Annotated in this window: 220 protein-coding genes, 1 tRNA gene and 1 pseudogene (1 of these 222 only partly in view); 93 read left to right on the top strand and 129 right to left on the bottom strand. The window is 73.8% G+C overall.

From position 1 onward, the window contains the following. Positions 1 to 548, top strand: partial view of an AI-2E family transporter gene (locus Sya03_RS03265; protein ID WP_203936622.1) — the 3' portion only. 649 nt of this gene lie to the left of the window's left edge; 548 of the gene's 1,197 nt are visible here — the last part of the coding sequence; its start codon lies off the left edge, out of view; its stop codon occupies positions 546 to 548. 3 nt (positions 549 to 551) lie between these two features. On the opposite strand, the gene Sya03_RS03260 is transcribed toward Sya03_RS03265, so the two are convergent. Next, on the bottom strand, positions 552 to 1,346 hold the full coding sequence (locus tag Sya03_RS03260) for an alpha/beta hydrolase (protein WP_203936621.1): 795 nt from the start codon (positions 1,344 to 1,346) through the stop codon (positions 552 to 554). Between the two features lie 5 nt (positions 1,347 to 1,351). Further along, positions 1,352 to 1,627 carry an Rv1322 family protein gene (locus Sya03_RS03255; protein WP_203936695.1) on the bottom strand — a complete coding sequence of 92 codons (276 nt, stop codon included), beginning with the start codon at positions 1,625 to 1,627 and terminating at the stop codon, positions 1,352 to 1,354. 256 nt (positions 1,628 to 1,883) lie between these two features. Between Sya03_RS03255 and Sya03_RS03250 the strand changes: the two genes are divergently transcribed. From Sya03_RS03250 to Sya03_RS03230, 5 genes are read left to right on the top strand one after another with little or no spacing between them, the layout of a single operon-like run. Beyond that, positions 1,884 to 2,537, top strand: coding sequence for an SDR family NAD(P)-dependent oxidoreductase (locus Sya03_RS03250; protein ID WP_203936620.1), 654 nt, complete (start codon positions 1,884 to 1,886; stop codon positions 2,535 to 2,537). A gap of 21 nt (positions 2,538 to 2,558) precedes the next feature. Continuing rightward, a complete protein-coding gene (locus tag Sya03_RS03245) occupies positions 2,559 to 4,064 on the top strand; it encodes an aldehyde dehydrogenase family protein (protein ID WP_203936619.1) in 1,506 nt (501 codons plus the stop codon). Positions 4,065 to 4,087: 23 nt separating this feature from the next. Continuing rightward, positions 4,088 to 4,726, top strand: a complete 639-nt coding sequence (locus tag Sya03_RS03240) for an ABC transporter ATP-binding protein (protein ID WP_203936618.1) — start codon at positions 4,088 to 4,090, stop codon at positions 4,724 to 4,726. Beyond that, positions 4,723 to 6,222 (top strand): DUF6297 family protein, encoded by a 1,500-nt coding sequence (locus Sya03_RS03235; protein ID WP_203936617.1) that lies wholly within the window; start codon positions 4,723 to 4,725, stop codon positions 6,220 to 6,222. Before Sya03_RS03240 ends, Sya03_RS03235 begins: the two co-directional genes overlap by 4 nt. Before the next feature lie 24 nt (positions 6,223 to 6,246). Beyond that, complete coding sequence (locus Sya03_RS03230; RefSeq protein WP_203936616.1) at positions 6,247 to 7,941, top strand: DEAD/DEAH box helicase; 1,695 nt, start codon at positions 6,247 to 6,249, stop codon at positions 7,939 to 7,941. Here the strand turns inward: Sya03_RS03230 and Sya03_RS03225 are convergent. After that, positions 7,938 to 9,122 (bottom strand): PucR family transcriptional regulator, encoded by a 1,185-nt coding sequence (locus Sya03_RS03225; RefSeq protein ID WP_506347055.1) that lies wholly within the window; start codon positions 9,120 to 9,122, stop codon positions 7,938 to 7,940. The genes Sya03_RS03230 and Sya03_RS03225 overlap by 4 nt on opposite strands. A 167-nt stretch (positions 9,123 to 9,289) precedes the next feature. On the opposite strand from Sya03_RS03225, the gene Sya03_RS03220 reads away from it, so the two are divergent. The 6 genes from Sya03_RS03220 (at position 9,290) to Sya03_RS03195 (ending at position 16,225) form a co-directional block, all read left to right on the top strand. Continuing rightward, positions 9,290 to 10,552, top strand: a complete 1,263-nt coding sequence (locus tag Sya03_RS03220; protein WP_203936614.1) for a cytosine permease — start codon at positions 9,290 to 9,292, stop codon at positions 10,550 to 10,552. Then, entirely contained in the window at positions 10,552 to 11,565 is a 1,014-nt protein-coding gene (locus Sya03_RS03215) for an LLM class flavin-dependent oxidoreductase (RefSeq protein WP_203936613.1), read from the top strand. The genes Sya03_RS03220 and Sya03_RS03215 overlap by 1 nt, the downstream gene beginning before the upstream one ends. Beyond that, positions 11,562 to 12,734, top strand: a complete 1,173-nt coding sequence (locus Sya03_RS03210) for a M24 family metallopeptidase (protein WP_203936612.1) — start codon at positions 11,562 to 11,564, stop codon at positions 12,732 to 12,734. The genes Sya03_RS03215 and Sya03_RS03210 overlap by 4 nt, the downstream gene beginning before the upstream one ends. Next, entirely contained in the window at positions 12,731 to 14,002 is a 1,272-nt protein-coding gene (locus Sya03_RS03205; protein ID WP_203936611.1) for a threonine synthase, read from the top strand. Before Sya03_RS03210 ends, Sya03_RS03205 begins: the two co-directional genes overlap by 4 nt. Then, positions 13,999 to 14,973 (top strand): LLM class flavin-dependent oxidoreductase, encoded by a 975-nt coding sequence (locus tag Sya03_RS03200; RefSeq protein ID WP_203936610.1) that lies wholly within the window; start codon positions 13,999 to 14,001, stop codon positions 14,971 to 14,973. Before Sya03_RS03205 ends, Sya03_RS03200 begins: the two co-directional genes overlap by 4 nt. A 109-nt stretch (positions 14,974 to 15,082) precedes the next feature. Next, complete coding sequence (locus Sya03_RS03195) at positions 15,083 to 16,225, top strand: hypothetical protein (protein WP_203936609.1); 1,143 nt, start codon at positions 15,083 to 15,085, stop codon at positions 16,223 to 16,225. A gap of 42 nt (positions 16,226 to 16,267) precedes the next feature. On the opposite strand, the gene nucS is transcribed toward Sya03_RS03195, so the two are convergent. Beyond that, positions 16,268 to 16,927 (bottom strand): endonuclease NucS, encoded by a 660-nt coding sequence (nucS, locus tag Sya03_RS03190; RefSeq protein ID WP_203936608.1) that lies wholly within the window; start codon positions 16,925 to 16,927, stop codon positions 16,268 to 16,270. 58 nt (positions 16,928 to 16,985) lie between these two features. On the opposite strand from nucS, the gene Sya03_RS03185 reads away from it, so the two are divergent. Genes Sya03_RS03185 through Sya03_RS03170 form a run of 4 tightly spaced genes read left to right on the top strand, consistent with a single transcriptional unit; the run spans position 16,986 to position 22,323 of the window. Further along, entirely contained in the window at positions 16,986 to 17,579 is a 594-nt protein-coding gene (locus Sya03_RS03185; RefSeq protein ID WP_203936607.1) for a DUF4126 domain-containing protein, read from the top strand. 8 nt (positions 17,580 to 17,587) lie between these two features. Then, positions 17,588 to 18,964 (top strand): hypothetical protein, encoded by a 1,377-nt coding sequence (locus Sya03_RS03180; protein ID WP_203936606.1) that lies wholly within the window; start codon positions 17,588 to 17,590, stop codon positions 18,962 to 18,964. Positions 18,965 to 19,000: 36 nt separating this feature from the next. Beyond that, the gene (locus Sya03_RS03175) at positions 19,001 to 21,601 is read left to right on the top strand and encodes an FtsK/SpoIIIE domain-containing protein (RefSeq protein ID WP_203936605.1); all 2,601 of its coding nucleotides are present in this window, start codon (positions 19,001 to 19,003) and stop codon (positions 21,599 to 21,601) included. Beyond that, complete coding sequence (locus Sya03_RS03170) at positions 21,598 to 22,323, top strand: hypothetical protein (protein WP_239107079.1); 726 nt, start codon at positions 21,598 to 21,600, stop codon at positions 22,321 to 22,323. The genes Sya03_RS03175 and Sya03_RS03170 overlap by 4 nt, the downstream gene beginning before the upstream one ends. Here Sya03_RS03170 and Sya03_RS03165 read toward each other — a convergent pair. Further along, positions 22,320 to 22,685 carry a nuclear transport factor 2 family protein gene (locus Sya03_RS03165; RefSeq protein WP_203936604.1) on the bottom strand — a complete coding sequence of 122 codons (366 nt, stop codon included), beginning with the start codon at positions 22,683 to 22,685 and terminating at the stop codon, positions 22,320 to 22,322. The genes Sya03_RS03170 and Sya03_RS03165 overlap by 4 nt on opposite strands. Before the next feature lie 80 nt (positions 22,686 to 22,765). On the opposite strand from Sya03_RS03165, the gene Sya03_RS03160 reads away from it, so the two are divergent. Next, positions 22,766 to 23,620 (top strand): ABC transporter ATP-binding protein, encoded by an 855-nt coding sequence (locus Sya03_RS03160; protein ID WP_203936603.1) that lies wholly within the window; start codon positions 22,766 to 22,768, stop codon positions 23,618 to 23,620. Next, positions 23,617 to 24,396: an ABC transporter permease gene (locus tag Sya03_RS03155; RefSeq protein WP_239107078.1), complete on the top strand. Its 780-nt coding sequence runs from the start codon at positions 23,617 to 23,619 to the stop codon at positions 24,394 to 24,396. The genes Sya03_RS03160 and Sya03_RS03155 overlap by 4 nt, the downstream gene beginning before the upstream one ends. Here Sya03_RS03155 and Sya03_RS03150 read toward each other — a convergent pair. Next, on the bottom strand, positions 24,393 to 25,073 hold the full coding sequence (locus Sya03_RS03150) for a hypothetical protein (protein ID WP_203936602.1): 681 nt from the start codon (positions 25,071 to 25,073) through the stop codon (positions 24,393 to 24,395). The genes Sya03_RS03155 and Sya03_RS03150 overlap by 4 nt on opposite strands. A gap of 43 nt (positions 25,074 to 25,116) precedes the next feature. After that, positions 25,117 to 25,965 carry a 3-hydroxyacyl-CoA dehydrogenase family protein gene (locus tag Sya03_RS03145; RefSeq protein ID WP_203936601.1) on the bottom strand — a complete coding sequence of 283 codons (849 nt, stop codon included), beginning with the start codon at positions 25,963 to 25,965 and terminating at the stop codon, positions 25,117 to 25,119. Positions 25,966 to 26,096: 131 nt separating this feature from the next. Between Sya03_RS03145 and Sya03_RS03140 the strand changes: the two genes are divergently transcribed. After that, complete coding sequence (locus Sya03_RS03140) at positions 26,097 to 26,471, top strand: hypothetical protein (protein ID WP_203936600.1); 375 nt, start codon at positions 26,097 to 26,099, stop codon at positions 26,469 to 26,471. Here the strand turns inward: Sya03_RS03140 and murA are convergent. After that, positions 26,468 to 27,757 (bottom strand): UDP-N-acetylglucosamine 1-carboxyvinyltransferase, encoded by a 1,290-nt coding sequence (murA, locus tag Sya03_RS03135; RefSeq protein ID WP_203936599.1) that lies wholly within the window; start codon positions 27,755 to 27,757, stop codon positions 26,468 to 26,470. The genes Sya03_RS03140 and murA overlap by 4 nt on opposite strands. 76 nt (positions 27,758 to 27,833) lie before the next feature. Between murA and Sya03_RS03130 the strand changes: the two genes are divergently transcribed. Then, a complete protein-coding gene (locus Sya03_RS03130; protein ID WP_203936598.1) occupies positions 27,834 to 28,412 on the top strand; it encodes a cob(I)yrinic acid a,c-diamide adenosyltransferase in 579 nt (192 codons plus the stop codon). On the opposite strand, the gene Sya03_RS03125 is transcribed toward Sya03_RS03130, so the two are convergent. From Sya03_RS03125 to glyA, 14 genes are all read right to left on the bottom strand, one after another. After that, positions 28,409 to 28,876 carry a DUF2550 domain-containing protein gene (locus Sya03_RS03125; RefSeq protein WP_203936597.1) on the bottom strand — a complete coding sequence of 156 codons (468 nt, stop codon included), beginning with the start codon at positions 28,874 to 28,876 and terminating at the stop codon, positions 28,409 to 28,411. The two genes, Sya03_RS03130 and Sya03_RS03125, sit on opposite strands and share 4 nt — an antisense overlap. 13 nt (positions 28,877 to 28,889) lie before the next feature. After that, positions 28,890 to 29,174 carry a F0F1 ATP synthase subunit epsilon gene (locus Sya03_RS03120; RefSeq protein ID WP_203936596.1) on the bottom strand — a complete coding sequence of 95 codons (285 nt, stop codon included), beginning with the start codon at positions 29,172 to 29,174 and terminating at the stop codon, positions 28,890 to 28,892. Positions 29,175 to 29,259: 85 nt separating this feature from the next. Continuing rightward, positions 29,260 to 30,390, bottom strand: coding sequence for an LCP family protein (locus tag Sya03_RS03115; RefSeq protein WP_203936595.1), 1,131 nt, complete (start codon positions 30,388 to 30,390; stop codon positions 29,260 to 29,262). 175 nt (positions 30,391 to 30,565) lie between these two features. Continuing rightward, positions 30,566 to 31,684, bottom strand: coding sequence for an LCP family protein (locus Sya03_RS03110; RefSeq protein WP_203936594.1), 1,119 nt, complete (start codon positions 31,682 to 31,684; stop codon positions 30,566 to 30,568). A gap of 105 nt (positions 31,685 to 31,789) precedes the next feature. Continuing rightward, on the bottom strand, positions 31,790 to 33,226 hold the full coding sequence (gene atpD / locus Sya03_RS03105) for a F0F1 ATP synthase subunit beta (protein WP_203936593.1): 1,437 nt from the start codon (positions 33,224 to 33,226) through the stop codon (positions 31,790 to 31,792). Continuing rightward, positions 33,226 to 34,155 (bottom strand): F0F1 ATP synthase subunit gamma, encoded by a 930-nt coding sequence (locus Sya03_RS03100; RefSeq protein WP_203936592.1) that lies wholly within the window; start codon positions 34,153 to 34,155, stop codon positions 33,226 to 33,228. The genes atpD and Sya03_RS03100 overlap by 1 nt, the downstream gene beginning before the upstream one ends. Before the next feature lie 2 nt (positions 34,156 to 34,157). After that, a complete protein-coding gene (gene atpA, locus Sya03_RS03095; protein WP_203936591.1) occupies positions 34,158 to 35,819 on the bottom strand; it encodes a F0F1 ATP synthase subunit alpha in 1,662 nt (553 codons plus the stop codon). A gap of 49 nt (positions 35,820 to 35,868) precedes the next feature. Next, positions 35,869 to 36,690, bottom strand: a complete 822-nt coding sequence (locus Sya03_RS03090) for a F0F1 ATP synthase subunit delta (RefSeq protein WP_203936692.1) — start codon at positions 36,688 to 36,690, stop codon at positions 35,869 to 35,871. Beyond that, positions 36,687 to 37,232 carry a F0F1 ATP synthase subunit B gene (locus tag Sya03_RS03085; protein ID WP_203936590.1) on the bottom strand — a complete coding sequence of 182 codons (546 nt, stop codon included), beginning with the start codon at positions 37,230 to 37,232 and terminating at the stop codon, positions 36,687 to 36,689. Before Sya03_RS03085 ends, Sya03_RS03090 begins: the two co-directional genes overlap by 4 nt. A 25-nt stretch (positions 37,233 to 37,257) precedes the next feature. Further along, a complete protein-coding gene (locus Sya03_RS03080) occupies positions 37,258 to 37,491 on the bottom strand; it encodes an ATP synthase F0 subunit C (protein ID WP_203936589.1) in 234 nt (77 codons plus the stop codon). Between the two features lie 67 nt (positions 37,492 to 37,558). Then, on the bottom strand, positions 37,559 to 38,350 hold the full coding sequence (gene atpB, locus Sya03_RS03075) for a F0F1 ATP synthase subunit A (protein ID WP_203936588.1): 792 nt from the start codon (positions 38,348 to 38,350) through the stop codon (positions 37,559 to 37,561). Positions 38,351 to 38,365: 15 nt separating this feature from the next. Beyond that, on the bottom strand, positions 38,366 to 38,809 hold the full coding sequence (locus tag Sya03_RS30750) for a hypothetical protein (RefSeq protein WP_239107077.1): 444 nt from the start codon (positions 38,807 to 38,809) through the stop codon (positions 38,366 to 38,368). Then, the gene (locus Sya03_RS03065; protein WP_239107076.1) at positions 38,806 to 39,354 is read right to left on the bottom strand and encodes a hypothetical protein; all 549 of its coding nucleotides are present in this window, start codon (positions 39,352 to 39,354) and stop codon (positions 38,806 to 38,808) included. The genes Sya03_RS30750 and Sya03_RS03065 overlap by 4 nt, the downstream gene beginning before the upstream one ends. Further along, complete coding sequence (gene glyA, locus Sya03_RS03060; RefSeq protein WP_203936587.1) at positions 39,351 to 40,634, bottom strand: serine hydroxymethyltransferase; 1,284 nt, start codon at positions 40,632 to 40,634, stop codon at positions 39,351 to 39,353. Before glyA ends, Sya03_RS03065 begins: the two co-directional genes overlap by 4 nt. Positions 40,635 to 40,683: 49 nt before the next feature. Here glyA and Sya03_RS03055 point away from each other — a divergent pair, with 49 nt between their 5' ends. Continuing rightward, entirely contained in the window at positions 40,684 to 42,195 is a 1,512-nt protein-coding gene (locus Sya03_RS03055; protein ID WP_203936586.1) for an SDR family oxidoreductase, read from the top strand. Here the strand turns inward: Sya03_RS03055 and Sya03_RS03050 are convergent. From Sya03_RS03050 to prmC, 3 genes are read right to left on the bottom strand one after another with little or no spacing between them, the layout of a single operon-like run. Continuing rightward, positions 42,131 to 42,745: an arsenate reductase/protein-tyrosine-phosphatase family protein gene (locus Sya03_RS03050; protein WP_275411424.1), complete on the bottom strand. Its 615-nt coding sequence runs from the start codon at positions 42,743 to 42,745 to the stop codon at positions 42,131 to 42,133. The two genes, Sya03_RS03055 and Sya03_RS03050, sit on opposite strands and share 65 nt — an antisense overlap. A 2-nt stretch (positions 42,746 to 42,747) precedes the next feature. After that, positions 42,748 to 43,392 carry an L-threonylcarbamoyladenylate synthase gene (locus tag Sya03_RS03045; RefSeq protein ID WP_203936688.1) on the bottom strand — a complete coding sequence of 215 codons (645 nt, stop codon included), beginning with the start codon at positions 43,390 to 43,392 and terminating at the stop codon, positions 42,748 to 42,750. A gap of 28 nt (positions 43,393 to 43,420) precedes the next feature. Further along, positions 43,421 to 44,290, bottom strand: coding sequence for a peptide chain release factor N(5)-glutamine methyltransferase (gene prmC, locus Sya03_RS03040; RefSeq protein WP_203936585.1), 870 nt, complete (start codon positions 44,288 to 44,290; stop codon positions 43,421 to 43,423). 45 nt (positions 44,291 to 44,335) lie between these two features. On the opposite strand from prmC, the gene Sya03_RS03035 reads away from it, so the two are divergent. The 6 genes from Sya03_RS03035 (at position 44,336) to Sya03_RS03010 (ending at position 51,251) form a co-directional block, all read left to right on the top strand. Next, positions 44,336 to 45,826, top strand: a complete 1,491-nt coding sequence (locus tag Sya03_RS03035; RefSeq protein ID WP_203936584.1) for a GGDEF domain-containing protein — start codon at positions 44,336 to 44,338, stop codon at positions 45,824 to 45,826. A 12-nt stretch (positions 45,827 to 45,838) separates the two neighbouring features. Further along, a complete protein-coding gene (locus Sya03_RS03030; protein WP_203936583.1) occupies positions 45,839 to 47,107 on the top strand; it encodes a PQQ-binding-like beta-propeller repeat protein in 1,269 nt (422 codons plus the stop codon). After that, positions 47,104 to 48,360 carry an outer membrane protein assembly factor BamB family protein gene (locus tag Sya03_RS03025; protein WP_203936582.1) on the top strand — a complete coding sequence of 419 codons (1,257 nt, stop codon included), beginning with the start codon at positions 47,104 to 47,106 and terminating at the stop codon, positions 48,358 to 48,360. The genes Sya03_RS03030 and Sya03_RS03025 overlap by 4 nt, the downstream gene beginning before the upstream one ends. A gap of 67 nt (positions 48,361 to 48,427) precedes the next feature. Continuing rightward, a complete protein-coding gene (locus tag Sya03_RS03020) occupies positions 48,428 to 48,568 on the top strand; it encodes a hypothetical protein (protein ID WP_203936581.1) in 141 nt (46 codons plus the stop codon). A gap of 10 nt (positions 48,569 to 48,578) precedes the next feature. Then, on the top strand, positions 48,579 to 49,889 hold the full coding sequence (locus tag Sya03_RS03015) for an outer membrane protein assembly factor BamB family protein (protein WP_203936580.1): 1,311 nt from the start codon (positions 48,579 to 48,581) through the stop codon (positions 49,887 to 49,889). 24 nt (positions 49,890 to 49,913) lie between these two features. Continuing rightward, positions 49,914 to 51,251, top strand: coding sequence for an outer membrane protein assembly factor BamB family protein (locus Sya03_RS03010; RefSeq protein WP_203936579.1), 1,338 nt, complete (start codon positions 49,914 to 49,916; stop codon positions 51,249 to 51,251). On the opposite strand, the gene prfA is transcribed toward Sya03_RS03010, so the two are convergent. Further along, a complete protein-coding gene (gene prfA, locus Sya03_RS03005; protein WP_203936578.1) occupies positions 51,238 to 52,326 on the bottom strand; it encodes a peptide chain release factor 1 in 1,089 nt (362 codons plus the stop codon). The genes Sya03_RS03010 and prfA overlap by 14 nt on opposite strands. Before the next feature lie 66 nt (positions 52,327 to 52,392). After that, positions 52,393 to 52,617, bottom strand: coding sequence for a 50S ribosomal protein L31 (gene rpmE, locus Sya03_RS03000; RefSeq protein WP_203936577.1), 225 nt, complete (start codon positions 52,615 to 52,617; stop codon positions 52,393 to 52,395). A gap of 193 nt (positions 52,618 to 52,810) precedes the next feature. Between rpmE and Sya03_RS02995 the strand changes: the two genes are divergently transcribed. The 4 genes from Sya03_RS02995 to Sya03_RS02980 are packed head-to-tail and all read left to right on the top strand — an operon-like array spanning position 52,811 to position 56,193. Continuing rightward, positions 52,811 to 53,587: a hypothetical protein gene (locus Sya03_RS02995; RefSeq protein ID WP_203936576.1), complete on the top strand. Its 777-nt coding sequence runs from the start codon at positions 52,811 to 52,813 to the stop codon at positions 53,585 to 53,587. A 32-nt stretch (positions 53,588 to 53,619) separates the two neighbouring features. Next, complete coding sequence (locus Sya03_RS02990) at positions 53,620 to 54,681, top strand: RNA ligase (RefSeq protein WP_203936575.1); 1,062 nt, start codon at positions 53,620 to 53,622, stop codon at positions 54,679 to 54,681. Next, complete coding sequence (locus tag Sya03_RS02985) at positions 54,678 to 55,574, top strand: phosphatase domain-containing protein (RefSeq protein WP_203936574.1); 897 nt, start codon at positions 54,678 to 54,680, stop codon at positions 55,572 to 55,574. The genes Sya03_RS02990 and Sya03_RS02985 overlap by 4 nt, the downstream gene beginning before the upstream one ends. Position 55,575: 1 nt before the next feature. Beyond that, on the top strand, positions 55,576 to 56,193 hold the full coding sequence (locus Sya03_RS02980) for an RNA ligase family protein (RefSeq protein ID WP_203936573.1): 618 nt from the start codon (positions 55,576 to 55,578) through the stop codon (positions 56,191 to 56,193). Here Sya03_RS02980 and Sya03_RS02975 read toward each other — a convergent pair whose 3' ends face one another. The 7 genes and pseudogenes from Sya03_RS02975 to Sya03_RS02945 all read right to left on the bottom strand — a co-directional run bounded on the left by Sya03_RS02975 (position 56,194) and on the right by Sya03_RS02945 (position 66,467). Then, a complete protein-coding gene (locus Sya03_RS02975) occupies positions 56,194 to 57,408 on the bottom strand; it encodes a nitric oxide synthase oxygenase (RefSeq protein ID WP_203936572.1) in 1,215 nt (404 codons plus the stop codon). A gap of 157 nt (positions 57,409 to 57,565) precedes the next feature. Continuing rightward, the gene (gene rho, locus Sya03_RS02970) at positions 57,566 to 59,599 is read right to left on the bottom strand and encodes a transcription termination factor Rho (protein ID WP_203936571.1); all 2,034 of its coding nucleotides are present in this window, start codon (positions 59,597 to 59,599) and stop codon (positions 57,566 to 57,568) included. Positions 59,600 to 59,896: 297 nt separating this feature from the next. Continuing rightward, a pseudogene (gene thrB, locus Sya03_RS02965) lies at positions 59,897 to 60,830 on the bottom strand (homoserine kinase). Between the two features lie 10 nt (positions 60,831 to 60,840). Next, the gene (locus Sya03_RS02960; protein WP_203936569.1) at positions 60,841 to 61,026 is read right to left on the bottom strand and encodes a type II toxin-antitoxin system antitoxin; all 186 of its coding nucleotides are present in this window, start codon (positions 61,024 to 61,026) and stop codon (positions 60,841 to 60,843) included. 9 nt (positions 61,027 to 61,035) lie between these two features. Next, positions 61,036 to 61,890 carry an SPFH domain-containing protein gene (locus Sya03_RS02955; protein ID WP_203936568.1) on the bottom strand — a complete coding sequence of 285 codons (855 nt, stop codon included), beginning with the start codon at positions 61,888 to 61,890 and terminating at the stop codon, positions 61,036 to 61,038. A gap of 55 nt (positions 61,891 to 61,945) precedes the next feature. Continuing rightward, positions 61,946 to 63,160 carry an MFS transporter gene (locus Sya03_RS02950; protein ID WP_203936567.1) on the bottom strand — a complete coding sequence of 405 codons (1,215 nt, stop codon included), beginning with the start codon at positions 63,158 to 63,160 and terminating at the stop codon, positions 61,946 to 61,948. Positions 63,161 to 63,179: 19 nt separating this feature from the next. After that, positions 63,180 to 66,467: an efflux RND transporter permease subunit gene (locus tag Sya03_RS02945; protein WP_203936566.1), complete on the bottom strand. Its 3,288-nt coding sequence runs from the start codon at positions 66,465 to 66,467 to the stop codon at positions 63,180 to 63,182. Between the two features lie 91 nt (positions 66,468 to 66,558). Here Sya03_RS02945 and Sya03_RS02940 point away from each other — a divergent pair, with 91 nt between their 5' ends. Next, positions 66,559 to 67,011 carry a MarR family winged helix-turn-helix transcriptional regulator gene (locus Sya03_RS02940; protein ID WP_239107075.1) on the top strand — a complete coding sequence of 151 codons (453 nt, stop codon included), beginning with the start codon at positions 66,559 to 66,561 and terminating at the stop codon, positions 67,009 to 67,011. Here Sya03_RS02940 and thrC read toward each other — a convergent pair. From thrC to argS, 5 genes are all read right to left on the bottom strand, one after another. After that, a complete protein-coding gene (gene thrC, locus Sya03_RS02935) occupies positions 66,997 to 68,046 on the bottom strand; it encodes a threonine synthase (RefSeq protein WP_203936565.1) in 1,050 nt (349 codons plus the stop codon). The genes Sya03_RS02940 and thrC overlap by 15 nt on opposite strands. 76 nt (positions 68,047 to 68,122) lie before the next feature. Next, positions 68,123 to 68,491, bottom strand: a complete 369-nt coding sequence (locus Sya03_RS02930) for a VOC family protein (protein ID WP_203936564.1) — start codon at positions 68,489 to 68,491, stop codon at positions 68,123 to 68,125. Beyond that, positions 68,491 to 69,804 (bottom strand): homoserine dehydrogenase, encoded by a 1,314-nt coding sequence (locus Sya03_RS02925; RefSeq protein ID WP_203936563.1) that lies wholly within the window; start codon positions 69,802 to 69,804, stop codon positions 68,491 to 68,493. The genes Sya03_RS02930 and Sya03_RS02925 overlap by 1 nt, the downstream gene beginning before the upstream one ends. Beyond that, on the bottom strand, positions 69,801 to 71,186 hold the full coding sequence (gene lysA, locus Sya03_RS02920) for a diaminopimelate decarboxylase (protein ID WP_203936562.1): 1,386 nt from the start codon (positions 71,184 to 71,186) through the stop codon (positions 69,801 to 69,803). Before lysA ends, Sya03_RS02925 begins: the two co-directional genes overlap by 4 nt. A gap of 9 nt (positions 71,187 to 71,195) precedes the next feature. After that, the gene (argS, locus tag Sya03_RS02915; RefSeq protein WP_203936561.1) at positions 71,196 to 72,860 is read right to left on the bottom strand and encodes an arginine--tRNA ligase; all 1,665 of its coding nucleotides are present in this window, start codon (positions 72,858 to 72,860) and stop codon (positions 71,196 to 71,198) included. A 117-nt stretch (positions 72,861 to 72,977) separates the two neighbouring features. Between argS and Sya03_RS02910 the strand changes: the two genes are divergently transcribed. From Sya03_RS02910 to Sya03_RS02900, 3 genes are all read left to right on the top strand, one after another. Beyond that, positions 72,978 to 73,772, top strand: a complete 795-nt coding sequence (locus Sya03_RS02910) for a thioredoxin-like domain-containing protein (RefSeq protein WP_203936560.1) — start codon at positions 72,978 to 72,980, stop codon at positions 73,770 to 73,772. Further along, entirely contained in the window at positions 73,772 to 74,419 is a 648-nt protein-coding gene (locus Sya03_RS02905) for a DUF305 domain-containing protein (RefSeq protein WP_203936559.1), read from the top strand. Before Sya03_RS02910 ends, Sya03_RS02905 begins: the two co-directional genes overlap by 1 nt. 58 nt (positions 74,420 to 74,477) lie before the next feature. Further along, a tRNA-Arg gene (locus tag Sya03_RS02900) sits at positions 74,478 to 74,552 on the top strand. Positions 74,553 to 74,633: 81 nt separating this feature from the next. Here Sya03_RS02900 and Sya03_RS02895 read toward each other — a convergent pair. The 13 genes from Sya03_RS02895 to Sya03_RS02835 form a co-directional block, all read right to left on the bottom strand. After that, entirely contained in the window at positions 74,634 to 76,070 is a 1,437-nt protein-coding gene (locus tag Sya03_RS02895; protein WP_203936558.1) for a site-specific integrase, read from the bottom strand. After that, entirely contained in the window at positions 76,070 to 76,243 is a 174-nt protein-coding gene (locus tag Sya03_RS02890) for a helix-turn-helix transcriptional regulator (protein WP_203936557.1), read from the bottom strand. The genes Sya03_RS02895 and Sya03_RS02890 overlap by 1 nt, the downstream gene beginning before the upstream one ends. A 151-nt stretch (positions 76,244 to 76,394) precedes the next feature. After that, positions 76,395 to 78,104, bottom strand: coding sequence for a replication initiator (locus Sya03_RS02885; RefSeq protein ID WP_203936556.1), 1,710 nt, complete (start codon positions 78,102 to 78,104; stop codon positions 76,395 to 76,397). Then, positions 78,104 to 78,397, bottom strand: a complete 294-nt coding sequence (locus Sya03_RS02880; RefSeq protein WP_203936555.1) for a hypothetical protein — start codon at positions 78,395 to 78,397, stop codon at positions 78,104 to 78,106. Before Sya03_RS02880 ends, Sya03_RS02885 begins: the two co-directional genes overlap by 1 nt. Beyond that, positions 78,394 to 79,104: a hypothetical protein gene (locus Sya03_RS02875; RefSeq protein WP_203936554.1), complete on the bottom strand. Its 711-nt coding sequence runs from the start codon at positions 79,102 to 79,104 to the stop codon at positions 78,394 to 78,396. The genes Sya03_RS02880 and Sya03_RS02875 overlap by 4 nt, the downstream gene beginning before the upstream one ends. Then, positions 79,101 to 79,391, bottom strand: coding sequence for a hypothetical protein (locus Sya03_RS02870; RefSeq protein ID WP_203936553.1), 291 nt, complete (start codon positions 79,389 to 79,391; stop codon positions 79,101 to 79,103). Before Sya03_RS02870 ends, Sya03_RS02875 begins: the two co-directional genes overlap by 4 nt. Beyond that, positions 79,388 to 79,780 (bottom strand): RRQRL motif-containing zinc-binding protein, encoded by a 393-nt coding sequence (locus Sya03_RS02865; RefSeq protein WP_203936552.1) that lies wholly within the window; start codon positions 79,778 to 79,780, stop codon positions 79,388 to 79,390. The genes Sya03_RS02870 and Sya03_RS02865 overlap by 4 nt, the downstream gene beginning before the upstream one ends. Continuing rightward, complete coding sequence (locus Sya03_RS02860) at positions 79,777 to 80,082, bottom strand: hypothetical protein (protein WP_203936551.1); 306 nt, start codon at positions 80,080 to 80,082, stop codon at positions 79,777 to 79,779. The genes Sya03_RS02865 and Sya03_RS02860 overlap by 4 nt, the downstream gene beginning before the upstream one ends. Continuing rightward, on the bottom strand, positions 80,079 to 80,516 hold the full coding sequence (locus Sya03_RS02855) for a DUF6197 family protein (RefSeq protein WP_203936550.1): 438 nt from the start codon (positions 80,514 to 80,516) through the stop codon (positions 80,079 to 80,081). The genes Sya03_RS02860 and Sya03_RS02855 overlap by 4 nt, the downstream gene beginning before the upstream one ends. A 112-nt stretch (positions 80,517 to 80,628) precedes the next feature. Next, entirely contained in the window at positions 80,629 to 81,045 is a 417-nt protein-coding gene (locus Sya03_RS02850; RefSeq protein ID WP_203936549.1) for a hypothetical protein, read from the bottom strand. Next, the gene (locus Sya03_RS02845) at positions 81,042 to 81,836 is read right to left on the bottom strand and encodes an FtsK/SpoIIIE domain-containing protein (RefSeq protein WP_203936686.1); all 795 of its coding nucleotides are present in this window, start codon (positions 81,834 to 81,836) and stop codon (positions 81,042 to 81,044) included. The genes Sya03_RS02850 and Sya03_RS02845 overlap by 4 nt, the downstream gene beginning before the upstream one ends. A 134-nt stretch (positions 81,837 to 81,970) precedes the next feature. Then, positions 81,971 to 82,849 (bottom strand): hypothetical protein, encoded by an 879-nt coding sequence (locus tag Sya03_RS02840; protein ID WP_203936548.1) that lies wholly within the window; start codon positions 82,847 to 82,849, stop codon positions 81,971 to 81,973. Between the two features lie 283 nt (positions 82,850 to 83,132). Then, entirely contained in the window at positions 83,133 to 83,453 is a 321-nt protein-coding gene (locus Sya03_RS02835) for a hypothetical protein (RefSeq protein ID WP_203936547.1), read from the bottom strand. Between the two features lie 170 nt (positions 83,454 to 83,623). On the opposite strand from Sya03_RS02835, the gene Sya03_RS02830 reads away from it, so the two are divergent. Both Sya03_RS02830 and Sya03_RS02825 read left to right on the top strand, forming a co-directional pair. Next, positions 83,624 to 84,367, top strand: coding sequence for a DUF5919 domain-containing protein (locus Sya03_RS02830; RefSeq protein ID WP_203936546.1), 744 nt, complete (start codon positions 83,624 to 83,626; stop codon positions 84,365 to 84,367). A 3-nt stretch (positions 84,368 to 84,370) separates the two neighbouring features. Further along, positions 84,371 to 84,838, top strand: coding sequence for an NUDIX hydrolase (locus Sya03_RS02825; RefSeq protein WP_203936545.1), 468 nt, complete (start codon positions 84,371 to 84,373; stop codon positions 84,836 to 84,838). Here the strand turns inward: Sya03_RS02825 and Sya03_RS02820 are convergent. The 7 genes from Sya03_RS02820 to Sya03_RS02790 form a co-directional block, all read right to left on the bottom strand. Next, on the bottom strand, positions 84,826 to 85,380 hold the full coding sequence (locus tag Sya03_RS02820) for an HD domain-containing protein (RefSeq protein ID WP_203936544.1): 555 nt from the start codon (positions 85,378 to 85,380) through the stop codon (positions 84,826 to 84,828). The two genes, Sya03_RS02825 and Sya03_RS02820, sit on opposite strands and share 13 nt — an antisense overlap. Positions 85,381 to 85,628: 248 nt before the next feature. Beyond that, a complete protein-coding gene (locus tag Sya03_RS02815) occupies positions 85,629 to 86,399 on the bottom strand; it encodes a hypothetical protein (RefSeq protein WP_203936543.1) in 771 nt (256 codons plus the stop codon). Next, the gene (locus tag Sya03_RS02810) at positions 86,326 to 91,728 is read right to left on the bottom strand and encodes a hypothetical protein (protein ID WP_203936542.1); all 5,403 of its coding nucleotides are present in this window, start codon (positions 91,726 to 91,728) and stop codon (positions 86,326 to 86,328) included. Before Sya03_RS02810 ends, Sya03_RS02815 begins: the two co-directional genes overlap by 74 nt. A gap of 1,061 nt (positions 91,729 to 92,789) precedes the next feature. After that, positions 92,790 to 93,755 (bottom strand): hypothetical protein, encoded by a 966-nt coding sequence (locus Sya03_RS02805; protein WP_203936541.1) that lies wholly within the window; start codon positions 93,753 to 93,755, stop codon positions 92,790 to 92,792. Between the two features lie 609 nt (positions 93,756 to 94,364). Next, entirely contained in the window at positions 94,365 to 94,958 is a 594-nt protein-coding gene (locus tag Sya03_RS02800) for a DinB family protein (protein WP_203936540.1), read from the bottom strand. A 351-nt stretch (positions 94,959 to 95,309) separates the two neighbouring features. Then, positions 95,310 to 96,182 (bottom strand): DUF4253 domain-containing protein, encoded by an 873-nt coding sequence (locus Sya03_RS02795; RefSeq protein ID WP_203936539.1) that lies wholly within the window; start codon positions 96,180 to 96,182, stop codon positions 95,310 to 95,312. Positions 96,183 to 96,228: 46 nt separating this feature from the next. Next, on the bottom strand, positions 96,229 to 96,648 hold the full coding sequence (locus Sya03_RS02790) for a MerR family transcriptional regulator (protein ID WP_203936538.1): 420 nt from the start codon (positions 96,646 to 96,648) through the stop codon (positions 96,229 to 96,231). A gap of 41 nt (positions 96,649 to 96,689) precedes the next feature. Between Sya03_RS02790 and Sya03_RS02785 the strand changes: the two genes are divergently transcribed. Continuing rightward, the gene (locus Sya03_RS02785) at positions 96,690 to 97,520 is read left to right on the top strand and encodes an alpha/beta fold hydrolase (protein ID WP_203936537.1); all 831 of its coding nucleotides are present in this window, start codon (positions 96,690 to 96,692) and stop codon (positions 97,518 to 97,520) included. Between the two features lie 15 nt (positions 97,521 to 97,535). Here Sya03_RS02785 and Sya03_RS02780 read toward each other — a convergent pair whose 3' ends face one another. Continuing rightward, entirely contained in the window at positions 97,536 to 100,718 is a 3,183-nt protein-coding gene (locus Sya03_RS02780; RefSeq protein ID WP_203936536.1) for a PA14 domain-containing protein, read from the bottom strand. A 146-nt stretch (positions 100,719 to 100,864) separates the two neighbouring features. After that, complete coding sequence (locus tag Sya03_RS02775; RefSeq protein WP_203936535.1) at positions 100,865 to 101,596, bottom strand: hypothetical protein; 732 nt, start codon at positions 101,594 to 101,596, stop codon at positions 100,865 to 100,867. 230 nt (positions 101,597 to 101,826) lie between these two features. Between Sya03_RS02775 and Sya03_RS02770 the strand changes: the two genes are divergently transcribed. The 4 genes from Sya03_RS02770 (at position 101,827) to Sya03_RS02755 (ending at position 106,824) form a co-directional block, all read left to right on the top strand. Next, positions 101,827 to 104,010 carry a tetratricopeptide repeat protein gene (locus Sya03_RS02770; RefSeq protein ID WP_203936534.1) on the top strand — a complete coding sequence of 728 codons (2,184 nt, stop codon included), beginning with the start codon at positions 101,827 to 101,829 and terminating at the stop codon, positions 104,008 to 104,010. A 72-nt stretch (positions 104,011 to 104,082) separates the two neighbouring features. Then, positions 104,083 to 104,439 carry a hypothetical protein gene (locus Sya03_RS02765; RefSeq protein WP_203936533.1) on the top strand — a complete coding sequence of 119 codons (357 nt, stop codon included), beginning with the start codon at positions 104,083 to 104,085 and terminating at the stop codon, positions 104,437 to 104,439. Positions 104,440 to 104,510: 71 nt separating this feature from the next. Continuing rightward, on the top strand, positions 104,511 to 104,663 hold the full coding sequence (locus Sya03_RS02760) for a hypothetical protein (RefSeq protein WP_203936532.1): 153 nt from the start codon (positions 104,511 to 104,513) through the stop codon (positions 104,661 to 104,663). A 76-nt stretch (positions 104,664 to 104,739) separates the two neighbouring features. After that, positions 104,740 to 106,824, top strand: coding sequence for a M14 family zinc carboxypeptidase (locus tag Sya03_RS02755; RefSeq protein WP_203936531.1), 2,085 nt, complete (start codon positions 104,740 to 104,742; stop codon positions 106,822 to 106,824). Positions 106,825 to 106,845: 21 nt separating this feature from the next. On the opposite strand, the gene Sya03_RS02750 is transcribed toward Sya03_RS02755, so the two are convergent. After that, complete coding sequence (locus tag Sya03_RS02750) at positions 106,846 to 107,796, bottom strand: DNA polymerase domain-containing protein (protein WP_203936530.1); 951 nt, start codon at positions 107,794 to 107,796, stop codon at positions 106,846 to 106,848. Between the two features lie 34 nt (positions 107,797 to 107,830). On the opposite strand from Sya03_RS02750, the gene Sya03_RS02745 reads away from it, so the two are divergent. After that, positions 107,831 to 108,166, top strand: coding sequence for an STAS domain-containing protein (locus Sya03_RS02745; RefSeq protein ID WP_203936529.1), 336 nt, complete (start codon positions 107,831 to 107,833; stop codon positions 108,164 to 108,166). On the opposite strand, the gene Sya03_RS02740 is transcribed toward Sya03_RS02745, so the two are convergent. Genes Sya03_RS02740 through Sya03_RS02730 form a run of 3 tightly spaced genes read right to left on the bottom strand, consistent with a single transcriptional unit; the run spans position 108,163 to position 111,099 of the window. Continuing rightward, positions 108,163 to 108,804, bottom strand: a complete 642-nt coding sequence (locus tag Sya03_RS02740; RefSeq protein WP_203936528.1) for a biliverdin-producing heme oxygenase — start codon at positions 108,802 to 108,804, stop codon at positions 108,163 to 108,165. The two genes, Sya03_RS02745 and Sya03_RS02740, sit on opposite strands and share 4 nt — an antisense overlap. 1 nt (position 108,805) lies before the next feature. Next, positions 108,806 to 109,123: a DUF2470 domain-containing protein gene (locus Sya03_RS02735; protein WP_203936527.1), complete on the bottom strand. Its 318-nt coding sequence runs from the start codon at positions 109,121 to 109,123 to the stop codon at positions 108,806 to 108,808. A 47-nt stretch (positions 109,124 to 109,170) separates the two neighbouring features. After that, complete coding sequence (locus Sya03_RS02730) at positions 109,171 to 111,099, bottom strand: elongation factor G (RefSeq protein WP_203936526.1); 1,929 nt, start codon at positions 111,097 to 111,099, stop codon at positions 109,171 to 109,173. A 154-nt stretch (positions 111,100 to 111,253) separates the two neighbouring features. On the opposite strand from Sya03_RS02730, the gene dinB reads away from it, so the two are divergent. Both dinB and Sya03_RS02720 read left to right on the top strand, forming a co-directional pair. Beyond that, a complete protein-coding gene (gene dinB / locus Sya03_RS02725; RefSeq protein WP_203936525.1) occupies positions 111,254 to 112,450 on the top strand; it encodes a DNA polymerase IV in 1,197 nt (398 codons plus the stop codon). A gap of 14 nt (positions 112,451 to 112,464) precedes the next feature. After that, the gene (locus Sya03_RS02720) at positions 112,465 to 112,884 is read left to right on the top strand and encodes a pyridoxamine 5'-phosphate oxidase family protein (RefSeq protein ID WP_203936524.1); all 420 of its coding nucleotides are present in this window, start codon (positions 112,465 to 112,467) and stop codon (positions 112,882 to 112,884) included. Here the strand turns inward: Sya03_RS02720 and Sya03_RS02715 are convergent. Beyond that, positions 112,881 to 113,585 (bottom strand): VOC family protein, encoded by a 705-nt coding sequence (locus Sya03_RS02715; RefSeq protein ID WP_203936523.1) that lies wholly within the window; start codon positions 113,583 to 113,585, stop codon positions 112,881 to 112,883. The two genes, Sya03_RS02720 and Sya03_RS02715, sit on opposite strands and share 4 nt — an antisense overlap. Before the next feature lie 116 nt (positions 113,586 to 113,701). Here Sya03_RS02715 and Sya03_RS02710 point away from each other — a divergent pair, with 116 nt between their 5' ends. Genes Sya03_RS02710 through Sya03_RS02700 form a run of 3 tightly spaced genes read left to right on the top strand, consistent with a single transcriptional unit; the run spans position 113,702 to position 115,903 of the window. Further along, complete coding sequence (locus tag Sya03_RS02710; RefSeq protein WP_203936522.1) at positions 113,702 to 114,106, top strand: TOBE domain-containing protein; 405 nt, start codon at positions 113,702 to 113,704, stop codon at positions 114,104 to 114,106. Beyond that, positions 114,103 to 114,882, top strand: a complete 780-nt coding sequence (locus Sya03_RS02705) for an ABC transporter permease (protein ID WP_203936521.1) — start codon at positions 114,103 to 114,105, stop codon at positions 114,880 to 114,882. The genes Sya03_RS02710 and Sya03_RS02705 overlap by 4 nt, the downstream gene beginning before the upstream one ends. Continuing rightward, a complete protein-coding gene (locus Sya03_RS02700) occupies positions 114,875 to 115,903 on the top strand; it encodes an ABC transporter ATP-binding protein (protein ID WP_203936520.1) in 1,029 nt (342 codons plus the stop codon). Before Sya03_RS02705 ends, Sya03_RS02700 begins: the two co-directional genes overlap by 8 nt. A gap of 1 nt (position 115,904) precedes the next feature. On the opposite strand, the gene Sya03_RS02695 is transcribed toward Sya03_RS02700, so the two are convergent. The 9 genes from Sya03_RS02695 to Sya03_RS02655 form a co-directional block, all read right to left on the bottom strand. Further along, positions 115,905 to 116,618 (bottom strand): alpha/beta fold hydrolase, encoded by a 714-nt coding sequence (locus Sya03_RS02695; protein ID WP_203936519.1) that lies wholly within the window; start codon positions 116,616 to 116,618, stop codon positions 115,905 to 115,907. Continuing rightward, a complete protein-coding gene (locus tag Sya03_RS02690; protein WP_203936518.1) occupies positions 116,615 to 117,730 on the bottom strand; it encodes a hypothetical protein in 1,116 nt (371 codons plus the stop codon). Before Sya03_RS02690 ends, Sya03_RS02695 begins: the two co-directional genes overlap by 4 nt. Continuing rightward, positions 117,727 to 119,112, bottom strand: a complete 1,386-nt coding sequence (locus Sya03_RS02685) for a SagB family peptide dehydrogenase (RefSeq protein ID WP_203936517.1) — start codon at positions 119,110 to 119,112, stop codon at positions 117,727 to 117,729. The genes Sya03_RS02690 and Sya03_RS02685 overlap by 4 nt, the downstream gene beginning before the upstream one ends. Next, positions 119,109 to 120,155 carry a hypothetical protein gene (locus Sya03_RS02680; RefSeq protein WP_203936516.1) on the bottom strand — a complete coding sequence of 349 codons (1,047 nt, stop codon included), beginning with the start codon at positions 120,153 to 120,155 and terminating at the stop codon, positions 119,109 to 119,111. The genes Sya03_RS02685 and Sya03_RS02680 overlap by 4 nt, the downstream gene beginning before the upstream one ends. Continuing rightward, positions 120,148 to 120,429, bottom strand: coding sequence for a hypothetical protein (locus Sya03_RS02675; protein WP_203936515.1), 282 nt, complete (start codon positions 120,427 to 120,429; stop codon positions 120,148 to 120,150). The genes Sya03_RS02680 and Sya03_RS02675 overlap by 8 nt, the downstream gene beginning before the upstream one ends. Next, positions 120,426 to 121,775: a hypothetical protein gene (locus Sya03_RS02670; RefSeq protein WP_203936514.1), complete on the bottom strand. Its 1,350-nt coding sequence runs from the start codon at positions 121,773 to 121,775 to the stop codon at positions 120,426 to 120,428. The genes Sya03_RS02675 and Sya03_RS02670 overlap by 4 nt, the downstream gene beginning before the upstream one ends. Then, complete coding sequence (locus Sya03_RS02665) at positions 121,775 to 122,350, bottom strand: TOMM precursor leader peptide-binding protein (RefSeq protein ID WP_203936513.1); 576 nt, start codon at positions 122,348 to 122,350, stop codon at positions 121,775 to 121,777. Before Sya03_RS02665 ends, Sya03_RS02670 begins: the two co-directional genes overlap by 1 nt. Beyond that, positions 122,329 to 123,618, bottom strand: coding sequence for a YcaO-like family protein (locus Sya03_RS02660; protein WP_203936512.1), 1,290 nt, complete (start codon positions 123,616 to 123,618; stop codon positions 122,329 to 122,331). Before Sya03_RS02660 ends, Sya03_RS02665 begins: the two co-directional genes overlap by 22 nt. A gap of 71 nt (positions 123,619 to 123,689) precedes the next feature. Continuing rightward, a complete protein-coding gene (locus Sya03_RS02655; protein WP_203936511.1) occupies positions 123,690 to 123,872 on the bottom strand; it encodes a hypothetical protein in 183 nt (60 codons plus the stop codon). A 167-nt stretch (positions 123,873 to 124,039) separates the two neighbouring features. Here Sya03_RS02655 and Sya03_RS02650 point away from each other — a divergent pair, with 167 nt between their 5' ends. Together Sya03_RS02650 and Sya03_RS02645 are read left to right on the top strand one after the other, a co-directional pair. After that, positions 124,040 to 124,708 carry a PIG-L deacetylase family protein gene (locus Sya03_RS02650; protein WP_203936510.1) on the top strand — a complete coding sequence of 223 codons (669 nt, stop codon included), beginning with the start codon at positions 124,040 to 124,042 and terminating at the stop codon, positions 124,706 to 124,708. Further along, entirely contained in the window at positions 124,701 to 125,279 is a 579-nt protein-coding gene (locus Sya03_RS02645) for a flavoprotein (RefSeq protein ID WP_203936509.1), read from the top strand. The genes Sya03_RS02650 and Sya03_RS02645 overlap by 8 nt, the downstream gene beginning before the upstream one ends. Here Sya03_RS02645 and Sya03_RS02640 read toward each other — a convergent pair. Both Sya03_RS02640 and Sya03_RS02635 read right to left on the bottom strand, forming a co-directional pair. Continuing rightward, entirely contained in the window at positions 125,259 to 126,275 is a 1,017-nt protein-coding gene (locus tag Sya03_RS02640; RefSeq protein ID WP_203936508.1) for a hypothetical protein, read from the bottom strand. The two genes, Sya03_RS02645 and Sya03_RS02640, sit on opposite strands and share 21 nt — an antisense overlap. A gap of 14 nt (positions 126,276 to 126,289) precedes the next feature. Then, positions 126,290 to 127,183, bottom strand: coding sequence for an EamA family transporter (locus Sya03_RS02635; protein ID WP_239107073.1), 894 nt, complete (start codon positions 127,181 to 127,183; stop codon positions 126,290 to 126,292). A gap of 69 nt (positions 127,184 to 127,252) precedes the next feature. On the opposite strand from Sya03_RS02635, the gene Sya03_RS02630 reads away from it, so the two are divergent. Further along, on the top strand, positions 127,253 to 128,104 hold the full coding sequence (locus Sya03_RS02630; protein WP_203936507.1) for a LysR family transcriptional regulator: 852 nt from the start codon (positions 127,253 to 127,255) through the stop codon (positions 128,102 to 128,104). Here the strand turns inward: Sya03_RS02630 and Sya03_RS02625 are convergent. Continuing rightward, complete coding sequence (locus tag Sya03_RS02625) at positions 128,101 to 128,664, bottom strand: histidine phosphatase family protein (RefSeq protein WP_203936506.1); 564 nt, start codon at positions 128,662 to 128,664, stop codon at positions 128,101 to 128,103. The two genes, Sya03_RS02630 and Sya03_RS02625, sit on opposite strands and share 4 nt — an antisense overlap. A 191-nt stretch (positions 128,665 to 128,855) precedes the next feature. Here Sya03_RS02625 and Sya03_RS02620 point away from each other — a divergent pair, with 191 nt between their 5' ends. Together Sya03_RS02620 and Sya03_RS02615 are read left to right on the top strand one after the other, a co-directional pair. Beyond that, a complete protein-coding gene (locus tag Sya03_RS02620) occupies positions 128,856 to 129,074 on the top strand; it encodes a CbtB domain-containing protein (RefSeq protein WP_203936505.1) in 219 nt (72 codons plus the stop codon). A gap of 14 nt (positions 129,075 to 129,088) precedes the next feature. Further along, on the top strand, positions 129,089 to 129,826 hold the full coding sequence (locus Sya03_RS02615) for a CbtA family protein (protein ID WP_203936504.1): 738 nt from the start codon (positions 129,089 to 129,091) through the stop codon (positions 129,824 to 129,826). Here Sya03_RS02615 and Sya03_RS02610 read toward each other — a convergent pair. The 4 genes from Sya03_RS02610 to Sya03_RS02595 form a co-directional block, all read right to left on the bottom strand. Beyond that, positions 129,823 to 130,482 (bottom strand): M15 family metallopeptidase, encoded by a 660-nt coding sequence (locus Sya03_RS02610; protein WP_203936503.1) that lies wholly within the window; start codon positions 130,480 to 130,482, stop codon positions 129,823 to 129,825. The two genes, Sya03_RS02615 and Sya03_RS02610, sit on opposite strands and share 4 nt — an antisense overlap. Further along, positions 130,479 to 131,594, bottom strand: a complete 1,116-nt coding sequence (locus tag Sya03_RS02605) for a D-alanine--D-alanine ligase family protein (protein WP_203936502.1) — start codon at positions 131,592 to 131,594, stop codon at positions 130,479 to 130,481. Before Sya03_RS02605 ends, Sya03_RS02610 begins: the two co-directional genes overlap by 4 nt. Continuing rightward, complete coding sequence (locus Sya03_RS02600) at positions 131,591 to 132,613, bottom strand: threonine ammonia-lyase (protein WP_275411420.1); 1,023 nt, start codon at positions 132,611 to 132,613, stop codon at positions 131,591 to 131,593. The genes Sya03_RS02605 and Sya03_RS02600 overlap by 4 nt, the downstream gene beginning before the upstream one ends. A 1,106-nt stretch (positions 132,614 to 133,719) precedes the next feature. Continuing rightward, complete coding sequence (locus tag Sya03_RS02595) at positions 133,720 to 134,073, bottom strand: STAS domain-containing protein (protein ID WP_239107072.1); 354 nt, start codon at positions 134,071 to 134,073, stop codon at positions 133,720 to 133,722. Between the two features lie 350 nt (positions 134,074 to 134,423). On the opposite strand from Sya03_RS02595, the gene Sya03_RS02590 reads away from it, so the two are divergent. Further along, a complete protein-coding gene (locus Sya03_RS02590; RefSeq protein WP_239107071.1) occupies positions 134,424 to 135,338 on the top strand; it encodes an AraC family transcriptional regulator in 915 nt (304 codons plus the stop codon). Positions 135,339 to 135,362: 24 nt separating this feature from the next. Here the strand turns inward: Sya03_RS02590 and Sya03_RS02585 are convergent, their stop codons facing one another. Further along, positions 135,363 to 135,683 carry a hypothetical protein gene (locus Sya03_RS02585; RefSeq protein ID WP_203936498.1) on the bottom strand — a complete coding sequence of 107 codons (321 nt, stop codon included), beginning with the start codon at positions 135,681 to 135,683 and terminating at the stop codon, positions 135,363 to 135,365. A 326-nt stretch (positions 135,684 to 136,009) separates the two neighbouring features. Here Sya03_RS02585 and Sya03_RS02580 point away from each other — a divergent pair, with 326 nt between their 5' ends. Further along, on the top strand, positions 136,010 to 136,189 hold the full coding sequence (locus Sya03_RS02580; protein WP_203936497.1) for a hypothetical protein: 180 nt from the start codon (positions 136,010 to 136,012) through the stop codon (positions 136,187 to 136,189). Positions 136,190 to 136,192: 3 nt separating this feature from the next. On the opposite strand, the gene Sya03_RS02575 is transcribed toward Sya03_RS02580, so the two are convergent. The 5 genes from Sya03_RS02575 to Sya03_RS02555 all read right to left on the bottom strand — a co-directional run bounded on the left by Sya03_RS02575 (position 136,193) and on the right by Sya03_RS02555 (position 140,264). After that, positions 136,193 to 137,707: a molybdopterin-dependent oxidoreductase gene (locus Sya03_RS02575; protein ID WP_203936496.1), complete on the bottom strand. Its 1,515-nt coding sequence runs from the start codon at positions 137,705 to 137,707 to the stop codon at positions 136,193 to 136,195. A gap of 1 nt (position 137,708) precedes the next feature. Beyond that, positions 137,709 to 138,347, bottom strand: coding sequence for a fasciclin domain-containing protein (locus tag Sya03_RS02570; RefSeq protein ID WP_203936495.1), 639 nt, complete (start codon positions 138,345 to 138,347; stop codon positions 137,709 to 137,711). A gap of 84 nt (positions 138,348 to 138,431) precedes the next feature. Beyond that, the gene (locus tag Sya03_RS02565; protein WP_203936494.1) at positions 138,432 to 138,851 is read right to left on the bottom strand and encodes a DUF4383 domain-containing protein; all 420 of its coding nucleotides are present in this window, start codon (positions 138,849 to 138,851) and stop codon (positions 138,432 to 138,434) included. A gap of 76 nt (positions 138,852 to 138,927) precedes the next feature. Next, positions 138,928 to 139,677: an anti-sigma factor gene (locus Sya03_RS02560; protein WP_203936493.1), complete on the bottom strand. Its 750-nt coding sequence runs from the start codon at positions 139,675 to 139,677 to the stop codon at positions 138,928 to 138,930. After that, entirely contained in the window at positions 139,674 to 140,264 is a 591-nt protein-coding gene (locus tag Sya03_RS02555) for a sigma-70 family RNA polymerase sigma factor (protein WP_203936492.1), read from the bottom strand. The genes Sya03_RS02560 and Sya03_RS02555 overlap by 4 nt, the downstream gene beginning before the upstream one ends. 207 nt (positions 140,265 to 140,471) lie before the next feature. Here Sya03_RS02555 and Sya03_RS02550 point away from each other — a divergent pair, with 207 nt between their 5' ends. Further along, positions 140,472 to 142,460 carry an Hsp70 family protein gene (locus Sya03_RS02550; RefSeq protein ID WP_203936491.1) on the top strand — a complete coding sequence of 663 codons (1,989 nt, stop codon included), beginning with the start codon at positions 140,472 to 140,474 and terminating at the stop codon, positions 142,458 to 142,460. Beyond that, positions 142,444 to 143,775 carry an Hsp70 family protein gene (locus tag Sya03_RS02545; RefSeq protein WP_203936490.1) on the top strand — a complete coding sequence of 444 codons (1,332 nt, stop codon included), beginning with the start codon at positions 142,444 to 142,446 and terminating at the stop codon, positions 143,773 to 143,775. Before Sya03_RS02550 ends, Sya03_RS02545 begins: the two co-directional genes overlap by 17 nt. Here the strand turns inward: Sya03_RS02545 and Sya03_RS02540 are convergent. Together Sya03_RS02540 and Sya03_RS02535 are read right to left on the bottom strand one after the other, a co-directional pair. Further along, on the bottom strand, positions 143,741 to 144,229 hold the full coding sequence (locus Sya03_RS02540) for a DUF2243 domain-containing protein (RefSeq protein ID WP_239107070.1): 489 nt from the start codon (positions 144,227 to 144,229) through the stop codon (positions 143,741 to 143,743). The two genes, Sya03_RS02545 and Sya03_RS02540, sit on opposite strands and share 35 nt — an antisense overlap. Positions 144,230 to 144,257: 28 nt before the next feature. Next, positions 144,258 to 145,151 (bottom strand): Gfo/Idh/MocA family protein, encoded by an 894-nt coding sequence (locus Sya03_RS02535; protein WP_203936489.1) that lies wholly within the window; start codon positions 145,149 to 145,151, stop codon positions 144,258 to 144,260. 52 nt (positions 145,152 to 145,203) lie between these two features. Here Sya03_RS02535 and Sya03_RS02530 point away from each other — a divergent pair, with 52 nt between their 5' ends. Together Sya03_RS02530 and Sya03_RS02525 are read left to right on the top strand one after the other, a co-directional pair. After that, entirely contained in the window at positions 145,204 to 145,560 is a 357-nt protein-coding gene (locus Sya03_RS02530) for a hypothetical protein (protein ID WP_203936488.1), read from the top strand. After that, the gene (locus tag Sya03_RS02525) at positions 145,560 to 145,982 is read left to right on the top strand and encodes a hypothetical protein (RefSeq protein ID WP_203936487.1); all 423 of its coding nucleotides are present in this window, start codon (positions 145,560 to 145,562) and stop codon (positions 145,980 to 145,982) included. Before Sya03_RS02530 ends, Sya03_RS02525 begins: the two co-directional genes overlap by 1 nt. Positions 145,983 to 146,111: 129 nt before the next feature. On the opposite strand, the gene Sya03_RS02520 is transcribed toward Sya03_RS02525, so the two are convergent. From Sya03_RS02520 to Sya03_RS02500, 5 genes are all read right to left on the bottom strand, one after another. Then, on the bottom strand, positions 146,112 to 147,572 hold the full coding sequence (locus tag Sya03_RS02520) for a glutathionylspermidine synthase family protein (protein WP_203936486.1): 1,461 nt from the start codon (positions 147,570 to 147,572) through the stop codon (positions 146,112 to 146,114). Between the two features lies 1 nt (position 147,573). After that, on the bottom strand, positions 147,574 to 148,107 hold the full coding sequence (locus Sya03_RS02515; RefSeq protein ID WP_203936698.1) for a hypothetical protein: 534 nt from the start codon (positions 148,105 to 148,107) through the stop codon (positions 147,574 to 147,576). A 19-nt stretch (positions 148,108 to 148,126) separates the two neighbouring features. Next, positions 148,127 to 148,522 (bottom strand): hypothetical protein, encoded by a 396-nt coding sequence (locus tag Sya03_RS02510; RefSeq protein WP_203936485.1) that lies wholly within the window; start codon positions 148,520 to 148,522, stop codon positions 148,127 to 148,129. Between the two features lie 88 nt (positions 148,523 to 148,610). Then, positions 148,611 to 149,348: a 3-oxoacyl-ACP reductase FabG gene (gene fabG, locus Sya03_RS02505; RefSeq protein WP_203936484.1), complete on the bottom strand. Its 738-nt coding sequence runs from the start codon at positions 149,346 to 149,348 to the stop codon at positions 148,611 to 148,613. 50 nt (positions 149,349 to 149,398) lie between these two features. After that, on the bottom strand, positions 149,399 to 151,051 hold the full coding sequence (locus Sya03_RS02500; RefSeq protein WP_203936483.1) for an alpha-amylase family protein: 1,653 nt from the start codon (positions 151,049 to 151,051) through the stop codon (positions 149,399 to 149,401). A 199-nt stretch (positions 151,052 to 151,250) separates the two neighbouring features. On the opposite strand from Sya03_RS02500, the gene Sya03_RS02495 reads away from it, so the two are divergent. After that, on the top strand, positions 151,251 to 152,249 hold the full coding sequence (locus tag Sya03_RS02495) for a LacI family DNA-binding transcriptional regulator (protein ID WP_203936482.1): 999 nt from the start codon (positions 151,251 to 151,253) through the stop codon (positions 152,247 to 152,249). A 6-nt stretch (positions 152,250 to 152,255) separates the two neighbouring features. Here Sya03_RS02495 and Sya03_RS02490 read toward each other — a convergent pair whose 3' ends face one another. Further along, positions 152,256 to 152,600, bottom strand: coding sequence for a VOC family protein (locus Sya03_RS02490; RefSeq protein WP_203936481.1), 345 nt, complete (start codon positions 152,598 to 152,600; stop codon positions 152,256 to 152,258). Positions 152,601 to 152,698: 98 nt separating this feature from the next. On the opposite strand from Sya03_RS02490, the gene Sya03_RS02485 reads away from it, so the two are divergent. Beyond that, the gene (locus Sya03_RS02485; protein ID WP_203936480.1) at positions 152,699 to 153,394 is read left to right on the top strand and encodes a DedA family protein; all 696 of its coding nucleotides are present in this window, start codon (positions 152,699 to 152,701) and stop codon (positions 153,392 to 153,394) included. Here the strand turns inward: Sya03_RS02485 and Sya03_RS02480 are convergent. From Sya03_RS02480 to Sya03_RS02470, 3 genes are all read right to left on the bottom strand, one after another. Continuing rightward, positions 153,391 to 154,617, bottom strand: coding sequence for a carbohydrate-binding protein (locus Sya03_RS02480; protein WP_203936479.1), 1,227 nt, complete (start codon positions 154,615 to 154,617; stop codon positions 153,391 to 153,393). The genes Sya03_RS02485 and Sya03_RS02480 overlap by 4 nt on opposite strands. A gap of 21 nt (positions 154,618 to 154,638) precedes the next feature. Continuing rightward, positions 154,639 to 155,958: a chitinase gene (locus Sya03_RS02475; protein WP_203936478.1), complete on the bottom strand. Its 1,320-nt coding sequence runs from the start codon at positions 155,956 to 155,958 to the stop codon at positions 154,639 to 154,641. A gap of 152 nt (positions 155,959 to 156,110) precedes the next feature. Beyond that, complete coding sequence (locus tag Sya03_RS02470) at positions 156,111 to 157,505, bottom strand: carbohydrate-binding protein (RefSeq protein WP_203936477.1); 1,395 nt, start codon at positions 157,503 to 157,505, stop codon at positions 156,111 to 156,113. Between the two features lie 215 nt (positions 157,506 to 157,720). On the opposite strand from Sya03_RS02470, the gene Sya03_RS02465 reads away from it, so the two are divergent. Together Sya03_RS02465 and Sya03_RS02460 are read left to right on the top strand one after the other, a co-directional pair. After that, entirely contained in the window at positions 157,721 to 158,875 is a 1,155-nt protein-coding gene (locus Sya03_RS02465) for a carboxylate-amine ligase (protein WP_203936476.1), read from the top strand. Further along, positions 158,872 to 160,245, top strand: coding sequence for an FAD-dependent oxidoreductase (locus tag Sya03_RS02460; protein ID WP_203936475.1), 1,374 nt, complete (start codon positions 158,872 to 158,874; stop codon positions 160,243 to 160,245). The genes Sya03_RS02465 and Sya03_RS02460 overlap by 4 nt, the downstream gene beginning before the upstream one ends. Before the next feature lie 21 nt (positions 160,246 to 160,266). Here Sya03_RS02460 and Sya03_RS02455 read toward each other — a convergent pair whose 3' ends face one another. The 4 genes from Sya03_RS02455 to Sya03_RS02440 form a co-directional block, all read right to left on the bottom strand. Beyond that, positions 160,267 to 163,503: a TIR domain-containing protein gene (locus Sya03_RS02455; RefSeq protein ID WP_203936474.1), complete on the bottom strand. Its 3,237-nt coding sequence runs from the start codon at positions 163,501 to 163,503 to the stop codon at positions 160,267 to 160,269. Between the two features lie 77 nt (positions 163,504 to 163,580). Then, entirely contained in the window at positions 163,581 to 163,904 is a 324-nt protein-coding gene (locus tag Sya03_RS02450; RefSeq protein ID WP_203936473.1) for a DUF6193 family natural product biosynthesis protein, read from the bottom strand. 32 nt (positions 163,905 to 163,936) lie between these two features. Next, complete coding sequence (locus Sya03_RS02445) at positions 163,937 to 164,896, bottom strand: pyridoxal-phosphate dependent enzyme (RefSeq protein ID WP_203936472.1); 960 nt, start codon at positions 164,894 to 164,896, stop codon at positions 163,937 to 163,939. Between the two features lie 38 nt (positions 164,897 to 164,934). After that, positions 164,935 to 167,436, bottom strand: a complete 2,502-nt coding sequence (locus tag Sya03_RS02440) for a M14 family zinc carboxypeptidase (protein WP_239107069.1) — start codon at positions 167,434 to 167,436, stop codon at positions 164,935 to 164,937. Positions 167,437 to 167,804: 368 nt separating this feature from the next. Here Sya03_RS02440 and Sya03_RS02435 point away from each other — a divergent pair, with 368 nt between their 5' ends. Then, positions 167,805 to 169,232 (top strand): polysaccharide deacetylase family protein, encoded by a 1,428-nt coding sequence (locus tag Sya03_RS02435; protein WP_239107068.1) that lies wholly within the window; start codon positions 167,805 to 167,807, stop codon positions 169,230 to 169,232. On the opposite strand, the gene Sya03_RS02430 is transcribed toward Sya03_RS02435, so the two are convergent. Beyond that, positions 169,208 to 170,029, bottom strand: a complete 822-nt coding sequence (locus tag Sya03_RS02430; RefSeq protein ID WP_203936469.1) for an Fpg/Nei family DNA glycosylase — start codon at positions 170,027 to 170,029, stop codon at positions 169,208 to 169,210. The genes Sya03_RS02435 and Sya03_RS02430 overlap by 25 nt on opposite strands. An 84-nt stretch (positions 170,030 to 170,113) precedes the next feature. Between Sya03_RS02430 and Sya03_RS02425 the strand changes: the two genes are divergently transcribed. Further along, on the top strand, positions 170,114 to 170,683 hold the full coding sequence (locus Sya03_RS02425; protein WP_203936468.1) for a hypothetical protein: 570 nt from the start codon (positions 170,114 to 170,116) through the stop codon (positions 170,681 to 170,683). A 9-nt stretch (positions 170,684 to 170,692) separates the two neighbouring features. Here Sya03_RS02425 and Sya03_RS02420 read toward each other — a convergent pair whose 3' ends face one another. Continuing rightward, complete coding sequence (locus Sya03_RS02420; protein ID WP_203936467.1) at positions 170,693 to 170,911, bottom strand: hypothetical protein; 219 nt, start codon at positions 170,909 to 170,911, stop codon at positions 170,693 to 170,695. Between the two features lie 179 nt (positions 170,912 to 171,090). Here Sya03_RS02420 and Sya03_RS02415 point away from each other — a divergent pair, with 179 nt between their 5' ends. The 4 genes from Sya03_RS02415 to rocD all read left to right on the top strand — a co-directional run bounded on the left by Sya03_RS02415 (position 171,091) and on the right by rocD (position 174,643). Next, positions 171,091 to 171,702, top strand: a complete 612-nt coding sequence (locus Sya03_RS02415; protein ID WP_203936466.1) for an ATP-dependent Clp protease proteolytic subunit — start codon at positions 171,091 to 171,093, stop codon at positions 171,700 to 171,702. A gap of 98 nt (positions 171,703 to 171,800) precedes the next feature. Further along, entirely contained in the window at positions 171,801 to 172,373 is a 573-nt protein-coding gene (locus tag Sya03_RS02410) for a hypothetical protein (RefSeq protein ID WP_203936465.1), read from the top strand. A gap of 207 nt (positions 172,374 to 172,580) precedes the next feature. Continuing rightward, positions 172,581 to 173,423 carry a dimethylargininase gene (ddaH, locus tag Sya03_RS02405; RefSeq protein ID WP_343949346.1) on the top strand — a complete coding sequence of 281 codons (843 nt, stop codon included), beginning with the start codon at positions 172,581 to 172,583 and terminating at the stop codon, positions 173,421 to 173,423. An 11-nt stretch (positions 173,424 to 173,434) separates the two neighbouring features. After that, positions 173,435 to 174,643: an ornithine--oxo-acid transaminase gene (gene rocD / locus Sya03_RS02400; protein ID WP_203936683.1), complete on the top strand. Its 1,209-nt coding sequence runs from the start codon at positions 173,435 to 173,437 to the stop codon at positions 174,641 to 174,643. A gap of 42 nt (positions 174,644 to 174,685) precedes the next feature. Here rocD and Sya03_RS02395 read toward each other — a convergent pair whose 3' ends face one another. The 4 genes from Sya03_RS02395 to Sya03_RS02380 all read right to left on the bottom strand — a co-directional run bounded on the left by Sya03_RS02395 (position 174,686) and on the right by Sya03_RS02380 (position 177,696). Then, positions 174,686 to 175,564: a LolA-like protein gene (locus tag Sya03_RS02395; RefSeq protein WP_203936463.1), complete on the bottom strand. Its 879-nt coding sequence runs from the start codon at positions 175,562 to 175,564 to the stop codon at positions 174,686 to 174,688. Next, a complete protein-coding gene (locus tag Sya03_RS02390; protein WP_203936462.1) occupies positions 175,561 to 176,103 on the bottom strand; it encodes an RNA polymerase sigma factor in 543 nt (180 codons plus the stop codon). The genes Sya03_RS02395 and Sya03_RS02390 overlap by 4 nt, the downstream gene beginning before the upstream one ends. A gap of 83 nt (positions 176,104 to 176,186) precedes the next feature. Continuing rightward, a complete protein-coding gene (locus Sya03_RS02385) occupies positions 176,187 to 177,338 on the bottom strand; it encodes an FHA domain-containing protein (RefSeq protein ID WP_203936461.1) in 1,152 nt (383 codons plus the stop codon). 64 nt (positions 177,339 to 177,402) lie between these two features. Continuing rightward, complete coding sequence (locus Sya03_RS02380; RefSeq protein WP_203936460.1) at positions 177,403 to 177,696, bottom strand: 4a-hydroxytetrahydrobiopterin dehydratase; 294 nt, start codon at positions 177,694 to 177,696, stop codon at positions 177,403 to 177,405. Positions 177,697 to 177,815: 119 nt separating this feature from the next. Between Sya03_RS02380 and Sya03_RS31455 the strand changes: the two genes are divergently transcribed. The 8 genes from Sya03_RS31455 to prfH all read left to right on the top strand — a co-directional run bounded on the left by Sya03_RS31455 (position 177,816) and on the right by prfH (position 183,341). Then, complete coding sequence (locus Sya03_RS31455) at positions 177,816 to 178,592, top strand: SCO4651 family lipoprotein (RefSeq protein ID WP_203936459.1); 777 nt, start codon at positions 177,816 to 177,818, stop codon at positions 178,590 to 178,592. Positions 178,593 to 178,686: 94 nt separating this feature from the next. Next, positions 178,687 to 179,496, top strand: coding sequence for a hypothetical protein (locus tag Sya03_RS02370; RefSeq protein WP_203936458.1), 810 nt, complete (start codon positions 178,687 to 178,689; stop codon positions 179,494 to 179,496). 26 nt (positions 179,497 to 179,522) lie between these two features. Further along, complete coding sequence (locus Sya03_RS02365; protein WP_203936457.1) at positions 179,523 to 179,873, top strand: MmcQ/YjbR family DNA-binding protein; 351 nt, start codon at positions 179,523 to 179,525, stop codon at positions 179,871 to 179,873. Further along, positions 179,870 to 180,289, top strand: coding sequence for a nitroreductase family deazaflavin-dependent oxidoreductase (locus Sya03_RS02360; protein WP_203936456.1), 420 nt, complete (start codon positions 179,870 to 179,872; stop codon positions 180,287 to 180,289). Before Sya03_RS02365 ends, Sya03_RS02360 begins: the two co-directional genes overlap by 4 nt. Positions 180,290 to 180,295: 6 nt before the next feature. Beyond that, entirely contained in the window at positions 180,296 to 181,120 is an 825-nt protein-coding gene (locus tag Sya03_RS02355) for a DUF72 domain-containing protein (protein ID WP_503167686.1), read from the top strand. Between the two features lie 30 nt (positions 181,121 to 181,150). Next, positions 181,151 to 181,453: a DUF1905 domain-containing protein gene (locus Sya03_RS02350; protein ID WP_203936455.1), complete on the top strand. Its 303-nt coding sequence runs from the start codon at positions 181,151 to 181,153 to the stop codon at positions 181,451 to 181,453. 110 nt (positions 181,454 to 181,563) lie between these two features. Beyond that, positions 181,564 to 182,682 (top strand): RNA ligase RtcB family protein, encoded by a 1,119-nt coding sequence (locus tag Sya03_RS02345; protein WP_203936454.1) that lies wholly within the window; start codon positions 181,564 to 181,566, stop codon positions 182,680 to 182,682. Beyond that, positions 182,679 to 183,341, top strand: coding sequence for a peptide chain release factor H (gene prfH, locus Sya03_RS02340; protein ID WP_203936453.1), 663 nt, complete (start codon positions 182,679 to 182,681; stop codon positions 183,339 to 183,341). Before Sya03_RS02345 ends, prfH begins: the two co-directional genes overlap by 4 nt. On the opposite strand, the gene Sya03_RS02335 is transcribed toward prfH, so the two are convergent. Genes Sya03_RS02335 through Sya03_RS02315 form a run of 5 tightly spaced genes read right to left on the bottom strand, consistent with a single transcriptional unit; the run spans position 183,304 to position 187,237 of the window. Next, the gene (locus Sya03_RS02335; protein ID WP_203936452.1) at positions 183,304 to 183,864 is read right to left on the bottom strand and encodes a hypothetical protein; all 561 of its coding nucleotides are present in this window, start codon (positions 183,862 to 183,864) and stop codon (positions 183,304 to 183,306) included. The two genes, prfH and Sya03_RS02335, sit on opposite strands and share 38 nt — an antisense overlap. Positions 183,865 to 183,919: 55 nt before the next feature. Then, positions 183,920 to 184,246, bottom strand: coding sequence for a divalent-cation tolerance protein CutA (gene cutA / locus Sya03_RS02330; RefSeq protein WP_203936451.1), 327 nt, complete (start codon positions 184,244 to 184,246; stop codon positions 183,920 to 183,922). Between the two features lie 9 nt (positions 184,247 to 184,255). Next, complete coding sequence (locus Sya03_RS02325) at positions 184,256 to 185,263, bottom strand: 1-acyl-sn-glycerol-3-phosphate acyltransferase (protein ID WP_203936450.1); 1,008 nt, start codon at positions 185,261 to 185,263, stop codon at positions 184,256 to 184,258. Then, positions 185,260 to 186,093 carry a patatin-like phospholipase family protein gene (locus tag Sya03_RS02320; RefSeq protein WP_203936449.1) on the bottom strand — a complete coding sequence of 278 codons (834 nt, stop codon included), beginning with the start codon at positions 186,091 to 186,093 and terminating at the stop codon, positions 185,260 to 185,262. Before Sya03_RS02320 ends, Sya03_RS02325 begins: the two co-directional genes overlap by 4 nt. A 49-nt stretch (positions 186,094 to 186,142) precedes the next feature. After that, a complete protein-coding gene (locus tag Sya03_RS02315; protein ID WP_203936448.1) occupies positions 186,143 to 187,237 on the bottom strand; it encodes an FAD-dependent oxidoreductase in 1,095 nt (364 codons plus the stop codon). Positions 187,238 to 187,271: 34 nt separating this feature from the next. Here Sya03_RS02315 and Sya03_RS02310 point away from each other — a divergent pair, with 34 nt between their 5' ends. The 3 genes from Sya03_RS02310 (at position 187,272) to Sya03_RS02300 (ending at position 189,698) form a co-directional block, all read left to right on the top strand. Then, positions 187,272 to 187,880 (top strand): TetR/AcrR family transcriptional regulator, encoded by a 609-nt coding sequence (locus tag Sya03_RS02310; RefSeq protein WP_203936447.1) that lies wholly within the window; start codon positions 187,272 to 187,274, stop codon positions 187,878 to 187,880. Between the two features lie 8 nt (positions 187,881 to 187,888). Further along, a complete protein-coding gene (locus tag Sya03_RS02305; protein WP_203936446.1) occupies positions 187,889 to 189,115 on the top strand; it encodes a serine hydrolase domain-containing protein in 1,227 nt (408 codons plus the stop codon). A gap of 88 nt (positions 189,116 to 189,203) precedes the next feature. Beyond that, positions 189,204 to 189,698: an excalibur calcium-binding domain-containing protein gene (locus Sya03_RS02300; protein WP_203936445.1), complete on the top strand. Its 495-nt coding sequence runs from the start codon at positions 189,204 to 189,206 to the stop codon at positions 189,696 to 189,698. Here Sya03_RS02300 and Sya03_RS02295 read toward each other — a convergent pair. After that, entirely contained in the window at positions 189,695 to 190,111 is a 417-nt protein-coding gene (locus tag Sya03_RS02295; RefSeq protein WP_203936444.1) for a PLD nuclease N-terminal domain-containing protein, read from the bottom strand. The genes Sya03_RS02300 and Sya03_RS02295 overlap by 4 nt on opposite strands. Before the next feature lie 155 nt (positions 190,112 to 190,266). Here Sya03_RS02295 and Sya03_RS02290 point away from each other — a divergent pair, with 155 nt between their 5' ends. Further along, the gene (locus Sya03_RS02290; protein WP_203936443.1) at positions 190,267 to 193,506 is read left to right on the top strand and encodes a TIR domain-containing protein; all 3,240 of its coding nucleotides are present in this window, start codon (positions 190,267 to 190,269) and stop codon (positions 193,504 to 193,506) included. Positions 193,507 to 193,604: 98 nt separating this feature from the next. Here the strand turns inward: Sya03_RS02290 and Sya03_RS02285 are convergent, their stop codons facing one another. From Sya03_RS02285 to Sya03_RS02240, 10 genes are all read right to left on the bottom strand, one after another. Then, positions 193,605 to 194,990: a chitinase gene (locus Sya03_RS02285; protein ID WP_239107067.1), complete on the bottom strand. Its 1,386-nt coding sequence runs from the start codon at positions 194,988 to 194,990 to the stop codon at positions 193,605 to 193,607. 146 nt (positions 194,991 to 195,136) lie between these two features. Then, positions 195,137 to 196,492: an ABC transporter ATP-binding protein gene (locus Sya03_RS02280; protein WP_203936441.1), complete on the bottom strand. Its 1,356-nt coding sequence runs from the start codon at positions 196,490 to 196,492 to the stop codon at positions 195,137 to 195,139. A 59-nt stretch (positions 196,493 to 196,551) separates the two neighbouring features. Then, on the bottom strand, positions 196,552 to 197,385 hold the full coding sequence (locus Sya03_RS02275) for a hypothetical protein (protein WP_203936440.1): 834 nt from the start codon (positions 197,383 to 197,385) through the stop codon (positions 196,552 to 196,554). A 48-nt stretch (positions 197,386 to 197,433) separates the two neighbouring features. Further along, positions 197,434 to 197,649, bottom strand: coding sequence for a hypothetical protein (locus Sya03_RS02270; RefSeq protein WP_203936439.1), 216 nt, complete (start codon positions 197,647 to 197,649; stop codon positions 197,434 to 197,436). A gap of 12 nt (positions 197,650 to 197,661) precedes the next feature. Further along, positions 197,662 to 201,102 (bottom strand): cyclic nucleotide-binding protein, encoded by a 3,441-nt coding sequence (locus Sya03_RS02265; RefSeq protein WP_203936438.1) that lies wholly within the window; start codon positions 201,100 to 201,102, stop codon positions 197,662 to 197,664. A 244-nt stretch (positions 201,103 to 201,346) separates the two neighbouring features. Continuing rightward, the gene (locus tag Sya03_RS02260) at positions 201,347 to 202,939 is read right to left on the bottom strand and encodes a trypsin-like peptidase domain-containing protein (protein ID WP_203936437.1); all 1,593 of its coding nucleotides are present in this window, start codon (positions 202,937 to 202,939) and stop codon (positions 201,347 to 201,349) included. A 63-nt stretch (positions 202,940 to 203,002) separates the two neighbouring features. Next, positions 203,003 to 204,565, bottom strand: a complete 1,563-nt coding sequence (locus tag Sya03_RS02255) for a sensor histidine kinase (RefSeq protein WP_203936681.1) — start codon at positions 204,563 to 204,565, stop codon at positions 203,003 to 203,005. Positions 204,566 to 204,630: 65 nt separating this feature from the next. Next, the gene (locus tag Sya03_RS02250; protein WP_203936436.1) at positions 204,631 to 205,341 is read right to left on the bottom strand and encodes a response regulator transcription factor; all 711 of its coding nucleotides are present in this window, start codon (positions 205,339 to 205,341) and stop codon (positions 204,631 to 204,633) included. Positions 205,342 to 205,416: 75 nt separating this feature from the next. Then, positions 205,417 to 206,208 (bottom strand): lysophospholipid acyltransferase family protein, encoded by a 792-nt coding sequence (locus Sya03_RS02245; RefSeq protein ID WP_203936435.1) that lies wholly within the window; start codon positions 206,206 to 206,208, stop codon positions 205,417 to 205,419. After that, on the bottom strand, positions 206,205 to 206,960 hold the full coding sequence (locus Sya03_RS02240; protein ID WP_203936434.1) for a GNAT family N-acetyltransferase: 756 nt from the start codon (positions 206,958 to 206,960) through the stop codon (positions 206,205 to 206,207). The genes Sya03_RS02245 and Sya03_RS02240 overlap by 4 nt, the downstream gene beginning before the upstream one ends. Positions 206,961 to 207,054: 94 nt before the next feature. On the opposite strand from Sya03_RS02240, the gene Sya03_RS02235 reads away from it, so the two are divergent. From Sya03_RS02235 to Sya03_RS02215, 5 genes are all read left to right on the top strand, one after another. Further along, positions 207,055 to 207,702, top strand: coding sequence for a hotdog fold domain-containing protein (locus tag Sya03_RS02235; protein ID WP_203936433.1), 648 nt, complete (start codon positions 207,055 to 207,057; stop codon positions 207,700 to 207,702). A 128-nt stretch (positions 207,703 to 207,830) separates the two neighbouring features. After that, a complete protein-coding gene (locus tag Sya03_RS02230; RefSeq protein WP_203936432.1) occupies positions 207,831 to 208,799 on the top strand; it encodes an ABC transporter ATP-binding protein in 969 nt (322 codons plus the stop codon). Next, complete coding sequence (locus Sya03_RS02225) at positions 208,796 to 209,629, top strand: DUF2705 family protein (protein WP_203936431.1); 834 nt, start codon at positions 208,796 to 208,798, stop codon at positions 209,627 to 209,629. The genes Sya03_RS02230 and Sya03_RS02225 overlap by 4 nt, the downstream gene beginning before the upstream one ends. Positions 209,630 to 209,836: 207 nt before the next feature. After that, positions 209,837 to 213,553, top strand: a complete 3,717-nt coding sequence (locus Sya03_RS02220; protein WP_203936430.1) for a multifunctional oxoglutarate decarboxylase/oxoglutarate dehydrogenase thiamine pyrophosphate-binding subunit/dihydrolipoyllysine-residue succinyltransferase subunit — start codon at positions 209,837 to 209,839, stop codon at positions 213,551 to 213,553. Between the two features lie 35 nt (positions 213,554 to 213,588). Then, the gene (locus tag Sya03_RS02215; RefSeq protein WP_203936429.1) at positions 213,589 to 214,506 is read left to right on the top strand and encodes an alpha/beta hydrolase; all 918 of its coding nucleotides are present in this window, start codon (positions 213,589 to 213,591) and stop codon (positions 214,504 to 214,506) included. Here the strand turns inward: Sya03_RS02215 and Sya03_RS02210 are convergent. From Sya03_RS02210 to Sya03_RS02200, 3 genes are read right to left on the bottom strand one after another with little or no spacing between them, the layout of a single operon-like run. Continuing rightward, positions 214,493 to 215,176, bottom strand: coding sequence for a response regulator (locus Sya03_RS02210; RefSeq protein WP_203936428.1), 684 nt, complete (start codon positions 215,174 to 215,176; stop codon positions 214,493 to 214,495). The two genes, Sya03_RS02215 and Sya03_RS02210, sit on opposite strands and share 14 nt — an antisense overlap. Beyond that, entirely contained in the window at positions 215,173 to 216,252 is a 1,080-nt protein-coding gene (locus Sya03_RS02205) for a sensor histidine kinase (RefSeq protein ID WP_203936427.1), read from the bottom strand. The genes Sya03_RS02210 and Sya03_RS02205 overlap by 4 nt, the downstream gene beginning before the upstream one ends. A gap of 11 nt (positions 216,253 to 216,263) precedes the next feature. Then, positions 216,264 to 218,237: an APC family permease gene (locus tag Sya03_RS02200; RefSeq protein WP_239107066.1), complete on the bottom strand. Its 1,974-nt coding sequence runs from the start codon at positions 218,235 to 218,237 to the stop codon at positions 216,264 to 216,266. 187 nt (positions 218,238 to 218,424) lie between these two features. Between Sya03_RS02200 and Sya03_RS02195 the strand changes: the two genes are divergently transcribed. The 4 genes from Sya03_RS02195 (at position 218,425) to Sya03_RS02180 (ending at position 222,634) form a co-directional block, all read left to right on the top strand. After that, the gene (locus tag Sya03_RS02195) at positions 218,425 to 218,604 is read left to right on the top strand and encodes a DUF6104 family protein (protein ID WP_203936426.1); all 180 of its coding nucleotides are present in this window, start codon (positions 218,425 to 218,427) and stop codon (positions 218,602 to 218,604) included. Positions 218,605 to 218,608: 4 nt separating this feature from the next. After that, the gene (locus Sya03_RS02190) at positions 218,609 to 219,355 is read left to right on the top strand and encodes an AAA family ATPase (protein ID WP_203936425.1); all 747 of its coding nucleotides are present in this window, start codon (positions 218,609 to 218,611) and stop codon (positions 219,353 to 219,355) included. A 47-nt stretch (positions 219,356 to 219,402) separates the two neighbouring features. Next, positions 219,403 to 221,448 (top strand): phosphate acetyltransferase, encoded by a 2,046-nt coding sequence (pta, locus tag Sya03_RS02185; RefSeq protein WP_203936424.1) that lies wholly within the window; start codon positions 219,403 to 219,405, stop codon positions 221,446 to 221,448. A gap of 73 nt (positions 221,449 to 221,521) precedes the next feature. Continuing rightward, on the top strand, positions 221,522 to 222,634 hold the full coding sequence (locus tag Sya03_RS02180; RefSeq protein WP_203936423.1) for an acetate/propionate family kinase: 1,113 nt from the start codon (positions 221,522 to 221,524) through the stop codon (positions 222,632 to 222,634). On the opposite strand, the gene Sya03_RS02175 is transcribed toward Sya03_RS02180, so the two are convergent. Further along, positions 222,627 to 222,797 carry a hypothetical protein gene (locus tag Sya03_RS02175; protein WP_203936422.1) on the bottom strand — a complete coding sequence of 57 codons (171 nt, stop codon included), beginning with the start codon at positions 222,795 to 222,797 and terminating at the stop codon, positions 222,627 to 222,629. The genes Sya03_RS02180 and Sya03_RS02175 overlap by 8 nt on opposite strands. A gap of 140 nt (positions 222,798 to 222,937) precedes the next feature. Here Sya03_RS02175 and Sya03_RS02170 point away from each other — a divergent pair, with 140 nt between their 5' ends. The 3 genes from Sya03_RS02170 to Sya03_RS02160 all read left to right on the top strand — a co-directional run. Continuing rightward, a complete protein-coding gene (locus Sya03_RS02170) occupies positions 222,938 to 223,795 on the top strand; it encodes an alpha/beta hydrolase family protein (protein ID WP_203936421.1) in 858 nt (285 codons plus the stop codon). A 124-nt stretch (positions 223,796 to 223,919) separates the two neighbouring features. After that, on the top strand, positions 223,920 to 224,960 hold the full coding sequence (locus tag Sya03_RS02165; RefSeq protein ID WP_203936420.1) for an alpha/beta hydrolase family protein: 1,041 nt from the start codon (positions 223,920 to 223,922) through the stop codon (positions 224,958 to 224,960). 19 nt (positions 224,961 to 224,979) lie between these two features. After that, on the top strand, positions 224,980 to 225,309 hold a 330-nt coding region (locus Sya03_RS02160), incomplete at its 3' end, for a pentapeptide repeat-containing protein (protein ID WP_203936419.1).

Here is a 225,309-nt window from a genome sequence, read left to right as displayed (position 1 = left end):
TGCTGACGATCTACTTCATGGCGGCGTTCGACCGGATCAAGCGCGCCGGCTACCGGCTGGTGCCGGCGTCGCGCCGCGAGCGCGTCGAGCTGCTCGGCGACGAGATCCTCGCCAAGGTCGGCGCGTACATGGTGGGCGCGCTGGCGATCGCCGTGCTGGCCGGCGTCAGCACCTTCGTGTTCGCGCTGATCGTCGGGCTGGCGTACCCGTTCGCGCTGGCCGTCGTCGTCGCCATCACCGACCTGATCCCGCAGATCGGCGCCACCCTCGGCGCGGTCATCATCTCGATCGTCGGCTTCGCGACGTCGCTGACGGCCGGCATCGCCTGCGTGATCTTCTTCCTGATCTACCAGCAGGTCGAGAACTACCTCATCTACCCGAAGGTGATGAAGCGCTCCGTCGAGGTCAGCGACGTGGCGGCCGTGGTGGCCGCGCTCGTCGGCGTGGGCCTGTTCGGGGTGCTCGGCGCCCTGATCGCCATCCCGATGGTGGCGGGCGTGCAGCTGATCCTGCGCGAGGTCGTCAACCCGAGCATGGACCGCCGCTGACGGTCACAGCCCCTCGGGCGGCGGGACGTCGGCGAACGCGGCGACCGTGCGGTCGGCGTACGCGCTGGCGTCCCCGGACTCCATCGGCCCGTCCCAGGTGCGCGGCAGCGGCGTCGGCACGTCCGGGGCGACGATGCGGACCACCTCGTCCAGCACCGTCTCCGCGTCGCCGACCCACAGGTGCTTCGCGCCGTCCACCCCGATGACGGTGGCCTGCGGGATGGCCGCGAACCGCTCGGCCGCCGCGGGCGGCTGCAGGTAGTCGTCGTGCTCGGGCACCAGCGCGGTGACCGGCTTGCCGGACCGCGCCCACACGGCCAGGTCGGCCGGCTCGGAGAAGCGCAGCGGCGGCGACAGCAGGATCGCCCCGGTCACCGCCGGGTCGCACCCGTGCTTGAGCGCCAGGTCGGTGCCGAACGACCAGCCCAGCAGCCACAGGTTCGGCAGCTCGGCGAACTCGGCGTACTCGATGGCGGCGGCCACGTCGAAGCGCTCCCCGACGGCCGAGTCGAACGCGCCCTCGCTGGTGCCGCGCACGCTGCCGGTGCCCCGGGTGTTGAACCGCAGCACCGCCACCCCGGCCAGGGCGGGCAGCCGCCACGCCGCCTTGCGGAACACGTGGCTGTCCATCATGCCGCCGTGCGTGGGCAGCGGGTGCAGGCAGACGAGGGTGGCGACCGGCGGCCGGTCGGCCGGGACGGCCAGCTCGCCCACCAGGGTCAGGCCGTCGGCCGTGTGCAGCTCGATGTCCTCCCGGGTGGCGGGCAGGATCGAGTTCGCGCGGATCGGGGTGCTCACGGGGATCAACCGTAACGGGGCGCGCTGCGCGAGCGCAGCACACCCGGCGCCCGCCGGTCGCGGGCCCGCCAGCAGCCGGTGTGCCAGTGCCGCCGGTCGGTGAGGTCGCCGCGGTCGTCCGCGGGCCACGCCACCACGTGCACGACCTGCGGCCGGATCTCCTGGTCGCACCCCGGGCACCGGTACGTCTTGGGCGAGTTGCCCACCTGCCGCACGAGGAACTCGCCGTCGTGCCACTGCTGCACGGCGTCGACGCCGCGGCGGGCGCCCTCGGCGTCCACCTCGCGGCGGTCGTCGCGCCTGGCGCGGTTCCGGCGGGGGCTCACGTCCTCCAGCGTAGGGGGGCGCCGGTCACGGCGTCGGGGCCGGCGTGGGCGCCGGCGGCGGGGGCGCGGCGGGGTCCCGGCGGAACGCGGCCGGCAGGTCCGTCCAGGGTCGCCGCCGCCGGCGGGGTCCCGGGGCCGCAACGCCGGACCCGGACGGGCGACGGCCGCCCGGCCGGCCCGGCGGGCGGGGCGTCGGCTAGCGTCGGCCGGCATGCGGACCGTCGTCATCACCGGGGTGTCCCGCGGCCTGGGGGCCGCCCTCGCCGCGCAGCTGCGGGCGCGCGGTGACCGGGTCGTCGGGGTGGGCCGGTCCGCCGCCGACCTGACCGCCGACCTGGCCGACCCGGCGCAGGTGCCGACGGCGGCCGACCTGGCGCCGCTGCTGGAGGACGCCGACGAGGTGGCGCTGGTGCACAACGCCGCCGTCGTGGAGCCGATCGGGCCGGTCGGGACGCTGGGCGCGGACGCGCTGGCGAACGCCGTCGCGGTGAACCTGACCGCGCCGATGGTGCTGACCGACGCGTTCCTCGCGGCCGTGCCGGCCGAGGCGTCGCGGGTGACCGTGGTGTTCGTCTCGTCGGGGGCGGCGCACCGGGTGGTCGAGCACTGGGCGGCGTACTCGGCGACGAAGCGGGCCGGCGAGTTCTTCCTGGAGGTGCTGGCCGCCGAGGCGGCCCGGCGCGATCCGCGGGTGACGGTGGCGAGCGTGAATCCGGGCGTGATGGACACCGGCATGCAGGCGGAGGTGCGTTCCTCGGAGTTCCCGGCCCGGGAGCGGTATCAGCGGCTGCACGAGGCGGGCGAGCTGCCCGATCCGGCCGAGGTCGCCGCGCGGATCGTCGCCGAGCACCTTACCGGCGGGTAGAAAGCGAAATAGACTCGCGACATGACGGCGACGCGTACCCCGGGAATGCCCGTGATCGACGACGGCACGCTGGTGTCCACGAACCCGGCGACCGGCGCCGAGGCCGGTCGCGTCCCGGTCAGCGACGAGGCCGCCGTCGCGGCCGCGGTCGAGCGGGCCCGCACGGCCGCGTCGTGGTGGCAGCAGCTGGGGTACGACGGGCGGCGCACCCGCCTGCTGCGCTGGCGCGCGCTGATGGCCGAGCGGGTCACCGAGCTGGCCGCGCTCGTGCACGCCGAGACCGGCAAGCCGGAGGCGGAGGCGATCGTCGAGGCGGCCGGCGCGCTGGAGCACGTCGACTGGGCCGCCCGCAACGCGCGGCGGGTGCTCGGGCCGCGCCGGGTGCGCACCCGGCTGGTGCTGGCCGAGCACGGCGCCCACCTGGAGTACCAGCCGTTCGGGGTGGTCGGCGTCATCGGGCCGTGGAACTACCCCGTCCTGACCCCGTGCGGGCCGATCAGCAGCGCGCTCGCCGCCGGCAACGCGGTCGTGCTCAAGCCGTCGGAGTACACGCCGCTGACCGGGCAGTGGCTGGCCGACACGTTCGCCGAGGCGGTGCCCGAGCAGCCGGTGCTGCAGGCCGTGCACGGGCTCGGCGACACCGGCGCCGCGCTGTGCCGCGCGGGCGTCGGCAAGGTGTCGTTCACCGGCTCCACCGCCACCGCGAAGAAGGTCATGGCGACCTGCGCGGAGACGCTGACCCCCGTGGTGCTGGAGGGGGGCGGCAAGGACGCGCTCATCGTGGACGCCGACGCGGACGTCGCCGCGGCCGCCGAGGCCATCGTCTGGGGCGCCATGACGAACGCCGGCCAGACCTGCATCGGCATCGAGCGGGTGTACGCGGTGGAGCCCGTCTACGACGCCGTCGTCGCCGCCGTGGTGGAGAAGGCGGGGCGGCTGACCGTCGGCGTCGAGGACACCGCCGACTACGGCCCGATCACCATGCCCGGCCAGGTCGAGGTCATCCGCCGGCACATCGCCGACGCCCTGGAGCGCGGCGGCCGGGCGGTGCTCGGCGGCCTCGACGCGGTGCGGCCGCCGTTCGTGCACCCCACCGTGCTGGTCGACGTCCCGGAGGACTCCGCGGCCGTGCGCGAGGAGACGTTCGGGCCCACCGTCACCATCGCCAAGGTGCGCGACGTCGACGAGGCCGTGGCCCGCGCGAACGCCCTGCCGTACGGGCTGGGCGGCGCCGTCTTCGGCCGGGCCCGGGCGGTCGCGGCGGCGCGGCGGCTGCGCAGCGGCATGACATCGGTCAACTCGGTGCTCACCTACGTCGGCATGTCGTCGCTGCCGTTCGGCGGCGTGGGCGACTCGGGCTTCGGGCGCATCCACGGCGACGACGGCCTGCGCGAGTTCTCCCGGTCGAAGGCGATCACCACCCGCCGCGGCCCGACGCTGCTGCCCGCGATGACGTTCGAGCGCACCCCCGCCCAGGTGGCCCGCCTGGTCAAGGCCATCCGGCTGCTGTACGGCCGGAGCCGCTGACCCGCACTGCTAGCGTCGTCCGGGTGGATCAACCCGCGATCGAGGTGCGCGACCTGGTGGTCGGCTACGGCTCGGCCCCCGTGCTCGACGGCCTGTCGCTGGAGGTGCCGCGCGGCACGGCCACGTGCGTCATCGGCGAGAACGGCGCCGGCAAGTCCACTCTGCTGCGCACCGTGTCGGGGCTGCAGCGACCGGAGGCCGGCTCCGTGCTGGTGCTGGGCCGCGAACCGGGCACCGACGCCGAGCACTGGCGGCAGGTGGTGACCACGGTGGAGCCGCCGAGCTGGTACCCCGGGCTGACCGCCCGCGAGCACGCCGAGCTGGTCACCCGCGCGCACGGCCTGGACGACGGCGACGCCGCGGCCGAGCGGGCGTTCGAGCTGCTCGGCCTCGCCGGGCACGAGGACAGCATGCCGACGTCGCTGTCGAGCGGGCAGAAGCAGCGGCTGACGCTGGCGATGGCGTTCGTGCGGCCCAGCCGGGTGCTGATCCTCGACGAGCCGGAGCAGCGCCTCGACCCGGACGCGCGGTCGCTGGTCGCGGGCCTGCTGCGCGACTACGTGGCCGGCGGCGGCACCGTGCTGCTGGCCAGCCACGACGAGAAGTTCGCCGCGGGCACCGGTGCGCTGGTCACGTCCGTCGCGGAGCTCTGCGGGCCGTGACGGCCGTCGCGCTCGCGCCGGTCCGCCACTGGATCCGCCGCCGCCAGGCCGCGCACCTCGACGCCGGCTCCGCGCTCGGCAACCTGTACTTCGCCGCCCTGCTGGCCGCCGTGCTCGTGGGGATGTTCTGGCCCACCGTCGGGGCCGTGTTCTGGCCGGCCGCGCCCACCGGCACCCGGCTGACGGCCGTCGGGGTGCCGCTGGTGTGCGCGGGCGCGCTGCACCTGGCGCTGCGCCAGCTCGGCCCGCTGGTGATCAGCCGCCCGGCCGCGTCGTGGCTGCTCACCGCCCCGGTGTCGCGGCGGGCGCTGCTGGGCGCCCCGGCCCGCGCCGTCGCCGCGGCGGGCGCCGCCGCCGGGGCCGCGGCCGGCTTCGCCACGGCCAGCCAGGTGACGGCCCGGCCCACACCGGCCGCCGTGCTGCTGCTGACGTGCGCCGCCGGGGCGCTCACCGCCGTGCTGCTGGTGGCGCTGGGCACGGTCGCGCAGCGCCGCCCCGGCCTGGCCCGCGGCGCCGACCTGGTGGCGTACCTGGCGGTGACGGCGGGCGCGGCCGGCATGGTGGTCGAGCGCACCGGCCCGCCGGCCGCCGCGGGCGCGGGACCGGGCGAGGGGCCGCTGCGGTACGCGGTGCTCGCGCTGCTGGCCGCCGTGCTGGTGCTCGCCACGTGGGCGTACCGGCGGCTCGACCGCACCCCGGCCGACGTGCTGCTCGCCGCGTCCCGCGCCGCGGGCACGGTGGCCGACTCGGCGCTGACCGGCCAGCCGTCGTTCCTGCAGGAGCTGGCGGAGCAGCGGTACTGGACGAGCCGCCGCTGGCGGTCCGCGCCGCTGCCGCGGCGGGTGCCCGTGCTCACCGCGCAGGACCTGCGCCTGCTGGGCCGCAAGCGCCGCCGGCTCGCCTGGCTGGCCGCCGCCACCCTCGCCCCGGCGGCCCTCATGGACGGCTCCCGGATCCTGCTCGCCGTCGCGGTGCTGCTCGGCGCGATGGTCGCCGCGTCCACCACGGTCGCGTCGGTGCGCACCGACGCCAACCCGGCGGTGCTGCGCCTGCTCGCCGTCACCGCGCGCGAGGCCGTGGTGGCCCGCCTGTGGGTGCCGGTGGCGCTGGGCTCGCTGTGGGCGGCCGCCGCGCTGCTGCTGCTCGGCCTGCTCGGCGCGCTGCCCGCCGGGCCGTGGTGGGCGCTCGGCCTGGCGCTGGGCCCGGCCGCGGCGGCCGCGGCGGTGCGCCGGGCGCGGATGGGCCTGGTGCAGAACGGCCTGCTGCCGATCGACACCCCGATGGGCAGCCTGGAGACCGGGCCGGTGCTGGCCATGGTCGTCGGCTACGACCTGCTGGTGCTGTTCGGCGTGCCCACGCTCGTGCTGGTCGCCACCGGCAGCCCGCTCGGCTGGCAGAACGTGCTGTGGCAGGCGCTGATCGCCGGCGGCGGCCTGGTCGCCTACGCCCGCACGTCCACCTCGGCGACCGAGACGGACCTGCGGGCCCGGGGCTGAGGCGCGCCTCCTATCCTTGTCGCCATGGACGAGAACCCGTTGGACGCCGCGGACGCCGAGGCGGGTTTCGCCGGACTGGGCCTGCGCCCCGAGCTGCTGCGCGCCCTGACCAACCTCGGCTACGAGGAGCCCACGCCGATCCAGCAGGGCGCCATCCCGCCGCTGGTGGCGGGCCACGACCTCGTCGGGCAGGCCGCGACGGGCACCGGCAAGACGGCCGCGTTCGCGCTGCCGGTCCTGCACGGGCTGAGCACCGGCAGCCGCGACGGCGGGCCCGCCGCGCTCGTCCTCGTGCCGACCCGCGAACTCGCCGAGCAGGTGTCGCAGGCCGTCCACCGCTACGGCCGCGACCTGGGCGTGCGCGTCCTGCCGGTGTACGGCGGGCAGCCGATCGGCCGCCAGCTTCAGGCGTTGCAGCGCGGGGTGGACGTCGTCGTCGGCACGCCGGGCCGGGTGCTCGACCACATCACCCGGGAGACCCTGCGCCTCGGCGACGTGCGCACCGTCGTGCTCGACGAGGCCGACGAGATGCTCGACATGGGCTTCGCCGAGGACATCGAGGCGATCCTCGCCGAGACCCCCGCCGAGCGGCAGACAGTGCTGTTCTCCGCCACGATGCCGCCGCGCATCGACAGCATCGCCCGCCGCCACCTGCGCGAGCCGGTGCGCATCACGATGGGCCGCGAGACCACCGCGCCCGGCGACATGCCGCGGGTGCGGCAGAGCGCGTACGTCGTCGCCCGGCCGCACAAGCCGGCCGCCCTGGGCCGCATCCTCGACGTGGAGGCCCCGTCGGCGGCGATCGTCTTCTGCCGCACGCGCGAGGAGGTCGACCAGGTCACCGAGACGCTGAACGGCCGGGGCTACCGGGCCGAGGCGCTGCACGGCGGCATGAGCCAGGACCAGCGCGACCGGGTCATGGGCCGCCTGCGCGGCGGCAGCACCGAGCTGCTGGTCGCCACCGACGTGGCGGCGCGCGGCCTCGACGTCGAGCAGCTCACCCACGTCATCAACTTCAACGTGCCGGCGGCCCCCGAGGCGTACGTGCACCGCATCGGCCGGGTCGGCCGGGCCGGGCGCGAGGGCTCTGCGATCACGCTGGCCGAGCCGCGCGAGCAGCGCATGCTCAAGGCGATCGAGCGGCTCACCGGCCAGCGCATCACCCTGGAGAAGCTGCCGACGGTGACGGACCTGCGGGCCCGCCGCCTGGAGCTGACCCGCGCCGCCCTGCAGGCCAGCCTGGAGACCGACGACCTGGAGCGTTTCCGGGTCGTCATCGACTCCCTCACCGACGAGTTCGACGTCGAGAACGTCGCCCTGGCCGCGGTGAAGCTGCTGCACGAGGCGGCCGGCGGGGACGTCGACGAGGAGGAGATCCCGTCGGCGGCGCTGCCGCCGCGCGGCCGCGATCCGCAGGACCGCGACAGCCGCGACAGCCGCCGCGGCGGCGGCGGGCGCGACAACCCCGCCGCGGCCGGGGTGGCCCGGCTGTTCTTCGGCATCGGCCGGCGGGCCGGGCTGCGCCCGCAGGACCTGGTCGGCGCGATCGCCGGCGAGTCCGGGCTCAGCTCGCGCGAGATCGGCGCCATCCAGATCACCGACCGCTTCGCGCTGGTGGAGGTGCCGGAACCGGCCGCCGACATGGTCATCGCGGCCATGCAGCGCAGCACCATCCGGGGCCGCCGCCCGACGGTGCGCCGCGAGCGCTACGCCCGCTAGTACGGGGGCGCCAGCGCCTCCAGCTCGCGGGCGCGCAGCGCCATCAGGATGTCGGCGCGCACCAGGTCGGCGGGGGCGGACACCCGCAGCGCCTCGGTGATCTGGCGCATCCGGTAGGTGACCGTGTTGTCGTGCAGGTCGAGGCTGACCGCGGTGGCCCGGGTGGACAGCCCGCACCGCAGGTAGGTGTCCAGCGTCGCCACCAGCTGCGGCCGGCCCAGGATCGGCCCGAGGGCGCTGCGCACCACCTGGCGGGAGTCGAGCGGGTTCTCCAGCAGCAGCACGTCGGCGGCCACCGCCGCGAACTCCACGACCCCGGCGGCGGGCGGGCGGCGGCGCCCCACCTCCAGGGCGGCCATGGCCTCCCGGCACGACCCGGCCACCTCGCCGAACCGGGGCCGGGGCAGCCCGACGCCGACGACGAACGCGTCCCGCCGCGACCGCTGCACGACCCGGCCGAGCACGTCGGTCAGGCCGGGCACCTCCGGGGCGACGATGACCGCGACGTCGCCGCGCGACCCGACGACCGTCCGGCTGTGCAGCTTGGGGCGGATCGCGTCGAGCACGAGCCGCTGCGCCCGGTCGAGCAGGTGCCGGTCGTCGTCGCGCAGGCCGCGCACGGCCAGGGCGCGGTGCGGCTCCTGCACGGCCACGCCGACCAGCCGGGCGCGCTCCTCGATGACCAGCGGGTCGAGCCGCTCCGCGCCGGTGAGCCGGGACACCAGGTCGGTGGCGATCTGCTCCAGGTGCGCGGCGACCTCGGTGCGGGTGCGGCGGTACGCCTCGGTCGACGCGGCCGTCAGCACGTCGATGGCGGCCGCGAGGTCGCGGGCGACCTGCCGGTGCTCCTCGGCGGTGAGCGGCGGGTCGACGGCGGCCAGCCAGGCGAAGACCTCGCGCTCGGCCTTGTGCCACGACGTCACCACCGCCTCGATGGGCACGCCCTGAATGGCGCGGCGCTCCCCCAGCTGGGCGGCGGTGGTCAGCTCGTCGTCGAGCGGGGCGCGGCGTTCCGCGACGGCGAGCAGCAGCGTGCGGATGTTCGGGGTGATCGTGCCGGCGAGGTCGTCGAGGTCCATGCGGTCCTCGTCATAGCCCGGCAACTGGCGCCACACATCGGCGACCAGAACCCGGGCGATGTCGGAAACCTGGCCGACAAGGCCGTGTGCTCGTTGTGGCACATCCACAAGAAGTCCCCGCCCAACTTCCGGTTTCGCGAGGTAGCGCCGCCGCGACCCCTCCCCGATTATGTGGTGAATCGCCAATGGCGGCCAGCCTCGGATTGGGGAATGCGATGTCCGTCGAGGAACCACCGGTTCGTACCAGGGAAGAGAACATCGCCGAGGCCATGGACGACCATGCCCTCGAGCCGGTACCCCCGTCGCGGCGCAAGCCGCTCCTCCAGCTGATCGTGGTGCAGGTCGGCTGGAACATCAGCGTCAGCAGCTTCCTGGTCGGCGGGGTGGTCGGCTCCGGCACCTCGTTCGGCGAGGGCATGGCCGCCATCGCGCTCGGCAACCTGGTGCTGGCGGTCGTCGCCTCGCTCATCGGGCTCATCGGCTTCCGCACCGGCCTGACCAGCTACCTGTCGTCGCGGGCCGTGTTCGGCAGCGCCGGCTCGGTCGGCGTCTCCATCGTGCTGGGCGTCGTGGCGATGGGCTTCATCGGCGTGCTCATGGACACCTGGGGCGGCGCGGTGAACAAGCTCATCCCCGCCATCCCGTCGGGGGTGTTCGTCGTCGCCTTCGCGCTGGCCATCCTCACCACGGCGATCTTCGGCTTCAAGGGGCTGCACAAGTTCTCCGCGATCGCCGTGCCCGTGCAGGTCGCCATCGGCGTGTTCGCGCTGTTCCGGATCGGCAGCCTCGACGGCGGCTTCGGCGAGGTCTTCGCCGTCGAGCCGGCGAAGGCGATCGGGTTCTCGGCGGCGATCAGCGCCGTCATCGCGACGTGGATCACCGGCGCCGCGCTGGTGTCCGACGTCCAGCGGTACGCGCTGCGGGCCCGCGACGTGGTGATCTCCTGCTTCCTGAGCTTCGTCGTCGGCGTCGGCATCTTCGAGACCATCGCCACCGTCTCGGCGATGAAGGTGGGCAACAGCAACTTCGTCGTCGTCATGCAGGGCCTGGGCCTGCTGGCGCCCGCCGCCGTGCTGCTGTTCCTGGCGCTGTGGAACACCGCGGACAACAACATCTACTCGGCGTCGCTGGCGTTCACGTCGGCGTCGAACCTGCTCAAGGCGAAGATCAGGAAGCCGGTGTGGACGGTCGTCGCGGTCGTCATCGCCGTCGGCATCGCGTTCCTCGGCCTGGCCGACCAGTTCGGCAAGTTCCTCGGCGTGATCGGGGTGGTGGTGCCGCCGTTCGCGGGCCTGCTCATCGCCCACTTCTGGGTGGTGCAGCGCCGGGCGGCCGGCGCGACGGTCCTGCGGGACGTGCCGGCCGTGCGGTGGGAGGCCGTGGCGTGCTGGATCGTCGCCGCGCTCATCGCCTACTACGCCGAGTTCCTGCTGGTGAACGCGATCGAGGGGCTGGTCTCCGGCTTCGTGCTGTACGCGCTGGCCGGCCTGGCCATGCGCCGGGTGCGCCCGGCCCGGCCGGTGGAGGCGTGATGCGGTTCGGCCTGGGCGTGCCGACGGGCACCGAGGGACTCATGTACGCCGTGCCGTACGCCGACATCGACCAGGCGGTCGAGCTGGCGCGGGCCGCCGAGCGGCTGGGCTTCGAGTCGGTCTGGGGCAACGACCACGTCACGACCCAGCGCTACGTGCGCGGCGACTTCGACCGGCCGCCGCGCTACTACGACCCGTTCGCCTACTTCAGCTACGTCGCCGCGGTCACCGAACGGGTCCGGCTCGGCACGGCGATCATGGTGCTGCCGTTCCGGCACCCGGTCGTGGCGGCCAAGCAGGTGGCGACGCTCGACCACCTGTCGCACGGGCGGGCGGTGCTCGGCGTGGGCATCGGCGCCTACCGGGAGGAGTTCGAGGCGATGCAGCCGGGCGCGAAGCGCCTGCACCGCGGCGAGCACGCCGAGGAGGCCATCGTGGCCCTGCGCAGCCTGTTCACCGAGCGCCGGTCCAGCTTCACCGGCAAGTGGGTGGAGTTCGCCGACGTGGAGAGCTACCCGAAGCCGGTGCAGGAGCGGCTGCCGATCCTGTCCGGCGGCAACTCCCCCGGCTCGCGGTCGCGCGCGGCGCGGCTGGCGGACGGCTGGTTGCCCGCGTGCCTGTCGGCGGGCGAGGTGCGCGCGGGCCTCGGGTCCATCCGGGACGAGGCGGAGCAGCACGGCCGCCGGCTGCCGGACGACTTCGACGTGGCGCTGCAGGTGTGCGTGAGCGTCGCGCCGACCCGGGAGCAGGCGTGGCGGCGCTTCGAGTCGTCGCAGCTGTTCAACCACCTGGTGTCGCTGTCGAAGACCACGCTGAAGGACCAGGGCGTGGCGGACCTGATGACCCGCAACCTCATCGGCACGCCGCAGGACATCGCGGAGCAGGTCGAGGCGTACCGGGAGGCGGGGGTGACGACGATGGCGGCGCTGCTGTTCGCGGCCGACTCCGTCGACGAGACGCTCGACGCGATGGCGCAGTTCAGCGGCGAGGTCATCGGGGCGGTGGCACCGTGACCGGGCTCCTGACGACGGCGGCGGCCCTCCCGCCGGCGCCGGACGTCGACCTGGGCGAGCTGGCGGCGCAGCGGCTCGCCCGGCTGCGGTCCGTGCTGGCGGCCGCCCCGTACGACGCCGTCGTGCTGACCGAGCCGGAGAGCGTCCTGTACGCCACCGGCTACCGCAGCATGCCCGGCCAGGTGTTCCGGACCCACCGGATCGCGGCCGTCGTGACCGGCGACGACCTGTGGCTGGTCTGCCCGGCCGCGGACGCGCCCGCCGCCGCCGCGGCCGGCATCGCCGTCGACCGGCTGGTGCCGTTCGGCCGCTTCTACGTCGAGGCGGGCACCGGCGCGGCCGTGCCGGGCGACCACCACGACATCGCCGCCATGGCGGACCGCAACCCCGACCTGACCGCGGCGCTGCGGTCGGTGCTCGGGGCGCTGCCGGCCGGCGCCCGCGTCGCGCAGGAGGACGCCACCCCGCTGGTGGCACAGGCCCGGTCGCGCAAGCTGCCGGCCGAGGTCGCGATGCTCCGGTACGCCGCCCGGCTGTCCGAGGCGGCGGTCGAGGCGGCCGTGGCGGCCGCCGCCCCCGGCGTCACCGAGCGCGAGCTGGCTGCCGCCATCGCCGGCACGATGGTGGCCGGCGGCGGCGACCCCCGGTTCGTCGTCGCCACGACGGGCGAGCGCAGCGCCCTCGCCGACGTCGTGCCCACCGACCGGCGCTGGCAGCCCGGCGAGACCGCCCGCTTCGACGTGGGCTGCGTGGTCGGCGGCTACTGGTCCGACATCGGCCGCACCGCCGTGCTGGGCGAGCCGGACGAGCGCCAGCTCGCCGTCTACGCGGCCGTGTACGCGGGCGAGCAGGCGCAGCTCGACCTGGCCCGGCCCGGCGTCACCGCCGCCGAGCTGTTCCGGGCCGGGCTCGACGGCACCGGCGCGCACGTGCCCCGGTACCGCCGCCAGCACTGCGGCCACGGCATCGGCCTGAGCATCTACGAGCCGCCGGTCATCGCGCCGGACGTCGACGCCACCCTGGAGCCGGGGATGACGTTCTGCTTCGAGACGCCGTACTACGAGCTGGGCTGGGGCGGCATGATGATCGAGGACACCGTGGTCGTGACGGAGGACGGGACCGAGATGCTCTGCTCCGGCCGCCGCGAGCTGCTCGTGGTGCCCGCGTGAGCGCCTACACCGGCCGGCTGCGGTGCGTGCGCTGCGGCGGCGAGCACCCCGACCCGTCGCTGGAGCTGGTCGGCGCGGGCTGCCCGGCGTGCGCCGCCGACGGCGTCCCGGCGAACATCCTGCCCGGCTACGACCTCACCGGCCTGACGGCGCTGCCGGTCGACGCCGCGCAGCCGGGGCTGTTCCGGTACCGCGCCCTGCTGCCGCTCGCCGCCGGCACCGCCCCCGTCAGCCTCGGCGAGGGCGGCACCCCCGTCGTGGAGCTGCCGCAGCTCGCCGAGCGCACCGGGGTGGCGCGGGTGTGGGTGAAGGACGAGAGCCGCAACCCCACCTGGTCCTACAAGGACCGGCTCGCCGCGGTGGCGGTCACCAAGGCGGTCGAGGTGGGCGCCGAGACCGTCGTGGTGGCCAGCACCGGCAACCACGGGGCCGCCGTCGCCGCGTACGCCGCCCGGGCCGGGCTGCGCTGCGTCGTGCTCACGCTCGCCTCGGTGCCCGCGACGATGAAGACGCTCATGCAGTCGTACGGCGCCGACGTGGTGGCCCTGGAGCGCCCGCCGGACCGGTGGTCGCTGATGCGCGACCTGGTGGCCGCCCGCGGCTGGATGGCCATGTCCGGCTTCGCCTACCCGCCCGCCGGGTCCAACCCGTACGGCGTCGACGGCTACAAGACCATCGCGTACGAGCTCGTCGAGCAGCTGCCCCGGCCGCCCGACGTGGTCGTCGTCCCGGTGGCGTACGGCGACGGGCTGGCCGGCATCGCCCGCGGCTTCGCCGACCTGGCCGCGCTCGGCGTCATCGAGCGGGCGCCGCGGCTGCTGGCGGCCGAGCCGTTCGGCCCGCTCGCCGAGGCCCTGGCCACGGGCGCGGCGACGGCCGGCCCGGTGCCCGTGCGACCCTCGGTGTCGTTCTCCACGGCGTCGCCGTTCGGCACCCAGCAGAGCCTCGCCGCCCTGCGCGCCGCCGGCGGCGCCGCCGTGGCGACCCCCGACGACGAGGAGATCATGGCGACGCAGCTCCAGCTGGCCCGCGAGTCCGGCGTCTACCTGGAGGCGTCCAGCGTCACCGCCGTCGTGGCGCTGGCCGCCGCGCGCGCCGCCGGCACGGTGCGCCCGGACGACACGGTCGTCGTCGTCGGCACCTCCACCGGCCTCAAGGACGTCGGCGCCACCGCCGCCCGGCTGCCCGAGGTGCCGCTGATCGTCCCGACGATCGGCGCCCTCGACGACGCGCTGGCCGGCGCGCCGGCCGCGAGGCCGGCCGGATGAGGACGGCGTTCTCCATCTCCGGCCACCGCGACTCGGCCGGCGCGGTCCGGGCCGCCGTCGCCGCCGAGGCCGCCGGCTTCGACGACGTGTGGCTCACCGAGGACTACGTCGAGCGCGGCGCGTTCGCGCTGGCCGGCGCGATCGCGGCCCGCACGTCGCGGGTCCGGGTCGGCATCGGCGTGGTCAACCCGTGGACCCGGCACCCCGTGCTGACCGCGATGGAGTTCGCCACCCTCGACGAGCTCAGCGGCGGCCGCGCCGTCCTCGGCCTCGGCGCCAGCAACGAGCACTGGATGACCGGCCGCCTCGGCATCCCGTTCCACCGGCCGCTGGCCCGCACCCTGGAGGCCCTCACCCTGACCCGGCGGCTGCTCACCGGCGAGCCCGTCAGCTTCCACGGCGAGTTCCACGACGTGGAGGCCCGCCTGTCGTTCACGCCGATCCGCCCCGACCCGCCCATCGTGCTGGGCGTCAAGGGCCCGCAGGCGATCGCCCGCGGCGGCCCGCTCGCCGACGGCCTGCTGCTGTCCATCCTGGCCGGACCCGCGTACGTCCGGTGGGTCCGCGACCAGGTCGGCCCCGGCGTGGAACTCTCGGCGTACGTCGCCCTGGCCGTCGGCGACGACCCGGCGGCCGCCCGCGACCGCATCCGCCCCATGGTCGCCACCTTCCTGGGCGTCCACGGCGACCACGTCATCACCCGGCAGGCCGGCGTCGGCCCGGACCTGGCGGCCCGCTTCCGCGAGGGCTGGCGCACCGGCGCCCCCCGCACCGACCTGGTCACCGACGCCCTGCTCGACGAGGTCGCGGCGGCGGGCACGGTGACCGACACGGCCCGCGCCTTCGACCGCCTGGAGGCGGCGGGCCTGGACGTCGCCGTCGTCCGCGACGACCCGGCGGTCGACCCGGCCGAGACGATGCACCAGGCGGACGCCACCATGCGCGCCCGGGGGTGGGGGTCGCCGGCGTAACCGGTGGGGCGACATCCCGCCGGACCGTCCGTCCTCGACCGCCGGCCGCGCTGGAGGGTCCGTCATCCTGAACAGCGTGAGCATGGATGCGAGCGACACGACCGGCGGCATGGACGCCGAGGACGGCGTAGCCCGCCGCGAGGGCCGGCACCGAGTACGGCTGGATCGGCCCGGGCAGCTCGCCGGGGCGCTGCTCGGCTTCGCCGTCGGCATGACCGTCAACCTGGCCACCGACGACTTCGGTTATCCCGGCCTGATCACCGCACTGATGGCCTCCGCCGTTCTCTTCACGGCATCGTGGTTGCGCCGGCTTCCCCGGCGGTCGCCCCTGGCACGTCACGCCACCCGGCTGCTGCTGGCGGCCGCGGGCCTGGCGACGCTGTCCTCGCTCATCGTTCCCTCCGCGGCGGAAGCCTGGTCCCTGGCCGCCGCGGGCGCTCTGACCGGCCTGGCGGTGCTGGTGCCCACGACCCTCGAGGACGCGGCTGCCATGCTGAGCGCCGCGACGGCCGTCGGACTCGGGGTGGCGGTCATCGGCGGCGGCATCAGCATGCTGACCGCCGGCTCCACCCTGCTGGGCTTGATGATCATCGGCTCCGGGATGGCGATCATCGGAGGCGGTATCAGCTTCCTGACCCAGAACCCTGCTCTGATGGGCTTCGCGTTCACCGGCGGTGGAGTCTTCGTCATCGGCGTCGGCACCAGCATGCTGACCGCAAACCTGACACTGACGGGGGCGGCGGTCTGCATCGGCGGAGTCGCCGTCGTGGCCGCCGGGATCAGCATGCTCACCCATCGGTGGACCCTGTTCGCCCTGGTTCTCACCGCTTCGGCCGTCGCGGTCACCGGCGTGGGAATCAGCCTCTTGGCCACGGGCGCGACGTCTCACGGCGTGGCGGGTGTCGGCGGCGGGGTCGCGGGCGCCTGCTTCGGCATCAGCCTGCTGATCGACCGGCGGACGGTGCTCGCCGTGGCGATCGCCGGCCTCGCGGTCATGTTCGTCGGCACCGGGATCGTCCTGCTCATCGACGGGCTCACGCTGCTCGGGGTGGCGGCCGTCGGCTACGGCACGGCGGGCATCGCTTTCAGCCTCGGGCCGTTCCTGCCCCGGATGGGCGACCGGGTGCGGGCCTGGCGCGACCGGCTGGTGAGCGACCCGGCCGAGTTCCCTGGCGCGGACGACACCGCAGGCGCTGCCGCTCCCGCGGCTCCCCGGCCCGGCGGGCCGACGCCCGGTCGGACCGGCGGCTGACCCTCCGCGCGCCTCCGGCGGGAGTCGCGCCGCCCGGCGGCGTCAGAAGAGGGTCAGCTCGTCGCGTTCCATGCCGCGCAGCTTGTCGTAGTCGACCACGACGCAGCGGATGCCGCGGTCGGTGGCCAGGGTGCGGGCCTGGGGCTTGATCTCCTGGGCGACGAAGACGCCGGTCACCGGGGCGAGCAGCGGGTCGCGGTTCATCAGTTCGAGGTAGCGGGTGAGCTGTTCGACGCCGTCGATGTCGCCGCGGCGCTTCACCTCGATCGCGACGGCCTTGCCGGCGGCGTCGCGGCAGAGCAGGTCGACGGGGCCGATGGCGGTCATGTACTCGCGGCGGACCAGGGTCCAGCCCTCGCCGAAGGTCTCGACGTGGGCGGCCAGCAGCTCCTGCAGGTGCGCCTCGACGCCGTCCTTGACCAGGCCCGGGTCGACGCCCAGCTCGTACGAGGTGTCCTGGAAGATCTCCTCGAGGGTGATCCGCAGTTCCTCGCCGGCCTTGTTGACGACCCGCCACACGCCGGGCGCCTCCTGCAGCTTGCAGGGCGGGCTCATCCAGTTCAGCGGCTTGTACGCCCGGTCGTCGGCGTGGATCGACACCGACCCGTCCGCCTTCACCATGAGGAGCCGGGTCGCGGTCGGCAGGTGCGCCGAGAGCCGTCCGACATAGTCCACCGAGCACCGCGCAATCACCAACCGCACCCGACGAGGGTACCCGCGCCGCCGGGCGGCACTGGACGGGCGGTGCGATCCTTGATCCGTGCTCGAAGCGCTCACCGGCACCGGCCTGGCCGCGTCCGCCGGACTCAACGCCTACATCCCGCTCGTCCTGCTGGGCGCGCTGTCGCGCTGGACCGGGCTGGTCGACCTGCCGGCCGGCTGGCAGTGGCTGGGCAACGGCTGGGTGCTGACCATCCTCGTCGTCCTGCTGGCGATCGAGGTGGTGGCCGACAAGGTGCCGGTGGTGGACCACGTCAACGACGTGGTGCAGACGTTCGTCCGGCCCACGGCGGGCGGGCTGGCGTTCGGCGCGGGGTCCACGTCGGAGACGGTGACGGTGAGCGACCCGGGGGCGTTCTTCTCGTCGAACCAGTGGGTGCCGATCGTGGCGGGCGTCCTCATCGCGCTGTCGGTGCACGGGGTGAAGGCGGCGGCCCGGCCGGTGGTGAACACGACCACGGCGGGGGTCGGGGCGCCGGTGGCCAGCACGGCGGAGGACATCGGCAGTGTGCTGGTGTCGGTGGCGGCGATCGTCTTCCCGCTGCTGGTGATCGTCGGGTTGCTCGTGCTGGTGTGGTTCGCGGTGTGGATCGCCCGCCGCCGATCCCGCCGCCGGGCTCGATCGTCTGTTTGACTTCACGGGTGTCCGTGCTCGTCGTCGCCGCGTTCGCGCTTGCCTGGTGGCTGGGTTGCTACCTGCTCGCGCGCGATCCGACGCGCCCGCTGCTGCACCGGGCCGCGGCGGCGCTGCTGACGTACGCGACGGGGGTGGCCTGCGGGCTGCTCGCCCCGTACGTGGACGCGCTGCCGCTGGCGACGCTGGAGCAGGTGCTGCTGTGCGTGCCGCCGCTGGCGTGGGCGGGCGTGGCGGTGGGCCTGCTGGCGGAGGACCTGCCGGAGCGGCGGCAGATCGAGCGGGGCTGGGCGCTGACGTCGGTGCTGCTGCTGGCGATGGTGCCGGCGCTGCCGTCGCCGGGGCGGCTGGTGGTGCTGGCGCCGATGATCGGCGCGGTGGTGGTGCTGTGGCGATTCCGGGACGGCACCCGCCGGCGCACGCTGACGGGCCCGCTGACGGTGGCGGCGGGCCTGTACGCGGCGGCGCTGGCGGTCGTGCTGCTGCCGGTGGACGTGGGCGCGCACGGGCTGCTGCTCGCGGCGCTGGGCCTGGACCTGCTGATCCTCGGGTTCGTGGCGGCGGTGGCCGACGCCGACGACGCGGGCGAGCGGCTGCGCCCGGACCTGCGCCGGTCGTTCGCCGGGGCGCTGTTCGCGGGCCTGCTCGCGGGCGGGCCGACGGCGCTGGCGCTGGCGGCCGCGGAGCCGTCGCCCGCGCTGGTGGCCCTGCAGCTGGTGGCGGTGGTGGCGGCGATGGTGGCGGTGACCGTGGAGGGCGCGGTGCGCCGGTCGCTGGACCGCATCGCGTTCTTCGACGACGAGCCGCTGCGCGCGGAGCGGGAGGCGCTGTGGCTGGCGGCGGACGCCCTGCCGCGCCGCCGCGAGCGGCACCGGGTGGGCGAGCTGGACGAGGAGGAGTTCCACCGGCTGACCCGGCGGGCGTTGCAGCACTTCCGGGACACCGGCCGCCTGCTGCGCAGCCCGCTGGCGGACCTGCCGGTGGTGACGGAGCGGCTGCTGGCCCGCGGCGTGCCGCCGGAGGTGCCGCTGGCCCGGGTGACGGAGCTGCGGGCGGTGCTGCGGGAGGCGGTGGCGGCGCTGAAGCCGAACGGGGCGTACTTCGGCACCACGGAGGACTGGCGGTACTACAACGCCGTGTACTTCTGCTTCGTGGTGGGGTTGCGGCCGTACCGGCGCGGCGGCGGCGCGGACGCGCTCGACCGGGACGCGCGGCGGGCGCTGGAGTGGTTCCGGCGGCACGTGCCGGAGCGCAACGTGCGGCTGTGGCAGGCCGTCGGGGCCCGGCTGGTGGCGGAGCGGCTGTGGCGCCAGGCGCGGGCGGGTGGGGTGGCGCGGCCCGCGACACGCGACCAGGAACGCCGACACAGCGCCCAAAACGGTTAATATCGCCCCGCTGAAGCGACGCGGGGAGGTGCGAAGGTGGGCAGCGCCCGCACGGCCCTCGCCGCCGTGGTCCGCAAGGAGATCGCCACCGCCCGCGGCACCGCCCGCGCCGTGCTCGCCGCCGCCGAGAGCGCCCGCAGCGAGGCCGAGCGCCGCCGCCGGATGGTCCGCGACGCGTACGCCACCTGCCTGACCCAGCTCGCCGACGCCCGCGACGCCGCCCGGCTCGACATCCTGCGCCGCTACCACCACGAGTCGGCGACGCTGTCCGCCACCGTCGAGACCCTCGCCGCCGCGTCCGCGCCCGGCGCCGCCGGGGCGTCCTGGCCCGCCTGGGGGCCCACCGAGCCGAAGCCCGGCCGCCGGCCCGGCCTGCTGCGCATCGGCATGATCGCGTACGACCCGCCGCCCCCACCCGGCCAGCCGCCCGCCCAGCGCCGCGCCCTGCTGCCCGCCCTCATCCCCCTGCTCGACCACGCCCACCTCGACCTGTCCGGCGAGCAGTCCACCGTGGACGGCGTCATCGCCGGGCTGCTGCTGCGCACGCTCGGCAGCACCCGCCCGGGCGACGTGCGCGTCACCGTCTACGACCCCGAGCACCTCGGCGGCACCCTCGCCGCGTTCGCCCCGCTCGGCAGCGCCGACCTGCTGTCGTTCGTCGGCCCCGGCGGGCTCGGGCCGATGCTCGACGACCTGGTCGAGCAGATCCGGCGCATCAACGAGCAGGTGCTCGCCGGCGAGTACGCCAGCCTGCCCGACCTCACCGCCGCCACCGCCGGCCCGCGGCCCGAGCCGTGGCGGGTCGTCGTGCTGCTCGGCGACCGTGCGTCCGGTGACCTGCCCGCCGCCCAGCGCGCCCAGCTCGACCGGGTCGTGCGCACCGGCGTCGCCTGCGGCGTGCACGTCGTCGCCCGCGGGGTGCCGCTGGCCGCCCACCCCACCGTCGAGCACATCGTGGTGCGCGACGGCACCGCCAGCGCCGAGACCACCGGCGACCTGCCCATCCGGCTCGACCCGCCGCCGCCCGCCGACCGGATCAGCCAGTTCTGCCGGCAGACCGCCGAGCGGCTGCTCGCCGGGCCGCCCCCGGCCAGCTTCGCCGACCTCGTACCCGGGAAGCTGTGGGTGGAGAGCTCGGCCCACGGCCTGGTGGCGCCCGTCGGTGACGGCCCGGACGGCGCGCTGGTCGACGTGCCGCTCGGCGACGACCCGCCGCACGCGCTCATCGGCGGCCCGTCCGGCTCCGGCAAGACCAACCTCGTCTACGCGTGGCTCGGCGCGCTCGCCACCCGCTACGACCCGGGCGAGCTGGCGCTGTACCTGCTCGACTTCAAGGAGGGCGTGTCGTTCGCCCGGTTCGCGCCCAGCCCGCGCGACCCCAGCTGGCTGCCGCAGGTGCGGCTGGCCGGCGTGAACGTCAACGGCGACCGCGAGTTCGGCATCGCCCTGCTGCGCCACCTCGCGGGCGAGCTGCGCCGGCGCGCGCAGGCGGCCAAGCGGCACGACGCCAGCAAGCTGGCCGAGCTGCGCGCCGAGGACCCGGGCGGGCACTGGCCGCGCATCGTCGCCGTCATCGACGAGTTCCAGGTGCTGGTGTCCGGGCGCGACGCGGTCGCGGCCGAGGCCGTCGAGCTGCTGGAGGACCTGGCCCGGCGCGGCCGCTCCCAGGGCATCCACCTCGTGCTGGCCAGCCAGGACGTGTCCGGCATCGAGGCGCTGTGGGGCCGCTCCGCGCTCGTCGCCCAGTTCACGCTGCGCATCGCGCTGCCCAAGGCGCGCCGCATCCTGGCCGAGACCAACCTGGCCGCCGACGTGATCCCCCGCCACCACGCCGTCGTCAACACCGACTCCGGCGTCGCCACCGCCAACCGGGTGGTGCGCCTGCCCGACGCGGGCGACCGGACGATGTGGCGGCACTTGCAGACCGCGCTGTGGGAGGCGCGCGACCCCGGGGCCGAGCCGCCGCGGCTGTTCGACGGCGACGCCGTGCCCGTGCTGTCGCCGCAGACCCTGCCCGCCGTCGCCCCCGGCGAGGCCGCGCTCGGCGAGCGCATCGCCGTCGACCCCGCGCCCGCCGTCGTCGGGCTCGGGCGTACCCCCGGCCGGAACCTGGCCGTGCTCGGCGGCCGCGCCGCCGAGGCCTGCGACGTGCTCGCGGCGGCCGCGCTCACCCTCGCCACCCACGGCCCGGCCCGCTTCACCGTCGTCTGCGCCGACGCCGCGGCGGCCGACGCCGCGGCCCGCCTCGCGGCGGCCCTGCCCGGCGCCGCCTTCACCGACACCGTCGCCGACGTGCCCGCCGCGTCCGACGTGCCGCACTACGTCGTCGGGTACGCCCTCGACGCCGCCGGCCCCGGCCTGCGCCCGCTGCTCGACGACGGCCCCGCCGCGGGCGTGCACGTGCTCGGCTGGTGGCGGTCCGTCGGCTCGCTGCGCGAGTCCGTCGGCGGCCTCGGCGCCCGGTTCGACGCGATCGGCTCCTGGGTCGCGCTCGACGTGCACGGCGCCGACCTGGCCCCGCTCAGCCCGATCCCCGGCGGGCCCGCCTGGTACCCGCGCCCCCGCCGCGCCCTCTGGTTCGACCGCACCGCGCACCGTGTCCCCGAAGTGATCATCCCGTACGAGGTGGCCCTGTGAGCAGCCGTGACTACCAGCTGATGGTCAACGCCCTGGCGGGCGCCGCCCGGCGCCGCGACGCCGAACTGGCCGGCGCCGAACGCGCCTACCAGGACAGTTCCGCCGCCGCCGCGGGCGAGCTGGCCCGCGCCGAGGGCGAGGCCACCGAGGCCGACCGCTGGGCCGCCGCCGCCGCGGCCGGCGTGCTCGACACCGACCGCCAGGCCGCCCAGATCTGGGAGCAGCTGCGCCGGGTCCCGGGGTTACGCCCGCGCGCCCTCGGCGAGTTCCCGGAACCCGCCCCCGTCGAGGCGCTGCCCCGGGTGGCGATCCCCCGGGGTCCGGACGCCACCGAGTCCCTCGCCGACGACCAGCCGTCCGCCCGGGCCATCCTGTCGCGCGCCGCCGAGCGCGTCGACGAGACGCTGCGCCCGGCCCGCCGCCGCCCGATGCCGCGGCTGCTGCTGCCGCTGCTGCCGATCGCGGGCGCCCTGATCGCCGCCGCCACCGGCCTGCTCGCCAGCGGCCTGGTCACCATGGGCGAGGCGGGCGGCGCCACCGCGTCGGCCGTCCGCGCGGCCGGCTGGGTGGCGTTCCTGCTCGCCCCGTCCGCCGGGGTGCCCGTGGTGGCCTGGGCCGCCCGGCGCACCCTGCACGCCCGCCTCGACATCGGCGGCGTCGCGCTGACCCTGCTCGGCGGCATGGCGGCCGCGGCGGCGCTCAGCTTCACCTTCATGCACTAGCGGAAGTCGTTCTCCGCCAGCGGGATCACCCACGCCCGCCGCTCGCAGATCTTGCCGTCGCGCATCCGGAACACCTCGGCCATCGACAACCGGCCCACCGTCCCGTCGGCCTGGATCACCTCGCCGGTCAGCTCCGCCATGACGACGTCGCCCTCCTCGACCATCCGCACCACGCCCAGCTTCGGCGGCGCCGTCCACCCCGGCCCCTCGATGGCGGCGTCGTACGCCTGCTTACCGGTGAGGCGGAACGCCCCGAACACGGTCCACTCGATGTCGTCGGTGAGGCAGGACAGGATCTGGGTGTGGTCGTTCTTCCGGAACCCGTCGAGGTAGATCTCGACGGTCTGCTTGTTCTGCGACATCCGCCCACCCTGACACGCGGCGGCGGTGAATCGACGCAGCGGCACGGACCCGGCGGCGTCCGCGCCGTAGGGTTCGGCGGGTGAGTGACGCGATCAGCGTGCGGGGGCTGCGCAAGGCGTACGGCGGGACCGACGCCGTGTCGGGTGTGGACCTCGACGTGCGCCCGGGCGAGGTGTTCGCCCTGCTCGGCCCGAACGGGGCCGGCAAGACCACCACCGTCGAGATCCTGGAGGGCTACCGGCGGCGCGACGCCGGGGAGGTCCGGGTGCTCGGGGTGGACCCGGCCGTGGGGCTGTCCGGCGGGCCCGCGGCGCGGGCGTGGCGGGCCCGCATCGGCGTGGTGCTGCAGGGCACCGGCGAGTTCGACGAGCTGACGGTGGGCGAGGTGGTGGCGCACTTCGCGCGGTTCTACCCCGGCGCCGAACCGGCCGCCGCCGTCATCGACCGCGTCGGGCTGGGCGCCAAGGCGCGGGCGCGCACGCACACCCTCTCCGGCGGGCAGAAGCGGCGGCTGGACGTGGCGCTGGGCATCATCGGCCGGCCCGAGCTGCTGTTCCTGGACGAGCCGACGACGGGCTTCGACCCGGAGGCGCGGCGGGACTTCTGGACGCTGATCCGGGACCTGGCCGCGGCGGGCACCACGATCGTGCTGACGACGCACTACCTGGAGGAGGCGGAGGCGCTGGCCGACCGGGTGGCGGTGATCGCGGCCGGGCGGGTGATCGCCGCGGGACGGCCCGCGGAGCTGGGCGGTCGCGCCGACGCGGCGGCGACGGTGTCGTGGCGTACCCCCGGAGGTGGGGTGGAACGCGCCGAGAGCGCGACGCCGACGGCGCTGGTGGCCGAGCTGGCGTCGCGCTACGGCGGCGAGGTGCCGGGCCTGACGGTCACCCGGCCCACGCTGGAGGACGTCTACCTGCGGATGATCGCGTGATCGCGCTGCGGCAGGGCGCCCTGGAGATCCGCCAGTTCCTGCGCAGCCGGGAGCAGGTCGTGTTCACGATGGCGTTCCCGGTGCTGATGATCGTGATCTTCGCGTCCATCTTCGACGGCGAGATCGGCGGCGGGGTGCGGTTCACCCAGTACTTCGTCACCGGCATGATCGCCACCGGCCTGATGACGGCCGGGTTCCAGGCGCTCGCCATCCAGATCCCGATCGAGCGCGACCGCGGGGTGCTCAAGCGGCTGCGCGGCACGCCGATGCCGCCGTGGGTGTACTTCGCCGGCAAGGTGCTGATGGTGGCGTTCATCGCGGTGGCGGAGACGATCCTGCTGCTGGTGGTGGCGACGCTGCTGTTCGACCTGGAGCTGCCGTCGTCGGGGCGGCTGTGGCTGACGTTCCTGTGGGTGGCGGCGCTGGGCACGACGGCGTGCACGCTGTGCGGCATCGCGTTCTCGTCGCTGGCGCGCACGGGGCGCAGCGCGCCGGCGGTGGTCACGCCGGTCGCGCTGGTGCTGCAGTTCATCTCGGGGGTGTTCTTCGTGTTCACCAGCCTGCCGACGTGGATGCAGCAGGTGGCGGCGGTGTTCCCGCTGAAGTGGATGTGCCAGGGCCTGCGGGCGGTGTTCCTGCCCGGCTCGTTCGGGGCGCAGGAGCCGGGCGGGTCGTTCGAACTGGGCACGGTGGCGCTGGTGCTGGGCGCCTGGTGCGTGCTCGGGCTGGCGCTGTGCCTGACGACGTTCCGCTGGACGACCCGCCGCGACGGTTAGATCGCCAGGGGCCGCTCGGCCCGCTCGCGGAGCTGGCGGGCCATCGCGTGGGCGTCGCCGTGGCGGCCGCCGTCGCCGGGGCGGTTGCGGGTGATCGCGTCCGCCAGGGCGCGCAGCTCGTCCGGGGGCAGGTATCCGCCCGCGTTGCCCCGCAGGCTGATCGTCACCCGGCGGCCCGTGGCCGGGTCGCGGGCGACGAGGACCGGGATGCGGACCCTGTTGTGGCCGGAGCCCTGCTCGACGGCGCCGGCGGTGATCTCGGCGGTGGACAGGTCGACCCGGCGGGTCCGGACGGCGCCGCGGACGTCGGCATGGGTGCCCTCCAGCCAGACGGCACTGCGCAGCACCCGCAGCACCAGGCCGAGCCCGAGCACCACGAACGGCAGCCCGAGCAGCCCGATCAGCTGGACCGGCTCGAACCAGTCGAACGGTGACGACGAGCGGGAACAGCCCAGCTCCTCCAGCAGCCCCGGTGGCAGGTCGTCGACGGTGCCGCCCTCGACGGTGCATTCCCCACCGCCGGCCTGCCCGCCGAATCCGGTCATCCACCGGCTCGCGAGCGCGGGCAGCACCGCGAACGCGGTGCCGCCCGCGACGAACACCAGACCGGCGACCACGCCGATCACCCGCTGGGCGCCGACCGCGCCGACGGACAGCCGGACTCTCTCGTTGATCACGGCGGGCAGCATAGGCCCCCGGCCCGCCGGCCGACCGGCCGGCTCAGTGCTGGTAGAAACCGCGGCCGGACTTGCGGCCGAGGTCGCCCGCGGTGACCATGCGCTGCATCAGCTCCGGCGGGAAGAACTTGGGGTCGCCGGTGTCGCGGTAGATGTTCTGCGCGGCGTGCAGCAGGATGTCGACGCCGGTGAGGTCGGCGGTGGCCAGCGGGCCCATGGCGTGGCCGAAGCCGAGCTTGCACGCGGTGTCGAGCTCCTCGGCCGAGATGACGCCGGCCTCGACGAGCTTGACGGCCTCGACCACGAACGCGGTGAGCAGCCGGGTGGTGACGAAGCCCGCGACGTCGCGGTTGACGGTCACGCACACCTTGCCGCAGTCCTCGGCGAACGTGCGGGCGGTGGCCAGCGCGGCGTCGGAGGTCTTGAGGCCGCGCACGAGCTCGACCAGCTTCATCATCGGCACCGGCGAGAAGAAGTGGACGCCGACCACGCTCTCGGGCCGGTCGGTGACGGCGGCGATCTGGGTGATCGGGATGGCGGAGGTGTTCGACCCGAGCACCGCCCCGGACTTGCAGATCTTGTCGAGGGCGCGGAACACCTCGTGCTTGATCTCGATGCGCTCGAAGACGGCCTCGATCACCACGTCGGCGTCGGCGGCGGCGTCCAGGTCGGTGGTGCCGGTGATGCGGCCGAGCGTGGCGTCGACGTCCTCGGCGGCGATGGTGCCCTTGGCGGCGAACCGGCCGAGGGAGTCGCGGACGGCGGCGAGGCCCCGCTGCACGGCGGCGTCGTCCACGTCCCGCATGGTGACCTGCCAGCCCGCCCGCGCCGCCACCTGGGCGATGCCGGACCCCATGAGCCCCGCGCCGATGACCGCCAGCCGTCCCGCCATGCCGTCCTCCTCGTCGACGTCGTCGTCCCCGCCAACCTTAGTCAGCGTTCAGGATCCCGCACGGCCGGGTCCACGATCCCGATCGGGTCGAATCCGGCCGAAACGCAACAATGGGGTGCCACACTGTGCCCATGCCGTCCAGTGGCGGGTGGTACCTCGCGGGGCCGATGATCGCCTTCGCTCTCATCGGCGTGCTCGCCGGCGTGCTGCGCTGGGGCATCGACCGCGACAGCGCCATGGACGACTGGGACGGCGACGGCTGGGACGGCCTCGACGTGCTCGCCGGCGCCCCGCTCGACGAGGACTACGGCCTGCTCGCCCCCGCCGCCCTCGCGGACGACGCCGACGTGGCCGCCGAGGTGCGCCGCCTGCTGCGCGAGGCCGGCATCCGCGCCACCGAGGCCGTCCGGCACGACGGCCGCATCGTCGTGCTCGTGTTCAGCGACGAGGTGGAACGCGCCCGCCGCCTCGCCGCGGGCGGCTCCCCCGAGGGCCACCCGGCCTAGAAGCCGAACGCCTCCTCGTCGGGCGCCTTGTCGCGCTCGACCTCGACACCCAAATCGCGCAGGTTCTGCACGAAGTCCGGGTAGCCGCGGTCGATGTGGTGCACGTGGCTGACCTCGGTCACGCCCTCCGCACAGAGCCCCGCGACGACCAGCCCGGCCCCCGCGCGGATGTCCGTGGCCGCCACGGGCGCCCCGGACAGCCGCTCGCGCCCGCGCACCACCGCGTGGTGGCCGTCGGTGCGGATGTCGGCGCCCAGGCGCACCATCTCGTTCACGAACAGGAAGCGCCCGTCGAAGATGTTCTCGGTGATCAGCGACGACCCCTCGGCCACCGCGGCCAGCCCCAGCGCCATCGGCAGCAGGTCGGTCGCGAAGCCGGGGTACGGCAGCGTCACGATGTCGACGGCGCGCGGCCGGTCGTCGATCCGCACCCGGAACGCGTCGCCGAGCGGCTCGACCGCGCCCCCGGCCGACACCACCTTGTCGAGGGCGATCTCCAGGTAGGCGGCGGGCACCCCGCGCACCGTGACGTCGCCGCGGGTCATCGCCGCCGCGAACGCCCACGTGCCGGCCACGATCCGGTCGCCGACGGTGGCGTGCTCGACGGGCCGCAGCTCGTCCACGCCCTCGATCCGCAGCGTGGAGGTGCCGGCGCCGTCGATGTGCGCGCCCATCGCGGTGAGCATGGTGCACAGGTCGACGATCTCGGGCTCGCGGGCCGCGTTGTCGATCTCGGTGACGCCCTTGGCGAGCACCGCCGCCATCAGCAGGTTCTCCGTGGCGCCCACGCTCGGGAAGTCGAGCCAGATCGTCGCGCCGTGCAGGCCGCCGGGCGCGGAGGCGATGACGAACCCGTGCTCGCCGGAGATGTCGGCGCCCATCCGGGACAGGCCCGCCACGTGCATGTCGAGGCCGCGCGAGCCGATCGCGTCGCCGCCGGGGTGTGCCACCCGCACGTACCCGCGGCGGGCCAGCAGCGGCCCCAGCACGCAGATGGACGCCCGCAGCCGCCGCACCAGGTCGTAGTCGGCCTCCGAGCCGGGCTCGTCGGGCACCGTGATGGTGGCCGACGTGCCCTCCAGGGCGACCGTGCAGCCGAGCCGCCGCAGCACCTCGGCCATGATCGCGATGTCGGTGATCCGGGGGACGTTCGCCACCACGCTGGCGCCGGGGGCGAGCAGCGTCGCCGCCATCAGCTTCAGCGCGGAGTTCTTCGCGCCGCCGACCGCGACCTCGCCGGCCAGCCGCGCCCCACCCTTGACCCTGATCACATCCACGTGCGCCATCGTATGGGCACCGGCGGCCCGGCGTCGTGCGAGCCGTCCTCCTGTCGGGGACGTCACGGGCTCTAGGGTGGGTCGCATGGCGGTGCATCTGACGAGGATCTACACCCGGGCGGGCGACTCCGGCTCCACCCGGCTGAGCAACAACGACCTGGTTCCCAAGACGGACCCGCGCATCGCGGCCTACGCCGACACGGACGAGTGCAACGCCGCGCTGGGCGTCGCGCTGGCCCTCGGCGCGCTGCCCGGCGACGTGCGGGAGGTGCTGGCGGCGATCCAGAACGACCTGTTCGACGTCGGCGCCGACCTGAGCAACCCGGTGGCGCCCGACCCCGAGTACCCGCCGCTGCGCGTCACCCAGGCGTACGTCGACCGCCTGGAGGGCTGGTGCGACGACTACAACGAACGGCTCACCGAACTGACGTCGTTCATCCTGCCCGGCGGCACCCCCGGCGCCGCCCTGCTGCACGTGGCGCGCACGGTGGCACGGCGGGCGGAGCGCAGCGCCTGGGCCCTGCACGCGGCGGACCCGGACCGCACGTCGACGCTGCCGATCACGTACCTGAACCGCCTGTCGGACCTGCTGTTCATCCTGTCGCGGGTGGCGAACCCGGACGGCGACGTGCTGTGGCGGCCCGGCAAGACGCAGGGCGGCTAGCTGTCGAGCGGGGTGGGCCGGATGGCCGGCCGGGGTGTCACGGACCCGGGCGGCCCCGGCGGCCCGGCCTCCAGCCACGACAGGAAGCCGGTGACGGTGCCGGCCGCCATGGCGATCTCGACCGGCGCCTGGAAGCTGGTGCAGCGCAGCACCACCCAGTCGCCCGGCATCGTCATGCGCTCGGGGCCCTCAGGGGCGCGCCGGCAGTCGACGGCGAGCCCGCCGCGGGTGAGCACCCGCTTCGGCCGGGGCGAGAAGCTGAACATGCGGTAGAACCGCAGCTCGTCGCCGTGGAAGACGCCGAGCCCGGCGGACCACCCGCGCCCCGGCACCACGGTGGTGACCCGGACCTGGAGCGTGATGGTGCCGCCCGAGCGCATCAGCACCCGGCGGCGCAGGAACAGGAAGAGCAGCAGACCGGCCAGGGCCGCGACGACGATTCCGAACCATTCCAGAATCTGCATCGCGGCGGGCGGTTCAGTGCGCGGCGGCCGGCTCGACCGGCGTGGCGCTCTCGGCGAGGACCGTGACGCCCTCGGGGCTGACGGAGAGGAAGCCGCCCGCCACCTCGTAGGCGAGCTGCTGGCCGTCGGCCAGCTTCACCCGCACCTGCGAGGGCTCCTTGAGCAGGCCCAGCAGCGGCGAGTGGCCCGGCAGGACGCCGATCTCGCCCTCGGTGGTGCGCGCGACCAGCATCTCGGCCTCGCCCGCCCAGATCTTCTCCTCGACGGCAACGACCTCGACGTGCAGCTGCTTGGCCACGCTGTCTCCCTGGAGTGTCCGGCTCCCCGCCGTCAACAGTGTCGGGGCAAGTCTAGACGGACGGGTGTCCCCCCGGCGCGCCGGGTCAGCTCTCGTCGTTGATCAACTCGGGGTGCGCGGCGAGGAACGTGGCCACGGTGTCGGCCTGCACGGCGGCGAAGAAGTCCTGGCTGATCGGTTCCAGCCGCTCGCCGCGGTAGTTGCTGCCGGTGCCGATGCCGCCGCCCTTGAGCCGCACCATCGTGATGTCGTCGCCGCGCAGGCCCTTGAGGGCGAAGGCGAAGTCGACGACCGAGTTGCCGCGGCCGTTGAAGGTCAGCGACTGCCCGGCGGCCCGCAGCACCTGGTCGAGCTTGATCGGGTTGGTGACCACGTCGGCGCTGAGCGCCTGGGCCGCCATCGCCTTGAGGAACTGCTGCTGGTGCTTCTGCCGGTCGTAGTCGCCGTTCTTGAGGCCGTAGCGCTGCCGCACCAGGTCGAGGGCCTGCCAGCCGTTGAGGTGGTGGGTGCCCTTCTCGTAGACCATCTGCGGGCCCGTGTAGTGGGCGCCCGGGTACGGCAGGTGGCGCGGCGAGCCGTCCGGCTGCAGGTGCTCGCTCCGGACCCGCTGGTCGATGGTCATGGTGACCCCGCCCATCGCGTCGACGATCTTCTTGAAGCCGGAGAAGTCGATGATGGCGCCCGCGTCGAAGCGCTTGATGCCGGTGTACGCGCTGACCGTCTTGCTGAGCAGCTCGAAGCCCTGCGCCACGCTGGGCGTCCTGCCGGGCCGGCGGCTGCCGTTCGCCATCGCGCCGTTGATCTTGCCGCGGCCGCCGTAGTAGCCGGCCTTCGGGAACGCCGGGATGTCGACGACGGTGTCGCGCGGGATGGAGAACAGGTACGCGCTGTCCAGCCCGGACGGGATGTGCGCGATGATGATCGAGTCGGAGCGCGGCTCCTGCGAGGCGTCCCGCGGGTCGACGCCCACGAGCAGCACGTTCAGCGGCCCCTTGAGCGACTTCGTGGTGACCGTCTCGACCTTGCCGGTGCTCGCCGCGGCGGCCTGGTCGCCGAACAGGTCGTCGGTCTTCACGGCCCCCGCGTAGCGCTTCACCAGCACCTGCTGGAGCACCAGCGTGCCGCCGCTGGCGACCATGAGGACCACGCCCAGGATCGCGCACCAGCGGGCCCAGCGCGGGCTCTGCTGTCTGCCGCCGTCCTTCGTGCCGCCCATGCCGCCCGTGCCTCCGCGAGTCGATGCGCCGTCCGGCCGCGGACGCGGCCCTGAGTGATGACGGGTCACGCCACCACCTACGTTGCATCGACGCTAGCCAGCGAAACTGAGAGTTTCTTGCGTAGTCGAGCATTCCCGGCCGGCGGGCGGCCAAACGCGCGGGGTGCCCCTGTGACTACTTGGCGCGATTGATGAAGGAGGGGTTGTTGAGCAGGAACTCGTCGATGGAGTCCGACCGGATCGACGCGAACAGCTCGTCCGTGCCCTCCTTCAGCTGCTCGCCCTGGTAGCGGCCGTTGACCATGTACGACCCGCCGCTCAGCTTGATCGTGGTGATCTGCTCCGGGCGGATGCTCTTCAGCGCGAACGCGAAGTCCAGCACGGTGCGGCCGCGGCCGCTGAACGTCAGCGACTTGCCCGCCGCCGTCAGCACCTTGTCGAGCTTCACCGGGTTGGTCACCACGTCCGCGCTCAGCGCCTGGTCGGCCAGCGCCTTGAGGAACTGCTGCTGGTGGCGCTGGCGGGCGTAGTCGGTGCCCTTGAGGCCGTAGCGCTGCCGGACGAAGTCCAGCGCCTCCCAGCCCTCCAGGTGCGCCTGGCCCACCTCGTAGACCTTCTGCGGGCCGACGTACGGGTGCTCGTCGCCCCGGTACCTCGGCCGGTACGGGCGCTTGGAGCCGTCCGGCGCCAGGTGCTCCGACTTCGTGCGCTCGTCGATGTACATGTCGACGCCGCCGAGCGCGTCGACGACCTTCTTGAAGCCGTCGAAGTTGACGATCGCGCCCGCGTCGAAGCGCTCGATGCCGGTGAGCTTCGACACCGTCTTGCTCAGCAGCTCGAAGCCCTGGACGGTGCTCGGCAGCTGCTTGCCGGGCACCCGGCTGCCCATCGCCATCGCGCCGTTGATCTTGCCGTGCTGGGTGCCGATGCCGGCCTTCTCGAACGCCGGGATCTCGACGTAGGTGTCACGCGGGATGGAGAAGACGTACGCCGACTCCATGTCCTTCGGCACGTGCACGACCATGATCGAGTCGGCCAGCGGCGGGGTCGCCGGGTCCCGCGGGTCGATGCCCACCAGCAGGAAGTTCAGCGGGCCCTCGATGTCGCTGCCCGTGTCCTCCGTGCCGCCGGCGGCGTCACCGAACAGGTCCTCGTTCTGCACCGCCCCCGCGTAGCGGGCCGCGAGCGCCTGGCTCGTCACCAGGCCGCCGCCGCTGACGACCATGAGGAGCGCGCCGGCGATCAGCGTCACCGTCGCCCAGCGGGGGGCCTTGCTCTTGCTGCTGCCGGCCATCGCGGTTCGACTCCTGCGGGACTGGAGGGCACGGGGCACTGCATTCGACAACGGCGAAGCCGCGCCGGCGTGACGCCGGCGCGGCTCGCAGATTAACAGCAGACGTCAGCTGTTCATCATCTCGTGCGCGTTGCGCTCCAGGTCCTCGAGCCCGCCGCACATGAAGAAGGCCTGCTCGGGGAAGTGGTCGTACTCGCCCTCGCTGATCTTCTTGAACGACTCGATGGTCTCCTTCAGCGGGACCGTCGAGCCCGGGACGCCGGTGAACTGCTCGGCGGCGTACGTGTTCTGCGAGAGGAAGCGCTCGATGCGCCGGGCACGGGCGACCGTGACCTTGTCCTCCTCGGAGAGCTCGTCCATGCCGAGGATGGCGATGATGTCCTGGAGGTCCTTGTACTTCTGCAGGATGCGCTGCACCTCGCGGGCGACCGCGTAGTGCTCGGCGCCCACGTACTCGGGGGCGAGGATCCGCGAGCTGGAGGCCAGCGGGTCCACGGCCGGGTAGATGCCCTTGTCCGAGATCGACCGCTCGAGGTTGGTCGTCGCGTCCAGGTGGGCGAACGTGGTGGCCGGCGCCGGGTCGGTGTAGTCGTCGGCGGGCACGTAGATCGCCTGCAGCGAGGTGATGGCCTTGCCGCGGACACTCGTGATGCGCTCCTGCAGCTCGCCCATCTCGTCGGCCAGCGTGGGCTGGTAACCCACGGCGGACGGCATGCGGCCGAGCAGCGTCGACACCTCGGAACCGGCCTGGGTGAACCGGAAGATGTTGTCGATGAAGAGCAGCACCTCCTGGTTCTGCACGTCCCGGAAGTACTCCGCCATCGTCAGCGCGGCCAGGGCGACCCGCAGGCGGGTGCCCGGCGGCTCGTCCATCTGACCGAAGACCAGCGCGGTCTTGTCGAGCACGCCGCCCTCGTCCATCTCGAGGATGAGGTCGTTGCCCTCGCGGGTGCGCTCACCCACGCCGGCGAACACGGACGTACCACCGAAGTTGCGGGCGACACGGATGATCATCTCCTGGATGAGCACCGTCTTGCCCACGCCCGCGCCACCGAACAGGCCGATCTTGCCACCGCGCACGTACGGCGCGAGCAGGTCGAGGACCTTGATGCCGGTCTCCAGCATCTCCGTCTTCGGCTCCAGCTCGGCGAACGCCGGCGCCTTGCGGTGGATCTCCCACCGGTCCTTGATCTCCAGGGTCGCCGGGTCGGCGTTGAGCACGTCGCCCAGCGCGTTCCAGACGTGCCCGCGGGTCACGTCGCCGACGGGCACCGAGATCGCGGAGCCGGTGTCGGTGACCTCGGCCCCGCGGACCAGGCCGTCGGTCGGCTGCATGGAGATCGCGCGGACCAGGTTGTCGCCCAGGTGCTGGGAGACCTCGAGCGTCAGCTTCTTGGTGCCCTCGGAGAGGGTCACCTCGACGTGCAGCGCGTTGAAGATCTCGGGCATGGCGTCGCGCGGGAACTCGGCGTCGACCACCGGGCCGATGACCCGGACCACGCGGCCGACACCGGTCTTCGTCGGTTCAGCAACAGCAGTCATCACACATCACTTCCCGCCGCCGCCAGCGCGTTCGCGCCGCCGACGATCTCACTGATCTCCTGGGTGATCGCGGCCTGCCGCGCGGAGTTCATCTCCCGCGTGTACCGCTTGAGCAGGTCGTCCGCGTTGTCGGACGCGGACTTCATGGCGCGGCGCCGGGACGCCGACTCGCTCGCCGCCGAGTCCAGCAACGCCGCGTAGATGCGGGTGTTGATGTACTTCGGCAGCAGGGCGTTCAGCAGCTCGTCCGCCTCCGGCTCGAACTCGTACGCCGCTCGCAGCCCCGGCTCGCGCTCCTTGTCCTCGACCTGCATCGGCGCCAGGAAGCGCGCCTGCGCGGTCTGGGTCATGAGCGACTTGAACTGGGTGTTGACGATGTGCAGCTCGTCCACGCCCTGGATGTCGTCCGGGCCGAGGTGGTCCTCGCCGTCGTCCGCGCCCGCCGAGAACGCGGCGATCAGCGACTCGCCGATCGTCCGCGCGTCGTCGAACGTGGGCCGCTCGGAGAAGCCCGTCCAGCTCGCGGCGATGTCCCGGTTGCGGAACCGGTAGTACGTGACGCCCTTGCGGCCGACCACGTACAGCGCCACCTGCTTGCCGTCCTCCCGCAGCCGTGCGATCAGCTGCTCGGCGGTCCGGATCGCGTTGGCGTTGTACGCCCCGGCCAGGCCCCGGTCGCTGGTGATCAGCAGGACGCCGGCCCGCCGCACCTGCGGACGGGGCGTCAGCAGCGGGTTCTCCAGGGTGGCGTTGGAGGCGAGCTCCGTCAGCACCTGGGTGATCGCCTCCGCGTACGGCTTGGAGGCGGCGACCCGCTCCTGCGCCTTGGCGATGCGGCTGGTGGCCACCAGCTCCTGCGCCTTGGCGATCTTCTTCGTCGACTTGACCGTGCGGATCCGCCGCCGAAGGGCCTGTACCTGACCAGCCATGACTAGCTCTCGTCCGCGGCAGTGGCGCCCGCCGCAGGGCGGACCTCACGGGTCACGGTCTCGTGGTTCTCGTCGCCCTCGAGCGGCTTGGCCGGCGCCTCGTTGAGGCGGATCCCGGTCTCGCCCGCCAGGAACTGCGGCTTGAACTCCGACACGGCCGACGTCAGGCCCTCGACGTTGTCGTCCGTGAGGTTGTTCGTCGACGCGATGCTCGTGAACAGGTCCGAGCGGTGCCGGCGCAGCCAGTCGAGGAACTCCCGCTCGAAGCGGCGCACGTCGCCGACCGGGATGTCGTCGAGCTGGCCCGTGGTGCCGGCCCACACGCTGACGATCTGCTCCTCCACCGAGAACGGCGAGTACTGCGGCTGCTTGAGCAGCTCGACCAGGCGGGCGCCCTTCTCCAGCTGGGCCCGCGACGTCTTGTCCAGGTCGGACGCGAACGCCGAGAACGCCTCCAGCTCACGGAACTGCGCCAGGTCGAGGCGCAGGCGGCCGGCGACCCGCTTCATGCCCTTCACCTGGGCGGCGCCGCCGACGCGCGACACCGAGGTGCCGACGTTGATGGCGGGACGCACACCCGAGTTGAACAGGTCGGACTCGAGGAAGACCTGGCCGTCGGTGATGGAGATGACGTTGGTCGGGATGTAGGCCGAGATGTCGTTGGCCTTCGTCTCGATGATCGGCAGGCCGGTCATCGAGCCGCCACCCAGCTCGTCGGAGAGCTTCGCGCAGCGCTCCAGCAGGCGGGAGTGCAGGTAGAAGACGTCGCCCGGGTACGCCTCGCGGCCCGGCGGGCGGCGCAGCAGCAGCGACACGGCGCGGTACGCCTCGGCCTGCTTGGTCAGGTCGTCGAAGACGATCAGGACGTGCTTGCCGTTGTACATCCAGTGCTGGCCGATGGACGAGCCGGCGTACGGCGCGATGTACTTGAAGCCGGCCGGGTCGGACGCCGGGGAGGCCACGATGGTCGTGTATTCCATCGCGCCGTGCTCCTCGAGGATGCCCCGGGTCGCGGCGATGGTGGACGCCTTCTGGCCGATGGCGACGTAGATGCAGCGGACCTGCTTCTTCGGGTCGCCCGACTCCCAGTTGGCGCGCTGGTTGATGATCGTGTCGAGCGCGACCGTCGTCTTGCCGGTCTTGCGGTCGCCGATGATCAGCTGGCGCTGGCCGCGGCCGATCGCGGTCATCGCGTCGATGGCCTTGATGCCGGTCTGCAGCGGCTCCTTGACGGGCTGGCGCGCCATCACGTTCGGCGCCTGCAGCTCCAGCTCGCGGAAGCCCTCGTTGGCGATGTCGCCGCGGTCGTCGATGGGCTCGCCCAGGGGGTTCACCACGCGGCCGAGGAAGGCGTCGCCGACCGGCACGGAGAGGACGCGGCCGGTCCGCTTGACCTGCTGGCCCTCCTCGATGCCGGCGAAGTCGCCCAGCACCACGACGCCGATCTCGCGGACGTCGAGGTTCAGCGACACGCCCAGCGTGCCGTCCTCGAACTCGAGCAGTTCGTTCGCCATCGTCGAGGGCAGACCCTCGACGTGCGCGATGCCGTCGCCCGCGTCGCTGACGACGCCGACCTCCTCGCGGGAGGTCTCGGGCGTGTAGGACGAGACGTAGCGCTCTAGCGCCCCTCGGATCTCGTCCGAGGAGATGGTCAGCTCGGCCATCCTCTGCCTTCTCTAGTCTGCTCGGCGGCGCCGCCCCCGAGGGAGTTTGCTATTTGGCGAACGCCTGCCGGGCTTCGGTGAGTCGCCGCAGGATCGTGCCGTCGTAGAGGTCGGAGCCGACCCGGACGCTGATGCCGCCGATGATGTTCGGATCGACGTCGATCTTCAGCGAAACCTGCCGGCCGTACAGTTCGGACAGCTTCGCGGCGAGCCGCTGCTCGTCCGTCTCGGCGAGCGGACGGGCCACGGTCACGTACGCCACCTCGCGGTCGCGCTTCGCCGCCGCCAGCTCGACCATCCGAGTCAGGGAGACCTCGAACCCGCGGCCACCGAAGCCGGCCAGTGCCACCTCGACGAGCTTGCCCGTGGCCAACCGGACCTTGCCCTTCAGCAGGTCCCTGACCAGAGTAACCCGGCGTTCCTGAGTGGCGCTCACGTCGGCGAGCACCGCGGCCAGGGCCGGGGTGGCGCTCACGAGCTGCCCGAAGCGGAAGAGCTCGTCCTCCACCTCGGAGAGCTCGCCCGCCCGGTCCGCGCTGAGCAGCAGCGCGTCGACCGCGAGCCGCTCGGTCGCGGTGAGCAGCTCGCTCGGCGCCGACCAGCGGCCGGCCACCAGCGCGCCGACCAGCTCGACGGTGACGACGCCGACCTTGCCGGACAGCAGCGAGCCGAGCAGCTCGGCCCGCTGCTTGCCCGACCTCGACGGGTCCGTGAGGGCCCGGCGCAGCCGGGGCTCACGGCCGAGCAGGCGCGCGACCGCCAGCACCTCGTCGGCGACGGCCGCCACGTTCTCCGCGGTGGCCTGCTTGCCGTATGCGGCGAGCTTGCCCGTCGCCTCGGCGTACGCCTCCCGGGTGGCAGCGGACATCAGCGCCGCCCCCCGGCCGTGGTGTCGAGGCTGTCGAGGAACCGCTCGACGGTGCCCCGGTTGCGGGCCTCGTCGGCGAGCGACTCACCCACGATGCGACCCGCCAGGTCGACCGCGAGCGTGCCGACCTCGGCGCGCAGGTCCCGCACGATGCTCTCGCGCTGGGCGGCGAGGGCGTCGCGGCCGGACGAGATGATCCGGTCCGACTCCTCCCGCGCCTTGGCGAGCACGTCGGCGCGGATCTCCTCCGCGTCGGCGCGCGCCTCGTCGCGGATGCGAGCGGCCTCGGTGCGGGCCTCGGACAGCTGGACCCGGTACTGCTCGAGCAGCTCGTTGGCCTCGGCCTGGGCGGCCTCGGCACGCTTGAGACCGCCCTCGATGGCGTCGACCCGCGCCCGGAAGGTCTGCTCCATGCGGGGGAAGACGAACTTCATGAGGACGAAGCAGAGGATCGCGAACGCGATCGTGCCGAGCACCAGCTCCTGCCAGAGCGGGATGATCGGGTTGTGCTCCGTGCCGCCCTCGGCGGCGAGAATGTTGAGCATGGAAACCTCCGAGTGGGACGGACGATCAGCGCATGTCCGCCCAGATGAAGCCGAACGCGATGCCGAGCAGCGCGAGGACCTCGATCACGGCGAAGCCGATCCAGACGAACGGCTGGGTGATGCGGGCCGACTCCGGCTGGCGGGCGGTCGACTGGATGTAGGCCGAGAAGACCAGGCCGACACCGATGCCGGGGCCGATCGCGGCGAGGCCGTAACCGATGGCGGCGGTGCTGCCCTCTACGGCGGCGTACACGTCCATTAGTGATTCCTCCTGGTATCTCGCGTGACTGTCACGCGGGACGACAACGGGTCTGACACAAGGAAACTCAGTGCTCTTCGGCGAGCGAGCCCTGGATGTAGCTGGCCGTCAGCACCGTGAAGACGTAGGCCTGCAGGGCGCAGATCGCGAAGTCCAGGAAGGTCAGGGCGATGGCCATGACCCACGACAGCACCGAGACCGGCGCGAGCCAGAGATTCGCGTTGATCATCGCGAACCCGCCGAGCGTGAAGACCAGCAGCAGCATGTGGCCGGCGAACATGTTCGCGAAGAGCCGGACCGCCAGCGAGAACGGCCGCACGATGAAGTTCGAGAAGAACTCGATCGGCACCAGGATCGGCAGGATGAACCAGGGCGCCGGGGGCACCAGCGCGTGCTTGATGTAGCCCGCGCCGTGCTTCCGGAAGCCCAGGTAGATGAACATCACCCAGCTGATCACCGCGAGGATCGCCGGGAACGCGATGTGCGAGTTCGGCGAGATCTGCGCGCCCGGGACGATGGCCCAGATGTTCATGATGAAGATGAAGCTGAACAGCGTCGCGAGGTACGGCGCGAAGCGCACGCCCTCCTTGCCGATCATGTCGATGGAGATGTTGTTGCGCACGAAGCCGTAGAGCGACTCGGCGATCCACTGCTTCTTGGTCGGCACGAGCTGCGGCTTACGGGACGCGACCAGGAAGAAGATGATGAGGATCGCGACGCTCAGCCAGAGGAGCAGCGTGATCTTCGTGAACCAGTAGGACTCGTGTCCACCCCACGGCACAATGCTGGGCAGGTAGAAGTCCTCGACGCTCGGCGGGAACGGAACTTCCGCCGCGAGGACGATCGACTGACCGGTCACCGTAGCCCTTCCAGGTCAGGCGCCGAGTCGGCGCACGATGAGATAGACCCCGGCGGCGGCACCGACCACCGCGCCGATACCCGCCGCGATGCCGTTCGTGCCGAGCCACGAATCCACCAGCCAACCGACGCCGCCCCAGACCACGATGCCCGCGATCAGATAGGAGATCGACACCATGCCGCCCCCGGTGTCGGGAGGCTGCTGGGCGTCGTCCTTGCGGGATTCGGGAGGGGGCTGCTGACCGGCCATGACCGGGCGAACGATATCAGCCGGTAACACCAGGCTGTGCCAGACCCCCCGGACAACACTCGGTCGTCCGGGCGACGGGTGGGCGCTCGACTCGGGCACACGGTACTCCCCGGAGTCGAGCACATGCCACGATCGGCGCGCGGGCGTCACCCGGTCCAGCGCGGCGGCGCCGCCGGCGACCACGAAAGGGGTTGTGAGCTGGGCGCTCATGGCGTGCCGGGCGGGCCGTCGGGCAGGTGGCGGCGGGCCAGCCGGGCCACCCACCACGCCTGCACGGCGGTCAGCGCGACGACCCCGCCGGCGAGCCCCCAGGCCATCGGGACGCCCCCGGCCCAGCCGCTCTCGCCGACGCTCAGCATGACGAACGCCACGAGAGCGAACTTGATCACATAGGCGAGCAGCCCGACCGGCATGACGAGGGCCGGGCGGACGGCGTCGGCCCACGCAATGGCCAGGGTGGACATCGTGGCGCCGACGGTGACGACGAAGACGCCGGCGGCGGCGCCGAGCGCGGCGGTCGGCCCGCCGAGGAAGAAGCCCGCCGAGCCGGCGCAGAACACCAGGGCGAAGCCGGCGGCGGCGACCATCGGCAGGTGCTCGATGCGCCAGCGCGGGTCGGCCGGCAGCGGCGGCAGCTGCGGCAGCGGCCGGTCGTCGTCGTCGCGGGGCGGGCCGAAGAACGTGAGGCGCTGCGCGGGCACGGCCGGCCGGTCGGCGGTGACGCCGGCCGCCGGCTCCGCGTCCGGGGCGCTCACCGGGGCTCCGGGTACGCCGGGAACTTGCCGACCAGGGCCGACACCTCGTCCGCGACGTCGCGCAGGCGCGCCGCCCCCGCCGTGGTGGCCGGGTCGTTCCGGACCGCCGTGGCGATCAGGCCCGCGATCTGCCGCATCTCCGCCTCCCGCATCCCCTGCGTGGTGACGCAGGGGGTTCCGACCCGCACCCCGGAGGCCGTGGCCGGCCGCTCCGGGTCGTACGGGATCGCGTTCTTGTTCAGGGTGATCCTCGCAGCATCGCACCGCAGCTCGGCAGCCAGCCCGGTCACCCCGGCCTCGCGGAGGTCCAGCAGGGCCAGGTGGGTGTCCGTGCCGCCGGACACCGGGCGCATCCCCTCGGCGGCCAGTGCCGACGCCAGCGCCTGCGCGTTGCGGACCACCTGCACCGCGTACGTGTGGAACTCCGGCAGCGCCGCCTCGCGCAGGGCGACCGCCTTCGCGGCGACGGCGTGCATGAGCGGGCCGCCCTGGGTGAACGGGAAGACGGCCTTGTCGATGCGCTGCGCCAGCTCCTCGCGGCACAGGATCATGCCGCCGCGCGGGCCGCGCAGCACCTTGTGGGTGGTGGCGCAGACGACGTCGGCGTGCGGCACCGGCGACGGGATCGCCCGGCCGGCCACCAGGCCGATGAAGTGGGCGGCGTCGACCATCAGGTACGCCCCGGCCTCGTCGGCGATCTCGCGGAACCGGGCGAAGTCGATGAGCCGCGGGTACGCCGTCGCCCCGCAGATGATCATCTTCGGCCGGTGCGCCAGGGCCAGGTCGCGCACCTCGTCGTAGTCGATGCACTCGGTGTCGCTGCGCACGGTGTAGCCGACGGTGTGGAACCACTTGCCGGAGAAGTTGACCTTGCTGCCGTGGGTCAGGTGCCCGCCGTGCGGCAGCTCCATCGCCAGCACCGTGTCGCCGGGCTGCACCAGCGCGGCGTACGCGGCCAGGTTCGCCGACGCCCCCGAGTGCGGCTGCAGGTTGGCGTGCTCCGCGCCGAACAGGTCCTTCGCGCGCTCGACGCCCAGCTCCTCGGCGCGGTCGACCTGCGCGCAGCCGCCGTAGTACCGCCGGCCCGGGTAACCCTCGGCATACTTGTTCGTGAGGGTGGACCCCAGCGCGGCCAGCACGGCCGGTGAGGTCAGGTTCTCGCTCGCGATGAGCTGCAGACCGCCGCGCAGGCGCTCGAGCTCGCCCGTCACCACCCCGGCGATCTCGGGGTCGACGCTCTCCAGCGCCGCGAAGTCCGGCCCCCAGTACGTGGCTGCCACAGGTTCACTCTAGGGATAGTCGTGCTCACCCGCGGGCAAGGAGACAGATATGCGTTCTCTGGTCACCGGCGCCACCGGGTACATCGGCGGCCGGCTCGTGCCCCGGCTGGTCGAAGCCGGTCACGACGTCCGCTGCCTCACCCGCACCGCCGGGCGGCTGCGCGACGTCCCCTGGGCGGACCGCGTCGAGATCGCCGAGGGCGACCTGGGCGACCCCGCGTCGCTGCGCGGCGTCCTCGACGGCGTCGACGTCGCCTACTACCTGGTGCACTCGCTGGGCCGGCGCGACTTCGAGGCGCGCGACCGGGCCGCCGCCGCGACGTTCGCCGAGGCGGCGCGCGCCGCGGGCGTGCGCCGGATCGTCTACCTGGGCGGCCCCGAGCCGCCGCCCGGCGAGGAGGCCTCGCCGCACCTGCGCTCCCGCGAGGAGGTCGCCCGCATCCTGCTCGACAGCGGGGTGCCGACGATCGTGCTGCGGGCCGCCGTCATCATCGGCTCCGGCTCCGCGTCGTTCGAGATGCTGCGCCACCTCACCGAGCGGCTGCCGGTCATGATCACCCCGCGCTGGGTGTCCAACCGCATCCAGCCGATCGCCGTGCGCGACGTGCTGCGCTACCTCATCGAGGCCGCCGCGCTGCCCGGCACGGTCAACCGGGCCTTCGACGTCGGCGGCGCCGACGTGCTGACCTACGGCGACATGATGCGCCGGTACGCCCGGGTGGCCGGCCTGCGCCCGCGCGTCATCCTGCCGGTCCGGCCGCTGTCGCCCGGGCTGTCGGCGCACTGGGTCGGCGTGGTCACCCCGGTGCCCAACGCCATCGCCCGGCCGCTGGTCGCCAGCCTGGTGCACGAGGCCGTCGCCCGCGAGCACGACATCCGCGAGCTGGTGCCGTTCGAGCCGCTCGGCTTCGACGAGGCGGTCCGGCGGGCGCTGGGCAAGATCCGCGACTCGGAGGTGGAGACGCGCTGGTCGACGGCGCTCGGCACCGACGTGTCGTCGGCCGAGCCGCTGCCGTCCGACCCCGAGTGGTCCGGCGGCAGCAGCTACACCGACGTGCGCTGCCGCGAGGTCGCCGCGCCCGCGGGCGAGCTGTGGAAGGTCATCGAGGGCGTCGGCGGCGACCACGGCTGGTACTCGTTCCCGCTGGCCTGGTCCGTGCGCGGCTGGCTGGACCGGCTGGTCGGCGGCGTCGGGCTGCGCCGCGGCCGCCGCGACCCGCACCGCCTGCTGGTCGGCGAGGCGCTGGACTGGTGGCGGGTCGAGGAGATCGAGCCGGGGCGGCTGCTGCGGCTGCGCGCCGAGATGCGGGTGCCCGGGCGGGCCTGGCTGGAGATGCGCGCCGAGCCGGCCGGCGAGGGCCGCAGCGTCTACCGCCAGCGGGCCGTGTTCCTGCCGCGCGGGCTGGCGGGGCACGCCTACTGGAAGGCGATCGTGCCGTTCCACGGGGTGGTCTTCGCGGGCATGGCCCGCAACATCGCCCGGGGCGCCGAGGCCGCTACGGCAGCAGCGCGGCCACCAGCGGTTCCACCGTCTGCTGGATCTCGTCGCCGATCCGGGTGAACGTCTGGTCGCCGCGTCCCCACGGGTCGTCCAGGTCGTCGCCGGGCAGCGGCTCCGCGCCCGCCCGGGCCCGCTCGGCGGCCTCGACCAGCGCGACGCCGCGCGCGTGGACGGCGTCGGCGTCGGCCGACGCCGGGGGCAGCCCGGCGGTGTCGACCTGGGCGAGCAGCCGGCCGAACTCGCCGAGCACGAACGTGCGCCCGGCCGCGTCGGGCCGCAGCGCCACCACGTAGTCGTGCTGGTCGGCGGTGGCCGTCAGGACCAGGTCGGCGCCGTCGATCTGCTCGCCGGTCAGCTTGCGGGCCGCGAAGTCCGCGTCGTCGCAGCCCCGGGCGGCCAGCTGGCGGGCGGCCGGCGGGTTCATCTGCTCGCCGGCGTGCCACCCGCCGGTGCCCGCGCTGACGCTGCGCACCAGCTCGCCGCCGCCGCTGCCGCCGGCCGGCACCAGGGCCGCCGCCCGGTCCCGCACCGCCTTGGCCAGCATCCGCTCGGCCATCGGCGACCGGCAGATGTTGCCCATGCAGACGTGCAGGACGGTGAACGGCGGCACGGTCAGCCTCCCGCCGGGATCAGGTCGGGAACGACCTCGCGCAGCTTCTCGAACGGGATGGCGCCGTCGCGCAGCACCCGCGGCTGGTCGCCGGTCACGTCCACGATGGTGCTCGGCACCGGGTCCGGGCACGGCCCGGCCTCCAGGTAGACGCGCACCGAGTAGTCGAGCTGGTCCTGGGCCTCCTGCGCGGTGGTGGCCGGCGGCTGCCCCGTCTTGTTCGCCGAGGACACCGCCATCGGGCCCGTCTCGCGCAGCACCTCGAGCGCCACCGGGTGCAGCGGCATGCGCACCGCGACGGTGCCGCCGGTGTCGCCCAGGTCCCACTGCAGGCTCGGCGCGTGCTCGACCACGATGGTCAGCGCGCCGGGCCAGAACGCGTCGGCCAGCTCGCGCGCGTTCTTCGGCAGGCTGAACACCAGGCCGTCGAGCGTGTGCCGGGAGCCGACGAGCACCGGCGGGGGCATCTGGCGGCCGCGGCCCTTGGCGTCCAGCAGGGCCTTCACCGCGTACGGCGTGAAGGCGTCGGCGCCGATGCCGTACACCGTGTCGGTGGGGAGCACGACCAGCTCGCCGCTCTTGACCGCCTCGACGGCCGCGGCGATGCCTCGGTCCCGGTCGGCGAGGGACCGGCAGTCGTAGAGCATCACGGGTGAAGTCTGCCACGCTCGCCGGTCAGGCGCGCCGCGCGGTCGCCCAGCGTGGGCGGCCCGCCAGGTCGCGGTGCGCCGCCACCTCGCCGAACCGGCCGTCGGCGCGCAGCAGCGCGGGCACGGCGTCGCCCTGGGTGTCGTCGTGCTCGATGCCGACGACCCCGCCGGGGCGCAGCAGCCGGGCGGCGAGCGCGACCACCGGGCGCACCACGTCCAGCCCATCGGGCCCGCCGAACACGGCCGCCGCCGGGTCGTGCCCGGACACCTCCGGCGGCACCGGCGTGCCGGCCGGCACGTACGGCGGATTGCACAGCACCACGTCCACCGCGCCGGTCAGCCCGGCCAGCAGGTCCGGGTCCGTCACGTCGCCCGCCACCACCTCGGCCCGGCCGTCCACGTTGCGCCGCAGCCAGGCCAGCGCCTCCGGCGAGCGCTCCACGGCGACCACCCGGCCCGGCCGCGCCTCCGTGGCCACGGCCAGCGCGATCGCGCCGGTGCCGCTGCACAGGTCGACGACGGTCGCGCCCGGCGCGGTGTGCTCGATGCCCCACCCCGCCAGCAGCTCCGTCTCCGGCCGCGGCACGAAGACGCCCGGGCCGACCGCCAGCTCCAGGTGCCGGAACGCCGCCGTGCCCAGCACGTGCTGCAGCGGCTCGCGGGCGGCCCGCCGCGCGACGAGCGCGCGCAGCCGGCCGGCCTCCGCCGCGCGGATCGTGTCGATCAACGCCAGCCGGCCCCGGCCGACGCCGAGCACGTGGGCGGCCAGCAGCTCCGCGTCCACCCGCGGCGACGCCACCTGCGCATCGACCAGCGTCGAGGTGGCCGCGCGCAGTTCCGCAGCGAGCGGTGTCCGGTCCGTGCCCGCCAGGGGGTGTTCGGGAGCGCCTGTCACGGCATAATCATGGCTGCCGGACGCACCGGCCCCCGCGGAGGTCCCATGCCCTGGCTCGACCGGACCGGAGACCACGCCGACGACCTGCGCCGCGCGCGCCAGCTCCAGCGCGACGGCCGATCCGCCGAGTCGGCCGGCGTCCTCGACGCCGTCCTGGCCGCCGCCGGAGAGCCGCTGGCCCGCGCCGACGCCCTCGTGCAGCGGCTGGGCGCCCTGCTCAACCTCGGCCGCGGCGCCGAGTGCGCGGCCGCCGCCGACGCCGCCTGGGCCGCCGTGCACGACCTGCCCGACCCGTACCTGCGCGGGCACCTGCACGCGTACGCCGCGGTGGTGGCGCACCGGGCCGGCACCCCCGACCGCGGCGCGGCCCACCTCGTGCACGCCGAGCGCGCGCTCGGCGGCGTCGACGCCCCCGGCGACGAGACGGCCTGGGCATGGCACGACCTCGCCGTCGCGGCGTCCTGCCTCGGCTTCCACGGCTTCGCGCTGACCGCGCTCGAACACGCCCGCCAGGTCGGCCCGCCGGCCGGGGTGCCCGCCGAGGCGCTGGCCGCGCCCGGCGTCCGGCTGCGCGGCGCGGTCGCCCTCGACCACCTCGGCGACACCGACGGCTGCCTGCGGGCGCTGCGCGACCTGACGGCCGAGCCGGACCGGTTCGCCGGCGCGGGCACCGGCCACCTGGTGCGGCCCGGCGGCCGGGCGGCGTACCGGTACGCGGCCGCCCGCCGCGCCGCCCTCGGCGACGGCCCGGCCCCGGCGTCCGGCGAGCCGGCCGGCACCGGCGACAGCATGCGCGCCCGCGACCTGCACCAGCTCACGGCCGTGTGCCTGGCGGTCGCCGCCGCCCGGCCCGCCGACGCCCTCACCCGGCTCGCCGCCGTCACCCCGTCGCCCGAGACGCTGGGCGCGGCCGAACCGGCCCGGCTGCGCGCGGTCGCGCACGCCGCCGCCGGGGCGCACGCCGAGGCGCACGCCGCCGACCGGCTGTGCTTCCAGCTCGCCGCGGCCCGCTTCGACCGGCTGCGCGAGGGCTACCTGGAGGGCGTCGCCACCCGCCTCGACCTCGACGGCCAGCGCCGCGGCGGCTCCGAGGCGCTCACCGACCCGCTGACCGGCCTGCCCAACCGCCGGTTCCTGGAGCGCTGGGTCGGTTCCATGCTGGCCCGCGGCGAGCGCGCCGCGATCGGCGTGTGCGACATCGCCGGGTTCGCCGCCGTCAACGAGCGGCACGGCCGGCACGTCGGCGACCTGGTGCTGCAACGCTTCGCCGCCGTGCTCAACCGGGTGATGCGCCGCGGCGACGTGGTGGCCCGCTACGGCGGCGACGAGTTCGTGGTCGTGCTGCCCGGCGCCGGACCGGCCCAGGCGGCCGAGGTGTCCCGGCGCATCAGCACCGCCGTCGCCGGTCAGGACTGGGCCGCCCTCGCGCCCGGCACCCCCGTGGCCGTGACGGTCGGCTGGGCCGACGGCACCGCCACCGGCCGCGGCCTGACCAGCGCTCTCGCGGCCGCATCGGCGCGCCGGGCGGCGGCCTGACACCATGTCGGCGTGACCGGCACCGTGATCGATTTGGGCGTGCCCGGCGAAACGCACACCGCACCGCCGCGGGCCCGGGTGCGGTGGCGCGGGGCGGCCGTGCCCGCCGTCCTGGCCGCCCTGCTGCTCGGGCTCGCCGCCCCGGCCCCGCCGGCGGCGGCCGCCCGGGTGGTGCAGCTGACGCTGCCGGACGACGGCTGGTACGAGGTCGGCGCGGGCGTCATCGTCACCACCGCGGGCGGCCGGCTGGTCGGCCGCTCGGTCGCCGACGGTGCACCGCGCTGGACCGCCGACCGGGTGTCCCAGGAGGGGCTGCCGTGGCTGACCCCGGACCGCGCGGTGCTGCTCGACACCAGCGACGACGCCGCCGGCGCGGCTGTCACGGTCGCCCACGACGTGCTCACCGGCGCGCGGCTGTGGCGCCACGACGGCCGTCCCGCCGCCTACGGCACCGGTTCCGTGCTGCTGCGGCACCGGCTCGGCGGGGACCGCGGCGACGAGCTGACCGGCGTCGACGCGCGCACCGGCGCGATCCGGCTGCGCGTCCCGGCGGCGCCCGGCGACGCCGCCACCGTCGCCGACGACGGCACGCTGCTCGCCGTCGTGGCGGCCGGCGGGGACGTGACGCTGCGCAGCCTCGCCGACGGCACCGTCACCCGCCGGGGCCGCGCCGAGGTGCAAGCCGCACCGGGCCCGGTCGCCGGCCTCCGGGTCGAGGCGGTGGCCGGGGTGCTGGTCGTCGTCGACGAGGCGGGCGACGCCACCACGGTCACCGGCTACCCGGTCGGCACCCTGCGCCCGGCGTGGCGGGCCCGGTTCGGCGCGGGCGACTCGGCGGTCCGCTGCGCCGACGTCGTCTGCGTCCCCGGCCCCGGCGGCCTCGCCGTGCTCGACCCCCGCACCGGCGCCCGGCTGTGGCACGACCGGCGGTGGCAGTGGCCGTACCCGACGACGACCGGCCCCCTGGTCGTCGAGGACGCGGACGAGTCGTCGCGGCAGGCCGGCGCGCGGACCCTCGTCGACCCGCACACCGGGCGGGTGCTCGCCGAGCTGACCCCGGACACGGTGCTGGTCCGCGGCCACCCGGACGCCCGGGTCGTGCGCGACCCCGCCCGCCCGGTGCGCAGCGCCGTGCGCCGGTCCGGCGCGGCCGCCCCGTTCGCGGTGCTCGACGCCGCGGTGCTCACCGACTGCCACGCCGACGGCCCGCACCTGGTCTGCCCGACGGTCAACGGGACGCTGACGGTGTGGCGGCTGCCCCGGGCCGGTCTGCGCGCGTGAGCGGACCGCCGGTGATCGAGCTGGGGACGCCCGGCGCCGGCCCCGCGCCCGCCGCCGCGCCGGGGCCCCGCCGCCTCTCCCCCGGCTCCCGGGCGGCGGCAGCCGTGCTCGCCGTGGCCGCCGCGCTGCTGCTGCTCGCCGCCGCCGCGCCACCGGACGCCGGGCCCGTGCGGCGGGTGGCCACCGTGCCGTTCGACGACCAGTACGCGTACTCCTCCGACGGCGAGCTGCTGTACGTGCCCACGGCCGGGGCGCTGAGCGCGTACCGCCTGGCCGACGGGCGGCGGCGCTGGTCGGTGGCGCTGGGCGCGTCCGGCGTGCGCTGGGACGCCCCGGCCGGGGTGCTGCTCGGCCGCGCCCCCGGCGGCGCCGCCACGGTCGCCCTCGACCCGGCCACCGGCGCCGAGCTGTGGGAGCTGCCCGGGACGGTCGCCGGGACGCGGGCCGGCACGGTGCTGCTCACCGAGGGCGACGCCGGACAGGCGCGCGTCGCCCGGGCCCGCACCGGCGAGCTGCTCTGGTCGGGCCCGGTGGCGCGCACGGACACGCTGGCGCTCGCCGGCCCCGGCCTGCTGGCCGTGCTCGCCCAGGACGGCGCGGCGACCGTCCGGCGCCTCGACGGCCCCACCGGCGAACCGCCCGTGCGCGGCCGGGTGGAGCGGCGCTTCGGCGCCGTCGACCCGCTCGGCTCGGCGGAGACCCTGACCATCGGCGGCCGGCTGCACCTCGTTGACAGCGACGCGTACGGCACCACCGTGGCGGCGTACCGGCTGGACACCCTGGAGCGGCTGTGGCGGGTGCAGGACCCCGCGCAGCGCACCCTGCACGACTGCGGCCCGGTGCTGTGCCTGGCCGGCGGCGGCTCGCTCGACGGCCTCGACCCGGCGACCGGCGAGCGGCGCTGGGTCAACGACGCGTGGGCGGGCGTCCTGGCGGCCACCGGCGGGCTGCTCGCCGTCCAGAACGACGACCGCGTGCTGCCGCACCTGGGCCAGGTCGACGCCGCCACCGGCCGCACCGTCGCCGACCTGGGCGACGGGACGTTCGCGTGGGGCACCCCCGACCTGCTGGTGCGCCAGGACCGGGCCGACCCGCGCGACACCGTCGTCGTCCGCGTCGCCGGCGGCCGCGCCACCCCCGCCGGCACGCTCGACGGCACGGTCCGCGAGGCGTGCGAGGGCGCCGGGGCGTACCTGGTCTGCCCCACCGTCGACGACGTGCTGGCGGTCTGGCGGGTCACCGCGGGCCGGTAGGGTCCGGGGCCGTGGTCATCGACCTCGACCTCTCCCCGGCCGCACCCCTGCCGGGTTCCCGGGCCGGGTGGTCCGCGGCGGCGCCGAGCCCCTGGGCCGGCTGCCCGGGTCCGTCGTGCGGGACGACTGCCGGGCGGACGGCGACACCGTCGTCTGCCCCACGGTCGGCGCCACGCTGAGCATCTGGCAGGTCACCGCCGGGGAGTAGCCTGCCCGGCATGGGGGCAGACGCGCCGGGGCCGGTGATCGACCTCGGCGTGCTCGGGCCCACGGGCGACGACGAGCCGCCGGCCGGGCCCGGGCTGCGGCACGCGCTGCCGGGCACCGTGCGCAACACGGCCGCCGCCGTGCTGGCCGTCCTGGCCGCCGTGCTGCTCGGCGGCTCCGCGCCGCCGCCGGGCGAGCGCGTCGCCCAGCTCGCCGCCATCTCCATCGACGGCGTGCGGGCGCACACCCTCGGCGACGAGCTGGTGTACGTGCTGGCCGCCGGCGCCGACGCCCTGAGCGCGTACCGGCTGGACGACGGCACCCTGCGCTGGACGGTGCCGGTCGACCCGGGCACGTTCGACGTGCAGTTCCTGCCCCGGATCGGGGCGGTCCTGGGCACCACCGCGGACGAGCGCACCACCGCCTTCGACGCGGTCACCGGCGCCCGGCGCTGGCGGGCCCCCGGCGGCTTCGCCGGGGACCTCGGCGAGCACCTGCTGTTCACCACCCGCCTGGCCGGCACGGGCGACCGGATGGCCGTCGCCGACCCGGCCACCGGGGCGGCGCGCTGGGAGTTCGCGCTGCCGGCCGACGGCTCGATCACCCTGGACGAGCGGGCCGGGGAGGTGTACCTGCTGGCCGCCGACGGCACGCTGACCGTGCGGCGGCTCGCCGACGGGGCCGTGCTGCGCGGCGGGCGGCTGGACCGGCAGGTGCCCGCCGGGGACCCCAGCGCCTGGGCGCGCCTGCAGAGCGACGACGGGCTGCTCATGCTGGTCGAGACCGACGCGCTCGGGGCCACCACCGTGTCCACGTACCTGTCCGACACGTTCGCCCTGGCCTGGCGCCGCCCCGTCGACACCGAGGGCGTCAACCGGTGCGGGCCGCTGCTGTGCCTGACCGACGCCCGCAGCGTCCGGACGCTGGACCCGCGCACCGGCGCGGAGCGGTGGACCAACCGGCAGTGGCGGTGGACCGGCGAGCAGGTCGCCGGCCACCTCGTCGGCAACGCGGCCACCGACGACGACCCCGACCTGGGCCTCATCGACGCCGCCACCGGGCGCACCGTCGCCGAGCTGGGGCCGGTCAACCTCGTGCGCGGCGACGACTGGCTGGTGCTGCGCCGCGAGCGGGTGCCGGGGCGCCGGCTCGTGCTGGGCGCCCGCACCGTCGTCTCCCGGCTGACCGCCGGCGGGCCGCCCGCCGTCCTCGGCACGGTGTCGGGCGTGGTGTGGCAGAGCTGCCGCGCCACCGGGCGGTACCTGGTGTGCCCGACCGTGCTGGGAATGCTCACCGTCCACCGGGTCGAGGGCCGCGGCTGACCACGGCGGGTAACGTCGCCGGACATGAGCGTCGACGCGCGGGAGCCGGTGATCGACCTCGGCACGCTCGCCGGGGACGCCCCGGACGACGACGCGTACCCCCGGCCGACCTGGCGCTCGCTGCTGCGGCCCGACCGGCGGGTCCTGGCGGCGCTGGTCGCCGCCGTCTGCCTGCTCACCGTCGGCGCGTCCGCCCGGGTCGCCCCGCCCCGGCTGCGGCCCGTCGCCGTGCTGGACTACCAGCAGAACGGGACGTTCGACCTCACCGCGGACAGCGCCTACGTGGTGGTCGGCGGCGAGCGGCCCACGCTGTCCGCGTACCGGCTCGCCGACGGCGCGCGGCGCTGGTCCGTCCCGCTGGAGTGGCCGTCGGCCGGCGTCAACGCCCGCCCCGAGGCGGGTGTGGTGCTGGTGGCCGGCGGCGACCGGGTCACCATCGCCCTCGACACCGCCACCGGCGCCGAACGCTGGCGGCAGCCCGGCCTGCTCGGCGCGCTCGTCGGCCCCGCCGTCGTGCTCGCCGACTACTCCGACGCCGACGGCACCCTCACCGCCCTGCGCTCGGTCCGGCTGAGCGACGGGGCCGCCGTGTGGCAGCGGCCCGTGCGCGCCGACGACGGCTGGACCATCGCCGCCGACCGGGTCGCCGGGCTGCCCGGCCGCCGCGACGACGCCCGCGCCACCCGCATCGTCACCGTGCAGTCCGACGGCACGATCACCGTGCTCAGCCTCGCCGACGGCTCCGTCGTCACCCAGGGGCGGGTGGCCTGGCGCGCCCAGTCGACCCGGGACACCGGCTTCACCGAGGTCAACGCGAACGGCGACGCCCTGCACGTCGCCCTGCACGAGCCGGCCGGCATCACGCTGCACGCCTACGACGTCGACACGCTGCGCCCGCTGTGGACCCGCGCCGGGGTGCCGCCGGGCGGCCCGTTCGCCTGCGGCGCCGTGCTGTGCATGAACGACGACACCCAGATCGTCGCGTACGACCGGGCCACCGGCGAACCCCGCTGGCGCCGGCCGTTCCTGCTGCACGCCGACCCGGTCGCGCCCGGGCGCCTGCTCGCCAGCGACGGCGCCGAGAACGACAGCTGGTCGGTGCTCGACGACGCCACCGGCGCCCTCGTCGCCTCGCTGAACGTGGGCACCCCGGTGTCCGGCGATCCGCTGCTGTTCGTGCGGTCCGTGCGCGAACCCCGCGGCCACGACTCCGTCAGCCAGCTCGACCCGGTGACCGGCCGCCTGCACGTGCTCGGCTCGCTGCCCCGCTTCGACGCCGACGCCTGCAAGGCCTCCGGCACCTACCTGGTGTGCCCGTCGCCGTCGCCCGCCCGGGGCCTGCGCGTCGTCAGCGTCGGCTGAGCTCCGACTCGCCCGCCAGCCGCGCCGCCCGGTCGGCCTCCGCCAGCGCGTCCAGCACGCCGTCCAGCTCGCCGCCGAGCACCAGGTCCAGGTTGTACGCGGTGAAGCCGATCCGGTGGTCGGTGATCCGGTTCTGCGGGAAGTTGTACGTCCGGATCCGCTCGGACCGGTCGACGGTGCGCACCTGCGACTTGCGGGCGTCGGACGCGGCCGCGTCGGCCTGCTCCTGCGCCACCGCCAGCAGCCGGGCCCGCAGGATGCGCATGGCCTGCTCCCGGTTCTGCAGCTGCGACTTCTCGTTCTGGCAGGACACCACCACGCCGGTGGGCAGGTGCGTGATGCGCACCGCCGAGTCGGTCGTGTTCACCGACTGCCCGCCCGGCCCCGACGAGCGGAACACGTCGATCCGCAGGTCGTTCGGGTCGATCTGCACGTCGACGTCCTCCGCCTCCGGCAGCACCAGCACGCCCGCCGCGGACGTGTGGATGCGCCCCTGCGACTCGGTGACGGGCACCCGCTGGACCCGGTGCACCCCGCCCTCCCACTTGAGCCGCGACCACACCCCGTTGCCGCCCTCGGGCACGCCCCGGGTCTTCACCGCCACCGACACGTCCTTCACGCCGCCCAGGTCCGACTCCTGCGCGTCGATCACCTCGACGGTCCAGCCGTGCTTCTCCGCGTACCGCGTGTACATGCGCAGCAGATCGCCCGCGAACAGCGCCGACTCCTGCCCGCCCTCGCCCGCCTTGATCTCGACGATCACGTCCTTGGCGTCGTGCGGGTCCCGCGGCGCCAGCATCTCGGCCAGCCGCCCCTCGAACCCGGGCAGCGCCGCGGCGATCTCCTCCGCCTCGGCGGCGAACGCCGGGTCCTCGTCGGCCAGCTCCCGCGCGGCGGCCAGATCGGCGCGGGCCTGCTCCAGGTCGGCGTGGGCCTTGTGCACTCCGGCCAGCTCCGCGAACCGCCGCCCCACCCGCCGCACCCGGGCCTGGTCGGAGTGGATCGACGGGTCACTCATCTGCTTCTCGAGGTCCGCGTACTCGTCGAGAAGCGCGGCCAGCCGTTCATTGCTCACGAAAGCCTCCTGGCATGACAACGGCGCCCGGTCCCATTCTCGTGGGACCGGGCGCCGTCGCGGTAGCTACTTCTTCTTGGCCGACTGCACCTTCGCGTACTTGGCCTGGAACTTCGCGACCCGGCCCGCGGTGTCCAGCACACGCTGCTTGCCCGTGTAGAACGGGTGGCAGGCGCTGCAGGTCTCGACGCGGATCTCGCCGCCCTTGGCGGTGCTGCGGGTCTCGAACGTGCTGCCGCAGGAACACACGACGGTCGTCGCGGCGTACTGCGGGTGAATGTCGGGCTTCATGGCTCTCGGTCCTTCTCTCACTGGTGGTCGCCGGGTCGCCCGCGCAGGGACGTGAACCGGAACCGCTGGCCGATGGACCAGTCTGCCATGCCACCTGCCTTCACCTGAAATCAGGAGCACACGGCGGGGTCCGTGGTCGTCAACGCCCCGCTCACGGCTCCCATTCCCGCCGCAGCTCCGATAGATTGAGTCAATGCAACAACGTAGGAACGTTGATGGCACGTTCATGGTCGCCGACGCCACCCGGCAGCTCCGGCACGACTTCTTCACGGCAGGTGGGGACGACGCAGTCTGGCTCGCCGGCGTCCTCGCCGCCGACGGCTGCATCAGCACGGACCGCAAGCGATGGCACCTCGCGCAATCCGGCGACCATGGTCGGTCACTGATCGAGCGGGCACGGGCCCTGACCAACCATCACCTCGTGGTGGGCGTCCATCGGCCGCAGGCGGGCCGACCGAGCCATGCGATCACCGCCCACTCCCCGGAGATGGTGCGGGACCTCGAGGACCGCTACGGGATCGTTCCCCGCAAGACCGTGTCGTACCGCTGGCCGGACCTTCCCGCTGCCAGCCGACGACCGTTCCTGCGCGGCTACGTCGACGGGGACGGCTGCGTGGGCATCTATCCGACGCCGCAGGGCAACCCGATGCTCCACCTCTCCCTGGTCGGCACTCCGGACTTCATCGACGGGGCCATGGGCACGATTCCGGCAGCCGGCCGCCGTCGCCGGATCGAGCGTTGCGTGGCGCTGGCGGAGGCCCGGTACAACGGCCGGCACGCCTGGGCGGCCGCGACATGGCTCTACGCCGACGAGCATCTGTTCCGCGGCCGGAAGTGGCAGGTCTTCCGCCGGTACGCGGCCCTGCTGGCGAACGATCCGCCGCGCTGGCATCGCGGCCCGCAAGCCGGTGGCCACCTACCCGGGCAGCTGAAATGGCAGGCGGGGACGGGTGACCGCTCGCTACCGTGATCAACCCAAGACCCACGGAGAACGGACCCGCCATGACCCAGCTGACCGACATCGTCGACGAGGCCGCGCTGCACGCAGCGGTCGCGGCCGGGCATGTCCGCGTGCAGCGGCACCCGGCGCGTCCGTACGTCATCTACAACTACACCGAGGCGTGCCAGTACTCGGGCGCCTGGACGCCGGTGACGCTCACCTGCCGCGGTCTGATCGTCGACGAGGCGACCGGGGATGTCCTTGCCCGCCCGTACCCGAAGTTCTTCGGCCACGGGCAGGCGGAGGCGCCGGTCGTCGCACCGGACACTGAGGTCGTCGTGACGGACAAAGCGGACGGTTCACTCGGTGTGATCTTCCGCGACGGCGAGCAGCTCGCCGTCGCCACCCGCGGGTCGTTCGCGTCCGAGCAGGCCGTGCACGCCACCGCGCTGCTGCGCGAGCGGTACGCCGGCTGGGCGCCGCCGCCGGGCACGACCGTGCTGGTCGAGATCGTGTACCCGGGCAACCGGATCGTGCTCGACTACGGCGGGCTGGACGATCTGATCCTGCTCGGCTCCGTCGACATCGCGTCCGGGCGCACCACGGGCCCGGAGGGGGTGCCGGACTGGCCGGGGCCGGTGGTGGAGAGCTTCGCGTACGCGACGTTCGCCGAGGCGCTCGCCGCCGGGCCGCGCGACGGCAAGGAGGGGCTGGTGGTGCACGTGCCGGCCACCGACGAGCGGGTGAAGATCAAGTACGCGGAGTACGTGCGGCTGCACCGGCTCGTCACCGGGCTGACGTCGCGGACGGTGTGGGAGGTGCTAGCGGGCGGCGGGAACCTGGCGGCGCTGACCGAGCCGCTGCCGGACGAGTTCCACGTCTGGGTGCGCGCCGTCGCCGAGGAGCTGACGGCGCGGGTCGACGAGCGCGTCACGCAGGTGGAGGCGGCGTTCGCGGCGATCGTGGCGGGGCTGCCGGAAGGATGGACCCGCAAGGAGTTCGCGGCCGCGGCCGTCAGGCACCCCGACCGGGGCCCGCTGTTCGCGCGCCTCGACGGCAAGGACTACCGGCCCGGCCTGTGGCTGCAGGCGCGGCCGGACGCAGATGGGATCAGCACACCGTGACACGACTGCTCATCACCCGCGGGCTGCCGGCCTCCGGGAAGACGACGTTCGCCCGCAAGCTGCAGCCGGGGGTCGTCCGGGTCAACCGGGACGACCTGCGGCGGATGCTGCACGGCGGCCGCCTGTTCACGCAGTGGGCGGAGGGGCAGGTGACGGCCGCGCAACGGGCGTCGGTGGAGGCGCTGCTGCGCGCGAAGACCGACGTGATCGTGGACGACACGAACCTGCGCGGCCGCACGGTGCGCGACTGGGCGGAGCTGGCGGCCCGGTTCCACGCGTCGTTCGAGGTGCACGACTTCACGGACGTGCCGCTCGACGAGTGCCTGCGCCGCGACGCGGTGCGCCCCGAGGACGACCGGGTGGGCGAGGACGCGATCCGGCGCATGCACCAGCGGTACCTGGCGGGCAAGAACCTGCCGCTGCCGGTGCCGTACATCGAGCCGGGCGCACCGGGGGTGGTGTACACGGCGCCGGAGAACGGCCAGGAGGTGGTGCTGGTCGACATCGACGGCACGGTGGCGCTGATGAACGGCCGCAGCCCGTTCGACTGGCGGCGGGTCGGCGACGACCTGCCGAACCCGGCGGTCATCACGGCGGTGCGGGCGATGCACGCGGCCGGGTACGCCGTGGTGTTCTGCTCGGGCCGCGACGCGGTGTGCCGTCCGGAGACCGAGGCGTGGCTGGAGCTGCACGTCGGCGTGCCGTACGTGGCGCTGTTCATGCGCCCGGAGGGCGACAACCGCAAGGACTCGATCATCAAGCGGGAGATCTTCGAGTCGGAGATCCGCGACCGCTACCGGGTGGTCGGCGTGTTCGACGACCGGATGCAGGTCGTGCGGATGTGGCGGGAGCTGGGGCTGACGGTGTTCCAGGTGGCGGAGGGGGACTTCTGAGGTGAAGTACCCCCGGACGTTCCACCTGCCGGACTCCCCCGGGGCCACCGCCGACGACCGCGTGCAGCACGACCTGTCGCAGCTGACGGGCGAGCTGGTGGTGACGGAGAAGATGGACGGCGGGAACCTGACGTTCACCCGTGACCTCATGCACGGCCGCTCGCTGGACTCGGGCACGCACGCCTGGGACCGGCGGGCGAAGGCGGAGTGGGCGCGGGTGGCGCCGCTGCTGCCGCCGGGCTGGCGGGTCAGCGGCGAGTCGATGTGGGCGCGCCGGTCGGTCGCCTACGAACGGCTGCCCGGCGTGTACCTGGTGTTCGGCGTGTGGGACGCGTCCGGGGCGCTGCTCGACTGGGACTCCACGGTGGAGTGGGCGGCGCTGCTGGAGCTGCCGCTGGTGCCGGTGCTGTACCGCGGGCCGGACCTGGCGGCGGCGCGCGCGGCGTGGGCGGCCGCGCGCACGGCGGAGACCTCGGAGGGCTTCGTCGTGCGCACGGCCGCGCCGATCGCGCGGTCCGCGTTCCCGTGGCGGTGTCTCAAGTGGGTACGGGCGCAGCACGTGCGCACCCGCGCGGACTGGCGGCACCGCGACGACTTCGCGGTGAACACGTTCGCCTGATCAGTGGGCGACGGGGCACCCGGCGGCCCGGGCGCGCGCCGGGGCGTCGAGGTAGAAGTTCGGCTTGAGGTCGGCCTCGTGGTAGTAGCGGTGGAACACGGGGGTGGCGCCGCCGGACAGCGGCGGCACGATCCAGCTCCAGTCGGCCGGCACCTGGCGCCCGGCCTTCTCCTCGTTGCGCAGGTGGGCCATGAACCGCGCCGACTCGGTGTGGTGGTCGCTGATCTTGACCCCGGCCCGTTCGAACGACCACAGCACGGCCCGGTTGATCTCGACGAGGGCCCGGTCGCGCCACAGCGTCGACTCGCTGGTGGTGTCGAGCCGCATGAGCCGGGCGACGAGCGGCACGAGGTCGTAGCGGTCGGCGTCGGCGAGGTTGCGGGAGCCGATCTCGGTGCCCATGTACCAGCCGTTGAACGGGGCGAGCGGGTAGTTGATGCCGCCGATGGACAGCCGCATGTTGCTGATGGCGGGCACGGCGTGCCAGCGGATGCCCAGCTCGGCGAACCAGCCGTACTCGGGGTGGGCGACGGGCACCTCGAGGACGGCGCGTTCCGGCAGGTCGAACAGCTGGACGCCCTCGTGCGGGGTCTCGATGGCCAGCGGCAGGATGTCGAACGCCTCGCCCTTGCCCTTCCAGCCCAGCGCCTCCATGGCGCGGGTGAAGGCGAGGTTGCGGGGGTCGCCGATGCGCCGGCCCTGCTCGGTCACGTAGCCGGCGTACCGGACGAGCTGGTCGTTCCACACGCTCGCGTGCGGGCGGCCGGGCACGGCGGGGGCGAAGACGCTGATGACGGGCCGGATGGTGCCGGGCGGGCGCTCGACGGGCGGGCCGGCGGTGGCGTCGAGGCGGGACATGGGCGCGGCGCCGCCGGCGACCTGGAGGTGGCGCACGAGCAGGGAGAAGATCTCCTCGGCGGTGCGGGCGCGGCGGCGGTCGAGCACGACGAGGCTGCGCCAGTAGAGGCGGCCGATGCACCGGCTGGAGTTGCGCCAGGCCATCTTGGCGCCGTGGCCGAGTTCCTCGGGCGTGTGCACGTACGTGCCGGTCGCGGCGATCTGGGCGCGGACGATGGCGAGCCGGGGTTCGACGGGCCCGAGCCGCGGGTTCTCGGCGTAGCACGCACGCAGGAAGTCGTCCGCCTCGGCGGGATCCACGGGCGCCGCCGGGTCCCACTCATCGGTAGGAGTGTCCCGATATCCGGGCACGTGCATGCGTCCGCCTCCTCCTCGATCGACGCGGCTCGTCACGAGACCGTTTCACAGCGCGACGGTACGCGACGGACGGCGTGTGCGATACGGGCACAGCGGGACGGATGCGAAACGGGTGGCCGCCCACCGGACGGCCACCCGCATGTCGTGCGTGACGGGGCTACTCGCCCGGCGTCGACTTCGCGATCTGCATGAGGAACTCGATGTTCGTCCGGGTCTGCTTGAGCCGGTCGAGCAGCAGGTCCAGCGCCGCCGTGGAGTCCAGCGAGTGCAGCACCTTGCGCAGCTTGTGGAGGATGGCCAGCTCCTCGGGAGACAGCAGCACCTCCTCCTTGCGCGTGCCGGACGGGTTGATGTCGATCGCCGGGAACGTGCGGCGGTCGGCGATCTTCCGGTCCAGCTTCAGCTCGGCGTTGCCGGTGCCCTTGAACTCCTCGAAGATGACCGTGTCCATCATCGAGCCGGTCTCGACGAGCGCCGTGGCCAGGATGGTCAGCGAGCCGCCGTTCTCGATGTTGCGGGCCGCACCCAGGAAGCGCTTCGGCGGGTACAGCGCCGTCGAGTCGATACCACCCGACATGATGCGGCCGGAGGCCGGCGCCGCCAGGTTGTACGACCGGCCGAGCCGGGTCACCGAGTCGAGCAGCACGACCACGTCGTGGCCCAGCTCGACGAGGCGCTTGGCCCGCTCGATCGCCAGCTCGGCGACCGTGGTGTGGTCCTGCGGCGGCCGGTCGAACGTGGCCGCGACGACCTCGCCCTTGACCGAGCGCTGCATGTCGGTGACCTCTTCGGGCCGCTCGTCGACCAGCACGACCATCAGGTGGCACTCGGGGTTGTTGCGGGTGATCGCGTTCGCGAGCGCCTGCAGGACCATCGTCTTGCCGGCCTTCGGCGGCGACACGATGAGCGCGCGCTGCCCCTTGCCGATCGGCATGACGAGGTCGATGACCCGGGTGGTGAGGATGTGCGGCTCGGTCTCGAGGCGCAGCCGCTCCTGCGGGTACAGCGGCGTGAGCTTGTAGAACTCCGGCCGCCGCCGGGCCTCGTCGGGCTCCATGCCGTTGATGGTGTCCAGCCGCACGAGCGGGTTGTACTTGTCGCGGCCGCTGCTGCGATCGTTGCCCCGCTCGCTGCCGGCCTCGCGGGAGCGCACCGCGCCCGTGACCGCGTCGCCGCGGCGCAGGCCGTACTTCTTGACCTGCGACATGCTGACGTACACGTCGTTCGGGCCGGACAGGTAACCGGTGGTGCGGACGAACGCGTAGTTGTCGAGCACGTCGAGGATGCCGGCCACCGGCACGAGGACCTCGTCCTCGTTGACCTGCGGCTCGCGGCCCCCGCCGTCGCGGTTGCCGCGGTTGTCGCGGTTGTCGCCGCCGCGGTTGTCGTCGCGGGCGTCGCCGTCGCGGTCGCGGCCGCGCCGGCGGTCACGGAAGCGGCTGCGCCGCGACCGCCGGCCGCCGCCCTCGTTGTCGCCGTCCTCGTCGTCGTGCTGGCCGCCGCGGTTGTCGCCGCCGCGGTTGTCACCACGGTTGTTGTCCTGGCCGTTGCGGTCGGCCCGGTCGGCGCGGTCGTTGTCGCGGCCGCCCCGGTTGTCGGACCGCTCGCCGCGCTCCTGCCGGTCGCCGCGCTCCTGCCGGTCGCCGCGCTCGGGGCGCTCGGACCGCTCGGTGCGCTGCTCGCCGTTCTGGGCGGCGTTGTCGGCGCGCTCGCGCCGGCTCTCCCGGTTGCGCTCGCGACCGCCGCGCTCGGGGCGCTCAGCGCGCTCGGGGCGCTCGTCGGACCGCTCGCCGGACTGGCCGGCTGACTGGCCGCCGGACTGGCCGGCGGGCGCGGCCGCGGGGGCCTCGACCGGCGCGGAAGCCGGGGCGGAGGCCGGCGCGGAAGCCGGAGCGGAGGCCGCCGGGGCCGCGGCGGCGGCCGGGGCCGCGGCAGGACTCTCGGCCCGGGACGGAGCCGCCGAACCACCCCCGGAGCCGCCGTTCTGGCGCTCCGTGATGGCGGAGATCAGCTCACCCTTGCGCATCCGGGCCGTGCCCGAGATGCCGAGGGAGGCGGCGAGGCTCTGCAGCTCCGGCAGCAGCATCGCGGCGAGGCCGGTGCCGCCCCGTCGGCGCCGCACGGCGCCGGCGACGGTGGGGGCCTCAGCGACGGCGGAAACGTCCGACGTCACGTCGGTGGTGTCGCTCAATGGATTCCTTCCCTCGATGAGCCGAGGTCGCCCGGTGTCGACGAACGGTGGCCGGGTGGCCTCGAACCCCGCTTCGCTGCTCAGCGGTGCGGGGAGACATGCAGCACGGCAGCTCGACGGTGTCCCGACCCGCTGCCTCAGCGGGCAGGTCTCGGCGAGTGCATCGATCTGGAACACCTGCGGGCGCGGCGTGAGCCATTCAGCAGAGGTGGGACGGACTGACCGCCGAGAGCTTTCGGGGTGCGCCGTGACCGCAGAGATCGCTTGCTTCGCGGCTGTGCTTGGTCCAGAGCGTAGTCAACTCTTCCGACCTGCGGCAACAGGGTCCCGCTCGGCGTGTCCCACTCTACCCTTCGACGCAAGCGCCCGTGCTGTCGATACCCAACGTCAGTCGCCGCCACCCTGTTCCCGGGTCGAAATCCGCTGGTACGGGGCTCAGGGCGAGCACCGTCGGGCCCGCCCCGCTGACCACGGCGGCGATGCCGGCGCGGCGCAGGACCTCGACCAGCGCGGCGGTGGCGGGCATGCCGGCGGCCCGGTACGGCTGGTGCAGCCGGTCCTCGGTGGCGGGCAGCAGCAGGGCCGGGTCGGCCGTCAGGGCGTGCACGAGCAGCGCGGCCCGGCCGGCGTTGGCGGCGGCGTCGCCGTGCGGGACGGTCACGGGCAGCGCCGCGCGCGCCACGGAGGTCAGGCCGCGCTCGGCGGGGACGAAGACGGTGGGCTCGACGCCGGCGGCGACGTCCAGCCGCACGGCGCGGGCGCCCGACGGCTCGGTCCAGGCGATGGTGAAGCCGCCCAGCAGGCAGGGGGCGACGTTGTCGGGGTGGCCCTCGAGCTCGGCGGCGATGCGCAGCGCGCCGGCGTCGTCGAGCGGGCAGTCGCGCACCAGCGCCCGGGCCAGCTGCACCCCGCCGACGATGGCGGCGGACGAGGAGCCCATGCCGCGCGCCTGCGGGATCCGGTTGACGCACTCGACGTGCAGGCCGGGCGGCCGGGCGCCGAGGGCGTCGAAGGTGGCGAGCATGGCCCGTGCGACCAGGTGCTGCTCGTCGCCGGGCAGCTCGCCCGCGCCCTCGCCGCCGACCTGGACGACGTAGCCGCCGGCGGTGACCCGGGCGCTCAGCGTGTCGTGGTGGGTGAGCGCGAGGCCCAGGGCGTCGAACCCGGGGCCGAGGTTGGCGCTGGTGGCCGGCACCCGCACCCGCACGGTTTCCTCGACGAAGATCACCATGTGGCCCAGCCTAGGCGTCGTCGCCGGGGGCGTCGGCCGCGGGCGGGCGGGTGGCCCGTCCCGCGGCCTTCAGGGCGGCCCGCAGGGCGTACTCGATCTGGCCGTTGACGCTGCGCAGGTCGTCGGCCGCCCAGCGGGCGATCGCGTCGTAGACCTGCGGGTCCAGGCGCAGCAGCAGCTTCTTGCGTTCCGGCACGTCGGGGCCTCAGTACAGCGTGCCCGCGTTCACGACCGGCTGGGCGGCGCGGTCGCCGCAGAGCACGACGAGCAGGTTGGAGACCATCTGCGCCTTGCGCTCCTCGTCCAGCTCGACGACGTGCTCGGCGCGCAGCTTCTCCAGCGCCTCGCTGACCATGCCCACCGCCCCCTCGACGATCTTGAAGCGGGCGCCGACGATGGCGGACGCCTGCTGCCGGGCGAGCATGGCCTGGGCGATCTCGGGCGCGTACGCGAGGTGGGTGGTGCGCGACTCGAGCACCTCGACGCCGGCCAGGGCGACCCGCTCGGCCAGCTCGGTGGTGAGCTCGTCGCTGACCACGGAGGAGTCGCGCAGACTGTAGCGCTCCGGGTCGTGCGAGTCGTACGGGTAGCTGGTGGCGAGGTGCCGGACGGCGGCCTCGGCCTGCACGGCCACGTACTCCAGGTGGTCGTCGACGGCGAAGACCGCCTTGGCCGTGTCGACGACCCGCCAGACGACGACGGCGGCGATCTCGACGGGGTTGCCGTCGGCGTCGGAGACCTTGAGCCGGTCGGTCTCGAAGTTGCGCACGCGCAGGGTGACGCGGCGCTTGTCGGTGAGCGGGACGGTCCAGTGGAAGCCGGGCTCGCGGATCGACCCGACGTAGCGGCCGAAGAACTGCACGACCTGCGCCTCGTTCGGGTTGACGATGACCAGGCCGGTGGCCACGGCGAGGGCGGCGGCGGCCCAGACGGCGGCCAGCGCGCCGACGACGACGGGCGCCCCGCCGGAGACCACGACGCCCAGGACGCCGCCGGCGGTGAGCAGCAGGAGCACCCCCAGTGCCGCGAATCCGGACGTGCGGAAGACCTGACGTTCCATGGCCGCCTCCCCTTGGCTCAGTATCAAAGTGATATCACTACGATACCGTTCAGCGTCAAGCCGCCGCCTCGGCGGTCAGCGACAGCCGCCGCGTCGCGATCCGCCAGCCGATCGCGTAGGTGAGCGTGACCAGCCCGCAGGCGGCCAGGATCGCGCGCTCGTCCACCACGTCCACCACCGCCGCCACCGCGAGCTGGCTGACGGAGATCGCCAGCGTCGCCAGCATCATGTCCGTGGCGAACACCCGGCCGCGCAGCCGGTCCGGCACCTCGCCCTGCAGCGCGTACGCGCTCAGCGTCCAGTTCGTGCCGCCCGCCACGTGCGCGCAGAACACCAGCACCAGCACCAGCGGGAACCACCGGGTCACCGAGACGCCCAGGTACGCCAGCCCGTACACGCCCATCGACACCGCCAGGCCCGGCAGCAGCCACGAGCGGTGCCGCAGCACCCGGCGCATCAGCAGCGGCCCGGCGAGGGTGCCCGCGCCGCGCACCGCGAAGAGCAGGCCGGCGCCGATCGGGCCCGCCCCGTACATCGTGGCCAGCAGCGGGAAGACGGTCAGCACGCCGTTGCCGAGGCCGACCGCGCTCTTGACCGTGACCAGCGCCAGCACCCGGGGCCGGGCGGCGATGTAGCGCAGCGCCTCCACCAGGGCCGCCCACGGGTGCTGCACCGGCGCGCCCACGGTCTCCGGCGCCTGCAGCGGCCGCCGGATCGCCGCGGTCACCGCCACCGCCGCGGCCAGGCACGCCGCCGCGACGCCGAAGCTCACGTACGGCCCGGCCAGGCTCGCCAGCACCCCGCCCAGGGACGCCCCGACGACCGTCATCGTGCCCCAGGCGGCGCCCGCGACCGCGTTGGCGGCGGCCAGGTCGGCCGGGTCGACCACGTTGGGCAGCGCGGCCGACGCCGCCGGCGAGTAGAACCCCTTCGCGACGGCGATCAGCCCGATCGCCACCACCGCCACCCAGGCGGTGGCCTCGCTGCGCACCGCGAACAGCAGCAGCGCCGCGACCAGCGCCGCCAGGTTCGCGGTCATCATGATCCGGCGGCGGTCGACCCGGTCGGCGACCGTGCCCGTGTACGGCAGCAGCAGCGCGATGATGCCGGTGTCCGCGGCGAGCACGAGCGCGCCCCAGACGCCGCTGCCGGTGAGCTCGGGGAGCAGCACCAGCAGCGGCACCATCACGAACCAGTCGGACCCGAAGACGACCAGCTCCGCGAGGAACAGCCGCCGGAAGTCCCGGTTACGGGAGAGGACCGACCACACCTGGCGGACAGTACCCGGGTCAGGAGGTGCTGGGCTTGTTGCGCGGCAGGCGCAGCACCTCGAACTGGTCGGTGTAGCCGCGCAGCGCCCTGCTCGCCGGCTCCGGCTTCGGCTCGGGCTCCGGCTCGCCCGCCGCCACGTTCGGCGGCGTCGGGTCCTCGGCGACGGGCGCCGGCTCCTCCGCCGCTGTCTCCGTGGCCTCCGTGGCTGCCGCGGGGGCCCCGCCCGCCTTGCGCAGGCGGCGGGCCGCGCGCCGCTCGCGGCTGCGGTCCTTGCGGGTCTCGACCATCGTGTACAGCGTCGGGACCAGCACCAGGGTCAGCAGCGTCGAGCTGATCAGGCCGCCGATCACGACCACCGCCAGCGGCTGCGAGATGAACCCGCCCTCGCCGGTCAGCCCCAGCGCCATCGGCACCAGCGCGAAGATCGTCGCCACCGCCGTCATGAGGATCGGCCGCAGCCGGCGCCGGCCGCCCTCGACCACCGCCTCCGTGACGCCCATGCCCTGCTTGCGGTACTGGTTGATCAGGTCCATGAGGACGATCGCGTTCGTCACCACGATGCCGACCAGCATCAGCATGCCGATCAGGGCGGGCACGCCCAGCGCGGTGCCGGTGGCCAGCAGCAGGCCGATCGCGCCGGTCGCCGCGAACGGGATCGACACGAGCAGCACCAGCGGCTGGGCGAAGCTGTGGAACGTCGCCACCATGATGATGAAGACGATGGCGATGGCGGCCAGCAGCGCGATGCCCAGGTCGCCGAACGCCTCGGCCTGCTCGGCGCTGACGCCGCCGATCTCGTACGACGCGCCGGCCGGCAGGGTCAGCGCGGTCAGCTTCGTGGTCAGCTCCCGGGTGGCGGCGCCGACGTTCGAGCCGGTCGCCGTTCCGGTGACGGTGGCGCTGCGGTCGCCGTCGATCCGGGTGATCTCGACCGGGCCGTTGACCTCGGTGACGTCGGCGACGTCGTCCACGGTCACCGGCCGGGCCCCGCCGGCCAGCGGCAGCGCCCGGACGGCGGCGACGTCGGCGGGCGCCTGACCCAGCCGCAGGATCACGTCACGCCGGGTGTCCTCGCCGGTCAGCCGGCCGAGCGGCTGGCCGCGGAACGCCCCGGCCACGGTCTGGCCGATCTGCGCCTCGGTGAGCCCGGCGCGGGCGGCCGCGGCGCGGTCCACCTGCACCTGCACCGTGGGCGAGCTGGCGGCCAGGTTGTCGGTCACGTCGGTGACGTCGGCGACCCCGGTCATCGCCTCGCGCACCTGGGCGGTGGCCGAGCGCAGCACCTCCGGGTCGGCGGCGCGCACCACGACGGCGAGCTGGTTGGCGTTGAAGCCGCCGCCGCCCTGGCCGGCGCCCACCGTGATCTCGCCGGCGGCGTCGCCGAGGGCGTCCACCTGGGTGCGCAGCTCGCGCTCGGCGACGAGCGCGTCCACGCCGTCGCGCAGCGCGATGGAGAACGTGGCGGAGTTGGAGCCGCCGCCGCCGGCGAACGGGTTGAACTCGCCGCTGCCGACGGTCACCTGGTACGACTCGACGTCGGGGCGCGCGGCGACGACCTGTTCGACCTGCCGGGCCGCCGCGTCGGTGACGGCGAGGCTGGCGCCGACCGGCATCTGCTGGCTGATGCTGAGCGTGTCCTGGCCGGACTGGTCGATGAAGTTGGTCTCCAGCCGGGTGGCGAGCGCGCCCGTGCCGAGAAGCACCAGCACGCCGATGAGCAGCGTGGCGACGCGGCGCTGGGTGGCGAACCGGATCACCGGCAGGTACGCGCGCTGCAGCGGGCTGCGCAGCTCCTTCTCCTCGGCGAGCCGGCGGGCGGTCTCGCCGTCGGCGCCGGGGTTGCTGGGCCGCAGGAACCAGTACGCCAGCACCGGGATGACCGTCAGCGACACCAGCAGCGAGGCGAGCAGCGCGACGGTGACGGTGATGGCGAACGGCGAGAACAGCTGGCCGACGAACCCGCCGACGAGCGCGATCGGCGCGAACACGGCGACGGTGGTGAGCGTGGACGCGGTGACGGCGCCGGCCACCTCGCGGACGGCGGTGAGGATGGCGGCCGAGCGCTCCTCGCCGTACTCCAGGTGCCGTTTGATGTTCTCCAGCACGACGATGGAGTCGTCGACGACCCGGCCGACGGCGATGGTCAGCGCGCCCAGGGTGAGCAGGTTGAGCGAGTAGTCGCCGACGTACAGGGCGATCAGCGCGACGACGACCGACAGCGGGATGCTCACGGCGGTGACCAGCGTCGAGCGCAGCGACAGCAGGAAGACCAGGATGACGATGACGGCCATGACGAGGCCGAGCAGGCCCTCGGTGGTGAGGGCCTCGATGGAGCGCTCGACGAACGGCGCCTGGTCGGAGATGACGGTCAGCTCGGCGCCCGCGGCGGTCTCCAGCTCGGCGAGCTGGTCGCGCACCTCGTGGGAGATGGTGACGGCGTTGCCGTCGGGCGCGGCGGTGACCGTCAGGCCCAGGCTGGCCTGGCCGTTGGTGCGGGTGTACGAGGTGGCCGGCGACTCCTGGGCGGCGACCGTGGCGACGCTGTCGAGCTGCACCGGCCCGGCGCGGCCCGGCAGGTAGACGTCGCCGAGCTGCTCGACGGTGGTGATGGGCGTGCCGACCTGCACGGTCAGCGAGCGCGGGCCCTCGGTCACCGAGCCGGCCGGGATGCTGACGCCGTTGGCCTGCAGCGCGGCGCCGATGGCCTGCGGCTGCACGCCGGCCGCGGCCAGCTTCGCCGGGTCGGGCGTGACGACGATCTGCTCGGAGCGGGCGCCGCTCACCGCGGCGTCGCGGACGCCCTCGATGGCGCGCAGCCGCGGCAGCACCTCGTCCTCCAGCCGCCGCGCGAGCTGCTGCTGGTCGCCGCCGGCCGACGCCGCCAGCACGATGGCCGGGATGTCGTCGGTGCCGCCCGCGAAGACGGTGGGCTCCACGTCGTCGGGCAGCTGCGACTGGATCCGGTTGATGGCCGTCTGGAGCTGGTTGACCGCGCCGTCGATGTCGGTGCCGAACTCGAACATCGCGGTGATCGTGGCGACGCCGTCGGTGGACGTCGAGGTCAGCTCCTCGATGCCGTCGACGCCGCGGATCGCGTCCTCGATGGGCGCGGTCACCTGCTGCTCGATGATCTCCGGCGAGGCGCCCTGGTAGGGCGCCGCGATGAAGGCGGCGGGGAACTCCAGGGACGGGAACAGCTGCTGCTTCAGCCCGGGCACGGCGAACACGCCGAAGCCGGTGATCACCAGCGAGACGAGGACGACCAGGACGCGGTTGGCGAGGCTGAGCCGGGCGAGGAACGACATGGGCGCTCTCCAGGAGAGGTACGGCCGAGGCTGATAGTTTGCCTTACACGAAGGATCGCGGGCGAGCCGGGGTGCTGATCAAGGAGGTGCTGTGCCGGAACCGCAGGAGGCCATCGACCGCATCATGGCCGCTCAGCTGCGCATGCAGGTGCTGTTCGCCCACGATCGGTCGAATCCGCTGCTGCGCTCGCACCTCACGATGCAGCAGCTGCGGATCCTGATCCTGCTCGAACTGCACGCCGGCGGCACCGGCCGTGAGCTGGCGGAACGCACCGGCGTCGGGCTGGCCACGATGACGGGCATGATCGACCGGCTCGCCGCACAGGGCCTGGTCGCCCGCCATGAGGACCTCCACGACCGCCGCGTCCGCCGGATCGCGCTGACCCCCGAGGGCCACCGCACGGTCGCGGACATCATGACCGCGGGCGCCGACCGGCAGCGAACGGTGCTCAGCCGCCTCTCAGCATCCGAACTGGCGGTAGTGGCCGAGGCGTGCGAGATCATGCTCCGTGAGGCGGAGCGGGAGGCGTCAGGCGAGGTCTAGCGCCCGCGCGGCGGCCAGCACGTCGTTGTGGATCGTCGTCGGCGACGGGGCGGTCGAGATGGCCCACTCGGGGTCCTTCAGGCCGTGCCCGGTCACCGTGCAGACGATCGTCGAACCCGCCGGCACCTGCCCCGCGGCCGCCTGCTGGAGCAGCCCGGCCACGCTCGCCGCGCTCGCCAGCTCGACGAACACGCCGACCTCGCGGGCCAGCAGCCGGTAGGCCGTCAGGATCTCCCGGTCGGTCACCGCGGCGATCAGGCCCTCGGAGGTGTCCCGGGCGTCCAGCGCCTTCGTCCAGCTCGCCGGGTTGCCGATGCGGATGGCCGTGGCGATGGTCGACGGCTCGCGCACGGCCTCGCCGTTGACGATCGGGGCCGCCCCCGACGCCTGGAAGCCGAACATGCGCGGCAGCCGCTTGCTGTTGCCGGCCTCGTGGTCCTGCCGGTACCCCATCCAGTACGCCGAGATGTTGCCCGCGTTGCCCACCGGCAGGCAGTGGATGTCGGGGGCGTCGCCGAGCGCGGCCACGATCTCGAACGCGGCCGTCTTCTGGCCCTCCAGCCGGTCCGGGTTGACCGAGTTGACCAGGGAGACCGGGAAGTCCTGCGACAGCTTGCTGGCCAGCGCCAGGCAGTCGTCGAAGTTGCCGTTGACCTGCAGCAGCTTGGCGCCGTGCACCAGCGCCTGGGCCAGCTTGCCCAGCGCGATCTTGCCCTGCGGCACGAGCACCGCGCAGGTCAGCCCGGCCCGCGCCGCGTACGCCGCCGCCGACGCGCTGGTGTTGCCCGTCGACGCGCAGATGATCGCCTTCGAGCCGGCCTCGACGGCCTTCGACACCGCCATCGTCATGCCGCGGTCCTTGAAGGAGCCCGTCGGATTGGCGCCCTCGACCTTCAGGTAGACGTCGCAGCCCGTGCGCGCCGACAGCACCGGCGCCGGCACGAGCGGTGTGTTGCCCTCATGCAGCGTGATCACGGGCGTGGCGTCGGTGACCGGCAGGCGGTCGCGGAAGGCCTCGATCAGTCCCCGGTACATGGGGTTTCTCCTTCAGAGGGCGCAGGCAACCCGTCGACTATGCCGCACCAGCCTATTCTCCCAGGCCGGATGCCCATCAGGCGGGAACGTGCGAAACCGCCTCGACATTGTTGCCGTCCGGGTCGCGGACGAACGCGCCGTAGTAGTGCTCGTGGTACTCGGGGTGCACGGCCGGGGCGTGCAGCACCTCGGCGCCCGCCGCGACGGCCGCCGCGAAGAACGCGTCCACGGCCGGTCGGTCGGCCGCGCGGAACGCGATGTGCGACTCGCGGAAGCCGTCGCCGGAGTCGAACCGGCCGATCCAGAAGTCCGGCTTGTCGGCGCCGTAGCCGATCGCGACCTCGTAGTTCATCAGCTGCCGGAAGCCGAGCGGGGCGAGCACGGCGTCGTAGAACGCCGCGCTCGCCGCCAGGTCGGCGCACTGGATGCCCACGTGGTCGAGCATCAGGCCCCGCCCTCCACCCGCAGCACGCTCGCGATCGACCGCACGATGTCCAGCCCGCGCAGCTCCTCGACCGTGGCGGCCAGCGCCGCGTCCGGGGCGCCGTGCGTGACGATCACCAGCACGGCGTCGTCGGCCCGGCCGGACTGGCGCACCGTCGCGATCGACACCTCGTGCTTGGCGAACACCCCGGCCACCGTGGCCAGCACGCCGCGGCGGTCCGCCACGTCGAGGCTGATGTGGTAGCGGGTCATCGCCTCGCCCATCGGGCGGATCGGCAGGTGCGCGTAGTTCGACTCGCTGGCCGCCCGGGTGCCGGCGAGCTTGTTGCGCGCCACCGCCACCACGTCGCCCAGCACCGCGCTGGCCGTCGGGGCGCCGCCGGCGCCGCGGCCGTAGAACATCAGCTGGCCGGCGGCCTCCGCCTCGACGAACACGGCGTTGAACGCGTCGCCGACGCTCGCCAGCGGGTGCGAGCGCGGGATCATCGCCGGGTGCACGCGCACCGCCACCGACTCCCGGCCGCTCGCGTCCGGGCCGCGCTCGGCGATGCACAGCAGCTTGATCGTGCAGCCCATCTCCTTCGCCGACGCCACGTCCGACGCCGTCACCGCGGTCATGCCCTCGCGGTGCACGTCGGCGGCGGTGACCCGGCTGTGGAACGCCAGCGAGGCCAGGATGGCGGCCTTCGCGGCGGCGTCGAACGCGTCCACGTCGGCGGTCGGGTCGGCCTCCGCGTAGCCCAGCTCGGTGGCCTCCTCCAGCGCCTCGGTGAAGCCGGCGCCGGTGGCGTCCATGGAGGACAGGATGAAGTTCGTCGTGCCGTTCACGATGCCGGTGACCCGGGTGATGCGGTCGCCGTGCAGCGACTCGCGCAGCGGCCGCAGCAGCGGGATCGCCCCCGCCACCGACGCCTCGTAGTAGAGGTCGGCGCCGCCCTCGGCCGCCGCGTCGTGCAGGGCCGCCCCGTCCTCGGCGAGCAGCGCCTTGTTCGCGGTGACGACGCTCTTGCCCGCCCGCAACGCCTCCACCAGCCAGGTGCGGGCCGGCTCGATGCCGCCCACCACCTCGACGACCACGTCGACGTCGTCGCGCTTCACCAGCCCGAGCGCGTCCGTGGTGAACAGGCCCGCGTCGACGGGCAGCGGGCCGCGCTCGCGCCCCAGGCGGCGCACGGCGATGCCCACGATCTCGATCCGGGCGCCCACCCGGGCCGTCAGGTCGTCGGCCTGCTCCCCCAGCAGGCGTACCACCTCGGCGCCGACGGTGCCGCAGCCGAGCAGCGCGACGCGCACGGTCCGGTCAGAAACGCTCATCCCACATCCAATGCGAGCAGGTCGTCCTCGGTCTCCCGGCGGACGATCACGCGGGAGGCGCCGTCGCGCACCGCCACCACGGGCGGCCGGGGCACGTGGTTGTAGTTGCTGGCCATGCTGCGGCAGTACGCGCCGGTGCCGGGTACCGCGAGAAGATCTCCGGGCTGCACGTCGGCGGGCAGGAATTCATCCTTCACGACGATGTCCCCGGATTCACAGTGCTTTCCCACGACGCGGGCCAGAATGGGCTCCGCGTCACTCGCCCGGGAGGCCACCGTCGCCGAGTACGAGGCGTCGTAGAGCGCGGTGCGGATGTTGTCGCTCATCCCGCCGTCGACGCTCACGTACGTGCGGATGCCGTCGACGTCCTTGACCGTGCCGACCTCGTACAGCGTGAAGACCGCCGGGCCCACGATGGCCCGGCCGGGCTCGATCGACAGCTTCGGCACCCGCAGCGACGCCAGGTCGCACTCGCTCTCGACGATCTTGGTGATCCGCTTCGCCAGGTCCGCCGGCGCGCTCGGGTCGTCCTGCGTCGTGTACGCGATGCCGAAACCGCCGCCCAGGTCCAGCTCCGGCAGCTCCACCCCGCGCGCGTCGCGCACCTGTTCCTGCAGCGACAGCACCCGCCGGGCCGCCACCTCGAAGCCGGACGTGTCGAAGATCTGCGAGCCGATGTGCGAGTGCAGGCCGCGCAGGTCCAGCACCCCCTCGTCGAGGATCTTCGCGCAGGCCGCGAACGCCGCCCCGCCCTGCAGCGAGAAGCCGAACTTCTGGTCCTCGTGCGCGGTGGCGATGAACTCGTGGGTGTGCGCCTCGACGCCCACCGTGACCCGCACCAGCACGCCCGGGCGGGTGCCCGTCCGGCGTGCGATCGCGGTCAGCCGGTCGATCTCGGTGAACGAGTCGACGATGATGCGCCCCACCCCGGCCTCGACGGCGCGCTCCAGCTCGCGCACCGACTTGTTGTTGCCGTGGAAACCCATCCGCTCGGCCGGGAAGCCCGCCGCCAGCGCCGTCGCCAGCTCGCCGCCCGAGCACACGTCGAGGAACAGGCCCTCCTCGGCGACGATCCGCACGACCGCCTTGCACAGGAACGACTTGCCCGCGTAGTACACGTCCGCGTCCGCGAACGCGTCCCGGAAGTCGCGGCAGCGCGCCCGCAGGTCGTCCTCGTCCAGCACGTACGCCGGCGTGCCGTGCTCGGCCGCCAGGTCCGCCACGCTCACGCCGCCGACCGTCAGGTCACCGGCGTCCGCGCGGGCCACCGTGCGCGGCCACAGCTGCGGCACCAGCGCGTTGACGTCGCCGGGGGTGCGGAGCCAGGCCGGCCCGCGGCTGCCGAGGTCGCCGTGCAGCGCCCCCGCCTCATGTGCTCGCATGTGTTCTTCCTACATCCGCTCGGGCGCCGAGACGCCGAGAAGCTCCAGACCGTTGGCGAGGACCACCCGGGTCGCCTCCACCAGCCACAACCGCGCCCGGGTCAGGTCGGTCGCCGCCTCGTCGCCCTGCGGCAGGACCCGGCAGGCGTCGTAGAAGCGGTGGTAGTTGTTGGCCACCTGCTCCTCCAGGTAGCGGGCGATGCGGTGCGGCTCCCGCAGCTCGGCGGCGGTCGCCACCACGGCCGGGAAGTCGCCGAGCGTCTTGAGCAGGTCGTTCTCCCGCTCGTGGCTCAGCAGCGCCGCGTCGAAGTCGTCGCCGCGCCCGATGCCCAGCTCCGCGGCGTTGCGCAGCAGGGAGGAGATGCGGGCGTGCGCGTACTGCACGTAGAACACCGGGTTGTCGCTCGACTTCCGGGTGATCTCCTCGATGTCGAGGGTCAGCGTCGAGTCCGTGGACGAGCGGGCCAGCGAGTACCGGGCCGCGTCCACGCCGACCGCCTCGACCAGCTCGTCCAGCGTGATGATGTTGCCGGCGCGCTTCGACAGCCGCACCGGGACCCCGCCGCGCAGCAGGTTGACCAGCTGGCCGATCAGGATCTCGATGTTGACGTCCGGGTCGTCGCCCGCGCACGCCGCGATCGCCTTGAGCCGGCCCACGTAGCCGTGGTGGTCGGCGCCCAGCATGTAGATGCACCGGTCGAAGCCGCGCTCGCGCTTGTTGATGTAGTACGCCGCGTCGGCCGCGAAGTACGTCTTCTCCCCGTTCGACCGGATCAGCACCCGGTCCTTGTCGTCGGTGAAGTCGGTGGTGCGCAGCCAGATCGCACCCTCGGACTCGTAGATGTGGCCCTGCTTGCGCAGCTCGTCGAGGGCGTGCTCGACCGCGCCGCCGTCGTGCAGGGTGCGCTCGGAGAACCACACGTCGAAGTGCACCCCGAAGCGCTCCAGGCTCTCCCGCATCTCCTGCAGCATCATCAGGTAGCCCTGGTCGCGGAAGCTCAGCAGCGCCTCGTCGGCGGGCAGCGACAGGATCTCCGGGTCGGCGGCCACGATGCGCTGGGCGATCTCGGCCACGTACTCGCCGCCGTAACCGTCCTCCGGCGCCGGCTCGCCCGTCGCCGCGGCCATCAGCGACCGGCCGAACCGCTCGACCTGCGCGCCCGCGTCGTTGATGTAGTGCTCGCTGGTCACCTCGGCGCCCGCGGCGGCCAGGATGCGGTGCAGCGAGTCGCCCACCGCCGCCCACCGGGTGTGCCCGAGGTGGATGGGGCCGGTGGGGTTCGCCGACACGAACTCCAGGTTGACGCGCTGGCCGGCGAGCTGCTCGCTGCGGCCGTACTCCCGCCCCGCCTGCACCACCAGGCGCGCCAGCGACCCGGCGGCGGCCGCGTCCAGGCGGATGTTCAGGAAGCCCGGGCCGGCGATCTCGACGCTCTTGACGCCCGGCGCCCGGCCCAGCTCCTCGGCCAGCGCGGTGGCCAGCTCGCGCGGATTGTTCAGACCCGCGCGCTTCGCGACCTGCATCGCCAGGTTGGACGCGTAGTCTCCGTGCTCCGGGTTGCGGGGTCGCTCAACGGTGATCGACGCCGGCAGCACGGAGAGATCCAGACCACGCGCCGTGAAAACGGCACGGGCGGCGGTGAGAACAGTCGCGGCGAGCTTGGCGGGAGTCACCGAGACATGTTACCGGGGGTAGACTCGGCCACTCGGCGGCGGCCCGAGGCGACGATGACCTGTGACACCCTGCCCGTGGGCGCGGCTCCCCCTGACGGAACGACCTGACGAGGCACGATGAGCATAAGCACGTCGGGCGGCGGCGCAGAGCGCCGGCCGTCCACGGTCAAGGTTGACAAGACCACCGGCGCGGGCAAGCCCCCGGCGGCCAAGAAGGCGGCCGGTGCCCGTCCCGCGGGCAAGGGCCCGCAGGGCAAGGGGGGCGGCGGCAAGGGCCGCAAGCCCATCGCGCCCGTCAAGGTCAGCGGCGGGCGCAACTGGGGCCCGATCGCCGTCGCCGGCGCGGTCGTCCTGGTTGCCCTGGGCATCATCGGCGTGGGCATCTTCTACACGGTGCGCAGCGACAACGCCGGATCGTGGGAGGACCAGGCGGCCGCCATCGACGGCGTCGTCAACTACCGCGAGACGGACCCGAAGCTGGTCGAGGGCTCCCAGCACCAGGCCGGCCCGATCCAGTACACGATCCTGCCGCCGGTCGCCGGGCAGCACAACGCCGTCATCCAGACCTGCATGGGCAACGTCTACGACGCGCCCATCGCCAACGAGCACGCCGTGCACAGCCTCGAGCACGGCGCCGTCTGGATCACCTACAAGCTCGGCCTGCCCGCCGCCGACGTGGAGAAGCTCGCCGAGAAGGTCCAGGGCCGCGAGAAGATGATGATGAGCCCCGTCGAGGGCCTCGACTCGAACGTCTCGCTGCAGGCCTGGGGCTACCAGCTGAAGGTCCCCTCCGCCGACGACGAGCGCATCGACCAGTTCATCAAGGCGCTGCGCGTCAACGCCTCCATCGAGGGCGCCACCGCCACCTGCGACGGCGGCGTCAGCACGACCGGCACCACGCCGGCGGCCTAGTGGCCACCACGACCGAGACCGCCGCGGCGGTGGAGAGCCCCTCCACCGCCCCGGCGGGCGGCGCCTACCGCTGGGTCCTCGCCCTGCTCGTCGGCCTGGCCCTCGGCGTGGGCGTCGGCATCGTCGCCCCCCGCCTGCTCACCACCGGCCCGGCGGAGAACTCCCCCGAGGCCGGCTTCGCCCGCGACATGTCCACCCACCACGCCCAGGCCGTCGAGATGGGCATGATCGCCTACACCTCGGCCTCGAACGGCGAGGTCCGCTTCATGGGCCGCGACATCGCCCTCACCCAGCAGGGCCAGGTCGGCATGATGCAATCCTGGCTGCGCGAATGGGACCTCAGCCCCACCGGCGACGAGCCCCCCATGGCCTGGATGCCCAACGCGGCCGGCTCCGTGCAGAACGGCCTCATGCCCGGCATGGCCACCCCGCAGGAGATCGAGAAACTGAAGGCCGCCACCGGCCCCGCCGCCGACCGGCTGTTCCTCGAGCTGATGATCCGCCACCACCTCGGCGGCATCCACATGGCCCAGGCCATCCTGGACGTCACCGACGAGGACCAGGTCCGCGAGATGGCCCAGATCGCCGTCGACGGCCAGCAGCGCGAACTCAACGACATGAACGCACTGCTCAAAACCCTGCCCTGACGCGCGCCGGGCCCCACGGCCCGGCGCCGTCGGCACCTGCTAGGCTTCTCGTCACTGAGCCCCCGTAGCTCAGGGGATAGAGCGTCGCCCTCCGGAGGCGAAAGCGCAGGTTCGAATCCTGCCGGGGGCACCAAGCTCGACCAGGGCATTCGCCCCGCTGACCAGCGGAAACAGATCTCGTTCATTAGAACGGCTGTACGACTGTGTCCGGCCATCACTGGCTCGCTACGGCAATCTGTGCCCAATACGTGCCCAAGTTCGGCACGGCCTGCCGGGCACCGTAGCCGGCCTCCATCCTGCGACGCAGCTCCTGCTCTCCCCCGGCGAGGCACTTGGCGTAGTTGCGCCACAGGATCTCGGGTGACTGCCCGGCCCATTCGGCTACCTGCGTGGGTGAGATGCCGGCGTTGAGCTGGGTGGAAATGGCAGCGTGGCGGAGGTCGTAGGGCGTCTCAGCCAGTGGCGATGCGTAGACCTCCGCGGTGAAGGCATCGGCACGCGCCTGCCGCCAGATCCGGTTGATGGTCAGCACCGGCAGCTCGGCCTTGTTGCGCTCCCCCACGAACAGCCGGCCACCGGGCCCGAGACCGAACCGGGCGATGTGCTCGCGGAGGATCTTCGTCAGCACCGGCGGGCACGGCACCCTGCGAACCTCGCCGATGGCCCGCTGCTTGAGCTGCCGGCGATCCCGGTTGGTCCCGGAGTCGGTCCACGCCTTCCCTGCGTGCGGCTCCGCCACTTCCAGGACGAACTCACCCCAGGCGTCATCACTGTCCGGCAGGACCAAGTTGTGCGGCACCCGGATGCCCACGCCTTCCTCCGGACGCAGAGCGGCGTAGTACAGGCAGGCGTAGTAGGCCACCATGCGCGGACCGATCCGACCCTGCCGCTTGACGGCCTCAAGAAGTGACCGGGCCTGCATGGGATTGATGACTCGGCGACGATCGACGCCGCTTCCGGAGGCCCGTGGCGGGGTCCATTTCAGGTCGTTCCACGGGTTCCGTGGGAGCGCCTTGATCTCGACGCCGTGCTCCAACATCGCCGTGAAGATCTTCCGCCGTCGCGAGGTGACCACCGGCGAGCCCGGCGTGCCGTCCAGCTTCAGCGTCAGGCCGTCCAGCGTCCGGCGCAGCACCTCGGCGTCCAGGAGGTCAGCGGCCGGCCGGGTGTTGCGAGCGACCCAGGACAGCGTTGCCCGTATCTCCGGCGGCATGGCGTCCTCGTCGGCGCGGGCCGGCGTGTTGAACGCCCAGCGGCGCAGCGCGGTGCGGATCAACCTGTCGTCGGGCTTGCCCTTGGTGCGGGCGAACAACTGCGGGATGACAGCCGTCAGAGCCTCAGCAGCGGTCTTGCGCGTCATGGCCGCCGCTCGGGGCCACTTCAGGTCGACGTACGAGCAGGCGAGGTCGTAGCACGACAGGTCCCGCGACGCGCGGTGCATCGAGACCGGCCGGCCGGTGGCAACGACGAACGCCTCCCCCTTGCGCGCGGCCGAGGTGAGATCCGACAGGAAGCCGGCCGCCAAGGTCTTCTGCTTGAACGGCTCCTTGAACGGCTCACCGGCCACCTTCCACCGCACCCAGTAGGTCGTGGTCCGGGCGCCGCGATAGACGTAGGTCTTGTAGAGCCGCACGTCGTAGCTGGTCTCCATCAGGCGGCCCGGCCCTCGTCGTGCTCGTCCAGCCACCGCTCGAACTCGGAGCGCCGGATGCGCAGCTCTCCGTTCGGCATCTTGATGCACCGAGGAGCGCAACGCTTCGCGCGCCACTCGTAGAACGTGGAGCGAGCGATGTCCAGTTCCTCGCAGAACTCCACGATGGTCATGTACGACTTCACTCGCGGTGCGGCCGGCACTTTCACGGATCAGTTCTCCTTCGAGACAGCGGTCAGGAAAACGGATCGAGCCGCATGGGAAGCGGCGATCAGGCTCAAGGCGCTCCTGCGAACGGCAGGGGTTCTGCAATTGCTGTTCGGCTCACGCCGCGCGCAAGGCCGATGCGACGACCTGCAGCCCAGCTTCGTGGGCCAACTCTTCGCGGCCGGCTTCGTGTCGGGCGCGGGCCATCGCGGCGGCGGTGTTGGCGAGCAGGGCGTCACCGCTGGTGTGCCAGCCGACGCCGGCGAACGTAAGCGTGCCGACGATGAGGGTGGTCTCGGCGTCGAGGTGGTCGACGGACCGGACCACCCCAGCGGTCTCGTCGGTGCGTTCCTGTTGGCGGCGGAAGTCGACGCGGGTGTCGCGCAGGATCTTGAAGGTGACCGAGTAGCGGCGGGCTTTGGTAAGGAAGTGGCCGCCGTAGCCGAGCATGTGAGCCCATCGGCGCAGCCGCGCATAAGGGTTGGCCGGCGGACCGCTGCCAGCCGGTTCGGTGTCAAGGCCGGGTTGACGCTTCGGCCGGTCGCCCAATGGCGCGGGCGTGTGGGTGGCACGTCCGATGCGCCAGCAGGCGTCGATGAGGCGGGCGATGTGGTCACCCTCGGCGTCGGCGTGGGTGTCGACATTGTCGCCGGTAATGCGGGTGGTGGTGTGCCCGGTGGCCTCGGTGCTCTTTGTGGCGTACTTGGCAAGGTAGCCCGCGACCATGCCGTCAGAGACCTCACCTACACCCGTCAGGGTGATGGGCCGGATGTCGACGAACTTGCCCTTGCCCTCGTCACCCCACGCCATCGGCCACCCGTCCGGCCGGTCAGGGTGCGCCGGGGTGGCGAATCCAGTCGAGGCGGCCGCGTCGGTGACAGCCTGGGCGAGGTCGTCGAGGGTGAGGCCAGCAGGCGGCGGAATCATGGCGGCCGGGTCGTTGGAGTCGACGCCGTCGAGGCGGACCAGGACGTGGAAGTGCACCGCGCCGCGGCGTTGCATCTCGGCGGCCTTGCCGTGTGACAGCCGCACGGGCGACACCCGCCGGGCCTTGCCGTTGGCGTCGACGAGCTGCGGGAACGGGATGCGGCGGGAACGAGCGAGCTTGCGTAGGGCGCGTTCGGCAGTCTGCTTGGTGCGGTGCCACAGTTCGGCGGCGAAGAGGTTGAAGACGGCTTGGTGGTCGTGGTCGTAGCAGTCGAGGCAGAGCGGCTGGCCGAGGAGGGGCTCGTCGCGGTCGTGGCGGGCCCAGCACACCGCCGGCTGACCGTGGGAGCAGGTGCCGGCGTCGCGGCGGGCGTGGCACGGCTCGGGGCGGCAGTCGCAGCGCCGCCGGTCGGTGCAGGTGTGCTTGCGGACCCGGCGGGTGTGGACGGTGCCGAAAGAAGGTGCGACGAAGGTGGCGAAGACGGCCGGGTGCCGGGACACGGTCTCGGGGACGCCCTTGCCGCCGACGAGGCCGGCGCGCAGGAGTTGGTAGGCGTCGCGCTGGTAGGTGCGCGAGCAGGACGGGCACACGGAGCCGCGGCGGTTGCCGCACGCCTTGTAGATGGCGGCGTCGGGGAGCTGGTCGGTGTGCCGGGCGTCGAGGATCCGGCCGGTGTTCGCTTCGACGGTGTGCACGGAGCCGGTCAGGCGGATGGGGCGGGTGCAGCCGGCGGCCGCGCGGATGTGGTCGAGCCAGCCGAAGTAGTCCGGTCGGCCGGCGCGGTCGAGGGCCTGCCCGGCGGTGGTGAACAGCGGCGGCAGTTGGGTCCAGGTGTCGGCGTTCGAGCCCGCGCCCTGGGCGGAGTGCTCCCAGGGTGCGAGGTCCAGCGTCGAAACCATCAGGCAGCAACCCCAGCAGTCGGGTGCTGCGGGGCCGTGCCCATGAACTCGTTCCTGACCTGCCGCTCGGTGACCGTGACCCGACAGGACGGGCATTGACGGTCAGCCGGGGCGTGCCGGCCACACGCCAAGGTGGTGGTGGTGACGTCGCCGCACCGGATGGTGACCGGCTGACGGCACGGGCCGCCGGGCACCAGGCCGACGACGGTGCGGGTGGTGTCGTAGGGGTGGGGTTGTGGGTCGGAGGGGCAGGTGTGGGTGCGGTGGTGGACGTCGACGAGGACGTACGTCATCGGGCACCGCCCGTCAGGACGACCGGAGTGCCGTTGACCGGATGGGTGGGTTGGCCAGTGATGGCGGTGATGAGCTGTCCGGCGACGGCCGGTGTGACGCTCATGCGGGCGGCCAGCTCGGCAGCGGTGATGGGACGGCCGGTGGTCTGCTCGTGGTTGTTGACCGCGAACCGGGCAACGGTGAGCAGATGCGCCGGCGGCTCGACCGGTAGGACAACGACCGGCTGCGCCGGTGCGGGTGTGGGAATGGTGTCGGGCTCGTCGACGAGCTGAGCGACCGGCTCGGCCGCAGGCCCGACAGGCTCGGCGGGTGTGGTGCTGACCGGAGCCAGGACCAGCTTGACGAGGGCCATGAACGCCAAGGCGGGCACGGCGGACAGAAGCCACCCGGACGGGCCGGGCTTGGCGACCGCGAGTTGGGCGGCGAGGGAAAGGCCGGCGGCGGCGATGAGCAGGGTCATCGGGTAGCCGATAGGTCCGCCGTGCCGCTTGCGGCGGCGGATCGTCAGCAATGCGGCGATGGGGACGAGTTCGGAGATGACGGCGTTGGCCCAGCCGAACCAGCCGGGCGTGCCGACCGGGGTGTTGTCCATCGTCCAGTCGTGGACGTGGGTGAAGGAGGCGGCGCCGGCGGCAAGGCCGACGAGGATCAGGATGGCGACCAGGACGCGGCTTTCCAGCCGCTCGGTGCGGGACGTTGTGGTCATCGAATGCCCCCGTCGTTGGTCAGCGGGAAGACGGCAGTAACGCCGACGCAGGTCGGGCAGTACACCGCGGCCAGGCCGTGGCAGAGAAGCGCAACCGCGAGGTCGGCGGGGCGCTGGAAGACGGCGGGGAAGACGGACAGGTCGGCGCAGGTGTCGCACCACATTTGGGTGGGGCACATGCGGTAGATCTCGCCGAGGTCGGGGTGGATGCCGTCGGGGGTGAAGCCGTCGATGCACCAGGGGCAGGCGGCGGCGGTCTCGTGGTCGTGACGCACGGGGGCGGTCATGGAGTCACCTCCGGGGTGCAGTCGAGGCAGGCGCCGGTGCGGCGCGGAATGTAGTAGTCGCGGACCGTTCCGCAGACGCCGCAGGTGCGGCGGGCGGTCAGGGCCTTGTCGATGGCGTCGCGTTGGGCCGCGGTGGCGGTGCGCTTCGGCGCTGCCAGGTCACGGCGGTAGAGGTAGGCGACCCGCTTGCCGCCACGCCAGAGGATCTGGGCGATGACGGGCTGCCCGGCCGGGCGCAGCCCATCGGCGCGGAGCTGCCGGCGGGTGACCAGGCCGGTGGGCGCGCACTGGTAGGGAAAGGTCGGGAAGCCGTAGCGGCTACCCGTGGGGTCGAAGAACGGCGACAGGTAGCCGGCCTCGATCGGCAGATCGTCGAAGGTGGTGGTCATGCGGCACCGCCCCAGCGCTGCTGTGCGGCCTGGCGGGTGATGCCGAGCCGTAGGGCGATTTCGGCCCAGGAGTAGCCGTAGGCGCGCAGTCCGATGACGGCGCGGCCGATGGCCCGGTCGAGTTCGACCGAGAGGCCGACCATGTCGGTGAGGGCGTCGACGTCGCCGGTGGCGACGCGCTTGGCGTAAGCCCGGACGACGCGGCGCGTGAAAGCCGCGTACTCGTCGTTCTCCACCCGGTGCCGGCGACCAGGCTTCGGGCGCTTGGATGTCAAGGCGCGGTTGACGCTCGCCGGGTTCACCGGATGCTCCCGGCGGTCGCGGTGCTCCACTCGTTGGCGGCCGTCGTGAGGGCGTCCACGACCTCATCGAGCGTGCGGCCGGGATGGTCGTTCCAGTCCCCGATGACGTCGATCGAGCTGGGCGGGAAGCCCTCGTCGGGGGTGCGGTCGGAATCGAGGTAGTCGGCGAGGAAGCGCATGGCGCGCATGGCGTCGTAGTGCTCCGGCTCGGGCTCGTCGAGGGTGCAGATGCCGGAAGCGATGAAGCGGCCGTAGGCGGCGATCGTGATAGCGCCGGCGGTGCAGGCCGGCGGGAACGCGTCGGAGTCGCCGCCGGTGAGGTCGTAGAACTGGCCGGTGGTCCAGCCGTGCAGGCGCAGGTAGGTGGCGGCGCCGCGCAACAGCTCCGCCGGTGTCGGCCGGGTCTCGGTCGGTGGGTTGTGGGTAGCCTTCATGGCAGCCACGTCCTTTCGAGGGCTGGTGTGTGGTCGGCAGGACCCGCCGTGCTTGCAGGCGATGGGTCGGGTCCTGTCGGCCGTGCGATATGCGGTAGTCGTTTCGGGATGGTCAGCAGCCGGGGCAATGCCGGCGGTTCCTGGTGTCGGCCGCCAATGCGGCGATGACGGCGAGGACGAGTGCGACGCCGCCGATGGTGGCGGCGTGCGCGGTGATGAACTCGATGAGCTGGCCGAGCAGGTACGCGACGGCGGCGAGGACACCGGTGGCGACGCCAGCGGCGGTGGCGCCCAGGGCGACGATCCGACGGATACGCCGGTTCCTGCAGGTGACCCCGACCGAGCGGGCCGAGGCGGTGTCGCGCAGACGCAGGATGATGCGGCAGGTGCCGGCGGCGGTGGGCCGAGGCGCGGTCGCGGCGACGAGGGTGCCGGCGGCGGTGTGGTTGGCGAGCAGGTTGGCGAGCTGGGCCGGAGTCCCGGTGACGGTGTGGTCGGTGAACCGGGAAGCCGGAATCTGAGTGGTCATGCGGCCATCCCCCAATCGAAGGCAGCAGTGGTGGGCCGACGCAGCCAGGCGGCGTAGTCGGCGATGGCGTAGATGTCGGCGTCGGACAGGTACGCCGCCTTGACGCGGCGCGGGAGGCCTCCCTCGGCGAGCAGGTAGGCGGCGCCCTGGTTGGTGGGGCTGATGTCCGCGGCGTTGTAGCCCTGCTCGGCCCAGCCCTGACCGAGGATGATGTTCGACGAGTTGAGCGAGGTGCAGCGGAACGCTGCGCGGAAGCCGAACAGGTCGCGCAGGCTGGCGGGGATGATGTCCCAGCTCGGGCGCTGGGTGGCGGCGATGACGGGCATGCCGCAGGCTCGGCCGAGCGACACCAGGCCCCGAAGCAGGGACTCGAACTCTTCCTGCTGCGGCTTGGTCCCGAGCACGGTCGAATACATCGCGAGCTCGTCGATGATGGTGACGATCACGGATAGGTCGTCGTAGCGGTTGACCTTGCGTCGCTCGTGTGCGAGCAGCCACTGGTAGCGGTTGTCCGCCACGGTCACGAGGCGGCGCAGGACGCTGATGGCGTGGTCGAGGTCGCGGCCGACGAACTCGTCGGCGATGTGCCGCCAGGGGCCGAGTTCCACCCACTTGGCGTCGAACAGGACCAGGCGGGTGTTGTCGCATAGGGCGGCGGTGCCGGCGGCGAGGTTGAGCAGGCCGGACTTGCCGCCTCCCGGCTCGCCGGCGGCGAGCAGGTTGCGGTAGACGACGTCGAGGAAGACGGCCTCGCCGAACTCGTCGATCCCGACGAACATCGGGTCGAACATCGACAGGCCAGGCCCGACAGGCACCCGATCGGTGCCGAGCGGGTCACGAGCGATCGAAGACACGGTGCCTCCAGGGCAAGTGGGTGGGCGCGGACAATCTGCAGGCAGGTAGCCCGCGCCCGATCAGTGGTGGGTCAGATCCAGTCGTTGATGTCGTCGTCGGTCGACGACGGGTCGGCAGAGCTGGCGGCCGGCTTCTTGCCGTTGGGGTTGCCGGCCGACTTCGCGGCCTTGGCGAGCGCGGGTTCGTCGGCGACGTCGGGCAGATCCAGGGCGGTCGGCATGGTGGCCGGCTGCCGCGGAACCTTCGGGGTGTCCGGGTCGACGACGTCGACGAGCGGGGTACCGACGTTGGCGGTCAGCACCTCGCGGCGCTTGATGTCGAAGCGCAGGTACGCGGAGTTGCCCTCGCCGGCGCGTTCCACCAGAACGGAGTAGGCGTGGCAGGCGACGGCGATCTTCTCCAGGCGGCCTTGCAGGTCCGCGACGGACAGGCCGGGGCGCAGGTAGATCCAGACCCGTTCCCCGACCGGGGTAGGGCGGGCCCACAGGATCAGCGGCAGCGAACCGGACTGGTTCGCCACGATGAACTGCGCGAAGCACACACGCAGGCGGTGCCGGACGATGACGCACCACGCCAGGGCGATGAGCCGTCGGCGGATGGCCGGCACAAGCGCGGGCACGCCGACGACCAGGCCGACGATGACGAAGCGCACCCACATCGGGGTGTGCTGCGCGAGCTGGACCCAGCCGTACATGACGGCGGTGACGAAGGCGATCTCCGGCAGCCACCACCAGACGAGCCGGATGACCGGCCAGATGCGGAACAGCGCCCACGCCAGGGCCCCTGACGGGCCGCCGACAGCGACGCCCAGCAGAGCGGCGAGGATCGGGTGCATAGTCGCCGAGGCGACGATCATCGTGACGACGCCGACCACCAGAGCGGCGATGATGAACGCAAAGCGGGCCCGACGCTCGGACGAGCGGTGAACCTTGGCCTCGATGACCGTCACCGTTCCGGAGCGTCGACCGAACGCACGGTTTGGGGTAAATTTGGGCACGGCAAGTCCTCCCAAGGACAAGTTGGGATGAGGGATTTGTTGGCTGGCACGGGGTCGGCAGGTTGCAGCCAGTACCGACCCCGCGCCACATCTCGGGTATAACCACCGGGCGTGGTCACCGCGGGAACACTGCGAGCGCTGTGCTTCCCGGCTTACGGATCAGCGGGCGAGTAGGCCGCTTCGGTGGAGCTGGATGCCACGGACACAGTGGCGGGCAGTACGGGTGATGCGAGGCCTACTTGGCCGCCGGAGTCCCAGAGTTCGGCTTCAGCGACACCGCACGGAACGCGACGCCGTTACGCCCGTTGGTCGCCCACGGGATGGCCTCGAGCTGCTCGATGGCGACGAGCTGACCAACAGTCACGTTCGGCTTCTCACCCGCCGTCGTGATGCTGATGACCTCGCCACCGGTCTCGTCGAGCACGATGACCTGGGTGGACCACATGAGCCGGCCCGTCCCCTTCTCGGACCGCTGGTTGCCGTTCTGGTCGTTCTTCGGCTCACTGGCCTTCGACACCGTGACCTGCTTGCCGGTCGTGTCCACGTAGAGCTTCACGAGGGTTACCTCCCTGTCCTGAGCGCGTCCCCTGTGGACGACTGCTCTGGGTGCGGCTTGCTGGCCGCACCTCAATGGGACTGCGGGGGAGGTGACGTCGGAACGGCCTTGCCGTGACGCTTGGGACGTTTATAGTGGGGAAAACGTCCCGGTCGATCTGGGGAGCGGCGATGGCGAACGAACGGCTCAAAGATGCCCTTGACCGCGCCCGCGTGACGGCGGCCGAGCTGGCGCTCTACACCGACCACGACGTGAAGACGGTGAGCCGGTGGCTGGGTGGCCGCGTCCCACATCCCCGCACTCGCTTCAAGATTGCGAAGCGGCTGAAGGAGGACGAAGACTATCTGTGGCCCGGCGTCCGGAAGTCGGAGGCCGAAGGGCCAGACGCGGCCGGCGTGGTGCAGTTCTACGCGAGCCGCGGTGCCGTACCACCGACCCTGTGGGACCGGCTGCTGGACCAGGCCGTCGACGACATCGGGATTCTGGTCTACGTCGGCATGTTCCTCACCGAGAAGCCCGACCTGCTCAAGCGCCTGCGAGTGAAGGCCGAGGCCGGCACGCTGGTGCGGATCCTGCTGGGTGACCGGGACAGCGACGCAGTTAAGCAGCGGAGCCAAGACGAGGGCATCGGCCGGGACACGATCTCAGCGAAGATTCACCAGGCGGAAGCGTTCTTCCGGCCGGTCCGCGAGGTCGACAACATCGAGATCCGCAAGCACGGGACGGTTTTGTACAACTCCATCTACCGCTTCGATCGGGACATGATCGTCAACCCCCACGTGTACGGGAAGACCGCCCCGATGGCGCCGGCGTTGCATCTCCGGCAGACGGGAACCCCGGGCTTGTTCGACACGTACGCCGAGAGTTTCGAGGCCGTTTGGGCATCCGCCTCGCTTTCCAGTGGTGAGGTCTAGGGCATGCCTAAGACGGACTACCTCAACGACCCTGACGCCCCCCGAGCGAACGCCCTGGTGGTGGCTGTCGCGGTTGTCGTACTGGACGAGAGTGGCCGGGTGCTCCTCATCAGGCGTTCGGACAACGGCTACTGGGCGCTTCCCGGTGGCGCTCAGGATCTCGGCGAAAGTACTGCTCAGGCTGCCATCCGTGAGGTCAGTGAAGAGACCGGGATTGACGTCGAGATCGTTGGAATCTCCGGCATCTACTCGAACCCGAGGCATGTCATCGCCTACGACGACGGCGAGGTTCGGCAGGAATTCTCGATCTGCCTGCGGGCACGTCCGGTGGGCGGGTCGCTACGGACCAGCGACGAGTCCAGCCAGGTGGATTGGGTGGACCCGGCCGAGCTGGCGGAGCGCCGGATACACCCGACGATGCTTCTCCGCATCAAGCACGGCCTAGAGGCGCAAGAGCCCTACATCGGTTGAACCTGTTCCCGCAGGCGCGCGGTGGTGCGGTCGATGGCTGCCGACAGGTCCGGGGCAGCGGCGTCGATGAAGGCCGTCACCAAGTCGTCCGGGCCGTACCGCTGCTTGATCTCCTCAACCCGGCTCTGGAAGCTGGTGGGCTCTCCGTCGGGCGTCGTGGTGAGGTCACACATCCACAGCGCGTCCCGTATCGGGCTCTCCTCATCAACGAACTCTGCCAGCTGGTCGGCAAGTCCGCGGAGCTGCGCTTCCCGGACCGCGCATGAGTGATGGGCTACGAGGTGCACCAGGCGCTCGGGCGCCTCAATCGATCGCAGGTACAAAGCCCCGTCGAGCGGATGGAAGCCAGTACGAACAACGTTTGGGGCGTAGCCGACATCGTGCAGGACCGCTGCTGCCTCTAGAATCGCTGCGTCGTCCCCGACCACTGTCGAGAGACTCCGCGCCTTCCACGCCACTCCTTGCACGTGAGCCCAGCGGCGTGGTAGCGCTGCAGCGAGATTCCGACCCGCGATCTCGTACGCCCAGATGACCAGAGACATGGCTAGACGATAGCGGGAGTGGAACGGTGCCGAAACGTCCTGACGAAGGACAGATGACCTAATGGCGTCTGCGATGGAGCTGCCAGCGGTCTGCGGAACACTGTAGCTGGAGCGGCGACAACGCCTCCTGACCGATTCGGTAAGTCGGCCCTTTGCCCGGAACGTGCCGATCGCTCGAGACAAAAAATGCCACTGCCATCACTGGGCCCGGACTGGGTGGCGGGCCGTCAATAGTCGCCAGGGGCAAGTCAATCAGCCTGTTGTTTATCATCAACATCATTCGACTCCGGCAACGGCAGTCTACTTTGAATACGTAGGAAAGCGTCGGCAGCGTAAGACAGAGACTCGCTCAATCCTTCGAGAATCGGATCGTGGTCGTCTAGATCCAAATTCTCAGGCGTCACAGAGTCAGATTCCTCCCCGCGCAGGCGCGCGCGCAATCGCAGACTTTGAAGTCGGCGGATAGCCCGAGCTTGACCATCCTCGACAAGCTTTATCCCGACCCGAACCCAGGGCTCTTCGTCGGATTCGGCCTCAGAAGCCGCGAGTGCGACAACGGAGCGGACGACGCTTCGAGTGTAATGATCAAGATCGCACGCCGCGGCAAGAAGGACGCTGTTGCTGGTCTGCTCATCGGTGGGTCGCGACTGATCGTCGAATATTCTGGTATACCCCCATCTTGTCGTTTCAGAGCCAAGGCGCTCAAGGGCTGCGAAGACTTCATCGAAGTCGCGGAGCGGTTTCCTCCGCCAGGGAGCGCCGTCACGGTTGGCCCACAGTTTCATGATGACATCAGACGCAGCCTTCTCAGCCGAATCCCTCAGGTCATCAGTAGCCGACTCGGCGCGAATTATCAACTCTGCTATGTGATGCGACATCCACCGGCCGAGGACGTCACCAGGGTCGAGTTGTTCACTAAGGCGCTTGCCGAACTCGAGTATGTGTTCAAAGTTCGTGACGGATTCCGAACTGATCAAAGAGGAAGTACTTGGTGCATTTTCGGGGAGCGGTGTTGTCATCGTCTGGGCTCCTTATAGGTGATGATCGGGAATGGCTTTCCTCGCAACGTCGAGTGATTTTGACCTCAACAATGAGGCTGCGACCAGTGCGGCGAAGTAGCTCCGTCAGGTCGGCCCTTCGCATTGTGAGCCGCTGACCGACGCTCCCCCGCTCACTCGCACCGCCGCGTTCGACGTCACTCCAAACCAGCGACCGAAGGGCAGGCTCACTGCCGATGCTCCAAGTACGTAGGTCGAGATCAGGGACCGCCCCTATGGTGCCGACGATATCTGCAGTAGGTCGAACAGGCGGAAACTTAATCCCGCCGCTGTACGGGTCGCGTTCGTCGATCCCACTGCGATGCCCCGGGGTGTGGAGCCATCCAGTCAGCCTGAAGTCAGGGACGTCGATTTCAAAGTCTTCGTCACCGGCGCCGGGGAGCCGGAAGGCGTGCTTGTCCGGAGCAGTTTCTAACGCTCGTAGGAGCGCTGGCCCGGTCGTCGCGTTGACCAGCGCGCTCATAACATTTACTACTTCAGTCCGCGTGTAGGTTGCCGCCCAAGAATCCAGCCACACTGTGACCCACTCGGAGGTCGGTGACAACTGCGCCAAACAGTCTGCCGCGGCAAGGCCCTGTTTCCATCGCCGGTTCAGATGTTCCCTGGAGCTACCATCAGCAAGCCCATCCCCGGGATCTCGGAGCTCATCGGGGGGAGCTGCATCGCGGCGATCAGCCAGCCACCTCCCATCCCGCCGAGTGATCACGTGCCGATTCAGAAACTCTTCCCACTCGCTTTCATCTTCGCCGGCCCGAACGATGACTGGCAGTGCATCGATCAATCGCCCCGCCAACTCAAATAGAGCATGTGAACTAAGATAGAAGTTTAGGTCGTCAGAATGAGGATACTCTGACTTGTGGGAGTACTTGTCACGATTGTAAAGCCTGAGCTGATGGCGAGGATCCTCGTCATACTTCCCCCTAAAAGACGTTCCCCACCGATCGAGCAAAATCTCCTCAATCAGCTCCTGAATGCTCCCTGCACTGATGTCGAACGCGTTACCCAGCGCGGAGCACCAATGGTCCGTGAAGTCCATGAAGAAGCGAAATCGGGGTTCGCGGCTATCCCCGTCCGCAGGGCCCACCATCGCGTCGTCACTCTCTTCGTCATCGATGACGGCATCTGCGCTTTCGGCACAGGATTCATCCTCAAGCAAGGTAGATATGTCCGCGAGTCTATGGACTACCCGCCGCCCTGTTCCCCATCTGTTTGTTTCGGTCACCGCAGTCGGTGACCCGATGCGCAACGCGGCGGCGGTGTCTGACTGATCTAATGAATCGAAACCGTGCCGAGACATGGCAACTATGGCCGACTGGGCACTGTGCTGCATCACCACGTGCGGATCGTCATCGAACAAGACTTGGCGTAGTAACGGTTCGAACTGCGCAGTGGCCGCTAGTGCGTCGAGCTCCTGGGCCGCTCGGGCAAGGCCCAGCAACAACCATTGTCGTGCGTGCTTCTCGTAGAAAGGCAGTCGGCCATCGACGTATAACACCGGGCTCGTTCTGCCCATGGCGAGGTCGAGGAGCGGCCCAGTGACGTCCCGGCAGTCGAGGGCGAGGAGAAGCCGGACACTGTGCGCTGCGCGCCACCGGTTTGCGTCCTCTACGTCAGCTAGCGTGGCCCAAAGCGTGCCGGCAACCGCATGGGCGATCGACTCCGGGGCGGGAGGCAACGATTCGAACCGGCCGTCGCCAGCGTTGACCTCAGCCACCTCGGCGAATAGGCGGAGCCCCTCATCGAGAAGTACGCCTGCCTGCTCCGGGCTAACGCGACCAGCAAGTCGACCAGCAAGAGCGAACGCCTCCTCCGCGTCCAACGGTCGCGCTGTTGCGCCGGCAGCGCGTTGCGCTTGTCCAACGTAGTCCGCCCCGGGCTCTCCAGCCGCCTGTGCCAGCTTCTCAAGATTGATTGGCTGCCAACTCTTGCCGACAATCTCACGGCAGAACCGCGCAACCGCCGTCCTGGCAAGGTTCTTAACCTCCGCGCGCAGCCCGTACGGCATGCTCTGCGGCGGGCCGATGGAATTCAACAACCTGTCTACATCAAACAAGTCAGCCTGCGGACAGTCGCGGAAGGCAGCGACCATAACTGCTTTCTGGAAGGCTGCTACTTTACCGGCTTGCTCATAAACATGCTCAAGTCGTACGTTCCGGTGCCCATCATGGTCCTTCGCCATTGCCAGCGCTTCTGCCCAGCCGGTCGCTGACGTCAGTTCAAAACGTGGGATGTCGCCGTCGTGGTGCCTGCTGGGTACGTCTGCACCATCAGTCTCCGACCACATTCTAGAAACGTAGGACGCAGGTTCGAAGACGGTGCGGACGTCGGCCGCAAAGCAGGTTCCCTCCAATGTGGTGTGCGTTTCAGTGGCGACGTCGTCAAGCCTGCGGAAGTCTTCTGCACTGTGTTTCACAGCTCGTTCGAACTCGCTTAAGACCTTGAGAATCGTGCCAGCTCGCTCAGGATCCTGTCGCATTGCGCGCGTAATGACGTCCAAGCTCCACCAGTGATCTCCGAGCGGGAGCAGAGCCACGGCAACCAACGGCATCGGGTGCAGTAATGCCTCGTCGCTCGCAAGAAGGGCTCTTGCCAGCTCCGAAATGGTCGCGGTTCGCCGATCGCGCCATCGCGATCCAACCGCGATTGCCGTGGTGATGTCTAGCTTCCCCGCCTTCTGTAGTGCTTGGGCGAGGTCGACTCTGTCCCCGACATACGGCTCCAGATTTTCAGCCACTTGAGCAAGGCGGTAAGCGCGTTCGGGTTGCCGGCGGTCCGCTGCGCCGGCTGCATCCGCTATCTGCAACAACGTGGCCCAGCGAACATGAGCGTCATCGCCCACGCGATCGGCCAGCGCCGCGGCTTGCTCGAAGTGGGCACGAGCTTCTGCGCCTCCAAGCCGGTACGTCGCTCGGGCCAGCGCAATAAGGGACTCGATGTTATAGCCTGATTCTCCTCGGGTTTCATCGATCGAGGTCCGGACGGCTGTAGCGGTCTCTACAGCGACACCATGCAGATGAGGATGCCCCGCGCTGATGCGAACGACCTGTGTCAGAGTAGCTCGGGCCAAGGTGGCGACCTGCGAAATGCAGAACTGCACAAACCGATCGCCTCGGGCATCGTCCCTGACGGCAGCCAAAGCCCGAATCGCTATCCGACAGATGGCGTCAAGGAGGAAGTGAGGCGGATCGTAGGAGTAGGATTTTGCGAAAAACGCGTCAAGCTTTTCGTGCCGGGTCCACAAATCGAGATCGGTTCCGAGGAGCACATCCACATATAGATCAAGCCAGCCGGCCAACGGTGCCACATTGGCTCTGTACGTTTGCGCCCGTGATGACGACGATGCGTATGCTGGCCGGTTCTGCGCCTCACGGACCTCCTTTGCCGCTATAGCGTCCAGATCGAACTGTTGCCCCCGAAGGCGAGCAAGAAGCGCGAACCCAACAAGGAGTTCGAGGGTATCTCTCTCATATCTGTCGCCTGCACGGTGTCCAAGATCTTCAGGCAGGTATCGAGAGAGAAGCTCCGCTCCGGTGAGATCGCTCAACAGGTCGTGTTGCCGCCCGAAAGCGACCGCCCATATTACTGCCGCTACTCCGTTGTCGTGAACTCTCGACTCCGTCGACCCATATGCAGCCCGGTCCGACACGGACAGTCGTCCCTCGGTCGATGACAACGCCTTGATCACACGGCGGACTGCTGGCGCACCCAATTCTTGGCCGACCTCAGCACAAGCTTGGGCAACAGCGAATGCCAAATGTGGTGGACCGTCTACCGACGCCAACCGATTCACTTCCGCGAACCTTCCTGCGTCGAGCAGGCGCCGGGCGACGATGATGCCCGCATCGAAGGCGACCGTATCAGGTGTCCATCGACGAAGGTACTCGGCGCACGCTTCGGCACCGTCAGTGTTTAGAAGCCCCCATGCGACTAGAGCGATATCGCTGCGGCCGATACGCGGGCGCTCGCCTCGCTCTCGCGCGTTCCGTGTCCACGCGCTCATCCATAGCTGTGCACTCCGCAACCGGTTTCGCGCCTGATGGGTCCGGCCAGCGGCACCTGACAGCAGCGCTCCTTCGGCCGGCAGATTCGAATTGGGCCAGTCCCCCGTCAAGTTCCTGCCGGCTATCAACTGCTCGACAATATGTGAGTCAAGGAAGGCGGCAGCCAGATCGGTGTTTTGCCGTATGAGCTGCAATCGGCGAGTACGGCCGGCAGTAAGCGCGCCGACCTTGAGTGCCAGGCGTCCCGCTTCGAACTCGCGGCCTTCTCGTAGCGCAGCTTTCAACGCGAACTGCGCACGTTCCTGGTCGATCTCGGTTCGCTGCAAACTTCGTAGTTGTTCATCGTCGACGTCATCAAATGGTAGGGCTTCGTCCGATAGAGCGAGGCGTAGTAGCTCATCGACCCGGCGCGCCTCCCACAGTAGGGCGGGAATAGATGCCGCCGCGTACGGGTCCTCAGCGGCGATAGGCTTGAGCTTGCTGAGCAAGTGGTCTAGGTCCTCCCCCACGGGACGGAAGTTCTCACGGAACCAGGTTTCCGTCGGTTCGTCCCGGAATTGAACGGTCCCCCCATCAATGAGAAGCGGATGGCCGAGATCGGCTACAAAGCTTTCCACCAAGGCGGCGTCGACCTGAGCGAGTCGCGCTAGCACTCGTATGGGAATCATGGGCCGCAGAGCGGCCAATCCAACGCATATTTGGTCGATCTCACTTGATCCGTGGTGTTGGTCCTTGAGTCGCTCCACCAATTCCTGCATCAGGGCATTGAAGCCATCGAGCTTGGATTCACGGAACTGTCCTAAACGGCTGAGCAACTCGGGCAACGATTGTGCCGAACCTAGCGCCGTTACTTGAACCCGAGGGTTTCCGCCTGTTAGCGCGTGGAACTCCGCGGCATCTCGGTCAGCCGCTCCCGGGAACGATGCTCGCAGCAAGGTTGCACTTTCACTTGAAGTGAACCCCGAGAGGGCAATGGTGCGGCGTCCCGGCGGTGGATCGAGGATGTCAAGACGCTCTGACCGACAAAGCATGACTAGCCGGGTACCCGTCGGCAGCTGTTCGCGAAGTAGCCCCGGCGCGAAGGCAACTGCTCCGGTCTCGCCGGCAACCAGCACCGCATTATCCGCGGCATCTACTACTAACACCAGCAGCGCGTCCGGGCCCTGCGTTCTGACGACATCGGCGGCGTTTGCCACTCGCTTCACGAAGATCCGAAAGTAATCATCCTGTCCAGCGGTATCCGACGGAATCAGGGGATCACACAGACCCTTAGCCGCCAGTTCATTCACGATTTGGACCAGCGCCCGTTTAGGTTCGTGCCTCCCGCTGCTGGGCAATCGGTAGGAGCCGTTGCCAAAACAGTCGTAGACTACCGCCACCGATCCGGAGGGCAACGCTGCGCCAATAGTGCGTGCGAGCACCGACTTTCCGACGCCGCCTGGCGCATGAACTATGATCGGACTCGTTTCTGGGCCAGTGATTTGCTCGACGACCGTCGAGAGATGCGAGGTTTGGACAAGTGTCGCAGGCGCCTGCAGAAGATTAGGCGCAGGTAGGAGCGCCTCCTCCGACGTACCAATCGCGGCCAGGACAGCAACTTTGTCGACGCGGGGGTTGCTGCCATGCTCCGACGTAGCTCGACTTCCGATCATTTCCTTAAGGCGAAGCGCGCAGTCGCTCGGCGCGCCAGGGAGCAAGGCGCCTAGGTCTTGCTCGAATAGTGGCCGAAGCCGAAGCAATCCCGGCGCCGTATCATCAATGCGCAGCTGCCCGCATAGCTGAGCAATTCCAACCGGATCGAGTGAGCGAGCGAGTTCTTTGCGGATGTATTCCGCCGCGCCACGTGTGCCCGGAGATGGTACTCGACCTAGGGCGAGGTCCAAAATAGCTTCATGGACACTAGGCGATGCCGGTCTATTTGAAACCACCTCGAAGGAGACACGATCAATCCTATTCGGGTGGTGCTCCATGAAGTTTCGGAATCTTTCCGCGAACCCGGCGAGGGTTCGCTTCAGGAACGAAGCGGTCCATTCGACACTTTTCTGTGACGTCGAATGCTTAAGCTGCCTGTAGACCACTCGATCGGCTGTAGCTGGGTCACTCGTACCCCAGTACTCCGCTAGATCGATGACCTCCAGACCCCTTCCAGCCGCGCCATCACTGGCCGAAACGCCCTCGACATAGATGGAGTCCAACCGGGTACCCGGTTCGAGCAGGCGCAGTGACTGTCGTGCGGCCCACACGTAGTGGAACTGATCACCGTCACGGCTGGGCCGAAGAAGGTCTGTTGTCATCAGGATCCATTACACACTGCTGTACCGGATGGTCATAGCGCCTAAGCTATGCAGCCTTACGGCATGAGCGTCGCGACGCCCGGCTTCGGCTCCCGCCGGACAACATGCGAGGCGAACCACGTGACCAGTGTGGTTGCGAGATGCAGGGCGGCTCGTGCCTGGCTCAGGTCTTCCATGAGGGTCGGGTACTGTCCGCCATGGCGTGAAGTTTGACCCGTCCACAGCGCTTCCGCCATGGAGATCACGGTTTCAAGGCCGACTGAAGTGCCCGGCTGACCGACGTCCGCGACGAAGCGGTGCCGGGCGTTCTTGAGTTCGCCGAGCATCGTACCGAGGGTCGCCTTGGCGTGGTTGGGCTGAACGACCGAGTGCGCTGCTGCCTCAACAGCTTTGATAGCTTCGCTGTACGCCCGCGGAGGGTCGGGATGCAAACCGGCGAGAGCTTCCCATGCGGACTCCAAGAACTTCGATGCAGACCCAGACGAGGGCATCTGGTCAGCAGCGGCGCTCGCATCCCTGAGGGCGAGCTCACTAGCGCGGTCGGTGCGGCGCACCAGACGGCGCCCGTCCTCCGAGATGCGGTACATGAGCCGGGCATCGTCGAGGTGCTGCTGGAGGCTCTTGCGGTGATCACGCTTCGTAGCGTTCATCGCTGCGATGATCTGCATTGGCAATGGGTCGGCCCTGTTCGGACCCTGCCCACGTGCGGGGAGCAGATCTAGGAGAGCGTCAACCACGTCGAGCAGGGCTTTGTCCGATACGGATTCGGCCAAGGCATGGCGGACCCAATCATGATGGTTGAGGGTCTCAACAAACTCACCGTCGTCCTCTTCCAGCTCAAGGTGCAGGTGGATGCCCAGTCGAACAGGCACGCGATCGAGGTCCTGGCTGGGTATGTCCCGACCGGCGAGGATGATCCATTGCCGTAGGGCGGCCGCCAGGGCCGGGGAGACCCTTCGGGCCCACTGCTGGCTTGCACTCTGACGATCAGATAGTGGCTGCCATATCTCAGACGTCGACACGGCAAAGACGGTAGCGCCCTGGACCGTCCAGACAGCACGTCGTGTCCAATGAGTTCGTGGAAGTTGCTCTCCCGCTGGATGCTCAGAGTCTGCTCCAACGGAAACGCTGTCTGGCGAAGCGGTCGGTTCAAAGTTTCTGTACGTCTTAGATGCGGCCCGAAACGGGCCGCTCACGCCGCCGTCTGGGCGCGCGGCCGTCCCGCCGCTGTCGCTCTGGGCCAGGCCACGCAAGACGCCCGCCGGCTGGCGTGCTGGGGTGAGGTTCGGGCCGGCTGGCGACGGCCAGGCCGTCGAACACGGTTGCGGCCCGCCGGCGCCGAGGTGGGCGGCGCGAGTGTGCCGGGCCGCCCCTCCAAGCTCAAGGGCGCTTCGCGTCGCACGCGACGGCCCTGCGGGCCGCCCTTGACCTCAGAGCCTCTGCGACCCTCAGGGCAGTGGGTGCGGGCAGGCCGATGGCCTGCCCTTCAGTGTGCGCACCGCCCACCCCGGCGCCGGCGCAGTACCTCGCGACCGGTCAAGGTGTGGTTGCCAGCTACCGCCTGGCTCTGCTCACGAGTTGCGCCACCAGCGGCTCGTGCGTTTTGACTCCATTGATCGTTCTGCCATTGATCAATCTCGGCGAGTCTTGACCGCACTTCTGGCGGCTGCCTGCGCAGCCCGCTCGATCTTCGCGCGGTGTATCGCGCGGGCCGCCGTGTCGATTTCTTCCTCGTACTCCGCCCTCAGCCCGGTCCGGCCGTCGAGCTGCTCACGCAGGATGTCAGCTTGGCCGGCATGCCGGGTGGTCTCCTGAAGGACGTGGATCATGATGCCGAACAGCCTGACATCGGGCTGCGGCCACCAGGGCACGTGGCCAGGCGCGTCGATGGGAAGCCCTCCGATCGTCGCGTCCGCATGCTTGCCGGCACGCTGGTAGAAGTCGATGATCTGTTCGCGAGTTTCATCCGGGGTCGCCCACAGGTCGCTGCCGTCCGCGTCCTGCCAGCGCCCCAGCGGCTGCGGGAACGGGCGATCGAAGACCTCCCCGAAATACCAGGCCTCACAGGTCGCCAAGTGTTTGACCAGTCCGAGAAGGTTGGTCCCGGTCACCGTCAGGGGGCGCCGGATGTCGTACTCGGACAGGCCGTCGAGCTTCCAGACCAGCGCCTCACGGGTCACCTTGAGCCGGCGGTGCAGGTAGTCCTTCGCGAAGTCATCGATCACGGCACACGAGCTTGCCACGCGGCAACAACAGGAGCCGCCCCGCCCAGCAACTGTGTTGTCGAAACTCGCGGACATGGCATCCAGCGACGAACGTGCGGTGTCGAAGTTGGCGTTCAACCGGTGTCCGATGCCGTGGAGATAGTCAACCGCCAGACCCGCCGGTGCCCAATACGTGCCGAAGTTCCGCCGGCGACTCGCCAGGCGCATACGTTTTAGCTGGTCAGCGGCTCTGCGCCCGCAAGGTCAGCGTCGCCCTCCGGAGGCGAAAGCGCAGGTTCGAATCCTGCCGGGGGCACCAAGCTCGACCAGGGCATTCGGCCCGCCAACCCAGCGCACAGCTGCACACCGCCACTACGGGCGGCAGTGGACGAACCATGTCCCGGCGCTCGGCAGCACGGTCGCCACTTCCCAGCGCGTCATGCTCAGGTAGCAGGCCAGCCGTTTGAACTGACCCGCCAACTCCCAGGCATCCTCGCCGGGCTCCGGCGGCCGGTGCACGACGAACTGCAGCATGGTGCCCCAGGACGCGAACAGCCGGGCGTCCCAGCGGGACTGCCACTGCCAGAGCGCCGCGGCCAGCTCCTTGCTCTCGCCCAACGCGCCGAAGAAGTGCACCCACTGCGGGGCCAACCACGCCGAGGTCGTGGGCAGCAGCAGCAGAGAGACGTCGGCGGGGGTGTACCAGAAGGCCGAGGTCATGTGGTGGTGCGCCTCGATCCGCACCCGCGCCTCCCACGCCGGATCGGACCGGACCCGGTCGTAGACGAGGCGCTCCAGGTCGTGCTCGGTGATGGGCGACGGGAGCCGGCGGACGTCAGCCTCGCTCAGCCCCGTACCCGACATCCCCGCGGCCAGGAAGCCGGCGACCGACCGCTCCGGGTCCTCCAGGCTGATCTCCGTGTCGTCGAAGAGGGGCCAGGCGGACCAGGGATCAAGGGTCCTCGCGGCTTCGTCGAGCGCGGCCAGTTCGGCCTCCGAAGGCGCCGGCTCTGGATCGCTTCGCGCCCACGAGCCCTCGAATTCCCCGGTCACCACGACGGGCCACCGGCCGGTGACCGGCACCAGTGCGCACGCCTCCTGCCAGGCCGTCAACACGCTGGCCGGCGGGATCGCCTCGACGACGGCGGCGCCCTGCGGGCCGTGCTTGACGGGCAGGCCCTCGAGCCGGGTCCCGGCCAGGGCTGCGGTGACCTCGGCCGGCCCGGTATCGCGTTCGCCACCCATCACTCCATGATCGGACGAACCGCGCCCTCTCGTCGGCGAACCGGTGTCACGGCGGCGGGGTGGCCGGGAGCAGGGCGGCGACCTCCGGGCAGTCCGGGATCGTGTCGGCCGTGCAGGTCACGCCGTGGGTCAGGACCGGCAGGAGTGCCTGCATGTCGGCGATGCGGCGTTCCAGGGCGGCGCGGTGGCCCGCGATGACCGCGCGCTGGGCGTTGCGGTCGAGGGTGCCGCAGACCAGGGCGCGCAGTTGCGGCAGGCTGAAGCCGAGGGCCCGGCCGAGCAGGACGAGCCGGACCGCGAGGACGTCGCGCGGGGTGTAGCGGCGGCGGCCGTTCGGGAGGCGGTCCGGGGTGAGCAGGCCCTGGTCCTCCCAGTGGCGGAGCACGTGTGCGCCCAGGCCGAACCGGTCCGCCACCTCGCCGATGGACAGGCCGGTGGTTGACCTCAGGTCGACGTGAGGATGCATGGTCGTCAGTGTCGCGTACCGCCGCACGAACGAGGTGTTCCATGCCCCTGGCCGACCTGCCCGCAGGCCCGCTCCGCTACGCCGACACCGGGACCGGTGCGCCGGTGGTGTTCCTGCACGGCGCGTTCCAGGACGGCCGGGTGTGGGCGCCGCTGGTCGACCGGCTCGCGCCCGCGTTCCGGTGTGTGGTGCCGGACCTGCCGCTGGGCGGGCACCGGCAGCCGATGCGGGCCGCCGCGGACCGGTCCGCCGCCGGGGTCGCGGACGTCGTGGCGGACTTCGTCGAGCACCTGGGCGCCGGGCCGGTGACCCTGGTCGGCAACGACACGGGCACCGCCGTGGCGCAGCTCGTCGCCGCCCGGCGCCCGGACCTGCTGGAACGGCTGGTGCTGACCAGCGGTGAGGCGTTCGAGAACTGCCCGCCGGCGGTCTTCCGCGGCCTGCCGCCGGCGGCCCGGCTCGGGGTGCTGCCGGCCGTGCTGGCGCCGCTGAGGCTGCGCCCGTTGCGGCGCCTGCCGATGGGGTTCGGCCTGCTGACCCGCGGGCCGCTGCCGCACGACCTGATCGGGTCGTGGCTGGCCGCCTACTTCGGCGACCGCGAGGTGCGCCGGGACGCCGCCGGGTTCCTGGCCTCGCTGGCCGACCGCCGGTTGCTCGTGGACCGCTCGGACGACCTGCGCCGCTTCGACCGGCCCGTGCTGGTGCTGTGGGGGGCCGACGACCGGCTGTTCCCGCCCGCGCACGCCCACCGGCTCGGCGCGCTGTTCCCGGCCGCGCGGGTCGAGCTGGTCGCGGGCAGCCGCACCTGGGTGATGCGGGACCGGCCCGACCGGACCGCGGACCTGGTGCGCGATTTCATCGCGCCGGGCTAGGCGCCCGCCCGGCTGTCACCAGGACAGTCGAGCGGTGGCCGTACCGGTGTTCTCCTGGAACTCGACCCTGACCACGTGTGCGCCCGCCGTGAGGTTCACGGTGGGGGCCGCGGTTCCGGGGCTACTGGTCCACCGGTCAACGATCAAGGTTCCGTCGACCCACACGCGCATGCCGTCGTCCCAGGCCGCGCTGAAGCTCGTCGAGCCGCCCACGAAGTTGAAGGTGCCCTGCCACCGGGCCGAGAAGGTGTCGGTCGGTGTCCCGGCGGGACCGCCAGAACCCCACTGCTTGTTGAGCGGGGCGGCCTCACACCCGCCGGAGGCCGGCGTGCCGGACAGCGTGCGGTTCGGGAAGTAGTCGGCCCGGTACTGCCCCACGGGGCAGGCGGCGGCCCAGTTGAGCTTCGCGACCGCGTGGCCTCCCGTCTCGAACCATTCCACCTTGACCTCGTGGGCCCCCGCGGTCAGCGCGCGGCTGGCGGTGTACGCGGTCGCCGGCTGGTCGCGCCACTGGTCCATCAGGAGGGTCCCGTCGACCCACACCCGGATTCCGTCGTCGGTCACCGCCGTGAACGTGTACGTGCCGGCCGTGGCAAAGGTGAAGGCGCCCGTCCACCGCGCCGAGAAGTTGTCCGGTCCCACCCCGGCAGGCGCCCCGGTACCCCAGTCGTGGTTGAGCGGCGCGGCCTCGCAGACGGTCGACGCGGCCGCCCCGGTCAGCGTCTTGTTGGGGAAGTACTCGGCCCGGTACTGCCCGGCCGCGCAGCCGGTTGTGGCGGTGTAGGTGGCTGTGTAGGTGGTCGCGGTCGCGCCCGCGGTGATGTTGTGGGACTGGCCGCCACCGTCGGACCATCGGCTGAACGCGTAGGAGGTGCCCGACAGCGTCTGCGGCGAAGGCGCGGACAGGCTGTTGGACGAACCGACGATGACCGTGTTCGTGAAGGGTGTGACGGCCGTCCGCGACCCGGAGGTGGCCTGCAGACCCGAGGGGTTCGAGGCCACGGTGATCTGGACCGTCTGCGGGTCGAGCCGCCTGCTGACGGTCGTCGAGTTCCCGCCCGAGTCGGTGGCGGTGAGCCGCAGCTCCAGGTGGGACGGGTACTCGTGGTCCGGTGCGGCGATGGACGCCCCGCTCACGCCGGTCCAGCTCTGCAAGGGGTGTGCGTGGCAGTCGAGCGGGCAGTGCTGGAGGATCATCTCCCAGCGCAGCGCGCCGGCGGGCAGCGTTCCGTCCTGTGGGTCGCTGGCGGACCCGGAGAAGCTGACGGTGTCGCCGACCTTCCAGGTGGTGCCCGCCGCCGGAGTGGTGATCTGGGGTTGCGGGGCCGAGCCGGCGCCGGTGGTCGCCCAGTTCAGCTTGGCGACCGCGGCGCCTCCCGTCTCGAACCATTCCACCTTGACCTCGTGGGCACCGGCCGTCAGCGCGCGGCTGCCGGTGAATGTCGTCGCCGCCTGGTCGCGCCACTGGTCGATGAGGATGGTCCCGTCGACCCACACCCGGATCCCGTCGTCGCTCACGGCCGTGAACGTGTACGTGCCGGCCGCGGCGACGTCGAAGGTGCCCGTCCACCGCGCCGAGAAGTTGTCCGGTCCCACCCCGGCAGGTGCCCCCGTACCCCAGTCGTGGTTGAGCGGCGCGGCCTCGCAGACGGTCGACGCGGCCGACCCGGTCAGCGTCTTGTTGGGGAAGTACTCGGCCCGGAACTGCCCGGTCGCACACGTGGTCGGGTTGGTGGCGGCGTCGTACCTGATGCGCTGGATGGTGCCACCGTCGAAGTCGGCGTAGAAGAGCTCTCCCTGCGGTGACATCTCGAGGCCGACCGGGGTCTTCGCGGCGCTGACGAACGGCTTGGCCTTGAGCTTGTCGGGCTGGCCGTCCACGCCCTTCGGCATATACCAGATGCAGTTGCGGGAGTAGTCGCCGAAGAACAGCGCACCGTCGTACTCCGCCGGGTAGGGCCCACCCGCCGCGGCGAACGCGAACGACACCCCCGCGGTGGAGGATCCCCGGGTCGTGTTGCAGTTGTCGTTCCCGTTCAGGGGCGTGCGGTGCTTGTACGAGTAGTACGCCTTGGTGTCCGCGTTCGCCTGCGCGTAGAGGTCCTCACAGAGTTTCAGGTCGGCCCCGTCGTAGCCGGCCTGGCGGTTGTCGCCCTCGAAACAGGGCCAGCCGAAGTTCTTCACCGAGCCGGCCGGGTTGGTGATCCGGTTGATCTCCTCGAAGCTGCTCCAGCCGACGTCGCCCAGCCACAGCTCGCTGGTGCCCGGCCGGGCCGTCATGCGGAACGGGTTCCGCAGCCCGTAGGCGACGATCCGCCTGGCGTTCGCGTTGGTCGCGGCGATGCCGGGGTTGTCGGGCAGCGCCGCGCCGGTGTCCGGCGACACCCGGATCACGCTCCCGTCGAGCGTCGTGGGGTCGGTGGGGGTACGCAGGTCCTGCGAGCGCAACGCGCCGCCCTCGGCCAGCGGCGCGGTCAACGTGCCGCCGACGCCTCCGGGAGGGTCGCCGCAGGGGTTGACCGGGTTGCCGTCCTGGCCGTAGTCGACGAAATCGAAGCTCGCGCCGTCGCCGGCCGAGACGTAGAGCGCACCGTCGCTGCCGAACGCGAGGTCGCCGATGCTGTGGCTCGGGTACTGCTGACACCAGTCGTGGATGAGATCCTGCTTCGAGGTGGTGGTGCCGCTGAGCGTGAGCTTCGCCAGCTTGCCACTGACCACGCACCCGTCGGAGGTGGCGCCGGGCGGGCTCGGGCACGGGTCGCTGTCGGCGCCCGCCGTGCCCCACCGCGGAGCGGTCCCACCGACGGCCCCGTCGAACGTGTACAGCACGTACAGGTACGGCCGCCCGGTCGCGAAGCCCGGGTCGATCTCCAGCCCGAGCAGGCCCCGGTCCCAGAAGTTGTGCACTTCCGTCCGCAGGTCGGCCACCCGCGTCGCGGTGGTGTCGGTGAGGCTGTCGTACATCTGCACCGTGCCGCGCTTCTCCGCGACGAAGATCCGGCCGTCCGGCGCGAACCGCACGGACGTCGGGTTGACCAGCCCGCTGAAGGCCGTCACCTCGCGGAAGCCCGTGGGGACGGCGGCCGAGGCGGAACCCGTCCTGACCGCCAGGAGGGACGGCACCAGCAGCACGACCGACACCAAAAGGATGAGCAGGATCCTCGTGTTCGGACGTTCGGCGATCCGGGACAGCACCATGACGGCCTCCGTGCCTCAAGCGGGCCCGCCGGCTCGCGCTATCCGCGCAGCGTATTGGCGATCTTTCCTGGTCCGGACCAGCCTGTCGGCCTGCACATGGTGGAGGTTCAGCGCCGGACGTTGCCGATCAGCTCGACCGCCCTGCCTCAGCGGACGGCTGTGCCGCGCCAGGCGCCCGGTTCCTCAGTGGACCGCGGCCACGATTCCGGGGGCGGGCCGAACGCGCGGCGGCCGGCCCGCACCGCCAGCGCGGCCAGCGCCGCGTTCGCGCCACCGCCGATCACCGCGCCGATGCCGAACGGCGCCACCCGGCCGAGGACGATGATCCCCTGCTTGGCGCCGTACTTGGTGATGAAGTGCCGGCCCAGGACCCCGTTGATCTGCTTCAGCGTGGCGACGGGCACCTTGGCGACGATCTGCCGCGCCCAGTGCTGCCCCGTCCGCTCGGCGACCTTCGTGATCGTGGCGGAGCCGGAACCGCCCAGCATGATGCCCAGCACGATCGTCCGGCGGCGCTCCAGCTCGTCGATGGGCACGCCGTGCACCTCGGCGATGGACAGCGCGAAGAGGGCGCTCAGCTCCAGCGACGACAGGGCCTCCCCGGCCGACAGCGCCAGCGCGACGCCCGTGCCGATGCCGGGGGCGGCCGCCGCCCCGCCCACCGCGGCGCCCGTCCCGGTCAGGGCGCTGACGTACATGCGCTCCAGGGTGCGGACGACCTCCGCCGGTGTCGCGTCCGGGTTGCGCTGGCGGGCCCGGGCGATGTTCTTGCGCACCAGGGGGCTCTGCATGTCGATCGCCTTGTGCAGCACGTCGAGGACCTGCTGCCCGCGTCCGGTCGCTGCCGGGGCCGATTCGTCGGGGGCGTCTGTCGCCATGCGGTGGACTCCTTGGGGTGGGTGCTCGGACGGCTGTCCAGAGTCCCAGCTCTCACCGGCGGGCCGAGCGCGCCGGACCAGCGCCCGGCGCCGAATCATCCGGCCGGGTGACGCGTTCCCGCGAGGCCGGGCGGGACGGCAGCGCGGCGACGCCGACGGAGAGCGCCGTGCGGATCGCGGCGGTTGTAACATCCTCGCCGGGGCGCAGCATCTTCTTCCCGGGGGCCCGAGTGAGCCGTTCGCGTGACGTCCGCACCCGGCTCGCGGCCGACCTCGTCCGGCGTCTCGCCCGGCGCCGCGCCGACCGGTTCGCCGACGCCGATCCGCTGGCCCTCGGTGTCGCGCCCGCCGCCGGGCACGAGGAGCACGGGCTTCCCGCGTACGTGCCGCGCGACTGCGAGCCCGCGCTGGAGCGTGCCGTCGAGGCGGGTGGGCTGGTGGTCGTGCACGGGCGGGTGGCGGCCGGGACGTCGCGGACCGCGTTCGAGGTGGTGCGCCGGGTGCGCGGCGACTGGGACGTCGTCGCGCCGGCCGACGCGGCCGCGCTGCGGCGGCTCGCGGACGACGGGTTCGACACCGGGCACTGCGTCGTGTGGCTGGACGGGCTGGACCGGTTCCTGCTGCCCGGCGGGCTCGCCGACATGCCGCTGCCGCCGCTGGTGGTGGCGACGGTCCGGGACGCGGCGCTACGCCGGCTGGACGCCGCGCCCGCCGACGGGACGCCCGGCGCGGCGACCCGCCTGGTGCGGCGGGCGCACCGGGTGGCCGTGGCCGACCGGCTGTCCGACGCCGAGCTGCGGCGCGCGGAGGCCAGCGACGACCCGCGCATCGTCGCCGCCGCGCGGCTGGCGGCCGGGACGAGTCTCGGGGCGTACCTGACGGGCGCGGCCGGGTTGATGGCGCTCTGGTCCGAGGGTTCCGGCACCCTGCACGACGTGGGGCAGGCGTTCGTCGCGGCGGCCGTCGACTGCCGCCGCACCGGGTACGACCGCCCGGTGCCGGCCGCCGTGCTGGACGCGCTGCACCGGGCGTACCTGTCGCCGGCCCGCCGGGGCCGCACCGACCTGCCGCCGGCGGCGGACGGCCTGGAGTGGGGCACGTCGAGCGGGTGCCTGACCGCGCACCCCGGCGACACGTACCGGGCGGCGGACCTGCTCGTCGACCGCACGGAGTCCGGCGAGGGGCCGCAGGGGCTGTCCACGCCGCCCGTCGCGGTGCGGCAGGCCATGCTGGCGCTGGCCACCGGCGACGAGCTGCTGGCCGTCGGGGTGCGGGCGTTCGCCGACCGCGACGCCGGGGCCGCCGACGCGGCGTTCGCCCGGGCGGTGGCGGCGGGCGACGACCGGGCGCTGGGCCACCTCGCCGCGGTGCGGCTGGTGCAGGACCGGCCCGCCGACGCCGAGCAGCTGCTGCTGCGGGCGCTGGAGCGCGACCCGGGCAACCCGGCGCACCGGGCGTTCCTCGGCACCGTGCTCGCCGAGCAGGGCCGCGACGACGAGGCCGCCGGGCACCTGCGGGCCGCCGCCGAGGCCGGCGACGACGCCGCCGCCGGCACCCTGGGGCTGCTGCTGGCCGGCGGCGACGACGCGGCCGCCGAGCCGCTGCTGCGCCGCGCGCTGGCGATCGACCCCCGGGGGTACGGGCTGGAGCTGGGCCGCCTGCTGCTGCGCCGGGGCGACTACCCGGCGGCGGAACGGGTGGTGCGCCCGCTCGCCGAGCGGGGCGACGGCGAGCAGGGCGCCGACGCGGAGGCCGGTGAGCTGCTCGGCACGATCCTGGCGGGCGAGGGCCGGTACGCGGAGGCGATCACGCACCTGCGCCGCGCCGCCGACTCCGGCGCGCCGGGGGCCGCGTTCTCGCTGGGGCTGACGCTGGAGCTGGACGGTGACGCCGCGGCGGCCGGGCCGTACCTGCGCCGCGCCGCCGAGGCGGGCGACCCGGACGCCCTGACCCACTACGTCGACCACCTGCTGGCCCACGGCGGGCCGGGTCCGGCCGAGCAGTTCCTGCGCGGCATGGTGGCCGCGGGCGACGACGTGGCCGCGGGCCACCTGGGCATGCTGCTGTTCCAGGACGCGGTGCAGGACACCGGCGGCATCCCGCGGCGCCGCGAGCCGGAGATCCTGGGCCTGCTGATGCGCGGCGCCCGCGCGGGCCTGACCCGGGCGGCGGGGGCGGCGGGCTTCCTGCTGTTCGAGGCGGGCCGGTACCCCGAGGCGGAGCGGGCGCTGCGGGCGGCCGCCCCGGAGGACGACAACGTGGCCGGTTACCTGGGCATGTGCATCCTGCGGCTGCACACCGACCCGGCCAGCCTGCGGGAGGCGGCGGAGCTGCTGCGCCGGGGCGCGGCGCACGGCAACGCGCTGGCGGCGCAGACCCTGGAGTACCTGGAGGACATGTACGGCGAGGACTGACCCCTCAGGTCGGGGCGTCCGCGGCCGATGGACCGGGACAGGCAGTTCCAGACGATGAACGGTCCACCGACGATGGCAGATCCCGCAACCGGCCTGCCCGTGCCCGCCGACCGGCGGCCGGACGCCGCCGGCTACCCCGCCGAGCAGCTGCTCGCCGCCGCGCACGCGGCCGCCCGCCCGCTGCCCGCGCCGGGCGAGGTGCGGCCGGGCCGCAACAGCGCCGCCGACCGGGCCCTCGCGTTCGGCATCGCCAGCCTGGTGATCAACTTCGCGGGGCTGGTGAGCGTCGCGGCGATCGTCTGGGGCGTCGCCGGGCTGAACCGGACCCGGCAGGGCCCTGCCGCCGGCCGGGCCACCGCGGCGTGGGGCGTGCTGCTCGGGGTCGTCGGGCTGGTGTTCACGGCCCGGGTCAAGCATTTCCTGTTCTGACCCGCTCAGGTTTCCCGGCGCCCGGCCGATGCTCTGCCTCGCCCGGACGACCAGCGACCACGAGGTGAACCATGTCCCCCAGCGCGCCCCCGCAGCCGATCCCCCTGTCGCGGTTCGCCGTCGCGCACGGCTCGACGGTGCCGGCGCGCGCCGGCCGGCCGGGGACGCCGCCGCGGCGCCCGCGCCGGGCGCTGCCGCCGTTCGTGCGGGCCCTGTTCGCCTGACGGAGATCCTTTCGTTGACATCGATCAATGGATCGGGTGGTGTGGAGCCACGTCCTTCGATGTCGCAGGAGGTTCCATGTCCAGACGCCGCCGGCTGGCCACCGCCGCAGCCGCAGCCGTCCTCACGGCAGGCCTGATCGTCCACCCCGGAGCGGTCTCCGCGGCCCCGCCGCCCGCACCGGGCGCGGTGAGCCTGGCCGCCGGTGAGACCGGGCTCGTCCGCTTCCGCCTGCCGGGCGAGGCGATGCTCGCCGAGCTGGTCGCCGGCGGGGCCGACGTCGCCGCCCGCCCGCGCACCGCCCCCGGGCAGGTGCTGGCCGACATCGTGGTGACCGCCGGCGAACTGGCGGCGCTGCGCGAGCGCGGGGCCGTCGCCGTCCAGCTCATCCAGACCTCCGCCGACGCGGCCCGGCACGCCGCCGAGAGCCGGCGCGGCGCCCGGGTGCTCGCCGCGGACACCCTGCAGTTCCTCCAGGCGTACTGGTGGACGACCAACGGCCGGACGTTCCTGCAGACCCAGGTCGCCACCACCGCGTCCGACGACCCGGACGTCGAGATCACCGTCACCTGGACCACCGCCGACGGCACGACCGGGACGTTCCCGCTGGTGCGCTTCGAGGACGCGGGCGAGTACCAGTACCACTGGGCGGTGCCGCAGCCGCTGCCCGCCCGGCCGGTGCGGGTCACGGCGACGTCCAGCCTCGGCGGCGCCTCCCGGGCGATCACCCCGGCGGTGTGGCCCGGCGCGACGCCGCCCGCGCAGCCCGCCGGGTACCAGAAGGACTTCATCGACGCGTACCTGACGCCGACCGACATCCGCGCCCGCATCCAGCGGCTCGGCCGGCAGTACCCGCACCTCGTCGACGTCATCGACCTGCCCAACCGCACCCAGGGCTACCGCCGCACCGCCGCCGCCTACCTGGGCGACCCGGCCGCCGCGGCGGTCGTCGTCGAGTCGGTGCGCTTCGGCGACCAGGGCATGAACGGCGTACAGGTGCGCACCGTCGACCCGGGCCGGGCGAACCGGCCGCTCGGCGCCACGTACCGCGACCGGGTCCTGACGATCTCGCTCGCCACCGACGCCGGCGGCAAGGTGATCAGCACGACCGACGACGTGGCCGCCTTCGTCACGGCGCGCTACCCGCAGCGGTTCCGCGCGTTCGTCGAGGAGGGCTCGGCCGGCGTGCCCATGCCCGTCGCCGGGCCCGCCCGGCTCGACGACGGCCTGGAGGGCGCCGAGGTGCCGCAGCGGCCGTGGACGGTGCAGGCGCTGCGCATCGGCGCCGTGCGCGACGGCTCCCGCACCGGCGTGCTCGCCTACTCGCAGGAGCACGCGCGGGAGTGGGCCACGCCGCTGGTGACGCTGGAGTTCGCCGAGCGGCTGCTCGCCAACCACGCCACCGACCCGGCCACCCGCGAGCTGCTGGACGCCGTCGAGGTGTTCGTCGTCCCCGTGGTGAACCCCGACGGGGCGAACTACTCGTTCAACGACTTCAACTTCCAGCGCAAGAACCTGGTCAACCACTGCACCGGGCCGGCCCGCGACCCGCGCAACCGCGACCTGTGGGGCGTCGACGTCAACCGCAACTACGCGGTCGGGTCGCTGTTCGACGGCTACGTGGGCGCCAGCGCCAACTGCCTGTCCGGCACGTACGCGGGCACCGGCGAGCTGTCGGAGCCGGAGAGCCGCAACGTGGTCGAGCTGGCCGAGGCGCACCCCAACATCCGGTACTCGATGAACGTGCACAGCTACGGCGGCTACTTCATGTGGTCGCCGGGCGCGTACAAGGCCGAGGGCCGGGTCACGCTGCCGCGGCCGTCGATCGACGAGCAGAAGTACTTCCTGGACAGCGCGCGGCGCATCGTCGGCGCGATCGCCGTCGAGCGCGGCACGGTCACCTGGCCGTCGTACACCGGCCCGGTGGCGGACGTGCTCTACTCCGCGGCCGGCAACTCGGCCGACCACCTGTACTACGACCTGGGCATCGTGGCCTGGAACTTCGAGGTCGGCAACGACCGGTGGAACGAGGCGACCCGGCAGTGGGAGGGCGTCGGCTTCCAGCCGCCGTTCGCCGAGGCGCACGCGGAGGCGCAGGAGTACGCGGGCGGCCTGGTCGAGCTGGTCAGGATCGCCCACGACCGGGCCGCGGACGACAGCTGAACCCGGTGCGGCGGGGCCGGGTCAGCCGGCCTCGCCGCCCGCCCGGCGGGCCCGCGCGCGGCGCTTGCCCTCGTGCATCGCCTGCACGCGGGCGACCGGGATGGTGTGGCCCTCGGCGATCAGGTCGGCGGGCAGCTCCTGCGGCGCCGGCAGGGCGTCCCGCCACGGATCGGCGTCGCCGAGCAGGCCGGGCGCCGTCCGGATCGTGAAGTCGGCCGGGCGCACGTCGCCGAGGTCGTCCCAGGACACCGGGAACGACACGGTCGCGCCGGGCCGGATCCGCGGGCTGTACGCGGCGACGACGGTCGCCCCGCCCACCCGGGTGGCGTCGAGGAACACCTTGCCGGCCCGGTCGTCCTTGATGAACGCGGTGGTGGCCAGCGCCGGGTCGAGCCGCTCGGCGCGGGCGGCCAGCGCGCGCCCGGCGGCGGCCACGTCCTCCGTCGGGTGCTCGGCGATCGGCACGAACACGTGCACGCCCTTGGCGCCGCTGGTCTTGACCGCGCCGTCCAGGCCGCAGCCGCGCAGCGCCTCCCGGACCAGCCGCGCCCCCGCCACGGCGGCCGGGAACGAGTCGCCCTCCGGCGGGTCCAGGTCCATGATCAGGTGGGTCTGCCGGTGCGGGGCGTCGGCGGTGGACAGCGCCGGGTGGTACTCGACGGCGCGCTGGTTGGCGAACCAGACGAGGGTGCGCTCGTCGTCGCAGAGGGCGTACGACACCTCCCGGTGCGACGCCTCCGCCCACACCCCCACCCGGCGCACCCACTCCGGGGTGTACTTCGGCAGGTTCTTCTGCATGAACGGCTCCTGCCCCGGGCGCACCCGCACCACGGACAGGGGCCGGCCGCGCAGCCCCGGCAGGATCCGCCCGGCCACGGCCGTCAGGTAGCCGACCAGGTCGCCCTTGGTGGCGTCCGACCCGTCGAACAGCGGCTGGTCCAGGTTGGTGAGCTTCACGTCCGCCTCGCCCATCCGATCACCTTAAGCGCGGACTACCCTCGGACGGGTGCCGAAGGAACCCCTGGTCTCGTACGTGCCCGTCGACGCCGACGGCGTGCTGACGGCCGGCCTCGCGGGCGAGCTCGACCTGAACACCGCCGACGACGTGCGCGACAGCCTGGCCGCCGCCGTGGTGGGCACCGGCTGCCGGTTCCTGGTGGTCGACGTGAGCCGGCTCAGCTTCATCGACTCGTACGCGATGGGCGCGCTGATCAGCGCCCGCAACAGCGCGGCCGCCGCCGGGGTGCCGCTGACGCTGGTGGACCCGTCGCCGCCGGTGCGCAAGGCGCTCGAGGTGACGGGCCTGGCGGCGGTGTTCGGCCTGGGCCCCGCCGGGCGCTAGGCGACCGCCCAGCGGTCCAGGTCGGCCGCGAGGTCCGCGAACACGTCGGTGTTGAACCGGTACGCCAGCAGCACCTCGTCGACGATGCGGGCGCGCTCGGCGGCGTCCCACGGCGCCGCGTCGAGCAGGTCGCGGTAGCCGTCGCGGAACGTGCCCGGGTCGATGCCGGCGAAGTCGTAGAACGCGACGCCGTGCCGGCCCGGCAGGCCGTAGATCTCGGCGACGGCGGCGGCGATGTACTGCCCGCCGGACAGGTCGCCCAGGTAGCGGGTGTAGTGGTGGGCCACGAAGCCGCCCGGCCAGTCGTGGCAGACGGCGGTGAGGCGCTCGGCGTACGCGGCGGTGGCCGGGCCGGGGCGGACGGCGTCGCGCCAGTCCGGGCCGAGCAGGTACGCCAGGTCGGCCTCCAGCGCGGGCAGCCGGGTCAGCCGCTCGTCGGCGAACAGCGCGGCCACCGGGTCGGCGCGCATGTCGTCGGCGGCCGCCTCCAGCGCGCGGTACACGTACCAGTGCTGGGCGACGAGCGCGGCGTAGCCGGCCCGGTCGAGGCGGCCGCCGAGCAGGGCGTCCAGGTAGGCGCCGCGCTCGGCGGTGCGGTGGGCGGCGGCGGTGGCGGCGCGCAGCTCGGCGCTGAACACGTCAGTGGGTCCGCTCGTCGGCGGGCAGGCCGAGCGCCGCGCGGGCGGCCGCGTACATGCGCACGACCTCCTGGCGGATCTGCGGGCGCTCGGTGACCGGGCCGCTCCACGGGATGCGCACCTCGGCGACCCCGCCCGGCTCGTCGACGGCGAACACGATGCCGGCCGCGTCCATGCCGCTCATCCGGGCGGCCGTGGCGGCGTCCCGGCCGCCCAGCGCCCGGCAGATGAGCAGCGAGTCCTCGCCGTGGTCGTCGTTCATGTGCCGCATCACCTGCGCGGTGACGCCGGGCCCGAACAGCTCCGCGCTCTCTGCCATCCCTGCATTCTGCCGACTTAGGGTGCCCTTCGCTGGTGTGGCCTGGATTACACCCGGCGCTGGACGCGCAGCAGGTACTCCTTCCGGTGCAGCGGGTCGTCGTCGGTGCGCGGCCGCGCGGGCGCCGGCCCGCGCACCGGCTCCCAGTGGTCGAACGCCGCCTCCAGCACGCCCTCGCCGCCGGTCAGGCCGGGCAGCGCCCGCTCCAGCTCGTGCACGCGGGCCGCGGGCACGTACCCCTCGACGACCTCGCCGGTGGCGGTCAGCGGCACCGCGCCGAGGCGGGCGAGCAGCGGCAGCACCGGCGCGGTGGCCGGGGCGTCGAGCCGGAACCGGAGGACCGGCTCCAGCACCGTCGTGCCCGCCGCGCGCAGCGCCGCCATCAGCACCAGCGGGGTGAGGCCGCGGAAGTCGCCGCCCGTGGTGGACATGCTCTTGTCGAACGTGGCGTGCGCGTGGCTCTGCCGCGGCCAGTAGCCGTTGCGGGTCAGCGTGACGAGGCAGTCGGTGACCGGCCAGCCGTGCAGCCCCTCCGCCAGGGTGGCGCGCACGGTGTCCTCGACGGCGGCGAAGAACGCGTACGGCATCGAGCCCAGCTCCACCCCGAGCCGGTACCCGACGCCGGTGCCCGGCGCGGCCGGCTCGACCCGCAGGCCGAGCGTGGCCAGGAACGGCGTGACGTCCTTGATCCCCACCTCGACGGCCTCGCCCGCGCCGGCGGGGCGCTCGATGTGCAGGGTGGTGGTCTCGCGGAAGCGGACGGCCAGCCCGTAGTCGGCGGCGAGCGTGGCCTCGATCACCTCCTTCTGCACCTCGCCGTACAGCGACACGGAGATCTCCCGCCGCCGGTCGTCGCGACGCAGGTCGATGAGCGGGTCCTGCTCGGCCAGCTCGGTGAGCGCCGCGTAGAGCGCACCGCGGTCCCGGCCGGACACCGGCTCCACCACGGTCTCCAGGGTGGGCGGGGCGAAGGCGCCGGCCGCCGGGGCCGGGCCGGCGCCGAGCGCGTCGCCGATCCGCACCGCGCCCAGGCCGCGCACCCGGCCGATCCGGCCCGCCGTCAGCTCGCCGGGCGGCCCCGCGTCCACGACGTCGATGCCGGTGACCTTGGCCTCCCGGCCGCCGACGGTGACCCGGTCGCGCGGGCGCAGCGTCCCCGCGAACAGCCGCGCGTACGCGATCCGCTCCCCCGCCGCGCCGCGCTCCACCTTGAACACCGTGCCGGCCGGCGGCGCGCCCGCGTCGGCGGCCGCCGCGGGCAGCAGCTCCGGCAGGGCCGCCATCAGCTCGGGCACGCCCGCGCCGGTGACCGCCGACCCGGCGAACACGGGGAACGCCCGTCCGGCCCGGGTCTGGGCGGCCAGCCGGGCCCGCACGTCGATCGGCTCGCCGCGCACGTACGCCCGCAGCACCGCGTCGTCCAGGTCGGCCAGCACGTCGATCCGGCGCGGGTCGTCGCCGGGCACGAACGCCGCCCCGGGTGTGCCGGGGGCGACGACGGCCCCCATCGGCACCACCGCCGGGCTGAGCTTCGCCGCCAGGTCCGGCAGCAGGTCGCGGGCGCCCCGGCGGTCGATCTTGTTGACGAAGAGCAGCGTCGGCACCCGCAGCCGGCGCAGCGCCCGCATGAGCACCCGGGTCTGCGGCTGGACCCCCTCGACCGCCGAGACGACGAGCACGGCGCCGTCGAGCACGCCGAGCGCCCGGTCCACCTCCGCGATGAAGTCGGGGTGGCCGGGGGTGTCCACGATGGTCACGGTGGTGCCGGTGGCGGCGTCGCCGACGGTGAACGACGCCACGGCGCTCTTGATGGTGATGCCGCGCTGCCGTTCGAGCGCGAGCGTGTCGGTGGTGGTGTCACCGGCGTCGACGGAGCCGAGCCGGTCGATCACCCCGGCGGCGTACAGGAGCCGCTCGGTGAGGCTGGTCTTACCGGCGTCGACGTGCGCCAGGATGCCGAGATTGATGGAGCGCATGCAGCGTCATGTCCTCGAGGTGGGCGACAGGGAGCGGGAGGGACATGCGCGCTGCTCGCATCGTTGGCTCTCCTGACCTCGGAACGGTTCCGTCCGCGCGACCGTAACCCGGGCCCGCGCCGGGCGTCATCCGAATTCGTACACGTGTGCTAAAGTGCTGGTCGTGCCCGGGGCGACGATCCTCCATGCCGACCTCGACGCGTTCTACGCGTCGGTCGAGCAGCGTGACGACCCGGCTCTGCGCGGCCGCCCCGTCATCGTCGGCGGCGGCGTGGTCCTGGCGTGCAGCTACGAGGCGAAGGCGTGCGGCGTGCGCACCGCGATGGGCGGCCGCCAGGCGCGCCTGCTGTGCCCGCAGGCCGTCATCGTGCCGCCGCGCATGTCGGCGTACACGGCGGCCAGCCGGGCGGTGTTCGAGGTGTTCCGCAGCACAACGCCCGAGGTCGAGGGGCTGTCGATCGACGAGGCGTTCCTCGACGTGGCGGGCCTGCACCGCATCCGGCCGTCGCCGCTGGCCGTCGCCGCCCAGCTGCGCCGCGACGTGCGCGAGCGGGTCGGCCTGGCGATCACCGTCGGGGTGGCGCGCACGAAGTTCCTGGCGAAGGTCGCCAGCGGCGTCGCCAAGCCCGACGGCCTGCTGCTCGTGCCGCCGGACGGCGAGCTGTCGTTCCTGCACCCGCTGCCGGTCGAGCGGCTGTGGGGCGTCGGCCCGGTGACGTCCGGCAAGCTGCGCGAGCGCGGCATCCGCACGGTCGGTCAGGTGGCCCGGCTCGGCGAGGCCGGCCTGGTGTCCATCCTCGGCCCGGGGGCCGGCCACCACCTGCACGCCCTGGCGCACAACCGCGACCCGCGCCGGGTGCAGACCGGCAAGCGCCGCGGCTCGATGGGCGCCCAGTCCGCGCTGGGCCGCGGCCGGCGCACCCCGGAGGCGATCGAGGCGGTGCTGGCCGGGCTGGTCGACAGGGTCGGCAAGCGCATGCGCAAGGCGGGCCGGGCCGGGCGCACGGTCACCCTGCGGCTGCGCTTCGACGACTTCACCCGCGCCACCCGGTCGCACACGCTGCCCCGCCCCACCGACTCCACCCGCACGCTGCTGACGGTGGCCCGGGCGCTGCTGCGGGCGGCCGGCCCACTCATCGCCGTGCAGGGCTGCACCCTGGTCGGCGTCTCGATCGGCAACCTCGACGACGACGGCGCCGTCCAGCTCGAACTGCCCTTCGCCCGCGACAGCGGCCCCGACCTCGACGTGGCGCTCGACGCGGTCCGCGACCGGTTCGGCTCGTCGTCGGTGGTGCGCGGCGCCCTGGTCGGCCGCGACCTCGGACCGGCGGTGCCGCTGCTGCCGGACTAGGCACAATCGTCGTCATGAGCGACGCGCTGACCGCCGACGATTTGGAGTTCCTCCGCCGCCCCCTGCACGGGTTCCTCACCGTGGCCGGGACGGCGCAGCCGCCGCAGCCGCGGCCGGTGTGGTTCGAGGCGACCGACGACGGCACGATCCAGCTGTTCACCGAGCCGGACTCGCTGAAGGTGCGGCGCCTGCGGCGCGACCCCCGCGCGTCCCTCGTCGTGGCCGCCCCGGTGGGCGAGCGCGAGCGCTGGGTGTCCGTCGCCGGCCCCGCCACGGTGGAGGCCGGCGGGGCGCACGAGCTGTGCTCGCGCCTGGCCGCCCGCTACTGGGACCTGGGCGACCCGGTGCGGGCGCGCGACCTCGCCGAGATCCTCGCCGGCGAGCTGCTGCGCATCGTCATCCATCCGGAGGCGGTGCGCCGCTACGCGTACTAGGCGACGTCCTCCGGGGCCAGCAGGCAGAACTCGTTGCCGCCGGGGTCGGCGAACTCCGCGTCGCCGAGGCGGGTCGCGCCGAGGGCGAGCAGGCGGCCGGCCTCGGCCCGCCGGTCGCCGTCCGCGACGAGGTCGAACCACAGCCGGTTGTGGCCGGTCTTCGGCACGACCGGCGGGCCGCCCCAGGTGATCTTCGGGCCGCCGTGCGGGGAGCGGATCGCGGTCTCCTGGTCCTGGTCCCACACCAGCGGCCAGCCCAGCGCCTCGCTCCAGAAGTACCCGACGTCCGGCATGCCGTCGGACGACAGCGCCCCGATGAACCCGCAGTCGGCGAGGAAGTCGTTGCCGGCCTCGATGACGCAGAACTCGTTGCCCTCCGGGTCGGCGAGCACCACGTGCCCCTCCTCGGGCAGCTGACCCACGTCGATGTGCCGGCCGCCCAGCTCCAGCGCCCGGTCCACCGTCCGCAGCTGGGCCGCCTCCGACGCGCTGGTCAGGTCGAAGTGCACCTGGTTCGGGCCCGTCTTCGGCGCCGCGGTGGGCACGAACCGCAGCCGGAACCCCGTGTCGTCGGCCGGCCGGAGCTGGTGGCCGCCCCGCGGGTCGCCGGTCAGCTCCCAGCCCAGCAGGCCGGACCAGAACCGCGCCACGGTCAGGGGGTCGTTCGCGCCGAAGCAGAGGGCGTACAGGTGAGCGGCCATGCCGCACGGTAGGCGCGCGCCGGGTCCGGCCGCAGCCGAATATCCGCGGTCCCGACCGGCAGGTACGAGGGCGCGGGGACCCACCGGCTCGCAGGTGCGTGGGTTACGGTGGCGCGGTGAGCGCATTCCGGATCGGGGAGGCCGCCGAGCTGCTCGGCGTCAGCGCCGACACGGTGCGCCGGTGGGTCGACGCCGGGCGGTTGCCGGCGCGGCGGGACGACACCGGGCAGCGGATCGTCGACGGCACCGACCTGGCCGCGTTCGTCCGCGAGCACGGCGCCCGCCCGGACGAGGGCACCGAGCACTCGTCGGCGCGCAACCGGCTGCGCGGCATCGTCACCGCCGTCGCCCGCGACAGCGTGATGGCGCAGGTCGACATCCAGGCCGGGCCGTTCCGGGTGGTGTCGCTGATGAGCCGCGAGGCCGTCGACGAGCTGGGGCTGGAGGTCGGGTCCGTGGCCACCGCCGTCATCAAGTCGACGACCGTGGTGGTGGAGACCGGCCCGAAGAAGCGGGCGTGAGGCGGGCGCCGCTCGCGCTGCTGCTGCCGGCGGCGCTGGGGCTCGCGTTCCTGGTGCTGCCGCTGGCCGGGCTGCTGGCCCGCACGCCGTGGTCGGAGCTGGGGCCGCGGCTCGCCGCGCCGGGGGTGCTGACGGCACTGCGGCTGAGCGTGCAGACGGCCAGCACCGCCACCCTGGTCTGCCTGGTGCTGGGGGTGCCGCTGGCGTGGGTGCTGGCCCGGGTGCCGTTCCCCGGGCGGCGGTTCGTGCGGGCGCTGGTGACGGTGCCGCTGGTGCTGCCGCCGGTGGTCGGTGGGGTGGCGCTGCTGCTGGCGCTGGGCCGCAACTCCCCGGTCGGCGGCTGGCTGGACGACACGTTCGGGGTGACGCTGCCGTTCACGACGGCCGGGGTGGTGCTGGCGGAGGCGTTCGTGGCGATGCCGTTCCTGGTGATCGCCGTCGAGGGGGCGCTGCGCGGCGCGGACGCCCGCTTCGAGGAGGCCGCCGCCACCCTGGGCGCGGGCCGGTGGACGACGTTCACGCACGTCACCCTGCCGCTGGTGGCGCCCGGCGTGGTGGCGGGGGCGGTGCTGTGCTGGGCGCGGGCGCTCGGCGAGTTCGGGGCGACGATCACGTTCGCCGGCAACTTCCCGGGCCGCACCCAGACCATGCCGCTGGCCGTCTACCTGGCGCTGGAGACCGACCTGCCCGCCGCGATCGTGCTGAGCCTCGTCCTGCTCGTGGTGTCCGTCGTCATCCTGGCGCTGCTGCGCGACCGCTGGATCACCGGTGCTTGACGCCCACCTGGTCGTGGACCGCGGCGCGTTCCGGCTGGACGTGCCGCTCACCGTCGCGGCGGGCGAGGTCGTGGCCCTGCTCGGGCCCAACGGCGCGGGCAAGACCACCGCGCTGCGCGCCCTGGCCGGGCTGACCCGCCTCGCCGCGGGGCACGTCCGGCTCGACGGCCGGGACCTGTCGGGCACGCCGCCGGAGCGCCGCGGCATCGGCGTCGTGTTCCAGGACTACCTGCTGTTCCCGCACCTGTCCGCGCTGGACAACGTGGCGTTCGGGCCGCGCCGGCAGGGCCGCTCCCGGTCGGCGGCGCGGGCGCTGGCGGCGGACTGGCTGGACCGGGTGGGGCTGGCCGAGGTGGCGGGCCGCCGCCCGCGGGCGCTGTCGGGCGGCCAGGCGCAGCGGGTGGCGCTGGCCCGGGCGCTGGCGGTGGCGCCGCGGCTGCTGCTGCTGGACGAGCCGCTGGCCGCGCTGGACGCCCGCACCCGGCTGGACACCCGCGCGTCGCTGCACCGGCACCTGGGCGGCTTCGCGGGCGGCGCGCTGCTGGTCACCCACGACCCGCTGGACGCGCTGGTGCTGGCCAACCGGCTGGTCATCGTCGAGGACGGCCGGGTGGTGCAGGAGGGCGGCGCGGCGGAGGTGACGGCCCGCCCGCGCACCGACTACGTGGCCCGGCTCGTAGGGCTGAACCTGTTCCGCGGCACCGGCTCCGGCGCGACGGTGCGGGTGGGCGAGCTGGACTTCGCCGTCGCCGACCGGGTCACCGGCGACGCGTTCGTGGCGTTCGCCCCGGCGGCGGTGGCCGTGCACGTCGAGCGGCCGACGGGCAGCCCGCGCAACACGTGGGCGGCCACGGTGGAGGGCGTGCAGCGCCACGGCGACAACCTGCGGGTGCAGCTCGCCGGCCCGGTCGCGGCGGCCGCCGACGTGACCCCGGCCGCGGCGGCCCAGCTCGGCCTCACGCCGGGCCGGGCGGTGTGGGCGGCGGTCAAGGCCACCGAGACCCGCAGCTACCCGGCCTGACTCACGCCTGCAGCAGCACCTCGAGCAGCGTCCCGGCGAACGCCCGCGGGTGCGTGGCGTAGCCGGTGTGCCCGCCCGGGAACAGCACGAACGGCAGGTCGAGGCGCTCGGCCAGGGCGACGGCGCAGCGGTACGGGTAGGCGCCGCCCGACCGCTCGCCCCCGGCCGCGACGATGCGCTCCGCCACCGGCGCCAGCGCCGCCGGGTCGAGGCGGTGCCGGCCGGCCGCGGTGACGTCGTACCGCAGCAGGTGGTCGAGGTTGCGCAGCCGGGCGGCGGTCAGCTTCGGCAGGGCCGCGTCCGGCTCGCGGTCGGACAGGTCCACGCCGATGTCGGTCAGCAGGGTGCGCATCCCGGCGTCGGCGCCGTGCGCGGCGTACGTGGCCACCACCGCCTCCTGCCGGGCCAGGGCGTCGGCGCGCTCGGCCGGCGGCAGCAGGTCCACGGCGGGCGGCTCGTGCGCCACCAGCAGCCCGACCCGGTCCGGGTACCGGGCCAGCAGGTCCAGCCCGATCAGCGCGCCCATGCTGGTGGCGACCACCGTGGCGGGCCCGCCGGTGAGCGTCGCCGCCACCTCGTCGGTGTGCGCCGTCAGCGGCAGGTCGCCGGCGCGGCGGCGGTCGTGCACCACGGCGTCCACCCGGGGCAGGTGGGCGAGCAGCGCGTCGAACGTCGTCGCGTCGCCGTCGCCGCCCGGCAGGAACAGCACCCTCACCGGCGCCGCCGCGCCAGCACGCCGGCGCTGCCGAGCTTGCGGTGGTACGCCAGGCCGTCGCAGACCAGCTCGAACCGGGGCGCGGCGAGCGGCGTGACCTCCACCGCCGCCCACACCGGGTTGTCCCGCAGCCACGGCACCACGCGGGTGCGCACCGCGAACGGCGACATCGCGATGAACAGCACGTCGGTGGCCAGGCCGTCGCACACCGCCGGGTCCGCGACGTAGTTCAACATCTCGATCAGCAGGTACGCGTCGGCGCGCGGCCCGCCCGCCGCGGCCAGCTCGGCGATCGTCGCGGTGCCGGTGGTGACCCGGCCGGGCCAGGTGGCGTGCGCGCGGGCGGCGAACCGGTCGGCGAACGCGGCCACCGGCTCGAAGGCGTCCACCGTGAACCCGTCGGCCAGCAGCAGCTCGGTGAGCGCCCCCTCGCAGGAGCCCAGCTCGGCCAGACGCGCGCCCGCGCGGGCGTGCCGGGCGACCCAGCCGGCGGTGGCGCGCAGCCGTCCCCGCTCGTACGGCGACGCGGCGAAGTCCCACGGCTCCGCGCCGAGGTCCACGTCGGGGTGCCAGTCGTGGCGCAGCGCGAACAGCCGGGCCGCCTGCGCGGGCGTGGTGTCGACGTAGCGTTCGACGTCGGCGACCGCCGCGATGCCGATGCCGCGCGGGCCGCCCGCGCGCTCGACCAGCGGGGCGGCGTGCGCGCCGAGCACGTCGAGCTTCGCGGCGACCTGGGCGCGGGTCAGCCCGGTGAGGTGGTCGGCGACGAACCTCAGGTGCGGGCAGACGCCGGTGCTGCACCGGGTCACGGCCCGGCCCTGCGCCGCCCACACGCCGACCTTCGCCCGGTCGAGCCGCTCGTCGGCGGGGCAGTGCGTCCACACCGGACCGTTGCCGCCGGCCGGCACGTGACCGGCCGTCGGCTCGTCACCGGTCGCGCGCCCCATCAGCTCCACGACGCACGGCAGGCGGGCGTCCAGGCCGCCGGGCGGCAGGTCCACCACGGTGCCGTCGGCGACCACGGCGAGGCGCAGCGGGGCCGGGTCGGCCAGCACCGACAGGAACTCGGTGACCACGTCCTCCGGGTGGCACACCACCAGCAGCCGCGTCACTCCGCACTCCCCACCAGGAACTCGCCGACCGAGGACTCCGCCGCCGGGTCGAGCCCGGTGGCGGTGGCGAACAGCGCGGCGTCGCCCACGCCGATCGGGCAGCCGCCGAGCCCCATCGCGGTCGCCGCGAGCTGCATGGTGGCGGACAGGGCGCCGACGTTCTTCAGGGTCAGGGCGTACGCGATGCCCCGGTACTTCCACGCCGTCCGGGCGAACCGGGCGGCCATGGTGACCAGCACCTGCGGCGCGGACTCGCCGCCCGCGGCGCGCTGGGCGGCGGCCAGCATCCCCACGACGTGCTTCGCGTCGCCGGAGACCAGCCGCAGCGCGTGCCCGGCCGGGTCGTAGTGGTACATGCCGGGGGCGAGGCCGTCGCAGCGCAGCGCCGTCACGTACAGCTCCAGGTCGTACGCGCCGCCGCCGGACGGGTACGGGCGGTCGGTCGTCTCGTACGGCAGCGCGTCCCCGGGCGGGTGGACGGCCCGGACCCGGGCGGTGCGGAACAGGAACTCGCCGAGCTGGGCCACGGTCATCGGCACCCGGCCGAACGCGCGCACGCTGCGCCGGTCCTCCATCGCGGCGGCCAGCGTCGGCCCGGCTGCGCGCAGCGCGGCCACGTCGGGCCGGGGCAGCGCGATCGCCGGCCCGGCCACCGGCTTCAGGGCGGGCGGCGGCGGCAGCTCGTCGCGGAACGGGTACGTCCCGCCGACCGGCCGGTCCGTCAGGCCCGAGCGGGACGCGGCGTGCAGCAGCACGTCCGGCAGCTCCCGCTGGCGCAGCTCGGGCGACCGGTCCTCCGGCAGCAACCCGTCGTCGTCCGCGGGCGCGGCGAGGCCCAGCGCGAGCAGCAGCCGCAGCACGTCGTCGACGGCGGCCGGGTCGATGTGCGGCAGCGCCTTGCGCAGCTCGTGGGCGGTGCGCGCCCGGCACAGCTCGGTCAGCACGGCGGCGCCGCGCGGGTCGAGTACGGTCACCCGGGCGCCCGCGAGCGGGGCCTCGGCCACCAGCTCGTCGCCGTCGCGACGCAGCACCGCGAACCGGGTCAGCCGCACCGCGCCCGGCCCGGGCGCCGCCTCCCAGCGCAGCTCGGCGAGCGCGCCGGTGAGGGTGCCGCGCAGCAGCTCCTCGCCGTGCGCGTCGAAGCAGGCGACGCGGACCAGCCCGGCCCGGGCCAGCCGCAGGGTGGTGGCGCGCAGCTCGTCGCCGCCCAGCGCGAACTCGGCCAGCGCGACCGGGCCGTCGTCGGTGGCGGCGAGCATCCGCACGGTCTGCGGGGCGAGCCCGGGCAGCGTGGCGGGCGGGCCGCCGAGCCGGCGCACGCTGAGCGTGGTCTCGTCGGGCGCCCGGAACTCGATGCCCTCGGTGGCGATCAGCGCGATCACGGCGCGCCGCCGTAGCGCAGGCCGTCGAGCAGCAGGTCGCGGACGGCCGGCTCGGCGGCGCGCAGGTCCGCGTCGGGGGCGAAGCGGCGCAGCACCCCCCACGGCAGGGTGCGCAGCGCCTCGCGGGCGGCCGGCGCGGCCGGGTCGGGGGTGACGCCGATGCGGGCCAGCTCCACGCCGAACTGGCAGGCGGTGACCCACAGCCCGTACAGCAGGATCGGCGCGACCGGCCCGCCGGCGTGCGGGCGCACCGCCGCCTTGCCCCGCTCGGCGACCTCGGCGGCGTCGAGCCCGCGGTGGGCGAAGTACCAGGCGGGCAGCTCGCGGCGCCACGCGGCGCCGGCCGGGTCCTCCCGCACGTTGCACAGCGCGCGGCCCTCCACCCAGGAGAAGAACGGCAGCACCGCCGGGCTGAACGCGGTGCGCCCGTCCGGACCGGCCGCCCCGGGCAGGTGGCAGGCGGCGCGCCGGGCGCCCATGACGTCGTTGCCGGTCAGGCTGACGCCGGGGTCGTGGTCGGCCAGGCCCGGCACCGGGACGTAGCCGGAGACGCCCTCGCGCAGCAGGTACGTGCGCAGCGCCACGTCGTCCTGCGGCACCGTCGCCGGATACTCGGCGAAGCCGCGGGCGACCGCGGCGGGCAGCACCGCCGCCACCGTCGGCGTGTAGTGGTCGACGGTCTCCGCCCACGGCACCCCGGCCAGCGCGGCGAGCCGCACCGCGAACGACGTCGCCGACCCCCACTCGGTGAACAGCGACAGCGCGTCGGTGGGCCGCTGCCGCACGGCCGCCTCGATGCTGTCCGGGTCGCCGAGCACCGCGTCGTCCTGCACGACCATGTGGTGGGTGGCGCACGGGTCCGCCGCCGCCCACGCCAGCCGGGCGGTGCGCAGCGCTGACGGGCCCTGCTCCGGGTGCGGGTCGACGACGATGCGGAACCGGTGCTCGGGGTGCCGGTCGCGCAGCGCCCGCGCCCGGTCCAGCCGCGCCGGGTGGGTCATGATCGCGGCGCTGAGCTTCACCCGCGTGACGGTCTCAGGCACGATCGACCACCACGCGGACCAGCCCGTCCGGCGCCGGCTCGACCCGGGCGCCCGGCCCCGCCGCTGCCCGCAGCGACTCGGCGACCGCGCCCGCCGCGACCAGCAGCCGCGCGTACGTGCCGGCGTCGACGTCGAGCGGGCCGTCGACGACGTAGACGTCGGCGATGCCGGTGTCCGCGCGGCGCACCGTCAGCGGCGGCACCGGGCGGTCGTGGCCGTCGTGGCCGTCGCGCTGGGCGGCCATCAGGCGGCGGTACAGGTCGGCGGGGTTCACCGCGGCCCGCCCAGGCCCAGCACGGCCGCCACGACCTCGTGCTCCGGCCGCAGCTCCAGCAGCTCGCCCACCGCGCCGGTCCAGCGCCCGGCGGCGGTCACCCCGACCGGGTGGGCGGCGGCCCGGTGCGCCGCCGCGCCCGCGTCGAGCAGCGCCAGCCGGAACGCCGCCAGGTCGTGCCGCCCGTACAGCCGCCCCGCCGCCGCCACCAGCACCAGCACGGCGGCGGTGCCGGCGGGCAGGTCGGTGCCGGCCAGGACGTCCGCCAGCGGCGGCGCGTCGGCGCGGGTGCTGATCAGGTCGCCGCGCAGGTCGTCGTAGCGGGCCACCCGCCGGTCGGTGAGCAGGTACGCGTCGACGCTCTCCCCCGCCACGGCGGCCAGCAGCGGCAGGTGCGGGTCGTCGGCGACGCGCGGCGCGGCGGCGTGGTCGTGGTGGCGCTTGCGCAGCGCCCGGTCGCGCACGTCGGCGCCGCCGGCCTCCGCGGACCGCCGGGCGGGGGCCAGGCCGGGCGGGGGCGGCTGCGCCAGCCACTCGGCGCGGGCGGCGTCGCTGTCGGCGGCGAGCGTGCAGTGCGGGCACCCGGGCCGCGGCAGCACGGTCTCCCGCTCGGCGGTGCCGGCGACGGCGTCGTGCACGACCCGGGTGCGCCAGGTGGTGACGTGCCCGACGCCGGCGACGAGCGCCAGCACCTCGGCCCCGGCCAGCCCGGCGGCCAGGTCGACGAGGTCCGGGCCGGCGCCGGCGGCGAGGTCGACGAGGTCCGGGCCTGCGCCGGCGGGCGCGGCGGGTGCGGCCGCGCAGCCGGCGCACGCCGACCCCGGCCCGTCCAGCAGCGGTCCGATCCGGACGGTCGTGGCGGTGACCGCGACCGGCAGCACCGCGCCGCCCGCCCGGGGCACCCGGGGCGCGGCGCCGCCGCCGAGATCGACCACAAGGGTCGCGTCCGCGGTGAGCGCGACGCCCGAGGCGGTCAGGTCGTCCCGCAGCGCGGCGACGAGCGGCCCGTCCCCCGCGACCGCCACCCGGGCGGCGGCGAGGCGGGCGGCCGTGCCGGCGGTGGCCGTGCGGGCCAGCCACGCCGCGGCGGGTTCCGGGGCCGCGGGCTGCGGCGGGGCGAGCAGGTCGCGCCGGGCCAGCAGGTCGAGCGCCTGGGCCACCTGCGCCTCGGTCAGGCCCGCGGCGGCGGCCACGGCGGCGGGGTCGCGGCCGTCGAGCAGGGGCAGTAGGCCGGGCAGGACGGTGGTGGCGGCCGCGCCGGTGAGCAGCTGCCGGGCCGGGCCGCCCTCGACGACGAGCCCCCGGGCGGTGACGGCGGCGGCGAGGCCGCGACGCAGAGCGGGCATCAGCGCACCGCCGCGGGCAGGAAGCCGGCCAGGGCGGCGGCGACGGTGGCGGGCGCCCCGGTGCGGTCGCAGCGGGCGCAGCCGTGCACGCCGGCGACGTGGTGGGTGGCGACCGCGCCGGTGCCGGGGTGCCAGACGGTGACCCGGCCGGGGTCGGCGGCGCGCAGGGCGGCCGCGGCCAGGCCGGCCGCGCCGCGGGCGTGCGCGGGCAGGAAGCCGGCCGGGCCGAGGGCCGGGTCGGCGTCGTACGCGGCGTGCAGCTCGGCGGTGACGGAGCCGGGCGCGGCGTGCTGGGCGCGGCGGGCCGCGTAGCAGCCGTGGCAGGGCCCGCCGGGGGCGACGTACGGGCCGACGACGATGCGCGGGTGCTCGGCCACGACGGGCAGCCACGGCACGCCGAGCCGGGCGGCGGCGTCGTCGACGGCGGCGAGCCGGGCGGGCGCCGGGCGCCACAGCGCGGCCACGGTGACGTCGCCGCCGGGCTCGTCGCCGCGGGTGGCGCCGGGGCGGTCGAGCAGGTCGGCGACGCGCTCGCCGAACGCGCCGGCGGCGATCAGGCGAAGGGCTGCGGCCACGGGTTCACCTCCGCCTCGGGCAGCACGCGGTGGCCCATGCGGCGCGGCGCGTCGTACAGGCGGGGGTGGGCCAGGTAGCGGGCGAGCGGGTGCAGCGACATCGGCATGAGGTCGGGCACGACGACGGTCAGGCCGGTGAGCCCGGCGGCCACGAGCTCGCGCGACGTGTGGTCGACGACGACGGCCGGCATGTCCCGCTCGCGCAGCAGCCCCAGCAGGTGGCGCAGCAGCTCGGCGGGGTCGGCGGGCAGCCGGGGGTCGTGGTCGGCGGCCGGGCGCGGCGTCAGCAGGAAGTCGAACGCGGCGGCGCGCGCCGGGTCGGCCATGTGCATGGCGCCGTGCATGACGGAGCGGAAGTCCTCCGGGCGCTCGGGGGCGCGCTCGTCGGCGTGGAACGCCTCGCGCAGCGTGGCCATCTCCAGCAGCGCGCTCTCGGCGGCGGCGCCCAGGTCCGGGCCGGTGCCGCAGCCGACGACGCGGTGCGCGCGGGGGTCGTGCGGGGCGGTCTGCAGCGCGTAGACGGTGGGGACGCCGAGGTCGCCGGTGGCGTCGAACAGGTGGGTGGTGAGCCAGCGGCGCGCGGCCCGGTCGAGCAGGTGGGCGACGCGTTCGGTGTGGTGCCGCGGGTGCAGGGCGGGCACGGGCAGGCGTTGCAGCCACAGCACGGCGATCAGGTCGCGCTCGATCACCTCCAGCAGCGCGCCGGTGAGCGCCCGGATCGGGTCGGTGTGCACGGCGGTGCCGGTGGAGATCTGGTACCAGAACCGCTCGCCGGGCCCGGGGCGCACGCCGTAGCTGGCCATGACGGCGGGGACGTGGACGCGCGCGCCGGTGTGCAGGTCGGTGCCGGGCACCCAGCGGATCGGGGCGTCCGGGTCGTACGGCGTCAGCGGGCACCGCGGGTGGGCGTGCTCGCGGGCCGAGCAGCGGGCGACGCGGCCCATGTCGAGGACGGCGCCGGGCAGGTCGGCGGCGCGGGCGGTGACCGGGCGGTGGGCGAGGTTGCGGCCCGCGTACCGCTCGGTGGTCTCGGCGACGGCGACGACGCGGGCCAGGTCGGGGTCGTCGAGGACGCGGGCGCTGCCCAGCTCGGGCTGCCGGTGGCCGGCGTGGCCGGGGCGGCCGCTGCCGGCGGAGCCGACCCAGACGCCGAGCCGGTCGAGCCCGCGGGGGGCGGTGGCGCGGCGCAGGCCGCCGACGACGCCCACCGGGGAGACCAGGCGGTCCAGGGTGGACGGCGGGCGCGGGGCGCGGGTGGCGTCGGTCATGGGGAGGGTCCGGACGGGGCTGCCGCCCGGTCGCCGGCGGGCGGCGGCCGGGCGGTCCGCTGGCCGCCGTCTCAGCAGCCGCAGCTCGTGCAGCTGGCGCAGGAGCAGGAGGCGCAGGAGCACCCGCAGATGGTGCCGGCCTGGATGGTGACGGCGTCCAGCTCGTCCTCCATCATCGTCTGGACCAGGTCCTCCCAGGAGGCGTCGGTGACGTCCTGGGCGTCGAGGTCCAGCGTTGCGTGCTGCTCGGGCATGGTGTCTCCCTGGAGGGTAGGGACCGGTGCGGCGATCACGCTGCGGAATTATCGAGCGCGCCGCATAAGACCGAACCATTGGTGACCATACATGTCAAGATTCTCACGTATGGTAGGGAACGCATCGACCGAGCGGGGGTGTGATGACAGTCGAACCAGGCGCGAAAGTGCTGCTCTCACCGCATCTGGACGACGTGGCGCTGTCCTGCTTCGGCGCGCTGGCCGGCGGCGTCGCGGCGACGGTCTTCACGGCCTCGCCGGCCCGCCCGGGCGTGCTGTCCGCCTGGGACGCCGACTGCGGAGCGTCATCGTCCCGCGACCTGATGGCGGCCCGCCGGGCCGAGGACGAGGCGGCCGCGGCGCTCGCCGGCGCCACCGCCCGGCACCTCGGTTTCGCCGAGCAGCACCACCGTGACGAGCCGCTGGACGTCGCAGCGCTCACCGCCGGGCTGGCCGATCTGACGGCCGGCGCGGCCGAGGTGTGGGTGCCGGCGGCGGTCTACGGCAACCCCGACCACGCCACCGTGCGTAGCGCGGCGTTCGCGGCGCTGGCCCGCGCGGCGGTGCCGTCGGTGTGGCTGTACGCGGAGTACCCGTACCACGTCTACCTGACCCGGTCCGGTGAGGACCTGGCGTCGTGGTTCGCCCGCCGGGTGCCCTCGGCCGACCCGGAGCCGGTGGTGCGCACCCTGACCGGCGGCGAGCTGGCCCGCAAGCGCGCGGCGGTGTCCTGCTACGCCTCGCAGCTCGGCCCGCTCGACCGCACGCTCGGCGGCCGGCTGCTCGACGACGACCTGCTCGGGGTCGAGTACGCCTGGCGGGTGCGCCGTGGCTGAGGCCCCCGAGCTGGGGGTACGCCGGCTGCTGCTGATCGGCGCCGGCGCCCTCAACGTGGCGTTCCTGCCGTTCTGGGTCACGTGGCTGCGCACCGCGTACCCGGAGCTGGAGACCCGGATCGTGCTGACCCGCACCGCCCGGCGCTTCGTCTCCGCCGAGGCGCTGGCGGCGCTGTCGCACGGCGAGGTGCACACCGACGAGTGGCCCGAGGGCGGCGGCGCCCGGCACCTCGAGTGGGAGCGGTGGGCCGACGGGATGGCGGTGTTCCCGGCGACGCTGCACCTGCTGGGCCGCCTCGCCAACGGCCTGGGCGACTCCCCCGCCCTGCTGGCGCTGCAGTGCACGACCGCGCCGGTGGTGCTGGCCCCGGCGCTGCCGCCGGGCGGGTGGGAGTCGCCCGCGGTGCGGCGGCACGTGGCGCTGCTCAAGGAGCGGCCGAACGTGGCGATCGTGCCGCCCCGGCCGGGGCCCAGCGCGACGACGGGCCGCGACGACGCGTGGGTGCCGGCGCCGTTCCCGACGGCGCTGATGTTCCTGGAACGCTGCCGGTCAGGCCTGCAGGAGCCGTAGGCAGCGGGCGGCGACGGCGTCCGCGTCCCCCCACGCCAGGGCGCCGGCGGCGGGCGGCTCCGCGCGGACGGCGGCGGTCACGCCGGCCCACAGCGCGGCCGGGCTGTCGCCCGCGTCCAGGGTGGACACCAGGCCGGCCCGTTCGAGCACGCCGAGCCGGGCGTGCACCCCGGCGCTGAGCCGCCCGGTGCGCACGGCCACCGTCGGCACGCCGTGCCGGGTCAGCTCGCACACGGTGAACCCGGCGGCGTCGGCGAGCACCACGTCGGCGGCCCGGAACCAGCGCTCCGGCTCGTCGCTGACCCCGGCGTAGGTCACCCGGTCGTCGCCGTCGCCGTCCGCGAGCACCACCAGCCGGTCGCCGGGGGCGGCGTGCGCCCGCCAGGCCGCGGCCACCAGGTCCGCGATCGCGCGGGCGTCCGGCCGGTCCGGCATCCCGCCGAGGGTCAGCACCCCGGTGAACGCCGCCGCGTCCAGCCCGAGCGCGGCGCGGGCGTCGGCGCGCGGCAGGTCGAGCGGCGCCACGATCGGGCCGCTGAACGTGACCGGCACGGTGATGTCCGGCGGCAGCGGGTGCGCGTCGGGGAAGTCGGTGACGACGATCTCGGTGGCCTGGTTCATCGTGCGGTCGAGCGCGGGGAGCCCGATCTCGCCGTAGAACCAGTCGGTGAGCAGCACGCAGGGCGTGCGCAGCACCCGCCGGCAGATGGGCAGCGCCCACATCACCTCGTCGACGACCACCAGGTCGGGGCGGGGCAGGCCGGTCAGGTGGGCGAACACCGCCCGCCCGGCCGCCTCGCCCGTGTCGCGCTCGTCCGGGATGCCCAGGTCGGTGAAGGCGACGCCGCGCCGCCGGTAGTACTCGGCGCCGGTGCCGGACGCCGCCAGGTGCAGGTCGAGCCCCGGGTCGGCGCGCCGCATCGCCTCGACGACCAGCAGGTCGCGGGCGGCGTGGCCGAACCCGTGCCCGCGCGTGATGAACGCGACCCTCGCCATCGCGCCATGATCGCCTACGCGGCCACGCGCCGCCCACCCGACCGGACCGCGCCGATGCTGGCCACCACGACCAGCCCGACGGCGGCCAGCTCCGACCAGGTCAGCGCCTGGCCGAGGATCACCAGGCCGGCGCCCGCCGCGATCGCCGGGCCGAGGCTCATCAGGACGGCGAACGTCGCCGTCGGCAGCTGCCGCAGCGCGATCAGCTCCAACGTGTACGGCAGCACCGACGACAGCAGCGCCACGGTCAGGCCGAGCGCCAGCACCGGCGGCTCCAGCAGCGCCGTGCCGGCCCCGGCGACGCCCAGCGGCAGCGTCAGCACGGAAGCCACCACCATCGCCAGGGCGAGCCCGTCCGCCTTCGGGAACCGGCTGCCGGCCCGGGCGCTCAGCACGATGTAGCCGGCCCAGAACGCGCCCGCCACCAGCGCGAGCGCCGCGCCCAGGGGCTCCAGCCGGTCGAAGCCGCTCTGGCCGAGCAGCAGCACCCCGCCCAGCGCCAGCACCGCCCACAGCCACGCCGACGCCCGCCGCGCCGCCACCACCGACAGCACCAGCGGGCCCAGCACCTCCAGCGTCACGGCCGCGCCGAGCGGGATCCGCTCGATCGCCGCGTAGAAGATCGTGTTCATGCCGGCCAGCACGGCGCCGAACGCCACCACGACGCCCCAGTCGGCGCGGCTGCGGCCCCGGATCGCCGGCCGGCAGACCGCCAGCAGCAGCACCGCCCCGAACGTCAGCCGCATCGCCACGACCGGCCACACCCCGGCCTGCGGGAACAGCGACGCCGCCACCGCCGAGCCCGAGTGCACCGAGAATCCGGCGGCCAGCACGAGCCCCACGCCGCTGAGGCTGGTCCGCGGGCGGCCGGGCGGGGCGGTCACGGGCGCGGTCGTCGTGGCGGTCACCCCTGCGACGCTAGGCAGTCGCGGCCGAACCCGGAAATGCCGGTTCCGCCGCGGTTATGCTCGCCACGCATGACCATCGAGCTGCGCCACCTGCGGGCCTTCCTCGCCATCGCCGAGGAGGGCAGCCTCACCCGGGCCGCGGCCCGCCTGCACCTGACGCAGCCCGCCCTGTCCCGCACGCTCGCCCAGCTCGAACGCCACCTCGGCGCCCGGCTCGTCGACCGGTCCACCCACCACCTGGCGCTGACCGAGCCGGGACACGTGTTCCGGGCCCGGGCGTACCTGGCGGTGGCGGCCGCCGACGAGGCGCTCGACCCGGCCCGGCTGGGCACCTGGCCGCTGCGGGTCGGGCACGCCTGGTCGGCGCTGGGCGCGCGCACCACCGCGCTGCTGCGCCGCTGGCGCGAGGCGCACCCGCAGGTGCCGCTGGAACTGCTGCGCATCGACGACCGCAGCGCCGGGCTCGCCCAGGGCCGGGTGGACGTGGCGGTGCTGCGCAGCCCGCTCGGCGGCCCCGGCATCACCGTGGAGCCGCTGACCACCGAGGACCGGCTGGCCGTGGTGCCCGCCGACCACCGGCTCGCCGCCGCGCCGGCGCTGCGGCTGGCCGACCTGATCGGCGACCCGCTCGCCGTCAACCCCGTCTCCGGCAGCACCACCCTCGACCTGTGGCCGCGCGCCGCCCGGCCGGTGTCCACCGTCGCCGTCGCCAACACCGACGACTGGCTGTCGGCGATCGCGGCGGGCCGGGCCGTCGGCGTCACCACCACGGCCACCGCCGAGACGTACCCGAACCCCGCCGTCGCGTACGTGCCGCTCACCGACGCGCCGCCGGTGACCGTGCTGCTGGCGTGGCGCGAGCCGCCCGGGCACCCCACCGTCGCCGCCTTCGTGGCGCTGGCCCGCGACGTGGTGCGCTAGATCGGCGCCGCGACCGCGCGGACCGTCCAGCGGTCGCCGTGGCCGCGCAGCACCGTCCGGGTCAGCGGCGGCACGTCCAGGCGCCAGAAGCCCGTGTCCGGCGCGTCCAGCGCCGCCAGCACCAGCACCCGGATCACCGCCGGATGGGTGACCGCGAGCGTGCCGCCCGACGACTCCGGCAGCCCGGCCGCCCACGCCGTCACCCGGGCCCGCACCTGCGCCACCGACTCGCCGCCCGGCGGCGCCACCGCCGGGTCCGTCACCCACGCCGACACCGCGTCCGGCTCCGCCGCGGCCACCTCGTCGAGGGCGCGGCCCGCCCAGCGGCCCGGGTCCGCGTCGCGCAGCGCCGGCTCCACCTCGGCCGTCAGCCGGAGCGCCGTGGCGGTGGCCCGGCAGCTGCGCGCCGGCGACGTCAGCACCCGGTGCAGCCGGCCGAACGACGCGCCCGCCAGCGCCGCCGCGTCCGCCTGGCCACCCGCGTCGAGGGGCTCGTCGCGCGGGAACGCCGCCGCGCGGACGGCGGCCGTCGCGGCGTGGGAGATCAGGACGAGGCGCACGTCACCCCCTGTGACGCCGGTTGACACGGGATCGAGGGCAACCGTAGCGTCCCGCGTACAGCGTGACGGTTGGACGGAAGCCGGTGAGAGCCCGGCACGGTCGCGCCACTGTAACCGGACCAGCGCCGGGAGTCAGACCCTCCGACCGTCACGGCCACCGCACTGGGACGCGTGATCCCGAGGAGGTCCACATGACGCACCCGACTGTCTCCGCACCGGCCGTCGCACCGGTTCCCGTCGCCATCCCGTGGCGCACCCTGGCCCCCTGGCTCGCCTTCGCGAGCGTGCTCGGCGTGGTGCTGCTCTACTTCGTGGGCGCCGAGCAGGGTGTGCTCAGCGTCATCGCCGGCGAGACCGTGCACGAGTTCGTGCACGACGGCCGGCACCTGCTCGGCTTCCCGTGCCACTGAGCGGCGCCCCGGCCATGACGGTCCGCTCGCTGCTCGTCAAGGGCATGCTCGTCGGCGCCGTCGCCGGCGTCGTCGCGTTCCTGGTCGCCAGCGTGTTCGGGTCCGGCCCGGTGCAGGCCGCCATCGACTTCGAGTCGGCCACCGCCGGCGGGCACGACCACGGCGACGAACTGGTCAGCCGCGCCGTGCAGAGCACCGTCGGCCTGGCCACCGCCACGATCGTGTACGGGCTGGCCATCGGCGGCTTCTTCGGCATCGCGTTCGCCATCGCGTACGGCCGGATCGGGCGCTTCTCGCCGCGGGCCACCGCGGCGCTGGTCGGCCTCGGCGGCTTCGTCACCACCGCGCTGGTGCCGTTCCTGAAGTACCCGGCCAACCCGCCCGCCACCGGCGACCCGGCCACTCTCGACCAGCGCACGGTCCTGCACCTGCTGATGATCGTCATCGCCGTCGGCGCCGCGATCGTCGCGGTCAGCCTCGGCCGGTCGCTGCGGGCCCGCCTCGGCGACTGGAACGCCACCCTCGCCGCCGTCGGCGCGTACGTGCTGTTCGTCGGCGCGGTGCTGATGCTGCTGCCGTCGGTCGAGTCGGTGCCGGACGGGTTCCCCGCCCTGGTGATGTGGGAGTTCCGGCTGTCGTCGCTCGGCACCCAGCTCGCCGTGTGGGCCACCCTCGGCCTGGCGTTCGGGGCCCTCGTCGAGCGCGCCGCCGCCCCCGCCACGCCGCGGGAACGGGTCGGCGCGCCCTCCTAGCGGATCGCGTCGGCGGCCGGGCGCACCGGCCCGTACCGGGTCGCCGGCGCACCCGTGAGCAACGCCCAGTACCGGTCGCCGTACGACCAGTGCCACCACTCCGTCGGGTAGTTCACCAGGCCCGCCCCGCCCAGCGCGTCGGCCAGCAGCCGCCGGTTGGCCCGCGCCGCCGCGCTGATGCCCGGCGCCGCGAAGAAGCAGGCGTCGCCGCTGGCCTCGGGCGTCGCGTCGACCGGCGTGCCCAGGTCCAGCTCCACCCCGTCCGTCGTGCACAACGTCAGGTCCACGGCGCCGCCGGTGCCGTGCGGCATCACCTCGACCGGCGACACGAACTTGCTCGTCTCCACCGCCAGCCGCGCGTCCGTCCACTCCGGATGCGCCGCCCGCAGCTCCGCCCGGTACGCGGCCACGATGGCCTCCTGCGCCGCCACCGGCCGGTACCCCTCCACCACCAGCAGCCGCACCCCCACCGGCAGCGTCGCCTGCGCCGCGATCAGCCGCTCCACCACGGCCGCGCGCAGCAGCGCGTACGTGCCGGCCGGGTCCGCGGCCCGGCCGTCCAGCAGCAGCTCCGGCACGTCCCGCAGGTCCACCAGCGGGTCGCCGTCGTCGGCCGACGGCACCGCGGCGACCCGCGGGTCGGACAGCAGGATCACCGGGTCCTGCCCGCGCGCAGCTCCTGCCGCTCGAACGCCAGCCCCACCAGCCGGTCGACCAGCTGCACGTAACCCAGCCCCGCCACCGCCCACACCTTCGGGTACATGGAGTGCGCGGTGAACCCCGGCATCGTGTTCAGCTCGTTGACGTACAACCGCCCCGCCGCCTCGTCGTACAGGAAGTCGACCCGGGCCAGGCCCCAGCCGCCGACCGCCCGGAACGCCGCCACGCTCAGCTCCCGCACCCGCCGCTCCACGTCCTCCGGCAGCACCGCCGGGACGATCATCGGGTCGCTGTCGCCGAAGTACTTCTGCTCGTAGTCGAACCAGCCGTTCGCCACGGTCACCTCCCCCACCGGGGACGCCTCCGGGCGCAGCCCGCCCAGCACCGAGCACTCGATCTCGCGGCCCGTCACGCCCTGCTCCACGATCACCGCGGAGTCGTACCGGAACGCCAGGTCCAGCGCCGCCGCCAGGTCGTCGCCGTCCGCCACCCGGGAGATGCCGATCGACGAGCCCATGTTGGCCGGCTTCACGAACAGCGGCCGCGCCAGCCCCGCCACCAGCGGCTCCGCGTTCCCCGCCGCGGCCTCCCACTGCGCCACGTCCAGCCACACGTGCGGGGTGACCGGCACCCCGTCGGCGAGGAACGCGCGCTTCATGGCGACCTTGTCCATACCCACCGCCGACGCGGCGATCCCACACCCCACGTACGGCACGCCGACGCTCTCCAGCACACCCTGGATCACCCCGTCCTCCCCGAACGGGCCGTGCAGCACCGGGAACACCACGTCCACCTCGGCCAGCACCTCGGCGCTGCCCGGCGCGCAGAATACGGCCCGGCCCCGCTCGGCGCCCGCCCGCAGCTCCACGTCCGCGCCGGTCACCTCCAGCCGGTCGTCGATCGCCCGGGGCGGCGGCGGCTGGTCGCGCAGCTTCTCCAGCACGTCACCCGGCACCAGCCGGAACCGCCCGTCCCGGTTGATCCCCACCGCGACCGGCTCGTACGCGTCCCCCGTGAGGGCGCGCACCACCCCGAGCGCAGAGGCGCACGAAACGTCGTGCTCGGCCGAGGGGCCGCCGAACAGCACGGCGACGCGGGTCCTTCTCATGACGCGGCAACCTCCAGGTCGACACCCGACAACAGCCGGGCGACCACGCCCGGCTCGACGTTCCCGCCGGTCAGCACCACGCCGACCGAGCGGTACCGGCCCGAGGCCGCCACCGACAGCGCACCGGCCAGACCGGCCGCGCCCGACGGCTCCACGAGCAGCTTGGCGTGCAACAACAGCATCCGGAACGCGGCCGCGATGGCGTCGTCGCCCACCCGCACCACCCCGGCGAGCCGGTCCCGGACCACCTCGAACGGCAACCGCCCCACACACGACGGCCGCAACCCGTCGGCCAGCGTCACCCCGGGCACCACCACCGTGCGCCGCCCCGCCTCCAGGCTGCGCGCGAGCGAATCACACCCGACCGGCTCCACCCCGTACACGTCGACGCCGCGCCCCTCCGCGGCCAGGCACGCCCCGGCGACACCCCCGCCCCCGCCGACCGGCACCACCAGCGCGTCGACGTCCGCGTCCGCCAGCAACTCCAGACTCGCCGTGCCCTGCCCGGCCACCACGTCCGGATGGTCGTACGCGTCCACGACCGCATACCCCAGCCGGTCCCGCACCTCGTCGACGACAACGTGCCGCTCCTCGGCGGTGGCGCCCCCCAGCACCACCCGGGCCCCGTACTCCCGCGCCTTCGCCACCTTGCCCGCCGGCGCATCCGCCGGCAGCACCACCGTGGCCCCCAGCCCGTGATCCCGGGCCGCCATCGCCACCGCCAGCGCATGGTTGCCGGTGCTCTGGCACACCACCCCCGGATGCGCACCGCCCTCGGCGACCCGGCTCACCGCCCGCAACGCCCCGCGCACCTTGTACGAGCCGCTGCGCTGCAGACTCTCGGCCTTCAACAGCACCGGCACCCCCGCCGCCGCATCGATCACCGGCGACCGCAGAACCGGCGTCCGCACCACCCGCCCCGCCAGCCAGACCCCGGCCCGCTCCACGTCGTCCCGGGTCGGCACACCGGCCACCATCGCCCCCATGCCGCCCCGTCCCCCGCCACCGCTGTCGATCACGGCGCTGAGTGTGGCAAGCACACGCACCCCCGCGCGTCTGCCGAACGACGGTCCCTCCTCTGCCATTCGGCCGAGTCTTCAGGTTTCAAAGCCGGCCCGATTTTCTTGCCGGGTTGTCGTGGTCAGTGGTGTTCCGTGGGCGGGGTCCGGGCTGGTCAGTGCTTGTTTCCCTGCGCCGGGCCGGCGGTTTCCCGGGTCGCGGTGGTCGGTCGGGGTGGGATGTCCGTAGTGACGGAGTGCGGGGACTCCGGACATCACCGGCGGGGTGGAGGTTGGCACTTTCGGTCAGCGATGGGGGTGTATCGGGCTGCCTCTTGGTGCGGGCGGGACCTCCTCGGCCGGTTCCCGCGCAGCTCCGCCTGCCATCTGACCACGCAACCCGCTACTTCTCGTGGCCGAGCCACTACCACCCGGGACCTGGTGGCGGGGCCACGCGGCCCGGAACCCTGAGCGGCTGGACTACGGCACAGCCCGTCACCACAGCCTGCTGAGCCGTGCCATCCCTGAACCCGGAATGGCAGCGCCACGACCTCCGCGGGTGTCGGAGCTACAGCTGCCACGGCCGGGGGTGACAGCTACGACCCCTCCCCACCCGACGTGGCCAAGCGAGACCCACGCCGACCCAGGTGGCCCGACCACCCCACAACCCCCGTGGTCAAGCTGGGACCACCCCGAACCCCTCAGGTGGCCGAGCCGAGGCCCCCCAACCCCAGGTGGCCGAGCCGAGACCCCACGACCCAGGTCGCCGAGCTTAGGCCCCCACAACCGACGTGGCCGAGCTGAGACCACCCCACAACCCGAGGTGGCCGAGCAAGAACACCCCACAACCCCACGTGGCCGCGCCCAGACCGTCCCACAACCCACCTTGGCTGGGGTTTGACCTTTGCGCTGCTGAGTCTCTGGCCTTCGCTTCGCTACGGCGGGGTTTTGCCGCCTTGGTGTTCGTGCCGGGAGCCTTCCGGGGACGAGCGGCTGCGCCGCCGTCTCCTCAGGCTCCCGGCACGAACGCGGCAAAACCGACTCGCGGGCGGCTCGTGGGCTGCGTCGCCACGCTCCTTGCACACCTTCGCGTGGCCGGCTGGTCAGTCGGCGGCCGGCGGGTGGTGTCAGTCGCGGAGGGCTACCGATGTGTACGGGGTGGGGGGTTCGGCGCAGCCGAGGAGGCCTACCAGGCCGCTGACCCAGAGCTGGCGGTAGACCGTGGGGCTGGGGTGGGTGACGGCCAGTTTCACGCCGCTTGCCGCCGCCGTGTGGAAGCAGGCCACCAGGATGCCGATGCCGATGCTGTCGATCAGCATGACGCGCTGCAGGTCGAGGCTGATGCGCGGTGGCGTGCTGCGGGTGAGGACGTCGTTCACCGCGTCCCGCATCACGTGCGCGTTGTCCAGGTCGATCTCGCCGCTCGGGGCGATCTCGACGGTGCCGTCGGCCAGTTGGCGCGTGGTGGTCGGCAGATACACGACTGCCCTCTTCCTGGCGCCGCCCGAAGGGCGCCGAACCGAGCCGCGGGGGGACTGCGCGGCCCCGGTGGGGGTGCGCCTGTGACGCCGGAAGGGGCGCCGGACAGTAACCGCGTCCATACAACTACCGCTTGTCAGCAAGTTACGCCAACCGAGCGGCTGACACCAGGCTGGACGATCCGCGTCGCTTGTGCCTTATCGGTCAGTTCGTGCCACAAACGTTGACGACGTCCTGTGCGAAGCAAAATACTCCCCGTATGCGTGACGGCACAACACGCGTGGGTCCTGTCGCCGGCGCGGAGCCCTCGTTTCACCGATTCGCGGACCTCGACGCCACGCGGGCGAGCGAGATGTTGCGGCGGTTCTACTCGCCGGTGGAGATCGGCGTGGCGGAGGACGCGGGGCCGTGCCGGATGTCGAGCAGCGTGCTGCGGCTGGGGCCGCTGACCGTGGGGCAGCTGTCGTTCGGGCCGGAGACGCGGCTCGACGCGGAGGCGGTGGCGGGGTACCACGTGACGTTGCCGCTGGCCGGCGAGTTGTGGACGCGGCACAGCGACACGTCGGTGGTGGCGTTGCCGGCGCGCTCGGCGGCGGTGTTCCGGGCGGGGCACCCGGTGGAGTCGTTGCACACCGCCGGGATGAGCGAGCTCGACGTCAAGATCGAGCAGGGGGCTCTGGAGGACGAGCTGGAGGCCCTGATCGAACGGCGGGTGCAGGGCACGATCGACCTGGCGGCGGCGATGGACGTGTCGAGCGGGCCCGGGCGCACCTGGGCGCAGCTGATGCGCCTGCTGCGCGACGAGGGCCAGGACGGCACGGGGCTGATCTACCAGCCGCTGATCGCGGACCGGCTGTGGCGCAGCGTGCTCACCGGGCTGCTGATGGCGGTGCCGCACCGGTACTCCGACGCGCTGGCGCGCCCGGTGCGGCCGGGTCCGCCGCGGGCGATCCGGCGGGTGGCGGACGCGATCCAGGCGGAGCCGCACCGGCCGTTCACGGTGCGGGAGCTGGCGGAGCTGGGCGGGATGAGCGTGCGGTCGCTGCAGGAGGGGTTCCGGCGGCACCTGGGCGCGACGCCGATGAGCTACCTGCAGCAGGTCCGGCTGGCCCGCAGCCACGAGGCGCTGCTGCACGCCGACCCGCAGTGCACGACGGTCGCCGCGATCGCGCACCGCTGGGGGTTCACGCACCTGGGCCGGTTCGCGCAGGCCTACCGGGTGCGGTACGGCGTGCACCCGTCGGCGTCGCTGCGCGCCGACCGCTGAGCCGCAGGCGGGAGCGCCGCCGGGTCACTCGCCGGGGTCGCCGCGCAGGCGCTTCGCGACCGCCGGCTGGGGGGCCGCGACGCTGTCGAGGACGTGGCCGCGCGGCGGGCACCAGTCGCGCCACGGGCCGAGGCGCTGGGGGTACGCGGTGGCCTCGCCGTCGCCGGAGCCGCGCAGCTCGCGCAGGTAGCTGAGCACCCGTTCCGCCGCGTCGGAGCCCTCCGCGGCGAGCATCCGCAGGGCGGCGTCGCCGGAGTCGCCGTGCAGCCGCACGTACGCGCTGAGGCTCGCCAGGGCCTGCGCGACCTGCCGTGCGTCGCGTTCCATGTCCGAGAGATCGCTCATGTCGCCACCTCGTTGCATGCCCCGTGCGATGGACCCGCCGCCTGCAGCGCCCAACGCCGTTCCGGCCGTCCGGTGGGGCCGAGACCGGCGACCGCCCGGACACGCGTAACCATCCATTGCATGAACGAACGGCCGACGCGCTGCCAAAAATGTAGGGGAACGATCACACTGCGTCGATCCGCTCCGCGCATGGGCTGTCCGCATCGCGCAGCGCCGTCTGCGGGCCGGCCGCCCGGGCATGCCTGACGGGCCGGGCGGGTAGAGAGGTGGGCCTCTGCTTCGCACGCACGACGCCCACCGTAGCGCCCATCCACTGTGGAGGAATCATGAGCGAGCTGCCGCAGCCGCCGCTGGAGGAGTCGCCCGAGGTGGCGGCCGCCGTCGACGACGACACCACCGTGTCGGCGTTCATCACCGGCGGCGGGCCGGACGAGGACTCCCCCGAGTTCCAGGAGCCCGGCGGCGCGCCGGAGTCCACCCCCGCGGTGAACCCGGACGTGCCGTAGGCGTCAGGAGACCGTCACGGTGACGGTGTGCCAACCTGTGGCGCCGTCGGGGAACGGGGTGGCCCGGTCGGCGGTCTGCGTGTCGTCGCGGGCGTCGGTGGCGCGCACCCGCAGCGAGTGCGGGCCGGCGGTGGCCTGCCAGGCGAAGCGCCACTGGACCCAGGTGTCGACGGACGGCACCGGCAGCAGCTCGGCGGGCTGCCACGCGCCGCCGTCCACCTGCACCTCGACCCGCCGGATACCGCGGGTCTGGGCCCAGGCGACGCCCATGACCTGCACGGTCCCGGCGGTGAGCTGGGCGAACGGCAGCGGCCGGTCGATCCGGGACGCGGTCTTGACGGGCCCGTCGGCGGCCCAGCCGCGCTGCACCCAGTACACGTCGACGTCGGCGAACCGGGTCAGCTCCAGCTCGGTGAGCCACTTGCAGGAGCCGGCGTAGCCGTACAGGCCGGGCGTGAGCATGCGCACGGGGAAGCCGTTGGTGATCGGCAGGGGCTCGCCGTTCATGCCGACGGCGAGCATGGCGTCGCGGCCGTCGAGCAGGGCGGCGACGGGCGTGCCGATGCTCATGCCCTCGACGGAGCGGGCGACGAGCTGGTCGGCGCCGGGGCGCACGCCGGCCTCGCGCAGCAGCGGCGCGAGCGGCACGCCGAGCCACTTCGCGGTGCCGACGTAGGGGCCACCGACCTCGTTGGACACGCAGTTCAGCGTGATGTGCCGCTCGATCAGCGGGCGGTCGAGCAGGTCGGCGAAGCTGAACGTGGCGGGCTGGTCGACCATGCCGCCGAGGGTGAGCCGCCAGCTGTCCACGTCGATGCGGGGCAGCGTGAGGGCGGTGTCGACGCGGTAGAAGTCCGCGTTGGCGGTGACGAAGCCGGGCCCGACGCCGTTGGGCAGCGGCGGCGCGGCGTCGGCCGCGGCGGGCAGGTCGATCGCCTGGCGGGCGGCGGTGATCGCCCCGCCGCTGCGCCGCCGGAGCAGCAGCGCGCCGCCGCCGGCCGCGCCGGCGCCGACGACCACGGCGGCGGCCAGGAAGGCGCGCCGGTCGAACCCGGCAGGCGCCGCCTCGGCCTCGGCGACGGGGCGGGAGTTCAGGAGGAGCAGCAGGGCGCCGGCGGCGACCACGCCGCCGGCGAGCGACGGTACGGCGTCGGTCCAGCCCGCGGTGGGCCGGGTGACCGCGGCGGTAGCGCCGATGAGGCCGAGCAGGGCGCCCGCGGCCAAGGCGTAGCGCCGGTGCCGGCGGGCGAGGATCCCGGCGGCCGCCGCGAGGACGGTGAGCAGGACGGCGATGCCGGTGAGCAGCAGCGGCTTGTCGGCGGAACCGACGGTGCGGACCGCGAACTCCTTGAGGGGGGTCGGCGTGGCGTCGATGACCGTGGCGCCGACGGCGACGACGGGCCCGGCGGCGGGCCGCCAGGAGGCGGCCACCAGTTCGGCGACGGCGACCCCGGCAGCCACGCCGAGGACGCCGAGCCCGGCCGCGACGAGGCGGCCGGGCCGGCGGCTGTCGGTCATGTCAGCTCTTCGGCATCAGCACGGTGTCGACCAGGTACACCGTGGCGTTGGCGGTCTGCACGTTGCCGCACACGACCATGGAGTTGCCGTTGACCTTCCAGTCGGTGCCGCTGCCGGTCACCTCGAGCTCGGTGCCCTGCAGGGTCTTGTGGGTGCCGCCGACGCTCATCGGGTCGAGCTTCTCCGGCACGACGTGGTAGGTCAGCACCTTGGTGAGGGCGGCGTTGTCGGCGAGCAGCGCGTCGAGGTCGGCCTTCGGCACCTTGCCGAACGCGTCGTTGACGGGCGCGAAGACGGTCAGCGCCTGGGCGTTGTTGAGGTCGTCGACCAGGTTGGCCTTCTTGACCGCGGTGACCAGCGTGGACAGCAGCGGGTTGCCGGAGGCGGCGGTGGCGACCGGGACGGCCGACATGGCCTGGAAGCTGCCGGCGTTCGACGGGTCGGTGGGCACGGCCGAGCAGGCGGCGCCGAACGGCTCGGTCATCGACGGGGCGGCCGAGCTGGCCATGGGGGCGGCCATGGAGGTGGCGGGCGCGGCCGGGGCGGCGGCGTCGTCGGCAGCCTCGTCGCCACCGCAGGCGGCGACGGAGAAGGCGAAGAGCGTGGCGGCGGCGATGGCCGTCAGTTTGGTGGCACGCATGGGACATTCCTCTCGAACGATGATGACAGGAGTGATTCGGTGCGAACTGGGTGCCGGATGGGTGCGGCCGGAATAAATCTGCGATCAGTCCCGGTCGAACCCGAGGCCCGCGGCGGTCAGCGCCAGCCCGAGCACGAGGTGCAGCACGTTGTCGGCGTCATTGAGCGCGACGACATTGGCCGGTGTCCCGACGAGGAACAGCCCGGCCACGAAGAGCAGCAGGTAGAGCAGGCCGATCACGGTGTTGGCGCGCTTGGCCTGGCGGCTGCCCACGATGGCGGCCGCGACCATGGCGGCGCCGGCCGCCAGGTGGACGACGTTGTGCAGGACGTTCACCTGGAAGAGGCCGGCCAGCTCGCCGCCCTCGGTGCCAGCCGGGTGATGTCCACCCGAGACGAAGAACCCCGCGAGGCCGACGAGCACGAAGACGGCGCCGAAGGCCACGGCCACGAGGCTGTTGAGCTTGTGACCGGCGACGACGCCGGACCCCGTGTGACTGGCCATGACCGAACCTCCGGATGCAGACGCCCGTTTGGCGGCTTACATCCTTAATTCGGAGCGGTCCGGGTGCCGGACAGGTTCAGACCAGGGAAAGTTTCGCCAGCACCTCGGACGGCGTCTGCGAACCGGTCGCGACCTCCTCGGTCACGCCGATGCCGGCGTTGCCCGCCAGGCCCTCGACGACCACCGTGGACGCGGCCTGCCCCGCGGGCAGCACCGTGCCGGGCAGCGCCTTCTCGTCGCGGATCAGCCACAGCTGGAACGCGTGATCCGACGCCGGCGCGGCCGCCGCGGACACCGTCAGCACACCGGCGTTGTGGGTCGGCGACATGGTCATCGTCACCCGGCCGCCGTCCGACATGCGCACCGTACGGGTCTGCGCGTCCGGGGCCGCCAGGATCGCCTGGATCCGGGACGCCTCGGCGCGCGCCGCCGCGGCGACCGCCCGCTCGTCGCGTACCCGCTGCTCCTGGATGGCCCACGTGGCCGCCGCCGTGCCGACGGCGAAGATGGACGCGGCCGCGGCGCCCGCCGCGAAGCGGCGCCAGCGCGACACCGCGACCACCGGGTCCGGGCCGGGCTTCGGCACGGCCGGGCCGACCTGGCGGGTGCGGGCGATCCGGTCCATGACGTCGTCGCGCAGCCGCGGCGGCGGCACCGACCACGTCGGGTCGGCCAGCCGGGCCGCGGCCTCGCGCAGCTCGGCGACCTCGGTCGCGCAGCTGTCGCAGTCGGCCAGGTGCCGGTCGAAGGAGGCGCGCTCGATGTCGTCCACCGCGTCGAGCGCATAAGCGCCGGCGAGCGCGTGGATGTCCGCCGCGGTCGTCATGCCGTCACCCCCAGGCAGTCACGCAGCCGGATGAGACCGTCACGCATCCGGGTCTTGATCGTCGGCAACGCCGTGTCCAGCAGCTCCGACACCTCGCGGTACGAGTTGCCGCCGTAGTACGCCAGCGTGATCGCCTCGCGCTGCAGCTCGGTCAGGCCCTTCAGGCAGCGGCGCACCTGCTGCTGCTCCAGCCGGGTCATCGCCTCGTCGACCACCTCGTCGAACGGGGTGCCGGCGGAGGCGGCGCCGACCCGCGCGGCCCGGTCGGCGGACGCCTGCTCCGAGCGGACCCGGTCGACGGCACGGCGGTGCGCGATCGTGAAGATCCAGGAGGTGGCGGAACCGCGGGCGGTGTCGAACCGGGCGGCGGTGCGCCACACCTCGACGAGCACCTCCTGGGCGACCTCCTCGGCCTGGGCCGGGTCGCGCAGCACCCGCCGGGCGAGCCCGTACACGCGGGGCGCGACCAGGTCGTACAGCCGGCGGAACGCGTCCTCGTCACCCTTGGCGACCAGCCGGAGGAGTCCCTCGGGGTCGGGGGGAGCGGGCGCCACCGAACCACGCAGGTCCGGATCCAACTCGGCCATCTCGCCGCCTCCCACTCGGTGACACCGCGCAGCGGTCTCCGACGGCTGCGCCGGTGATTCGGCGCGGCCGGGCCGCCGGATGGGCGTGAGCTGCCTCACCGCCCAGGCGTCGGTTCGGGCACCGTCGGCACCCCGCGCTGGACGTGCGACAGGCCCTCACGGACACTATCGCCGAGATTGACGACCGACGCTGTGGGAGTACCGGAAATGGCCGAGCCGATCCTCGCGGTCGACCTCGGCGCCGTCACGTCCGCGGCCGCCATCGTGGCCCAGCGGCGGACGGCCCTGCTGCGCGACCCGTTCACCGCCGCCAACGCGTGGCCGTCGTCCGTCCTGGCCGGTGACGCGGGCGTCCTGGCCGGCACCGCGGCCGAGCGCCGGCGCCGCGCCGAGCCCGCCCGGTACGCGCAGGGCCCGCGCCGCGCCGTCGACGCCCAGGCCGCCCTGCGCCTCGGCGACCGGGAGCTGACCGGCTCGCAGGCGCTGACCGCATACCTGTCCACGATGGCCGAGGAGGCGCACGAGATCTACGGGTCGCCGCTGGCCCGCCTCGTGCTCACCGTCCCCGCCGCGTACGGGGTGCCGGACGCCCGCCGGGACACGATGATCGCGATCGGCGAGGCGGCCGGGTTCGGCGAGGTCGAGCTGATCACCGACGCGGTGGCCGCCGCGCTGGACCCGCAGACCACCCGGGACCTGCCGGACGGCGCGCTGGTGCTGGTCGGCGACCTCGGGGCGACGTGGACGGTCGCGCTGGCCGCGCTCGACCCGGACCGGCCGCGGCTGCTCGCCGTGCGCACCGGCTCCGGCGGCGCCGACCTGGACGCCGCGCTGTTCGCCGACCTGCGCGCCCGCGGCCGCTCCTGGCTGGAGCCGATGCTCGCCACCCCGGGCGACGCCGGGCGCCGGGCCCACCACGACGCCCTCGACCTGGTGCGCCGGCTCAAGCACCGGCTGTCGACGGCGGACCGCGCCGACGACCGGCTCAGCCCCGTCTCCCCCGCGTACGGCCTGGACCGCGCCGAGCTGGCCGTCGTGGCCGCCGGCGCTCTGCGCGGCCTCGTCGCCGGGTGCCGCCAGGTGCTCGCCGACGCCGGCGCGGCCCCCGCCGACGTGGCCGCGGTCGTGCTCGCCGGCGGCGGCGCCCGCATGCCGATCGCCACCGCCGCGGTGCGCGACGCGCTCGGCCAGGTCCCCCGCTGCGCCGCCGAGCCCGAGTTCGCGGTGATCCGGGGCGCGGCCCGCTGGGCCGAGCGCACCGACGAGCGCCGGCTGCCCGCCCTCGCCCCCGGCTGGCGGCGCGAACCGGTCGCGTGGGCGGTGCCCGGCGGCACCGGGCAGCTGCTGCGCTGGACCGTCCCGCCCGGCGAGGTCGTCGCGGCCGGCACCCCGCTGGCCGAGGTGCGCACCCCGGACGACCTGGTGCACGAGCTCGTCGCCCCGCGCGACCTGGCCCTGGCCGGGACGCTGCCCGCGCCGGGCGCCCGGGTCGGCCCGCTGGTCGCCGTCGACGCGTCCCGCGACCCGGCCGCCCTCGCCGGGGACCCGCCGCCGCTCGCCCACCGCTGGGAGTCCGGCGAGGAGTGGCTGCTCACCCCCGACCGGCGCACCCTGCTCGCCTGCGGGCCCGCCGCGGTGCGCACGCTGCCGCTGGACGGCCCCGAGTCGGCGTTCGCCGCCCCCGCGCCGGGCCGCGTCCACATCGACCCCGACGACCGCCCGGTGCTGGTGTGCTGGGACGCCGACGGCGTGGCCGTGTGGGACGTCGGCACCGGCAAGCTCGCCGTCCGGCTGCCCGACGCGGGCGGCGCCACCGCCGTGCTCGTCGACGAACAGCGGTGGCGGCTCGCCGCCGAGGTCCCCGGCCGCGTCACCGGCCGGTACCGGCGCAGCGTCGTCACGTTCTGGGACCTGCGCACCGGCGAACGCCTCGACCGGGTGTCCGACGTGGCCTGGCGGCGGCACCACCCCGGGTACGCCGAGCGCAGCACCCGCGACGCGTTCGCCCCCGCGGCCACGCACGGCCCGCTCGCCGCCGTCGCCTCCGCCGCCGGAGTGCGCCTCACCGTCGGCGGGGTGACCGCGCTCGACGAGCCCGCGCCCGGCGCCGCCGTGGCGTTCTGTCACCTCGGCACCCGCCTGCTGGTCCGGTCCGAGCACGAGGGACGGAGCCGGGTCGATGTCCGCCACGTCTGAGCCGCCCGCCGCGCGCCCCTGCCTCGTCGTCGACCTGGGCGACGACGCCTGCTCCGCCGCGCTCGTCACCGGCGGCGTCGCCCACCTGGTGCCGGAGCCGGTCAGCGGCCTGTACCGGTGGCCGTCCGCCGTCTACTGGGACGGCCGGCAGATGCTCGTCGGCACCCTCGCGCTGCACCGGCGGCCCGCCGACCCGGGCGGTTTCGCGGCCGGCTTCAAGCGCGCCCTGGCCAGCCCCGAGGCCCAGCCGCTCGGCGGGGCCCGGTTCCGGCCCGTCGAGCAGGTCGCCGCCGTGCTGACCGCGCTGCGCCTGGAGGCGTGCCGGCTGGCCGGCGAGGAGCTGGACCGGGCCCTGCTCACCGTGCCCGCCGGGCAGCCGCCCGGCGACCCGCGCCGCGGCTGGCTGGTCGCCGCCGCCGAGGCCGCCGGGTTCGCGACCGTCGAGCTGCTGCCGGAGCCGGTCGCGGCCGCGCACGCGCCCGTCGCCGGGCCCGGGCTCGCCGAGGGCGACCTCGTTCTGGTGTACGACCTGGGCCACAGCGGCTGCCAGCTCGCCCTGGTGCGGATCGGCGCGCACGCCCCGCAGGTCCTCGGGTTCGCCGAGGCGTCCGGCTGCGGCGGCGGCGACCTCGACGAGCTGCTCGCGGCCGGCGTCGCGCGGCTGCCGTACGCGGCCCGCCTCGGCGCCGCCCCCGAGTGGCGGGGCCCGGCGCTCACCGAGTTCGCCCGGCGGCTGCGCCACCAGCTCAGCGACGCCGACCTCGTCGAGGACTGGCTGCTGCCGGACGCGCCCGCGTACCGGCTGTCCCGCGCGGAGCTGGCCGAGATGGCCGCGCCGCTGCTGGACCGCACCGTGCACGCCGCCCGGCACCTGCTGGCGCGGCTGCACGTGCCCGCCGACCGGGTCGCCACCGTGCTGCTGGCCGGCGGCGGCGCCCGCCTGCCCGCCGCCGTGGACGCCCTGTCGCGCGCGTTCGGCCGCCCGCTGCGCCGCATGGAGGACCCGGAGCTGGCCACCGTGCGCGGGGCCGCCCGCTGGCTGCTGCACGCCGCCCCGCGCCGCGTCGCCGCGGCCGAGCCCGCCGGCCGGGCGGTGCCGCTGGCGTTCGCGGTGCCCGGCGGCACGGCGCGGCTGCTGCGCTGGCTCGTCGCGCCGGGCGGCGCGTTCGCGGCCGGGCAGGCGCTGGGCCGGGTGCGGCTGCCCGACGGCGCCCTGTGGGACCTGACGGCCGCGGCCGACGGCACGCTCGGCCCCCAGCTCGTCGCCGAGGGCGCCGAGGTCAGCGCCGGGCAGTGGCTGGCTCTCGCCTCCTGACCGACCGCCGGTACAGCGCCCAGCCGCCGGCCACCAGCAGCGCCCCGAACGCCAGGAACGCCAGGTCCCACGGCAGCGGGTTCGCCACCTCCCGCACGTGGTGCACCTGCAGCACGTGGTGGTCGACGACGCCCTCGACCAGGTTGAACAGCCCCCAGCCGGCCAGCACCAGCCCGGTCAGCCCGTGCGGGCGCCCGCGCAGCCGCTTCGCCAGCAGCCACACCCCGGCGAACACGGCGACCCAGGCGGCGGCGTGGAACAGCCCGTCGGCGACCGTGTTGGCCTGGAGCCCGGCCAGCGTCGTCGTCGGGTACCGCTCGGTGTGCGAGAGCATGTGGTGCCACTGGAGGATCTGGTGCAGGACGATCCCGTCGACGAACCCGCCCAGCCCGGCCCCGAGGAGCAGGCCGGGCAGGACGAGCGACGGCGGCCGGTCCGCATCGATGTCGGTCACCGCGTCGGCGTACCCGCCGGGCGGGGCGTCACACCTCCAGGGTGCGGCCGCCGCGCGCCGACGCCTCGGCCGCCTGGAGGATCTTCGTGACCTCGGCGCCGAACCGCACGTCGCACGCGGGCTGGGCGCCGCCGCCGGCCGCCGCGATCAGCTGGTCGATCGCCGCGCCGAACGCCTCGACCACCGCGTCGGACCGGGCCGGCAGCTCGCGCTCGCCCGCCTCGCCGAACAGCACCGCCGAGCTGCGCTGCGCCGCCGGCGCCGCGTCCACCGACAGCGCCAGGTGGGTGACCTGGCCGGCGGTGTGCCGCAGCAGCACGTGGGTGGAGTTGCCCGGCCCGGACATGGCCGTGACGGCGGCGACGGGGCCGAGCACCGGCAGCACCATCGACAGCGCGTGCGGGCCGACGTCCCACAGGCCGCCGTGCTCGCGGCGCCACGGCGACGCGCCGAACGGGTTGCCCGGCTCGAAGATCGACGACACGTGCTCGACGCGCGCCTCCTGCCAGCCGCCCACGGCCGCCGCCTCGCCCAGCGCCGCCTCGATCTCCGGCATGAACCGGTTGGTGAAGAACACCACCGACGCCAGGCCGCGGGCCGTCACCTCACCGGCCAGCTCGTCGGCCGCGCCGCTGGTCAGCGCGATCGGCTTGTCCAGCAGCAGGTGCTTGCCGGCGCGCGCGGCGCGCGTCGCCAGCTCCGCCTGCACCTCCGGCGGCAGGGCCACGGCGACGGCGTCGACCGCGTCGAGCAGGGCGTCCAGGTCGGAGAACGCGGGCACGTCGTGCCGCCGGCCGAGCGCGGCCGCCTTGTCGGGGTTACGGCCCCAGATGCCGGCGAACTCCGCGTCGGGGTGGGCCGCGAGGCCCGGTGCTTGGGTGAGGGCGGCCCAGGGGCCGGTGCCGAGCAGACCGAATCGCATGACGACCACCCTAGGCGCTGTCCCGGCGGGCGGTGATCAGTACGCTGGCGGCGTGAACGGCGTCCTGTCCACGGTCACGATCGTGGCGTCCCTGGCCCTCGCGCTGTGGTACCTGGTGCTGGCCGTCCTCAACCGGGCGCCCGGCCGGGCCGCGCTGCTCGCCGCCCTGGGCCTGTCCGCGCTGGTGCTCGTGGTCACCGTCGCCGCCGTCGTCTGGCTGGCCACCGGCCACCGCCCCACCGACACCGTCGTGTTCGTCGGCTACCTCATCACGTTCGTGGCGGTGCCGCCGACCGGCTTCCAGCTCGCCCGCATGGAACCCACCCGGTGGGGCTCGGTGATCCTCACCGTCACCTGCCTCACCGTGCCGGCCCTGGTGCTGCGCCTGCAGCAGATCGCGAGCGCCTGATGGCCGAGCGGGCGACCCGCCCCCGCGACGCCGCCCTCGGCAGCGGCCCGGGCCGCGCCCTGCTCGCCGTCTACCTGGTCTTCGCGGTGTCCGCGGGCGCCCGCGCCGGGGTGCAGATCGCCACGAAGTTCGACGAGGCCCCGGTGGCGTACCTGCTGTCGGCGCTGGCCGCCGCCGTCTACCTGGCGGCGTCGTTCGGCCTGGCCACCGGCGGTCGCACCGGGCGGCGCATCGCCCTGGCCGGCTGCCTGGTCGAGCTGGCGGGCGTGCTCGTGGTGGGCACCCTGACGGTCACGGACGCGGCCGCCTTCCCCGACGACACGGTGTGGTCGCACTTCGGCAGCGGCTACGGCTACATCCCGGTCGTCCTGCCCCTGATCGGCCTCTACTGGCTCTGGCGCAACCGCCCCGGAACCGACTGACGGCCCCGGCTCGCGCCGCGTCGCTGTCGTCCGCCCGAGGAGGACGAGGGCGAAGCCCGTGGTCCCCCGCAGGGTGGACGGCAGCGACACCGCGGCGGCGCGAGCCCGTCGCCGCGGAGCGGCGACCAGCTACTCAGCGCCGACCGTGTGGGGCACGAAGTGGCCCGTGTTGCGGGTGACCAGGCCGTCCTTGCCGACGCCCTCGCGGATGCCCAGGCCCGCCGGCTCGCCCTCGACCAGCCACGCGCCGAGCACCGGGTGGACGGTGCCCTCCAGGCCCTCGAACGACGGCAGCTCGCACAGCTCCTGCACGACGAACAGCCCGTCGGCGCCGTAGGAGGTGGGGTTGTCGAGGATGACGTCGCCGTTCTTCACGAGCGTCACCGATCCGCCCTCGCGCCCCCACACCGGCTTCTTGGCGTACGAGTACAGCGACGCCGCCTTGGTGGACTCGGCGAAGTACGACGGCAGCAGGTACTTGGAGCGCTCCGGGTCGTCGCCGAACAGGTTCCACAGCACCGGCAGCAGGCCCTTGTTGCCGAGCAGCGCGGCCGTGTACGGCGGCTCGATCCAGACGGTGCCCCGCTTGCCGGGGTCGGCCATGTTGCGGAAGAAGGCCTTGCCGCCCTCCTCGTTCCACAGCCATTCCCACGGGTAGAGCATGAAGATGACGTCGATGGGTTCGGCGTTGACCTCGTCGCCGGGCTTGCGGACGAACACGACGCGGTCGCCGGCGACGTCCCAGCCGATCTGGCTCATGGCGATGAGCTCGACGGGAAATCCCGCCTCCTCGGCGGTGGCCATCAGGTAGGCCACGTTCATCCGGTCCTCGCCGGAGGTCTCGGACGTCTCGTACGCGAAGAAGATCTTCGGTTTCTCCGGCAGCCACGGGCGGGCCTCGCGCAGCTTGCGGATGTTGCGCTTCCACGCGCCCTCGTCGGCCGGGTCCTCGCCGTCGGCGGGCCAGCCGACGAGCCGGTCGTGGATGGAGTTCCACTGCATCCACGGGTGGGAGGTCAGCTTGGTCTGGTCGGCCCAGTGCCACTGGATGACGGCGGCCTCGACCAGCGACGTGGGGGTCTGCGCGTTGTACTCCAGCAGCCGGGGCGTGCTGCCCTCGCCGTTGTACCAGAGGTCGAACCGGCCGTAGATGCTCGGCGAGTAGTCGGGGGTCTGCACGGGCAGGCGGCCGTCGAGGTCCTTGTCGGTGTGCTGCCAGGTGTCGGCGTCGCCGTCGTACCAGGTGCGGATGATCTGCTCGTGGGTGTACTCGGGGATGCCGATCTTCGCCAGGTAGCAGGTGTTGGGGTTGCAGACCGAGGTGAAGTACGCGGTGCGGCGGGTCTCCCGGTCGTGCCGGGGGCACTGCTGCACCATCCAGTCGCCGGCCTCGACGCACATCGCGCGCAGCGTCGACACGGCCGTCTCCAGCTCGGTGATCTCCCGCTCGGTGAAGTCGTAGTACGGCCCCTCCTGCCAGTAGGACAGCATCGTCCCGTCGGGCAGTTCGGTGTCGTTGTAGGTGAGCCCGAGGCTGAAGTTGGTGAGCTGCCAGCCGGGCCGGACCGGCCCGTGCGGAATGCGGCGCATGTCAGCCTCCCGAGGAGAATCCGTCGTCGGAGTACCCGCCGCCGGTGGACGAGCGTCCCACGATGTTCGTCTTCACCGAGCCGTTGCCGACGAAACCGGTCGCGGGCAGGCCGGCGCGCCGGCGGGCGACGGTGTCGTCGACGGCGATCCGCCGGCCGCCGGGCAGGTGGTCGCCCACGACCCAGAAGTCGCGGTACGCCGGCGAGTGCCAGAGGTAGTAGAGCTCCGGGTCGTAGAACTCGGGCTCCTCCTCGTCGCAGTACCAGTCGTCCACCACGTAGCCCTCCTCGTCGGCGCAGTAGAAGACGTCCTGCGCGGGCGGGGTGGGCGACGGGCTGGGCGGCTTCGTGGTGCGGCGCGGCGCCGGGGTGCGGCCGGCGGTGCGCGACGGCGAGGGACTGAAGGTGGGCTCGGGGTACGAGACGTACTCCTCCTCGTCCTCCACGGGGGTGTAGGTCGAGGAGTCGCACGCGGCCGCACCGCCGGCGGCCAGGGCGAGGAACGCGGCGGTCAGCCCGACCCGCCGCGACGTCATGCGTCGTCTCACGTAGGGGTCAGCCGCCGGAGCTGCCGGACTTGCCGGACGAGCCGCTGCCGCCCTTGCCGACGACGTTCGTCTTGACCGTGCCGTTGGTGACCCGGCCGGTGGACGGCAGGCCGAAGCGCTGGCGCGCGGCGCGGTCGTTGTAGGCGAACTTGCTGCCGCCGCCGGGCAGCTTGGAGCCGACCGCGTAGCCGGGGCGGTAGCCGCTGGAGTGCCACAGGAAGAAGAACCCGCCCACGCCTCCGCCGCCACCGTCGTCGTCGCAGTAGTCCTCGTCGACGATGGTGCCGTCCTCGGTGGCGCAGTAGAACGTCTCGTCCTGCTCGGAGGAGTCGTCGCACGCGGCCGTGCCACCGGCTGCGAGCAGCAGGAACGAGGTGGTCAGGGCAACGCGACGGCTGGTCATGCGTCGAACGTTCACGGTTGCTGCGTCCGCCTTCTCTCCGTGGAGGGTGCCTCCATCTTTTGTACCCTGCCCCGGCAACCAGGCCCGGTCAGCATCGCGGCCCGCCGGCCACGTAGAGCACCTGGCCCGAGACGAACCCGGCGTCCTCGCCGGCGAGGAACGACACGGCGTGCGCGACGTCCTCGGGCCGGCCGGGGCGGCGCACGGGGATCTGCGCGGCGGCCGCCTCCTGGAACTCGGCGAAGCCGACGCCCATCCGCTCGGCCGTGGCGGCGGTCATGTCGGTGACGATGAAGCCGGGCGCGACCGCGTTGGCGGTGACGCCGAACGGCCCCAGCTCGATGGCCAGGGTCTTGGTGAAGCCCTGCAGCCCGGCCTTGGCGGCGGCGTAGTTGGCCTGGCCGCGGTTGCCGAGGGCGGAGGTGCTCGACACGTTGACGATGCGCCCGTAGCGCTGCTCGACCATGTGCTTCTGCACGGCGCGGGACATGAGGAACGCGCCGCGCAGGTGCACCGCCATGACGGTGTCCCAGTCGCCGGCGCTCATCTTGAAGATGAGGTTGTCGCGCAGCACGCCGGCGTTGTTGACCAGCACGGACGGCGCGCCGAGCTCGGTGGCGACCCGCTCGACGGCGGCGGCGACGGCGGCCTCGTCGGCCACGTCGGCGCCGACGGCGATGCCGCCGGGGCAGTCGGCCACCGTGCCGGCGCAGGCGGCCTCGTCGAGGTCGAGGACGGCCACGGTGAGCCCGTCGGCGGCGAGCCGCCGCGCCGTGGCCGCGCCGATGCCGCGCGCGCCGCCGGTCACGATCGCGACCCTGCTCATCCCGCACCCCCCTCGGCGATCAACTCCTGCCGCCGAGGGTAGTACAGCGATCAGCCGGCCGTGCCGCGGCGCAGCCGGATCCAGCGGTAGCCGTACCCGCCGACATCGATCTTGGTGAAGTCGCCCGGCTCCGGGTACTCCTGGTCGGCCAGCACGTCGTTGGGGAAGTCGGCCTCGGCGGCCACGACGCCCAGGTCGACGGTGGCCGCCTCGTCCGACAGGTTGTGCACGAACAGCATCGTGCCGGCCGGCGAGTCGGCCCGGTGGGCGAGCACCCCGCGCGGCGCGGTGACGTCGACATGGGTGCAGCTGCCGGCGCCGACCTCGGGGGCCTCCCGCAGGGTGCGGATCATGCGTTCGAACCAGGACAGCAGCGACGCCGGGTCGTGCCGCTGGGCGGTGACGTTGACGGTGTCGTAGCCGAACTCGCCGCCGGAGATCACGGGCCGCACCAGCTGGTCCGGCTCGGCGCTGGAGAAGCCGGCGTTGGGCAGGTACGACCACTGCATGGGGGTGCGGATGGCGTCCCGGCCGTGCAGCGACAGGTCCTCGCCCATGCCGATCTCCTCGCCGTACCGCAGCACGGGCGTGCCGCGGAGGCTGAACTGCAGCGCGTACGCCAGCTCGATGCGGCGCCGGTCGCCGCCCAGCATCGGCGCGAGCCGGCGGCGGATGCCGCGGCCGTAGAGCTGCATGCTCTCGTCGGGGCCGAACGCGGCGAACACGTCGGCGCGCTGCTCGGCGGTGAGCCGGGACAGGTCGACCTCGTCGTGGTTCCGCAGGAACGTGGCCCACTGGGCGCCGGCCGGCAGCGCCGGGGTGTCGCGCAGCGCGTCGATGACCGACTCCGGGTCCTGGCGGGCGAGGGCGAGCATGAGCCGGCCGTTGAGCATGAAGTCGAACAGCATGTGCAGCCGGTTGCCCGAGCCGCCCTGGTCGCCGAAGAACTCCTTGAGCTTCTCGGGCTCCACGTTGGCCTCGGCGAGCAGCACGGCGTCGCCGCGGCGCCATTGCACGTGCTGGCGCAGGTCGGCCAGGAACTCGAAGTCCTTCGGCGATTGCGCGTTACCGGGTTCGGTCTGCTCGATGATGAACGGGACGGCGTCCATCCGGAATCCGGAGACGCCGAGCTGGAGCCAGAACGCGCAGATCTTCTTGATCTCCTCGCGCACCTGCGGATTCTTGATGTTCAGGTCCGGCTGAAACTTGTAGAACCGGTGATAGAACCATTTCTTGGCGGTCCGGTCGTACGTCCAGGTCTCGTCCTGCTCGCCGGGGAACACCATGCCCTGGCGGCGGTCGGCCGGCTCGGTGTCGGACCAGACGAACCAGTCGTGGAACGGCGAGTCGGGGCCCTTGCGCGCCGACTGGAACCACGGGTGCTGGTCGGACGTGTGGTTGACGACCAGGTCGATGATGACCTTGATGCCCCGGTTCTCGGCCTGGTGCAGCAGCTCGGCGAAGTCGCCGAGGGTGCCGAAGCGCGGGTCGACGTTGTAGAAGTCGGTGACGTCGTAGCCGTCGTCGCGGTTGGGCGAGGGGTGGATCGGGTGCAGCCAGAGGCAGGTGACGCCCAGCCGCGCGAGGTAGTCGAGGCGGCCGATCAGGCCCTGGATGTCGCCGACGCCGTCGCCGTTCGCGTCGTCGAACGTGTCGATGTCGAGGCAGTAGACGACGGCCTGCTCATACCAACGGTCGCTCATGCATCCTGCATCTCTTTGTCCGGCTTCACGAATCCAGCATGCTGACTGTGAGCTAGCCGTCAATGGGTGCTGTCCGCCGTTTCCAGGCGAATTCCACCTGACATCATCGGCGCCTCACGATGAGTGCCGGGGCGGCGCTCACTGTGCTCGACCGTGCCCGGCGGGGGGCGCGGCGAAACCTGTGGGGACGGGGACGAGGATGGCCACGATCTACGACGTCGCGCGGCGCGCGGAGGTGTCACCGGCGACGGTGTCACGGGTGGTGAACGGCCGGGCCAACGTGGATCCCGCGCTGGCGGAGCGGGTGCGCGCCGCCATGGTCGACCTCAACTACCGCCCCAACGCCGTCGCCCGCAACCTGCGCCGCAGCCGAACCAGCATGTGGGCGGTCATCATCTCCGACATCGGCAACCCGTTCTTCACCTCGCTGGTGCGCGGCGTCGAGGACGTGGCGCAGACCGCCGGCTACTCCGTCGTGCTGTGCAACTCCGACAACGACGAGGCCAAGGAGGGCCAGTACGTCAACGCGGCGCTCACCGAGCAGATGGCCGGGGTGATCATCTCCCCCACCGCCGGCTCGCCGCACGTCGCCCGGCTGCTCGACGCCGGGGTGCCCGTCGTCGTCATCGACCGGCAGATGGCCGGCGCCGACGTCGACACCGTGCTCGTCGACAACGAGCAGGGCGCCCGGGACGCCACCGGGCACCTGGCCGCCGCCGGCTACCGGCGCATCGCCTGCATCACCGGGCCGCGCGGGCTGTTCACCGCCGAGCGCCGCCTGGCGGGCTACCGGGCGGCACTCGACGACGCCGGGCTCGCGCACGACCCGGCGCTGGTGCGGCACGCCGACTTCGGCGTCGACGGCGGGCACGCGGCCATGCACTCGCTGCTCGCCGTGGACCCCCGCCCGGACGCCGTGTTCGTCGGCAACAACCTCATGACCATCGGCGCGGTCGGCCGCATCTTCGACGAGGGCGTCACCGTGCCCGAGGAGATGGGCGTGGTGGGCTTCGACGACGTGCCGTGGGCCACCCTGATGCGCCCCGCCCTGACCACCGTCGCCCAGCCCACGTACTCGGTGGGCCGCAACGCGGCCGAGCTGCTCACCGACCGCATCACCGATCCCAAGCGGCCGGTGTCGACCGTGACGCTGCCCACCGAGCTGCGCGTGCGCGGCAGCAGCGGGGCGAAGCCCTGAGCGCCCCTACCCCTGCTGGATGACCGACAGCCAGTTGCCGGCCGGGTCCTTGAACCAGGCGATGGGCGGGCCCCACTCGCGCTGCACCTCCCCCTCGAGGGCGATGCCGCGGGCGGCCAGCTCAGCCACCGCCGCGTCGACGTCCCCGACGGGGAAGTTCAGGATCGTGAACGTGGCCGGCTGGTGGTCGTCCTTCGGGTAGACCAGCACCGGGTGCCCGCCGGCGATGTGCAGGTGCAGCATCCCGTTCTCCTCGGTCACCTTGATGCCGAGCGTGTCGCCGTAGAACCGCCGGGCCGCGTCGATGTCGTTCACCGAGAAGCCGCTGAAGGCCTCCGTCTGTCCGAACATGTCGTTCTCCTTCCCGGCCCCGACGCTACGCCGGGTCCAGGTTTCTTCCAGCTTCGCCGGGTAGTTCTTACAGGCGGACCACAGACAGGGAGCAATCGATGACGGAGCCGTACCTGCTGGCGGCGGAGGGCGACCCCGCCCAGGCCGGCGGCCTGACGGGCTGGGTGGCATCCGTCATCGAGTCGCTCGGCGAGGTCGGCGTCGGCCTGCTCGTGGCCCTGGAGAACCTGGTCCCGCCCATCCCCAGCGAGATCGTGCTGTCGATGGCCGGCTACCTGGCCAGCGAGGGCCGCGTCAACGTCGTCTGGGTGACCGTCGCCGCCACGCTCGGCTCGCTGCTCGGCGCGCTCGTCCTCTACTGGCTGGGCTACGCCCTCGGCGAGGACCGCCTGTACCGCTGGCTCGACCGCATCCCGCTGGTCGACGCCGACGACCTGAAGGTCGCCGACCGCTGGTTCGAACGGCACGAGAAGAGCGCCGTGCTGTTCGGCCGGATGGCGCCCGTCGTGCGCAGCCTCGTGTCGATCCCGGCCGGCGCCAACCACATGCCGATCGGGCAGTTCATCCTGTTCACCACGATCGGCAGCGGCGTCTGGAACACCCTGTTCGTCGGCGGCGGCTTCCTGCTCGGCACCCGGTGGCAGAAGCTCGACCAGTACAGCCAGTGGTTCGACTACGCCATCATCGCGTTCTTCGCCGTCTCCATCGCCTGGTGGGTCACCAAGAAGCTGCGCAAACGCAGGAACCGGTCGGCCGCACAGCGACCGACCGGCTCCCCGGGACGTCAGGGTTAGAAGCCCGCGGTGATCCTGGTGAACTCCCACTCGCCCTGGGCGATGCCCGAGCAGTCGGAGACCACGCCGCCACCGGGACACGGCCGGTCGCGGTTGACCGCCCAGTAGGTGAAGCGGGCCAGGTTCTTGTCCTTGGCGTAGTCGCGGATCTTCGTCCACGTGGCCGGGCTGGTCGTCTCGAACTGGTCGGACAGCCCGTTCATGCCGGAGATGCCCATCCGGGAGTACGCCTCGGCGTCCGACCACCCGAAGGTGCTCTTCAGCTGCGCCTTGAGGCCCTCGGTGGCGCCGACGGTGGCGGCGTGCATGTCACCGTTGCCGACGTTGAAGTCGAACGGCATCTGGCTCCAGACGTCGATCCTGGCGTCCTTCGCCTTCGCCTGCTGGATGAGGCGGATGCCGTGCTGGTTCGGGCCGGTCGGCGTGGTGCCGAACGTGAGGATCGTCGTCACGCCCGGGTTCTTCTGCTTGACGATCTTCAGCGCGTCCAGGATGCGGTCGGCCACGACGTAGTTCTCGAACTCGTCGGTGTTCTCGATGTCGATGTCGATGGCCTTGAGACCGAACGTGTCGATCACCTTCTGGTACGCCCCCGCGAGCGCCTCCGGCGTCGAGCAGTTCGGGCCCAGCTTGTTGCCGCTCCACCCACCGATCGACGGCACGACGTCACCGCCCGCCGCCCGGATCGCCGCGATGGTGCTCGCGTGCGCCCCGCCGGTGAGCCCGCTGCTGCCGTCCCACGCCGGGTTGCACCCGTTGCTGGCCAGCACGAACGCGATCGTGAACGCCTTGATGCCGGTGGCGTTCATGACCGTGGCGGGCGCGGGCGGGTTGCCCCAGCCCGGGTAGATGTACGGCGCGGCCGGCATCTTCCGGCCGGTCACCGGCGGCTCGGACGTGGGCGGCGTCGTCGGCGGGGTGGTCGGCTGCGTCGTCACCGGCGGGGTGGTCGGCTCCGTGGTGCCGCCACCGCAGGCGACGGCGTTGCGCCACACGCCCCACTCGCCGCTGCTGGTGGGCACCTCGTTCTGCGTCCACCACTGCGCGGTCCAGTTCTTGCCCTGGTACGACGCCTTGTTGCCGTTGGTGTAGACCTGCGAGGCGTTCCAAGGGGTGGCGCACGCCTCGGCGGCGCTGGACGTGGCCATCGGCAGGATCGCCACGGCCGTGCCGGTGAGGGCGACGGCCATCGCGCCCAGGAGGGCCTTGTTCTTGAGCTTCATGAGAGGGGGGCTCCGTCGGGGTCAGGGAAGGTTGGAGACGTGCGGCGCGACGGTGTCGGCCCAGCCGTTGCCCGTGGCAACGTCCCAGTTGATCGACCAGGTCATGGCGCCGCGGATGCCGGGGTACGTTGTCGGGGGCTTCCAGTTGTCGCCGCACACGCCCCTGGTGAGGCAGGTCAGGGCGGCGTTCACCAGGGCCGGGCTCAGGTAGCCGCCGCCGGCGGCGCGCGAGGTGGCCGGCACGCCGATCGCGATCTGGTCGGGGCGCAGGCCGCCCTCGATCTGCTTGCAGACCTGAGTGGTGATGAAGTCGACCGTGCCCTGGGTGACGACCTTGCCCCCGCAGCCGTCCATCGCACCCGAGTTGTAGAACTGGGTGTGCACGACCGTCAGGATGTCCTTGATCTTCAGCGCCAGCGCGAAGTACGAGCTGCTCGTGGTGTACATGTCGAGCGTCTGCGGCGCCATCGTGATGATCAGGTTGGGGCCGACCAGATTTCGCAAGGCCCGCAGCGCGCCCGCCATGGCATCGGTGTTGAAGCTGCTGCCGTTCTCGAGGTCGATGTCGACGCCGTCGAACCCGTACTCGCGCATGAGGCTGTACAGCGAGTTCGTGAATGCCTCCCCCGCGGCTGCATTGGGCACGGAGATCGTGCCCGTCTCACCCCCGATGGACAGGACCACCCTCTTGCCGCGGCTGTGCAGCGTCGCGATGTCCGCCTTCAGGTCCGCGGCGGAGTACCCGCCGAGCGCGGAGGAGAGCGCCGGGTCGATATGGAAGCCGACGCGGCCCGGGACGTCGGTGCGATCGCCGAATGCGACCGCGATGAGGCCGTACTTGTCCGGGACGTCGCGCAGGCGGAGGTTGGCCGAGCCGTTGACGAAGTTGTGCCAGTAGCCGGTGATGAAGTGCTTGGGCAACTGGCCGACCGGCGGCGGGGTGGTCACCGGCGGGGTCGTGGGCGGGGTGCTGGTGGGGGGTGTGGTCGGCGGGGTGGTCGGCGGTGTCGTCGGGGGCCGCGTGGTCGGCGGGGTCGTCACCGGCGGGGTGGTCGGCGTGGTGCCGCCGCAGGAGTCGAGGTCGCGCCACAGCGCCGGCGTCGCCGCCGGGTTCCAGTTGGTGCCGGCCCACGCGGTGTGCGTGGTGAGGGCCTGGTACGCCCGGCCGTTGTAGCTGACCTGCTGGCCGGCGGTGTACGACCTGCCCTCCGCCCACGCGGTCAGGGCGCTGCAGTTGACCGCCGCGCTGGACGTCGCCATCGGCAGGATCGCGACGGCCGTGCCGCCCGTCGCGACGGCGACCGCGGCCAGGATCGCCGCTCCTCTGGACCTCAGCTTCATTGCCGTCCTCCCACGAACCCGGTCCACCCCAACAGACGGTGGATGGGTAAAAGTTAGGACTGTTAACTGTTGAGGTCCAGACCTTGAATCCTTAACTCTCGATTAATCCGTGCCGGGGGCCCGAACGAAGCGGGTCCCCGGCACGTACTCCCTCACCGTCGGAACTGGATCCAGTTGACGTTGACGAAGTCGTTCGGCTGGCCGCTGGTGAAGGTCAGGAACACGGTGTGCCGGCCGGACACGTTGGACACGTTGCCGGGCACCGAGCGCCAGGACTGCCAGCCGCCGGTGTTGCCGATGGCGAAGCTGCCGATCGGCGCGTTGGCGCGGTTGTCGATGCGCACCTCGACGAGGCCGCTGACGCCGGCGCCCGCTCCCGAGGCGACGCGGGCGACGAAGTCGCGCACCCCGCCGGAGCCGAACTCGACGTTGTCGAACTGCACCCAGTCGCCGTTGCGGATGGCACCGATGTTCTGGCCGCCCTCGCTGGAGCCCTCGACGATGACGCCGCTCTGGGCGTTGAACGACTCGGCCTGGATCTGGGCGTACGCGTCGCGGGTGCCGCCCGGCGGCGGGGTGGTGGGCGGCGTGGTGGGCGGGGTGGTCGGCGGGGTGGTGCCGCCTCCGCCGCGGCTGTAGACGGCGACGTAGTCGACGAGCATCGGCCGGCCGGGGACGGTCGCCGCGGTCGGGGTGGCCGCGCCGGCGACGCCGTTCGGGAAGGCGCCGCCCATCGCGACGTTGAGCAGCAGGAAGTAGCCGGCGTGACTGGTCATGTTGGACCAGTGCGGCTCGCCGATCTGGCTCTGGGTGACGGTGTGGTACTGCTGGCCGTCGACGTACCAGCGCAGTTGGTTGGGGGTGACGCTGCGGTCCCACTCGAAGCTGTAGGTGTGGAACGCCGACTGGCAGGTGGCGCCGGGGCAGGCGCGGGAGGCGCCGATGCCGTTGAACTCGTTGCACGGCCCGCCCGGCGCGACGCCGCAGTGCAGCACGCCCCAGACGCTGTTGATGCCGTTGACGTTCTCCATCACGTCGAACTCGCCGATGGCCGGCCAGTTCTGGTAGTTGCCGCGGTACGGCGCGCCGAGGGCCCAGAACGCGGGCCAGTAGCCGGCGGCCTCCGCGCCGGTGACGTTGGGCATCTGGATGCGGCCCTCGATGCGCAGCACGCCGCCGGCGGGTGCCTTGAAGTCGGTGCGCTGCGTCTCGATGCGGGCGGAGGTCCAGCCGCCGGAGGCGGTGCGCAGCGGGGTGATGCGCAGGTTGCCGGCGCCGTCGTGGCTGACGTTGGCGGTGCTGTTGGTGTACGTCTGGATCTCGCCGGTGCCCCAGTTCGCGGGGCCGCCGGGGTAGCTGGTGCCGGTGTCGATGATCCAGTTGTTGCCGTTGGGCAGGGTGTTCGCGGCGCCGGTGAAGTCGTCGGCCCAGACCTGGGTCCAGCCGGCGGGCGGGGGTGGCAGGGCGGCCTCGGCGGCGACGGCGAAGGTGGCGGAGGCGCCGCCGACGACCAGGGCGGCGGCTACGGCGATGATGCGCGATCTCATGGACGGCCTTTCTCGCGGGCTGGGGATGGCATGGCGAGATGGCGGTGGGCGATGCCGGGGCGCAGCGTCACCAACCGGGATCAATGGGGCCTGAGAGCGCTCTCGCGCAAAGTTTCAACCTCATTTCATAAACTTGTCAATATCTATGTGTGCCGGATGCCCGATCAGATCCGGGCGCCGTTTCTGCGGGCAGCCCGCCGGGTAACCCTCCGCGCATGTCAACAGGCGGTACGACGACCGAGGTGTCCGACGAGGTGGCCCGCCGGGCCGAGGCGCAGAACCTGCTGACGCTCGGGGTCGAGGAGGAATATCTCCTGGTCGACGCCGAGTCGCCCGCGGCGGCGCCGGTGGTCGAGGACGTGTTCGACCACATCCCGGCCGAGCTGCGCGACTCCGTCCAGCACGAGTACTGGCGCAGCCAGATCGAGGTCGCCGGCCCGCCCGGCCTGGACCTGCACGACCTGTGGCGCGCCCTCGGCGACCTGCGGCACGGCCTCGCCGAGGCGGCCGGCAAGGCGGGCGCCCGGCTGGTGGCCGTCGGCGCCAACCCCAGCCCCGGGCCCGACATCGACGTCGTCGACTCGCCCCGCTACCACCGCATGGTCGAACGGTTCGGCGACCTGTCCCCCGGCGCCGGCCTCAACGGCATGCACGTCCACGTCGGCATCCCCGACCCCGAGACCGGCGTGCAGATCCTCAACCACCTGCGCCCGTGGCTGCCGATCCTGCAGGCCGCCACCGCCAACTCCCCGTTCTTCCAGGGCCGCGACACCGGCTACGCCAGCTGGCGCTCCGTCATGTGGGAGCGCTGGCCCACCGTCGGCCCGGCCCCGTTCCTGCACGACCACGCCGAGTACGAGCAGATGATCGCCGACCTCGTCGCCACCGGCGCGATGCTCGACGACGGGATGCTCTACTGGTACGCCCGGCTGTCGGCGCGCTACCCCACGGTCGAGGTGCGCATCGGCGACGTCTGCCCCACCCTCGACGACACGCTGCTGGTCGCCGCGCTCATCCGCGGCCTGGTCGCCACCGTGCTCACCGACGTCGGCGACGGCCGGGCCCCGCTCAACGTCCCGCACCACGTGCTGGCCGGCGCCCACTGGCGGGCCGCCAAGGACGGCCTGGAGGGCCTCGCCGTCGACCCGGAGACCCGGCAGACCCGGCCCGCCTGGCACCTCATGCGGCAGCTGTTCGACCGCATCCGCCCCGAGCTGGAGCGCCACGGCGACCTGGAGATGGTGACCGTGCTGCTGGGCCGCCTGCGCGCCCGCGGCACCGGCGCCGCCCGCCAGCGCGCCGTGCACGCCGGCGGGGGCGACATCGCCGACGTGGTCGACTGGCTGGCCGACCACACCCGCGCCCGATGAGGCGGCTGGTCGTCGTCGGGGGCAACGCGGCCGGCATGTCCGCCGCGTCGCAGGCGCGCAAGCGCACCGGCCCCGGCGAGCTGTCGATCGTCGCGTTCGAGCGCGGGCACTTCACCTCGTACTCGTCGTGCGGCATCCCGTACTGGATCGGCGGGGTCGTCGCGGAGCGCGACGCCCTGATCAGCCGCACCCCCGCGGAGTTCGCGAAGATGTCCATCGACGCCCGGGTGCGGCACGAGGTCACGGAGATCGACCTCGACCGGCGCGAGGTCGTCGCGCGGGCGCTCGACGACGGCGGCCGCGAGGTCCGCGAGCCGTTCGACGACCTGGTGTACGCCGCCGGCGCCGTCCCCGCCGCCCCGCCGTGGGCCCGCACCGACGCCACCGGCGTGTACGGCGTGCAGACCCTCGACGACGGCGCCGCCGTGCTGCGCGCCCTCGACGCCGACCCCGCCCCGCGGCGCGCCGTCGTGGTCGGCGGCGGCTACATCGGCGTCGAGCTGGCCGAGGCCATGATCCAGCGCGGCCTCGCCGTCACCCTCATCGAGAAGGCCGCCCAGCCGATGTCCACGGTGGACCCGGACATGGGCGCGCGCGTCGCGGACGCCGTCGCCGGCCTCGGCGTCGACGTGCGCACCGGCGTCGGCGTCGACGGCCTGGAGGTCGACGGCGGCCGGGTGCGCGCCGTCGTCACCTCCGACGGCCCGGTCGAGGCCGACATCGTCGTGCTCGGGCTGGGCGTGCGCCCCAACACGGCCCTCGCCGAGGCGGCCGGGCTGCCGCTCGGCCCCACCGGCGCCGTCGAGGTCGACCTGCGGATGCGGGTGCCCGGCACGGACGGCATCTGGGCGGCGGGCGACTGCGTCCAGACCGTCCACCGCGTCACGGGCCGCCCCGTGCACGTCCCGCTCGGCACCCACGCCAACAAGCAGGGCCGCGTCGCCGGCATCAACCTCGGCGGCGGCTACGCCACCTTCCCGGGCGTCGTCGGCACCGCCGTCACGAAGGTCTGCGACCTGGAGGTGGCCCGCACCGGACTCACGTCGGCCGAGGCCACCGCCGCCGGCTACCGCTTCGTCACGGCGTCGATCGAGAGCACCAGCCGGGCCGGCTACTTCCCCGGCGCGAAGCCGATGTGCGTCAAACTGATCGCCGAGAAGCGCACCGGGCTGCTGCTGGGCGCGCAGATCGTAGGCCGCACCGAGGCCGCCAAGCGCATCGACGGCCTGGCCATCGCCATCTGGAACCGCATGACGGTCGAGGAGATGACCGCCCTCGATCTCGGCTACGCCCCGCCGTACGCGCCGGTGTGGGACCCGGTGGTCATCGCGGCCCGCAAGGCCACCGACGCCGTGCACGCGGAGAACTAGGCGGGCGAATCCGACGCGGCGTCAGCCGCACGCGCGCCGGTACTGCCGTTCCGGCACGAACAGGGCCCACTCCTCAGCCGTCAGATCGCGATCGGCGATCGCGCAGGCGTGCCGGACCGGGTCGGCGCGGACGTCGTTCAATTCGGAGTAGTCCCACAGCTGGATGGCCGGCGACGTCACGGAGGAGTTCCCGGTATGGGCGACCGTGTGACCGTCGGGGCTGAAGGTCACGAGGTCGCCACCTACCGATTGGGGATAACGCGACGTGGCGGGGTAGCGGACGGGCGCGTTGCGATCGGTGACGTCCCACAGGGTGAATGTCTGCTTGATGGTGCTGACCACCAGGTCGTGCCCGCCGAGCGAGAAGTTCACCGACTCTACGACGGACCCGTGGGTGTCCAGGATGCCGATCCGCGACGGTCGCCTGTTCGCGAGGTCGGAGACGTCCCACAGCACGACCTTCCTGTCGGCCTGGCCGGATGCCATGGTGCGCCCGTCCGGGCTGATGGCGACCGAGTACACCATGGCCGAGCCGGACGGCAGTTCGGCGAGCCGGGTCAGGGCCGGTCGGCCGGTGACGCCGAACAGCACCACCGAGTACCGGGCCGGCACGGCGACGGTGCGTCCGTCCGGGTGGAAGGACACGCGCCTGTGCTTGTTGACGTAGAAGCCTCCTGCTTCGCCGAGCTGTGCGGGATGTGTCGGGTCGGCGACGTTCCAGACCCTGAGCCTGTCCATCTCGAGCAGGGCTAGTGAGCGCCCGTCCGGGCTGAACGTCATCGAGGCCAGAGACCGCAGCGGTACGTCGAATGAACCGAGCGTTCTCGGCCCCTTCCGGTCGGTGACGTCGAGCAGCGACACGCGGTTGTCCTGGTCGATGACGGCCAGCATCCGGCCGTCGGCCGAGAACGCCGCCTTGGACAGCCATCCGCCGCCAATGTCCACAGCCGCGCGAGGCACCGGCGGGTGCGCCCTCATGTCCCAATGAGTCACCCTTCCGGACGAGTCGACCGAGAGAAGCGTCCGGCCGCCCTGAACGAACGCCATGGCCTGCACCTGTGCGGTGAGGCCGGTCAGGTGCCCGACGGGCTGGGGCGCCCCGACCGGACGGACGTTCCAGAACGTCGTGGAATCCCAGCCGGTGACGGCCAGCCGCCCGTCCGGACTGACTGCCACGCCGCTGACATCGCCGGTGACCCGGAAGCTGTCGACAAGGTACGGCTCTCGTTCGACGTTCCACAGGCTCACCGTGTTCTTCCCCTCGCGTACGACCAGGTTGTCACCGTCGGCGTCGAAGGCAATCACGTCGGGATCGTCCTGCCCGAACCACTTGGCGTACTCGATCGGCTCCCCCGGGGAACCGACGTCCCACAGCCGCACCATGCGATCGTCGTGGGACGTCACCATTATGGGGCGAGTCGGATGGAAGGTAGCCCCGTCCACGCTTGCAGCCAGCGCCGCCCGATAGGCCGGCGCGACGGCGGGATCACCGATATCCCAGACATGCGTCTTGTCGCCCACGGCTATCAGGATTCGGCTGTCCGAGCTGAAGGATCCACTGTGTGCCCGGTCCAGGTCGGGGATCCTGGCGCGCTCGCGCGGCGGCCCGGCCGGTTCAGACACATCCCACAGCACTATCCAGCCGGACCGGGAGCCGGTTGCGAGGATGCGCCCGTCGGGGCTGAACGACACCCATTCGCGGTCGGCGGTGCCGGGCAGCGTCGCCCCGCGCTTCGGCGCGGCCGGATCGCTCACATCCCACAACGTTGCAAGGCCTGCCTCCCACAGGACGAGTTTCTGCCCGTCGGGGCTCAACGCCGTCCGGCCGGAATCGTCGCCGTCGACCGATCCCACCTGGACCGGCTCGGCGGCCGCGCCGGCCCGCCACAATGTGACGGAGCCGTCTCCCTCCTCCAGGGCCATGAGCCCGTTGCGGGCGTAGCCGACGTACTGCCCGGGCTTGGCGAGCTCCCCCAGGAAACGGGTGGACGTCACGAGACCGCTCAGATCGTGGCGTGTGCCCGCGTCGGGGTGCACGCGCTCGGCGGCCAGGCCCAGCCGCAGGGCGAGCTGCGGGTCGTTCGGCATGGTGGTCTTGGCCTGGTTCATGAGCCGGCGGCTGATGGCGGCTTCCTGCTGGCGCCCCGCCTCGGCTGCGGCTTCGCCGGCCTTCTTCTCCTGCTCCCGCGCGATCCGCTCGTGCCGATCGGCCTCGTTGGCCGCCCGGCGAGCGGCTTCCTGCTGCTCCTGCGCGTTCTGCTGCTGCCGGAGCGCCTCCGCGGCGGCCTTCTCGGCGTTGACGCGCTGCTGGTACGCCACAGCCTCCTGCTGCTGCGCACGTGCCGCCGCGCGATCTGCCACGGCGCGCTGATACCTCGCGTTCGCCTGCTGGCGCTCGGCCTCGCTCGACGCCTTCGCGACCAGGGCCCGTTGCTTCCGGGCCAGTGACTCCTGGCGTCGGACTTCGGCGGCGGCGTCCTTGGCGCGGGCCTCCTGCTGCCGCGTGAGCACTTCCTGCCGACGGGCGTCCTCGGCGTAGCGTTCGGCGTGGCCGCGCTGCTCCAGCACCAGCTGCTGCTGGTGGCGGGCGTCCGCGGCGGCCGCGTTGGCGCGGTCGGCGTTGCGCACGGCGAGCAGCCCGGTCAGGAGGGCCGCGAACGCCAGCACCACCAGCGACGCCGCGGCGAATGACCACAGCCGGCGGGCCCGGCGGTGCTGGCGGACGTCCTCTCCCTCCAGGTCGTCCTTGCTGACGCCGTGCATCGGGGCGGCCAGCTGTGCGATCGCGTCCCGGAAGCGGGAGTGACGCAGACTCAGGTGCTGATCGTCGCGCGCCCACCGGAGGTCGAGGTAGAGCGGCTCCTCGGCGAACACACCGCGTAGCGCCTCGGGTACCGCGGTGGAGTCCTCGGTGAAGTCACACCGCTGGGGGTCCCACTGCCACTCCCCATCGGTGACCACCGGCAACACGTGGTCGAGCGACTTGGTGGCGACCCAGTGCCGGATCTCCTTGTTCACCCACGGCGAGGCGGCCGCCTCGGGCGACGCCATGAGAACGAAGTACTCCGACGAGTCGAGAGCCCGCTGGATGGACGTCCACAACGCCGGGGTGACCGACAGACCGGTCTGGTCGCGGAACACCCACAGGGCACGACGCCGGTGCCACGGCCGGGCCAGATGGTGCAGACCGCGCTGGACGGCCGGCGCCAGACGCCCGTCCGCAGCATGGCTGTACGAAATGAACCCATTGAACGACATGACTCGGCCCCCGTGGTCGGTGTGCGCGACCGATTGTCCACACCCGCCGCCATCGACGAAAGGGCATGGACCGCGGACTACCGGGCCTCGTCGATCGCCGCGGCCGCCATCGCGACCGCGCGGGGCGCGTCGTCGGCCGGGGTGGCCTCGCCGGCGGCCTCCACCACGTAGCGGCCGTTGCTCAGCGGGACGATGCACACCTCCTCGCCCGGCTCGCCGGAGGCGTCGAAGCTCAGGGCGTAGTGGCGCACGTGCGGCATGCGGCCGCGCAGCCGGTCGTCGGCGTGGGCGGCGCGCAGCAGAGCGCCGATGCGGGTCAGGTCCGGGTCGGCGAGCAGGGTCTCCCACACCATCGCCGGGTCCAGGTACAGCTCCGCCGACTCGACGTCCTCGCCGCTCATCCCACGCCCCTCCCGGTTGCCGACCGGCGAGTCTACGGGCCGACCAGTTCGGCGAAACGGGCCGCGCCCACGTTGCCGCCCGACAGCACCACGCCGACGCGGCGGCCGGGGACCGCGCGCGCCAGCACCGCCGCCAGGCCGGTCGCGCCGCTCGGCTCGACCACGGTCTTCAGCCGGTCGAACGCGAACCGCATCGCCTCGACGATGGCGTCGTCGCCGACCAGCACGATGTCGTCGACGAGCCGCCGGTTCACCGAGAATGTCAGCTCGCCGGGGATGTCGGCGGCCTGGCCGTCGGCGATCGTGCGGGGCACCGGGATCGCGACGCGGTGGCCCGCCGCCAGCGAGCGCTTCGTGTCGTCGCCCGCCGCCGGCTCCACCCCGATCATCGCGATGCCCGGCAGCAGCGCCTTCGCCGCCGTCGCGCTGCCCGCCATCAGCCCGCCGCCGCCCACCGGGACGACCAGCGCGTCCAGCTCGCCGACCTCCTCGATCAGCTCCAGCGCGGCCGTGCCCTGCCCGGCGATGACGTGCGGGTGCTCGTACGGCGGGATCAGCGCCAGGCCCCGCTCGGCCGCCAGCGCCTCGCCCAGGGCGACCCGGTCGCCGGTGTAGCGGTCGTAGGTCAGCACCTCGGCGCCGTACCCGGCGACGGCGTCGCGCTTGGACACCGGGGTGTCCTCGGGCATCAGGATGACGGCGGTCGTGCCGAGCTCGCGGGCGGCCAGCGCCACCGCCTGGGCGTGGTTGCCGGACGAGTACGCGGCGATGCCCCGGGCCCGCTGCTGCGGGGTGAGGCGGGAGGCGGCGTTGTACGCGCCGCGGAACTTGAACGCGCCCACCCGTTGCAGGTTCTCGCACTTCAGGTACACCTCGGCGCCGGCCAGGGCGTCGAGGGTGCGGGAGCGCAGCACCGGCGTGCGGTGGGCGACGCCGGCGATCCGGGTGGCGGCGTCGCGGACGTCGGCGAGGGTGACGGGCGCGGTCTCCATGCCCGCCATCCTGCCGCACGCCGCGACGCCGCCTCCCGCTACGGCGTGACGGCCACCGTGGCCGGGGTCACCGCGTAGATCGACGCGGCGACGTCGGCGAACAGGCCCTTGGGGTGGGCGCGGAACAGCGGTTCGGTGCCGTACAGGACGGCGCGGCCGCCGCGGGTGGTCACCCCGGACACCACCGACGCCTGGTTCGCGGCCTGCGCGGGCCCGCCGGCGCCGGGCGTGTCCTCGCGCCAGTGCCCGGCGATCAGCGGGTCGGCGCCGTAGCGCTCGACGACCGTGAAGCCGGTGCCGGTGAACCAGATCGGCGAGTACACGAACGACGGGCCGCGGCTGGTGCGCACGACGCCGTTCGCGTCGGCGCGGCCCCGGACGGCCGTGGCGGGCAGCAGGGCCGCCGCCGTGTTGAACGTCGCGCCGGTGGCGCCGCGGGTGACGACGCCGCCGCGGGCCAGGAACGCGTCGAGGGCCGCCTTCGCCGCCGGATTCAGCCCGGCGTAGGACAGCCCGGACGACACCATCAGCGTGGTCACGCCCGTCCAGTCGAACCCGGCGTTGAGCACCGCCGTGGACACTGGCCGCACGTCGAAGCCCAGCTCGCGCAGCACGAACAGCTCGTCGGCGGACACCGCGGCGGCCAGCACCGGGGCCGTGAACGGTGTGGTGGCGCCCCGCGGCGCGGCGGTGAACCGCACCCCGAAGCGGCCCGCCGCGTCGGCGGCCGCCCGCCGGTGCGCCCGCGGCACCACGACGGTGCGCTCGCCGGAGCGGCGCAGCGGCACCCCGGCCGCGGCCAGGTGGTTGACGGCGCGCACGTCGGCGCCGTCGCGCAGGCGCAGGGCCAGGTCGGCCCGGCGCGGGGCGTCGACCGCGCCGGTCGGCGCCGCCACCGCCACCGGGGTCAGCGGCACGCGCGGCAGCGCGCGGCGGCTGATGTGGACGTCCGCGCCCCAGAGCAGCCGGTGGCTCCAGCCGGAGATGTCGTACATCTGCGGGACGAGCTCCGAGATGTCGCGGCCCGCCTCCAGCATCACGTTGGCGAGGCCGCGCTTGGGCTGGTGCATGTCGACGACGTACGTGCCGGCGGCGTACCGGCGGCCGTTCAGCGCGAACGGCCGGCGCGCCGCCGTCACCCGCACGTCGTGGGCGACGAGGTGGTCGACCAGCCGGGCCGCGGCCGGGGTGCCGGCCGGGATCACGTACGCGCGCGGGAACTCGGTGGAGTAGCGGTCCTCCGGGCCGAAGCCCTCGACGTAGCCGTCGGGGATGTGCCGCTGCGGCTCGCCGGCCCAGCCGCGGCGGAACTGCTCGATCTGGTCGGCGAGCAGCGCGGCGCGGTGGGTGTCGGTGTATGTGATGGCGGCGGTGATGGTGGCGTCGGCGACGTCGGTGTTGACCCGGGCCCGCCGCTGCAGCTCGGCCACCGGCAGGGTGTCGTACGCGGCGCGGTTGACCTGCAGCGGGATCTCGACGGTGTGGCCGACGGCGCCGTGGTACATGGCGTACATCGGGGTGAAGATCGGCGGCCAGTCGTCCCAGTCGCCGGGCGCGTAGTCGCGGAACGGGATGTCGGCGCGGGTCGTCTCGGGGTGGCCGAGGCGCTGGATCGCGGCCTCCATGCCGAGCGCGTTCGGCAGCGCGTGCCGGATGTAGAGGTCGTACTCGTAGTTCTGGCCGTGCGGGGCGGTGGCCGGCTCCAGCAGCGTGGTGCCGGTGTAGCCGTGCTCGTCGAGCATGACGAAGGGCTGCGTCGCGATGACGACGTCGCGCACCGCCCGCGACTCGGGCTGCGAGCTGGTGGCGTGGTCGCGGTTGACGTCGAAGCCGTTGCCGTTGGGCCGCTGGCCGGCGATGCGCCCGTCGGGGTTGTTGGTGACGGTGATGTAGACGCGGGTGCGCCGCAGCAGCGCCGCCGTCGCCGGGTCGGTGGCGGTGGCGAGCCGCTCGATGACGCGCAGCGCGCCGTCGGTGCCCTCCCACTCGTCGCCGTGGATGTTCGCGTTGATCCACACCGGGGCCTTGTAGCCGCGCCGCAGGGCGCGGTCGCGGGCCGCCGCGCGCGGGTCGTCCTCGATCCGGGCCCGCCACCGGTCCTGCCGGCGGGTCTCCGCCGCGGACTCGGGGGCGGTCACCGTGACGAGGTAGAGGTCGCGGCCCAGGGCGGACTGCCCGACCACCTCGGCGGAGACCCGGTCGGAGGCCGCCTGCAGCGCGTTGAGCCGCGGCGCGATGCCGTGGTACGGGACGAGCCCGAGCTTGATGCTGCGGTCGGCGGGGTTCTCCGGGTACTCGCGCAGCCGGGTCTGCCGCGGGTAGCCGCGCTGCGGCGGCGTCCAGCGCCGCTCGGCGCCGGCCGTCAGCGCCTGGACGGCGTTTTCCGGGCCGGCGGCGGCGACCTCGTTGCGCTCCGGGCCGTTGCCGGGGTCGCGGGTCGCGGGGGCGCGGCCGGGATCGGCGGGGGCGGCCGCCGCCGGGGTGACGAGCAGACCGGCGGCCAGCAGGGCGGCGCAGAAACCGGTCAGCGGACGGGACACGGGCACGAAGCACCTCCGGTCACGGGACTGCCCCGACCCTCTCGCGTCCCGCACGCCGCGCGCAATCCGCTGTCGCACACCCGGCCATACCGGTTTGCCCATCCCCGCGGGCGTCGCCCGTCCCGGTGATGATCCACGCAGAGCGATGGAACGAACACGTTAGCGGTATCGCCATCGCGTTGATCTCCGGGTAGGCATAACGGATGTCTCCGCAGCGCGTCCCGGCCACGGGTAATCCCGTGCCGGGACAGCGCGCCCGCGGCGGGGCGCCGCCGTTCGCGCCGGGCTGGACTCCGCCCTGGTCGGAGCACCTTCCGCAGCCGCCGCCGGGTCTGCCACCGGCGGCTTCGCCGTCTCCCCGCCCGGCCGTGGGCGGCGTCCCCGGCCGCCGCCGCGCCGCTGCCGGCGGCGGGACCCGGCGCGTCACCGGCAGCGCCACCGTGCCCGGCACCGGGCGGCACCGCCGGCCGGCCGCGGACCGCTCGGCCGCGACCACCTACCGCGCCGGGGCAGCGCCGACCCCGGCCGCCGCCGGCCCGCTCACGGCCGCGGCCGTCTCTGCGGCCGCCGTGTCCGCCGCCGCCCGGGCCCACGTGGGCACCACCGTGCGCGCCCTGCGGGACACCGCCGTCGCGCGCGGGCTGCGCGAGGCCGCCGCCCGCGTCGTCCAGCCCGTCCCCGTGCAGCGCCGGCCGGTGTCGCCCGCCGCGCCGCCCGCCGGCACGTTCAACGGCTTCGTCGAGCACAAGCCCCGGGACGCCACCTGGCACGCGTTCCAGGACAGCGCGCCCGCCGCCGCCCCGGCCCGCCGCCGCGCCGCCGACCCGCGCGGCACCCACCGGGCGACGGGGTTCGCCGCCACGCTCGGCTCGTACCGGCAGCCCGCCCTGCTCGCCGCGCTGCTCGCGGTGGCCGTCCTGCTGGTGGCCGACCCGCCCGCCGCCCTGCAGGACCGCACCGAGACCAGCTCGTCGTCGCAGGTCGCCGACGGCGGCAAGGCCCCGGCCGCGAAGGAGAAGGACCGCGGCGGCGACAAGAGCCGCCCGGCCGACCCCGCCAAGCCGCCGGCCGCCGCCGCGCCGGAGCCCGCGCCGCCCAGCGCGGCGCCGTCCGCGAAGCCGTCCGCGCCGGCGTCCACGCCGCCCGCCGGGCCGAGCACCCCGCCGCAGGACCGCGGCAGCCGGCTGTTCGGGCCCGCCGGCAGCCTCAAGTTCACCGGTACGGCCGCCGTGGCGCTCACCTTCGACGACGGCCCCGACCCGGTGCAGACCCCGGCCCTGCTGGACCTGCTGGCGAAGGAGCAGGTGAAGGCGACGTTCTGCGTGGTCGGCACCCAGGCCCGGGCGCACCCCGACCTGGTGCGGCGCATCGCCGACGAGGGCCACACGCTGTGCAACCACAGCTGGGACCACAGCTTCGTGCTCGGCAAGCAGCCGCCGCCCGTGATCATCGAGGACCTGCTCGACACCAACGAGGCCATCCGCGCTGCCGTGCCCGACGCGAAGATCCCCTACTTCCGGGCCCCCGGCGGCAACTTCACCGTCCCCCTGGTGAGCGTCGCCGGGACGCTCGGCATGCGCAGCATCTACTGGGACGTCGACCCGCGCGACTGGGAGCAGAAGGAGGGCCAGACGGACGACGAGCACCGTGAGCGGGTCATCGCCACGGTGGAGAAGGACGTCCGGAAGGGCTCGATCATCCTGTCCCACGACTTCGCCCAGCCGCAGACCATCCGGGCGTACGAGGCGCTGGTGCCGGTGCTCAAGGAGCGTTACGAGCTGATCGCGCTGCCCTGACAGCGCGGGCACCAGTACAGGTTGCGGGCCGCCAGCGCGCCCCGGGCCACCTCGGCGCCGCAGACCAGGCACGGCTGCCCGGCCCGCCGGTACACGTACACCTCGCCGCCGTGCCGGTCGACGCGCGGCGCCCGGCGCATCGCCCCGGGGGTGTGCGCGACGTGCACGGTGTCGATGCGGCCCCGGGCGACGCCCTCCTTCATGAGGGCGCGCAGGTCGTCCCACAGCTCCTGCCACGCCGCGCGGGTGAGGGCGCGGCCGGGCGTGGTGGGGGCGAGCCCGGCGCGGAACAGCACCTCGGTGGTGTAGATCAGGCCGCTGCCGGCCACCACGGACTGGTCCATGAGCAGGCCGAACAGCGCGCGCTCGCTGCGGCTGATCGCGGCGAAGGCGGCGTCCGGGTCGGCGTCGTCGCGCAGCGGGTCGGGGCCGAGCCGGGCCCGCAGCGCGGCCACCTGCGCCGGGTCGAACACCTCGCACGCGGTGGGCCCGCGCAGCTCCAGCCACCGCCCGTTGCCGGTGACGGTGAGCCGCAGCAGGCCGCGCGGGGCGGGCAGCGACCCGGTCCCGTCGGCGAACTTGCCGTACAGCCCGAGGTGGATGTGCAGGGTGCGGTCGTCCTCGTAGTGGTGCAGCAGGTGCTTGCCGACGGCCTCGGTCTCGACGAGCAGCCGCCCGTCGAGCAGGGCGGCGCCGTCGGCGAAGCGCCCCTGCGGGCTGCCGACGGCGACGCGGTGGCCGGCGAACAGACAGCGGTGGCGGGCGGCGAGGCGGTGGACGGTGTGACCTTCAGGCACGGTCCGCAACGGTAGCCGGTGGCGCGACGCGGCCGGCGGGGCCGTCGTTGATCAGCGGAACGCCCGCGACCGAGGAGAGCCCGCATGCGCCGACCCGCCACCGTCCTGACGATCGCGGCGCTGGCCGCCCTGACCGGGTGCGGGGGCGGCGAGCAGACCCCGGCGGCGACCGCGTCGCCGGCCGCGACCACGGCCACCGCCGCGCCCGCCGCGCAGCCCGACCCGGCGGACCCGCCCGGGGCCGTGGTCACCGTGCGGGACGTCGAGGAGGTCACCGGCGCCCAGGTGCGCGGCGAGGTGGACTACATCGCGGAGGCGTACCTCGGCGGGGTGTCGGTCCGGCAGTACGACTTCGGCACCGGCGTGGCGCACGCCGACGGGCCGGACAACCACGCAATCAGCGTGCACGTCACGCCCGACGGCGACGCGCCCACCTACTGGCGGGAGATGATCATGCCGATCGTGCGGGACAAGGGCTTCACGAAGGTTCCGGGCGTCGGCGACGAGGCGTGGACCGACGCGCGCACCATGATCGCGTTCCGCGCGGGCGGCGTCGCCGTCGACATCACGTTCCTGCCGGGCGGCAGGCCCCCCGCGCCGGGCGTCGACACGTACCTGGTCGAGCTGGCGAAGCGGGCCGCCGCCCGGGTGTGAGCAGCGGGGTCAGCCGCTGCGGCGGGTGCCGTACTGGCGGGGGCTCTGCACCGCGCCCCGGCCGGTCGGCACCTGGCCCTTGCGGAACTGCTCCTGCGGCTTCGCGCCGGCCTTGCCCTTGGCCGCCCGGCGGGCCGCCCGGTTGGCGAACTCCTCGGGCTGCCCCTCCGCGGCGTCGGCCGGCTCGGCGGCGGGTTCGGTGCCGGGATCGGTGCTGGAATCGCTCATCGGTTGCCCCCTCGGGTGCCGGCCGCGCGCGGGTCCACTCCGACCCGGGAGACGCTAGGCCCGACGCGCAGACGCTATCGCAGCACCGGTGCGGCGCGCCGCCGGTATCCGGCGGCACGCCCGTTGCGCCGAGAGAGTAAAAGTCGCAGCCCGCCGGGCCGGGATGACAAGCTGGGCCGATGAGCGGCAACGACCACACGATGCGCGGCAACGGCTCGAACGGTTTCGACGACCAGGTGTTCGAGCGCCTCCTGCGCGAGCGGATCATCTTCCTCGGCAGCGAGGTCAACGACGAGGTCACGAACCGGATCTGCGCCCAGATCCTGCTGCTGGCCTCGGCCGACAGCGAGCGCGACATCGCCCTCTACATCAACTCGCCGGGCGGCTCCATCAGCGCGGGCATGGCGGTCTACGACACCATGCAGTACGTCAAGAACGACGTGGCCACGATCGCGCTGGGCATGGCGGCCTCGATGGGCCAGTTCCCGCTCTGCGCCGGCACACCCGGCAAGCGGTACGCGCTGCCGCACGCCCGGGTGATGATGCACCAGCTCTCCGGCGGCATCGGCGGCACCGCGGCCGACATCGCCATCCAGGCCGAGAGCATGCTGCACATCAAGCAGACGATGAACGAGCGGATCGCCTTCCACACCGGCCACACGCCGGAGGAGATCGAGCGCGACTCCGACCGCGACCGCTGGTTCACGGCGCAGGAGGCGAAGGCGTACGGCCTCATCGACCACGTGGTCGGCAGCGCCGCGGACGCCCGCCTGATCGGGGCCGGTCGCTAGCAGCGTGTCGCCTCCGCGGCATCGGGGTACATGAATGACGTTGTCCCCCGGCGCGGGGCTGCCCCGGCGGCCCCGCGCACCGCAGAGGAGGTTCCGACGTGCGACTTCGTGAGACGAACGACGACCGCGGCGTCAGCGGCAGAGCGGCGTCCGACACCACCGTGACCGACCGGATCCACGCGTCCGCCGTCAAGGACGCGGAGCGCGCCGAGCGCGCGGCCGACCGGGCCGAGGCCAAGGCGGACCGGGCCGAGACCCGGGCCGAGACCCGGCCCGACACCACCCCCACCACCGACTCTCCCGAGCGCGCGGGTGTGCGCACCGCGCCGCCGGCGCCCGCCGGGCCGCGCCCGCGGGCCAGCCTGCTGGCCACGCTGAGCCTGATCACGGGCGTCGCCGCCGCGCTGCTGGTGCTGACCGGCACCCTGGCCGGATACGGCGTGGGCCTGGGTGCCCTGGCGCTGGTCCTGGCGATCGCGGGCATCTCGGCCACCGGCCGCCGGCACGTCGCCGGCAAGACCGACGCGCTGATCGGCCTCGTGCTGGGCCTCGGCGCCGTCGTCCTCGGCGTGTTCGTCCTCACCGACTCGGTGTCCTGGCTGACCATGGACACCCCCGCGGTGACGAACCTGCGCGAGTGGCTCGACACCCGGTTTAACTCGATCTTCTAGTGGGAAGAACATCAATGGGCCGGTGATGCACCGGACCCGCATCCGGAACCGGGCCGGCCACGAGCCGGTCCGCCCCGGAACCCCGGCGGTGCGCCGGCACGCGGCACAACGCGACAGTGAGGGGCGGCGGTTCGCCGCCCCTCAGGCGTGTGCGCAACAGATCACCGCCGCGCCCGCCGACCGCGCAACGATCAGCCGGTACGCGCAATGTCCGTTCCTGCCGCGCGCAGCACCGCTACGCCTAGCGTGGGCGTCATGACCCAGCGCCGCTATCTCATGTGCCGGCCGACGTACTTCGCCGTCGACTACCGGATCAATCCGTGGATGGACCCGACCGCGCCGTACGACACGGAGCTGGCGATCGCCCAGTGGACCCGGCTGCGCCAGGTGTACCGGGACCTGGGTCACACGGTCGACGAGATCGAGCCGGTGCCCGGGCTGCCCGACATGGTGTTCGCCGCCAACGGCGCCACCGTCCTCGACGGCGACGTGCTGGCCGTGCAGTTCCGCGACCCGGAGCGCGCCGACGAGGCGCCCGCGTACCGGTCGTGGTTCGAGCGCGCCGGCTTCCGCGTGCACGAGGCCAAGCACACCAACGAGGGCGAGGGCGACCTGCTGCTCGCCGGCGACGTCATGCTGGCCGGGTACGGCTTCCGCACCGTGCACGCCGCGCACACCCAGGTGCAGGAGGTGTTCGGCCGGCCGACGGTGAGCCTGCAGCTGGTCGACCCCGCGTACTACCACCTCGACACCGCGCTGTGCGTGCTCGACGCCGAGACGGTCGCGTACCTGCCGGAGGCGTTCTCGCCGGGCAGCCGGGCCGTGCTGCGGCGGCTGTTCCCGAACGCCGTGCTCGCCACGCCCGCCGACGCGGCGGTGCTGGGCCTCAACGCGGTCAGCGACGGCGAGCACGTCGTGCTGCCCGTCCAGGCCACCGACCTGACGGCCGCGCTGGAGGCGCGCGGCTACACCACCGTCGGGGTCGACATGTCCGAGCTGCGCAAGGCCGGCGGCGGCCCGAAGTGCTGCACCCTGGAGGTTCGTCCGTGACCAGCGTCGACATGCTCCGCACCCCGGCCGCGCTCGCGGACGCCGAGCGGTGGACCGCGCACAACTACCACCCGCTGCCCGTGGTCATCGCCGACGGCGACGGCGCCTGGGTCACCGACGTCGACGGCCGCCGCTACCTGGACTGCCTGGCCGGCTACTCGGCGCTGAACTTCGGCCACCGGCACCCGCGGCTGATCGAGGCGGCGCACGCCCAGCTCGACCGGATCACGCTGACCAGCCGGGCGTTCGTGCACGACCAGTTCGCCGACTTCTGCCGCGGCCTGGCCGAGCTGTGCGGCACCGACCTGGTGCTGCCGATGAACACCGGCGCCGAGGCCGTCGAGACCGCCATCAAGGTGGCCCGCAAGTGGGGCTACCGGGTCAAGGGCGTCCCGGACGGCCGGGCGACGATCGTGGTGGCGGAGAACAACTTCCACGGCCGCACGACGACCATCGTCAGCTTCTCCACCGACCCGGACGCGCGCGACGACTTCGGCCCGTACACCCCCGGGTTCGTGACCGTGCCCTACGGCGACCTGGACGCGCTCGCGGCGGCCGTGGACGACACCACCGTGGCGGTCCTGCTGGAGCCCATCCAGGGCGAGGCGGGGGTGCTGGTGCCGCCCGCCGGCTACCTGGCGGGGGTGCGGCGGCTGTGCGACGAGCGGAACACCCTGTTCATCGCCGACGAGATCCAGTCCGGGCTGGGCCGCACCGGCCGCACGTTCGCCGTGGAGCACGAGGGCGTCGTGCCCGACATGTACGTGCTCGGCAAGGCGCTGGGCGGCGGCATCGTGCCGGTGTCGGCGGTGGCCGCCCGGCGCGAGGTGCTCGGCGTGCTGAAGCCGGGCGAGCACGGCTCCACGTTCGGCGGCAACCCGCTGGCCTGCGCGGTCGGCACCGAGGTGGTGAAGCTGCTGGCCACCGGCGAGTTCCAGCGGCGCTCGGCCGCCCTCGGCGCGCACCTGCACGCCGGGCTGGGCGCGCTGGTCGGGCAGGGCGTCGTGGCGGTGCGCGGGCGCGGCCTGTGGGCGGGCGTGGACATCGACCCGGCCCTGATGACGGGCCGGCAGGCGTGCGAGCGGCTCGCCGAGCGCGGGGTGCTCGCCAAGGACACCCACGGCTCGACGATCCGGCTGGCGCCGCCGCTGGTGGTGACCGAGGGCGACCTCGACTGGGCGCTGGAGCAGCTCGCCGCGGTGCTGCGCGAGGCCCGCTGACGGGACGGACGGGCGGCCGGGCGCACCGCCCGGCCGCCTCCCTCAGCGTCCGGCGGGCGGGGTGACGGTGATCGCCGCCCCGAAGTCGTGGAACTCGACGACGTGCGTGGACTGGCCGGCGACGCCGGCCGACAGCTGGTGGATCAGGTCGCCGGCCACCCACACGTCCAGCGTCAGGGTGCCGAAGGAGTCCACGCCCTCCAGGTCGAACCACATCAGCTCGGCCGCGGGCAGCGCCGACAGCGGGTGGGCCTCCTGCGCCGCGCTGGTGCGCTCCGGCACCGTCAGGCGGTAGTGGGTGGTCTCCACCCCGCGCAGCCGCTCGGTGCCGACCTCCGTGACGTCGCCGTCGCCGGCCACGGCCCGCACCAGGTTGGCGGCCGACCGGCCGAACGGTGCCAGGCGGTCGCCCTCCTCCACCTTTCCGCGGGTGACGGCGCCGTCCGGGCCGGTCTCCCACACGTCGTCGCCGACGACGGTGGTCGTCGACGTGACGCCCTCCCCCGTCCGCACGATCCGGTAGTCGGCGCCCGCGACCTCGCCCGTGGCGGCGAAGCCCGCCGGGGAGTCCACGATCCGGCTGGCGAACCGCAGCGACGTCACCGCCCCGGTCCGGTCGGCGGCCTGCAGCACCGCGGCGGACGCCGACGGGGCCGGGCCGCCGAGCACGGCGACGGCGACGGCGCCCGCCACCACGGCGGCCGCGACGCCGGTGGCGGCGGCCCAGCCGCGCCACCGCCGCTTCGGGGTGCGGGCGGTGCGCCCGGGGGCGGGGGCGGGGCTGATCGTCTGCTGCGTCATGGCTCTCTCCAGAACGGCGTCGTAACGGGCCGATCCCGGCGCCGGCGGCGCGTCGCGGAGTGCGGGATCGAGCCCGCGCAGCAGGTCCAGCTCGCGGTCGTCGTCGTCGAAGGCCGTCACGGGCGCTGCTCCTTCCTCGCGTGGGATGCATCCGGTACCTGTCCGCCGGGCCCCGGATCTCGCCGGTCGAGTTCGCGGCGCAGCCGCGCCTTGGCCTTGTGCAGCCGGGAGGAGACGTTGGCGGCGGTGATGCCGAGGACCACGGCGATGTCGGCGACGGCGAGGCCGTCCCACGCGCGCAGGAGCAGCAGCTCCCGGTCGTCGTCCGCCAGCGCGGCGAGCGCCGCCCACACCGCCTGCTCCGACGGCGGGACGTCGGCGTACGCGGCGGCGGGCGCGTCGACGGTGGCCAGCCGCAGATGCAGGCGGCGCCCCCGCTCGGCCTGCCGCCGGTGGTTGGCCAGCACGTGCCGGGCCACGCCGAACAGCCACAGCCGCGCCGCGTCGGCGGGCACGTCGGCGCGCCGCCGCCAGGCCACCGCGAACGCCTCCGCGGCGATGTCGTCGGCCTCGGCGTCGGACTCGGTGCGCCGGCGGGCGAACCGCCACACGTCGGCGAAGTGCGCCGCGAAGAACTCGCGGAACCGCTCCTCGGTCATGCCGCCTCCGGACGGTCGGGGGTGTGCTGCCCCCTGAACCTGTCCGGTCCGGCGCCGATCTCGCCGGTGCCCGCCGGAAAAGATCAGCGCCGGTTGAACTGCTGCATCGAGATGGTCGGCGCCTCGGCCATGACGGAGTGCGGGTCGGCGTTGCCGCCGGACGACCACAGCCGCGAGCGCCCCACCAGCACGCCGCCGTACAGCTCGACCACGTCGGCGTCGGCCAGCACCCGGGACTCCTCGCGGGCCATGCTGACGCGCTCGTCGTCGTCCATCGAGCCGCCCGGGCGCAGGCCCGTGCCGTTCGTGCTGACGTCCTGGGCGATCAGCTCGGCGCCGCGCAGCTCGAACCGGACGTGGCTGCGGCTGATCCACTTCCGGGCGTCCTCGGTGAGCCACTGGCCGAGCATCACGCCGCCGTTCTCGGGGGCGCGGCCGACCATGACCGGCGAGCCGGCGGCCACCACGAAGCGCTTGCGGACGACCCCGCCGATGCGCACCGACAGCACCTCGACGGCGGGCCGCTCGCCCGCGTCCTTCAGCCGGGTCTCGTGCCGCGGGCACGACGGGGCGCCCGTGCGCAGCGACGGCGGCGGCTGCGCCACCGGGTTGGTGAAGCGGCGCATGTCGGCGAACGGGCTGTCCGAGTCCCCCGCCGCGCCGAACGACGCGCAGTTGGTCTCGGGGCAGCGCCAGATGCGGGCGAGCAGGCGGGCGCCGACGGCCGACGGTTCGCTCGTGGCGGGCAGCTGCGCCTTGCCGGCCTGCGGCACCAGCACCGGGCCGCCCTGGCCCGCGACGGGCGCCCACAGCCGGCCGGACTCGCCGACCCACGGGTGCCGGTCCCGGTACGCGTCGCAGCGCGACCGGGTCAGCACGGGCAGGCCGAGCAGCTCGGCGACCTCGAGGGCGCGCTCCTCGCTGTCGGTGGGGACGACCTCGACGAGCCCGTCGTCGGCCCACCGGCGCACCACCATGCGCTCGTTGGAGGTGAGGTCGGCGTCGGACAGCAGCGGGCGCGGCGCCACCACGTAGACCGGGGCGTTCTCCTCGGCGACGAGGCGGCCCAGCGCGTCGACCACGAGGCCGAGCCGCAGCATGTTGGCGGGCCGGCCGCCGTCCAGGTCCGCGTAGCGGACGACCTCGGCCAGGTCGACGACGGCCCGGGCCAGCGCCGGGTCGGTCGACAGCCTGGCCTCGATGGCGTCGAGGACCTTGCTGACCTCGAATCTCACCTCATACCCCCCTGCGTGCGTGGCCCCCCGGTCATCATGCCGGTTCGCCCGGGCGATGGGGAGGTCAGGAGGCGTCCGCCACGATCCGGTCGATGCGGTTCGCCAGGGCGATGTCACGCGTGGTGACCCCGCCCGCGGAGTGCGTGGCGCAGCGGAACGTCAGCGTCCGCCACCGGATGTCGATGTCGGGGTGGTGGTTCATCTCCTCGGCGACCACGGCGACCCGGTCGACGACGGCGATCGCGACCGGGAAACTCTGCAGGCCGACGGTGCGCACGATCGCGTCCGGCCCGCCCTCCCAGCCGTCGAGCACGGCGACGGCATTCTTCACGGAGTCGGCGTCCAGCAGCTCTGCCATGGCTCCAACCTTAGTGCGTGCGGGGCGCGGCTCGGCGTTGTCGCCCCTTGCCGCTACCGTGGGTCGCCGATCCCGCCGCGGTCCCCTCGCCGCGGCCACCCCCACGGGAGGACGACTTCATGAAGCGACGCCTGGCCGTCACCGGTCTCGCCCTGGCCACCGCCCTCGGCCTGGGCGCCTGCCAGACCGCACCGTCCGACGACGCCGGCAAGCCGGCGCCGACCGGGGCGGCCACCGCCGGGGCGACCGACGCGGCCGCCGCCAAGGAGCTGACCGCCGCGGCCGCGAAGCTCGCCGAGGACACGGTCCGGGTCGAGATGACGATGGGCGGCGGACTCACCTCCACCGGGGTCATGGACCCGCAGGAGGGCGTCGCCCAGATGACCATGACGATGGCCGGGGCCGGCGAGGGCACCGAGATCGCCATCCGCAAGCTCGGCGACGACATGTACCTGCGCTTCACCGGCGGCCTGGCCAACGTCATGGGCAAGAAGTGGATGCACCTGGACGCGTCCGACCTGAAGGCGGGCAGCAACTTCGCCGTCATGCCGAAGGACGACCCGACCGGCGCGCAGGCGCTGGCGAAGGCCGTCACCCAGGTCGCCAAGCAGGGCGACACCTACACCGGCGTCATCGACATCACGAAGGCGCCCAGCCTCAACAAGGACAGCCTCAAGGCGCTCGGCGCCAAGTCGAACACCGTGCCGTTCACGGCGAAGGTCGACGACTCGGGCCGCCTGGTCGAGATGACCGTCGACATGTCGGCGCTCGCCCCCACCGCGGGCACCATGACGACGACGTACTCGGACTTCGGCACGAAGGTCTCCGTCAACAAGCCGCCGGCGGCCCAGGTCACCGAGCCGCCGAAGGAGCTCGCGGGCCTGCTCAACGCCTGACGCGCGGTGCCCGGTTTGCCATTCCGGCGGACCGGGCACACTCGGCCCATCGCCCGCCCGGACCCCGCCGGGCGGCCGGGACCGGGAGGACCTGATGCTCGACCGCCGCCTGACCGGAACGGGCCTCGGCCTGCTCACCGCCGTCGCGTTCGGGGTCGCGGGGTGCTCCGGCGACGCCACGCCGCCCGGCGCGTCACCGTCGGTGTCGGTGTCGCCATCGCCGGGCGCCAGCTCCGGCGCCCCCGCCGACCCGGCCGCGGCCGCCGCCCTGGGCGACGCCGCCGCCAAGCTCGGCACCACCCCCTTCAAGGTCACCGTGACGTCCGGCCCGGCCCTCACCATCACCAGCCGGGTCGACGCCCCGGGCGGCGTCGGCACCAGCAACGCCCGCTACACCGCCGGCGGCGCCGACATCACCGTCGAGGCGCTGCTGGCCGACCAGGACCTGTACGTGAAGGTGCCCGGAGTCACCGAGGCCGGCAAGTGGGTGCACGTCGACGTCGCCCGGCTGCCCGAGGGCGCCAACGTCGGCCTGGTGCCCGGCCGCATCGACCCGACCAACACGGCCGAGCTGCTGTCGTCCACCACGGACGTCCGCTCGACCGGCCCCGGCTCGTACGCCGGCACCCTCGACCTGACCAAGGCCGCCGGCGTCGCGGGCGTCGACAAGGTCATGATCGACGGCTACGGCCAGGCCGCCTCGGCCATCCCGTTCCGCGCCGGCGTGGACGACCAGGGCCGCCTGTCCGAGCTGACCCTCGACCTGCCCGCCCTGAACGGCCGGCCGGTGCAGCCGCTCGAGGTCCTCTACACCGACTACGGCACCCCGGTCACGGCCGCGAAGCCGACCGCCGCCGAGATCGTCGAGGCCCCGGAGAGCCTGTACAAGACCCTGGGCGGCTAATCTCCCACCCATGCGAGGAGGGCGGGGTGGCTGACGCAGACGACGTCCGCCGCCTCGCCCTGTCGCTGCCCGGCGTGGTCGAGGTCGACAGCGACGGCTTCGACTTCCGGGTCGCCGGCAAGGGCTTCGTCTGGTCGTACCCGGAACGCCTGCCCGGCCGGCCGCGCCGGATCCGCACCGACGTCGCCGTGCTGTTCGTCGGCGACGAGGCGGAGAAGCAGGCGCTGCTGCTCGGCGAGCCCGACCTGTTCTTCACCGCCCCCGGCTACGAGGGCTGGCCGCTGGTCATGCTGCGGCTGGCCGCGGTGGACGTCGACCGCCTCACCGAGCTCGTCACCGACGCGTGGCGGATGCGCGGCGTAGGGTCGGAACCATGACTGCTGCCACCGACCTGCACGGTCCCGCGCACGTCGCCCGCTACCTGGAGACGGACGGCGAGGACGGCTACCACTGGCGCAACGGGACGACGATCCTGATCCTGTTCACCACCGGCCGCCGGTCCGGCGAGCAGCGGTCGCACGCGCTGATCTACCGCGAGCACGGCGACGCGTACCTCGTCGTGGCCTCCAAGGGCGGGGCGGACGCGCCGCCGGCCTGGTTCGTCAACCTGCAGGCCGACCCGGACGTCGAGGTGCAGATCAAGGGCGACCGGTTCCGCGCCCGGGCCCGGGTGGCGACGCCGGCGGAGAAGCCGGAGATGTGGGCGACGATGACCGAGGTCTGGCCCGACTACGACCAGTACCAGACGAAGACCGACCGGGAGATCCCGGTGGTGGTGCTCGAGCGCGCCTGACGCCGCATGCGACTGCACGTCGGCTGTGCCATGTGGACCCACCGGGCGTGGCAGGCCCGCATCCCCGCGCCGCCGCACGAGCGCCTGCGGGCGTACGCGGGCTGGTGCAACGCGGTGGAGGGCAACACCACCTTCTACGCCACCCCGGCACGGGACACCGTCGCGTCGTGGGCGGATCAGACCGACGCCGCGTTCCGGTTCGTGCTGAAGCTGCCGCGGACGATCACCCACGAGCGCCGCCTGACCGGCGCCGGCGCGGAGCTGCGGGCGTTCCTGCACGCGATCGAGCCGCTCGGCGAGCGGACCCACGCGCTGTGGATCCAGCTGCCGGGCTCGTTCGCCCCGGCGGACACGGCGACGCTCGCCGCGTTCCTGCGCGACCTGCCCGGCGACCACCGGTACGCCGTGGAGGTGCGCCACCCGGGGTTCTTCGCCGACCCGGCGCCGCTGGAGGACGCCCTGGCCGCCGCGGGCGCCGAGTGGGTGCCGTTCGACACCACCGCGTTCTTCCGGACCCCGCCCACCAGCGACGCCGAGCGCGACGCCTGGACGAAGAAGCCGCGGCTGCCGCGCCGCTCGCACGCCCTCACCGACCGGCCGATCGTCCGCTACCTCGGCCGCGACGCCCCCGCCGAGACGGTCGGCGGCTGGCGGCACTGGGTCGACGTGACCGCCGGGTGGCTGCGCGAGGGCCGCTCCCCCACCGTGTTCATCCACACCCCCAACAACGCGGACGCCCCGCCGCTGGCCCGCCGCTTCCACGACGAGGTGCGCGCCCGGGTGCCCGGCCTGGCCCCGCTGCCCGAGCCGGAACCCACGACCCTGTTCTGAAGTGTCGGACCCGCGTGCCATGCTGCGCCGGTGGACGTGGACTTCGACGCCGAGCTGTGGGTGTGGGACGCCCGCCGCGACGAGACCTGGACCTTCGTGAGCCTGCCCGCCGAGGCGTCGGCCGAGATCCGCGCCCGCACCGCCGGGCTGCGCCGCGGCTTCGGCTCGGTGCGGGTGCGCGCGAGCCTCGGTCGCAGCACGTGGACCACGTCGATCTTCCCCGACAGCGCCCGCGACACCTACGTGCTGCCCGTCAAGCGGGCCGTGCGCACCGCCGAGCGCGTCGACGCCGGCGACACGGTGCGGGTGACGGTGGAGCTGCTCGACGCCTGAAATCCGGTTGCCCGCGCCGCCGGGCTCCGCGAGGGTTGACCCATGACGTTCTGACGGACCGCACCCCACACCCCTGCCGTCCACCCTGCCCTTCAGCGGAGAGAACGTCCTTGTCTCAGCACCTCTCGGCGACCGTCACCGTGTTCGCCTCCCCGTCCAGCTGGATCGAGTCCGCCGCCGTCGACCAGTGCCACCAGGTGGCCGCGCTCGACGGCATGCTGCACGTCGCCGCCATGCCCGACCTGCACCCCGGCAAGGGCGCCCCGATCGGCGCCGCGATGACGTCGGCCGTGCTGTACCCGTTCCTGGTGGGCTCCGACATCGGCTGCGGCATCGCCGTGTTCCCGATCCGCCTCAAGCGGGTCGTGCCGGAACGGCTCGCCGCCCGGTTCCCCGACCTCGACGTACCGCCGGAGCCCGGCGACCCCGCCTGGGACGCGATCGGCGGCGACGTGCCGCTCGGCCACCTCGACGGCCTCGGCACCGTCGGCCGCGGCAACCACTTCGTCGAGCTGGCCCGCGTCGGCACCGTGTTCGAGCCCGCGCACGCCGGACGCCTCGGCCTCGCCGCGGGCGACCCGGTGCTGGTCGTGCACAGCGGCTCCCGCGGCCTCGGCGAGCGCATCCTGCGCGCCCACACCGAGGTGCACGGCGCGGGCCCCGCCCCCGACCCGGCCGCCTACCTGGCCCGGCACGACGCCGCCGTGCGCTGGGGCCGGCTCAACCGGCGCCTGATGGCCGCCCGGGTCGCCCACGCCCTGGGCGCCGAACCCACCGAGCCGGTCGTCGACGAGTGCCACAACCTCGTCGAGATCCGCGACGGCGCCTACCTGCACCGCAAGGGCGCCGCCCCCGGCGACGGCCGCGACGTGCTCGTCGCCGGCACCCGCGGCACCCCGTCGTACCTGGTCGCGGCCCACGCCGGCGCGGACGCGGGCCACTCCGTCGCGCACGGCGCCGGCCGCAAGATGTCCCGCGCCGACGCGCTGCGCCGCGGCAAGGCCAAGCACACCGTCGAGGAACTGCGCCGCACACCGGTCGGCTCCCTGGTGGTGTGCGGCGACCGGCAGCTGCTGTTCGAGGAGGCGCCGACGGCGTACAAACGCATCGAGCAGGTGATCGGCGACCTGACCGCCCACGGCCTGGCCACCCCGGTCGCGACGACGGTCCCGCTGGTCACCTACAAGACCGCCGACCAGGGCCCGCGCCGCCGCCGGGGCCGGCCGTGACCACCACCGACCTCCTGCTGTCCGCCGGCCGCGGCCCGCAGGAGTGCGCCTGGGCGGTCGCCCGCCTCGCCACCCGCCTGGAGTCGGCCGCCGCCCGCCACTCCCTGCGCACCCGCCGCGTCTCCGCCGTCCCCGGCGACCGGCCGGGCACGTACCGCTCGGTGGTGGTCCGCATCGCCGGCGCCGGCGCCGCGGAGCTCGCCGCCGCCTGGACGGGCACGCTGTGTTGGCAGGCCCCGAGCCCGTACCGGCCGGGCCACGCCCGCAAGAACTGGTACGTGACGGCCCGGCCCGTGCCCGCCGCCCCCGCCGTCGTCCCCGCCTTCGCCGAGGCCGACGTCGACGTGGTGGGCTGCCGCACGGGCGGCCCGGGCGGCCAGCACCGCAATAAGGCCAGCACCGCGGCCCGCGCCACCCACCGCCCGTCGGGCACGGTCGTGGTCGTCGACACGGAACGCCAGTTCACCCTCAACCGCCGCCTGGCCCTCGACCTGCTCCGCCGCCGCCTCGCGGACCACGCCGAAGCGGCGACCCGATCGGCGACGACGGCCCGCTGGCGCCTGCACGACGACCTGGTCCGCGGCGACCCGATCCGCACCGAACGCCCGGACGCGCGGACCGTCACCGCACCACGGCCTCCTCGAAAACGGTCGGTCTGAGGCACCGGATCGACCGTTCGTGCACCCGGAACACCGCCTCCGCGAAGGCTTCCAGCGCGGTGGCCGTGTCCCGCTCGGCAGGGGCGATGTCCTCAGGGGATGTGCCCCAGAAGGCCTCTGCCAGCCGGTGGATGCCATCGCACGCGCCGCGAAAGTGCCGATCCATGTCGAATACTCCATCGCGGATCTCGTCGGCCTGCACGAGGAGAAGCGCGATGCCGACCTTCGTCCTCAGCTCGAGTCGGCACCGCTCCAGCTCGTCCTTGAGGGCTGTGGCCCGCTCGAACCCCTGTCCGGTCCAGTTGGAGACATGTCCCATGGTCGTTGCCGAGGTCTGGAAGTGGGCCGCCGCCGCGAGCAGTTCGGCGATGGCCACCCGCGTCTCGCGGCGATACTCGTCTGTCCGCGCGATGCGAAGGTTCCGGCGCTCCCGGCGGCCGTTCCAGACCAGTGTGAAGATCACGCCCGCGAGCGCGCCTGCGGTCGTGAAAAGCGGAATGTAAGGAAGAAGCGGATTCGTCACCCTTCCGATGTAGCACTGCGACGCCACCCGACGACGCGGCGGACGCCGGACACGGTCACCGCTCGGCTCGGGTCTCCTCGAACACCCAGGAGGCGTACGCCGCGTTGCCGCCCGTCGCCGGGACCACCACGACCTCCGGCACCTCGTACGGGTGCGCCTCCACCAGGTGGGCGACCAGCGCGTCGGCGCGGTCCTCGGCCGTCTTGAAGGTCACCTGGTGTTCGACGGCCGATTCGACGTCGCCGCGCCAGTGGTACGTGCTGGTCAGCGGGCCGGACACCTGGGCGCAGGCGGCGAGGCGGACGGCGACGGCGTTGGCGGCGAGGCGGTCGGCGGTGGTGCGGTCGTTCACGGTGGTGGTGACGATGACGATCGGTTTCACGGGTCCACGCTAGCGGGGGCGGTTCTCCTCGATCCAGGCGTCGATGCGCGCCCACCAGTCGTACAGCCAGGCGATGCGCTCGTCCTCCCCGGCCGGGACGTCCTCGGGGTCGACGGACCAGAAACGCATGATGATCCGCTTGTCCATGGGCAGTTCGCGCCACAGGTCGGCGGCGGTGAGCATGCGGTCGAGGCCGGTGTGGGCGACGAAGATGACGCCGGCGTCGGGGGCGGCGTCGAGGGCTTGGAGGAGGCCGCCGGGTTTGGGGGCGAGGACGTGCTGGAGCTGTTCGGCGCGGACGGCCATGTCGGCGAGGCCGCGGGAGCGGAGGCGTTCGATGGCGCGGACGCGGCGGCTCGGGGTGAAGTTGCCGCCCTCGGGGAAGATCACGAAGGCGTCGTTGTGGTCGAGGCCGGTGACGAGGCCGTAGATCTCGTCCTCGATGGTCTGGCCGGGGGTGTGGCCGGGCGCGATGAAGCGGTTGGGCAGCCGGTTGAGCATGACGTCGACGGCCGGGTCCCACTGCAGGGTCCACTTGAGGACGATGCGCGGTTCGCGCTGGAACCAGTTGACCAGGGCGTGGATGAGGATGAACGAGTCGCCGGGGCCGGCGTGGCGGCTGACGACGATCTCGGGGCGGCCCGGCAGGGCGGTGTCGGGGTCGGTGCCGACGACGTCGATGTCGAGGTGCAGCGCCCAGCGGGCCTGCCAGAACAGGGCCCGCAGGAACGCGCCGACCAGCACGTAGTGGGCGCGCTGGAAGCCGGCGGTGCGGATCTTCCACCCGAAGCCGGACGCCACCCACAGGACGAACAGCGACACGATAGCGGCGGCGTCCCACACCAGGTAGACGACGACCAGCCAGACGAGGCGGGGCAGCCTGAGCCGGCCGGGCACGAACGCGGTGGCGAACAGGGCGGCGAGCAGCCACACCGGCAGCGTGGTGACGACGACGAGCGCGAGCAGCACGACGAGCGGGGCGATGACGAGGCGGCGCAGCCACACCGGGGGGATCATCGCTCGATCTCGTTCAGGTAGCGCCGGGTGGCGGTGTAGGCGCGACTGATCCGGCGGCCGACGGCGGCCATGTCGCGGTACGCCCACGGCGTGTCGTCGCGGGCCTCGCCGCCGCCGGTGGGCAGCACGTGCACGCGCACGTCGGCGGGCAGGGCGGCGATCTCGCGGGCGAACCGGTGCCGGCGGGCGATCTCGAACGCGACCTGGGCGACCTCCCACGGGCGCTTCGGCGGGACGAGCGGGCGTTCGATGCGGCCGACCTGGAGCACGAACACCTCGCGGGCGCCGAGCTGGACGGCCTCGCCGACGGGGATGGAGTTGACGATGCCGCCGTCGACGAAGTGCTCGCCGCCGATCAGGGCGGGCGGCAGCAGGCCGGGCACGGACGCGGACGCCAGCACCGCGTCGACGAGCGGGCCGTCGGTGAACCAGTGCTCGGCGGCGCGTTCGATGCTGGCGGCGCAGCAGCGGAACGGCACCTTGAGGTCGGCGAACGTGGCGGCGTCGCCGAGTTCGCGGGCGAGCAGGGAGCGCAGCGGGAGCGGCGAGTGCAGGTGGGTGCGGGCCGCGAACCGGCGCATCTGCCGGGCGATGGAGTCGCCGTACACGGCGGCGGCCTCGGGCGAGGTCCACAGCCGCAGGAGCCGGTCGGTGGCGGCCTCGGTGGGGTCGGCGGCGACGAGGGCGCCGTTCACCGCCCCGATGGAGGTGCCGAGCACCAGGTCGGGGCGGTAGCCGGCGCGGAACAGGGCGCGCAGCATGCCGACCTCGACGGCGCCGAGGACTCCGCCGCCGCCCAGCACGAACGCGACCGGACCCATGCCGTACATCGTGGCACGGAGATCACCGGGCCCGCGCCAGGGCCGGGTCACGGCGGGGTCAGGGCCGCCAGTCGGCGTACCGGGCCATGGACCGCAGCGCCACCGACGACGGGGTGAGCCGGACGGCGGCGTTGCGGGCGGCGACGGCGAGCGGGTTGCGCAGCTGCTGGCCGAACCGGCCGATCCGGTACGAGGCGGCCGCCACGGCCTGGGAGCGGGGGCGGCGGCGGGCGTCGTACTCGGCGAGGGCCTCGGCGACGGGGCGGCCGGGGCGGCACACCTGGCCGAGCACGACGGCGTCCTCGATGGCCTGGGCGCCGCCCTGGCCGAGGTTGGGCGTCATGGCGTGGGCGGCGTCGCCGAGCAGCGCGACCCGGCCGCGCACGTAGCTGGGCAGCGGCGCGGGCAGGTGCCGCAGGTCGTGGTAGAGCAGCGTGCTGGTGGCGTCGATGAGGGCGCCGACGGGCGGGTGCCAGTGGCCGAACCGCCGGCGTACCTCGGCGTGGTGGTCGTCGTACTTCGCGCCGGGCGGGGCGAGGACGGCGGCGAACCAGTACACGCGGCCGTCGCCGAGCGGCACGATGCCGAACTCGGTGCCGGGGCCCCAGGTGATGGCGACGGTCAGCTCGCCGCGCCAGGGCTCGTCGGTGACGCCGCGCCACGCCGCGGTGCCGACGCAGGCGGGCGCGGGAGCCTCGGGGTACACGGTGCGGCGCACGACGCTGTCGATGCCGTCCGCGCCGACGACCAGGTCGGCGTCGAGCTCGCCGGGGTCGGTGACGGGGCTGCCGGGGCGCAGGGCGGCGGCGGGCAGGGCGGCGCGAAGCGTGGCGTGCAGGTCGGCCCGGTGGATGCCGAGGGCGTTGGTGCCGAGGGCGGCTTCGAGGCGGCGGGCGTCGATGCGGGCCAGCCAGCGGCCGTCGGGGGTGCGGGTGCCGCCGGGTGCGTCCACGCCGCCGCGACCGCGCACGGCGGCGCCGACGCCGAGCGCGTCGAGGCCGGCGAGGGCGTTGGCCTGCAACGTGATGCCGGCGCCGACCTCGCCGAAGGCGGGTGCGCGTTCGAGTACCGTCACGTCGTCCCAGCCCGCCCGGCGCAGCGCGATCGCCGCGCTGAGCCCGCCGATGCCGCCACCGACCACCACCGCCCGCATACCGCCCACCTTTCTACGGATGTAGAACAAGCATATGCCACGCACGACACCCGAGCGGTTCGCCTCCCTCACCGACGCGGCCATCGCGTTGATCGCGGAGTCCGGCATGCGCGGGCTCACCCACCGCGCCGTCGACGCCCGCGCCGGGCTGCCCGCCGGCACCGCGTCCGCGTACTTCCGCACCCGCAAGGCCCTCATCGAGGCCGTCGTGCGGCGCCTCGGCGACCTCGACGACGCCGACCAGCGCGCCCAGGGCGTCACCGGCGCACCCGGCGACCTCGACGCGCTCGCCGCCGGCGCCGCCGCCCTGCTCGACCGCTGGCTCAGCACCGGCCGCACCCGCACGCTCGCCCGCTACGCCTGCCTGCTCGAGGCCACCCACCACCCGGAGCTGCGCCCGGTGCTGGACTACGGCGTCGCCGTGCGCGCCCAGGCCCGCGACCTGCTCGCCGCGCTCGGCGCGCCCGACCCCGCCCGGCGCGGCGACCACTTCGTCGCCGCCGTCGACGGCCTGCTGTTCGACCGGCTCGCCGGGGCCGGCGCGCTCACCGCCCCCGCGCCGGGCACGGCCGCGAACCGGGCCGACCTCACCACGGCGATCCGCAACCTGCTGCACGCCGCGACGCGGCCCGACGTGCCATAGTCGTCGCCGTGACCGTGAGCCGCCGGGCCGTCCTGGGCGCCGGGCTGGCCGCCGCCCTCGCGGGCTGCGGCGCCCCGCCGCCGCCCCGGTCCGCGCCGGCGCCGAGCTCCGCACCGCCGCCGGCGCCCACGCCCGCCGCCTCGGCCGCCGCCTCCGCCGCGGCGCCGCCCCGGGTCGATCTCCGCCCGGCACTCGCGCGCTTCCTCGAACCACGGCCACGGCATCCCGGGTACGCGGGCGCGGTGGCGCTCGCCGTCCGCGGCGGCGGCGAGGTGGCCGGCCGCGCGGTCGTCGGCCACGCCCTGCGCTACGCCGCCGGCCCCCGCGAGCTGCCCGCCGCCCAGCGCGTGCCGATGCGCGCCGACAGCGTCTTCGACCTGGCCTCGCTCACGAAGGTGTACACGGCGATCCTCGTCCTGCAGCTGGTCGACGCCGGCCGGGTCGAGCTGGACGCGCCCGTCGCGGCGTACCTCAAGGGTTTCGGGAAGCGGGCCGTGACGGTCCGGATGCTGCTCACCCACACCGCGGGCCTGCCCGTCGGCACCGGCAGCCGCCCGGCCACGGCGGTGCCGCTGCTGCCCGGCGCCGTCCCCGGCACGACGTTCCGCTACTCCAGCGTCGGGCCCATGGTGCTGGCCCAGCTCGTCGAGAAGGTCACCGGCCGCCCGCTCGACGCGGCGCTGCGCGACGACGTCACCGGACCGCTCGGCCTGACCGGCACCGGGTTCCGCCCGCTGACCTGGGTCGGCGACCGCGACCGCCTGGTCGCCACGGACGCCCGGCGCGGGCTGCTGCGCGGCACCGTCCACGACGACGTGTGCCGCCGCCTCGGCGGCGTCGCCGGTCACGCGGGGGTGTTCGGCACGGCCGCCGACGTCGCCGCGATCGGCCGGCTCCTGCTCGGCGGCGGCGCCCTCGACGGCACCCGCCTGCTGTCCGCCCCGATCGTCCGCGAGATGCTCACCGACCAGAACGCGGGCAAACCGGCCGTCGACCCCGACCGGCCCGGCCGCACCGCCGCCCACGGCCTCGGCGTGGTGCTCGACCAGCCGTGGTTCATGGGCCGCCTGGCCGCCCCGGGGACGTTCGGCCACACCGGCTTCACCGGCACGTCCCTGCTCGTCGACCCGGCCCGCGACCTGGTGCTGGTGCTGCTCACCAACCGCGCCCACCCCGACTGGACGTGGTCCGACCCCGACGTGCACCGGGTCGCGGTGGCCGACCTGTTCGCCTGACCGCTGCGTCTGCGTTACCGCGTCTGCACCATCCGCCCGCGCCCGTTCGACGGCATCCTCTGTGGAACTTGTCTCCCCGGGAGCCCGCATGACCCGACCCCTGCCCAGCCTCAGCCGCACCGAGTTCTCCGTGGCGGTCGGCCTCACCACGGCCGCGGTCCTGCTGTGCTGCGGCGGCGCGGTCGCCATCGTCCGCGGCGCCGGCGCGACGGCGGAGCCGGCGGCCCGCCCGCTGGCCGCCGCACCGGCGTCCGCGCCGCCCTCCCCTTCGCCGTCCACCCCTGCGGAGCCCACGTCTGCGCCGCCCACGACCTCAGCCCCCGCTACTGCGGCGGCGGCACAGTCCGCCGCCGCCGTCGAGAAGTCCGTGGTGCCCACGCCGGCGCGCACGACCAGCAGGCCGAAGCCCAAGGCCACGACCCGGGCCCCCAAGCCGAAGCCGAAACCCAAGCCGAAGCCCAAGGTGTCCTACGCCAACTGCGCCGAGGTCCGCGCCGCCGGCGCCGCCCCGCTGCACCGCGGCGACCCCGGCTACTCCCGCAAACTCGACCGCGACGGCGACGGCACCGCCTGCGAGACCTAGGAGGTCTCCCCCTCGCGCCGGCGCAGCTCCTCCTCGCGCCGCTTGAGGTCGGCCTCCCACCGCGACAGCAGCTCCCGGTCCTCCCGGCCGCTGTCCCGGTCGCCTCCTCGATCGCCGAGGCCGGCGAGGAAGGCCGGGTCGTCGTCCGGCGCGACGGGCCGGCGCGGCCGCTGCGCCTCGGGGAACCCGGCCCCCGGCCGCCACGTCCCCGGCCGCGCGGCGCCGGACCGCCGGGGCCGCCCGGCCACGAACCAGACGATCGCGCCGACCGGCGAGAACAGCAGGATCAGCAGCACCCAGACGATCTTGGGCAGGTGGCGCACCTCGCCCTCGTCGGCGGAGACGCAGTCGATGAGCGCGACGACGAGCAGCAGCAGGTCGAGCACGAACAGCAGGCCATAGAGTCGGATCACGGCCGAGATCATGCCGGGTCCGGGGCGCTCCTGTCCGCCCCGTGCCGCCAGCGCGCGGCCCCGCGGATGTGTCCGATGCCGTGCTGCTCACTTCTCGGGCACACATTCACCGTGGAGAATGGCCGCCGCCGCTCGACTCGACACGGGGATCACGCATGACGTTCAACGGGTTCATCTCGTACAGCCATGCCGCCGACGGCCGCCTGGCGCCCGCCGTCCAACGCGGCCTGCACCACCTGGCGCGACCGTGGCACCGCCGCCGGGCGCTGTGGATCTTCCGCGACCAGACCGGGCTCGCCGTCACGCCGACCCTGTGGACGTCGATCCAGAAGGCGCTGGACGGCTCCGAGTACTTCGTGCTGATGGCCTCGCCCGAAGCCGCCCGCTCACCATGGGTCAACAAGGAGATCGACCACTGGGTCGCCACCAAGCCGCTCGACCGCATCCTGCCGGTGGTCACCGACGGCGAGTGGCGCTGGGACCCGGCCGCGGGCGACTTCAGCGCCGACTCCACCGCGGTGCCGCAGGCGCTGCGCGGGGGCGTGTTCGCCGAGGAACCGCTGTACCTCGACCTGCGCTGGGCGCGCGACGAGGACCAGCTGAGCCTGCGGCACTCCCGCTTCCGCGACGCGATCGCCCAGTTGGCCGCACCCATGCACGGGGTCAGCAAGGACGACCTGGAGGGCGAGGACGTCCGCCAGCACCGCCGCACGCGCAGGCTGTCATCGCTCGCCGCAGCGGCGCTGTTCGTGTTCGCGCTGGCCGCCGTCCTCACCGGCCTGCTGGCGATGCGCAACGCCGAGCGCGCGACAGATGCGACGGCCGCCGCCCACCACCAGGAGAAACTCGCGACGGAGCAACGCGGCAACGCCGAACGGTTCGCGGCCGACGCCCGCCGCTACGAGCACCTCACCGTGGTCGAGCAGGAGAAGGCGAAGCGGGCCGCCGCGGAGGCCGACACCCAGGAGGACCTGGCCCGCACGCAGAAGGCACGGGCCGCGCAGGCCTCCACCGAGGCAGAACGGCAACTGGCGAACGCCCGCTATCAGCGCGCCCTCGCTGCCACCGCCGCGGCGCGCGCCCAGGAGCAGCAGTTGCGCGCCCGCTCGGCGGTCGCCGAGGCGCGCGAGGCGCGGCAGGAGGCCCGCGCCCAGGAGCGGAACGCCGCCAAACAGGAGGCGGCGGCGCGGGAGGCCGCACGGGACGCGGCCGAGCAGAAGAAGAACGCCGAGGAACAGGAACGCCGGGCCCGCACCGCAGCCGCCGAGGCCGGCCGGCAGGAACAGACCGCGGTCGGCCGGCGCCTGATGAACCAGGCCGAGGCCAACCTGGCCGTCGACCCGCAGCTCGCGCTGCGACTCGGCGTGGCCGCCGACAGCCTCCAACCCGACGGCGGACTCCGCGGCGAACTCGCCAATCTCGTGACCACCAACCGCTTCGCCGGAGAGATCGACCGCCGCGTCGCAGAGGCCGCGCACTCGGCCACCGGACTCACGGCACTGCTGGAAAACTCGTCCACGGTCTCGCTCTGGCAGGCGTCCGCCGGCGCGGTCCCGGTCCAGGTGGGCACCGTCGACGCGGTGAGCGCAGCGGCGCCGATCGCTCTGAGCCGCGACGGCCGCACGCTCGCGCTCGAAGAGGAAGGCGGGGTACAGCTCTGGGATGTGAGCGAGCCGGCCCGTCCGATTCGGCGGTGGACGCTGCCCGGCTCGGAAGGAGTCGATCGGCTCTCCTTCAGTCCCGACGGGCGAACCCTGGCCGTCACCCTTCACCTGGACGGGACGGCGTTGTGGGATCTGTCCGACGCGACCACGGCGCCTCGGTTACGCCGCGGCGCCGCGGAATGGGCTGATGCCCGCGGCGTGACGTTCCGCTCGGACGGCAGGACCATGGTCACCATCGGTGACCACCCGGCAGTGTGGGACGTCAGTGACCCCGCTGGAGAACCGATTCGTCTGGCGGATGTCGGCGATGGCCCGCTGCACTTCGCTGCTTTCAGCCCGACCGGCAACACGCTGGTCACGAAGGCACCGAACGAGATGGTGCGCTTGTGGGATCTGTACAGTCCCGAATCCCCGGTTGAATCCGGTGCGATCAACACCTCCGGGGAGAGCGTGGACTCGATCTCCTTCAATCCGACCGGCGATCACCTCGCCGTGTCGACGATGGGCGACACCGTGTCGATCTACGAATTGGGGAGAACGCCGCGCAAGGTCGGCACGATCGACATCGCCGATCTCGCCCGGCCCGAGATCACCCCTGATGGGCGCCTGTTCAACCTTGACGGCATCGGGGTGACGATCTGGAACGTCTGGCCGCTCGGCGCTCCGCGCCTCGTCGGCCCACCGCTCGATGTGGACCTCATGGTTCAGGCCACAGCCTTCCTGTCCGAGGGAAAGACCCTGGCGGCGGCCAGTTCCTCGGGCAAGCTGACTCACTGGGACGCCACAGCGGATCCGCCCCGGCAGCGCGCTGAGGTCGACCTGCCTGGCGGCTACGTACACGAGGCGGCATTCGCTCCCGACGGACAGACCCTCGCCGTCAGCACACCCGACGGCCGGGTGACCCTGCTGGCCGTCGCCGACCCCGCACGGGTCCGGACCCTCGGCGAATTCCGGACGACGACGCCGGACTACCTCATGTCGATGACGTTCAGCCCCGACGGCCGCACTCTCGGCCTGCTCGGGTACTCGTCCATCGAACTGTGGGACGTCGCCCGCCCCGACCGCGCCGTCCGGCTGGGTGGCGCCGACGGCCTGAGCGTCACGAAGCGGAGCCATGCCGCCTTCAGCCCTGACGGACGCATCGTGGCCATTCCCACCAACGTCTCTCTGACGCTGGTCACTCCGAACGACACATCAACACTGACTCGCCTCGCCAGCCTGCCGTACCGCGATGCGCTGGTGTATTCGGCGGCGTTCAGCCCCGACGGCCGCACCTTGGCCCTGGGACACGGCGATCGCAGGGTGAGCCTCTGGGACGTCGCGGAAACCGACGCGCAGCCGTCTCTGATCACCTCGTTGTTCACCACGAGGAACCTCGTGGAGTCCGTCGGCTTCTCCCTCGACGGCAACACGCTCGCGGCCAGCGCGGGCAAGAAGCTGAACCTGTGGGACGTCAGTAAGCGCACCGCCCCGGTCCACCATCCCGCCACCGAGCTGTACCCGGGGTCGGCAACCGGCAACCTGCTGCGCTTCAGCCCCGACGGCCACACGCTGGCCGTTGCCGGCGACTCGCAGATGTCCGCGGCGCGCGTCATGCTGTGGGACTTCTCGGAACTGAACGCCGTCAGGGTCGACCCGGGCCGGTACGCCTGCGCCGTGCTCGATCGCGGCCTCAACGCCCGGGAATGGAAGATCTTCGTGCCGGAACGGCCGTACCGCCGCACCTGCTGACGCGTCGGGGCGGTACCCGCCGCCTGAGCCGGCCCTTCGGCGCGCACAAAGCGGCCCCCGGGAGTACCGGGGGCCGCTTTGCCGGGGGGCGGGTCGGCTCAGCCGAGACCGTTGAGGAACGGCTCGTGGCTGTTCTGGAACTCCCAGTTGTAGAACCTGTCCCAGTTGATCGACCAGGTCATGAGGCCACGGAAGTTCGGGTTGAGGCCCGAGCGCGGCTTGTACGTGCCGCATTGCGTGCCCTTGACGAGGCAGTTGACGGCGGCCTGGACGATCGGCGGGCCGACGTAGCCGCCACCGGCGCTGACGCCGGCGGGGGTGCCGAACGCGACCTGGTCCTCACGGAGGGCGGGGAACATGTTCGCCGGGTTCTTGGCGACGGGGAAGCCGGTGAGCAGCATGTCGGTCATCGCCACGTGGAAGTCCGAGTTGCCCGTGTTGTAGTACTGGTCGTCGAGACCCATGATCGGGCCCGAGTTGTAGTTCTGCACGTGCAGGACGGTCAGGTCGTTACGCAGCGCGTAGATGACCGGCAGGTACGCACCGGCACGCGCGTCCTGGCCGCCGAACGGGCCGGACCCGTAGAACTGGTAGCCGAGCTGAACGAAGAACGTCTCGGGGGCCATCGTCAACACGAAGCGCGAGCCGTACCTGGCCTTCAGGTCCTTCACCGCGGCGATCAGGTTGACGATCACCGGACTCGTCGGATTCTTGAAGTTGGTGTCGCCCGCATCCAGCTCCAGCGAATGCCCCTCGAGGTCGATGTCGATGCCGTCGAGCCCGAACCTGTCGATGATCGCCGACACCGTTCTCACGAACTCGTTGCGGGCGTTCTGGTTGATGAGCCGCACCTTGCCGTTCTGCCCACCGATGGAGAGCAGCACCTTCTTGCCGGCCCGGCGCTTCGCCTGAACCGCGGCGATGAACTCCGCCTCGGTCTCCACGTTCGGGCACTCGGCGACCGGGCAGAGCGCGAACCAGATCTTCCCCGAGGTCTCCTCGATGACCTTCGTTTCCGGATTCTTCGACTCTCCGAAGGACAGGTTGATGATGTCCCACGCGTCCGGCACGTCGGCCATGCGCACGTAGCCGGAACCGTTGTAGAACGTGGTGTGGTGGTAGCCGATGAGCGCGTGCTTCGGCAGCCCGGTGACCGGCGGTGACGTGGGCGGCGTGGTCGGCGGCGTGGTCGGCGGAGTCGTCGGCGGCGTGGTGGGGGGTGTCGTCGGAGGCGTGGTCGGCGGGGTCGTCGGCGGGCGGGTGGTCGGCGGGGTGGTCGGGGTCGTGCCGCCGCACGAGTCGAGATCGCGCCACAGTGACGGCGTCGCCGCCGGGTTCCAGCCCGTGCCCGCCCATGCCGTGTGCGACACCAGGGCCTGGTACGCCCGGCCGTTGTAGGACACCTGCTGGCCGGCGGCGTAGGTGCCGCCCTCCGCCCAGGCGGTGAATCCGCTGCAGTTCACGGCGGCGCTGGAGCTCGTCATCGGCAGGATCGCGACGGCTGTTCCGCCGACCGCGACCGCTATCGCGGTCAGGATCGCCGCCCTGCGGGACCTCAACGTCATGTGCCAGTCCTCCCACTTGCGCCGGACGCCACGGGCGGTGGCGTCTGGGCAAATTATTAGGACTGTTAACTGTAGTTGTCCAGACCTTCCTCGATGCGATGTTCATCGATCCGTATCCGGTCGCCGGCGCGGTCGAACAGCAGCAGCCGGTCGAGGTCCACCGCGAGCGTCAGCGTGTCGCCCGGGCGGGGCCGGTGGGCCACCGGCACCCGCACCGCGACCTCGCCCGCGGGCAGCGGTTCGCCCGGCAGTTCGCCGTCGTAGACGGGGTAGAAGCCGTACGGGGTGCGGGCCGTGGGGGCGGGCGGCTCGGTGCGCTGGTGCGGGATGAGGCGGGCGAGGCGCTGCATCAGCGGGGGTGGCGGGGCGTCCGGCGGTGGCGCGGGCAGCCGGCCGGGTTCGGGCAGCTCCAGGTGGGAGAACGCGTCGGACGTGCCGACGCCGCCGGTGTCGAGGTGGACGATCGCCTCGTGGCCGAGGTTCTCGACGCGGCGCACCTCGCCGCGCAGCGTGACCGTGCCGGGGGTGGGCGCGTCCACCACCGACAGCGCGTCGGCGCGCAGCGCCACCGTCACCCGCTCGGTGTGCCGGGCGGCCAGCCCGGCCGTGCGCGGGTCGTCCGGGGGCAGGGTCAGCGCCTGCTCGCCCAGGTCGAGGACCACCGAGCCGGCGTCGGCGTAGATCGCGGCCTCCAGCAGGGCCGGCCGCGGGACGCCGATGAACGCGGCCACGAACACCGTCTCCGGGTCGGCGTACACGACCTCGGGCGGGCCCGCCTGCTGCAGGACGCCCTTGCGCAGCACCGCCACCCGGTCCGCCATCGTCATGGCCTCGGCCTGGTCGTGCGTCACGTACAGCGTCGTGACCTCCAGCCGGTCGGCCAGGTCGGCGATCTCGGCGCGCAGCTCGGCGCGCACCCCCGCGTCGACGTTGGACAGCGGCTCGTCCAGCAGCAGCACCTCGGGGCGGCGCACGATCGCCCGGGCCATGGCGACCTTCTGCCGCTGGCCGCCCGACAGGTGCGCCGGCAGCCGGTTGAGCAGGTCGGCGATGCCCAGGTGGCGGGCCGACTCGGCGATGCGCTGGGCCACCTCGGGCGGGTCGTGGGCGCCGGCGCGCAGCGGGAAGCCGATGTTCTGCGCGACCGTCAGGTGCGGGTAGAGCGCGTAGTCGTGGAAGACCATCGCGATGCGGTGGTGGCGGGGGGTGTTCTCGTCGACGGGCTCGCCGTCGATGGTGACCCGGCCGCGGGTGGGCGCGTCCAGCCCGGCGACGAGGCGCAGCAGCGTGGACTTGCCGCAGCCGGTGGGCCCCAGCAGCACCATGAACTCGCCGGACGCGACGGTGAGGTCCAGGTTGTCGACGGCCACCGTGCCGTCATCGAAGATCTTCGTCAGCCCTTCAATGGCGATGGCGACCACCCGGACCACCTCCCGCCATCCATCGTCGGTGTCCGGAGGCGGTTGCGCCAGAGCAAGCGTTACTTTCGGCGCACCGTGCGATCGAGCCACCCGTCGCCGTCGTCGTCGTACATCACCGTCTCGAACACCCCGTCGTGGTCGCGGTCGTAGTGCGCGCGGTCCACCCGGTTGTCGCGGTCGTCGTCGTGGCCGGCGAAGTCGGCCCGGCCGTCGCCGTCGAGGTCGACGAGGATGTCGACGCCGCCGTCGGCCCGGCCGCGGTAGGTGGCGGGGTCCCAGCGGCCGTCGCCGTCGGCGTCGACCCGGTTGCGGTAGCCCTCCGGGGCCGCGCCGTCGCCGACCGGGCCGCCGAGCCCGGCGTCCTCCCGGGCCCGGACCGCCTCGTAGCCGGCCTGCGCCGCGGTCGTCACGACGCTCGCCACGCCGCGGGCCAGCGGCGACGCCTCCGCCGGGGCCGCGCCGAAGCCGGCCGAGCCGGCCGGGGCCGCGCCGAAGCCGCTGACGGCCCGCTCCGCGGGGCCCAGCTCCACGACGGCGGGCGCGGGGGCGGGCACCACGCCGAGCCCGGGCGGCGGGCCCGCGTCGTCGCCGGGCACCGAGTGGTACGCCGTGCCGCCGCCGAACCCGGACGCACCCGCCGGGGCGGCGCCGAAGCCCTGCTCCGCGCCGCCGCCGAGCAGGGGCCCGAACAGCCCGAACGCGCTCGACTTGGTGACCCGCCGCTCGACCTGCGACGGCGGGGCGCAGTCTCCCCCGGCCTGGCTGCACAGCAGCGCGACCTCGTCGGGGGTCAGGTCGTAGCCCGCCAGCGCGGGGCCGGGCGCGGCGGCCAGGGCGGCCGCGAAGCCGGGGTCGGTGAGCAGCCGCTCCAGGACCGCGTCGAAGTCACTCACGCCCCGACCGTAGCCAGCCGCCGCCCGGCCGGGCATGGCCCGACCGGGTCAGTCCAGTTCGGGCATGGGTACGGGCTGCGGCCGCGGCCGGCACGTGCCGCACTGCAGCGCCTCCTCGACGACCAGCGCCTCGGCCCGCCGCCGCGCCTCCGAGCGGTGCACCTGCAGCAGGTACGGGCCGAAGCGCGCGTGGTCCTCGCAGAGCCCCCGGGCGCAGAACCGGCACGACCCGCGCGCCGCCTTGGCGCAGAACCAGCAGAGCACGCAGGGACTCCCTCACAGGGCGGCCGGGCACTCGGCCACGGCCACGGACATCGGACTGCTCTCGGTGACCCGCTGGGCGGCGCTGGTGGCCGTCACGGTGAGGCTGACGGTCGAGCCGGCGTCGCCGGTGAGCGGGACGACCGCAGCGTAGCTGGTGCCCGAGCCGCTCATGGTGGCGACGACGCGGCCGCCCCGGCTGACGTTCACCGAGGTGGCGCCGGTGACGGTGGCGGTGACGCTGACCCGGCCCGAGCACTCCAGCGCGCCGGGGTCGACGCCGGTGACCAGGATCGCCGGCGGTTCGACGGTGGACTCCGTCGGCGTGGGGGTCGGCGTGCCCTCCGTGGGCGGCGGCGTCGTCGGGGTCGTGGTGGGCGTGGTCGTCGGCGTGGTGGTGCGCGGCGGCGTCGTCCGGGGCGTCGTGGGCGGCGGGTTGCCGGTGGTCGGCCCGGGACCGGGCGGGCCGTCCGGGTCGCCCGGGTCACCCGGGTCGCCGGGCCGGCCGGGGGTGCCGGGCGGGCCCGGGACGACGGGGGCGCCGGGGGTGGTCGGCAGCACGCTCGGCGCGCCGCTCGACGGGTCGAGCGACGGGGGCAGGCTGGGCTCGGCCGACGGCTCCGCGCTGGGCGTCTCGCTGGGGGTGCCCGCGGGCGGCTGGACCGGCACGCCGTCGCCGCAGCTCAGGTCGGCGTCGGCGGCCGGGATGGGGCTGCCGGCGGCGGTGACCCGGCCGGTGGCGACGGTGACCGCGGCGGGGTCGACGGCGTACCAGGCGGGGCCGTCGTTGACGACGTCGCCGGCGGTGCGCCGCACGGTGAGGGCGAGCGGCGCGAACGCGCTGCTGGTGCTGGCCGAGTCGGCCAGGACGCGCCCGCCGTCCAGGGTCAGCGCGGCGGCCGGCACCCGCTCGGCGCCCTCGGTGGTGCGCAGCTCGCCGACGGCGGCGCGGGTGCCCGCACACAGGACGGTCGCGCCGCCGCCGCGGAACGTCAGGCGCGCGGTGGACCGGTCGGCCACCTCGACGCGGTCGCCCGCGCCGACGTACCGGCGTTCGCCCTCCTCCAGGCGCACGGTGGCGCCCGCGACGGTGGCGGTGAGGCGGCCCCGCTCGGCGGTCAGCAGCGCCCGGTCGGACGCCATCTCGGCCCACGCCGGGCCGGGCCAGAGCACGTTCGCGGCGGTCAGCGCGGCGGCGAGCAGCAGCAGGAGCAGCACCAGCCACCACATGCGCTTCTCGAACCGGGTGTCGGCGGCGTCGTCGCCGCTCACCGGCGGCCCGGGCGGCACGGCCAGCGGCGGGTAGGAGTCGGTGGCGGCGTGACCCGCGGCGGGCGCCCGCCCGGCGTGGGCGGCGCTGTCGGCGCCGCGCACCGGGCCGCCGATGAGCGGCGGCAGGTCGGACGCGTCGGGCAGCACCCACAGCCGCACGGGGGTGCGGGCGAGCGCGACGGCGCCGGGGCTGCCCTCGCCGACCGGCCCGATCATCGTGCCGCGGCGCAGCTCGGTGCCGTCGGGCATGGCGATCACGCCGGACTCGACGACGACGGCGTGCGTCGGGCCGGGCAGGAAGACGGGCGCGCCGGGCTCGCAGTCGACGGGGTGGGCGGTGGCGAGCAGGCAGAGCCGCTCGTCCGGGCCGAGCGCGGCCAGCGCGGGCGTGTCGTCGAACAGCGACTCGGCCTCGGCCCGGTCGGCCGGCGGCGGGCCGGGCGGGGCGCCGATGACGCCGGCGACCACGGCGGGCGGCAGCGCGAGCAGGGTGGTGCCGGCGGTGTGCCAGTCGACGGAGGCGGGGCGGCCGGTGAGCGCGTTGGCCAGGCCGACCACGCCGCCCGGGCCGACGAGCTGGCGGATCGCGCCGCCCGGGTCGCCGGGGCGGCGCGACTGCATGGCGCCGTCCACGACGACGAACACGGCGGGCTGGGCGCCACCCGCGGCCACCATGCGGGTGCCGGACTCGGGGCGCACCCAGCGGGCCCGGCCGGCGAGGTGGGCGAGGGCGGGCGCGGACAGCCGGCCCAGCTCCGAGCCCTGCAGGGCGGCGAGCCGGCGGGGCAGGTCGGCGGCGCGGCGGCGCTCGGCGGCGCGGACGCGCAGGCGCCGCCACCGCTTGCCGAGCCAGCCGCCCAGCGCCCAGACCGCGGGCGAGAACACGCCGAGCACGACGGCGACGAGCAGCGCCCGGCCGGCCCAGCCCGAGTGCCACAGGCCGGTGGCGAGGCCCTCGACCCGGTCCGACCAGATCCGGTACGCGATGTTCGCGGCGACCGCCAGCCACAGCACGGCGACGATGCCGTACAGGGCGACGAGCCGGCCCTCGCGGTCGAGCGCGGTGAACCGCGGCGGGCGGCGGCGCAGGCGGGCGCCCACCCAGGCGAGGCCGCGGCCGCGCAGGTTCGGGATCTCCAGCCAGTCCATCAGCAGGTAGTAGCCGTCGAGGGCGACGAACGGGTTCAGGTTGAACAGCACGTTCAGGTACCAGGCGAACGACAGCGTGAAGGCGACCGGCGCGAACGCCGGCACGGCCAGGCCGGCGAGCTGCGCGGCCCCGGCGAGGAACAGGTTGATCGCCGGCCCGGCCGCGGTGGCCCGCAGGCGCGCGCGCCGCCCGGCCATCCACACGTCGGTGGTGTCGACGAAGACGCTGGGGATGCCGAAGTAGACGAGCAGCCCGGCGGTGGGCACGCGCCGGCCGGCGTGCTTGGTGGCCAGGGCGTGGCCCAGCTCGTGGCAGGCCAGCGCGAACACGTTCAGGGCGAGCAGCACCAGCGCGCCGGTGACGTACGAGCCGCCGCTGAGGAACACCGACCGGCTGCCGGTGAACCAGGCGGTGCCGAACAGGCCGAGGCCGGCGGCGGCGACGAGGGCGGCCAGCCAGGCGACCGGGCGGGTGAAGAACAGCCGCCCGCCCGCCCGGTACAGCAGCGTCACGAGGGGGTCGGCGTTCGCGACGACCATCCGCCGCCCGCGCGCGACGGCGAGCGCGGCCGCGCCCGCCCGGACCGGCAGCGGCCGGCGGCGCACCTGGGCGAGCGACTGGAACGCGTCGACGGGCAGTTCGTCGAGCATCCGGTTGGCGGCCAGGTCGGCGACGACGCGGCGGACCTGGTCGGGCGCGAGCCGCCCGGCGAGGCGGGCGAACTCGGCGACGAGCCGGGCGACGGTGAGGGACCCGTCCATGAGCTGGGCGAGCTGCCACTCCTCGGGGGTGAGGCGCAGGTAGCAGGCGGCGGAGTCGTGGTCGGGCGAGCGCAGCATCACGTACGGCAGGCCGCGCGCGCTGGTCAGCTCGGCGACCTCGATGCCGGCGCGCAGCACCGGCCGGGCACGGGCCGGGTTCAGCCGGTCGTGGACGGCGCTCCACAGGCCCGGGTCCCCGGCGTCGACCGGGCGACCGGGCGAGCGCCCGGCGACCGCCTCCCAGAGACTGACCCGGGTCTCGACATAGGTCACGTGGCCTGGCCTCCCCATCCGCCAACGGCTTCGGAGACTACGGGCCGCGATCGGGCGAACGCGAGAGCCGATCAGCTATTTGGCCGACAGGCCGATGACGCGATCGACGCCCCGTGAACGTGACTTCACGGAGCGTCGACAAAGGGGTCAGGCGGTGGGTGGTGGCGACCGACCCCCTCGGTCACCACCGCCCACCGCCCCGGGGCGGCGCCGCGCCCGTGGCCAGGCGCGGCGCCAGGGTTCGTCAGGGGGCCTCGGCGAGCGTCGCCTGGGCCGTCGCCTCCTGGCCGTTGCGGGTGTAGGTGACGGTCACCTGCTGGCCGACCGTGCCGGACTGCACCGCGGAGATCACGTCGTCGGAGTCGCCGACCACCTTGTCGCCGACCTTGGTGATGACGTCGCCCTCGCGCAGGCCGGCCTTGGCGGCCGGGCCGTTGGCGGTGACGCTGCCGACCACCGCGCCGGTCACACCGGCCGACTCGGTCAGGCTGACGCCGAGGTACGGGTGGCTCACCTTCTCGCCCTTCATCAGGGCGTTCGCGACGGCACTGGCCTTGTCGCTCGGGATGGCGAAGCCGACGCCGATGTTGCCGGTCGACTGGCCGGAGGTCGCGATGGCGGTGTTGATGCCGACCACCTCGCCGTTCGTGTTGACCAGCGCGCCGCCCGAGTTGCCCGGGTTGATGGCGGCGTCGGTCTGCAGCAGGCCCGAGATGGACGTGACCGACTGCTGGCCCTGCTCCTGGCCGAACGGGTTGCTGGGCTGACCCTCCTCGGAGGACCGGATGGTGCGGTCCTTGGCGCTGATGATGCCGTAGGTGACCGAGCCCTCCAGGCCGAGCGGGCTGCCCAGCGCCAGCACCGAGTCGCCGACCTTCATGTCCGCGCTCTTGCCGAACGCCGCGAACTTCAGTCCGCTGACCCCCTCGGCCTTGACGACGGCCAGGTCGGTGCGCGGGTCGGTGCCGACGATGCGGGCGGTGGCCGTCCGGCCGTCGGAGAACGCGACCTGCACGGTCTCGCCGCGCGCCGACGCCACCACGTGGTTGTTCGACAGGATGAAGCCGTCGGCGGTGAGCACCACGCCGGAGCCCTCGCCGTTGCCCGTGCTGATCGACACGACGGCCGGCTGCACCTGCTCGGCGATCTGGGCGAACGACTGCGTGTTCACCGTCCGGCTGGCGGTGGTGTTGCTGTTGCTGACCGTGGCGGTGCCGCCGGTGTCGTCCTGCAGGGCCAGGGCCGCCCACGCGCCGACGCCGCCCGCGCCGAGCGCCAGGACGACCGCCGCCGCCCCGGCCGCGAGGATGGTGCGGCCGCGGCCCGGCCGGCCCGGGGGCTGCTGGCCGACGTTGGTCGCCCACGGCGGCAGCGGCGGCTCGGTGCCCTGCGGCGCGTCACCGGGGCGGCCGCCGAACTGGCCCGCCTGCCAGGGCTGCTGCGGCGCGCCGTAGGGGGCCTGCTGCTGGGCGTACGGGTACGGGGCGCCGTGCGGCGCCTGCTGCTGCCAGCCGTGCTGCGGCGCGGGCGGCTGCCAGCCGCCGGGCCGGCCGTACGCGGGGGCGCCGGAGGCCGGGGCGGCCGGGGCGCCGTAGCCGCCGTGGCCGCCGGGGGCGTCCGGCGCCGGGGCGGCGGGGCCTTCCGGGGTCGGCGGGGCGTAGGGGTGCGCGGGCGCGGCCGGCGGCTGGTCGGCCGTCGCCTCACCGCGCAGCTGCGCGGTGGTGTCGGACTCGTCCCGCTCCGGCATGGGGTCGCGGGAGGCGTCCGCGGACCGGTGCGACGGCTCCTCGGGCGAGGAGGCGCCGTGTCGCTGCGGGTTCGTCTCGGTGTCGTTCATGTCGTTCACGATGCCCTCCGCGCCTACGACCAACCTGTAGCCGTCCTGGAAGTATTCTGAGAACTATTGATCTTGGGCCGAGCCGGCCGGCACCAGCGGCAGCCGGACCCGGAACACGGTTCCCTCGCCCGGCGTGCTCTGCACCTCGACGCGGCCGTGGTGGGCCGCCACGATCGCCGCGACGATCGCCAGGCCGAGCCCGGTGCCGGTCACCGTGTCGGCGCGCCGGGTGCGGGCGGCGTCCGCCCGGTAGAACCGCTCGAAGACGCGTTCCTGCTGCTCGGCGGTGAGCCCGGGGCCGGTGTCGGCCACCTCCAGCACGGCCAGGTTGCCCGGCTCGGCGTACAGCCGCAGCGTGATCGACGCCTCCGGCGGGGTGTGCGTCACCGCGTTCGTCATCAGGTTGCCGACGACCTGCCGCAGCCGGGCGTCGTCGCCGTACGCGACCAGCTTCTCCGCCGAGTCGCGCACCTCCAGCTCGATCGCCCGGTCCGGCGCGGCCACCCGGGCGGCCTGCACCGCGTCGACGGCCAGCACGGGCAGCTCGACGGGCGCCAGCACCAGCGGCCGCTCCCGGTCGAGCCGGGCGAGCAGCAGCAGGTCCTCCACGAGCAGGCCCATCCGGCGCGCCTCGTCCTCGATGCGACGCACCAGCTTGGCGGCGTCCTCCGGCGACGCGGCCGCGCCCTGCCGGTACAGCTCGGCGAAGCCGCGGATGGTGGTCAGCGGGGTGCGCAGCTCGTGCGACGCGTCGGCGACGAACTGGCGCATCCGGGTCTCCGACCGCACCGCCCGCGCCTCGGACTCCTGCGCGGCGGCGGCCGCGTCCCGGGCGCTCGACTCGGCGGCCCGGGCGGCGGTCTCGGACTGCGCCCGCGCCATGAACGCCATCTCGATCTGGGCGAGCATCGCGTTCAGCGCCCGCGACAACCGCCCCAGCTCGGACCGGGGCTCCGGATGGCCGGGTTCGGGGTCGGGCACGCGCTGGGTGAGGTCGCCCGCGGCGATCGCGGCGGCGGTCTGCTCGATCTGCACGAGCGGCCGCAGGCTGGTGCGCACCATGGCCGCGCCGACGGCCGCGAGGGCGATCAGCGCCCCGCCGCCGACCAGCAGGTCGACCAGGATGAGCCGTTTCACCGACTCCTCCAGGTCCGTCATCATGCGGCCGACCTGCAGGTACGTGGCGCCGTCGCGCAGCGGGACGACGATCATCCGCCAGTGGTGCCGGCCGTTGAGCGAGTTGACCGTGAACGGCTGCGAGCCGACGCCCAGCCGCTTCTTGAACTGGTCGGGACCCGCCACCATGGGCGGCAGGTCCGCGGCGGGCACGTTGATGAACACGTCGGCGATGTTCACCCGCTGCCCGTTGACGTCGGTGAACGCGATGACGTACTCGTGCGGCAGGTAGGTGGTGCCGCCGCGCCGGCTGTTCGCGGCGGCCTCGGCGGTCGCGGCGTACGACACCAGCTCGTCGTCGAGGCGTTCCACCAGGTAGAGCCGCAGCGCCACCGTGCTGGCCACCGCGATGAGCACGAGCGCCGCCGACACCAGCGCCAGCACCGCGGCCACCAGCTTCACCCGCAGCGGGATGCTGCGCAGCTTGGCGCCCCACTGCTGGGGCGCCAGGCGGCGGGCGAGCGGCGGCCGGCCGGGCGGCGGCTCGACCGGCAGCACCGTCAGCGGCGTATGGGTCACGCCGCGGGCTTGCGCAGGACGTACCCGACGCCGCGCAGCGTGTGGATGAGCCGCGGCTGCACGTTGTCGACCTTGCGGCGCAGGTACGAGATGTACGACTCGACGATGTTGTCGTCGCCGCGGAAGTCGTAGTTCCACACGTGGTCGAGGATCTGCGCCTTGGACAGCACCCGGTTGGCGTTGAGCATGAGGTAGCGCAGCAGCTTGAACTCGGTCGGCGACAGCTGCACCCGGTTGCCCGCCCGGTAGACCTCGTGGGTCTCCTCGTCGAGTTCCAGGTCGGCGAACGTCAGCCGGGCCGGCACCTCCTGACCGGCCGATGTGCGGCGCAGCACGGCCCGGATGCGGGCGGTGAGCTCCTCCAGGCTGAACGGCTTGGTGACGTAGTCGTCGCCGCCGAGGGTGAGCCCGCGGATCTTGTCGTCGGTGGCGTCGCGGGCGGTCAGGAACACCACCGGGGTACGGGTGCCGTCGGCGCGCAGCAGCCGGATGACCTCGAAGCCGTCGAGGTCGGGCAGCATGACGTCGAGCACCACCAGGTCGGGCCGGCCGTCCTTCGCGGCGGTGACGGCGGCGCTGCCGCTGGTGGCCGTGCGCACGTCGAAGCCGGCGAACTTGAGGCTCGCGGAGAGCAGCTCGAGGATGTTGGGATCGTCCTCGACGACGAGCAGCTTCGCCTCGGGGGCGGCAGTCTGGGCAGCGGCCATGCGGCCCATTCTGGTCCGGTCTCCTGACGCCCCGCTGGGCGCATCCTGAAAACCACCTGTGAGCGCGAAACTGCCTCAGGCGGCGAGCGTGAAGCCGTGCCCGGGCGCGGCGGGCGGGCTGACCGCCGCGGCGGCGGCGCGGGCCAGCACCCGGCGGCTGGCGCCCGGCTCGGGGTGCAGCGGGGCGCCGACGGTGAGGGTGACGGTGAGGCGGCGGGCGGCCGTGACGCGCCGGATCGAGGCGTAGAGGGTGTCGTCGCCGACGAACGCGGCGGCGGGCGAGTCGTACCGGATGTCCAGCGGCACCACCGGCGCGCCGGCGTCGACGGCGGCCTGGAACAGCGCGGGCCGGAACGCGCCGCGGCCGGCCCCGCAGGTGGTGGTGCCCTCGGGGAACGCGGCCACCGAGCGGCCCCGGCGCAGCGCGGCGGCGACCGCGCCGACCGTGGCGGGCAGCGTGCGCGGCCGCGTCCGGTCGATGAAGATCGTGCCGCCCGCGGCGGCGACCGCGCCGACGACCGGCCAGGCGCGGACGTCGTGCTTGGCGACGATGCTGGCCGGGCCCAGCGCGAGCAGCACCAGCGGGTCGAGCCACGAGACGTGGTTGGCGACCAGCAGCGCGCCGGGCCGCAGCCGGCGGCCGCGCACGACGAGCCGCACGCCGAGCGCGCGCAGCGCGGCCCGGGCGATGCCCCGCACGAGCGCCTGCCGGACCCGCCGGCCGGGCACGCACAGCGCCAGGACGGCGCCGCCGGCGATGACGGCGGCCAGCGTCAGGATCCGGGCGGCGCGGGCCCGCCCGGCCGGGGGCAGACACGCCGCCCCGCAGGCCGAGCGGGGCTGCCACAGGGTCGCCGCGGTGGTCATCGCGTCGCCCCGAGGAAGTGCCGGCGGTACCGCGGGTCCATCCGGTCCATGCTGAGCAGCACGTACAGGTCGGCGCAGCGGAAGTCGGGGTCGTGCGCGGGCGGGCCGGCGACCCAGCTGCCCAGGCGCAGGTAGCCGCGCAGCAGCGGCGGGATCTCGGCGCGGGCGGCGGGCGGCCCGTCGTAGGTGAAGGGGCGGCGGGGTGTGACCCGCAGCGCCGGCGGGGCCAGGTGCTTCTCGCGCACCTTCTCCCACACGGCGGCCGCGCCGGCCCCGCCGTCGTCCAGCGGGATCGAGGCGCAGCCGCCCAGCCAGCGCAGGTTGTTCAGGTGCAGGTAGCGGGCGATGCCCGCCCACATCAGGTTGACCACGGCGCCGGAGCGGTGGTCGGGGTGCACGCAGGAGCGGCCGATCTCGACCAGCTGGTCGCGCAGCGGCCGCAGCCCGCCCAGGTCGAACTCGGCGTCGGCGTAGCGGCGCCCGGCCCGCTCCGCGCGCTGCGGGGTGAGCATCCGGTACGTGCCCACGACCGCGCCGCTCGCGTCGTCGCGGACGATCAGGTGGTCGCAGAACTCGTCGAAGGGGTCGACGTCGCGCCCGTCGGGGCCCGGGGGGAGGGTGGCGCCGAGCTCTCCGGCGAACACGTCGTGCCGGAGGCGCTGCGCGGCCGCGACGAGACTCGCGTCGTCGGCGATCAGCAGGGAGTAGCCGCTGGTCCCGGTGGGTGCGGGAGCCGTCATCAGAACTGCCATGGCATCTGTGTAAGGGCGCTCACCGGCGGCGGCGTGTCGCGCGCGGTCGATAAACGTGACCATTGCGTGAACGTGAATGTGAGACCGTTCCGGGATGCGCATCCCGGCGGAGTTCAACGGCCCGCCCGGCTCGGGCAACGGCGGCTGGAGCGCGGGGCTGGTGGCCGCCGCGAGCGGCCTGCGGCACCCGGAGGTGACCCTGCGCCTGCCGCCGCCGCTGGACACCGAGCTGACCCTGGCGGGCGGGGAGCTGCGGGACCCGGCCGGCGCGCTGGTGGCGCAGGTGGCCGAGGGCGAACCGGTCACCGGCACGGTGCCGCCGGTGGACCCGGAGACGGCGGCGCGCGCCGCGGCGGCGTACCCCGGCCTGACGGACCACCCGTTCCCCGGCTGCTACGTGTGCGGGCCGCGGCGCCCCGACGGCCTGCGGATCTTCCCCGGCCCGGTGGGCGACGGGCGCACGGCCGCCCCGTGGACGGCGCCGGAGCGCCCGGCGGTGCCGACTATGTGGGCGGCCCTGGACTGCCCCGGCGGCTGGGCGGTGATCGGCCCGGGCCGGCCGTACGTGCTGGGCCGCATCGCGGCGACCGTGCACGCCCTGCCGGAGCCCGGCGCCGCCTGCGTGGTCACCGGGGCCGCGGTGGCGGCCGAGGGCCGCAAGGCGCGGGTGCTGTCCACGGTGTACGGGCCGGACGGCGCGGTGCTCGGCACCGCCCGGGCGACCTGGATCCGGGTGGGCTGACCCCGCCCGGGGGCGGTGCCCCGTCCTCCGCAGGGATGAGGGACGGATCGGGCCCCGGCCGGATGAACCTGCGCCACTTGACCGCGAAGCTGACGATCGAGACCTTCGCTACCCAGATGGGAAATGACATGTCCGTGGGACAGGTGCAACACGGGTCGGGGGGCCCGCCGACGGCGGCCGCCCCCGCGCCCGGCGAGATCGTGGTGTCCGGCCTGACGAAGCAGTACCGCGGCGTGCGCGCGGTGGACGACCTGTCGTTCACGGTGCGGCCGGGCCGGGTCACCGGCTTCCTGGGTCCCAACGGTGCCGGCAAGACGACCACGCTGCGGATGATGCTCAACCTGGTCGCCCCGACCAGCGGCTGGGCCACCATCGGCGGCACCCGGTACGTGGACCTCGACCAGCCGCTGCGCCACGTCGGCGCGGTGCTGGAGGCGTCGAGCGCGCACAAGGGCCGCACCGGGATCAACCACCTGCGGGTGATCTGCGCGGCGGCGGGGCTGCCGAAGTCGCGGGCCGACGAGGCGCTGGAGCTGGTCGGCCTCACCCCCGCGGCGAAGCGCAAGTTCAAGGGCTACTCGCTGGGCATGAAGCAGCGGCTGGGCATCGCCGCGGCCATGCTGGGCGACCCGCGGGTGCTGATCCTCGACGAGCCGGCCAACGGCCTCGACCCCGAGGGCATCCGCTGGATGCGCGGCTTCCTCAAGGGCCTCGCCGCGCAGGGCCGCACGGTGCTGGTCTCCAGCCACCTGCTGTCGGAGATGCAGCTGCTCGCCGACGACGTGGTGATCATCGCCGCGGGCCGGCTGATCCGGCAGGGGCCGGTCGACACCGTGCTCGGCTCGATGACCACGGCGGCGGCCGAGGTGAAGGTGCGCACCCCGCAGGCCGAGCAGCTGGCGGCGGCGCTGCAGGCGGCCGGCGCGGCGGTGCGGCCCGGCCCCGACGGCGGCCTGCTGGTCACCGGCGTGGACGCCCCGACGGTCGGCCGGGTGGCGCTGCAGGCGCAGGTCGAGCTGCACGAGCTCGTCGCCGAACGCCCCGACCTGGAAGGTGTCTTCCTCGAGCTGACGGCCGGAAAGGCGGGCATCCGATGAACCTCGTGCGTTCCGAGCTGCTCAAGATCCGCACCACCGCCACCTGGTGGGTGCTCGCGCTCATCACGTTCGTGCTGTGGGCCCTGACCACGCTGATCAACTGGCTGCAGACCTCCAGCCTGATCAACCTGGGCGCCGAGGCGACCGAGGGCCTCACACCGGAGCAGTCCGAGCAGGTCCTGGCGCAGTCGGACATCGCGAACATCGCCGCCAACCTCTACACCAGCGGGCAGTTCTTCGGCCTTCTGATGGTCATGCTGCTCGGCGCGATCGTGGTGACCAACGAGTTCTTCCACCAGACCGCCACCACCACGTTCCTCACCACCGCCCGGCGCACCGAGGTCATCGGCGCCAAGCTGATCGCCGCCACCATCCTGGGTGCCGCGTTCTGGCTGGTCACGACGGTGCTCAACCTGGTGGTCGGCGCGCTCATCCTGGCCGCCTACGACACCGGCTCGCAGCTCGGCTCGGGCGCGATCTGGCGGGCGATCGGGCTCAACGCCCTCGCGTACGCCCTCTGGTCGATCCTCGGCGTCGGCGCCGGCGTGCTGATCCGCAGCCAGATCGGCGCCACCATCACCCTGGTGATGGTCTACCTCGCGGGTTACTTCGGCGCGGGCATCTTCTTCCTCGCCATCGGCGACCGCTGGGGTGAGTGGTTCCAGGAGCTGCAGGTCCTCGTGCCGCCGCTGGCGTCGCAGCTGATGATCACCGGCACCGAGCTGCCGGGCAGCCCGCCGCAGTGGGTCGGCGCGGTCGTGCTGGTCGCGTACGCCGTGGTCATGGGCGTGATCGGCACCCTGCTGGTGCGCCGCCGCGACATCTCGTAACCCCGGTCCGGAACGCGGGGCCCCGGCGCGCGCCGGGGCCCCGCGCCGTGTCCGGGCGGCGGGCCCGGCCCGGGCCCGCCCGGGATCGACTAGGCTTCTCAGGCGCGATGGGAGCGGACGTCGGCACTCGTCAGCCTGTCGTCGCGGCGTAGCCTGGATCAGGCTCTCCGAGTCGCGCCAACCACGTTGAAAGAGGCGATACCGGCTGTGTCGACCCAGCAGACCGCTCAGGACAACCCTCTGGCGGGTTTCGGCCCGAACGAGTGGATCGTCGACGAGATGTACCAGCGCTACCTGGCCGACCCTTCCAGCGTCGACCCCGCCTGGCACGACTTCTTCGCCGACTACAAGCCCGCCGCCGACGCCGAACCGATCGTGAGCCCGGGCGAGGCCACCGCCGCCGCCGCCACGGCGAGCGCCGCGAAGGTCGGCACGGACGCCCCGGCCGCCAAGCCCCCGGCGAAGCCGGCCGTGCCCGAGGCGCCCAAGGCCGCCCCCGCGGCGAAGCCGGCCCCCGCGCCGGCGCCCGCCGCCAAGCACGCCGCGCCGGCCGCGAAGGCCGACGCCGACGGCGGCGCGACGACCACCACGCTGCGCGGCGTCGCCGCCCGCATCGTGCAGAACATGAGCGCGTCGCTGGAGGTGCCCACCGCGACGAGCGTGCGGGCCGTCCCGGCGAAGCTGCTGGTCGACAACCGCATCGTCATCAACAACCACCTCGCCCGCGGGCGCGGCGGCAAGGTCAGCTTCACCCACCTCATCGGGTGGGCGCTGGTCCGCGCGGTCGTCGAGCACCCGGAGATGAACAACTCGTTCACCGAGGTGGACGGCAAGCCCGCCGTGGTGCGCCCCGAGCACGTCAACCTGGGCATTGCGATCGACCTGGCGAAGCCCGACGGCTCCCGCACGCTGGTCGTGCCGTCGATCAAGGCGTGCGAGCAGATGGACTTCCGGCAGTTCTGGCAGGCGTACGAGGACGTGGTCCGGCGCGCCCGCCGCAACGAGCTGACCATGGAGGACTACGCCGGCACCACGATCTCGCTGACCAACCCCGGCGGCATCGGCACCGTCCACTCCATCCCGCGCCTCATGCAGGGCCAGAGCGCCATCATCGGCGTCGGCGCGATGGAGTACCCGGCACCGTACTCCGGCATGTCCGACGACACCCTCGCCGAGCTGGGCGTCAGCAAGGTCACCACGCTGACCAGCACCTACGACCACCGGGTCATCCAGGGCGCGCAGTCGGGCGAGTTCCTCAAGGCCATGCACGAGTACCTGCTCGGCGAGCACGGCTTCTACGACCAGATCTTCACCTCGCTGCGCATCCCGTACGAGCCGGTGCGCTGGGTGCGCGACGTCGCCCGCACCTCCGAGGGCCAGATCGACAAGGCCGCCCGGGTCGTCGAGCTGATCCACGCGTACCGGGTCCGCGGTCACCTGATGGCCGACACCGACCCGCTCGAGTTCAAGATCCGCAAGCACCCCGACCTGGACGTGCTCCAGCACGGCCTGACCCTGTGGGACCTCGACCGGGTGTTCCCGGTGGGCGGCTTCGGCGGCAAGCAGCGCATGAAGCTGCGCGACGTGCTGGGCGTCCTGCGCGACACGTACTGCCGCCGCGTCGGCATCGAGTACATGCACATCCAGGGTCCGGAAGAGCGCAAGTGGATCCAGGACCGCATCGAGATCAAGTACACGAAGCCCGACACCGCCGAGCAGAAGCACGTGCTCAACCGGCTGAACGCGGCCGAGGCGTTCGAGACGTTCCTGCAGACCAAGTTCGTCGGGCAGAAGCGGTTCTCGCTGGAGGGCGGCGAGTCGCTCATCCCGCTGCTCGACGAGGTGCTCCAGCGCTCCGCCGTGGACGGCCTCGACGAGATCGTCATCGGCATGGCCCACCGCGGCCGGCTCAACGTGCTCGCCAACATCGTCGGCAAGCCGTACGAGAAGATCTTCAACGAGTTCGAGGGTCAGATGGACCCGAAGTCGGCGCACGGCTCGGGCGACGTGAAGTACCACCTCGGGCAGACCGGCAAGTACACGACGCCCGACGGCGAGCACTCCACCACCGTCAGCGTCGTGGCGAACCCGTCGCACCTGGAGGCGGTCGACCCGGTGCTCGAGGGCGTCGTGCGCGCCAAGCAGGACCGGCTCGACCTGGGCCTGCACGGCTACACGGTGCTGCCCGTGCTGGTGCACGGCGACGCCGCGTTCGCCGGCCAGGGCGTGGTCGCCGAGACGCTCAACCTGTCCCAGCTGCGCGGCTACCGCACCGGCGGCACGCTGCACGTGGTCGTCAACAACCAGGTCGGCTTCACCACCGCCCCGGAGTACAGCCGCTCGTCGCTCTACTCGACCGACGTCGCGCGCATGATCCAGGCGCCGATCTTCCACGTGAACGGCGACGACCCGGAGGCGGTCATCCGCGTCGCCCGGCTCGCGTTCGAGTACCGGCAGGCGTTCAACAAGGACGTCGTCATCGACCTGGTCTGCTACCGCCGCCGCGGCCACAACGAGGGCGACGACCCGTCGATGACCAACCCGCAGATGTACCAGATCATCGACTCGAAGCGGTCCGTGCGGAAGCTGTACACCGAGGAGCTGATCGGCCGGGGCGACATCACCGTGCAGGACGCCGAGGAGCAGCTGCGCGACTTCCAGCAGCAGCTGGAGCAGGTCTTCAAGGCCACCCGCGACACGGCCGGCTCGTCCGGCGCCCGGGTGTCGCAGCGCCGCCAGGACGAGTCCGAGCCGCAGGTCGACACCGCGGTCACGCCCGACGACGTCGCCGCCGTCGGCCGCGCCCACATCGAGCTGCCCGAGGGCTTCACCCCGCACAAGCGCGTCCAGCAGCTGCTGGAGCGGCGGGCGAAGATGTCCACCGACGGCGGCATCGACTGGGGCTTCGGCGAGCTGATCGCGTTCGGCTCGCTGCTGCGTCAGGGCGTCACGGTGCGCCTCGCCGGGCAGGACTCGCGCCGCGGCACGTTCACGTCGCGGCACGCGTCCGTCGTCGACTCGCGCACCGGCAAGGACCACCTGCCGCTCGCGGGCCTGGCCACCGGCACGGCCCGGTTCTTCGTCCACGACTCGCTGCTCAGCGAGTACGCGGCGATGGGCTTCGAGTACGGCTACTCGGTGGAGAACCCGGACGCGCTCGTGCTGTGGGAGGCGCAGTTCGGCGACTTCGTCAACGGCGCCCAGTCGATCGTGGACGAGTTCATCTCCTCCGGCGAGCTGAAGTGGGGCCAGCAGTCGTCCGTCGTGCTGCTGCTGCCGCACGGCCACGAGGGCCAGGGCCCGGACCACACGTCGGGCCGCCCCGAGCGGTTCCTGCAGCTGTGCGCGCAGGACAACATGCGGGTGGCGAACCCGACCACCCCGGCGAACTACTTCCACCTGCTGCGCCGCCAGGCCCTGTCCAGCAAGCGCAAGCCGCTGGTGGTGTTCTCGCCGAAGTCGCTGCTGCGGCACAAGCAGGCCGTCTCGCAGGTCGCCGACTTCACCACCGGCACGTTCCAGCCGGTGCTGCCGGAGACCGCGCTGACCGGCGACGCGGGCGCGGTGAAGCGCATCCTGCTGTGCTCGGGCAAGGTCTACTACGACCTGCTCGCGGCCCGCTCCGACCGGGGGATCACCGACACGGCGATCATCCGGATGGAGCAGCTGTACCCGCTGCCGGTGGACGAGCTGAAGGCGGCCCTCGGGCAGTTCCCGAACGCCGAGGACGTGGCGTGGGTGCAGGAGGAGCCGGCCAACCAGGGCGCGTGGTCGTTCGTGGCGCTCAACCTGCTGGAGCACCTCGACGGGGTGCGGCTGCGCCGGATCTCCCGGCCCGCGGCCGCGGCTCCCGCCGTGGGGTCGGCGAAGCTGCACGACGCCGAGCAGGCCGCCCTGATCGAGGCGTCGCTGCCCCGCCCGTAGGTCTGAAGACAGCTGTGCGCGGTGCGGGAGGTGGGGTGACCCCACCTCCCGCACCCGTTCCGGTCGCCGTTCCCGCCGGGCTCGCGGCCGAGTGCCGGGCGTTCTACGCCGCCCGGGGTGAGCGGCGCGGGCCGGCCTCCTTCGACGAGGTGCTGGCGGCGCGGGCGGCGCAGGTGCCCCCGGCGGTCGCCGTCGAGCGTGTGTCGCCGCTCGGGGTGGCCGTGCGGGTGGTCCGGCCGGCGGGCGTCGTGCGGGGCGTGCTGCTCGACATCCCCGGCGGGGGCTTCTACCTGGGCGCCTCGGCGGGCGGGATCGCGCGCGCCGCCGAGGTGGCCGGGGCGCTCGGGGTCGCCGTCGTGAGCGTCGACCACCGGCTCGCGCCGGAGGAGCCGTGGCCCGCCGCGCCCGACGACTGCGAGGCCGCCGCCCGGTGGCTGATCGAGCACGCGCAGACCCGGTTCGGCACGTCCGCGCTGGCGGTCGTCGGCAGTTCGGCCGGGGCGACCCTGGCGACGACCACGCTGCTGCGGCTGCGCGACCGGGGCCTCGCCGGCCGCTTCGCCGCCGCCGTCCTGCAGTTCGGGGTCTACGACCTGAGCGGCTCGACCCCGGCCGGGCGGCTGATCGCGGGCGAGTACTTCCTGGACGCGTACCTCGGCCACGTGGCCGACCGGACGGTTCCCGACGTGTCGCCGGTCTTCGGCGACCTGCGCGGCCTCCCGCCGGCGCTGCTGATCGTCGGCGAGCGGGACGTGCTGCTCGCCGACAACCGGGCGCTGGCGGCGCGGCTGGCGGCCGCGGGGGTGGACGTCGAGCTGCTGGTCTACCCGGAGGCGCCGCACGGCTTCACCGAGCACCCGACCGGCATGGCGCGGGCCGCGCTGGCGGACCGGGACCGCTGGCTGGCCGGGCGCCTGGCACGCGGCGGCCCGCCCGCGCTCAGTCCGGCGTGAGCCGGTAGCCGAGACCCGGCTCGGTGCGGATGTAGCGCGGGGCGGCCGAGTCGGGTTCCAGCTTGCGGCGCAGGTTGGCGAAGTGGACCCGCAGGTAGTTCGTCTCCGTGTCGTAGGCCGGGCCCCACACCTCGTGCAGCAGGTGGCGGTGGCCGACGAGCTTGCCAGGGTGCCGGGCCAGGATCTCCAGCAGGTGCCACTCGGTCGGGGTGAGGCGGATCTCGGCGCCCGCGGCGGTGGTGACCCGCCGGGCGGCCAGGTCGACGGTGAAGTCGCGGGTGGTGAGCGCCGCCGGCCCGGCGTCGTGGGCGGTGGCGCGGCGCAGAGCGGCGCGGACGCGGGCCAGCAGCTCGTCCATGCCGAACGGTTTGGTGACGTAGTCGTCGGCCCCCGCGTCGAGCGCGGCGACCTTGGCGGCCTCGGCTTCGCGGGCCGACAGCACGATGATCGGCGTCCGGGTCCAGCCGCGCAGGCCCTCCACCACGGTGACGCCGTCCAGGTCGGGCAGGCCCAGGTCGATGATCACCAGGTCGGGCGGGGTGCGCGCGGCGAGCGTCAGCGCGGTGCCGCCGTCGGCGGCGGTGAGCACGTCGTAGCCGCGCGCGGACAGGTTGATCCGCAGCGCGCGCAGCAGCTGGGTGTCGTCGTCGACGAGCAGGATGCGGCTCACGGCGCCGCCCGCAGGGCGACGGTCATGGTGAGCCCGCCGCCCGCCGTGTCGCCCGGGGTGAGGGTGCCGCCCTGCGCCTCGGTGAAGCCGCGGGCGATGGCCAGCCCCAGCCCGAGGCCGGTGCCGTCGCTGTCGTTGAGGCGCTGGAACGGGGCGAAGACGCGGTCGCGGTCCGCGGCGGCGATGCCCGGCCCGTGGTCGACGACCGCGAGGTGCAGCCCGCCGTCGCGGGCGCGGCCGCGGACGGTGACCGCCCGGCCGGGCGGCCCGGCGGCGCAGGCGTTGCTCAGCAGGTTCGCCACCACCCGCTCCAGCAGGCCCTCGTCGGCCAGGGCGAGCGGCAGGTCGTCGGGCACGTCGACGTCGACCGGCACGCCCCGCGTGTCGGTGGCCAGGACCGCCCGGGCGACGACGGCGTCCAGGGCGGCCGGGCGCAGCTGGACCGACAGCACCCCGGCCTCCAGCCGGCTCGCCGACAGCAGGTTGCCGACCACCGTGGCGAGCCGGTCGGCGGACTCCTCGACGGTGGCCAGCAGCTCGGCCCGGTCGTGGGCGGAGAAGTGGACGTCGGGCTGGCGCAGGCTGGAGACGGCGGCCTTGATCCCGGCCAGCGGGGTGCGCAGGTCGTGGCCGACGGCGCCGAGCAGCGCGGCGCGGGTGCGGTCGATGTGGGTCAGCTCCGCGGCCTCCGCGTCGCGGCGGGCGGCGGTGGCCCGGTGCCGGGCGGCCAGGTCCACGGCGGCGCCGAGCGCGACCGCGACGCCGACGTAGACGGCCAGCACGACGACGTCGTCCGCGGTCCGCACCGCCAGGGAGTGCAGCGGGGGGACGAAGAAGAAGTTCACCAGCAGGCCCGCGGCCACCGCCGCGGCGAGCGCCGGCCACCACCCGCCCGCCGCCGCGGCCAGCACGACCGGCACCAGGTACAGCAGCACCACGCTCGCCAGGGACAGCTGCGGCCGGGTCGGCACGAGCACGGCCGTGGCGAGCGCCGGCGCACACCCGGCCACGGCGAACCCGGTTCCCGCCCGCCGCCACGTCCGGCCGGCGGGCGCCCCGCCCCACGCTGTGTCCATGTCGGCAAGTTCTACCCGATCGGCGGCGGCGACCCGGGCCGCCCGGCCGCCACGGGCTCGCGGTCGTCCGGCCGCCGCCGGTGGCTCGACTCCAGCTGCCACGGCACGCTGACCACCATCACCCGGCGCTGGAACAGCAGCCGCGCCTTGAGCCGCAGGGCGCTCTGGTTGTGCAGCAGCTGCTCCCACCACCGCCCGACCACGTACTCGGGGATGTAGACCACCACCAGGTCGCGCGGGCCGTCCGCGCGCAGCCGGCCGACGTGCGCCAACACCGGCTCGGTGATGTCCCGGTACGGCGAGTCGAGCACCGTCAGCGGCACGTCGAGGTCGCGCTCGTCCCACTGCCGCCGCAGCAGCGCCACCTCGTCGGCGTCGATGCCCACGGTGAGCGCGGTCAGCGTCGCGGGCCGGGTCGCCCGGGCGTACGCGAGCGCCTGCAGGGTCGGCCGGTGCACCCGCGACACCAGCACCACCGCGTGCACGCGGGCCGGCAGGACCAGCGCCCCCGGTTCGGGTTCCAGCTCGGCGCCGACCCGGTCGTAGTGCCGCCGGACGGCCCGCATGAGCGCGAACAGCACCGGCACCGCGATCACCACCAGGTAGGCGCCGTGGGTGAACTTCGTCGCCAGCACGATCGCCAGCACCAGGCCGGTCAGCGCGCAGCCGGTGGCGTTGATCGCCCGGGAGCCGTGCAGCCGCCGCCGGGCCACCGGGTCGCGCTCGGCGGCCAGCGCCCGGTTCCAGTGCCGCACCATCCCGGCCTGGCTGAGCGTGAACGAGGTGAACACGCCCAGGATGTACAGCTGGATCAGCCGGGTCACCGAGCCGTCGAACGCCCAGATCAGCGCCGCCGCGTTCAGCGCCAGCGCGATGATGCCGTTCGAGAAGGCCAGCCGGTCGCCGCGGGTGTGCAGCTGCCGCGGCAGGTAGCGGTCCTGGGCCAGGATGGCGCCCAGCATCGGGAAGCCGTTGAACGCCGTGTTCGCCGCCAGCACCAGGATCAGGGCGGTGGTGGCCAGGATGAGGAAGAACCCGGCGCTGCCGCCGCCGAACACGGCCGCCGCGAGCTGCGCGATCACCGTGCGCTGCGGGTCGGTCGTGCAGTCGCCCGGGAAGCCGACGAGGTCGCAGGTGTGCTCGGCGACCCGCACGTCCGCGACCAGCGCCAGCGTGGTGATGCCGGCGAACAGGGTGATCGCCACCGCGCCCATCGCCAGCATCGTGCGGGCCGCGTTCTCCGCCTTCGGCGGCCGGAACGCCGGCACCCCGTTGGAGATGGCCTCCACCCCGGTCAGGGCGGTGCAGCCCGACGCGAACGCGCGCAGGGTGAGCAGGGCGAGCGCCAGCCCGGTCAGGCCGGCCTGCTCGGGGCGCACCTGCCAGCCGGCCGACTCGGCCACCGGCGCGTCGCCGGCGACGGCGCGGCCCAGCCCGAGCGCCACCATCACGAGCACGCCCGAGATGAACAGGTACGTCGGCCAGGCGAACGTCCGGCCGGACTCGCGCACGCCGCGCAGGTTCATCGCCATCAGCGCGACGACCAGCCCCGCGCACAGCGCAACCCGGTGCGGGTGCAGCGACGGGACCGCGGAGATGACGTTGTCGACGCCGGCGGCCACCGACACCGCGACCGTCATGACGTAGTCCACCAGCAGCGCCGCCGCCACGACCAGGCCGGACGACGGGCCGAGGTTGCGCGACGCCACCTCGTACGACCCGCCGCCGCCGGGGTAGGCGCGCACCACCTGCCGGTACGACGCCACCACCACGGCCAGCAGCACCACCACGGCGAGGCCGACCCACGGGGCCAGGAACAGGTACGCCAGGCCGCCCAGCGTCAGGACCAGCAGGATCTCCTGGGTGGCGTAGGCGACGGACGACAACGGGTCGGAGGCGAAGATCGGCAGCGCCAGCCGCTTCGACAGCAACGTCTCCCCCAGCCGGTCGCTGCGCAACGGACGCCCGACCAGCACACGCTTCACGCTCGGCACACCAGGCAGTGAAGACCCGGGCCCCCGTACCCGGCGGTGATCTTGACGCGTTCTTCACGCCGTACCGGCGGATCTTGGCGGCTTCCTGACGCGGCGGTGACGCCCGCCACCCCGCCCGCCACCCCGCCGAGCACGTGCCGGGCCGGGGCCGGCGCCGCTGCGCCTAGGATCCTGTGCCATGTACTTCACTGATCGCGGGATCGAGGAGCTGGTCGAGCGGCGCGGGGAGGAGTCCGTGACGCTGGAGTGGGTCGGTGAGCGGCTGCGCGACTTCGTCGACCAGAACCCCGAGTTCGAGACGCCGATGGAGCGCTTCGCGGTGTACCTGGCCCGGCTCGACGACGAGGACGACGAGTAGCCCGGTGGAGCCCTGGACCCGCGCCCGCCGCGACGGCGCCCGGCTCGTGCGGCGGGTGGAGCCCGTCCCCGGGGCCGAGGTGGACCGGGGCGCCTGGTGGGCCGGCATCCCGGCGGTGCGGGCCGTGCTCGACGGCGGGCTGGACCTCGCCGGCGGGGTGACGTTCCTCGTCGGCGAGAACGGGTCCGGCAAGTCCACCCTGGTCGAGGCCGTCGCCGCGCTCTGCGGGCTGAACCCCGAGGGCGGGTCGCGGCACGCGCGGCACAGCACCCGGGCCACCGAGTCGCCGCTGGGCGACGTGCTGCGGCTGGTGCGGTCGCCCGGCGGGATGGGGCACGCCTACTTCCTGCGCGCCGAGACCATGCACGGCTTCTACACCTACCTGGAGGAGACCGGCGAGGGCGGGCTGCACGAGCGCAGCCACGGCGAGGGGTTCCTCGACCTGCTCGACCGCAAGTTCACCCGGGCCGGCTTCTACCTGATGGACGAGCCCGAGGCGGCGCTGTCGTTCACCTCCACGCTGAGCCTGGTGGCGCGGCTGGCCGACCTGCGGGACGCGGGCGCCCAGGTGCTGGTGGCCACCCACTCCCCCGTGCTGACCGCCCTGCCCGGCGCGACCGTGCTGGAGCTGGGCGACCACGGGCTGCGCCGCGCCGACTGGGCCGACCTGGACCTCGTGGTGAACCTGCGCCGCTTCCTGGACCGGCCCGGCCGCTACCTCGACGCCCTGCTGGACGGCGAGGGGCAATAGGGACCTTCGGCCCGGCCGGTGCGGGTCCGGGCCGGTAGGTTGAGGGCGTGGGACGCAGCGTGTACGTGGCGGGGCTGGGCCCCGGGGTCGGCAAGGGGACGGTGGCGCTCGGGCTGGTCGAGCTGCTGTCGCGGCAGGTCGCCCGGATCGGCGTGTTCCGCCCGCTGGTCGCCGGGCCGGACCCGCTGCTGGAGCTGCTGACCAGCCGCTACCCGGTGATGGCGCCGTACGACGAGTCGTACGGGGTGACGCTCGCCGAGGCGGCGGCGCTCGTCGCGGACGGCCGGCGCGAGGAGCTGGTCGGGCGGATCGTCGAGCGGTACCGGGCGGTGGAGCGGCGCTGCGCCTCCGTGGTGGTGGTCGGCAGCGACTTCTCCGACGGCCACGAGGACGGCGGCGACGAGCTGCCCCGCGAGCTGGCCTTCAACGCCCGGCTGGCGAACGAGTTCGGCAGCGTCGTCGTGCCCGTGGTGCGCGGCGGCGGCGACGCGGCGGCGCGGGCGGCGTACCACTCCTTCGCGGACCTGGGGGCCACCGTGCTCGCGGTGGTGGCGAACCGCTGCACCCCCGGCGCCGCGCACCCGACCGGCCTGCCGGTGCCCGCCTGGTCGATCCCCGAGGTGCCGGCGATCGGCGCGCCCACCGTCGCGGAGGTGGCGGCCGCGCTGGGCGGCACGGTCATCACCGGCGAGCAGGCCGCGCTCGACCGCGACGTGCTCGACTACGTGGTGGGCGCCGCGCACGTGCCGCAGGTCCTCGACCACCTCGTCGACGGCGCGCTGCTCATCACCCCGGGCGACCGCGCCGACCTGCTGGTCGCGGCGAGCGCCGCGCACGCCGCCGGCAACGTCACGCTGGCCGGGCTGGTGCTGACCATCGGCGAGCACCCCGACCCGCGCGTGGTGTCGGTGATCGAGCGCCTGAACACCGGCCTGGCGATGCTGGTGGTGGAGAGCGACAGCTACCACACCATCGCGGCGGCGGCCCGCATCATGTCCCGGCTGAGCACCGCCACCCCGCGCAAGGTGGACGCGGCGCTGGGCGCGTTCGAGGCGCATGTGGACACCGCCGAGCTGTCCCGGCGGCTGGACGTCACCCGGTCGAGCCGGGTGACGCCGCTGATGTTCGAGAACGACCTCATCGACCGCGCCCGGGCGAACCGCCGCCGGCTGGTGCTGCCCGAGGGCACCGACGAGCGCATCCTGCGCGCCGCCGAGAGCCTGCTGCGCCGCGGCGTCGCCGACCTGACCCTGCTGGGCGACCCGGCCGAGATCCAGCGCCGCTCCCGCGAGCTGGGCGTCGAGCTGGGCGACGCGCACCTGGTCGACCCGGTCACCAGCGAGTGGCGCGACGGGTTCGCCGCCCGGTACGCGGAGCTGCGCAAGCACCGCGGCGTGCCGCTGGACCTGGCGTACGACGTGGTGCGCGACGTGAACTACTTCGGCACGCTGATGGTCGACGCGGGGCACGCCGACGGCATGGTGTCGGGCGCCAACCACACGACGGCGGCGACGATCCGGCCCGCGTTCGAGATCATCAAGACGGTGCCGGGGGTGTCGGTGGCGTCCAGCGTGTTCCTCATGCTGCTCGCCGACCGGGTGCTGGTGTACGGCGACTGCGCCGTCAACCCCGACCCGGACGCCCACCAGCTCGCCGACATCGCGCTGTCGTCGGCGGACACCGCCGCGCAGTTCGGGCTGGAGCCGCGGGTGGCGATGCTGTCGTACTCGACGGGCACCTCCGGCGCGGGCGCCGACGTGGAGAAGGTCGCGGCGGCGACGAAGCTGGTGCAGGAGCGCCGCCCGGACCTGCCGGTCGAGGGCCCGATCCAGTACGACGCGGCGATCGACCCGGCGGTGGCGGCGACGAAGCTGCCCGGCAGCGCGGTGGCGGGCCGGGCGACGGTGTTCGTCTTCCCGGACCTGAACACCGGCAACAACACGTACAAGGCGGTGCAGCGCTCGGCCGGGGCGGTGGCGGTCGGCCCCGTCATGCAGGGCCTGCGCCGGCCGGTGAACGACCTGTCGCGGGGGGCCACGGTGAAGGACATCGTCAACACGGTCGCGATCACGGCCATCCAGGCGGCGTCGTGAGCGAGCGCAGCGAGCGAACCATCAGGCAGAGCGCCGCCGCTCAGGCGCCCACCGAGCGAAGCGAGGTGGGTGCGTGAGCGAGCGCGTGCTGGTGATCAACAGCGGGTCGTCGTCGCTGAAGTGGCAGCTGTTCGACGGCGCCGAGGTGGCGGCGAAGGGCACGGTGGGGCGCATCGGCGAGCCGGGCGGCGACGCGGCGGACCACGCCGAGGCGCTGCGCGGGGTGCTGTCGTCGGCGGACCTGTCCGGGCTGGCCGCGGTCGGGCACCGGGTGGTGCAGGGCGGCGCCGACTTCGACGGGCCGGTGGTGGTGGACGACAAGGTCGTCGAGGCGATCGAGCGGCTCAGCCCTCTCGCGCCGCTGCACAACCCGGCGAACCTGGCCGGCATCCGGGTGGCCCGCGACCTGCTGCCGGACGTGCCGCAGGTGGCCGTGTTCGACACCGCGTTCCACCGCACGATGCCGCCGGAGGCCGCGACGTACGCGATCGACACGGCCGTCGCCGAGCGCTACGGGGTGCGCCGGTACGGCTTCCACGGCACCTCGCACGCGTACGTGTCGCGGGAGACGGCCCGCCTGCTGGGCCGCGACCCGGCGGACGTCAACGTGATCACCCTGCACCTGGGCAACGGGGCCAGCGCGTGCGCGGTGCGCGGCGGCCGCAGCGTCGCCACGTCGATGGGCCTGTCGCCGCTGCAGGGGCTGGTGATGGGCACCCGCAGCGGTGACCTGGACCCGGCGGTGCTGGTGCACCTGCACCGGGTGGCGGGCATGTCGGTGGACGAGCTGGACACGCTGCTCAACCACCGCAGCGGCCTGCGCGGGCTGGCCGGCGACAACGACATGCGCGCGATCGTGCGCGGCCGGGCGGCGGGCGACGCGGCCGCGACGCTGGCGTTCGACGTCTACTGCCGGCGCATCACCGAGTACGTCGGCGCGTACCTGGCGGTGCTGGGCCGGCTGGACGCGATCACGTTCACGGCGGGCGTCGGGGAGAACACGCCGGAGGTCCGGGCGTGCGCGCTGGCCAACCTCGAGACGCTGGGTATCGAGGTGGACACTGAGCGCAACGCCGCGGGCGGGCCGGTCATCTCGCCGGACGGCGCCCGCGTGACGGTGCTCGTCGTGCCGACGGCGGAGGAACTGGAGATCGCGCAGCAGGCGCGCGCCGTGCTGGCTAGCTGACGACGAGCCAGATCAGCAACGCGACGAGGGCCAGCGCGACGACGGCCGCGCCCGCGATCAGCGGCGTGTTCGACGAGGACCGGGCCGGCTCCTGCGGCTGGCTGGAGAACGCCCGGAACGCCTCGGTGTTGCCGCTCGGGTCCACCGGGTGGTTGTCAGACATGGCCCCGACCCTAGCGAACGACGCACGCGACGGGGAGTGCCCGTCCGTCGATGCCGCGGTTTCGGAACGATCCGGGCGGCCAGCCCAGATCGGACATTCGGCCGGAGCGCGGGGTGGCGGCGTGGACCTACCGTCAGCGCATGGGTGCGCGGAGAGGGCCGGCGATCGCGCTGATCGTCCTCTGCGCCGTGCTCGGTTTCGCCGTGGCCGGGGCGGCGGGAACTGCCGTCGCCGGACGGTCCGCCGCCGTCGCCGCCGGCGCGCCGGACAAGCCGTACCGGGTCGGCGTGCGCACCCTCGACCTGGCCCGCGGCCCGGACCGGCCGCTGCCGACCACCGTGTGGTTCCCGGTGGCCGCGAACCGGGTGGCGCAGGGCCGGCACCCGCTCGTGCTGTTCAGCCACGGGCTGGCCGGGGCGCCCGAGCACTTCGCCGGCCTGGCGAACCAGTGGGCGGCGGCCGGGTTCGTCGTGGCCGCGCCCGCCTACCCGCACACCCGGGCCGGGGTGCCGCTGCGCCGGGCCGACCTGCGGCACCAGCCCGCCGACGCGACGTTCGTGCTCCGCGCCGTGACAGGGCTGGCCGCGCCCGACCCGCTGGCCGGGCACATCGACGGCGGCCGGGTGGCGGCGGTCGGGTTCTCGGCGGGCGCGTACACGACGATGGGGCTGTTCGCGCCGGGGCACGACCCGGGGCTGCGGGCCGGCGTGGTGATCTCCGGCCGGGAGGCGCCCGGGCGCTTCGGCGGGGCGCCGGTGCCGATGCTGTTCGTGCACGGCGACCGCGACCGGGTGGTGCCGATCGCCTCGGACCGGCTCGCGTACGCGCACGTGCCGTGGCCGAAGCGGTTCGTAACGCTGCCGGGCCGCGGGCACGGCGAGTTCCTGCGGCCGGGCGGCCCGATGTACGCGGAGGTCTCCGCGCTCATCCTGGAGTTCCTGCGGGACCGGCTGTACGGCCACGTCCCGGCACCGGCGCCGCGCACCGTCACGGCGTAGCTCACGCAGCGTCACGGGACATGGAGGAACGGGCCCGATTGTCCGGCCTGGCACTACCCTGTGTGATCAATTCGGTGTCCGAGACGGGTACTTTGCCCGGCTTGGTTCGGGCACACTGGTAACCATGCGTCGCCGAACCGTCATCGCCAGTCTGACCACCGCCGTCGCCGGCGCCCTGGCCGGGTGCGCGACGCAGCCCACCGCCGAGCCGCCCCTGCCCGGCGAGATGCCGCCGCCCAGCGCCGCCGCGTCACCGTCCCCGTCGCCCAGCGCGGCGCCCACCCCGACCGCCACCAACGGCGCCTCGCCGTACTCGTCCACCAAGCGCTCGACCCTCGCCCCGCAGACCCCGGTGCCCGTCGCCGTCCCGCCCGGCACCGCCCCGGCCACCGCGTTCGCCGTCGGCACCCGCACCATCGAACACTGGCGCACGCCGGACCGGCGCCTGCCGCTGACCGTCTGGTACCCGGCCACCCGGGACGGCGACGGCGCTCCGGTCGCCGAGGGCCGCTTCCCGCTCGTCGTGTTCAGCCACGGCCTCACATCGCAGCCGCAGGCATACTCGGTGCTGATCCTGCCGTGGGTGCGCGCCGGATTCGTCGTCGCCGGCGCCGCCTACCCGTACACGTCGTACGGCGTCGAGGACTACCGGCCCATCGACATCGTCAACCAGCCCGCCGACGTCTCGTTCCTCATCAGCGAGATGATCAAGCTCGACACCGCCGCCGGCGACCCGCTCGCCGGGAAACTGGCCGTCGACCGGATCGCCGCGGCCGGCCACTCCGGCGGCGGCATCACCACCGTCGGCCTGTTCAGCGGCCAGCGCGACACCCGGCTCAAGGCCGGCGTCGTGCTCGCCGGCACCGACCTGCTGAGCGCACCGTTCAGCGGCGACCCCGCCCCGATGCTGTTCGTGCACGGCAAGAAGGACCGCACCGTCGCGTACGCCGCCGGCCGGACCGTCTACCGGGCCGTGCCATGGTCGCGGGCGATGCTGAGCATCACCAACGGCGGACACCTCAACAACGGCGGCGACTTCGACGCCGTCGCACTGACCACCACGGACTTCCTGCGCTGGAGCCTGTACGGCGACACCGCCGCCCGCGCCCGCCTGGCGAAGGACGCGGCGACCGGCGGCGTGGCCACCTTCGACGACGAGCTGTAGCGACACGATCCGCGGCGGGGTGGGGGCACCGCGGGAACGGCGCCCCCCACGCCTCGGCTCAGTCGTCGTCCGCCTATCCGGCGCCACCCTGACCCCGGCCACGACCACCCTGCCCGGGACCACCCTGGCCGGCGGCATCGTCCTCGGCGCCGCCCTGGCCACGACCACCCTGACCGGGGCCGCCCTGGCCGGGACCACCCTGGCCGGCGGCGTCGTCGGCGTCGCCCTGACCCGGACCACCTTGACCGGGACCACCTTGACCGGGACCACCCTGGCCGGGACCACCCTGGCCGGGACCACCCTGGCCGGGACCACCCTGGCCGGGACCACCCTGGCCGGGACCACCCTG

The organism is Spirilliplanes yamanashiensis (assembly GCF_016863475.1).
Taxonomy (GTDB): Bacteria; Actinomycetota; Actinomycetes; order Mycobacteriales; family Micromonosporaceae; genus Spirilliplanes; species Spirilliplanes yamanashiensis.
The sequence above is the reverse complement of the archived record's forward strand: the minus strand, read 5'-3'. Positions and strand labels throughout refer to the sequence as shown.

Bases quoted from the DNA above. Each gene is read 5' to 3' on its own strand.
- Sya03_RS03250 (WP_203936620.1), top strand. From the start codon at position 1,884: ATGCGGACCGTCGTCATCACCGGGGTGTCCCGCGGCCTGGGGGCCGCC.
- Sya03_RS03245 (WP_203936619.1), top strand. From the start codon at position 2,559: ATGACGGCGACGCGTACCCCGGGAATGCCCGTGATCGACGACGGCACG.
- Sya03_RS03230 (WP_203936616.1), top strand. From the start codon at position 6,247: ATGGACGAGAACCCGTTGGACGCCGCGGACGCCGAGGCGGGTTTCGCC.
- Sya03_RS03220 (WP_203936614.1), top strand. From the start codon at position 9,290: ATGGACGACCATGCCCTCGAGCCGGTACCCCCGTCGCGGCGCAAGCCG.
- Sya03_RS03215 (WP_203936613.1), top strand. From the start codon at position 10,552: ATGCGGTTCGGCCTGGGCGTGCCGACGGGCACCGAGGGACTCATGTAC.
- Sya03_RS03200 (WP_203936610.1), top strand. From the start codon at position 13,999: ATGAGGACGGCGTTCTCCATCTCCGGCCACCGCGACTCGGCCGGCGCG.
- Sya03_RS03195 (WP_203936609.1), top strand. From the start codon at position 15,083: ATGGACGCCGAGGACGGCGTAGCCCGCCGCGAGGGCCGGCACCGAGTA.
- Sya03_RS03165 (WP_203936604.1), bottom strand. From the start codon at position 22,685: ATGTCGCAGAACAAGCAGACCGTCGAGATCTACCTCGACGGGTTCCGG.
- Sya03_RS03145 (WP_203936601.1), bottom strand. From the start codon at position 25,965: ATGGCGGGACGGCTGGCGGTCATCGGCGCGGGGCTCATGGGGTCCGGC.
- Sya03_RS03140 (WP_203936600.1), top strand. From the start codon at position 26,097: ATGCCGTCCAGTGGCGGGTGGTACCTCGCGGGGCCGATGATCGCCTTC.
- murA (WP_203936599.1), bottom strand. From the start codon at position 27,757: ATGGCGCACGTGGATGTGATCAGGGTCAAGGGTGGGGCGCGGCTGGCC.
- Sya03_RS03130 (WP_203936598.1), top strand. From the start codon at position 27,834: ATGGCGGTGCATCTGACGAGGATCTACACCCGGGCGGGCGACTCCGGC.
- Sya03_RS03125 (WP_203936597.1), bottom strand. From the start codon at position 28,876: ATGCAGATTCTGGAATGGTTCGGAATCGTCGTCGCGGCCCTGGCCGGT.
- Sya03_RS03115 (WP_203936595.1), bottom strand. From the start codon at position 30,390: ATGGGCGGCACGAAGGACGGCGGCAGACAGCAGAGCCCGCGCTGGGCC.
- Sya03_RS03110 (WP_203936594.1), bottom strand. From the start codon at position 31,684: ATGGCCGGCAGCAGCAAGAGCAAGGCCCCCCGCTGGGCGACGGTGACG.
- atpD (WP_203936593.1), bottom strand. From the start codon at position 33,226: ATGACTGCTGTTGCTGAACCGACGAAGACCGGTGTCGGCCGCGTGGTC.
- Sya03_RS03100 (WP_203936592.1), bottom strand. From the start codon at position 34,155: ATGGCTGGTCAGGTACAGGCCCTTCGGCGGCGGATCCGCACGGTCAAG.
- atpA (WP_203936591.1), bottom strand. From the start codon at position 35,819: ATGGCCGAGCTGACCATCTCCTCGGACGAGATCCGAGGGGCGCTAGAG.
- Sya03_RS03085 (WP_203936590.1), bottom strand. From the start codon at position 37,232: ATGCTCAACATTCTCGCCGCCGAGGGCGGCACGGAGCACAACCCGATC.
- Sya03_RS03080 (WP_203936589.1), bottom strand. From the start codon at position 37,491: ATGGACGTGTACGCCGCCGTAGAGGGCAGCACCGCCGCCATCGGTTAC.
- Sya03_RS30750 (WP_239107077.1), bottom strand. From the start codon at position 38,809: ATGAGCGCCCAGCTCACAACCCCTTTCGTGGTCGCCGGCGGCGCCGCC.
- Sya03_RS03055 (WP_203936586.1), top strand. From the start codon at position 40,684: ATGCGTTCTCTGGTCACCGGCGCCACCGGGTACATCGGCGGCCGGCTC.
- Sya03_RS03045 (WP_203936688.1), bottom strand. From the start codon at position 43,392: ATGCTCTACGACTGCCGGTCCCTCGCCGACCGGGACCGAGGCATCGCC.
- Sya03_RS03035 (WP_203936584.1), top strand. From the start codon at position 44,336: ATGCCCTGGCTCGACCGGACCGGAGACCACGCCGACGACCTGCGCCGC.
- Sya03_RS03015 (WP_203936580.1), top strand. From the start codon at position 48,579: ATGGGGGCAGACGCGCCGGGGCCGGTGATCGACCTCGGCGTGCTCGGG.
- Sya03_RS03010 (WP_203936579.1), top strand. From the start codon at position 49,914: ATGAGCGTCGACGCGCGGGAGCCGGTGATCGACCTCGGCACGCTCGCC.
- rpmE (WP_203936577.1), bottom strand. From the start codon at position 52,617: ATGAAGCCCGACATTCACCCGCAGTACGCCGCGACGACCGTCGTGTGT.
- Sya03_RS02995 (WP_203936576.1), top strand. From the start codon at position 52,811: ATGCAACAACGTAGGAACGTTGATGGCACGTTCATGGTCGCCGACGCC.
- Sya03_RS02990 (WP_203936575.1), top strand. From the start codon at position 53,620: ATGACCCAGCTGACCGACATCGTCGACGAGGCCGCGCTGCACGCAGCG.
- Sya03_RS02975 (WP_203936572.1), bottom strand. From the start codon at position 57,408: ATGCACGTGCCCGGATATCGGGACACTCCTACCGATGAGTGGGACCCG.
- Sya03_RS02955 (WP_203936568.1), bottom strand. From the start codon at position 61,890: ATGGAACGTCAGGTCTTCCGCACGTCCGGATTCGCGGCACTGGGGGTG.
- Sya03_RS02945 (WP_203936566.1), bottom strand. From the start codon at position 66,467: ATGTCGTTCCTCGCCCGGCTCAGCCTCGCCAACCGCGTCCTGGTCGTC.
- thrC (WP_203936565.1), bottom strand. From the start codon at position 68,046: ATGTACCGGGGACTGATCGAGGCCTTCCGCGACCGCCTGCCGGTCACC.
- Sya03_RS02930 (WP_203936564.1), bottom strand. From the start codon at position 68,491: ATGCTCGACCACGTGGGCATCCAGTGCGCCGACCTGGCGGCGAGCGCG.
- Sya03_RS02925 (WP_203936563.1), bottom strand. From the start codon at position 69,804: ATGAGCGTTTCTGACCGGACCGTGCGCGTCGCGCTGCTCGGCTGCGGC.
- lysA (WP_203936562.1), bottom strand. From the start codon at position 71,186: ATGCGAGCACATGAGGCGGGGGCGCTGCACGGCGACCTCGGCAGCCGC.
- Sya03_RS02910 (WP_203936560.1), top strand. From the start codon at position 72,978: ATGAGCATAAGCACGTCGGGCGGCGGCGCAGAGCGCCGGCCGTCCACG.
- Sya03_RS02895 (WP_203936558.1), bottom strand. From the start codon at position 76,070: ATGGAGACCAGCTACGACGTGCGGCTCTACAAGACCTACGTCTATCGC.
- Sya03_RS02890 (WP_203936557.1), bottom strand. From the start codon at position 76,243: ATGACCATCGTGGAGTTCTGCGAGGAACTGGACATCGCTCGCTCCACG.
- Sya03_RS02885 (WP_203936556.1), bottom strand. From the start codon at position 78,104: ATGGTTTCGACGCTGGACCTCGCACCCTGGGAGCACTCCGCCCAGGGC.
- Sya03_RS02880 (WP_203936555.1), bottom strand. From the start codon at position 78,397: ATGACGTACGTCCTCGTCGACGTCCACCACCGCACCCACACCTGCCCC.
- Sya03_RS02875 (WP_203936554.1), bottom strand. From the start codon at position 79,104: ATGACCACAACGTCCCGCACCGAGCGGCTGGAAAGCCGCGTCCTGGTC.
- Sya03_RS02870 (WP_203936553.1), bottom strand. From the start codon at position 79,391: ATGACCGCCCCCGTGCGTCACGACCACGAGACCGCCGCCGCCTGCCCC.
- Sya03_RS02865 (WP_203936552.1), bottom strand. From the start codon at position 79,780: ATGACCACCACCTTCGACGATCTGCCGATCGAGGCCGGCTACCTGTCG.
- Sya03_RS02855 (WP_203936550.1), bottom strand. From the start codon at position 80,516: ATGAAGGCTACCCACAACCCACCGACCGAGACCCGGCCGACACCGGCG.
- Sya03_RS02850 (WP_203936549.1), bottom strand. From the start codon at position 81,045: ATGACCACTCAGATTCCGGCTTCCCGGTTCACCGACCACACCGTCACC.
- Sya03_RS02845 (WP_203936686.1), bottom strand. From the start codon at position 81,836: ATGTTCGACCCGATGTTCGTCGGGATCGACGAGTTCGGCGAGGCCGTC.
- Sya03_RS02830 (WP_203936546.1), top strand. From the start codon at position 83,624: ATGGCGAACGAACGGCTCAAAGATGCCCTTGACCGCGCCCGCGTGACG.
- Sya03_RS02825 (WP_203936545.1), top strand. From the start codon at position 84,371: ATGCCTAAGACGGACTACCTCAACGACCCTGACGCCCCCCGAGCGAAC.
- Sya03_RS02820 (WP_203936544.1), bottom strand. From the start codon at position 85,380: ATGTCTCTGGTCATCTGGGCGTACGAGATCGCGGGTCGGAATCTCGCT.
- Sya03_RS02815 (WP_203936543.1), bottom strand. From the start codon at position 86,399: ATGACAACACCGCTCCCCGAAAATGCACCAAGTACTTCCTCTTTGATC.
- Sya03_RS02795 (WP_203936539.1), bottom strand. From the start codon at position 96,182: ATGGGTGGCGAACGCGATACCGGGCCGGCCGAGGTCACCGCAGCCCTG.
- Sya03_RS02790 (WP_203936538.1), bottom strand. From the start codon at position 96,648: ATGCATCCTCACGTCGACCTGAGGTCAACCACCGGCCTGTCCATCGGC.
- Sya03_RS02785 (WP_203936537.1), top strand. From the start codon at position 96,690: ATGCCCCTGGCCGACCTGCCCGCAGGCCCGCTCCGCTACGCCGACACC.
- Sya03_RS02780 (WP_203936536.1), bottom strand. From the start codon at position 100,718: ATGGTGCTGTCCCGGATCGCCGAACGTCCGAACACGAGGATCCTGCTC.
- Sya03_RS02775 (WP_203936535.1), bottom strand. From the start codon at position 101,596: ATGGCGACAGACGCCCCCGACGAATCGGCCCCGGCAGCGACCGGACGC.
- Sya03_RS02765 (WP_203936533.1), top strand. From the start codon at position 104,083: ATGGCAGATCCCGCAACCGGCCTGCCCGTGCCCGCCGACCGGCGGCCG.
- Sya03_RS02760 (WP_203936532.1), top strand. From the start codon at position 104,511: ATGTCCCCCAGCGCGCCCCCGCAGCCGATCCCCCTGTCGCGGTTCGCC.
- Sya03_RS02755 (WP_203936531.1), top strand. From the start codon at position 104,740: ATGTCCAGACGCCGCCGGCTGGCCACCGCCGCAGCCGCAGCCGTCCTC.
- Sya03_RS02750 (WP_203936530.1), bottom strand. From the start codon at position 107,796: ATGGGCGAGGCGGACGTGAAGCTCACCAACCTGGACCAGCCGCTGTTC.
- Sya03_RS02735 (WP_203936527.1), bottom strand. From the start codon at position 109,123: ATGGCAGAGAGCGCGGAGCTGTTCGGGCCCGGCGTCACCGCGCAGGTG.
- Sya03_RS02730 (WP_203936526.1), bottom strand. From the start codon at position 111,099: ATGCGCTCCATCAATCTCGGCATCCTGGCGCACGTCGACGCCGGTAAG.
- Sya03_RS02720 (WP_203936524.1), top strand. From the start codon at position 112,465: ATGAGCGACGCGCTGACCGCCGACGATTTGGAGTTCCTCCGCCGCCCC.
- Sya03_RS02715 (WP_203936523.1), bottom strand. From the start codon at position 113,585: ATGGCCGCTCACCTGTACGCCCTCTGCTTCGGCGCGAACGACCCCCTG.
- Sya03_RS02670 (WP_203936514.1), bottom strand. From the start codon at position 121,775: ATGCCCGCTCTGCGTCGCGGCCTCGCCGCCGCCGTCACCGCCCGGGGG.
- Sya03_RS02660 (WP_203936512.1), bottom strand. From the start codon at position 123,618: ATGACCGACGCCACCCGCGCCCCGCGCCCGCCGTCCACCCTGGACCGC.
- Sya03_RS02655 (WP_203936511.1), bottom strand. From the start codon at position 123,872: ATGCCCGAGCAGCACGCAACGCTGGACCTCGACGCCCAGGACGTCACC.
- Sya03_RS02640 (WP_203936508.1), bottom strand. From the start codon at position 126,275: ATGGCGAGGGTCGCGTTCATCACGCGCGGGCACGGGTTCGGCCACGCC.
- Sya03_RS02630 (WP_203936507.1), top strand. From the start codon at position 127,253: ATGACCATCGAGCTGCGCCACCTGCGGGCCTTCCTCGCCATCGCCGAG.
- Sya03_RS02620 (WP_203936505.1), top strand. From the start codon at position 128,856: ATGACGCACCCGACTGTCTCCGCACCGGCCGTCGCACCGGTTCCCGTC.
- Sya03_RS02615 (WP_203936504.1), top strand. From the start codon at position 129,089: ATGACGGTCCGCTCGCTGCTCGTCAAGGGCATGCTCGTCGGCGCCGTC.
- Sya03_RS02605 (WP_203936502.1), bottom strand. From the start codon at position 131,594: ATGAGAAGGACCCGCGTCGCCGTGCTGTTCGGCGGCCCCTCGGCCGAG.
- Sya03_RS02590 (WP_239107071.1), top strand. From the start codon at position 134,424: ATGTTGCGGCGGTTCTACTCGCCGGTGGAGATCGGCGTGGCGGAGGAC.
- Sya03_RS02585 (WP_203936498.1), bottom strand. From the start codon at position 135,683: ATGAGCGATCTCTCGGACATGGAACGCGACGCACGGCAGGTCGCGCAG.
- Sya03_RS02580 (WP_203936497.1), top strand. From the start codon at position 136,010: ATGAGCGAGCTGCCGCAGCCGCCGCTGGAGGAGTCGCCCGAGGTGGCG.
- Sya03_RS02575 (WP_203936496.1), bottom strand. From the start codon at position 137,707: ATGACCGACAGCCGCCGGCCCGGCCGCCTCGTCGCGGCCGGGCTCGGC.
- Sya03_RS02570 (WP_203936495.1), bottom strand. From the start codon at position 138,347: ATGCGTGCCACCAAACTGACGGCCATCGCCGCCGCCACGCTCTTCGCC.
- Sya03_RS02565 (WP_203936494.1), bottom strand. From the start codon at position 138,851: ATGGCCAGTCACACGGGGTCCGGCGTCGTCGCCGGTCACAAGCTCAAC.
- Sya03_RS02560 (WP_203936493.1), bottom strand. From the start codon at position 139,677: ATGACGACCGCGGCGGACATCCACGCGCTCGCCGGCGCTTATGCGCTC.
- Sya03_RS02555 (WP_203936492.1), bottom strand. From the start codon at position 140,264: ATGGCCGAGTTGGATCCGGACCTGCGTGGTTCGGTGGCGCCCGCTCCC.
- Sya03_RS02550 (WP_203936491.1), top strand. From the start codon at position 140,472: ATGGCCGAGCCGATCCTCGCGGTCGACCTCGGCGCCGTCACGTCCGCG.
- Sya03_RS02545 (WP_203936490.1), top strand. From the start codon at position 142,444: ATGTCCGCCACGTCTGAGCCGCCCGCCGCGCGCCCCTGCCTCGTCGTC.
- Sya03_RS02535 (WP_203936489.1), bottom strand. From the start codon at position 145,151: ATGCGATTCGGTCTGCTCGGCACCGGCCCCTGGGCCGCCCTCACCCAA.
- Sya03_RS02525 (WP_203936487.1), top strand. From the start codon at position 145,560: ATGGCCGAGCGGGCGACCCGCCCCCGCGACGCCGCCCTCGGCAGCGGC.
- Sya03_RS02520 (WP_203936486.1), bottom strand. From the start codon at position 147,572: ATGCGCCGCATTCCGCACGGGCCGGTCCGGCCCGGCTGGCAGCTCACC.
- Sya03_RS02515 (WP_203936698.1), bottom strand. From the start codon at position 148,107: ATGACGTCGCGGCGGGTCGGGCTGACCGCCGCGTTCCTCGCCCTGGCC.
- Sya03_RS02510 (WP_203936485.1), bottom strand. From the start codon at position 148,522: ATGACCAGCCGTCGCGTTGCCCTGACCACCTCGTTCCTGCTGCTCGCA.
- fabG (WP_203936484.1), bottom strand. From the start codon at position 149,348: ATGAGCAGGGTCGCGATCGTGACCGGCGGCGCGCGCGGCATCGGCGCG.
- Sya03_RS02500 (WP_203936483.1), bottom strand. From the start codon at position 151,051: ATGAGCGACCGTTGGTATGAGCAGGCCGTCGTCTACTGCCTCGACATC.
- Sya03_RS02495 (WP_203936482.1), top strand. From the start codon at position 151,251: ATGGCCACGATCTACGACGTCGCGCGGCGCGCGGAGGTGTCACCGGCG.
- Sya03_RS02490 (WP_203936481.1), bottom strand. From the start codon at position 152,600: ATGTTCGGACAGACGGAGGCCTTCAGCGGCTTCTCGGTGAACGACATC.
- Sya03_RS02485 (WP_203936480.1), top strand. From the start codon at position 152,699: ATGACGGAGCCGTACCTGCTGGCGGCGGAGGGCGACCCCGCCCAGGCC.
- Sya03_RS02480 (WP_203936479.1), bottom strand. From the start codon at position 154,617: ATGAAGCTCAAGAACAAGGCCCTCCTGGGCGCGATGGCCGTCGCCCTC.
- Sya03_RS02475 (WP_203936478.1), bottom strand. From the start codon at position 155,958: ATGAAGCTGAGGTCCAGAGGAGCGGCGATCCTGGCCGCGGTCGCCGTC.
- Sya03_RS02470 (WP_203936477.1), bottom strand. From the start codon at position 157,505: ATGAGATCGCGCATCATCGCCGTAGCCGCCGCCCTGGTCGTCGGCGGC.
- Sya03_RS02465 (WP_203936476.1), top strand. From the start codon at position 157,721: ATGTCAACAGGCGGTACGACGACCGAGGTGTCCGACGAGGTGGCCCGC.
- Sya03_RS02460 (WP_203936475.1), top strand. From the start codon at position 158,872: ATGAGGCGGCTGGTCGTCGTCGGGGGCAACGCGGCCGGCATGTCCGCC.
- Sya03_RS02455 (WP_203936474.1), bottom strand. From the start codon at position 163,503: ATGTCGTTCAATGGGTTCATTTCGTACAGCCATGCTGCGGACGGGCGT.
- Sya03_RS02450 (WP_203936473.1), bottom strand. From the start codon at position 163,904: ATGAGCGGCGAGGACGTCGAGTCGGCGGAGCTGTACCTGGACCCGGCG.
- Sya03_RS02445 (WP_203936472.1), bottom strand. From the start codon at position 164,896: ATGGAGACCGCGCCCGTCACCCTCGCCGACGTCCGCGACGCCGCCACC.
- Sya03_RS02425 (WP_203936468.1), top strand. From the start codon at position 170,114: ATGCGCCGACCCGCCACCGTCCTGACGATCGCGGCGCTGGCCGCCCTG.
- Sya03_RS02420 (WP_203936467.1), bottom strand. From the start codon at position 170,911: ATGAGCGATTCCAGCACCGATCCCGGCACCGAACCCGCCGCCGAGCCG.
- Sya03_RS02415 (WP_203936466.1), top strand. From the start codon at position 171,091: ATGAGCGGCAACGACCACACGATGCGCGGCAACGGCTCGAACGGTTTC.
- ddaH (WP_343949346.1), top strand. From the start codon at position 172,581: ATGTCCGTTCCTGCCGCGCGCAGCACCGCTACGCCTAGCGTGGGCGTC.
- rocD (WP_203936683.1), top strand. From the start codon at position 173,435: ATGCTCCGCACCCCGGCCGCGCTCGCGGACGCCGAGCGGTGGACCGCG.
- Sya03_RS02390 (WP_203936462.1), bottom strand. From the start codon at position 176,103: ATGACCGAGGAGCGGTTCCGCGAGTTCTTCGCGGCGCACTTCGCCGAC.
- Sya03_RS02380 (WP_203936460.1), bottom strand. From the start codon at position 177,696: ATGGCAGAGCTGCTGGACGCCGACTCCGTGAAGAATGCCGTCGCCGTG.
- Sya03_RS31455 (WP_203936459.1), top strand. From the start codon at position 177,816: ATGAAGCGACGCCTGGCCGTCACCGGTCTCGCCCTGGCCACCGCCCTC.
- Sya03_RS02370 (WP_203936458.1), top strand. From the start codon at position 178,687: ATGCTCGACCGCCGCCTGACCGGAACGGGCCTCGGCCTGCTCACCGCC.
- Sya03_RS02360 (WP_203936456.1), top strand. From the start codon at position 179,870: ATGACTGCTGCCACCGACCTGCACGGTCCCGCGCACGTCGCCCGCTAC.
- Sya03_RS02355 (WP_503167686.1), top strand. From the start codon at position 180,296: ATGCGACTGCACGTCGGCTGTGCCATGTGGACCCACCGGGCGTGGCAG.
- Sya03_RS02325 (WP_203936450.1), bottom strand. From the start codon at position 185,263: ATGATCCCCCCGGTGTGGCTGCGCCGCCTCGTCATCGCCCCGCTCGTC.
- Sya03_RS02320 (WP_203936449.1), bottom strand. From the start codon at position 186,093: ATGTACGGCATGGGTCCGGTCGCGTTCGTGCTGGGCGGCGGCGGAGTC.
- Sya03_RS02315 (WP_203936448.1), bottom strand. From the start codon at position 187,237: ATGCGGGCGGTGGTGGTCGGTGGCGGCATCGGCGGGCTCAGCGCGGCG.
- Sya03_RS02310 (WP_203936447.1), top strand. From the start codon at position 187,272: ATGCCACGCACGACACCCGAGCGGTTCGCCTCCCTCACCGACGCGGCC.
- Sya03_RS02300 (WP_203936445.1), top strand. From the start codon at position 189,204: ATGACCCGACCCCTGCCCAGCCTCAGCCGCACCGAGTTCTCCGTGGCG.
- Sya03_RS02290 (WP_203936443.1), top strand. From the start codon at position 190,267: ATGACGTTCAACGGGTTCATCTCGTACAGCCATGCCGCCGACGGCCGC.
- Sya03_RS02285 (WP_239107067.1), bottom strand. From the start codon at position 194,990: ATGACGAGCTCCAGCGCCGCCGTGAACTGCAGCGGATTCACCGCCTGG.
- Sya03_RS02260 (WP_203936437.1), bottom strand. From the start codon at position 202,939: ATGAACGACACCGAGACGAACCCGCAGCGACACGGCGCCTCCTCGCCC.
- Sya03_RS02250 (WP_203936436.1), bottom strand. From the start codon at position 205,341: ATGGCCGCTGCCCAGACTGCCGCCCCCGAGGCGAAGCTGCTCGTCGTC.
- Sya03_RS02245 (WP_203936435.1), bottom strand. From the start codon at position 206,208: ATGACCACCGCGGCGACCCTGTGGCAGCCCCGCTCGGCCTGCGGGGCG.
- Sya03_RS02240 (WP_203936434.1), bottom strand. From the start codon at position 206,960: ATGGCAGTTCTGATGACGGCTCCCGCACCCACCGGGACCAGCGGCTAC.
- Sya03_RS02235 (WP_203936433.1), top strand. From the start codon at position 207,055: ATGCGCATCCCGGCGGAGTTCAACGGCCCGCCCGGCTCGGGCAACGGC.
- Sya03_RS02230 (WP_203936432.1), top strand. From the start codon at position 207,831: ATGTCCGTGGGACAGGTGCAACACGGGTCGGGGGGCCCGCCGACGGCG.
- Sya03_RS02225 (WP_203936431.1), top strand. From the start codon at position 208,796: ATGAACCTCGTGCGTTCCGAGCTGCTCAAGATCCGCACCACCGCCACC.
- Sya03_RS02205 (WP_203936427.1), bottom strand. From the start codon at position 216,252: ATGGACACAGCGTGGGGCGGGGCGCCCGCCGGCCGGACGTGGCGGCGG.
- Sya03_RS02195 (WP_203936426.1), top strand. From the start codon at position 218,425: ATGTACTTCACTGATCGCGGGATCGAGGAGCTGGTCGAGCGGCGCGGG.
- Sya03_RS02175 (WP_203936422.1), bottom strand. From the start codon at position 222,797: ATGTCTGACAACCACCCGGTGGACCCGAGCGGCAACACCGAGGCGTTC.
- Sya03_RS02170 (WP_203936421.1), top strand. From the start codon at position 222,938: ATGGGTGCGCGGAGAGGGCCGGCGATCGCGCTGATCGTCCTCTGCGCC.
- Sya03_RS02165 (WP_203936420.1), top strand. From the start codon at position 223,920: ATGCGTCGCCGAACCGTCATCGCCAGTCTGACCACCGCCGTCGCCGGC.